Here is a 230,686-nt window from a genome sequence, read left to right as displayed (position 1 = left end):
GGAGAAGGTGGTAAGGCGGTTAATCCCAGATTATATCTGAGCGGACAGCGCAAACTGCACGGAAATGCGAAAACAACATTTACTGATGTAGTGCCGGTTCAGGTTGAAGGATATCCAGGAGAGATTAAACTGAATGAGAAATTTGATAAACGGAACTGGTATGAGAAAAGCGTTTATACAACCGGATTAAAATTTTCAGATTACGCCAAGATCGAATCGGGCTGGACCCTGTTTGATTCAGGAGGCAAGTTGCTATATACGTTTGAAGGAAAAGCCGCGGTAGTCGAATTTGAGATCAACGTGACTAAACTGAGCATGCCTACTCAAGGGCTTCTTAGTATTGGAATGGGGACTAATTTTAGTGAAGCGGCCGGGGATTCTTTCGCTGTGGTGATTGATGGTAAAACGTATGCTTATGTCAATAAGTTCACCGGGGCATATGACCTGACTAAACTAACGGAATTGAATAATATTGTGATCCCCGCAAAGGCCAAAAGCATCAAAATTAAGGTGACTTATGGGGGCAAACAAAACGCCACTGTTCCAGCCGGCACAGTTCCTGCTACGAAGGTGAAATACAAAAAATTCGCCATTGATTATATTCGTATACAAGAGTTGTTGCCTGCTCCGTTGAAGAATCAAAAGAGTGAAGAAGGACTTGATCCGTCCAAAGGCTATTATCAAACGAATAGCTATGAAGGTTTTGTCATGAACAATAGGCCAGAATCGGATTTTATTCAGGTTGGATCTTTTGTCTATATGGACACGCAAGTTCTTCCCAATATCATTAGTGCCGAAATTGATGATCAGTTTGACTCTGAAGCCAGGGAAGCACGGCTGACCATCTCCAATCCCAGAGGATTCTTTTCACCGGACTATAATCCTGCCCATTTTCCCGAGCTTGGGGGCGTCCCATCTCCATGGTCTTATTTTGCCAATGGATTCCATGTTGGAGTTCTCAGTGAAAACACACCGATACGCATTTACATGGGCTACGGTCAGCATATGATGCGGGTATTTACCGGATTGATCGACAAAGTCGACATTAATGGTGAGGGCTCTACCCTGGAGATCACGGCTCGAGATATGTACAAGCGCATTATCGAGAAAGTCATTTCGGAGAAAAAAGCTTATCCAGAGGTAGATGAGATTGATAATGTGCCGGATCCGGTGCCGCCTGCAGCGGTAGGGACGGACCGGACATCAACCATTATTCAGGCTGCCCAAGCTCAAGCTGCAAATTATGGTGTACCGGATCACAAATTTTTGCTTGCAATATGCAAGCATGAGACCGTACTTGGCACACAAGGCATGGGTAAGGAAGAGAACGGCAGTTTTATTCTTGGATACGGAATCCCTAAGAAGGAATACGAAGGTATTCAGGAGCAGATGAAACGTGGAGCAGAACGGATGTCCAAAGCACTGGCTTCCAGAGGGAAGAAAGTGACTTCCAAGGCGGATGTACTGTATTTCCATAATGGAGGAGACATCGCTCCAATGATCTGGAGTGAAGATCGTGATAATTGGGTGAACAAGGTATGGACCTTTTATCAGGAGATGCTCGCAGACCCGGCAAGCTGGACCATTACATCTACATCCACACCGGCGGTTACACCGACACCAGCTCAGCCTGTGGAACTTGAAAAGCCGGCCTGGGTTAAATCCACGGTTGTACTAGATCTGGTTAAACATGCAGGTATGGTGGGGTGGAGGGCAACCAGTGAGGATCGCTCTTATCCTGACTATGTGATCGACGAGACCTATCTGATTGAGGTGAATCAGAAGACGGGCAGAGTCATTGTTCCGGTACCGGGACAGGAGGGTGAGTTTGAAGTCAAGGATGCAAGTACGGTACTTACGCCCAATGGATGGCTTAATCCATTCATTGAGGAGTATGGCAAAACGTTTGAGCAATGGTCCGCCAAAGTTACGGAAGCCGTTCAGGATATTATTTCGGAGATTCCTTATCGAAGCTACTGTGACCGTTATGGTACATACCGATTGGAACGCTTGAATTATGACAAACCGGTCGTTGCCGAGTTTTCCGAGAATGACAATCTGATCTCCATTACCAAATCGACGGATTGGTCCAGAGGAAGAAGTCACATCGTGGTTATCGACTCGAATCAGCAACAGAGCAGTTTTGTGGACAAGGAGATCTTGCTCGAACTCAAAGGTGAGATCCGAACTATGGTGCTAGCGGTTCCTTGGGCGAAGACTGTTGAGGCCAAGAGGCAGGTGGCAGAGCGAGCTTTTTTTGATATGAAACGTATGTGCCGTACGCTACAGGTATCCATTCCTGCGAATCCTGCTCTTGATCTGCTTGACAACGTTATCGTGACGGATAAAACGACTACCACCCGCTCCGTTTACACGATTAAAAGTATCAAAACAAGCTATTCCGTGGATCGGGGCATGCTTCAGGTCATTGATATGATGTGGGCAAGAAAGGGAGTGATGGTGTAATGGCCGGCATCGTGAATGAAAATATTGTTTTTCCTGTGCTGGATCTGATCCACCGGGAATTACGCAAGTATAGCAGTACTTCAAATTCGAACAGTTCTCCTCTTGAGGGGGAACCTTCCGTTACATTATATCGGGAACACATGCAGGACCCGGACAGGGTGACTGGAGCAGACCTGTTCTACGAATCGGAATGGAAGGTTTCAATCTGGATGAAGTTCGGCTCTGAGGATGAAGAAGACTTTCCTTCCGGGGTGGGCTATTCCCACCCGGATTATGAATACTACAAATATTTCAGGTTAACACAGGTGACCGCCCGCACATTTGATCCAAGTGGAGATTCGATGTTCACCTACAATATTGGTCTAAATTATGATGACGACGGACGCTTAACTGGAACGAGCGTAAATCGTATATAGCATGTAGGGGGTGGTTCCATGGCATTTAATGTTTCTTACATCGCGGGTGGCGTCATCGACAAAGTGCGCGAGCTGCCGTACCCACACTTCAGTAAAAAAACGATCCCTTTCATACGGGGACAGATGTTGGACATTCCGGCGGCCAAGACCACCAAGTCCGATACGTTTACTCTGGCGTATGATACGGAGTTTCTGAGCATTGCGTTTGCTGCGAGTCACTACTGTGTCGGCGATTACTGGGAACTGACGATCGGAACTGAAAAGGTGTGCCACACCATCTATGCGAAGGAGCTTCCTGAGTCGGTATCCATGGGTAACAGTTTCGGAATTGTCTACCCGATTCCGGCGGGAACGATCATTAAGTTTGACTTCTTCAACGCGGTGGCTGAAGCCAAGTCGGTCTGGTACAACATCAAATTTTTGAGATAAGGAGGGTGACGATGGCACTGCAAAAACCGCAGACGAACTTTGCCGCCTATATTGACGGAGAGTCGGAAGCACAAAATCTGATCAACACGTTGGCCGATGAGATTGTGAGTGCTGACATTCCCAGAGCAGAAGGCGGGATTGACGCAAATCGTTGGGAAAAAGTCTATGAGGCTGAACAAGATTATTGGGTAACATACACCCCAAAGACTCGTCCTAACATTCAAGGGAAGTACCTTCATACGGATGGTAACTTGTATGACGTGGTTAAAATTCCTGACTACAGTAAACTTAAATTCAAGAATGGAACACCTGCTGTTGAAAAAGATGGATTTCTCTATGAAGTAAGGTCAATTTATTGGGATCCAGTCGTAGAGGGCAGCGAAGTTCCTAAAGTAAGAGATAAGGATTATGGTAACTACAAGACGGGAAGAAAGATTCAGGTCGTTCAGTTTTCTTATACTGATAAGATGGGAGATACTATTTTTGTAGATGTTCCTAATCAGCTTGCAATTTTGGTTACAGATCTTACTAAACCTGATGGTGTTTCTGCGTATATTGTAAAGCAGAGACAGACTCTTAGTACCGGTGAGGTAGTTTATTTGGATGACTGGAATGAATTCGAACTGGTTACGGAACTTCCAGATGACTGGAACTATGCTCTGAAGACGGCTTATCAGTGGGAGTATGTGAGATATTACGATTATTATAGTCCGTGGACAACGTTAAAGAACAGTCTCGTAGAGCCTAGTAAATCCAAATATACGTTTACTGAGCGTTATTATACTGCTGATCCGGTCCATGATGTGCCTTCAAGAGTAGTAGTTAAAGGTACACCAACGGTACCCACAGGAATTCCTGTTCGAGAGTACTCCGTTATGTTTGAGCAACCTACGAATGACTGGAACTACATTAACATTTATTATGGCGAAGACTTTGAGGGTATTAACGCAAGTGGAGATTCGTCGACCACATATACAGGGGCTTGTGATCCAGCTACGGTTAAACCGGGTTTAACGCCTATAGTAATAGATCAAGCCAAAGCACAAGCAATCTATGAGATGTGGAATACTGATACGATTGTCAAAACTTTCATCCCACCATCCACGAAGTGGAAGTTGGACTACGACGGGAAAACAGAAATTGTCAGCCCGGCGGCTCGCTTTTTCCATGGGCGAGATTCTACAACGTCTTGGCTGCCTAACAAAAAACGCAGACCAGATTACCTGGTAGCCTACACGCTATCGGTAAATAATGATCGGGTTATCGTTGTTCTTGAAGGTGATCCTTCACCGAATATCCACAGCTATTATCGAAGTTTTGGATACATAGGCAAAATTGTTCCGTTCAATGACTTTGACCATGGCGGGAACTTCGGGGTTACGGTTGGTATGGGTGATTTGCGGACGGATATGACAGGTTATACGAAAAAAGATATTTTAACCGACCTTAATCCGGATCTGTACGCCAAATATGGGGAGTACACTTCAAATGGCATGGATTCCATGTCCATGTTGAAGACACGGAGTAATGTCCTGTTCCAACGTTATTACCCGGCCTTTATTTCGCATCTCCCGAATTACCCTTCTGTCGGTACGCTTCCTCCGGGGCTGTCCAAACTTGTTGTCGATACGGACGGTTTCCAGAAGTCCCTCTGGACAGGAAAGTATCACGCCAGTCCAATCTACCTTGTTCATCAGGCTGAGGGGTATCGGGGATATATGGATGGTGTGGTCGCGATTTACGATCATAATCTGGTTAATCGTGATGAATTAATCGTAGATACAGAGATTTTGAAAGATAAGTCTAACCCTTCTCTGGGCACATGGACAGAAGTTTATAAATTTTTCAGTATCAAGAGCCCGTTGAACCTCTTCAAGCATTCACCATCACCAGACGTTATTACCATTGCATTTTTGAAAGAGATAAAATAAGGAGGACTACTATACAATGGCAAACTTTAAATATGTAGAGACAATCACCACTTCCCAGGACTTGTTGACAAAACTGAAAGAGGAAGTCACGGGCTTTAAGAGCTTCCCTTTTGAGTCAACTGCGAGTGAGACCCAGGAACAAAATTTGTGGGAAGTATTCTATGAGGAAAAGGACAGCAACGATCGCGTTCAGGAACTCATTCTTCGTGGAGTTATGACGATCGGTACTCAAGCAACTCCAATCACCAAAAAATTCTATGTTAGCTTCATCAATCACGCTTTGGTACCACGAGTCGTTGCACCTGTTCCGGCTTATGAAGAGCATAGTACTCTAACTGTACAGTTGCTTGAAGGACTCGAGGGCAGTGAGCCAACTACATTACCGGTTACAACCCGACCTACGTTCAAGCTGACAGGTCATCCGGTACTTTACCAATGGGCATTGGAAAACTATACACCAACGGATCGAAATAAAGAGAAACCTGTATATATGTATGTAAATGTCATGAACAACCGCTTGGCGATGGTTCTTGTTGCAGACCCTGCGGTGAACTTCCTTGATTACAAAAAATCTTTCCTGTATGCAGGTGCCTTGAAACCGTTCAAATACAACCTGAATGATGTAGACGGTAACGTGATGCTCACAGCCGGTGCCGTGATTGAGGAACCCGATATTTCTCAGATTGCCAAAACAGGAACATACTATTATGGTCAATATACTTCTGCAGGTAACAACACACTTCAGATGTTGAAAACTAAATCAGGTATTGAATTCCAGCAGCATTACCCTTCCTTTATTACACAAGCTCCACCGAAAGGTAAAGCGTATCTTGATCCGGAATTGGGGGATACAGGTCTGGAACTGGAACCACAAGGCTTCCAGGCATCGAAATGGACTTCCAAATATCACTTGTCTCCAATCTATGTGGTTCACCCTTATGAGGGCTACCGCGGTCAATTCGATAACTGCATCGCAGTTACGAAGCATAATATCCTTCACCTCGATGAGTTGATCATTGATGTGGAAGGTAAGTCTTGGAACCAAGAAGTGTATCGTTACTTCGATACAGATACAGCACAGAACTTTATGAATCTATCTGCCAACCAACGCATGGGCGTGGCCATTCTGAAGGAAGTACGCTACTTGTAAGTTGAACTGAATGAAAGCTGAATCGTATAGATTCAGTGAGAGGGAACTTTCTGAGACTCCACTCAGGGGTTCCCTTTTTTTCATTGGAAGGGGGCAGTGACGTGAGTCAAGTAGTTAACCAGTACGATTTTACCGTAATAGATTATACGACAACTCAGTACGGCTACCTGTTCACTGTTGGAACTACAGGAAGCAGGCCTGAGGATTATCGATTTATATATATGCCTTACAGCCGTTATCCAAGTGTCCTGATGCTTGATTTCTATATGGCAAGATCGATTTCTCACGGGTTCAATCATCAACTTGTGGAAGCGATTCGCAAGGATCTTGAAGGAGAAGAACGGTTTATTGTTCTGGGTGATGCCAAACAGGGTAAAGAAGGCATTCTACCTCGCTCTTCAGAAGGAACGGGCTCGACAACTAAGCAAGGCAATATTATGGATTTTTCATTTGAGATGGAGAGATCTGCGTTAATTGAAGCTTTGGAGATGGATCATCGGCAAGAAGGTCATAGGCTAAATGATGAGAAAGTATCAGCCGTCGATGAAGATATGACAGAAGGCTGGCGGGTGGATAACGACAAAGAGCTGAAAATTGTGCGGAATTTGGGTCTTACCCGTAACTTTGTAAAGAATTTGGACAAGCTGGAGCCCGGCAAAATCAGTTTCAGGGTCAGTGATTTTGGGATGATTGCCGACTATGCAGATAGCGCAGAGGAAGACAGTCAATCCGAATTGGTGATTAAGCAATTAGTGCACTCCGTCAGAAATGATAAACCGGATATGGATGTGGCAGAGGTTTTCGAGGAAGTGAAGAAGAATATCGGACGATCAACGGAGAACAATTTTCTGTTGGAAGCACTCCAAGATAATCTTAGGACTACAGTACTCGGGGAAAGTATTCAGTCTCAGAAGGTGAGCAGACAAAATGTAGAGCTTCTGTATCAGGACTTGCTTGGGCAAAGGGAGAGCGGTAAGGAGACATTTACCGAGGAAGCTACCATCATCGGGGCGAGGATCTACAATGACCAGCAGTTATCTATTTTTTCAGAAATGTCTACAGCTTTTATACGCCGATTTCAGGAAATAAAGTATATGCATATTGATCGGACGAGCCCTCAAGGTACAAGAGTATATAACACTTCCCAGCTGGCTCTCATGCGAACGCTGGGTGGTGCTATACGAGAGACTACATTTAGTGGTATGACCACGGGGAAAATTGCTCAAGCGTTCAGGGACATTGAAGAGAGTATATTCCTGTCACAATTGAATCAAGCTACTCGCGACATTGAGTATGAGATGATGACTCATGAGAATGTGCTTGCCAAATTGAAGGACCGTCAATACCCGACATTTCTCCATACGGATATAAGAGGTGTACGCCAAGTCGATAAGAGACTTCATCTCCAAGATGATCTCGGTCAAAGCACCCGTGATCGATATCGATATGAGCCAGTACTTCGTCCAAGTGATATTCTCTGGCATCCGATGCAAGCTCAAAGAATTATAAACAAACATCCTTCAACTATAGAATCGGACATTATTTTCGCCAAAAGGGATATAGAGTCAATTACCGATGTGGAAAGGCAATTTCCATGGGCTGTTCGAAGTCATGCTGAAGATATGAACATCATAAATGATCTGACTACTGCTCAGAGAGTTTATCTGGAGAGCATGTATATTGAATATGAACGCCCTGAGGCTCGACGGATTTATGTGGTGCAAAGTACTGTTGATCGTGATGCGGATCAGGCTTACCGCGAAAGTACAGAGTATGGTTTCGTTTTCAGAGATCTGCAAGAAAGCAGACGAATCAGCAAAATTCCAGGGTATGTAGAAAGGGAAAGTACAATAGGTAAACGAGTGTTCGTAGAGGCTCTTGAATTACTTAGTAATCTTTCTCTAGGTGAAAGACAGAGTAAGCTCGAAACCTATATCGAGGAAAGATTCCATACTGCAAAATTAGAACAAAGGAAACTTTTTATTCCCAACATTGAGGAAAGTGCAGACAGAAAAAAATCCTTTAATGGTTATACGACAGAATTAACAACGGCAGAGAGAGCGCTGGCCCATGATTTATGGTTACCTGAGTTTGAGGAACATCTGGCTGAGAAAAAAGTGATACGTCCTTCCCTGTTCGAAAATTTAAAAACGTTTGGAAAGAACGATAATCAGAAGCAATTGCATCTAACAGATAAACCACTTGAATCGCACCGAGATCGTAAGAAGATGGATATGGAAGCCATTCTTCAGTCTATTCGAGATATGGGTCGGCCGACGATGATTCGAGACGAACTCTTGGACAAATTGGTTGGTGGAGGCTGGTTGGGGAATAAAGCGTACCCTGGATATCTGGACGAGGAATTCATCGTTGGGGAGATCTTGCAGAACAGTCCTGCTGTCATTCTGGAAATGATGATGGAGGCTGTGAATGATGATCGTGCTTCTAGTTACTTTGACGAAAACTTCCTGATTGGGGTTAGGGAACGGGTAGATGCGTTAATCGACTGTGGGATCTTGACAGCTGACAAAGAAGGAGCAAGGTCAGGTATTATATCCTTTAATTTCGAAGGTTCGAAGAAATCTCAGATTGGTGTTATTGGGAAGGAACTTGCAGAAGCATCGAAAAATTTGAGTGAAACAATACTTGAAGATGAATCCCTATCGGCTGAAATGAACAGACGTAGGTCCACTTTAGAGGCAGACGATTTCGAGGGAGTAAAAGTGAAGGAGAATCTGCATGGCGAAATTACGGAAGTAATTTATGGGGCAGATTTTAATGCAAGGCCGGCTATTATTGAGGCTGAAGATCCATTAGGCTACCTGATCCCAGGCGGGGGATTATATCCAGACGATCCGGCGTATCAGGGAAGTAAGGTTGAACGTAGAGGACAAGCCTCTGCCGAGTATACGGCAGGAGCAAAATTTGAACGTGATGGAGCGACTCTCGATCATGGTGTCATGGGTTCCAGCGGAAATCGTGAAAGTGTACTTCATACCGAATTCAATATGGGTGGGGCTTCCCGCGACCGTTATGGAATCATCAATGAAGAATACACACTGGGTGGCACGAACTTGCGCCAGATGCTTTTAAACACTGAAAATCTCATTGGAACACCAGTGCTTCGTGAGGGATATTCGAAAGAACATGAGGCTATGGGAACAATTCCAACAAGAGAAGCTCTATTTACTGAAGAGTACTCCATAGGTACAGCCAAGATTAGACAGTTGTATTTTAATGAGAGCTATTCTATTGGATGGATTGAACTACGCCAAGCAGCTATTGATATAGATTATTCTCTGGCTACATTGATATGGAGACCGTCTTTTCTTAGCAAGGATTATTCCATAAGCAGCGCAAAATCTCGAGATGGTGAAGCAGAGATTAGAAATACATTCGGTTCCTTGTGGGCAAGGGAAAGTGCGATGGATATTGAGTTTAATGCAGGAATGCGCCAAACTTGGGAATCGACTTTGGAAAGCGTCGCTCCTGTAGGGAACCGGGGAGATCTTTATGGTATGCTGCAAAATGAGGTGTCTCTGGCATTTACAGAAGTGAAAACTGCTGACCTTGACGATATTCTGTTGGCTGATTCAATTAAACGCGAGGGCCAATTGAGCGTTGATATCATTTCGGATAACATAAACAGATTGTCCTTCATGCTTGAAGAAAACCATTCCACAAGAATCATGAAACATGCATCAGTCCATGAGGTTGAGAGTGAAGTGGTTAAATTACGCTTCAGCCAGTTGGATGATGAGGCTGTGTACGGTGGCAAAGGTATTAGGGATGCGGACTTCATTGAACTGATTTATGAAGCGATAAAGGGTAAAAAGGATTCGACACTGGAAGATACCTTGGTTATAGGATCGAAGGGTACACGTATAGCCTTAATGGAGGAGTCCCTTCTTTCCATTCATCTGTATAGAGATACTATAAATTTCGATAATGATGTTGTCTTTGCCTGCAAGAATACTCAGGATGCTTACCTTCATGAGACAACAGAGAGCGTTATAGAAAAGATTGCTAATCTTGAAGAACAACTCGTAGCGGACAAACCGAAATATGGTTACCTTGATCCTGTATTGCCACTGGGCGGTACAAATCTGAAGTATGGTGATGTCCCAGTGGAATCGGTGGGGGGCACAGGCCTCAGCTATGGAGATATGCCTATAGAAATAGTTGGCGGAACGAATTTGAAATACGGGGATGTTCCGGTTGAGATTGTAGGCGGCACAAACCTGAAGTATGGAGCGATTGAGAATGTGCTCTCAGCAGATAAGCCTCAGTATGGCAATATGGAAGAGGATCTGTTGGCCGACAAACCTCAATATGGACATTTGGAAGAAAATATTTTCGGATTGAAAAATGTTAAAGATTCATTTCTTCATTCACAGCTTCTCGGCTTGAAATACGGTAAAGAAGCTGACTTGATCCAAACTATTGATTTAAATAAAGATAGTAGATCAGCATTCCAGCATGACAACCTTTTCGGGAGGAAAGGTGAACGATGGGCACATACCCATGAGACGGTCGATGATGTAATGAAACTGCGAAATGGATCGCTGGATCAGGACATGTTATACGGAAACAAGGAGTTAAGAGAATCCATTTTGGAGATGGAACTTGTTGGATTCCAATATAAGCAGCTGGACCTAATCCAAAGCGAAGATGCTTATCTTAAAACGAGAGACGTTCATATTGAAGATGACTCGTTCATGAGCTCCAGAAGTTCTTATGACGCGTATAACCATCAATTGGATTCTGGAATGAACTTGTTAAGAAGCACGACTCTGGATTGGGAGCAACTTGCAGCGGGGAAAATAGATCGATATGGTCATTCACATGAAATGGAAAGTGGCGTTGCGGGTGAGCGAGACGGTGACCATTTCGATGGGATATATGGGACCACACTACAGAGGTTTGCTTTCTCAGGTGAGGAGTTAAGTTACGGAAATAGTCTTCCATACACAAGTTGCATTGTTAATGATGGCGAGACTTTTGGCAGCAAGTTAATAGACCCAGGTTATCTCAGTAAGAATGATTTTGAAGGGATAACTGAGGAACGTGAAACTAGCATAGAGAGAGAGTTACCGACAGGAATAGCCAATGCCAGACTATCTGAAATTGAGGATCCTGATCGGCTCATGGCTTCATTTGAAGAACGCTGTTCTCAAGTCATCACAGGTTTTATTTTCGCTGAAAGGCCTGAGAAAAGAGCAGAATATTTGGAACAGCTACACGCGTTTCTTCCTGAGAGAACAGCTCATCTCATGGAGATTTATCATGAAGCCAAGATGGAACCGCGAGATAGCTTCACACTGACTGATCATCCAGTGGGGCATCGTGAATCCACTGATGCTTACATACCGATGATGGATACGATGGCACAGGGACTTATATTCGATTACTCAGATGATTTACTGGATCGAGGGATGGATCCTGAAGATTGGGAGGGAGGCTTGGGCGTACCAGAGGACTACGATCCGAATGATCCGTTCAATGTATACTATCCTTACTCCAAGGATATGGATGCTTTGGAGCTATCCCAGTCTGATGACTGGAACAAATTCGGTAAGGGTGATTGGGATCGGGACCGATTGATTGGAAAGTTTTATTCCAAAGAAGATACGAAGGACATCAGTGGATGGTATCGTAATAATTTTCTGGCAGAGACCTACAAGTTCTCCGTTGACTTCAAGGTTGATACGGACACGGATGGTGACGGTGCAGGAATTATATTCAAATACTTTGATGAAAATAATTATTGGATGTTTATGGTTCACGGAGGAGACAGTGATAACAGCCTGGATATGAGGACACCGATGCAGTTATATAAAATCGTTGCTGGCAATCCAACTGCAGTAGGTTCTCCGATGCAACCGTTTAAGTGGGAGAAGAATAAATGGTATACATTGTCCGTATCAGTCATGGAAAACAAGCTCCAGATCTACACGGACTCGAAATTACAATATGATCTTACGGGCACCGATTAACTCGGTGCTCTTTTTGTCGTATAGAGAGATTGGGAGGTGATTGGTATGGGTCATACATTTGGTTTGTTCTCCAAGTCACAGAAAGGTGTATTGTTCGCGAATATGAGGGCGAAGATTGCGGACGAAAGTTACGACAACCCTAATAACCCTGCGTATTTACCGCAGAGTCCCAATGCACCAAGGAGCGAAACCGATCGGCATGGTGAAGAAAATAACCCTATTTTGGGTGATCCAGGTTACGGTCAAATCGGACGATGGCAGACGGTTCAATTGGATGCACTGGAGAACAGTATTGATCAAATCATTGAGCAATACCTGAGAGATAAGTCATGGTATGCGAGTGTGCGATGTCGTGAAGCGTTATGGAATATATACCGCAGGATTGAATGGTGGGTGGAACAACAGCAGCCCCCAGACAAAACACAATATCAGCGGGTACTGCAAATGATTAAAGATTGTATTCACAAGATTCTTGAAAATGCACAGAAGCCTGGAGGAAGCCATCATGGTGTGTCATTGCCAGTCTGTCCGGCACCCTATTACCATCATTTTAGTGGAAATTACTTCAATCATTTTGATGCTACCGTATATGAGATACCGCTCTTTTCGATGAAAAAGGATGTACCCTTCTCAAATAAATTTCCTGATTTCTTTAGATATGTCTCATCGACGGAGGATCAGGAATGGGTGACTGTTCACTCGGTAGGTAAAAATGAACAATTCGGTTCCGAAATGATATTGAAGCTCGATCTAGGGCTTCTGGAAATTGGAAACTCCTCCAAAATTACATTTAACTGGCGTGTGAAGCGTTATGGACAGATCAGGTTCAAGTACTTGGCTAGTTCCAAGCGCGGTAATGGCATGCTGTTCTATATCAACGGGCAGCAAGTCGGAGGCGAATGGAGCGAGAATAGCGGTTGGCAGGAAGCAGCGTTTACGCTGCAGCCAGGACAGATGTATAAGTTTGATTGGCTGATCCGTAAAATGCGCCCAGAAGTATGGCAGAACAATGGCATCTATATCAAGGATGTTGAAGTTGTTGAGATTGTGGATACACGCAAGCCGCCTGCGCCGAAGGATTACGATCTGGATGGGGAGCATGTATATGAGTATGGAAACTGGGTTGTAAGATCACCACAAAGTGTGGCACAGGCACATTTTAAAGGGCAGTTCATTATGGATGATTTGCGTAAGAAATCCATGACAATGGACCTGGACAATGAATGTGATGGTACGGTTTCATTTGCTTACAAAATGGGTGTAGATGAAGAGCCGTATCCGGATCATGATTATCAGTTGTTTTTTGACGACGAATTCGTTCAGCGGACCCAGCGTGGAGATGGAGATCATGGTAGCTATGCTCGCTCAGTGCATGGTGTGGAATGGATACTGAATGGGGACTATTCAGAAACGGAGGCCAATCAGGCCAAAATAGAGTATGAAATCGTTGCGGGGCCTGATACGACCGTGGACTTGAGAGGTACAGTTGAGGTCACGTGTCCTCCGAGAGAAATTGATCATTGGGAACCATTTCATCGTGGACAAGGGATAGGGAAATATGAATGGTACATGTCGGGAAGTCCCAGTTGGATTGATCAAGGAGAAGTATTGCGTCTGGAAGAGCCAAAGGAAGGGGATATGATTGCTCAGACCTCGGTACCTTTACAGGATGAGGGGTGGTTCATATTCAGTTATAAGCACCAGTTACGGCCTACTGAAGCGTTTGAGGTAGCTGTAAATGGTATGTCCGTTCATTATACAACGATGAATGGTAACGGCGAACAAGTACGTATTCCTCTGCAAGCTGGAAACAACGTAATCCAATTTCGAATCAGAGATAGTTTAACGGAAGAACCCTTTAAATATAAGTTGGACAAGTTGTTTACTTATGGTAATAACACGGGCAATACATACCGGACAACATCTCCTCTAGGTTCATATGTTGATGTGACACGTGGATGGGATGTAACTGATGCTGGAGCGTCTACACAAACAAGCGGTGATACCATTACATACAGTGCAGAGCTAAATCCTGGTGCCAAATTAAATATTAAAGAGCATATGCGTATTTATCCCGCGATGGATTACAATTATAATCCAAAAACGGGTGCAAATAGAGATGAAATGGTGTTTGATGAATTGTTCAATGATGAAGATAAGATTGATTCAAGATTAAGATTTATAGGAAGCTGGGATTGGAAAGAATTGATTCATGGTGATGGAGTGATGTGGGCGCAGGGACATGATCAGGAATTCATCTGCGAACTTGATGCGCAACTGGATAAGCCGGGTTACATATTCTGGCAATATGGTGGCGATTTTGATCCTGGAGAAAAATTGGAGCTTCAGGTAGATGGCATTTCCGTCTGGACAGGAAATCAATCGAATGGAGACGATGGAACAAACTGCATGTATCCTTTGCCCCCAGGCAGCCATCGTTTCCGTTGGATATATAGAGATGGGAAGTCGTATGTGCCTGGCGATGGTAACACAGGGGGATCAGGAAGCGGAACTGTCGGTGGCAACGGTAATGGTCAGTCCAATCAGCCAACCCAAAGCCCGTTTGGAGAAGTATGTTTTCCTAGTGGAATGAAAAATCATGAAATTCAGTATGGACAAAGTTCTTATTCAGGACGGTCTGACCAAACGAGTTGGTGGGGATGGAAAAATGAAGGAGCAACCTATGACGGTAGTCATAGACTTTTGGATGAAGGGAAGTTCATTACACGTGACTTTTATGCTCCTCACATTGGTAAAATTGATTATGTTGAGACGCTTAAAGTTTATCCAGTCCAAAATTTAAATACGTCGGGTTTGCGACCCATCAAAACTTCAAGTATGCAGATTCCGTATTATGCTGGGGACGGTGTGATCTATCAAAATAAAGAAAGTAATTATTATAGTTTAAATGTGAAAAATTTAAAACCAGGGACTCCTCAAACCGAATTTGATAGTCCTCATACCAAGATGATATACAAAAGGATATACTGCGATGGCGAGTTTCAAATAAATTTTAGATATATCTGTTATCTCAAAGATGGAATACAACCAAAAGCAAGATTCAGGGTATATTTTTATCCTGAAAAGGGCTCTAAACGTACAATGCTATTAGATGAATCTGACAACAGAGGTGCCAAAAACGGAAAAGTAAATTATAAATATATTACTCCCGTTGAATGGAATATAGCGGCTAATTTTACGGAAACCATTACAGATTTGAAAGCAGGTTATTACTATATTTGTTTTGGTATCACGGATACGAAGGAGGATTCTGATCAAGATTCAAGTGGTATTTTATATCATGCATCAATAAAAAATTTATCTATAAAAACCAAAGACTCTACTGGGATAAATGGGTGGGAACTGGTTTATCCTAACAGAAAAGATAGTGATACGTATGTTTTGGTTGATTTAATAGATAGAGCTACAGGAGCATCGATGTATTCATATCAGTATCCTGCAAGCAATGGCCAAGTTACAACATACCCTATGGATTTTTCTAATTATACGCAGCCTGGCAGGGCCTACACAGTTAAATATAGCTTGCACAGAGCTGCCGGCGGTTTTGGGGGAAGTGGTCTAGATGCTGGTGGATTCACTCTCAGCGGAGGGCGCTTCAAAGAAACCTGGAATGCTTACTGTAAAGATGCTCAGGGACTATTGTATCGAGAAGGAGAGTCCCCTCACCCGGGAGAAGACTCGTGGAATCCACCTGGGCCAGGTACAACTGCTCCGGATGGTGGGAGCCACGCTTGGCTTGACGTCATTCGGTTATACAAAAATACGAGCAGAGCCTGTCCAGGCACAAGAATTGTCATTGAAACTTTCGAGGACGGTCAACTACTACTTCCACCACAGTACGTGACGAAAGAAGAGGACCAAATCATATCTATTGAAGTCGAAAATACATCAGATAAGAAAAAGAAATATGAAGTTCGTGTTAAATTCGAGCAGGGATGCGCAGGAGACGGTGCAATGATTTGGGGTGGTTCGTTGCATTTAGATGATATTGATAAACTTGATCCATCATGGGCAGAAGTGACCCACTTTGAAGTATGGGACAACAAACCGATCTGGATGGGCGGCTGTGATAACAGTAATATGCAAGTGAAAATTACTAGAGAAGATGGAAAGGTACTTCTAGATGAAAAGTATTACGGCAATGGTTTCCGTGGCTTTAATCTGAATGACCTGGCTCCCAAACCCTATAGTAAGTATAAAGTGGAGATTACCACAGATCAGAAGGGGCAGATCAGCGACTGGACAGGAAAGCGATATATGACCACCTTCCGGGTGCATGACTTCAAAGCCTATGAAAGATGGGTATGGGTACCTGAGCCATTTGATTGTCAGCTGGATTTTTTCATAGACGGAGAGTTAATCAAAACATTTACCAAAGAGGGTGGTTACTATACCTTCTCACATCCGGTTCCTAAAGGTAAACATGAATTCAAATGGGTATTCACCTCACTACAGGAAGCTGGCACGCGGAGTTATGAATACGCGAATTTGGACTGGATGGAACTGACCAACTGGATCTGTGATGACGTCTATGTCATTCCTTACTGCGAAGGCGGAGGTGGAGACCAGTGTGTAGAAGCACTCATCAAGTGCTTGCTGGAAGTTTGGAAAGCAAGGCCCAAGATGTGTGTGATCGGTAAACGTATCTGGCTATTCACGTAATGAAAGGAGGATCTTTATGGGTGTTGCAAGATTGAAAGAGTCGGGCAGGATTTACGAGGAAGACTTTGCAAATTCCAACTCCAGCCTTGATTTCAAATGGGAAGTGCTGCCTAACGACCCTGCCCGCTATGACGCGGGTAGAGGTAGCTTAGTGCTGAAACATGGCTCCGATCCACTGTACATGTTCTACAAACCTTTAACGGATATCAAGCAATTTGTGATGGATGTGAGGAACAGCTACAATCCTGATACGGAGGGGTGTTACGGAGGCGTTATCGTTTTTGTGGACGAGCATAATTTCATGGAGATTGAAGAGTTTCTGGATATGACTTTACCAACACCTTTGTTGAAAACTTATCCATGGATTCGGTTAGTACGGGACTACAACTATTATACGGCATATTGGTCAGATGATGGCCTGCTGTGGAACATTATAGGTTCAGTTGAATTGGCGGGAGCGCCCAAGATTGGTCTCTATTTAAAAGGGGATGGAGATCATCCAATGCAAGTTCAGTATATTCGAATCAACAAAGGGACGTCTGTTGCCGTAGATAATTTGACCAAAGGAACTGTGGTTGATCTGATTGACAAGAATGGCATTGTGCTCGAATCAAGAGTATGTCGGTCCGAAGAAACGGTTGTACATTTTGATATGGGGCAATATTCGTATCCGTTTGAGGGGAATTTCGGGGTTAAGCTTCCCGATGGCAATCGTTTTCAGGCCATGGATTCCATAAAGCTCTTTAGAGGTGACCAAATGTATTTCGAGGTTACTCCAGATTTATATTATAAAGAGTCAAATCCTGAAACAGGAGAAGATTTCGATGTGCTCCTTTATCCCAATACGGATCGTTTCCTTGGTTATTTAACAGCAGGTGGTTCTGCAACTCAAGAAGTTCGAATGTTCGCCAAAAATCCCATGATGTCAGGAGAATTTAGAGATGTAACCTTTGCGCTCACAACAGGCACGGAAAAAGTACAAATTGCTCCTGACGTTGGAGGTATCCCAGGTGCTTTCAGTTACTCAATCACGGCCTTTAGTATTTCGCCGGGAGCCTCCTATCCATTTTGGCTGCGAATGGAGAGGGAAGAATCACAAGACAGATATGCCTCCCAAGTTAAATTTTCTCTGCAAATGTATTCGACATACATCTAGCTTAATTTTGTTGAAACCATTACGTATAGATTATGTAAGGCAAGAATGGAGGTGGTCAAATGTCAGTAAGAATTAACCAGTCTCATACATCGTCCGCCAGAAGTCATAAGGAACTAAGTGATATCGGGGTTAGAACGCATACTGAGATTGATTCCTGTCTTGCAGAATTGGATGACGCCAGAGGTTCTGAGGTTAGTCTGGGTGATCGAATTACCCTAGTAGAAGAATCTGCAAATGTTAGCCGGGATAAGGTAAATGATCATGAGCAGAGACTAGGCGATGTGGAGACTACAGTTACTTCGAACATCTCGCGACTTGATGATGTTCAGAAGGACATTCTGACGGTAAGAGCAGATGTCAACGTCCTTTCGAAGAATCAGGATGATCATGAGAAAAGATTAAGTTTGGCAGAGATAGAAATTAAGGAAGCGCGTGGAGCAGAGTCGTCCATAGATCACCGGTTTGATACGTTGGAGAAAGCCGTTGAGGTTGTATCAAAGCAGCCCATTCAGGATCTCGGTATTACGAATCCAACATATCTGAGTATGTATAACAGTGTTCAAGTTACGATTAATGCCGGTAGAGCAAGTATCAACAAGGTTATTGTGGATCAATTTTCCCAAACATTCAGCATTCCGGACATCACGGCAAATACATCTTATTATATTTTTCTGCATGAGGACGGCAGGTACTCCTATAGTTTGAAAAAAGAGGAGCCACAAGATGCCATAATTATTGGTGGACTTGATGTCGGGGTATCACCAACGACTTCACTCACGGCTATGGATTTTAGATATTTCCTAACCAAGGGCTCTATCGAAAATGACATGTCTGCACTAGGAGAACGTGTATCTGATCTGGAAACAACTGTTGGCAAGCATACCACAAAAATCGTTACACATGATGCAACGATCAAAGCCATGCAGACCGAATTGGAAACCACTTCAAATGAGGTTGTTGTTTCACGGGAAGATAAAAATGGAGTCGTCTATGATGCTCTCAAAGACAGACTCGACAACATGCAGAGCCGACTGGAGTTAGCTGAAAGCCGAGGTACCATGGAACATCAATCGGTATTTCACTTCACATCGTCTCCTAACAGCAGATTGTCGATTACCAGGGATTTTCAGGTACCACGATACGTGATTGGTTCGAATTCCGCAGAGGTATTTCTGGACGGAATACGTATGGATGTAGGAGACGATTACATTGAATATAGTGATACGCTTATTCGGTTTAGATTTGATGTGCCCAAGGAAGCCAGAGTAACTGTCATTGGCCGTGGGTCTGTTATTAACACAACTTCGGTAACGGACTATACCTACTATACCGATGGAAAAGTACATATAGAAAAGGTTAATGGAGGAATTAATCGTACTATTGAGTACTTCTATAGCATGGATGGAAACCTGGAACGACAAGAGATTACTGAAAGTAACGGACAGATCAAGTCTATTGAGTATCAGCGTGATCTTACAGGTAAGGTCCTGAGGGAAATTAACAATGGAGCTGAGTATTACGTGCTTCAAGGGGGAGATACCTTCGATGATACGGACATCCGCAGAAGAATTGATTTTCTCGAAGGATCTGCGCAGGAGCTAGACATCGTATATAACTATTATTCAAATGGTGACATCGAGTCCGAAGAAGTGTACTCTGTGAACGCAACTCCGCATCTTTTGAAAAGAACATCTTTTACCTACAATACGGACGGTACGGTTAAGACCGAAACCTTGATTTATGACGGCCGGGGAGTTCATAAAGCATTTGAATATGACGCTATCGGTAATATCAAACAAGTAAAAATCAGAAAGGTTGTGATTTGAAGTGACGAGGACTGTACAGGATGTCAAATTTGCACTCCATACCATTATGGATAAGTTAGTGGGCAATAATTCGGAGCCGTTCAATACAGAGGAAATTGAAGTACTGATTTTCGCTTTTGAAAGCCATATTCTGTTTGATAATGTGGCACATAAGTTTTTGTCCTCGCTTAAAGGATTGGTTGAAATTTCAGATTTGAATTCAAATAAGAATAATGAAGAGCACACACCAGAAAGTAGAGAATTTTTATTTATTCAAGAAAGAAGCACGATGGTTAAAACTCTTCTTCTAACTGTTATTAAAGAAAGCATCCTTCGAGAAATGAGTATTCGATTCGGTAGTTAAGGGGGGGAAATCATGGCTGAAAATATATTACTCGGACCATTACGAAGATATGAATTCTATTCTTACTGTAATAACTTTATTTCTGAACTACACAAGACCGTAACTCAAGATTTATATGGAGATATTCATTGGGAGTGGTCATATTATAACAATAATGAGTATGCCGTACCTAAAAGTTGGAATTCTACGGGGCGGACTTCTACTAATCAGGGGACAATTACCGCGAAGAATGTAAAAGACCCAAGTATGTTCTTTACAATTAGCATGAATTTCTCGCGTTTCTATACGAATTACGATTATGTAGATTACAGCAGAAGTTATGTTTGGCGAGTAGGTTTACGAAACAATGGGACTGAAATCAAGCCAGACTTATACACAGATGTTGGTCACATGACAGAGATACCTTTGAATACTTGTATTCTAGATGGAGGAACTCGTAGTCATAATGCAGTTAACACTTATTATAAGTGGAATTTGTTCATCACGGAGCAGTATATTTTCCTCTATGGAGAACCTCAATCAGGAAATCAGGCATATCCAGTAAGACTATACATGGGAAGATTGATGGCTCTTGAGAATGAAGATCCACTTATTGCAAATGACTTTGTTGGAGTTTTTAGTCACTATCCTCTCGGCCTGAATAATGATGATGATGAGCTCATGTATAGGGCAGGACGAGGTTATGTGCGTTCTTCACGAAATGGTAAGCCTAACTCTTTATACCATTTTGCTACAAGTTCTCAAGTTCCGTCACCTGGAGTAGGGGGAAGATTTTTTATTTCTCCATTTTATGTTTGGCATGATAGAGAAGGTGTAAGAGGCGAGTTTTATGGAGTGAAGACAGCAGTTCTTAGAGATTCAAGTATGTATCCAGATGGTTCGATTCTCGATCTCGGAGATGAAAGGTATTATGTCTTTCATACCTTATCTCAGCAGAATCCACCAACTTATCAAGGTTGGGCCTCTACAGCAGGTGGATTTTTCTCAGGCCAACCATACTTCTTCGATTCCCCTTTACTTCTCGGTGGCGGACAGCGAGTGCTGTTGTTCGAGATTGAAAAGGAGGTTTAGCGCATGACCATGATTCGTAGACACGAATTTACCAGCACCCTGAGTCTATTCGCTACTACACTTGTTAGCACGTTAAAAGATGCACTGGATCCCTATTGGGATACGATATATACGGCTGAAACGACCTATGCCAACTGGGGAAATGCGCTACTTACCAATAAAAAAAATTCATCCATGCGTTTTACGATGTGTGTATGGGCGCACGCCAGAGGAGTCAATATTCGTTGGGGACTGAAGAACCTTGGAAGCAATGTAGCATCGCCAGATCTATTCGTAAATCCGCCAGTAGATACAGATAAATTCATGTTGGAAACTCCCTTTTTGTGTCATAACGGACAGTATAATGTGAACTATAAATGGTCTGTGATTACGAACGAAGATATCTTGTTCATCCACGGTGAGAGTCTGAACTACCCGGAACGAGCTTACCCAGTACGGATATTTCTAGGCAAATGTCAGTCGCTGGAACAAGAGGATCCGGCGATCGCCAATAAGTTCTATGGTATATTCCCTCATATGCCTTTCAATACTTCGGATAACAACACAGTAGATCAATATGATACACCAAGGGGTGTCGTAATGACTTCCCGGAATGGAACAGAATATGCGCTATACAACTTTGGAACGGAATCCATTCCTTCTCCGGGTGTTGGCTCAAGGTACTATGTCACTCCGTTCATGGTCTACCATCCATTAGAAGGTGCGCGGGGTGAATTCAAAGGCATGCGGTCCATTGTTTTCAAAAATAGTACTCAGCACCCGGACGGATCGATACTCGACCTTGGCAATGATGGCAAGTATTACGTGTTTCATGTTGTGGATCAGGATTATCCCAATACGGATTATGGACGTTATTACCACAATACGAATCTGGTTACTGTGTATGGCAGGCCTAAGTTTTTCCACGGTGCCAGGCTGCTTGGTGGCGGGCAAAGGGCACTACTTTTCCAAATCTAGGAGGTGTTTATGAGGTATGGCCAATTTCTCAGGTAGAGTTAAAATGAATGAATTATTCGCAAATATGGTGCAGGGGTTTAAAACGATTGCGGGTTCGCCCTGGTCGATCTTTTATGAAACAGCCAGTGTGATCGTGCTCAAATCAGTTGGTACGACAGGTACAGACAAGTTGTTCTTCAGACTTGAGGTTGGAAATACGAAGGGGACTACGGGGAATAAACTGACAGTAAGCGTTGCTGAAGATGTAATGGCAACAGACGGCAGCAACCCGGTGGGCAGAACCGAAGTGAAAAAGGACTTTCTATGTCATACCAGTATCGTGGACACGAATCTATTAATCGATTATCAGGTTTCCGTCCAAGCGAACCGAATCATCATTTATTTGCAGGGTGATGTGAACTCGGTTACAGGGATCTCTAATCTAGGTTACTTCGGAATTTTGAACAGGTATGCCACAGAGGCGGATTCCTCTAGTTTGGGTGTCGGTCTCAGTTACAACGGGGACAACGGCATCCGAACGTTAAGGGATAAAGATAAACAGATGGTCAACAACATCTATGATGCTTATTCTGCAATGCTTCCGGTTAATCCAGGTTGGGGTTCTCTTTATCATCTTGCTCCGGTTATTATGTGCAATGGTGTGGAAGGACCCAGAGGTGAACTCATTGATATTTATGCGGTACCTTCTGCCGGTGTTTCCCATGGAGACGAGATCAAAGTAGGTACCAGAACATATAAGGTGTACTCGTTGTCCATCGGTGGACAAAGCTTCTTATCAGGCGCTACGGTTGCTGTTCTGATGAATTAAGGTGGTGAGTGGACATGACTGTACATCAAGGAAAAGTTGTAGGAACCGCCGCGAGCGGTTCTCTTTTTACCCAAAGTAAGGCGAGAGTTTCTTATCGTGTTGGATACGATCTAGAAGCTGTTCCGTTAACCTTTGAAGGTAAGGAAATGATCTTCTCTGTAGGTACTTTAAACACTACTGCAGAACTGGTTGACATCTATCGTTGGGGAACGTGGAGGCTGCTTGACACCCATGGTGATCATCTCATCGGATTCGTTTCGGACAAGTACATTTACGGAGCAAGAACCAGGACTGGAATTCCTTACGAAAAAAATATGATTCTGAAGCACAAGTTCTTGACTCAATCTAGTGGAGTAGGCTTAATCCGAGAAACGATCCGAGGACTGAAAGTAAATCAGAATTATGCAGGTCTCGATTGGTGTATCAAGGTCAAAATTCCAGTTAACCAGTCTGGATTGGTAGGGAAGACGTGGGGAGATTGGTCTTACGGCAGTGATGGAAATACGTCCGGTGCTCATCTTCGTCCACGGAAATATCCGGATACACATATTCCTAGAAGGAGGGAAGAGTCTTGAATCGAACATGGAAACTGATGGAGGAGATGAGAAAAGTGCTATTGCCAGTTTCGTTTGCCCGAAAAGTAGAGTATGTTGGCGGAGGGGCAAAGGCGTTGATCGATATTCCGATGGAACATCCTCGATTCATGATTAAAACGATCAGGGTCATTCCGTCCAGAGAAACAAATGTGGAAGTTCATGTACTGAATAGCGCTGGCCCTCATCCAGAAGTTCTGTATTTCAACAATGCCCAATACTCGACGGGAAATTTTATGGAAGGCATTTACGATATGATCGATTTGCCTTATGAGGACATTGACGGAACTTCTACACTTCACTTGTCGTTGAAAAATTTGGGAACAGATGTGGCCAACTTCGATGTTGAGGTCGTTGGTTTGACTACAAGGTAGGAGGGGGATACCATGGATATTGTTTCATTCAGCAAAGCTGCCAAGGTAGAACGTGAAGTCAAACAAGCCAGAGATTCCTTTGCCACGCTTGATGGAAGGCTGGACGCAGTGTCCACTGGCAATGTCGTTTCGGTGAGACTAAAGACAGAGCTGCCGACCATAGGTGAAGCAGGAAGATTATATCTGGTACGCCAGGACTCAAGCAATCAGAACACCTCAACTACGTATACATACAGTGGTGGGGAATATGTGAAGGTTGGCGGTGACCGAGTTTCTAATCATATCGATAACGGAGCAGTGAGTATCAATGGTACCAAAACGTTGATTTATTCCCACCCCGACACACATAGTGCGGACATGTTGGTAGATGGAAACACGAAAGTGGTTATGACTTCACAAGAGCGTGAGAAGCTGTTCAATGTAGAGATCGAAGCGAATCATTATATTCATCCGGATACACATAGCGCAGATATGATCATCGATGGCGCAACCCATGTGAGCATGACTGTATCCGAGCGCAAGCGCCTGAGTGTGTTGGACCCATGGGATGCAATCAGTGATTTGGTGGATTATACAGACGTAGTTACTTATTTTGCTAATGATATGCAAGGCCGGGTCATTCGACAAGTCGTCACAGACAATTACACGGAGCAGGTAGTCACAAAGCCATTGCTGACCATGCCGATTTCGACAGATGGGTATGTGCAAAATGATTCGTTCTTGGTGATTTCGATTGGTGAAGTCCATCGGTTTGATGGAAAAGCATTCGTGCAGCTGCCGACCTTGGTCGATGTTATATATCAATATGATGATGATGGAAGACTGGAATCAAAGTCCATCACCAGAATGGCAGTCACCCCAATTCAAGCCAACTACAAATACTTCTATGACTCTCTGGGCAATCGTATAGCGGTTAAGAAATATTAAGGGATAGCTTATGCTGTCCTTTTTTTTGTTCTAAAAAAAAGAATTCCGACTTAACAGGTTAACATCCTGACGATTAGGACGTATAGAGAGAATAGTGAAGATATGAAGGCTTCACTTGAATTTTATTTCTTTATTTCCTAGTACGTTAGAACACTATTTTTGCCCAGGAGGTATTACTAGATGAATATTGGACTCACCGCTCATTTCTATTTCAAGGGAAGTGGCAAAAAGAAAACAGTAACATGGATTGAGGATAATCCCAGGCTGCAACAGAAAGAGAAGGATTCCGATATAGTAGTTCGCGAGATTCCTTTAACTGCTGATGAGGTCAAGCAAGAGTATCGCAGGCTTTTTACCAAACATAAAAATGAGGGAAAGTCGATCACTTTGGAAGATACAGATCAGATTGTGCACATCATTGATCTCACCGATGTTCGTAATATAGAGCTTACTTCGAAGGAGGAGAACACCGATGCTGTACAGACTGACCTTTGCGCTGAATAATGAGGAGATTGTCACAATGGAGATGACCACGGAGAAGGACGATCTAGTTGGTGCAACGGAAGAGGCATTCGATGTGATTGAGAGGGAGTATGGTGCCACTGTGGTGTTGAATCTGGTGGCGTTCAGTCTGCTCAAAGTTGATGTACCCAATGAACAACAAAGTTAAAAATAGCTATTTGAATGAAACTGTTTAGTTCTAAGCGTAAAGTTCTGCTTTATTTGCATAATTGTAAACCATAGTAAAACCAGTGATATACCCCAAGCCTTCTTCTGGGGTCTATTCCTTTTTCTGAAAAGATACCGGGAACTTTAGTCCATAAACGCATTGAAACTTGTCTTGTATAAGGAGTTTTGATTAAATTAGGTTTGATTATTGTATTCAGGGCAATAGGAGGAAAAAGGATGATTGTAGGGAGGGATGTGAACATTGAGATAAAAGACTTGGAAAGAGAACTCGCGAAAATGGCATCAAGAATAAGAAAAGATTTTACTGAACGCGGGCCAGTAGATACCAGAGTCGTCATCATGAATCATTTTATCATCCTGAAGTTTACAGCAAAATTCACCAAACCTGAAGCGTTCATGCTTGAACATATGCAATCGCATTCCAGTCAGATCTTTGCCGAATACAAGCTGAAGCTTGCACAAATGATGAGAGAAGATTTCAGTCCTGTTTTCTCCTATATTCACCTGGGTTTAAAAATTGAAGATATTGAAACCATGTTCTTTGGAACTGATTTTGCTGAACAGGTGACCGTCTTTAAAATGAACAAGGATATTGAGGGGCTGCTGAAAAATGATGCTATAAACATGCCTTAAGACCTAATAAATTTCGTTTTGTTATTGGATAGGTTCTTCGGAACTAATTTTAATGTTGACAATATCCTACATATTTCCTTATACTACCCTTATGGCGATCAGATAGAATTAATAATCTTGACGAAGCCTGTAACTGTATTTGAGAGCTTCAAGACCATATCTTCGGTAATTGGAACGAAATAGATGTCAGACCAAGACCGACACATTCCACCATTTTGGTATTTTCCTAGTGGTGCGCTCTGTGTTGGTCTTTTTGTTTGCAAAAAACGGGCTTTACGTTTCCTAGTTGGCTTCGTATAAAGTGGGTAAAAGGTGTATAGACGAAGCTGATAAAAATATGTTGCGAACATTAGTTCGTATTTGTTATTCTGAATGTAATAGGTTGGAAAAGTGAAACTGAACAAATTGTCTCATTGCTGTGTTATGAAAGTTAGGATTCAATCTTGTTGTTGTGGATATCGGAATGGGGAGGTGAATCATTTACGAAATTTTTATGCAATGCAAAATACTTATCTAGCTTTAAGCTTCGCCTAAAGAAGATGTTTCATATTTACGAAGAAGTGATACGACTACATATTAGATATGGTTTTTTTGGATATCGGCAAGTCATTTATAAAGTTTGGTTATGGTGAGAGATGCTAGATTGTGAGTGAAAGAATTGATGATAATTATAGCTATAGAAATACAAGTTAAAGTTTAACTAACAACTAAATAATCATTGGGGGAAAATGATAATGTCTGCTACGACTGCTATGGGGTTTGATGATTTATTTGAAATTGGGGATATAGATACGTTCTTGAACAAAGCACAGGAAAAATGTCGCCATAAGCTTAGGGGCAAAACGTTTGCAGGGATGGAAAAAGAGGATGTAACGCAGGAGATCATGATTAAGTTATATAACGCGCTGGACAAGTATGATGCTGAAAAAGCAAAAATGTCGACGTTTGTTGATCACTTGATCGAGAATAAAATCAAGGATATGTATCGCAAATGCATGTCTGAGAAAAACCTCAGTGTCGTTAACGCTGTCCAGCTTGTGTGTACTGATCTTGGCTCCAGTGATGAAAGTGAGGGAACAGATACAGCGCTAACACTTGGGCACGCCGGGTTTGCTTTTGAGAATTTTGAATTCGTGACTGACATCATGGAGAATATGAAGCTTAATGAGCGGGAGAAAGAGATTTTTAAACTTCGAACCTCGGGGTACGAGTTTGTAGAAATTGCAGCAATGTTAGGTGTATCCAAGGCACGCATATCACAGTTGTGGAAAGCGATTCGTGAGAAATACGAAGCTCTGTAGTATCAAATTAAATGGCAATTAATAGCCGAAGCTTGTTGCAGATTGATCATCAAAACGATACATATCATTAAAAGCACCCTTAACGGGGTGCTTTTTTATGTCGTATAGAGTAATTGATCGATTGAATAATGGAGGGTGGCAGAAAAATATGCTCAGTGTTGTTGTGTTGGGATTTACGTTGGAAAGTATGTCGGCATTTCCTGATATTGCTTGGGCCCACCATGATTCGTCTACCGCTTCCGACCTAAGTAACCGGGAGTATGCGTTGATTATTGAGAAGGTTGTCTTACAAGCAGATGCGTTGCTAGTTAATCTCGATGTGGAAAAGCTTACTCCTACTGAGGTAGTGATCTTACATCATGCGTATATGCAAAACAAACCGATTATGGGTGTAGGACTTAGGGTATGGGAGCCTGTGATTGAGGAAATGTTGTCCAAGCGAATGAATGACCTAAATCGGGCAGTTGTTCATATTCGAACGTATTATACGCTCATTAGTGGTGCCCCAGATATTTCTCCTGTATTAAAACGTTAACTGTCAATGATACAACGCGTATAGAGCAATTGAAGAGCTGAAAAGCCAGACTCAAGATATTTTGAATATATGGAGGAATGACCGTATGACACAAATGATAAAAGCAAAAGACGATACATTAACCGAAGAGTTGGTTGCAGGTCTAGTTGGAAAATGCGTTCACGCACCAACAAATATGCATGAGATTCAAACGCCCACAGGCGCAACAACAAAAGCCAATGTTTGGTTTGCGGGTACTGTAGCTGGCTATGAAAAAGCAGTTATTGGATTCAACTATGAAGCGGACGAATTTCACGAGAAACCGCAAACCTACTACAACGTCCATTTAACAGATGGTATGGGATATATTCTCACAAGTGCGTTTGAACTGGAGATATATGAGCTGACTCAAGAGGAGTTTGCTCAGCTGATCGAGGAGAAAAAGAAAGAAGAGAACACCGAGAACGTCAACGAATCCCTTTCCGATGTGCTAAGTAATAAAGAAACAAACGAAGAATTAAATCCCGAGCTTCTTATCGGTAATGAATAAATGAACATGAAAAATTATGCCGTAGATATTGCTGTGAAGATGTTTATATCCCCATCACCACTGGATTTAGAGGAACAGCTCAACACCTGGATGTATGTCAAACCAAATGTATTGGTTATTGGGTTGGATGTTACTTCCGCCTACGACCCAGCAAACAGCAGGTTAGAATATACAGCAATCTTGGCATATCAAACCAGTGAGCGAGATGCGCCTTAATAGGAAAAAGGAGATCTATAAACTTGCAACAACAGACCTATAAATTATTGGGGTACAAGTTCGTGCAAGCAGGCATAAACTACGGTTTCCTTCTATTATATAAGGTCCAACCTAAGGAGGTGAGCAATCCCGTTGGTTATTTTTGAAAAAATCGGGATGATCATTACGGTGGTACTGGCATCTATAACGTTATATGGCGGGCTGATTGCACCAACGGCTCCTAATTCAATTGGAGAACAACATACAAAACATGCCCTCAAAGTGAAATCAGATCCGGATTCTACGTCCCATAAAGAAATGGTAGATATGTTGGAGCAATATATTGAATCGTATCAAGAGAAGATGGTAAGCCAGGCTAAATTGTTGAAGTATGTGAAGTGGGTAGATCAATATATTGAAGTTTCCAATATAGACTCCCTGTGGATATTCGCCATGATGTGGCAGGAGAGCCGCTTAATAGAGGATAGCACATCAAATCATGGAGCCATCGGGCTCCTTCAAATACTGCCGAGTACGGCCAAAACGTTTGGTGTTAAAGGCAGTGACTTATACAAGCCTGAAGTTAACATCAAAACCAGCATTAAATATATGGAATATCTTTTGGGAAAGTATGATGGAAACCTTCGCACAGCAACGATTGCGTACAATCAAGGAGAAGGAAATGTCGACAAGGGTAAGGCTCGCCCCTGGTATTACAACCAAGTGAAGAAACACCATAGCAAGATGATTCAGATGTTAAAGAAAAATTAAGTAAGAACGTTAGGATTGTTGGTGAATTTCCACAACATTTACATAGGGAGATCTAGATGGATAAATTTTCAGAACATATTAACATGAATTTGAAGTTGGACAAGAAATTTTACTCTATGGACCTTGTAGGAAATATTGAACGATGTCAAGTCGATGAACATTTTCTAGGAGATAGCATCTTGGTTAACGAGAACTTGATTTGGCATTCCGTACATAAATACATTGGAAAACCGGAAGTCATTATCAAAAATCATTGTGTGGAAAAAGACGATATTCTTCAATTGGGTCGCCTTGGTTTCATTAAAGCGGTCAAAGCATTTGACACGGGGCGTGGAGTGAAATTTAGTTCGTTTGCGGTTACTGCCATTGTAAGGGAAATCCGATGTTTTCTGAGAGATAGCGCAAGCATCATTCGACCCACTCGTACAGCTACTGAATTAATTAACCGAATCAATCGGCTGGAGCATGATATGGGGTATCTCCCGACAGCTCATGAAATCGCCTTGTTGCTCGACGAAGAAGAGGAGAAAATCAACAAGGCGCTTCAAGTGGGCAAGGGAGTCAAATACCTGGATGAGCCTGTCGGAGCAGATGATCAGCAAGCTCAAGCAGTTACGTTGATGGATACCATCTATAGTGGGGAAAACATTGAGGATGGAGTGGTAGACCGAATTTATGTTGACGCAGTTATTGACTCAGTGAAGCGAAAGTTAAGCGAGAAGGAAGTCACTGTCCTGAAACATCGGGTAGACGGCTTTAATCAAACACAAACAGCGGAGATGGAAGACATTAGCCAGATGAGAGTCTCCAGAATTATGCGAAAAGTGGCCAAGATGCTGGATAATAACTAATATTAATCACGCCTGGCAACTCCTCTTCAAGACTACAACATCCCTTCCGCAGCGCATATGCGAAAGGGATTTTTGCTGTTTTCTAACAGTGGGACATACTTCGGGTTGTCCAGACATAAGCTAGTACAAGATTCCAAGTGACCCGGAGGAATGAATCGATGCGAAAAATAATGAAATTTATGGCATGTATGCTGGTACCCTTGTTCCTGTTTCCTTCATTTGGGCTTGCTGAAGCCCAGGGAACAATACCTGGCCCTTCAACCCATGCCCAAAGCGCTGCTCTCATTGACGTGACATCGGGCCGAATATTGTACAGCAAAGATGGGGATAAGGAACTCCGAATTGCCAGCTTGACCAAAATCATGACGGCAATTGTAGCGATTGAACACGGTAAACTGGATGACAAAGTAAAAGTGACTTCCTCGGCGTTTGCCAAAGAAGGATCATCCATCTATCTCAAGCTGGGTGAAGAAATGACGCTGGAAAACATGCTGTATGGGCTAATGCTACGATCAGGCAACGATGCGGCCTCGGCGATTGCTGAACATATCGGTGGATCTGAAGAAGGATTTGTCCTGTTAATGAACAAAAAGGCAGAGCAAATTGGTTTGACCCATTCTCATTTTATGAATCCTCACGGACTTGACGCCGATGGACATTATTCCACCGCCAATGATCTGGCACGTTTAACCGCGTATGCGCTCAAGAATCCGGTATTCAAACGTATTGTAGCGACAGAGAACAAGTCTGCCCCCAATCCAAATGAGAGCTGGGATTACTCCTGGCAAAACAAAAATAAAATGCTGCGACTGTACGAGGGAGCCGATGGCGTAAAGACAGGATATACCAAGAAGGCATTTCGCTGTCTGGTCAGCTCTGCTACTCGTAATGGTCAACAACTTGCTGCGGTAACCCTGAACGACGGCGATGACTGGAATGATCATGCGCGTATGTTAGATTTCGGCTTTGAAAATTTCCCTTTGGTGGAAATTGCAAAAAAAGAACAGCCTGTACAGAACACGGATGTGGTCACAGGCCGCGGGTTCACTTATCCTCTGGCGAAGAGTGAGACATCCTCATTGACGAAAAAGCTGATTTTACTCGAAAACCGTGTCCAGGAGAGTACAGAGGGTGATGCAAAATCGACAGATCCTTCTTTTGGCTTGGCAGGCCGAATTGATATGCAACTTGATGGGAAGCTGGTGGGTTCAATTCCTGTGTATCGCAAAGGTAGTTATATTCCGCCGGAGCCGAAAACCGAGGATGCCACTCTGGGGGGAATCGGTGAAATTTCTACCTGGGCTTCCGCATGGCGTGCAGTATTAAGCCATCTGTTATCTCCATAATGAGGGGAGGGTTATCCTTTGATCAATTTAATCTGGCTTCTCATGATTGTAACCGGCTTTGCTTTTGCAGCAGCTCAGGGCAAAATTGAAGTCGTAACCCAGGCAGCTTTTGATGGAGCAGCAACGGGTGTAACAGTATGTTTTGGACTGATCAGTGTGCTCGTATTCTGGATGGGAATGATGAAAATGGCTGAGGATGCCGGGCTACTGGGCCGGATTGCGAAGCTCCTGGGTCCGGTTGTCGGCTTTTTGTTTCCTGATGTCCCACGGAACCATCCTGCTATGGGCTACATTTTATCCAACATGAGTGCCAATCTGCTTGGCCTCGGGAATGCGGCTACCCCAATGGGGATCAAAGCCATGCAGCAGCTGCAAGAGCTGAATCCGGATAAACAGACAGCGTCCCCTGCCATGTGTACCTTGCTGGCTCTGAATACGGCGAGCATCACCATTATTCCGACAACCCTGATAGCCATTCGTCTTAATTATCATTCTGCGAATGCCACGGAAATTGTAGGCACAACGCTAATGGCAACCATTGTTGCGACATTTGCAGCTATCGCAGCGGACCGCTGGTACCGAAACAGGGCGCTTCACAGGCCGCCGCGTGTACATAAAAGTGACAATCCCGGTATGAAAGGATGAGTAGCGTTGTTAACCTTCATCAACTGGATTTCCGCCTGGGCCATTCCGGTTATTATCGCGTTTGTTCCATTATATGCGTTTACCAAAAAGGTCCCGGTCTACGAATCCTTTGTTGATGGGGCCAAAGATGGATTCTCTACGGCAATCAGCATTATTCCCCATCTGGTAGGCATGATGGTAGCAATCAGTGTTTTCCGTGCTTCAGGTGCGCTGGATTATGTGATCAGTCTGATCGCCCCACTCGTGTCCTGGATGGGAGTTCCGGGAGAAGTATTGCCACTTGGCATTTTGCGTCCCTTGACCGGGACAGGCTCGCTCGCCTTTACGACAGATCTGATCAAAACCTATGGTCCCGATTCTATGATTGGCCGCATGGCTTCTACGATTCAAGGGAGTACGGATACAACTCTGTATGTTTTGACTGTTTATTTTGGAGCCGTAGGTATACGTAATGGCCGCTATGCTCTCAAAGTCGGGTTGTTTTCCGATGTGGTTGGTTTTATTGCTGCCTTGGTCATTTGTTTAATCGTTTTTGGATAAAAAATAAGTCCTCTCCTTCCGATATACTAGTTATGCTAGAATAATAGCGGAGGAGAGTGAGGATCATGCAGAAGAGTTGGAAACGAATGCTCCGCATTGGAATGTTAATTGTGGTTGCCATTGCACTGATTGCAGGACAAACAGGTTTTGCGGCGGCTCAAGCCGTCAATACGATTCAATTTACGGGTTACTTCGATAAACAGTTGCGTGCTCAGCTGGCCGTTTTAGCGGATTCTTTTCCAGTTGTGAACGTACGTTTGATCAAAAAGGCTGAACCCGATACGGTATATTATGATGTGGGTACCTCAATACTGATCTCCAAGGATGAAGTACTTACCAACTATCATGTCGTTCAGGATTTTGCTGAATTGTCTGATGGGGATAAAGGCACATTGACCGTAGCGAGCCCAGGTCAGCTGGACAAGTCAGTGAAAGCCAAAATCATCAAAACAGATCCGGTGACGGATATGGCATTGCTGAAGCTGGACAAAGAAATCGATGCACAACCAGTGACGTTTGCTAATGCGAGAGATAATCAAATTGTGTATACCATCGGATTTCCTAAAAATTCAGCTGGGGAACTTGTACTCTTGGACGACGATTTTCCTTCAACTTACAATACGATAGCCAAGAGCCGAGTATTTAATTCACAGGATACGGACGTTCCAGGCAAGATGGGTATTGGCAGTATCGTAAAATCAGTGGCACAAGGCAATTCGGGTGGCCCTGTTCTGGATCAGAATAATCGAGTTATTGGCATGATGACCTTTGTATATGGTGGACGCACTTATTTTATTACTTCAAAAACGCTGCAATCCTTCATTAAAGACAGTGCAACCCCTGCCAAAAAACCGGTTGCTGTTAACGGTAAAGTAGCGAGTTAACCTCATTCAATGTTCAGTGGTTACATACGGCTCAAAGTGAACGGCTCACCCTATGCTCCTGTTGCAAACAGGCAGTAAGAGGGTGAGCTTTTTTGGCATAAATTCATAGTTAAAAACAGCTCATAAGGCGTTTTCAACTCCCGCGTTTACAAATTCGATGGATTATCCTTGTGATTTCCGGCCCTGATGGGTATCATTAGTGTGAGGTGACATGACAAACATGGAAAGATTACAAAAAATTATCGCACAGGCAGGCATTGCATCCCGCCGCAAGAGCGAGGAACTGATCCTGTCCGGCAAAGTAGAAGTTAACGGGGAGGTCGTAACCGAACTGGGTACGAAAGCGAACCCCGAAGAGGATATGATTACGGTTAATGGTAAACCGATCCGCAGTGAAAAGAAAGTGTACATGATGTTGAACAAACCGAAAGGTGTTATCACAAGTGCTTCAGACCCGGAAGGTCGGAAAATTGTATCCGACTATCTTAAAGGTGTCAAAGAACGTGTGTATCCTGTTGGTCGTTTGGATTATGACACGGAAGGCCTGCTGATTCTGACCAATGATGGGGAATTTGCTCATTTGTTGACCCATCCAAAGCATCACGTACCGAAGACGTACCTGGCGACTGTTAAAGGGGTCCCACATGGTACTGCTCTGGAAAAATTAAAGACAGGCATTATGTTGGATGACGGCATGACAGCTCCTGCAGAGGTTGAGTACAAGGATGTTGACACCGCAGGAAATGAAGCTGTAATCTCCATCACCATTTACGAAGGGCGTAATCGTCAGGTTAGACGTATGTTCGAGGCGATTAACCATCCGGTAACACGTCTGAAGCGGATCTCGTTTGGTGGTATTTTGCTGCAAAACCTGAAACGGGGGCTGACACGCAATTTGACCAAAGAAGAAGTCAACAACCTGATTACGCTCGCAAAATCAGAACCCGCCAAAAAAATGAAAAAAAGGTAATGTGAGGACACATAATTTTCATAAAAGCGCCGCAGATTTGTGACGAAATTCGCTATAATTGTTCATAGGATGTTCACAGTTGTCCGAGACCGTAATATGCGAATGCTAGTCACTTAAAAGGGGAGCAGCACATGGGCAAATCAAGAAGAGCGGTGCAAATCGTCATTTTGTTATTGATCCTGGTGTTGGGCGGATACGCGATTACTACATCCGTATCCGGCTCGAATGGCAAGCCAAAAGAAGGGGACAAGGCTCCTTCTTTTGAACTGCTGGGCCTGGATGGACAAGTTCATACGTCTGAGGAATACAAAGGCAAAGCCATGGTAATCAACTTCTGGGGAACATGGTGTGAGCCTTGTGTCAAAGAGATGCCTGCACTTCAAGCGCAAGCGGACAAATGGAAGGACCAGGGTGTTCAATTTGTTGGTATCAATGTTGGGGAAGACCAGATGACCGTGGAAAATTTTGTACAGCAGGTGGGCGTTACGTTTCCGATTATGCTCGACCGTGACAAAAACTCGATCCGGGATTTTGGCATATCACCGATGCCAACGACATTTTTTGTCTCCGACACGGGTAAAATCTCCACCATTCATATCGGTCAACTAGACTTGGACACACTTGACGCTCAAATTTCACAACTGGCGAAACAGCCCTGACAGGAGGTCTAGTCGTGTTCCAGAATACGAAGTGTGAGTGCGGACACCAGAATCCGGTGGGCACTGTACTATGTGAAGCATGCGGCAAGCCGCTGCTGGAGTCCGAGGTCAAATCGGATGAAGTATTGGAAATGCGTTATGATGGCATGGCACGCCGTTCGCAACGTATGAATCCTAAAATCATTGACCGCATATGGAACTTTTTCTCCTCGGTCAAAATTGCGGTTTACATGATTGTGTTTACGCTTGTAGGTTCCATGCTGGGCACGATCTATCCACAAGAAAGTACGTTTCTGAATATTGATCCATCCGTATATTACAAGGACACATACGGTCAGTTGGGTCATATCTATTATCTGCTGGGTCTGTCCCATACATACGAATCCTGGTGGTTTATTTTGCTACTGGTGCTGATCGGTGCCTCACTGGTCATATGCAGTCTTGACCGGGTACTTCCACTATACAAAGCGCTGAACAAACAGAAAATACGTAAACACATGCAGTTTCTTACACGCCAGCGTCTGGTGTACCAAGGCTCCATAGATGAGGCATCAGAAGACTGGATAAAGAAAGCGGTTACTCCGCTTAAAAAGAAAGGTTATCGTGTGCACACCGAGGGTACGGCATTACTGGCTGAGAAACAGCGATTCAGCCGCTGGGGGCCTTATGTCCTTCATATCGGATTGATTATCTTTCTGTTGGCTGTTCTTGTTCGCGGAATTCCTGGTCTGAATCTGGATGAGCATGTTGCTTTTCCCGAAGGGGAGATCAAAAAAATCCCGAACACGTCCATGTATTTGAAGAATGAACAGTTTAATGTTGAATTTTACAGTGAAGATGAAGTCCCGGAACAATTTCGGAATCTGAATAAAACCGTTCCAAAACTGTTTGTAACCAAAGTGGTATTGTATGAATGTACAGCAGATTGTTCGGATCCTTCAAAGAAACCTCAGTTGTCCGAGGTGGCCCGACATGATGTTCGAGTGAACCATCCACTGAATTACAACGGATTGAAAGCGTATCAGTTTGATTATGATCTGACGCCAACGATTCGTTCGGTAACGCCTGATCTGGTCAATGCCCAGACGGGTGAGAAGTACGGAGCAATCCAAATTGCCATGATGGATACGCAGCGAACGTTTGAAGCAGGCCCCTATAGTCTGACAGTTAAAGAAAAATATATGGATTTTGGACTGGATGAAAATGGAGAGCCCAAATCAAAGTCTCCTTCGCCTAATGCGCCTGCCTTTCTATTTAACATCAAGGGGCCCGATTTACCCAAAGAGGGAATGCAGTACTTGTATTTTGCGAAGCAGGTGGATAAGCAGCGTTTTCAACAGGATGCAATTAACAAACAGCTAAATGGAGGAGAAATTCCTTTGCAGCTGGAGGTCGACAGTATGGACAAGGTTGATATCATTCAATCCGTAAGTTACCTCAATATACGTATTGATAAGGCTATGCCTTTCGTATGGGTTGGGGCAGGAATCGTCATGTTGGGTCTGGTTATGGGCTTTTACTGGCATCACCGTCGTATTTGGATTCGGATTGATGATAGACAGCTTACCCTAGGCGGCCATACCAACAAAAACTGGTTTGGCTTCAGGCGTGAAGTTGCAGCTGTGTTAAAACAGTTGAATGTGGAAGTGGATGAGAAGTCGTTGGATAACGGGGGGAACCAAACATGAGTTTATTGGATTTCAGCAGCGACGCATTTATCGTATCTTTTTTTCTATATTGTGCTGCATTTATGTTATATGGCGTTGCCGTCATGGGCAAGAAATGGAGTAATCGCGACCCGCAAGTTCATGTAGATCGATGGGGAAAGCGAGCCTTTATTGCATCAACTGTAGCACTAGCTGCACATCTTATCTTTTTTGGTACACGCTGGGCTGGGGCAGGACATATCCCGGTAAGTAATATGTATGAATTTATGAGTTTTCTATCCATGATGATTATGGTGGCATTTATCGTAGTCTATGCAATCTATCGCAAGTCATTGCTGGGACTGTTCGCATTGCCCCTAACCATCCTTATTATGGCCTATGCAGCCGTATTTCCTCAGGAAGTACAGCCGCTAATTCCTGCTTTGCAGTCGATATGGCTCAAGATTCATGTGACGTTGGCAGCGCTTGGAGAGGCATTCTTCGCCGTTGGCTTTGCGGCAGGATTCATGTACTTGTTACGTACGGTCGATTTCAGTGGCAAGGACAAGTCCTCCAGACGCCAGCGTGGGTGGGTTGAGTTTACATTAATTACGATCGTCGTTGTGGTTGGGTTTATCGGCTCTGTATTTGCTTTCCGTGCTTCTGGATATGAGGCCGTTTTTGTTAAGCAAACCACTAGCATTGACACAGAGGTACAGGAAAATAGTACAATAGAGAAAGTGATTTATCGCATGCCTCCTATATTTGCACCTTATAATAGTGAAGTGGAGAGCATAAAACCGTTTCTTGGCATGAAGGAACCTTTGCTTGAGACGCCTTCCTGGATGAACGGGGTAAACGCTGGACGTAAACTGAACACGGTAGTCTGGTCGTTAATCGTAGGGCTTATCCTGTATGGACTCATTCGTTTAATTGTAAGAAGACCGCTTGGACAAGCTCTGCAACCGATGCTGGACGGCATTGATTCCGATGATCTGGATGAGATTAGTTATCGTGCAATTGCTATCGGTTTCCCTATATTTACATTGGGAGCATTAATTTTCGCCATGATTTGGGCCCAGATTGCATGGAGCCGCTTCTGGGGATGGGACCCCAAAGAGGTGTGGGCACTGATAACATGGTTATATTATAGTGTGTACCTGCATTTGCGTTTGTCCAGAGGCTGGCAGGGCCGCAAGTCTGCCTGGCTTGCAGTACTTGGATTTTTGGTCGTTATGTTTACACTTGTTGGTGTGAATTTGATCATTGCCGGGTTGCATTCCTACGCAGGGGCAGACTAGGATTGGTCGTTTCGTTTTGTAAAGTTCCGGAGAGAAGTCCATGAAACATATATGTAAGCCCCTGCTTCAATAGGGGCTTTCAAATATTGTTCGCCAGATCGAACATAATAGAAGTGATGAGGAGTTATTGTAAAGGGGCTGGAGTGGAATGGCTGAACATGAGAACCGTATACTGGTCGTGGATGACGAGGAGAGAATCCGCCGACTTTTGAAAATGTATCTCGAAAAAGAAGGTTATGAAATTGATGAAGCAGAAGACGGGGAAACTGCGCTGCGTAAAGCAACTGCGGGTGACTATGGTCTGATTTTGCTTGATGTGATGTTGCCGGGTATGGACGGCGTTGAAGTATGTACTCGTCTGCGTCAGGTGAAATCAACCCCGGTGTTGATGCTTACTGCAAAAGGTGAAGAAATTAATCGTGTTCAGGGCTTCGAAGTGGGAGCTGATGACTATGTTGTTAAACCATTCAGTCCACGTGAAGTGATTTATCGGGTTAAGGCGATTCTGCGTCGTTCTTCTGCGACAGCTTATCTGTCCAAAGAGAGTAATTCAAGCAACAATATTGTGTTTCCTCATTTGGTCATCGAACATGATGCTCACCGCGTAACCGCAGGTGGTGAAGAGATCAGTTTAACACCGAAAGAATATGAACTGTTGCATTATCTCGCGACATCTCCAGATAAAGTTTTCTCCAGAGAAGAGCTGCTGAAGGATGTATGGAACTATGAATTCTTTGGTGATCTTCGTACGGTGGATACACATGTGAAGCGTCTTCGCGAGAAGTTAAACAAGGTGTCGCCAGAATCAGCGGCGATGATTACGACGGTGTGGGGTGTGGGTTATAAACTGGAAGTACCGAAGTAGTTTTAGTTTCTGGAGATCGCTGGTCGGGAAGTTATGGATTACGATTATTTGCCTTGTGGGCTGTGTACTCATAGCATTGGGTCTTTTTTTGCTGCCGTATATTGATACGAATTTTGCGGAGTCTGAGTCGAGAGATATCAAACGTTTGTTCACGTATGTTTGTATTATCGGCTTCAGCTTGACGACCTTTTTTGCGCTGTTTCTTTTTACGAAAATTACGCAGCCGATGCAGCAGTTAATTCAGGCAGCCAATGCGATTCGGAAAGGAAACTACGGTACACGTCTCTCTCTTGTAACGAGCGATGAGATTGGAGAATTAGGTAATACATTTAACCATATGGCTGCACAGCTGGAAGATAACATTCGCAACCTTAACCATGAGAAAGAACACTTGGCGAGCGTGCTCCGAAGCATGACCGATGCGGTAGTTACTTTCGACGGGGAGGGAAAGGTTATTTTGACGAACCCCCCTGGAGAGAAAATCATGCAGGCTTGGTGTGATTTGGACTGGGCACAGATGGGCGAGGGACAAGATTCGGAGAATTCTGTAAGCTCTTCTCGAGAGGTGCCGGAACCACTCGTTCCTTTGTTCAAAATGGTGATGGAGCAAGGTGGCGATCAGAACTCTAACGTGCATGTTCAACAGGGAGTCTGGTCTGTTCAGATGGCACCTTTATACGCAGATAGTGTCGTACGGGGCGCTGTAGCTGTGCTTCGTGATGTAACAGAAGAAGTACGACTAGAGAAGATGCGCCGTGATTTTGTCGCAAACGTATCTCACGAGATACGTACTCCGCTATCCATGATGCAAGGGTATAGTGAAGCTCTTTTGGATGGGATGGCGGCTTCTCCGGAAGAAAGTGAAGAGTTGATTCAAGTAATTCATGATGAGTCCTTGCGTATGGGCCGATTGGTTAAAGATCTGCTTGATCTTGCTCGAATGGAAGCGGGGCATACGGATATGGCCGTGAAGGAAGTGGATCTGGTTGAACTACTGGAACGAGTGTACAGAAAGTTCTCGGTACGTTCCAAAGAACAGGGGATCCATCTTCGGTTTGAGTGCAGACAGACTTTCATTGAACTTCATCAGGCCGATGAGGATCGTCTTGAACAGGTATTTACCAATTTACTGGATAATGCGTTTCGTCACACCCCATCAGGCAAAAATGTTCTTATCTCGGCAGAACTGTTAACGGATACTCGAACACCTGTAGCTAAAGTGATTGTAAAAGATGAGGGCGTAGGCATACCGTCTTCTGATTTACCATTCATCTTTGAACGTTTTTACAAAGCAGATAAGGCTCGGGTTCGGGGTGAAAGTGTCGGTACGGGACTTGGGCTCGCAATTGTAAAAAATATTGTGGATGCCCATCACGGCACCATTATCGTTAATAGTGTACTTGGCGAAGGTACAGAGTTTATTTTACAATTTCCTGTGGATTCTTCGAAATAGCCCGATTTCATACAAAAAGTGCGAAAGCATCCTCATGCTGAGGGTGCTTTTTTTGTTGAACACTACCGTTTAATCTTGTTCAACGTGGAACAGTATGTTCGCTTTTTTTGTCTCAAAAAATGTGTCCAAGATAATTTTGCCTCTTATTAAACATAAGCTTGAAAAGCGAAGTAGTTAAAGGAGGAGTGGATTAGGCATGCCTGATGAAAGAAAAAGGGTGAATATAAAAGCTTTTCTAGAAGGAAGATCATTTCGAGCAGGATCGCCGTTTATTCCCATAACATCGAGTGAAGTGGAGCAGTTGGAATCCATATTGAAAGCACTGTCCGTGACTATTCCTGCAGCTGTCAGTCAGCGTCTAATATTCTCGCATTGCAAAACAGTTTACGGAGCTTGCTGACCTTTGTTAATACCTCTGGTTTTCGAGCTGGGGTGAAAGCGGAGTTGCAATCCGTACTGGAGCTAACCATAGCAGGTTCTGAAGTTGTGCCTGTTGCCGTCATCAATCTGGCTGGCAACTTGCAAAATTTGCTCGATGATTTATTAAGTGTAACGTTGCTTCTGGAAGTTCCACCTGCAGAAAAAGATAAACTGGTTGGGGTGATTCGGTCCATATCCGTATCATTGAGTCGTGCCACCAGTTCGTTTGGAACCCCTGGAACCCCAGGCCCACCAGGTCCCCCCGGAGTTCCAGGGGTTCCGGGCGTACCGGGCGTGCCAGGTCCTGCCGGGCCAGGAGGAGCCGCAGGAGCTGTAGGTCCAGTAGGTCCTGTAGGACCCCAAGGCGTACCAGGTCCACAGGGGTTACCTGGAGTTGGACTGAATGATATTTTCGTTTTTGATCCAGCTCAGGCACCTGGCTTTGTGGAAGGTCAAGTGGTGTCATATAATGGCAGTCTTTATGTTGTTAATGCGAATGGGCCCACGGGTATACCCGGAAGTTCTCCGGACTACACGTTGTTTTTGTCAGGCGGAACCACTGGAGCAACAGGGGGAGGTTTAACGGGGGCGGTTCCGTTCGATCCGACGCTTGCACCAGCTTATCCGGCAGGACAAATTGTAACACTCGGTGGTAGTACCTACATTGCTAATGTGGCGTCACCAACGGGAACCCCGGGTAGTTCACCAGATTATACTTTACTAGCAGCGGCCGGAGCTACTGGAGCTACCGGGGCAACAGGTGTGGGACTCAGTGGCTCTGTGCCGTTTGACCCTGCTGTAGCACCAACGTATCCAGCGGGCCAGATCGTAACATTTGACGGCAGTACCTATATTACTAGTGTGGCTTCACCAACGGGAACACCTGGAACATCACCGGATTATACATTAATTGCAGGTGCAGGTCCCACAGGTGCTACTGGAGCCACTGGGGTAGGCTTAAGTGGTATTGTGGCCTTTGATCCGGCTGTAGCGCCAACTTATCCAGCAGGCCAAATTGTTACATTTGATGGAAGTACCTATATTACCAATGTAGCGTCACCAACGGGAACCCCAGGTACATCACCAGACTACACCTTGCTTGCAGGGGCAGGAGCTACCGGTACAACCGGAGCAACAGGCATAGGCTTGAATGGAGCAGTTCCGTTTGACCCAGCAGTGGCCCCAACGTACCCGGCCGGTCTAGTTGTAACTTTTGATGGCAGTACCTATATTACAAATGTGTCATCGCCGACGGGAACGCCGGGAACATCACCGGATTATACATTAATTGCAGGTGCAGGTCCTGCTGGACCTACGGGTGTAACGGGGGCGACTGGAGTAGGGCTGAGCGGGATTGTTCCATTCGATCCGGCAGTAGCGCCAACGTATCCAGCGGGTCAAGTGGTAACGTTTGATGGCAGTACGTATATTGCAAACGTGGCATCGCCAACAGGCACGCCGGGAACATCACCGGATTACACGTTGCTAGCTGGCGCAGGAGCCACCGGTGCGACTGGAGCAACGAGAGCAGGAGTAACCGGGGAAACAGGGGATGCAGGTCCAACGGGAGCTACCGGAGTAGGGCTGAACGGGATCGTTCCATTCGATCCGGTAGTAGCGCCAACGTATCCAGCGGGTCAAGTGGTAACGTTTGACGGCAGTACGTATATTGCGAATATGGCATCGCCAACAGGTACGCCGGGAACATCCCCGGATTACACGTTGCTGGCTGGCGCTGGAGCCACAGGTGCAACAGGTGCAACGGGAGTAGGATTAACGGGTGTAACAGGGGATGCAGGTCCAACGGGAGCTACCGGAGTAGGTTTGAGTGGGATCGTTCCATTCGATCCGGCAGTAGCGCCAACCTATCCAGCGGGTCAAGTGGTAACGTTTGATGGCAGTACGTATATTGCGAATGTGGCATCACCAACAGGTACGCCAGGCACCTCCCCGGATTACACGTTGCTGGCTGGCGCAGGAGCCACAGGTGCGACAGGTGCAACGGGAGTAGGATTAACGGGTAGTACTGGTGATACGGGGGTAACTGGGTTGACTGGAGTTACGGGAGACACAGGAGCAACAGGAGGCACGGGAGCTACTGGCGTTAGTGTAACGGGAAGCACAGGGGCAACAGGTGATCCCGGAGTCACCGGAGCGACTGGGGTTACTGGCGATACAGGAGCAACGGGAGTCACAGGCGTAACCGGAGATACGGGAGCAACGGGAGTCGCAGGCGTAACCGGAGGTACGGGAGCAACGGGAGTCACAGGCGTAACCGGAGGTACGGGAGCAACGGGAGTCACAGGTGCAACCGGAGATTCGGGAGCAACGGGAGTCACAGGCGTAACCGGAGATACGGGAGCAACGGGAGTCACAGGTGTAACCGGAGATACGGGAGCAACGGGAGTCACAGGCGTAACCGGAGATACGGGAGCAACGGGAGTCGCAGGCGTAACCGGAGATACAGGAGCAACGGGAGTCGCAGGCGTAACCGGAGATACGGGAGCAACGGGAGTCGCAGGCATAACCGGAGATACGGGAGCAACGGGACTCGCAGGCGTAACCGGAGATACGGGAGCAACGGGAGTCGCAGGCGTAACCGGAGATACGGACTCGCAGGCGCAACCGGAGATACAGGAGCAACGGGACTCGCAGGCGCAACCGGAGATACGGGAGCAACGGGAGTCGCAGGTGTAACCGGAGATACAGGAGCAACGGGAGTTACGGGAGCTACTGGCGTAAGTGTAACGGGAGCAACGGGAGTCGCAGGCGTAACCGGAGATACAGGAGCAACGGGACTCGCAGGCGCAACCGGAGATACAGGAGCAACGGGACTCGCAGGCGTAACCGGAGGTACGGGAGCAACGGGAGTCGCAGGCGTAACCGGAGGTACGGGAGCAACGGGACTCGCAGGTGCAACCGGAGGTACGGGAGCAACGGGACTCGCAGGTGCAACCGGAGATACGGGAGTAACGGGAGTCGCAGGCGTAACCGGAGGTACGGGAGCAACGGGAGTCGCAGGCGTAACCGGAGATACAGGAGCAACGGGAGTTACGGGAGCTACTGGCGTGAGTGTAACGGGAAGTACGGGAGTCACAGGGGATACCGGAGCGACTGGGGTTACTGGCGATACAGGAGCAACAGGAGTTACGGGAGCTACTGGCGTGAGTGTAACGGGAAGTACGGGAGTCACAGGGGATACCGGGGCGACTGGGGTTACTGGAAATACAGGAGCACTGGGAGTCACGGGAGCTACTGGTGTCAGTGTAACGGGAAGTACAGGAGTTACCGGAGGTACAGGAGCTACTGGAGGTACAGGTACAACAGGAGCAACAGGAGCAACCGGAACTTCTGTAACTTCGAATTCGGCATTTGCTGAGAACACAAGTGGTACCATTATTGTAATTTTGGGTGGAACATTGATTACATTGCCGAATAACCAAAATATAGGCACTGGCATAACCGTCAATGGAACGAATGATACCTTCACTCTTGCCAATGCAGGGCGCTACTATATCTCTTATAAAATAAATCTGACAGCGGCACTTGCTATTCAATCCCGGATTTTACTTAACGGGACAGCAATTCCTGCGAGTGTTGTATCCCCAGTACTCTCTCTCAGTCAGTTGCAATCAGACTTTATTGTGACGGTTACAGCCGGATCTACTATCCAGTTCCAATTATTTGGGCTTGTTGCTACAGCTATCCTTTCTCCACCAGGGGCTACCATAAACATTATTCAATTAGCTTAATGCATGAATTAAGCTCTTAAAAAGAATTTTTGAGTTATAAAGAAGAGACGAACCCGATAAGGTTCGCCTCTTCTTTTTGTCCTATAAGTGAATAATCCCAGTAATTAATTCAAAACGATTTCAACAGCAGTATTGATTTCTGGAAGGGCTGCAAGTTGCACAAGCACGTCTTTTGGAACTTCCTTGTCAACAGTCAAAATCATGATAGCAGCTCCACCAATGATTTTACGTCCAACCTGCATGGAGGCGATGTTAACTTCATTTTCTCCAAGCAATGTCCCAACGCGTCCGATGATACCCGGTTTATCATTATGCGAAATCAAAATTTGATGACTTTCCGGAGCAATATCCACTGGGAATTTGTCCAGACGTACGATTCGCTCTCCGTAACCGGCAAGAAGTGTGCCCGCAACACGACGCTCTTCAGCATCCTGAGTCGTTACAAGTGTGACGGTAATGAGATTGGTAAACCCTTTAGTGGTCGATGTTTGGCTAACCACTACGTTGAGATCCCGCACTTTAGCCAAATGCATGGAGTTGACAATATTGGCTTCCCCGCCTAAATGTCTTGCCAAAATGCCTTTTACAATATAACGAGTCAAAGGAGAAGTATCCACTTCAGACAGATCTCCAGCATAGTCGATCCGAATTTCCTGAACCGCATTTTGAGTGATCTGAGCTGCAAAACTACCCAGTGTTTCGCCCAGTTTAAAATAAGGCTGCAGTTTGTTCATTACGGTTGGGGCTACTGCAGGCATGTTAACCGCGTTTTTGAACGGTTCATTGCGAAGGATATGCAGGACTTGCTCGGATACGTCGATCGCTACATTTTCTTGTGCTTCTACTGTGGATGCACCAAGGTGAGGCGTGACAATAATGCTAGGATGATTCAGGAACGGGTGATCAGCAGCTGGTGGCTCGCTCTCGAATACGTCGAACGCTGCACCAGCAACGATACCTTCATTAATGGCTTCAACAAGTGCCATTTCGTCAACAACTCCACCGCGGGCACAGTTGATAATACGCATGCCTTTTTTCATCACTTCGAATTGTGGGCGGGAAATCATATGGCGTGTCTCAGGTGTTAATGGTGTGTGAACGGTCATGAAATCAGCATTGCGAATGATATCATCCACACTAGCTAACTTAACTTGAAGTTTCTCCGCACGGTCTTGAGTGAGGAACGGGTCATAAGCCAGAATATCCATTCCGAATGCTTTGGCACGTTTAGCTACTTCGCTACCGATTCGTCCCATACCGAGCACACCCAGGGTTTTATTTCTTAACTCCACACCCAGGAAGGTTTTACGATCCCAAGTACCTTGAATGGTTTTGGCATATGCCTGAGGAATATGTCGTGCCAGTGCCATCATCATGGCAAATGTATGTTCACATGTCGTAATCGTATTACCGTCAGGAGCGTTAATAACAATGATACCGCGTTGGGTAGCGGCTTCCAAATCAATGTTATCTACACCTACACCAGCACGTCCGATGACTTTGAGGTTTGTACCTGCCGTCATAATACGATCCGTTACACGAGTCTGACTTCGAACCAGAAGGGCATCATAATCGCCGATAATTGCAACAAGCTCATCTTCGCTAAGACCTGTTTTCTTCTCAACTACAACATCATTTGCATCCACCAGTTGCTGAATTCCCAGATCACTAATGGGGTCCGACACTAACACTTTGTACATGGTTTCTTCCTCCTTAGGTATGTGTATCTATATCGTCAAGGTTTCACCTCACGAAAGAGGCATTCCTTAAAACCGTTGGAACTCTTCCTCTCGACAACGCGGTGTCGCAGCAGAGGAGGAGGGTGTGGCAAATAGGGCAATTCCACGTCTGTACTTTAAAATAAATCAAAAAACTCTCAATCCACATACTGCTTGCGCAATAAGGGACGAGAGTTGTCGTGGTACCACCCTAATTCACCGCCGTTTCGCAACGACAGTCTTAGCGGTCAATGAAGACCGAAGAGGATAACGGGTCTAAACCGATTGCACCTACTCCACTTTCAATGCAATAACTCAGGAGCGCTCAAGATCATCTGCCTGCCACCGATTTGCACCATCCATCGGCTCTCTGTAAGACAAAGCAACGTCTTTTTTCCATCATCGTGTTTAACGTGACTAATTTTTTCATAATGTATCATGGCTGACATGAGCATGTCAATAGGCTTAAATGTTTTAATTCGATTTCCTATAGTCATTTCCTTCAGTGGCAAAGGAAGCATACAAATATTAATAATGGAGCTCCCTAATGGATATAAATAGCTCGATTACAAGCTGTTTTATGAATTGAATTTTAATGCATTAATGAAATAACGCATTCGATACAGCTTCGCTTAAAAAACGGGACTTGGGGCAGGCCTTGAACCAATTTGGTTTTTTGGCTATCATTTAGTATACTATCCGATTGGACAACGAACTTGTTATCCATCAAATATAAGTCAAGAGGACAGACACAGGCGATGAAAAAATTAAAGTTTCCCAAGTTCAAGATTCAGAAGGCTGAACCACAGCAACTTACCGAGCGTTTGCTTCTGATCAATCTATACTTTACACAAGGGTTAACTTTGATCATTGGGGTTGTATGGATTTTATTGCAGAAGAGAAATCTGTTTGATGTGCTTGCTTGGCCTGACAGTTACCATTTTATTTGGTGGGGCCTTGGTCTGGCTGGAATTATGCTTGTTATGGACCTGGTTCTTTCTTATGTTATTCCTCAAGAAAGTATGGACGATGGGGGAATTAACGAGATGCTGTTCCGTCAGCGTCCGATCTGGCATATTGTATGCATAGCAGCCATCGTTGCTGTTTGTGAAGAATTGTTATTTCGCGGAGCCATACAGTATGCGTTAGGTCCTTACTGGACAAGTATTTTATTTGCGGTCATCCATATTCGCTATCTGCGGCATTGGATTCCGACGGGTTGGGTATTTGTCTCAAGCTATGGATTGGGTTGGATTTATATGCAATCCGGCACATTATGGGCGCCTATTTTATGTCATTTCATTATTGATTTGGTGTCTGGATTAGCGATACGTTTTCGGAGGGGATCATGAATCAGCAATTAAGTAGAATGAAAACTTACGGCAGTCAGCGCCATCGTAACTCAGATAAGACAGAGACATCTGAGCGTCCTGAAGCTTCTCAAACAAATCTGGTCGTTGAATCAGCTGCCGCCGCAGAGGTAGGAGAACTTACACCGATTACCTCTGTTTCTATACCAAGATCACAACGCAAGTCTTATACATCATCGCTGGAAAGTCCGGTACTTCCCCGGCGGGCACCAGCACGTGCCAATAAAGAACAAAAGCCATCAGAAGAATCCGTTTCCGAAGCGGGCACACTTCCTACACGGACGGAGCTTCATCCTTCTCGCCGTTTACGGCTCAGTAAACGATTTGTGAATTCACTCATTTTAATATTTGTTTTGCTCACAATCAGTCTGGTTTGGTGGGGAATAAAAGGAGCGCCTCCTCTGAATACTTTTCTTCCATGGCCATGGTAATGCTGGCCTGGGTCGTTGCTGTTATATTGGCAGGGATTGCATTGCTCGTTCATATGTGGAGGGAGGCCCATCTTCACCACATTGTTACAGAAGAGGTTGAAGTGCCGAATTTGCCGTCTTCTTTTGATGGAAGCAAAATACTGTATATATCTGATATTCATAAACGCAAGCTGAAAAACAATGATCTGGAACACCTTCGAAATCAGGTGGACTGGGTTATCATTGGGGGAGATGTGGCGGAAAAGGGAATCTCATGGCCCATCGTCAGACATAATATGAGCTTGTTATCATATATTGCACCTGCGTATACTGTGTATGGAAACCATGATAAAAGAGCAGGAATTGCGCAGCTCGAACGTATATTCCGAGATACACGCGTTCAACTTTTACAAGATTCAACCGCCTATCTTCATAAAGGCAAAAGCAAACTGTGCCTGGTCGGAGTTGATTATCGTTCACGGCGAGGGGATTCGCTTCTTGCTGAATTGGATACAAAAGATTGCAAGATTGCCATCGTGCACGACCCCTTACAGGCTCTTCACTTGAATGAACCTGTGGATCTGATATTGAGTGGTCACACCCACGGTGGACAATTGGTAATTCCGGGCGTTGGCCCCGTGTTTCTTAACAAAGCGTACCGCTCCGTGTCTAGCGGGTGGTTCTCTTTGAAACGTGATGATAAGGATAATGAGCAAGAAGGCAAAATGCTGGTTAGCAAAGGATATGGAACAAATCATTTGCCACTCAGACTTTGTTGTCCAGCAGAAATGCATATCATTACATTGAGAATGCTCTCAAATAAACAGCCTTGATCCGCATAGGATCAAGGCTGTTTGAGTTAACTTTGTATGTTGCTTCGGGTCAATTCCAGATTGATCACTAAGACTACACCGATTGTAATTGAAACTCAGCGTGCTTCCAGTTCAATGGAGCGAGGGTCGACGAATGTGTAGCCTTTCTGTTCGAGTTTGGTTAACAACTCATCCAATGCTTCAACCGTCCATGGCAACTCATGCATCAAAATATTACTGCCGGGATTTAATTGATCCAGCACATTCTGAATGACTTTCTCCGGTTTGTTTTTGGTGCTCTTATCCCAGTCCAGTGAGCCATTGGACCATGTCATATATAACATGCCGTTATTTTTGACTGTAGCCTTCAGTGCATCATTTCCGGATCCGAAAGGCGGGCGGAAGAACTGAGGCTCCACGCCAATCGTTTCTTTTACAATTTTTTGCACATCGGTTACCTGTTTGGCGGCTGCCGTAGTGGACATCTTTTTCAGATCTTCATGATCCCAGGCATGATTTCCTACAATCTGACCACGTTTATGAATGATCTCCAGCAACTCGGGATGACTTTTCACGCGGTATCCGTTAACAAAAAATATTGCTTTCGCGCCATGTTTATCCAATGTGTCGATTAATCCGTCAATCATTTTTTCTTCTTTAGGTCCATCATCAAATGTCAACAATACAATCTTGCTTTCGCTAGCTTTGTCGTTGGGTTTGATGTAATAATTGGCGTTCATGTGATACGTTTTTTCAATATTATCTTCGGTTGTTTGTCCAGAAGTGGTGTCATTTCCTTCCTTTTCTATTGTGGACGTTTCGTCACGCCTAGGTGATTCTTGATCAGATGTTGTGTCCGTAGTGGACTTGGACTGGGAATCATTGGTTTGTGTTTCTTCTGTGTCAGTGGCAGTTGGCTCGTTAGATTGCTCCTGCGTCGAAGTAACCGATCCATTGCTGGACATCGTGGATTCAGGCGTTATTTCATCCTTGGCTCCACACGCTGACAACAGCATGCAAACGATCATAATTAAGGCGGTGGTGTGTCTAATCATGACTTCAACTCGCTTTCCTGTATTTATGCGGAATGAGATGACGCGCTCCCGCAAACACTAGTTGTGATTTTAACATTAAAAGGAGGTTGGTGTAATGAAGGCGTCATCCTTTTTCTGGGGTGTTGTAATTGGTGTAGCAGCCACTTCTTGGCTGTCCAAAGGTAAAATGTCTATGCTGTCTTCCGGTTCATCCCGCAACATGATGAATCAGGCCAAACACAAAATGATGGAGATGACGTTCCCTGGTATGGACGGGTTCAGCTCCAAGTCAAACGAACAAAGCGGAGATTCCCACAAAAGTACGCATAAAAAAACAGCAAAACCGATTACTCCGCAGGAAAAAGAAGAGAACATGAACATGCTCAAAGATTTTATTCGCACCAATCCGGATGTTAAACATGAAGTTGAGCAAATCTTAACTCAAACAAACACAACAGTACCGGGTTTATAAACACAAACTTCCCATTAGAATCATCCACAGTCTTGTTTTGATGTGGAATGATTCTTTTTTTGTCGATTTTACTTCGTGCATTTGGAGGTATAAAATGATAACATAACTACATAGATTTATTTTCAGCACATATTGTTTTGTGCTTCATAATCTGTTATAAGACTTGCTTATAAAGGGGAGATCCTGTATGAAAATAGAACGATTAAGTCACGATAAGATACGGATTTTCCTGACCTTTGACGATCTGAGCGAGCGCGGAATACAAAAGGAAGATATGTGGCAGGAAATACCTAGAGTTCATGAACTGTTCACTGAAATGATGGACCAGGCTTATTCCGAACTTGGATTTGATGCTACAGGTCCGCTTGCTGTCGAAGTATTCGCACTTCCCGCTCAAGGGATGGTTGTCATTGTTACCCGGGGGAAATATGATCCGCAACAATATGGTTCAGGTAACGAGGATGATCTGCCTGAAGAAGTATATGAGATGGAAGTTACACTGGAGCAAAGCGATTCCATCGTCTATGCATTCAAAGATTTTGAAGTGCTAATTGAGGCTGCACATATGTTGCGTCAGCACGTAACGGATGCTGGAAGACTCTATTCCTATAAAGACAAGTGGTTTTTGCATTTGGAACCGGATGACGTGGATTCCACCAAACACGCAGCGTTGATTGCACTGCTGGCTGAATTTGGTGAAGGGTCTTCAGTTACTCCAGCAGTCATGGAAGAGTATGGAAAGGTTGTTATGCCTGAGCAAGCGATTGAGGTTATTTGCACCCACTTCAAACGTCAGGATTAAGCTCTAGTTGTAATTGCGTTCTTAGTCAGAGGAGGGAATTTCGGTGCTTTTGTTTTCGGTTTTAGCGGCAGCAGTAGCTCCGGGTCTCGCCTTGTTAACATACTTTTATCTGAAAGACCGTTATGACTCTGAACCTCTTCACATGGTATTTCGAGTCTTTCTCATGGGAATTCTGATGGTATTACCTGTGATGATTATTCAGCGTGGCATGATGATCTGGCTTGGAGATAATCCTTATGTTGAAGCCATCCTCATTTCAGGTTGGGTTGAAGAGTTCGTCAAATGGTTTGTGATATACCATATTATCTATAACCATACCGAATTTGACGAGCCTTATGATGGGATTCTTTACTCCGTTGCTGTTTCACTCGGGTTTGCTACGGTTGAGAATGTGTTGTATGCCTTTGCGGGGAATGCTTCCGTCTCTGCCATGTTTATTCGTGCTTTGCTTCCTGTATCGGGTCACGCCATGTTTGCAGTAATTATGGGTTATTACATGGGGCGGGCCAAGTTCACGGATGGCAAGAAAAAACGTTGGTTTCTTATGCTCTCACTCGTTTTGCCGTTCTTCTGGCATGCACTTTACGATGTCATTATGAATACCATGGTGAATCATTGGTTGTGGTTCATTGCGCCATTGATGGCGGGATTATGGTACGGAGCAATCGGCAAGATTACAAGGGCCAACAATCGTTCTCCTTTTCGTTTTGTGAAGCGTGAGGAAGAGATTAAATTATAAAAATACGGACACACTGGTGGACATGGAGCGCAACCTGCGCCTGATGCCCTGGTGTGTTTTTTTTGCTGCAACAATAAAAATTCCCGGGGAAAGACAAATAGAAACGGGGATAAGCGTGATGAGAATCAAAATTAAAATCAGATGCAAACAATGTGGAGAACGTTTTACACTGCGAGGCAAGAAGGAACGCGGAAGAATCGAGACCGGTTTTAAACAGTGTTTGTGTGACAATCGGGATCAGTTCGAAATTGAGGAAGATGGCGGTACAACCTGGGTTCAATTGAATTAAACTAACGTCTTGGAACCATTCGTAATAAGCCCGTCATTGGACAGACTGGAAATCGCATGCATAAGAGGTCTTTCTTCGATCCACAATAGAGGTAGTGGCTTAGAAGAAAGGAGACTCTATCGATGTATAAACGTTTAAGTTCAGTTATGTTTCCGATATTTGCAGTTCTGCTAATCGGTGCTCTCGTATGGGGATACCAAGAGAACCAGGAGAAAAATGCAATTCTGATCAAGGCAGAGAATCAATACCAGCGTGCTTTTCACGATTTATCATTTCATATGGACAAATTGCACTCGGAGATTGGGAATACACTGGCGGTTCATGCCACGTCCCAAGGGATGCATCGTAAAGGTCTGATGAATGTATGGCGACTTACCAGTGAAGCGCAGAATGAAATTAACCAATTGCCGCTCACGATGCTGCCATTCAGTGAAACGGAGGAGTTTCTCTCCCGCATCTCCAACTTTGCTTATCAAGCGTCCATGCGTGATCTGACCAATGAACCTTTAAGTGAAAAGGAAATGGGTAACCTGAAAAAGCTTTATGCGAATTCATCCGAGATTACCAAAAATCTGCAGAATGTTCAGCAGAAAGTCCTTTCGGACCGTTTGCGCTGGATGGATGCGGAGTCGGCTATGGCGACGGAACAGCAAACAATGGATAATACCATCGTGGATGGATTCCGGACGGTCAACAAAAAGGTCCAGGAGTACCCTGAACTTGACTGGGGTCCTTCAGTCTCCAGCATTTATGCCAAACGTTCGGTGAAAAAGCTGGATGGCTTACCGATGACCAAAGAGCAGATCCAAACGAAAGCTGCCAAGTTTTCTGACGCCGAGCATAGTAAGATTCAAGTACAGGAAAATGGGAAAGGCACAGATTGGGAATCGTACACAGCCACGATTAATCAGTCCAAAGACAGTAAATTGATGATGGACTTTACACGTAATGGTGGTCTGCTCATCTCATACAGTGACACTCGTCCGATCGGGACAAAGAAAGTAACACGTAAAGATGCCATGTCAAAAGCGGATCAATTCCTTTCCAATAAGGGTTACAAAGATATGAAGGCGGTCAATTACGATGAGTTTGGCAATCTCGGTAACCTGACCTATGTGCGCAAACAAGGCGATACATTGATTTATCCGGAAAAAATGTCTGTTCGAGTAGGTCTCGATAACGGGGATGTTACCGGCTTCCAGGCAAGTGACTTCGTGTATGAGCATCAGAAGAAACGGGAGATTCCAAAAGCTACACTCACAGTTGAACAAGCCCGCAAAAAGCTGAATCCGGAATTCGAGGAGAGCTATGTTCGTAAGTCACTCATTAAGAATGATTACAGCAAAGAAGTTCTTTGTTACGAATTCGGCGGACGCATTAACGGCACGAAATATAGAATTTACATCAACGCCGATACAGGTATGGAAGAAGCTGTTGAGGAAATCAAACCGGTGAATGAGACCACATAACCTCCAGAAGTCAGCAGCTTGTTAAAAGGCAATTAGATTACGAAACAGACCACTAGTTGGTCTGTTTTTTGTTGTCCACTATGAGAAAGGTCATGGTATAATAGTCCTTGTACATATGATGTCAAGATAAAAAGCTAAGGTGGCGGTGAACAGCTTGTTTCCCAAAATAAATGAAGTTTTATACATCCAGATTGCCTCTGCAGATGAAAAAGAGGAAAGCAAAGAATATAAATCACGCATAGCGGATGTGGATGAGCATAGTTTCCTGATCGAAGTTCCAATGCAACAGGGAAGCAGTCGGTTGAAAAGGTTGTTTTTTGGTGAGGAATTGTCCATTTCTTATATTACGGAAGACGGGGTTCGTCATTATTTCAACACGTACGTTACCGGATTTGAAGAAGATGTGGTTCGTCTTGTACGAATTCGCAAACCTTTGCCGGATGACATTACCAAAATTCAACGTCGCAGTTTTCTGCGTGTTCATGCAAACCTTGAAATGGCTATACAGGGTGAAGATCTGACCCGAGCCGTGGGCTTGACTGAAGATATTGGCGGCGGTGGGTTGTCCATTTACGGTGAACCCAGTTTTCCAATTGCGGAAGGGCAAAAGCTGAAATGCTGGCTGCTTATTCCATATCGTAATGCAGTGATTGAACATGCGAATTTTGAAGCCGAAGTGGTGCGGATCAAAACACTGGAAACGGGCAGACAGTTGTGTATGTTAAAGTTTGTGCAGATTTCGGATTCGGAGCGGCAGAAGATCATCAAGTTTTGTTTTGAACGGCAATTGGATTATCGAACGAAATAAGAATCGTGATTGTCTGGATAAAAAGAGACAGTGGCGGGCACTGTAATGGAAAAACGGAGGTTCGGGTTGTGAACAATCGTCGCCATGCGTCCCGCAGATACGAGCGCCTATATTATGTATTGTCCAAGCGAATGGAGAGAAGGGCTCTGAAACTGATTACAGCTCTTCTCATTCTGCTTGTGATCTACCAGTTAATACTTCTTGTGCCTGATATAAAAAAAAATATGACCTCTATTGATCGTCTGGAAGGAACACCAATACAGATACAAACGGTGCACGAATAATAGCATCACTGATTTGTCTGTTTTTGCATCCATGTGTATAGTGTGGTATAATTTTGACGATGCAGGCAATGCCTGTTTTTTTATTGAGGCTTATCGTTTGAGGAGGAATGCCCCGTTGGCAAGCCAGAACACATCAGAGAACGGGAAGATGAACGTTGCAATTGACGGACCTGCCGGTGCCGGGAAAAGCACGGTGGCCCGATTGGTTGCAGAGGCGCTCGCGTATATATACGTTGATACTGGCGCAATGTACCGTGCGGTAACCCTGCATATGCTTCGGAAAGGTATTTCACCGGAAGATGTGTCAGAGGTGCTTCAGGAAACCCAAAAGCTGGTCATTGATTTACAACCGGATCCCGACGGACAGAAAGTGTTCTGTAATGGGGAAGATGTAACCTCGGAAATCCGCTCCCGTGAAGTGACGGGAATCGTGTCCCGATATGCGCAAATCGAGGGGCTGCGTACGCAATTGGTGGATACACAGCGGCAAATGGCTTTGCGCAAGGGCGTCGTCATGGATGGACGCGATATCGGAACGACAGTATTGCCCGACGCGGAAGTGAAAATCTTCATGACTGCCAGTGTGGAAGAGCGTGCACTTCGCCGCTTCAAAGAACTGGACCCCTCAGAAGGACTGACGTTGCAGCAACTTGAGCGAGACATTGCCACCCGTGATAAATTGGATGAAAGTCGGGAAGTATCCCCGCTTCGTTGTGCTGAGGACGCTATCGTGCTCGATACAACTGAGATGAGCATCCATGAAGTGGTTGACAAAATCGTGTCTTATTGCACAATGGTCAGAGGAGAGATCGGTCTATGATTTACACATTTTGCAGCACATTACTGCGGATCATTTACACCATTCTTTTCCGCCTGGAGGCAGTTGGACGGGAGAACATCCCGAAAGAAGGCGGCGTACTTTTATGTTCCAATCATATCAGTAACTTTGATCCTCCAACGGTAGGTATCAAGATTAGCCGTCAGGTGCGCTTCATGGCCAAAAGTGAATTGTTTGATGTTCCGGTCTTCGGCCGAATTATCAAAGCCGTAGGCGCTTTCCCCGTTAAACGTGGAGGCGTCAGCAAGGAATCCATCAAGACCTCACTCAACATTTTGCGTGATGGTGAAGTGCTTGGCATTTTTCCTTCGGGAAGTCGACACAATGATGGTGGCATCGGCAAAAAAGGGGCAGCGAGCTTCGCCCTCCGAAGTGGTGCTACAGTTATTCCTGCTGCTATTATCGGTAACTACAAGGTTTTTCGTAAGATGAAAGTGGTCTATGGAGCACCAGTGAATTTGGACGAGTTCAAGGAAGATCCATCCGGCGATGCGCTGGAGAGAGCGACGGAGAAGATTATGTCCAAGATTAATGAAATGGTGCAGACAGGCGTGCCAAGCAAATAATGGCGTCGTCGTCAGACAGCTGAGTGCATGTTTCCATATTTTTGAGGGAAGCTAAAGATGTTCATTCAGTGATGAAAGTGTTTTGAACTCTGCTACAGGCAGGTTTGAATATAATGGGGTTTTTGAATTGAGGAGGGTATTTGACATGTCGGAAGAAATGAAAAATCAAGAAGCAACCCAAGATGAGTTGGATCAATTCGTTTCCTTGAAAAAAGGAGATACCGTAAAAGGAACCATCGTCAAATTGGAAGATAACCAAGCCTATGTGAGCATTGGATATAAATATGACGGTGTAATTCCAATTCGTGAACTGTCTTCTCTGCACGTAGACAGCGCGTCTGATGCAGTTGAAGTTGGACAAGAAGTTGAAGCTAAAGTACTTAGCATCGACGACGAGAAAGAAAAACTCGTTCTGTCCAAACGTGCAATCGACAGCGAAAACGCTTGGGATCAATTGCAAAAGCATTTTGAAGACCAAGACGTATTCGAAGTTGTTGTAGCTGACGTTGTTAAAGGCGGTCTGGTAGCAGACGTGGGCGTACGCGGATTTATCCCGGCTTCCATGGTTGAACGCCATTTCGTTGAAGATTTCAGCGATTACAAAGGACGCACATTGCGTGTTAAAGTGAAAGAGATCGATCGTGAGAACAACAAAGTGATCCTTTCCCAAAAAGACGTACTTGAGCAAGAATTCGAAGCAAACAAAGTTAACGTTATGGCTGGTTTGCAAGAAGGCCAAGTGATCGAAGGTACGGTACAACGCTTGACTCAATTCGGTGCTTTCGTTGATGTAGGCGGAGTAGACGGATTGGTTCACGTATCCGAGCTGGCTTGGACACACGTTGACAAACCATCGGACGTTCTGTCTGAAGGCGATAAAGTAAACGTAAAAGTGCTGAAAGTTGATCCTGAAAAAGGTAAAATCAGCCTGAGCATGAAAGCTGTTCAACCAGGTCCTTGGGAAACAGCTGGCGACAAATTCAACTCTAGCGATATCGTAACAGGTGTTGTAAAACGTCTGGTTGACTTCGGTGCTTTTGTTGAAATCGCTCCTGGTGTTGAGGGACTTGTGCATATCTCGCAAATCTCCCACAAACATATTGGCACTCCGCACGAAGTGTTGAAAGAAGGACAAGAAGTTCAAGTTAAAATCTTGGACATGAACCCTTCTGAGCAACGTGTAAGCCTGAGCATCAAGGAAACTGAAGAAGCTCCTGCTCAAGCACAAAAATCAGAAAGACCAGCAAGAAACAATGCTCCACGTGAAGAAATCAACAACCCGAACGTTTCCATGAGCAATCAAGGTCTGAGCATCACGCTCGGCGAGCGCTTCGGTGACAAACTCAGCAAATTCAAATAAGTTATACATGAATGGTTCTTAGTTATATACTGCATATTTTGCTGAACAATAAAAGCAAGATCGGCGAGCCCCAGCGGGTTCGCCGATTGTTGTTATTGCGAGTATAACGGCATGAAACGTTAGCCAAGACAGGTGTTTTTTGCTATGATGAGTATCGTAAGTATGGACAGGAGGAGTGGAATGTATGGCAAGACCCGTTGTGGCAATTGTCGGGCGACCGAATGTGGGTAAATCCACCATTTTTAATCGGATCATCGGCGACAGATTGGCCATTGTGGAAGACAAGCCGGGCATTACCCGTGACCGTATCTACGGAATCGGCGAATGGAACGGTAAACCATTTAGCATTATCGATACAGGTGGTATCGAAATCGACGGCGAGGACGTCATTTTAAAATCAATCCGGATGCAGGCAGAGCTCGCCATTGAAGAAGCGGATGTTATTGTATTCATGTGTGATGCAAAAGCAGGGATTACGCAATCTGATGAAGAAGTCGCAGAGATGTTGTACCGCTCAGGTAAGCCTATCGTTGTAGCCGTTAACAAAGTGGATAATATCGGGCGCAGTGAGCTCATTTATGAGTTTTATGGATTTGGATTTGGTGATCCAATCGGAGTATCAGGAAGTCATGGTACAGGTGTAGGAGATTTGCTCGACGCCATCGTAGAGAAATTACCTGAACTTGAGGAAGAGACTTACGATGACGATGTCATTCGTGTAGCTCTGATCGGACGTCCTAACGTGGGTAAATCTTCATTGGTGAACGCCATTTTGGGCGAAGAACGTGTTATTGTCAGTGATGTTGCTGGAACAACGCGGGACGCTATTGATACACCGTTTGAAAAAGACGGCCAGCGTTATGTGCTGATCGACACAGCAGGTATGCGTAAACGTGGTAAAGTCTATGAAACCACGGAGAAATACAGCGTAATGCGTGCGATGCGTGCCATTGAGCGTGCAGATGTTGTTCTGATTGTTATTAATGGCGAAGAAGGCATTATTGAGCAGGACAAGCACATTGCGGGTTACGCATTCGAAGCAGGTAAAGCTTCTATGTTTGTTGTGAACAAATGGGACGTTGTCGAGAAGTCTGATAAAACAATGAATGAGTTTGAGAAAAAAATTCGGGATCATTTCCTGTTTATGACTTACGCTCCGGTTGTATTTTTGTCAGCTAAGACAAAACAACGCTTACAAAAATTGTTGCCTGTTGTGCAGCGTGTAGCACAGCAGCATTCTATGCGTGTTCAGACGCATCTGCTTAACGATGTCGTGTCTGATGCAGTGGCGATTAATCCGCCGCCAACAGATAAAGGGCGCAGAATGAGAATTAACTATGTGACGCAGGTTGCCGTTAAACCTCCGACCATGGTTATCTTTGTAAACGATCCGGAATTGATGCACTTTTCTTATGAACGTTACCTGGAGAATAAAATTCGTGCAGCGTTTGATTTTGAAGGGACACCAATTCGCATATTTACTCGGAGGAAGTCCGACGAAGGTTAGGGGAGAAGTTTGTGATTTTACAAATCGCAGCGATTGTCCTGAGTTATCTGCTCGGTTCAATCAGCTTTAGTGTCCTCCTTGCAAAAGCACTACGGGGGATCGATATCCGTCAGCACGGAAGCGGAAATGCAGGAGCCACCAATACTTTGCGGATATTGGGAAAAGGGCCGGCAATTCTGGTACTGCTGCTGGATGTACTCAAAGGTATTGCGGCCGTTTGGATTGGGGTTTGGTTCAGCAACGGTTCCGATTGGATTCCTGCACTTAGTGGTATAGCTGCTATTGCAGGACATAACTGGCCGCTGTACTTCCGTTTCCGTGGAGGAAAAGGAATCGCGACAGCAATCGGTGTGCTCGTGACTCTTGCACTTATTCCTGCGCTGTGCGCCGGGGTATTTGCCATCCTGTCCATCGTATTGACACGATATGTTTCACTGGGTTCCCTTATTTTTGTAGCTTTGACACCGCTCTTCATCCTTGTGTTACCCGGATATTCAATGAGTATCTTCTGGGGAAGTCTGATTATTTGTCTGTTTGCGTTCTGGAGACATCGTACCAATATTGCGAAGCTCGCCAAAGGACAGGAAAATAAATTGGGATCGAAAAACCCTGGAGGGGGAAAACGCGTTGTCTAAAAAAGTTGCTGTTCTGGTTGCGGGCAGTTGGGGTACTGCACTCGCCAGTGTATTGGCTGCCAATCAGCTGGATGTGATCATGTGGACACGTGGTGAAGACCAGGCCACAGAGATCAATACTAAACATACCAACCAACGCTTCCTTCCCGATGCAGAGCTGTCGCCCCGTATTCAGGCAACAACGGATATGGCAAAGGCAGTTGAAGGGGCTTCAGCTGTGTTAATTGTTGCTCCTTCATCGGCGATGCGTTCGGTTGCTCATCAGCTTAAGGCCCATTACAAACCGGAAATGTTAATCATTCATGCAACCAAGGGTTTCGAGACAGAAAGCTTGAAACGCATGTCCACGGTCATATCGGAAGAACTTGAATGTGAAGAAGGACGTGTCGTTGTACTTTCTGGTCCAAGCCATGCGGAAGAAGTGGTTAAGCGTTGCCCAACAACGGTTGTTGTGGCATCACTGGATAAAGCTTCTGCCGAGGCAGCCCAAGGTTTATTTATGAATGCTTATTTCCGTGTGTACACAAATCGAGATATGATCGGTGTAGAGCTGGCGGGAGCGTTCAAAAATATTATCGCGCTGGGAGCAGGTATGTCAGATGGCCTTAACTTTGGTGACAATGCCAAAGCTGCGCTGCTAACACGTGGGCTGGCCGAGATCACACGCATAGGTGTGGAGATGGGAGCGAATCCGCTCACGTTCTCTGGACTTGCAGGGATCGGCGATTTGGTCGTGACCGCGACGAGTCAGCACAGTCGTAACTGGAGAGCAGGTTCCTTGCTGGGCAAAGGCCAGAAGCTGGACGATGTTTTGAGTTCCATGGGCATGGTTGTGGAAGGCATTCGGACCACGCAGGCCGCCCACTTTATTTCTCAGAAATACGGTGTGCAAATGCCGATTGCAGATCAGCTTTATCACGTTCTTTTTCAAGAGAGACAGCCGCGGGATGCGGTTGAAGCATTGATGGGACGTGATCCGAAGACCGAAATGGAAGTCATGACGCTTGAAACCTGGGAGCAGTGGCATTCCTGATGGTCGCGTAGGCGGCTTTCCCGAAATGAGAAAGCTTATTCACCTTTTTTGCGGTGCACTCATACTATACACATGAGTATTGCCGGAGGAGGGGAGACGAATGGCTAACAACATTTCCAAGGAAGCGCTGAAAGCGATCAACAAAAAAACAGGGAAACCGATTACGGAAGGTGCCGTCAAAAAATTGGCGAGTACAGTAAAACCGTCCACCATGCAAAATGAAGCTCAGTTGCGCCAACTGATCAAGCAAGTATCCGCCATGGCAAAAGTGCCGGTATCTGAGGATACAGTTCAGGATATCGTGAGTGCCGTCAAAAAAAGCGGATTAAACCCAAACAGTATGGAATCATTAATGAAAATGATGATGAAAAAATAATAGATCGCGCCTGTTCTGCAATCGATCGAGCAAGACAAAAAGACGAGTCGGCATCTGCCGGCTTGCTTTTTGTCTTTTTTTTGGAAAGTGGAGCTAAGTTTCGTGTTATAATAGTTACAATTGTCACAGTGTCAGTGATGAATAACGGACTGAAGGGGAGAACTCTGGAATATGAACGCAATGGACAAGATGTGGCTTTCATTGGTCGCAATCCTCATTATGGGACTTTCTGTATTCCTGATTACGTTTGCTCGTGCCAAAACGAAAGGAATTGTACGGGGAATTCTTTCGTTAATTGCTTTTCTCATTATGCTGATTGGCTTTTTCGGCGGAATAGCTTCTCTAACCTGATCTTTCTCGCCTGAGAGATAACATCCGCATAAACACATCATAAGAGCTGACACAACGAAAACGGATGAAGGGAAGGTGAGCCAATGAGGCCGCATAAAACGGAGGATCGGACAGAGCGCTATCCGGAATTACACGCGGCTTTGCTGGAGACGGCGAAAGCCTGGGATACAGAGCCTCATACGTGGTTGCTTGGGGGCAGCTGTGGATTATTGCTCCAACAGGTGGAGTTACAGCAGGCTCCCAGAGATATTGACATTTACGCTGATATCACCGCTGCGAAGGTGCTGCATAAATCTGCGCCTGGATTGGTGCTGGACGAGCCTGTGGTAGATAAGACTGGACCTTATGCCTCGCTGCTTAGTCATTATCAGGTAGGGGCTTGTGCGTTGGAGCTGGTTGGTGGTTTTGAAGTGTGGGCACGTAAAAGTTGGTACCGTATTGAAATTGAACATGTATTGTTCGAGTATGCACCTGAGGCGAAAGTGGGCTCGTACACATTGCGACTAATGCCGCTTGCGCATGAGCTGTTGTTCAATCTGATGAGAGGTCGAGCCGATCGGTATGAACCCATCGCAAGAGAGATTCGGAAGATGCCCGAATTACATCAACCTCTAATGATTTTATTGGGGCAGCAAAATATTTGGACAAGTCGATTCAGAGCAGAAGTGGAAGAGCTTGTTGGCTTCGAATGGCCTCAGTAGGTTGAGGGAGGAAGAGTTATGGATTACAATATTACTTTTTTACCACAAAATAAGACGATTCGGCTAAAGCCAGGGGTAACGCTGCTAAATGCTGCACGCCGTGCAGGGGTAAAGATAGCAACTCGTTGTGATGGAAAGGCAGCCTGCCTGATGTGTAAGGTGAAAGTAGATGCGGAATATTTTGCTGCGCTGCATCCACCAACAGATGCGGAGAAGCATAAGCTGGGTTCGCTGCTGGATGCAGGCACCCGGCTATCTTGTCAGGCGAAAGTGCGGGGATCCGTAACGGTTCATGTTCCGGAGGACCCCTTGAAGGCGGCGATTCGTAAACAACTGGAGCGTCAGCAGCAGGAAGAGGATGATTGGTTCTAAGAATACGGAGTGGAACGATTCAAGGAGGATACGGATGAACGTGAATATGACGAAGAACGTGAAGCCACGTAGGCAGAGGCGTCAGCTGCAGAAGATGTCCTGTCTACTCGTATTTCTGTTGTTTGCTATGACAGCAACAGGGTGTATGTATCAATCTCAGAGTAATCCCGATCCCAAAGTAGCTTATAAGGAGAGTGTAAGCCGTATTCAAACTGCGGTAGAAGCGTTCCAACAGGATCAAGGGATTTTGCCCATGATCAATGCAGATATGGAAACACCTAAATATGAAAAATTCAGAGTCGATCTGTCCAAGCTGAAACAGCAGGGATATCTGGATGAAATACCCGGAACGGCGTTCGAAAGTGGTGGCAGCGCTTACTTTCTCATTCAGGATGAAGAAGTGAAGCCAACAATTAAAGTCATGGATCTTCAAACCGTGCAGAAAGTAAATGATGTTCAACGAATGGTTAATCAGTATAAGTCCGTACATAACAATCAACTGCCACGCGGGGAAGAACTGTATCCGGATCTATACGTTGTAGATATGGAACAAGCTGTACAGGCTGGTACCCGAGCGGTTACGTTGAGTAGTGTATATTCAGGTCAGGAGCTGCCTTTCATGATGGATGTCGAGGGCAATGTCTATGTGGATTATGCCTTTGACATTATGCAGGCTGTAGAGAAGTCAGAGAAGCCTCCAACGAACGCGGAAGATATGCGTGAATTTTTGCTGGAGCATTCTTACTTTGTCCCTGTCAAATCGGTGGCCTACACGTGGCAGAATAACACTCCGGTTGCAAAAAAGTAATCATGAGGCATTCATTCGATTCGAATGCATGCGATCCAATGATTAGCCCTAAAAAAAGAGATATTCCGCATCACGGGATATCTCTTTCTTGTATGTTAGTTTAAAGTCAAATTATATGGTCCGTAAGTTTTACTCAGATGATCTGTTCAGATCTCCACTTTATAACTCAAGTTAAGTTCATCGCCAGGCAATCCGCGGATACCCCAATGACTGCGTGGTGTTTCAAATATGGTAATTTCCACATCATTGGGCGACAGTTTTAACTGTTCATTTATTCGAGTGAATAATTGCTGAATAAGCTCTTTTTTGACTTGATCTGTTCGGCCTTCGAACATGCTGATTTCAATTATGGTATATCCATTTGATCGATCGGCGGGAAAAAGAAAATCCGCTGTGTCCATGGGGAAATAACGATGAAACTTCTTGTTCTCAGCAACGAACCGGCATAAAAGCTTTGGTACGCTCATAAAGTAGATTGAAATAAAGACGCGCAGTCCGAGAGCGGGGCGATTCTCTTAAGGTCACTACCTTGAGAAAAAAACAAAAAATACGCGTCATAATGCTGCATACGGATACATAAGATGATACTAGTCCAATTGCATGTACGAGTTAACGCCGCTTTCGCCGGTTTCATCAGAATGCAACGTTCGGCGGCGGACGACTTCCGGGCACTCACAAAGGCGGCTCTACCGTTGCAGGGATTTCAGTCTTCTGATTGAAAAAACGAAGCGGATGCTCTTTAGCATTTTTCCTTCGGAGTAATTTAGGGAGGGGATTTCATTGGAGAAAGTGGACATTTTTAAGGACATTGCCGAGCGGACCGGAGGGGATATTTATCTCGGGGTTGTCGGCGCAGTCCGGACAGGTAAATCAACATTTATCAAACGTTTCATGGAAACGATTGTGCTGCCAAACATCACAAACGAGGCAGACCGTGCCAGGGCAGTAGATGAACTGCCCCAGAGCGCAGCTGGCAAAACCATCATGACGACGGAGCCAAAATTCGTACCGAATAACGCGGTTCAAATCAAGGTCGCAGAGGGACTTGATGTCAATGTGCGTCTTGTGGATTGTGTAGGTTACGCAGTGGAAGGAGCCAAGGGATACGAGGACGAGAATGGACCACGCATGATCTCCACGCCTTGGTTTGAAGAACCGATTCCGTTCCAGGAAGCTGCCGAAATTGGCACACGCAAGGTCATTCAGGAGCATTCCACACTGGGTGTTGTGGTCACAACAGATGGCACGATTGCGGAGATTGCCCGGAGCTCCTATGTGGAATCTGAGGAACGTGTCATTGCTGAACTGAAGGAAGTGGGTAAACCATTCGTGTTGGTGATCAACTCGACTCGCCCTCGCAGTGAAGAAGCGCTGCAATTGCGCAGTGAGCTTGCTGCCAAGTATGACATTCCGGTCATGACCCTCAGTGCAGCTACAATGACAGAAGACGATGTGACAGGTGTGCTTCGCGAAGTGCTGTATGAGTTCCCTGTACATGAAGTGAATGTGAATCTGCCGAGCTGGGTAATGGTGCTGAACGAAAATCACTGGCTGCGCAGCAACTACGAAAATTCCGTGCGCGACACGGTTAAGGATATTCGCAGGCTGCGTGATGTGGATCGGGTTGTTGCTCAGTTCATGGAATATGAATTCATCGACCGTGCCGGTCTGAGCGGCATGAACATGGGGCAGGGTGTGGCAGAAATTGATCTGTATGCACCGGATGAATTATACGATCAGATCCTCGTGGAAGTCGTTGGTATTGAAATTCGAGGCAAGGACCATCTGCTGCAGTTGATGCAGGAATTCTCCCATGCGAAGAGGGAGTACGATCGCTTCGCTGAAGCGCTGGAGATGGTCAAAACGACCGGCTACGGTATCGCAGCTCCATCCCTCGCCGAGATGGCACTGGATGAACCAGAGCTCATCCGGCAGGGTACGAAGTTCGGCGTCCGCCTGAAAGCAACCGCACCATCCATTCACATGATCCGGGTTGATGTGGAATCGGAGTTTGCACCGATTATCGGAACGGAGAAACAGAGTGAGGAACTGGTGAGGTACTTGATGCAGGACTTCGAGAACGATCCAATCAAGGTTTGGGATTCAGATATGTTCGGTCGTTCGCTGCATTCCATCGTGAGAGAAGGCATTCAGGGTAAAATTGCGATGATGCCAGATAACGCACGATACAAGCTGCAAGAGACGCTGGGACGCATCATTAACGAAGGTTCAGGTGGATTGATCGCCATTATTCTGTAAGGCCAAAAGACCGTAAAGGCCCCCCTTTACGGTCTTTTTCTTGTGTTATTTTCATGATTTTGGATGAACTGGATAAGATGATTTAGTTCCTGAAAAAACTTAGCGAGTTTTAGCTTTAAATTACTAAAACCCATTTACATACTAGGGATTAGCCGTTATATTAATATTCAATGATTGTGATCGAGATCACAGAGAGTGTGAACAGGGGGAGAAAGAGATGAGAAGGAAAGATTCAAAATGGGTATGGTTGAGTGTGCTGCTTGTATTTACATTGGCGCTGTCCGCTTGCGGAATTAAAAAAGAGCCTGCTTCAACTACAGCTTCTGGCACGACAGAGGACAAGCCTCAAACCGAAGCAGTAACAGGTCCACTCAGTGGAAAACGCATTGCATTGATTATGGAATTTAACACAGGTACGTTCTCGCAGCAATATGTGCAAGGGGTTAAAGAAGAAATTGAAAAATTCGGTGGAGAACTGACTACGTTTGTCGCCGATAATGATAAAGCCAAAATGGTATCGTTGCTCGATAGTGCAATTAACCAGAAGTTCGATGCTATTCTGACGGATCACGGGGATTCCTTGCTGGAGCCTGGGGTGAAAAAAGCAGTAGAACAAAAAATTCCGGTTGTTGTGTTCGATGCAGACATTAGTGTTCCGGGAGCAACAGTGTTGTCCCAAGATGATCAGAAGATGGCTGAGCTTACGCTGGAGCAAATGAAAAAAGATATTAATGGACAAGGCAACATCGTAAAAGTATGGGTGGCTGGCTTTGCGCCAATGGAACGTCGTCAGGTTGCTTATGGCAAGTTCTTGAAAGAGAACCCGGACATCAAGGAGATTGCAACGTTTGGTTCAGCACAGAATCCGGCGCTGGATACACAAGCCAAAATGGAAGCGATTCTGAAACAATATCCAAAAGGTGAAATTACAGCGGTATGGACTGCATGGGATGAATTTGCCAAAGGTGCAGCGCGTGCTATTCAGCAAGCAGGACGTGACGAGATTAAGGTATACGGTATTGACATGAGTGATGAAGATTTGCAGATGATCCAGGATCCGAAAAACCCTTGGGTGGCTTCTGCTGCCGTTGATCCTACAGACATTGGGCGTGTTCAGGTTCGTTATGCGTACCAGAAGCTGAATGGGGATGAGACAGAGGATCAAGTGGTTCTTAATCCGGTGTATGTACAGCGTGATGCGTTGCCTGACAAACAAATCTCCACTTCAGAGCTGTCCGAGTACGTTGAGGGCTGGGGAGGAAGTACACAGGGAATCAAGGATTGGATGTCAGAATACGGAGTTACTGCTAAATAAAGCAGCGTAACGAGGCGCGTTTTTTCTAACCATGATGAAAATAAAACGACTTGAGAATAGTGATACTCCCAGAGGGGAGCGATTGGAGGTTTGTCTCATGAGTACTGCACCGATTCTGCTTCAAATGGAACATGTCCACAAGCAGTTCGCAGGCATTCCGGCACTGAAAGATGTTAAGTTCTCTGTAAAAGGTGGGGAAATTCATGCGCTGCTTGGTGCGAATGGTGCCGGTAAGAGCACTTTGATGAAAATTCTGTCAGGTGCCTATCAATTGGATCAGGGCACCATCTGGTTAAGTGGGCAAACTCTTCATCTGAATTCACCAGGAGATGCCAAAGCGAGTGGTATTCACTGTGTCTACCAGGAGGTGGATGCTGCACTTGTACCCCAATTGACAGCTGCCGAGAATATTATGCTGGATCAATTGGCATCGCCTGCCGGAGGTTGGTGGAAAAGTCCGCGGAAACTGCAACAGCGTGCGGCCGAAGCTCTGCAGCAGTTGGGAGCGAGCATATCCGTGCACAAAAAAGTAGCTGACCTGACCCTCGCGGAGAAGCAGATGATACTACTTGCACGTATTCTGATTCAGGATGCCAAGGTCATTATTTTTGACGAACCGACTGCGCCGCTGAGCCAGGAAGAGACGGATGCTTTTTTCCGAATCGTACATTTGTTGAAGGAACGCGGAGTGGCATGTATTTTCATTACTCACCGTCTTCCGGAAGTTACAAGTCACTGTGACCGCGTTACCGTTATGAGAGATGGACAACATGTGTTTACGGGTGAGGCACAGGAGCTTACGATCAATGATCTGGTGACGCAGATGCTCGGAAAACCGTTTGAGGAAGAGTTCCCCAAGACAGAAGCACCGGTAGGTGAAGTGCTGCTGGAAGCACGGGGACTTCGGCGTGGAGTCCGGGTCAAGGGTGTGGATCTGTCTGTTCGTCGTGGGGAAGTGCTTGCTGTGGTGGGGCTTGTAGGTGCGGGGAAAACGGAATGCTCCCGCTTGTTAATAGGTGCAGATCGGCTAGAGAGTGGAGAGATTCGACTTAACAATCTTGAACTTCACCTTTCTCAACCTGCTGACGCCGCGGCTCTGGGCATTGTCTCAGTGCCTGAGGAACGGCGGAAACAGGGGATTCTGATTGAGGAAAACGTGGAGCGGAATTTGAGCCTTCCCTTGCTTGGACGTCTCAGCAAATTAGGCTTTGTAAGCCGAAAACGCGAGCGGGAGAATGCGGAATCTTTGGTGCAGCAGCTGGGTATTAAGACATCGTCAGTGCGGCAGGAAGTGAAGTATTTAAGCGGAGGCAACCAGCAAAAGGTAGCCATCGGTAAATGGCTGAATGCGGACGCAGACGTCTTTATCTTTGATGAGCCGACAAAAGGTGTCGATATCGGCGCCAAAAGTGACATTTTTCGCATCATTAACGAACTGGCTTTGGCTGGCAAAGCCGTGATCTATTTTACATGTGAATTGGATGAAGGATTGGGTATCGGTGACCGGATCGCAGTTATGTGTGAAGGGACCATCGTAAAAGAATTTAAACGAGGCGAGACTAATCAAGAACAGCTGCTATACTACGCAAGCGGTGGACAAGAGGTGGAAGCATGAAGGATAAATCATTAGATTTTGCGTTCCGTTATGGTGCGATTATCGTTATTATTGGTGTTATTGCATTTTTCGGTATTAAATTGCCTTATTTCTTTACGTACAGTAACTTGACTGATATTTTGGGTTCTATCTCCATTGTGACATTTGTGGCTATCGGTGTTACCTTATCTCTCATTGTAGATGGATTTGACCTCTCGGTGGGGGCAACTGTCTCGTTAACCACTGTCGTTACTGCTTCGTTAATGATTTGGTACCAGCAGCCGCTGGCCGTTGTCATTATTGTGCCTCTAATCATTGGGGCTGTAATTGGTTGGCTCAATGCCTTGCTGATCGTGAAACTCCGTATCCCGGATCTACTGGCTACACTTGCCACAATGTACATCATTGGTGGAATTCACAAAACGTATGCTCAAGGCTATACGATCTATAACCATATGCAATTCCCTGACGGAAGCAAGGCAGCCGGAGAGATGGACCCCACATTTCTGCAGCTTGGGCAGGGAAAATGGCTGGGAATGCCGATTTCGGTTATTCTGCTGCTCATTGCGGTGATCGGTGTGCATATCTTTTTGACCTATACGAAGTATGGGCGCCAGATGTACGTTACTGGAGGTAATGAGGAAGCTGCACGTCTATCCGGCATCAAGGTAAAAAAGGTGCGTACACTCGCCTATGTAGCTGCTGGAGTGTTTGCTGCAATCGGTGGTATTATCTATGCCTCCAAAGTAGGCTCAGGACAAATTGATGCGGGTTCTCCGTTGTTAATGGAATCCGTAGCCGCTGTGTTTGTCGGCTTCTCCGTATTTGGTGCAGGCAAGCCGAACGTCATTGGAACATTCATTGGCTCTGTTCTAATTGGTGTACTGGTGAACGGTTTGACGATGATGAATGTTCAATATTTCACGCATGATATTGTAAAAGGTGGGGTGCTCGTGCTTGCCCTGGCGGTTACATTTTACGTGTTAAACCGCAACCGCACTTGAAATTGTGTGCTGTCTGTATTAGTATAAAATTTGTTCGGCGTCTGGAACACCCTTGGTTTCAGGCGACATTCTGCCGAAAATGACTGTTGACCGCAGGCCGAGATTTGTGTTCATCACGCTCAAGATGTACGTAGATTTTTTGTGTATGAACGTATATTTCGCTATAAAACGGAAACACAGTATAACATTCAGGACATTGATTCAGGAGGTGAAAAACAAATGAACAAATCAGACTTGATTACACACGTGTCCGAAGCGACTGAATTGTCCAAAAAGGATGTAACGAAAGCGGTTGATGCCGTATTCGAAGCAATCTCTGAGGCTCTTCAAAGCGGAGACAAAGTACAATTGGTTGGTTTTGGGAACTTCGAAGTTCGCGAGCGCTCTGCACGTAAAGGACGCAACCCGCAAACAGGTGAAGAAATCGAAATTCCTGCGAGCAAAATTCCTGCATTCAAACCAGGTAAAGCGCTCAAAGACGGAATTAAATAAGATTTCTACATATTCCATATGTCGACAAAAAGACCGTGACTTGTTCACGGCCTTTTCTTTTGTCCTTTAATCATCTTTCTTCCTGCTGTCCAAAGGCTCTGGCTCATCCGGCTGCTGTGCATAGGCAATCAGAATGAGTTCTTCTCCGGCAGCTGAAGACAGATGCTGTTCAATTTCCTTTAACTGGTGAATATGCTCGTCTGTCAGGTCTGCGGGGGTGTACTTCAACGTGACTCTCCTTTCTGTGGCTGGATAACTTGTAGTATGACCCGGCGGTAACAGATTATTGCGCTCTATTCATATAAGGGCTGGTTGACAAATGAAACAATCTTTATCATCATTAACGCTATTGAACAAGGAGAGGGGATGTGCGTGATGGATCATCCAACCGGCAGTGATTATATCGTAATTAAGGCGGAAGAAAATGGTGTCCAGGTCATTGGCTTAACCCGAGGTCAGGATACCCGTTTCCACCATACGGAGAAGCTGGATAAGGGAGAAGTCATGTTTGCCCAATTTACCAATCATACTTCCGCCATTAAAATCCGTGGAAAAGCCACGCTGATCACCAAGCATGGACAGATTCAATCGGAATAATGAAAATTGCAGGCATAGCCTGCTTTTTTTCATTGTACAATGAGGTATGAGCCTTTACCGGACAGACTACACTAACAGGTAAGGGCAGGGAGGCATTTATGAAACCGCGGATGATCGTGACTGCTTCACTGCTGGCAACGGTTGCGGCGGTCCTTCTGCTTGTTGCAATACAAACCTTACATATGCGTACCTTGGGCGGTGAAAACGTACAACCTGTTTCTGCCGCGAGGCATCCAGTCCAGCTAACGGAAGACAATCTGGTGGACGTGCTGAGTACCTTAAAACTTTCCACACCGATTGCCAGTGTGGAATGGAAACGATCCATTTTGACGCTTGACCTAAAGGTTACCGGAACCGACACAAGTTACACCGAAATCTATGGTAATATGGCTGCTGTGGCTGATCTTGGCTTTCGAAGCCTGGATAACGTGGACCAGGTGATGCTGCGTGTAATGGCTGAGGATGAATGGCTTCATAAAAGGCATTTGCTGCTCGCTGCCGATATTCGGCGTGGGGAGTGGCCGATGTATGCGATCGAAACGCTTCGAGACTGGAAAAGCCCGATCCTCTCCGATGAATTGAAGGACTGGTTTCACATGATGGAGACCGAACTTTGGAAGAAGCAATTCGAAATGTCAAGTCAGGGGTAATAGAATAGCAGGATTCAGTGCGTGCCCGATAAACATATGCTATAATATATAAGATTGTAGTGCAGAAAAGGTTTAACAATGCAAATGCTCGGAGGCTGAGAATGAATTCATATCGCGTACCCCAACTAGCAAAGAAATATACGGATTACGACATGATTCGACAACATACGGAAATCCCATCATTTCCGGATAGCCGGGCTCGTCTGCTGCAGGTATTTGTGGGCCGCACAGACGAAAAGGTGCATGATGAGCTATACGCTCTCGCAACCTCGCTCGTTCAGTTGGCCATGGATACGCATGATCGAATCGATACGATCTCTGGAGAGCGTAGAGAACTGGAGATGCGTTCACGCCAGCTGAACGTGCTTGCCGGAGATTATTTCAGTAGCCGTTTCTATCAGTTGCTTGCCCATGCAGGCAAAATTGAAATGATCGGCAAACTTAGTGGTGCTGTATCCGAAGTGAATGCACGCAAAATGACGCTGTATGAACGGATGAAAAAGCTTCTCGTTTCGGCTGAAGAATACTTGCGTGAAACAATACAGCTGAAGATGCAGCTGTTTCTTTCTTTTACAGGCATGATCCGCGATAACGAAGCGTCGTTATGGAACAATCTGCTGGCCGAATTCAGCTGCTGCGAAGCGATTATGGAAGAGCTGCGGCGGATGAATGACGAACAGAACTTTTATCACAGTTATGCCTTCTGGCATATATACGAGTACGGCAATGATGACGAGCGGAATTTGCTGCGCCAGCCCGAGCCGGATGCAAGAGCATGGAGCGGCATGGTGTTGAAGTATCGGATTGGCGATTTGTTGCTGGACAAGCTTCGTGAATGTACACGCCGTATACAACTGTTGCTGCAAGACGAGGAAGATCAACTGGGCCTGGATGAGTTCGATGCAATCCTGGAGCCTTACCTGACGTATTTGCAGCCTTCACATGCGGCAGTTAGGGAAGATTGAGGGGGAGACAGACGAATGGGGAGCGGAGAGACCAAACCGAAAGAAGAATTTGTCCATTCGGTTTTTCAGAGTATAGCCGGGAAATATGATGTCATGAATGACATTCTGAGTTTCCGCAGGCACAAAGCTTGGCGTAAATTCACCATGAAGAAGATGAATATGTCCAAAGGCGATACCGGGCTCGATTTGTGCTGCGGCACTTGTGACTGGACGCTCGCGATGGCAGAAGCAAGTGAAACGGGTCACATGCACGGACTCGATTTCAGCAGCAATATGCTGGAGGTTGGACAAACCAAGGTTAACGCTGTAAATCGACAAAATCAAATCACGCTGGTACAGGGCAATGCGATGTCACTTCCTTTTGAAGACAATTCATTTGATTATGTCACCATTGGATTTGGACTGCGTAATGTACCGGATCTAAGACAGGTTCTGTCGGAGATGAAGCGTGTAGTGAAACCGGGCGGCATGGTGGTGTGTCTGGAATTGTCCAAACCAACATGGCAACCGTTTAAAGGCATTTATTATTTTTATTTTGAACAAGTGTTACCGAACCTTGCCAAATTGTTTGCCAAACGTTACGAGCAGTATAAATGGCTGCCTGACTCACTGGCACTTTTTCCAGGAAGGAAGGAACTGGCCGACATTTTCGCAGAAACCGGATTGCAGCAAGTGCAGGCCTATCCTCTAACCGGAGGCATCGCGGCACTGCATATTGGAACCAAGGAGAATCAGCATGTTTAGGAAAATTCGCATCTTTTTAGAAATGATCAAGATTGAACATACGCTTTTTGCTTTACCTTTTGCATTTATGGGAGCCATCCTCGGTTCCATGGTAGTAAATGATACATTCCCGACCTGGATGCAGATTGTATGGGTACTACTGGCCATGATTGGTGCACGGAGCGCAGCTTTTGGCTTGAACCGTATGATTGACCAGGCGATAGACAAGAAAAATCCACGTACCGCGATGAGAGCAATTCCTGCTGGTTTGTTGAAAAACGGTGAGGTTGTTATCTTTATCGTATTGTCATTTGTACTCTTGTTCTGGGCCTCATCCAACCTTAATGTGTTATCCATGCAGCTGTTGCCAATAGCTGTATTTATGCTGGTATTATATTCATATACCAAACGTTTCACTTGGCTATGCCACATCGTTCTTGGGATGACTATCGGTCTGGCTCCGCTGGGCGGTTGGGTAGCTGTAACGGGTACGATGGATTGGACAGCAGTTGTGCTGTACGTTACGATTGTGTTCTGGACTGCAGGCTTTGATATCATCTATGCATGTCAGGATCTGGAGTTCGATCAGGGAGAGGGCCTTCATTCTATACCTTCCCGTTTCGGTCTTAACAAATCATTGCAGATTGCCAAGGTTTTTCACGTGATTACAGCGGTTGGTTTTCTAGCATTGTTACTGATGACAGATCTGAGCTGGTGGTATGGTGCAGGGATGCTGATTACTTATGGTATTCTTTTCTATGAGCACTATATCGTATCACCAAATGACATGAGCCGAGTACAAACTGCGTTCTTCACGATGAACAGTGTGCTGAGCCTGGTTGTATTTACGTTTACTTTAATTGATCTGGCGGTGAAATAAAGATGCAGCAACCGGACAATAAACGACTTGTTGTCGGAATTACCGGGGCCAGTGGAAGTATATATGGCATCAGATTAATAGAAACGCTGCTTGACCTGGAATACACTGTGCATTTGGTGATATCCAATGCTGGCTGGCGTGTATTGAAAGAAGAAATGGACTGGGATGTTACGAACCGGGACCGTGTACTGGAAGAAAAATTCAGCGGTCGGGCGGGTTCCCTGATCTATCATCCCGTTAGTGATATTGGTGCCTCCATCGCAAGTGGTTCTTTCCTGGCCGAAGGCATGATTATCATGCCATGCTCCATGGGTACTCTTTCATCCATCGCACAAGGGACATCGGACAATCTGATGTCCCGGGCTGCCGATGTCATGATGAAAGAGGGAAGAACACTGATTCTGGTGCCGCGCGAGACGCCGCTGCATGCGATCCATCTGGAGAATATGCTGAAGCTCTCCAGGCTCGGTGTCCGAATGATACCGGCCATGCCCGCTTTTTATTACAAACCCCAGACGATGGACGAGTTGATTCTATTCCTGGTGGGTAAAGTGCTCGATAGCCTGCGCATCCCACATCAACTGTTTACAAGGTGGGGAGAACCGGATGAACGGGGATAGGTGGAGTTCCTTACACATTGATCTGCTGATGAAGTGTAGGGATTTCTTGACCATCCCTGAATCCCGGGGTATTGGTGAGCGCTGATGGTGATGTTTGGATGTGACCACAGCCTTGACCCATGCTCCGGCAGCTTCTGTAATTATGTTTCAGAACAAGTCGCAGAGTTTAATTCCCGGATGTCGGCCTTGACATTCGAAGAAGAGCAGCACGTCTTAGAAGAATACAAGCAGGAAAGGCAAGCCCTGGTTTTTCGTTATGCCTGCAGGCCCGACTTGCTGGAGGGGAAGGTAAGCATGGATTTATGGACTGACAATACGCTGACACGGGTGAACGAATGAAACTATTGGATATTTTCGGGTTGTTAAAAAAAGACATGGACTACATTGAAAAAGAGCTCTATCGCAGTGTTCAGGGAGAACAGAAGCTGCTGAGCGAAACGTCACTTCACCTGCTCAAGGCAGGAGGTAAGCGGTTGCGGCCGGTATTTGTGTTACTCGGTGGGAAATTCGGTACATACGACATTGAACGTCTGAAGCTTGTAGCGGTTCCGTTGGAACTGATTCATTCGGCTTCTCTGGTTCACGATGATGTTATTGACAATGCCGCGACACGGCGAGGTAAACCAACCGTGAAGTCCAAATGGGATAATCGGATTGCCATGTACACCGGAGATTATATTTACGGCAAGGCACTTGAAATGACTGCGGGTCTGTCCGATCCGGCGATACACCGTATTCTGGCCAAAGCGATGGTGCAGATGTCCATCGGTGAGATGGAACAAATTCGTGACTTTTTCAATACAGGACAAAGTGTACGTAACTATCTCTTGCGAATTCGTCGCAAAACGGCACTTCTAATTGCAGTGAGTTGCCAGTTGGGGGCTTTGGCTACGCGTGCACCGGAACATGAATCTTCGTTGCTGTACACCTACGGTTACAATGTGGGTATGGCGTTCCAGATTCAGGACGATGTACTTGATCTGGTTGGTACCGAGAAACAACTGGGCAAGCCTCCAGGCAGTGATATGAAGCAAGGGAATATTACGCTGCCTGTCCTGTATGCATTGCAGGAGACCAATTTGCGTGAACCTTTGTTGGAGGAGATAACCCGCATCCAACACGAGGAGGGACGGGCGAGTGCATCGGATGCAATAGGAATGATTCGCCAAAGTCAAGGAATTGCTAAAGCAGAAGCCCTGGCTGACCGATATATGAAGAAAGCGCTCGATGCTCTGGATCAACTGCCTAACATCAAGACCACCAAAAACCTGCGGGATATCGCTCATTTTGTGGTCAAACGTACGCATTAATATGTTTGATCACACTCTAATATGGACGGGGCATCTTTTATGAATGAAGAAGGTCCTTGTGTATATGTTCTCACTAAAAAATTAACGTTCGTGTGATATTCCTCATTGGGAGGATTTGGACATGTATGTTACAATCAAAGAGATTACGTTTACATAATGAAATAACTTTGAACCGTGAGTGAGGAGTGAGCCGATGGATCGTACATTTTTGATGGTGAAGCCGGATGGTGTGCAGCGTGGTTTGATAGGACGTATCGTTAGCCGTCTGGAAGACAAAGGATTTAAGTTGGTGGCAGGCAAGCTGGTGCAGATGTCTGAAGATCAGGCCAAACGCCATTATGCTGAACATGAGGGGAAACCGTTCTTCGATGATTTGGTTCGTTTTATCACATCTGGACCTGTATTTGCTATGGTGTGGGAAGGCGACGATATCGTGGCGCTTGCGCGCATCGTCATCGGGAAAACCAATGTGAAGGAAGCGGCTCCGGGTACGATTCGCGGAGATTTCGCCAGCCACACACCGCATAATCTGATTCATGGGGCAGATTCACCGGAAAGTGCCTCTCGTGAAGCAGCAAACTTCTTTGCTCCGGATGAGCTGGTAACGTACGACAAGAGCATCGCAGCCTGGTTGTAATTTTTTAGCCAGAAGGGTGATACGATGCTGGAGCAGGAACAATTACTAGACCCGGATTATTCCGGATTTATTCGGAAAATTAAAGAGAGCACAGGCATTGATCTTGCTCAATACAAGGAAGGCCAGATGAAAAGAAGGCTGACCACACTTCGTAACAAAAACGGATTTCATACGTTTTCTAACTTTTTTGATGCCATGCAGAAGGACAAGTCCCTGTTCTTTGAGTTTCTGGATCGCATGACCATTAACGTCTCGGAATTTTGGCGTAACCCGAATCGCTGGGAGGTGCTGCGTGATGAAATCCTGCCCGAGTTGCTGGGTTCGAAACGGGGCGTTAAAGTGTGGAGTGCCGCTTGTTCCACAGGCGAAGAACCATACACTTTGGCGATGATCCTGGATACGATGGGCATTCTCAAGGGAAGCTCCATTACGGCAAGTGACCTGGATGAAGGTGCTCTCGCCAAAGCTAAGGAAGGGCGTTATATGGAACGCTCGCTCAAAGATGTACCGAAGGATACGGCTAACCGTTACTTCAAGCAGGATGGCTTGGTGTATCGTATTGATGAACAATTGAAAAGCTCGGTCAAATTCATGAAGCAAAATCTGTTGTTGGATCGTTTTGACGAGGGATATGATCTGATTGTGTGCCGAAATGTCATGATCTATTTTACCGAGGAAGCCAAAAACCTGTTGTATCAAAAGTTTGCAACCAGTTTGCGTCCAGGTGGTATTTTGTTTGTAGGCAGTACGGAACAGATTTTTTCCCCTGGACAATATGGCCTCGAGACTGCAGAAACATTCTTTTATCGCAAAAAATAAGTTCAATTGATTTCATAACCGTCTGGTGCGCACATGTATATGTGTCCAGACGGTTATTTTCATAATGGATGAATGGATATTTCTCTGACACGTCGGAATCTCAATCAATCCCCAATCGAGTCGAATCCATTTTAGGACAACAAACGACTGGCTTTCTTGTCAAAGCCGGTCAGCTATACTATAATAAGCAAAGAAATTATGGGATTTTAGCAATGTGAAGTTTAACAGTTTAAAGGGGGAACGTATTATGAGTTTACGCTATTTAACCGCAGGGGAGACGCACGGACCCCAATTAACCGCAATTATTGAAGGCTTGCCAAGCAATCTGAATATTGACTTTGAAGAGCTGAATTTTCAGCTTCACCGCCGCCAGAAGGGCTATGGTCGTGGACGTCGCATGCAAATTGAGAAGGATCAAGCCAATTTCGTTGGCGGTATCCGTCACGGATATACAACGGGTGCTCCCGTAGCACTGGTTGTACAAAATAATGACTGGAAACACTGGCAGAATATTATGAATATTGAGCCGATTGAAGGCAGTGACGAAGAGAAACGCCGCGTTCATCGTCCGCGTCCAGGCCATGCCGATCTGAATGGCGGACTCAAATATAACCTGAAAGATTTGCGTAATGTACTGGAACGTTCCAGTGCCCGTGAAACGACGGTGCGTGTAGCTTGTGGTGCTATTGCACGTCAATTCCTGGCTGAATTCGGAATCAAAGTCGCTGGACGTGTATTGCGTATCGGAGAAATTGAAGCTCCTTATCAAGATCTGCCGATCGATGAACTGATCGCAGTGACAGAAGCCTCCTCCGTACGTGTGACCGATGCAGAAACCGAGAAGAAGATGGAAGCCTACATCGACCAGATCAAGCAGGAAGGCGACTCCATCGGTGGAATCGTGGAATGTATCGTTGAGGGTGTGCCTGTAGGTCTCGGGAGCCACGTACAATATGACCGCAAACTGGATGCACGAATTGCACAGGGTGTCATGTCCATTAACGCATTCAAGGGTGTGGAAATTGGAATCGGGTTCGAAGCCGGAACCATTCGTGGTTCTCAGGTGCATGATGAGATCGTTCATAGTGAAGAGCGTGGTTACCACCGAGCTACCAACCGTCTGGGCGGATTCGAGGGTGGAATGACGAACGGCATGCCCGTCGTAGTGCGTGGGGTTATGAAACCTATTCCTACGTTGTACAAACCGCTTCAAAGTGTGGATATCGATACCAAAGAAGCATTTACAGCTCAGGTTGAGCGTTCTGATGCATGTGCTGTTCCGGCAGCTAGTGTCGTTATGGAGCATGTAGTAGCCTGGGAAATTGCAAGAGCTTTCCTTGAGAAATTTGGCGGAGACTCCATGGAGGAAATCCGCGCGAACTTTGCCAACTACAATAATCAACTGGAGAATTACTAAGATGCGCCAGCTGACAGTGCAGTTGGAGGAGCGCACTTATCCAATTCTGATTGGCAGCGGCCTGTTGGCTCAAGCGCCTCAATATTTTGAGCAATATGGCTTAACCAAAAAAAGCCCGCTACTCATTATTACTGATGAGCATGTAGCCCCCAAATACTTGTCCGATCTGGAGCAAACGCTGCGTACGGCTGGTTTTACAGTCGTCTCCGCAGTTGTTCCATCTGGTGAAACATCGAAATCCCTTTCGGTATATCAGGATATGATGACTATCGCCATTGAAGGCAAACTGGATCGCAGCTCGGCTATTGTTGCTCTAGGCGGCGGTGTAGTGGGGGATCTTGCTGGCTTTGTCGCAGCTACATATATGCGTGGAATCAAGTTTGTACAAGTGCCTACGACGATCCTCGCGCATGACAGCAGTGTTGGCGGCAAGGTGGCTGTCAATCATCCACTGGCTAAAAATATGATCGGTGCATTCCATCAGCCAGAGCTGGTGCTCTATGATGTGGATACGCTCCAATCTTTGCCGCCCCGCGATGTCTCGGCTGGTTTGTCAGAGATGCTGAAGCATGGACTGATTCGGGACGAAGCTTTTGCATATTGGTGTGAGGAGCATGCGGAGGATCTTCTTGCTCTTGATCCTGAAGCTCTGGAATATGGTTTGGAACGTGGCTGTAGCATCAAGGCAGAGATTGTATCTCGAGACGAACGTGAGAATGGTGAACGTGCATTGTTAAACCTGGGTCATACCATTGGTCATGCCATTGAAGCTATTGCCGGTTACGGCGAATTCCTGCATGGTGAAGCCATCTCGATTGGTATGGTGGGCTCCGCATTGCTCGGCGAAAAATTGGGAGCCCCAGCAGGGCTATATGACGATACGGTTCGTATGCTGCGTTCACTGCGGCTACCGGTGACGATGCCCGAACATCTGGATACGGATGCATTAATGGATGCCATGATGCACGACAAAAAGTTTCGTGAGGGTCATATGGTCTTCATTATTCCTGACCGGATCGGCGCTGCCAGAATTGTGAAGGATGTACCGGTAACGGCAGTGCGTGACGTCATTGAATTACTTAAGAAGGGAGATTAAAAGCATGGTTACTCGGGGAATTCGTGGGGCCACAACGGTCACGCATAACAACGAAGAGCATATTTTGAAAGAAACGGCCGTACTATTGCAGGAAATCGTGGATCGTAACGAGATCACACCCGAAGATATTTGCAGTGTGTGGATTACGATGACTGGAGATCTGGATGCAGCTTTCCCAGCAAAGGCCATTCGCCAGTTGGATGGCTGGGAGCTTGTTCCCTTGATGTGTGCGCTGGAAGTTCCAGTTGAAGGTGCCTTGCCACAGTGCATTCGTTTTATGGTACACGTTAATACAGCAAAAGGTCAGAATGAAATCAACCATGTGTATCTTAACGGTGCACAGTCTCTACGGCCTGATTTGGCGGCACCTTCCAATTCGTAAGATTAGAATGGTTGTCAAACCATTCGGAATGTTGTATAGTGAGAACCAGTTGAGTAGAGAAGAGATTGAGCTGAGAGCAGCTGAGCTGAGTGGAGTATATAGCAGAGTCCAGCGGGTGGTAACCGGAGCAACAGAATCCGGTCAACTGATTCGCGGTACGTCGTGCTACGGGATTATTTGATACAGGATGAAGGAAAGCAAGCGTGTCTAGCGACATCGTTTTGTTTTGGTATAACACGACCGATATCCTCATGGTTTTATGAAAGAATGAATGCCATGGATGAGATTCGTGTATGCCGATACATTTCCTTTGTATTTGATGGATGTATGATGCATCTATACAACAACCTGTGTGATAATTCGGTAAGGATGAATGTATAGGGACTTGTTATTTATGAAGCAACAACTTGTTGAAACAGCTTATAACCAAACCTCTACCTGATGGTAGAGGTTTTTTTGTTGTATATATTACTTTTTCTTCTACCTAATCTGAAAGGACGTGATCTAATGATAACGCCAAACGTTAATCAAGTACTGAAAATGTCGAATGAATATAATCTGATTCCGGTAGTCAAACGGATTTTAGCTGATATGGAGACCCCGATTCGGATTTTTCGCCGTTATGCTGACAACGACCGGGCATTTCTGCTGGAAAGTGTGGAGGGTGGTATTCAATGGGCGAGATATTCCTTCATCGGTACAGATCCGTTCCTGATGATCTCGGCCAAAAAAGGCCGGATTGTGGTAGAAGAAGCGGGACAGATTCGAGAGCTTCCAGGCAAACCGATTGAAGAACTCAAAGCGCTGCTGCGTAAGTATCGCAGTCCGAAGGATGATGAACTGCCGCCATTTACAGGTGGGGCGATTGGTTTCTTCGGATATGATCTGCTGCAATATTATGAAAAGCTCCCGGCCCACGCGCTGGATGATCTGAAAATGGATGATATTCGCTTCATGTTCTGTGACCAGATTATCGTGTTTGACCATGTGAAGCAGCAGATGCTGCTCGTGGGCAATGTGCACGTGAAAGACGGTGCAACGGATGATGATATCCGCCAAGCATATGCTTTAACTTCTGAGAAGCTGGAACAAGCCGCTGAACGCTTGCAGCAGCAAGGACCTGGGGAGAACCTGAACCCGCGTTCCATTCCAGGAGACGTGGATCTGGGGGATATTCGATCCAATCTGACGAAGGAACAGTTTATCGGGAATGTAGAGCAGGCCAAAGAGTACATTCGGGCAGGAGATATTTTTCAAGTGGTATTATCCCAGCGTTTCCATATTGATACCGAAGTTTCTCCACTGCACGTATATCGCGTGCTTCGGACGTTGAATCCATCACCCTACATGTATTATCTGAAAATGGACGATGAGATTATTGTTGGGACATCACCGGAAGCGTTGGTAAAAGTGGATGGAAACCGCGTAGAGACACGACCAATTGCGGGGACTCGCCCAAGAGGAGTTACGGAAGCAGAAGATCGTGCCTTTGCCGCAGATCTATTGCAGGATGAGAAGGAACGTGCAGAACATCTGATGCTTGTCGATCTGGGACGTAATGATCTGGGACGTGTATCTACCTTCGGAAGTGTGAAATGTGACATGTTCATGGAAATTGAACGATATTCTCACGTCATGCACATGGTGTCTAACGTTACAGGTGAGCTTAGAGATGACAAGGATTTCTTTGATGCATTTCTTTCATGCTTGCCAGCGGGGACGGTATCCGGTGCACCGAAGCTGCGTGCGATGGAGATTATCGCAGAGCTGGAAAAAGAAGCACGGGGTGCTTACGCAGGTGCTATCGGTTATCTTGGTTTCTCCGGAAACATGGACTCATGTATTACGATCCGAACGATTATTTTCAAAAAAGGAAAAGCGTATGTGCAGGCCGGAGCCGGAATCGTATGGGATTCGGTGCCTGAGAATGAATATGAAGAAACCGTAAATAAAGCCAAAGCGTTGCTGAAGGCGATTCGTACAGCAGAAGCGATGTTTCCTGCCAAAGAGAAGGATCACACGTTGAAACTTGCCAACGCCGATTATTTTGTTACCCCAGCCACGGCTGCACAAAACTGAGAGAGGAGAGACCGGAAATGAATATGAACCCAGTCATGAATGAAGAATCCGAGCGATTCGCAACTGAAGTTAGTCATGCGGAAGGCATGAAGAACGGCCTTGCCAAAATTTTGGAGGGCAGCCATCTGGAGCAAGCGGAAGCACGCGATTTGATGTACTCCATCATGAGAGGTGAAGCCACTCCGGCTCAAATCGGAGGTTTGCTTATGGGCTTGCGGATGAAGGGGGAAACGGTGGATGAAATCACGGGTTTTGCCGAAGCCATGCGTGGGCAGGGCGGAAGGATTCTGACTGACGGCAATGGACTGCTGGACACCTGTGGAACAGGGGGTTCGGGTATTCATAAGTTCAACATTTCAACGGCATCTGCTATTATTGCTTCAGCCGTTTCTGTCCGGGTCGCGAAGCATGGCAATCGCTCTGCATCTGGCAAAGCGGGCAGTGCAGATGTACTTGAAGCATTGGGCGTGAATATTCATCTGGACGGAGAGCAGGCGAGACAATGTCTCGATGAGATCGGAATCTGTTTCTGTTTTGCTCAGGTGTATCACCCTTCCATGAAACATGCAGCTGCACCAAGAAAAGAGCTGGGTGTACGTACAATCTTTAACATGCTTGGACCGTTAACCAATCCTGCGGGAGCGGATCGACAATTGCTTGGCCTGTATGACCGCAGCCGGACACCGATGATTGCAGAAGTGCTGAATCGTCTGGGACTGAAAAGAGCTTTGGTCGTAGCCAGCCATGATGGTTTGGATGAAATCAGCATCTCCGCACCGACCCAGGTATCCGAGCTGCGCAATGGTGAAGTGCATACGTATGACATTGATCCACGTGATATGGGATTATCGTTACATCCACTGGAATCGGTTCTTGGAGGAGATGCGGCTCAGAATGCCGAAATTATTAAAAGGATCTTCCAGGGAGAACGAAGCGCATACCGCGATGTCGTGCTGTTAAATGCCGGGGCATGCATCTATGTATCCGGTCTAGCAAATACCATTGCAGAAGGTGTGTTGATGGCGACAGAAGCTGTAGACTCTGGCAAGGCTGCCAAGAAGCTGGAACAGTTAATTCATACAACGGAGGCGTACAGTCATGTATCTTGATCGAATCGTAGCAACCAAACATAAGGAAGTTGAAGTTCTCGCACAAACATTTCAGATGGATGATGCGCTGAAAAAGATAGAGGCATTACCTCATACGCGTGGATTCGAGCGTGCCTTATCAGAGAGACGTAACCGTAAGCTGGGGTTGATTGCCGAAGTGAAGAAGGCATCTCCGTCCAAAGGACTGATTCGTCCTGATTTCCATCCGGTAGAGATTGCTTCCGCATACGAACGGGCTGGAGCGGATTGTATATCGGTATTGACTGACGTTTCTTATTTCCAGGGAAATAGCGAATACTTGCAGGCCATTCATCAGGCTGTGAACATCCCGCTGCTGCGTAAGGATTTTATTATAGATGAACGACAGATTGCCGAGGCAAGGCTGCTTGGCGCGGATGCCGTTTTGCTGATTGCGAGTATTCTGACACCGGAACAGATGCGTCAATATCTGACGTTTGCCAAAAGTTTGGGGCTTGATGCCTTAATTGAAGTTCATGACCGTGCAGAACTGGAGCAAGTACTCGATATTCCGCAGGCAACACTTGTAGGCATCAACAACCGCAATCTGAAAACGTTCGAAACCAGTCTGAACACTACGCTGGATTTGATGGACCTGATACCGGATGGTGTGACATTAATCAGCGAAAGTGGAATTGACGGCCCTCAGCCATTGGAATCTCTTATTGAGGCAGGTGTACACGGAATTCTTGTTGGGGAGCATCTGATGCGTAAGGACGATGTTGAGGCTGCGGTATACGAACTGATGGGACCAAAAGCATGAATGCATTCAATCATGACGGCGCAAGCAGCAGAGAGGTAGATCTGCGAAACCGGCCGGCAGCGGCAGTAAAAATATGTGGACTTCAGGACGTTGAAGTGCTAAAATCGATGGTAAACTTGCCTGTGGATTACATTGGTGTTGTCTTTGCCCCATCCCGTCGTCGTGTTACGCCTGAACAAGGTGCCGAGCTGAGAACGGTTCTCTTGGACTGGACGAAGTTCGATCGGCCGAAGCTGGCAGGTGTTTTCGTGAATCCCACGCTCGAAGAGCTGGAGAGCATCATGAAGATTTCACTCCTGGATGTCATTCAACTGCATGGACAGGAATCGCCGGAATTTTGTGAACAGGTGAAGAAACGCTTCGGGACCGAAGTGTTCAAGGCCTTCTCTTTTCCCAAGGATGAAACAGGTTCATTAGCTGACGATACTGCCTTGATGGCACTTGATCCATATAAAAATGTGGTGGACGCCATATTGCTCGATACGTTTGATCTTCTCTACGGTGGGGGCTCCGGTAAAACCTTTGCATGGGAACGAATTCCTTTCTACGCCGAATGGGCAAGAAAACATGGAATCGCGTTGTTCGTGGCAGGAGGGTTACAGCCGGATAATGTGCAACAACTGATACAGACATATGCACCGGACGGCGTCGATGTATCCAGCGGCGTAGAGTTCGAAGGTGTGAAAGACATTGCGAAAATAATAGCATTTGTAGAAAGGGTGAAGCAGGCATGACACATCAATTGCCGGATCAACACGGGCGTTTCGGTCCCTTCGGAGGCCGCTTTGTACCTGAGACACTAATGAACGCTCTGATCGAACTGGAGGAAGCGTACAGCCACTTCTCCGAAGACGAGGAATTCAATAAGGAACTGAATTATCTGCTAAGCGAGTATTCTGGACGGGAAACGCCTCTATACCATGCAGAGCAACTGTCCCGCCGCTTGGGTGGACCCAAAATTTATCTGAAACGTGAAGACCTGAACCATACAGGAGCGCACAAGATCAATAACGCTATTGGACAGGGATTGCTGGCTAAACGGATGGGGAAAAAGAAAGTCATTGCCGAAACCGGTGCAGGTCAGCATGGCGTTGCCACGGCAACAGTTGCTGCTTTGCTGGGTCTTGAATGCAAAGTGTTTATGGGCGAAGAAGATACACAGCGACAACAATTGAACGTATTTCGCATGAAGCTGCTAGGAGCAGAAGTCATTCCGGTGACATCTGGTACAAGGACATTGAAAGATGCAGGTAACGAGGCGCTGCGCTACTGGGTTAGTCATGTGGAGGATACCTTTTACGTGCTTGGATCGGTAGTAGGCCCTCATCCGTATCCAATGATGGTGCGTAACTTCCAGCGAGTGATTGGTGATGAGACGCGTCGTCAGATTCAGGAGATTGAAGGACGTCTGCCGGATGTGATTGTTGCAGCTGTAGGCGGCGGAAGTAATGCCATCGGCATGTTCTATCCGTTTATTGGCGACCAGGATGTGAAGCTTATTGGGGTTGAAGCAGCAGGTAAAGGGGTGGACACCGAGTTCCATGCGGCTACGATGAGTAAAGGGACACATGGTGTATTCCAGGGTTCAATGAGTTATCTGCTGCAAGATGAATATGGACAGGTTCAGCCAGCCCATTCCATTTCGGCGGGACTTGATTATCCGGGTGTTGGTCCTGAGCATTCTTATCTCAAAGATATTAAACGGGCAAAATACGTCCCAATCACGGATCAGGAGGCATTGGATGCCCTGCAGTTGCTGAGCCGAACAGAAGGCATTATCCCCGCTTTGGAGTCAGCCCATGCTGTTGCGCAGGTCGTCAAGCTTGCGCCTGAACTTAGCGCTGATGATATCGTTGTGATCTGTCTTTCCGGTCGTGGCGACAAAGACGTTGAATCGATTATGAAATATACAGGAGGGGACTTGGCATGAACCTGATGGACCAGACCTTCCAGCAACTGAAAGAACAGAACCGTACAGCACTTATTCCATTCCTCACGGTTGGAGATCCGGATGTGGACACGACGGTGGAAATCATTAAGGAATTGGAACAGGCCGGGGCGGACATTTTGGAACTCGGAGTCCCCTATTCTGATCCGCTCGCGGATGGACCGGTAATCCAGCGTGCTTCCGAGCGTGCATTGAAAAGTCAGATCACGATTCGGACTTGTATGGAAACCGCAGCAAGAGCTCGTGCCGCGGGTGTGAAACTACCTTTTGTGCTGTTTACCTACTATAATCCGGTGTTACAGACGGGACTGGATGTGTTTTTTGACGAGTTGGTCAAACATGAGATCAGCGGGATGATCATCCCCGATCTTCCGATTGAGGAAGCAGAGGATATGCGACGCCGTGCGGATGCTGCAGGTGTGCATCTGGTTCCGCTCGTAGCCCCTACGTCCAACGCAAGAATCGAGCGTATTGTCACGGGAGCACGTGGCTTCATCTATTGTGTCTCTTCTCTGGGTGTTACGGGAGAGAGAGCTTCCTTTTTCGATGGGGTAGAGAGCTTCATTGGAACTGTAAAGAGTCTGACAGATCTTCCGGTCGCTGTTGGCTTCGGCATTTCCAGTCACGAGCAGGTAGCGCGTTTCTCCCGGATCTGTGACGGCGTTGTTGTAGGCAGTGCTATCGTTCGTCAGGTGGAGGAAGCCATCCCTCTCCTTGGGAACCCGGATACTCGTCAGGCAGGACTGTTGCAAATTCGCAACTTTGTGGCACAATTAAAAGGATAGGGATTAAATGATGTTGCATCCCCGGGGCATGCTCAGTTCATACTGAGGCATGTCCATAACTATTTCAATAACAGGAGGCGGTCGGGTTGAAACCGAAGTCCCAGATTGTCAATCTGCCTGTATATAAACCGGGCAAACCGATTGAAGAAGTGAAACGTGAACTGGGTTTGGAGCAAGTGATCAAGCTGGCCTCCAACGAAAATCCACATGGAAGCTCTCCTGCTGCACTTGAAGCGATCACCAGAGAATTGGTCAATGTAAGCATATATCCGGATGGCAGTTCTACCGAACTGACTGAAGTGCTGGCAAATCATCTCGGTGTGGAGCCAAGTAATCTGATTTTTGGTTGTGGATCGGATGAGATCATTGCGCTGATCACTCGTGCATTTTTCCTCCCGGGAGATGAGAACATTATGGCTGACCAGACGTTCTCTGTATACAAAAGCAATGCTGATATCGAAGGTGCTGTGAGCATTGAAGTACCCCTTAAAGATGGAACTCATGACCTGACTTCCATGCTGGCACAAATCAATGACAAGACCAAAGCGGTTTGGGTTTGTAACCCCAATAATCCAACGGGTACAATCATCTCTGAGCAGGAATTGACTGCATTTATGGACCGTGTACCATCCCATGTTATGGTTGTGCTGGATGAAGCCTATTATGAGTTTGTAACGGATATGGCGTACCCACAAAGTGTCCCTATGATTGAGCGATATCCTAACCTGGTCATTTTGCGGACATTCTCCAAAATCTATGGCCTGGCTTCACTGCGTATTGGATACGGTATTGCACGCCCGGAAGTGATTGATCTGATCAACCGTGTGCGTGAACCGTTCAACACATCACGTTTCGGTCAGGCTGCGGCGAAGGCTGCGCTTGAGGATCAGGCTTTTGTCCAAGCGTGCGCGGAAAAAAATGCGATAGAGCGTGATTACCTGCAGAATGAATTCACGCGGTTAGAGCTGCCGTTTTTCCCTTCGCAGGGGAACTTCATCATGGTTGATCTGGACATGCCTTCTGCAACGGCGTTCCAGTCGCTGTTGAAACAAGGCATCATTGTTCGTCCTGGATTCCATGTATATCCAACATACATTCGTGTGTCCGTTGGAACAACAGAACAGAACCGTGCTTTTGTCACGGCACTGGAGAACACGCTGGCTGAGAAGGCGGTAGCACGCCCTTAAATCTGGCGATGAAAAGAGTGAGGACCCATGAAATTAAAAATTGCAATGATCGGTGTAGGGCTCATCGGCGGATCACTGGCGCTTTGCTTCAAAGACAAGCCTGGTGTTACGGTGATGGGCTACGCTCACCTGCCTGAACTGAAGGACAAGTACATAGCGAGTGGTGTAGTGGATGATGCTACGCTCTCTCTGGAGGAAGCGGTACAGGATGCCGACTTTATTTTTTTGTGCGTACCTGTTGGGCTGCTTGAATCCTATTTTGAACAATTGGTTAAGCTTCCTCTGAAACAAGGATGTATTATTACGGATGTGGGAAGCACCAAAGCGTCCATCGCAGCCTGTGCTGAGCATGTCCGCATGCGTGATGCATACTTTATCGGCGGTCATCCAATGGCCGGATCTGAGCGTGCAGGGGTGGATGCAGCCTCGGCTGTGTTATTCGAGAATGCATACTATGTCTTGACCCCTTCAGAACATGTACCTGAGGAAGCATACGACAGGTTATCTGACTTACTTGCGTATACTCGTGCCCAAATTGTCCGTGTAGAGCCGCTGCTTCATGATGACATTGTGGGAGCGATTAGTCATTTGCCACATGTTATTGCAGTTGCGCTGGTGAACCAGGTGCGTGAATATAATGAATTGAACCCTTTGTACAAAATGCTGGCTGCAGGCGGTTTCCGGGATATCACTCGGATTGCCTCCAGTGACGCCATTGTCTGGAGAGATATCCTGCTGAGCAACCGTGAGGTGCTGCTGGGATTGCTAAAGGACTGGAATAGCCAGATGACGGCTTTCACCGAAATGCTGGAGCAACAGAATGGTGAGGGCATTGAGGATGCATTCCGTCAGGCACGCGAGTTCCGTAGTGTGCTGCCAGAACGACGGAAAGGCATGATCTCGTCGTTGTTTGATCTTTATACGGATGTGCAGGATGCGCCGGGGATGATCGGCAAGATTGCCACCGAGCTTGGGGCGAATGATATTAACTTAAGCAACATGGAGATTATTGAGAACCGAGTCGATGTGCCGGGTATTATGCGTTTGTCGTTCAGGCAGGAAGAAGAAATGGAACGTGCCAAAACGTTGCTGGATTCCCTGGGGTATCAAGTGTGGGTTTAGGCTTTTGGAAGGGGGCGAAAGCCCTCTTTTTTTGTGTCTAAAACGAGTTGTTACCGTACATATCCTAAAAAAGGACAAAAAAAAGACCGCTTACATAAGCGGCCATTGCTCACGTGGAGCAATACAGTTATTGGATAGGAGTGGAGAGAAACCATACTGTACTTTTATTATATGTATACGTTTTCATTTTGTCAACACTTTGAGTAAAATTGTTTAAAGTAATTATAACATTCGTAAATTAAGGAAATATAATCCTTGCATAAAGGGGTATAAAACTTAGTGAATGCTTGGCGAAGTGAAGTTGATTGGTACATTTTTTAAAAAAATGTTATAACGAAATTCTTTTGAAATTTTAAATTTATTTCGTTTTCACCTAAACTTTTTTGGGTCTTCGTTCGTCCAATATAAGAGTGGCTTCACAAAAGGGATCAAATTGAAGTCATGGACGAGAAAATGGCTGCATAATAATGACTGGTCGGGCTTCAATGGATGCCATGGATTTGCCAGGATGATGCAGACCGTTGTACAATAAATAATGTTAATGTAGAAACGTTGGGGAAATTGCCATTACATAGGGGAATTTGGCGGGAAGGCCTGTTATGGCGCTGAACGCTGTTTTATGCGGTGAAAACCGCAACTTTTTTGTGCCTGTTCGGTAATACATGGATAGAGTCGAACGGGGAGAAGCACATGGATGGGCGAGGAGGGGTCGCACTCAAATGACGGATTCCCAGTTGATTCGAGAGATCAAGGAAGGTAACCTGGAGTTATATTCCGAGCTGATGAGTCGTTATCAGCGTAAAATACTGGCTTTCGTATATCATATGTTGAAAAGTTCTAATATGGAGCTGCTTGCGGAAGATCTCTGTTCTGAGACTTTCTATAAGGCGTTCCGCAGTCTGCACTCATTCCGAGAGGTGGATGCCTCGTTCTCAACCTGGTTATATACCATTGCGAGAAATACGGTACTGAGTGAGCTTCGCAAACAGCGTAGTGGGAGTGTTCCACTTGAAGAGAGCGGTATTGTACCTGTTGCTCCTTCTGAGAATGCGCCAGAGCATGCTGTATTGCGCAGTGAGCGGGTGATGCTGGTTAGGGATGCCATTAACAATTTACCGGAGAAGCAGCGTTCTGCCATTATACTCCGTGAGTATGATCAACTAGACTACCAGGAGATTGCAAATATTCTTGGGCAGAGCGTCAGTTCTGTGAAATCGTTATTGTTCAGAGCAAGGTCAAGCGTAAAAACTCAATTGGAACCTTATTTCTTCGAACCGGTCTACGAGCCATATGAAGGGATGAAGAACCGATGAATTGCAACGAAGCCCAGGAACTGTTTGCACTGGTCTGGGACTTGCCGGAAGCTCATCCTCAGCGGATTGCATTTCATGCTCATCTCGCTGGTTGTGAAGATTGCTCGCAGCAATTTGAGGTTTGGGAAGAAGCTCAAATTTTGCTGCACAGCATACCGGTCCCAGTGACAGAACAACAGGCAGAGAAAGTGAACCGTAATGTTATGGAACGGATCTATGCGGAGTCTCCATGGCTATTGCCGGAAGAGGCAAAGGTTAATCGTTTCTCTGCTGTGATCCGCAAGCATATGTCTTTGTGGATTGCTGCGTTCCTGGCAATTTTCTTATGCAGCTTTTTGTACATGGCGATGTTTAAGCCAGACGTAACAGAAGCTGAGCAGACCAGCGTGGTCTCTACGGGTATATTGGAGACAGGGGTAGCAGGCAGTGAGCCCTCTTCCTCCGGATTGTACAAGTACAACATGACGGGAGCAGACAGAGGGAGTATTATTGAGCCCTTCGTTGTGAGCATGGGCCCAGCGTATCCTCAATACTGGATGGGGTTGTCGTTGCTTGCAATAGGTATGGCTTTGTTCTCTCTTGGACGTATGCATCGTACAACGAACAAACGCAAACAAGGTGCACGTGCTTAGGTAAAGCTTTCGTTCACCGTATAGAGAAATGAGGGATGAGATGCGAATTGGGCTTATTCGTCACGGTCTAACAGACTGGAATGCAGCGGGACGTATTCAGGGACAAACAGACATACCTCTGAATACGGAAGGTCGTGAGCAAGCTGAGCGTCTGGGTAGACGTTTGCTTACCGAAGAGTACCGCTGGGACCACATCATTACAAGCGGGCTTTCCAGGGCTCAGGAGACGGGAGAGATTATCTCCGGGCTATTGAATGTTCCTCTGCTGGAGCCGGATGCACGCTTGAAGGAGCGGGCGTTTGGTCAAATTGAAGGTCTGACCTCCGAAGAGCGTGTTGCTCGCTGGGGCGCTTCCTGGGAAACTCTGGATTTAGGCCAGGAACAGATTGCTGATATTCAGACACGTGCTTTGGGCTTTCTGGAGGATTTGTGGGAGACGTATCAGGACAAAAATGTGCTGATTGTCTCTCATGGCGCCTTCCTTGCGAATCTGCTGTCAGCTTTGTTTAAAGACCGCTATACGGAACGAATTGGAAACCTGTCGCTTACGATTCTGGAAAAGGAACGTGAAGATTGGAGTCCATTGCTTTATAACTGTACACGACACCTTTCATTGGATCTGGCAAAACAACCTGAGTAATTAACTCAGGTTGTTTTTTTGCGTTATAGCAATGTGTAACTGTCATTCTATAGAGATTGAAATAAACATTACACGAGAACGGAGAGGACAGAAATAACCTGAGGAAGCGGAGCTAAAAGCTTTCTGAAAGAAAGCTGCTCGTAAGCATACGCTTCGCCTTTATCCCCGGAGTTTACCCTCTGAAAAAAGGGAATCCCAAAAATCTGGGAATAACAGCGATCAGAAGGTTGTTCTGTCATTGGAGTGGCAAGTGTACATATTCTTTAGTTCAATTTCTATATGATTTTGAACCTCTCATTCTTCTTCTGAGCAGGCAACTTCGGGCATAGTATGGTTAAAACATAAAAGATTTGCAAAAAAGAGGTTTAGATCATAGGAATTCCGTCAACGATGTTTACAAAACCAAACTACTCCAGGCCCCGAAGCATCAGCCGAAAAGTAGTCAAGGGCGAGGCGATGGACCCATGAATCTAGCGGATATGCTTACTTTTGCCGATATCGGCCAGCTTAATCGAATAGCAGACTATTACCAGTGCGAGTGTAAGCCCAATTCCAAACATGAACTCATCCAGAGTATTCTCACTACATTGGGCAGCAGACCTTTTTTTGAGCAGCAGGTTCGCGAATTAAATCAGGTAGATCTGCGATTTTTGAACAACTTGCTGTTTGACGCCCGCCAATACTTCGGTATGGAGGAACTTGTCGCCATTGCTCGTCAGTCGATGGATAAAAAAGATAGCGAGGCTGGAGCCAGCCCACGTGATCTTATCGTACGCTTCACGAAGAGTGGATGGTTGTTCAATGGTACAACCCAACAGACCAGATACCTGTATCAGGTGCCCAAGGATCTGCAAATGAGATTTAGGGATGTGTTAGCCACGCACCTGAAGGCAGGCATTGCACAAACGAGCGAGCCTCCCGTTTACAGGGATGAATACCATCTGCTTGCTGATGATCTCAAACTGTTCCTGCAATTCGTCCAGCAGCATGAAATAGCATTAAACGCAGAAGGTATGATGTACCGTCGTTCTCAGCAGCAGATTATGGAGCATTTGCATGTGAGTGAGGCGCTGGTGGGTAAAGCCGGATGGAGATTCGGTTATGGGCGTTCGTTCAAAGACTACCCCGACCGATTTGCGTTCATCTATGATTACGCCTTTCATCATCGTCTGGTCCGCGAGGAGCAGGGAATGCTGAAATTGTCAGCTTCCGGTGAAGACAAGCTGGGGGCGGAGAATACAGCCGAGATGATACAGCTATTTCGGTTTTGGTTAAGACTTTATAAAGGTGCTATTCCAAATCTGTCCTCCATTGTGTACTGGACAGGGGAATGTGCAGCCGGCTGGTCCACAGCAGAGTCTTTGTTCCGCCAGATTGGTCCTTACATTCAGCCGTTCTATTACGACACCGCAGAGACGATTTATGACAACAGGATCCTCAAAATGATGCTGCATCTAGGCATGCTTCGCATTGGGGAACATGCAGAGGGGCGAACAGTACAAATGACAGCTTGGGGTTCACGCCTCGCGTCATCCTGTCGTTCGCTGTCCGGGGATATTACACCCGTTATGTTTGACAAGTGAAGGACAAGTTGCTAAAATCACTCCCAAATTAAGGAGTGATACTTATGATAATTCCATACAAAGGTATGCAACCACGGTTACACCCTTCGGTATATATGGCTGAAGGAGCCAAACTTATTGGTGATCTGACACTGGGTGAAGAATCTACGATCTGGTTCAATACTGTACTGCGCGCTGATCTGGCACCTATCGTGATTGGACGACGATGTAATATACAGGATAATGCTGTTGGACATGTCAACATGAATCAGCCTTTGATTTTGGACGACGATGTGTCTGTAGGGCATTCTGCGATTATCCATGGATGTCGTATTGGAACAGGTTCGCTGATTGGTATGGGCGCTATCCTTCTCAATGGAGCCGAAATTGGTGAATATACGCTGATCGGGGCCGGTTCTGTTGTTACTGAAAATACCAAAATTCCGCCCTATACCCTTGCTTTGGGCACACCTGCCAAAGTGATACGTGAGTTGACTGATGCAGATCTTGAGCGGATGTCGAGAACTACACTAGGTTATGTTGCCAAAGGAAAGGAATATAGGAGCTCTTAAATCCGTTTTGGAGGTGCATCCTATTGGATAAAATGAAAGTTACGTATGAAGTCATGTTGGGGCTGGCTGCTGAGATGGTGTGGGACGACGCGCTTCGTAAACAGCGCAGCGAGAAGCTGTATATGGAAATCGATAAGGCATTAGCTACCGGAGACGAAGTAGCTTTCCGGAATCTGACGGATGAACTGAAGGCCATAAACTGATGAGCAAATCCAAATAAAATTAAACACAAAAAAGAAATGCGTGAAAAACGCATTTCTTTTTTGTGTTCACTATAATTTATACACGGGTAAAGGATGAATCTCTGGATTTATAATATAAGCTCATATATAATATGGGAATAAAATGGATAGAGAGGGGAATTAGGGAATTGAAATTCAGTGAGATGACTCAAGACAGCTGGGCGGAACTGCAACTCTATCTGGATACATGCCTTATTCCATACACAGCCCTGACGGGAAAGCAGTCTCCGGTTGAAGCAACCGAGGCGTTGGAGCGCCTTAGAGATTTTTTGGATCTGGTGGAGATTCCTTTTAAAGGACGTATTATGACTTACCCTGCATTCCATTATGCTTGTCCGGATATGTCAATGGCATTAAATACCTTATCCGAACAACTCAAATCTTCAGGTTTCAAATATGTGGTTATAATGTCATCTGATGGTGTGTTGGAACAGAGCCAAATAACTTCAGCAGATCTGGTATTAAGCCATTCCATTTTATCCCAAGAGGTAGGAGAAGAGGGGATTGCGCGTTTTGTTGGGGAGAAAATCCGTGAGTTATGGAAAAGATGACCTTCATGTGACAAATGTGACAATTTACCAACATTTTTTTAATAACGCTTACAAATGAACCTTAAAAATGTGTGACAAATTCTTGACGGTGTTCTAGGGCTACTATATGATTATGTATGTTCTAGTAAGTCGTGGAATTTCTGATAATGAAAACGATTGAGAGAGTTGGCTGAAAAAGGGGGTTGGAGACAGTATGAGCAGTGAGCATGACCAGCACGAAGCTTCGATGAAATTGCCAAGCCGCATGGAAATGTCACGCAGGCAGTTTTTGACGTACACGCTTGGTGGAGCTACAGCCTACATGGCCGCCGGTGCAATACTCCCCATGGTCCGTTTTGCGGTGGACCCGATTTTGCAGCACAAGGGAGAAGGCACCTCTGTCAAAGTAGCGGAAATCAGCAAAATTACGAATGAACCTCAAGAATTTACGTTTGAACTGAAACAGCAAGATGGTTGGTATTTGAGCAATGCTTCGTTAATCGCCTGGATCAGGAAAGATGAACAGGGCAAAATCTATGCGCTTTCACCCATTTGTAAACATTTGGGCTGCACCGTAGGTTGGAATAGTGATAAGCAATTTCCCGACGAATATCATTGTCCATGTCATGGTGCGCATTATACCAAAGAAGGCAAGAATCTTGCCGTAGCCCCGAAGCCGCTGGATGAGTATGTGGTTAAGGAGGATCAGGGTTGGGTTTATCTGGGCGACATTATTCCGAACACCCGAGTCAAATAGGAGGCGTGAACGCAGATGTTTAAAAATGTCTATGACTGGATTGACGAGCGTCTCGATATCACGCCAATCTGGAGGGACGTTGCGGATCATGAAGTTCCAGAGCACGTAAACCCGGCTCATCACTTTTCCGCATTCGTGTACTGCTTTGGTGGATTGACGTTCTTTATCACTGTTATTCAGATTTTGTCAGGGATGTTCCTGACCATGTATTATGTGCCTGATATTATTAATGCTTACGCCAGTGTCGAGTATTTGCAGACCAAAGTAGCCTTTGGCCAAATTGTACGCGGAATGCACCATTGGGGAGCCAGTCTGGTTATCGTTATGATGTTCTTACATACGATGCGTGTGTTCTTTACCGGCTCTTACAAAGCACCGCGCGAGATGAACTGGGTTGTCGGCATGCTGATCTTTTTTGTCATGCTGGGTCTCGGGCTTACAGGGTACCTGTTGCCATGGGATAACAAAGCCTACTTTGCAACCAAAGTTACCCTGGAGATTGCGAATACGGTTCCTTGGCTGGGGCCGATCATTAAGGAATTCTTGCAAGGCGGAACCATTGTAGGTGCACAGACGTTAACACGGTTCTTTGCCCTGCACGTCTTCTTCCTTCCGGCTGTGCTTCTGGTGCTTCTGGTCGGTCACTTTATTATGATCCGCAGACAGGGCATTTCGGGACCACTATAATCTGAGAAGGGAGGAATCGACATGGCTCACGGACAAAAGTCAGATGACCAGGAAAAGATTATCTTCGTCGGGGACTCACGCGTCCGTAAAGGAGCGGGGTTTATAACTCCACCGGATTACACGGCGTATCCCGGCAAATCAGAGGCTTTTATTCCTAACTTCTTGCTGAAAGAATGGATGGTTGGTGTCGTTGTACTGGTTGGTATTTTGGTACTAACGATTTCGGAGCCTGCACCACTGGGCTATCCGGCCAATCCAAGTGCATCGGTTATCCCGATGCCGGACTGGTATTTCCTGTTTCTGTATCAGTATTTGAAATACCCATATGCCTCAGGGGATTATGTCCTGTTGGGGGTACTTGGAGTCAGTGGAGTCGCTTTCGGCGCTCTGCTGCTCGCCCCGTTTCTGGATACAGGCAAGGAGAGACGGTTCTACAAACGTCCGATTGCATCATCGCTGATGATTTTGTCGGTGATGGCCGTATTCTACCTGACCAATGTTGCGTGGACACACTACGAGCATGAGTTGGAAGCAAGCGGTAAGAAGCCGGAACATATTCAGCGTGAGGAAGAAGCGCTGGAGAAACATCTGCAGGGTCTACCTACCTCCAATGCGCCAGGTCAGAAAGAAGAAGTGGCGATCGTCGAGAAGGATGACCCTGCGATGGATACCTTCAAAAAGGCCGGGTGTATCGGGTGTCATGCCGCTGATATGAAGGGGGCAGGTGGACCTTCTCTACGTGGTGTGGGGGACAAACACAGCCAGGAAGAAATCCTGACGATTATCAAAGAAGGATACAACAGCATGCCGGCTCAGTACGACAAAGCCATTGCCCAAGGGTTGACGGATGATGATATCAATCACCTGGCGGAATGGCTTGCGAAACAGAAGGCAGAACAGTAAAATCGAAATAAGCAGTGAAACCTGATCGTTTATGCGGTCAGGTTTTTTTGAGGAGTTTTTCGCAACACCTTTCTTTGGAACGCAGAACACATAGGATGGAAGGGGCAGAGAATGTGGCTTTATCGTACTTTTGGAGTCGGGAATTTCTAACAAATCGTTATTTCCTGTGGCTCTTGTTTTGGTGTAACGCATTAGGAACTGTATACGGATACATATGGTACGGGGATCAAATGGAGTATACGCTGGCACAGCAACCACTGTGGCAGATTGTGTTTGTGCCGGACAGTCCCACAGCGAGTTTGTTCTTCACGTTATCTTTATTGTGGGTATTGTACAAGCCAAAATCGATGGTCCTGAATCGAATTGGACATGTCATCCAGGCACTTGCTGTGGTCACTTCGGTAAAGTACGGTGTATGGGCGGTATCTATCATTTTTGCAGGCTGGATGCAAGGGGGGGCACAACATTGGCAGGATTGGATGTTGATTGCATCTCATAGTGTTATGGCTATTGAAGCGCTCTTGTATGTTAGATTCTTTGGGTTCCGTTGGGGGGCTTTGGTGATTGCTGCCTTGTGGACGCTGCTAAACGATACGATGGATTATACCTATGACATTTTCCCTTGGCTGCCTGCATCGCTCATGGACCATCTGGATGGTGTACGCAATTTCACCGTCGGATTGACACTAGTGAGCATTCTATGTGCGTGGCTTGCACTGAGACAGGCCAAACGGGCCTGAATTCATAACGCAAGCTTGTTCTAAGGAACTCTCCCCTGCCATACATTGATGGTGGGAGGGATGTCCGTGAAGAGAACGTTCAGGATCAAAACTGGATTGATGGTGGTGTCGTTCATGACTCTACTGTTCTGGACGAACTTGTCATACAGTGTATCGGCGGAGAGTAAAGGTGCGAACGGAAATACAGATCAGCAAGTATCAGCCAAAAATTCAATAAAACAATTAAATGAAGAAGCGGCCCTGCTGTATCGACATGCCTTGGATAATGATATTGAAGAGGTTAGAGGCAGTATTTTGCGAATCAGTAAAGGTCTGGAGCATATATCCTTTGAGGGCCAGACGACAGTAGAAGGCATTCATGCCCTATCCGAGACCATTGTTGAAGTGAAAGAAGCTGCCGTTAGGGTGAAAAGTGATGATAATTCTCTCCAGCAGGCCTCTGCCAAACTTCGACTTGCGGCGGACAGTCTTGCCAACCCAGCTAAACCCTTATGGCTCCAGTATTATAAAATCGTAAAAAATGATATTGATGCGCTATCAACTGCAGCAGATCAGCAGTTAAGCACCGCGATCATAGCAAGCCGCTACGCCTTGCTGGAGGAGCACTACGAGACGATCCGGCCTGCGGCAATGATTCGCCGAGAACCTTACGAGATCGCCCAGTTGGACGCCTGGTTGTCTCATACAAAGGGGCTGACTGCGGCCAAGCAGACTGACATCGCACAATTGAAGAGTATGGTAGCCCATGGTGAAGAGTTGGTAAACCAGCTGTTTGGTCGTGAAAAGGATGAGAGCGCCTTTGTGCCGTTTGTTCAGGGGCCAGACCGGAGGGTAGCCGGATTGCTCATTAGTTCCGTAATTATTGCCGTGCTAAGTTATGCGGGGTATCGTAAGTATCGAGCGCAGCAGCAAGGGATTTTTCCTTTCCGGCGGTAGCTCCTTTTCTACCATCACGATATGAAAAAAGACCTCTATCTACAAGAAGGGCCATCTCATGGCTTTTGTCTTGGGGAGAGAGGTTTTCTTATTGTAGAGATACAAGGTCAGCTTTCCTTAAACCCTTCTCCATGCACATCATGGACATCGCTAATAATAACAAAAGCTCTGGGGTCGACGGAACGCACAATCGTTTGCAAACGTCTGAATTCCTGCCTGGAAATGACACAGTATGCAACATGCTTAGCCTGTTTTGAATATGCGCCAATGGCGGGAATTAGCGTGACGCCGCGATCCATATCACGGGTAATCAAATCCGCAATCTCGGGTGCGTGATCACTGATGATCATAAATGCGCGGGCCGAATACGCTCCTTCCTGAATAAAGTCGATTACTTTAGAGGCAATAAATACAGCTACAAGGGTATACAGTATTTTTTCTTTGGGAATGTAGACGAGGGAGATGCCAATAATGATGAAATCGATACCTAGCAGTACACGCCCCATACTCCAGCCATACTTTCGATTAAGAATGCGGGCAATGATGTCAGAGCCACCTGTCGTTCCGCCCCAGCGGAATACGATGCCAAGGCCTGCACCGAGTGTAACACCGGCGTAAAGCGCCGCAAGTAAAAGGTCGTTCTCTGTATGTAGCGGTTCGATCCAGCCGAAATGAATCATTTTTTCAAATAACCAGAGGAACAACGTAAGCGCTCCAATACCCACGCCTGTATAAATCATCTGTCTGCCGCCCAAAATCTTAAGTCCCACCAGAAAGAGCGGAATGTTGACAACCAAGGTTGTAAGTGAAGGAGAGATGTTGAACGCGTACTTCAGCAGGACCGTAATCCCGGTTACGCCGCCTTCCATGAGCTGGTTGGGGATGATGAAGTACAGAAGTCCAAAGGCATATAATGCCGTACCCAATAGGATGGGGAGAATCAATTTGAATTGAACCCAGGTTTTGGAAGTGCTCATAAGTTCCCTCTCCATTTTACAAATTAGAATGAGAAAGCAATCATTCCCATCTTAGTATACCTGTTTATCGATTCTTTAAAAATGATTTGTCGTTTCTGATGGTGGAAGTGAATCTAAATAACTGATATATTAGGAACAAATACGACACAATTTCAAAAGGAGAATCCGTTCTCATGGAGAAAAGCATTGCAGAAATGCAGCGTGAGGTTGATCTGTATATTTCCCAGTTCAAAGAAGGATACTTCAGCCCGCTGGCCATGCTTGCCCGTATGTCTGAAGAGGTGGGAGAGCTTGCAAGGGAAGTGAACCACGAGTTCGGTGAAAAACCGAAAAAACCTTCCGAAGCAGACAATTCCATTGAGCTTGAGCTCGGTGACATTTTATTTATCACGATTTGTTTTGCGAATTCTCTCGGGATCGACCTGGCAGAGGCGCACGACAAAGTCATGCATAAATTTAACACACGCGATGCAAATCGGTGGACGCCAAAAAACACCGATAAGGCGTAGATTACATATGCTGTACCATCACCTCAATGGGGAGGGACAGCTTGGATGATGAAACCGGAAGAGTACATGCAGCATGCATACCGCTGTATTTTGCAAAATGATTTTGAGCAGGCGATTCGTTGGTTTGAATCTGCCATTGATGCTCACCCTGAACATGCAGAGCTCTATTATCGTTGTTCCATTACACATGCCCGCAGTCAGCACCTGGGTCCAGCGCTCGAATATGCGCGCAAGGCTGTTGAACTGTCTCAGGGGCTTGAGGAGTACGTTTTACATCTGCAGACCCTGGAAGCCAAACAGTTAAGCACTCAGGCCAAGGCATTGCTTGAACAAGCCGGGAACGAAACGCATGAACGATATGTGAAGGCGGCGGATCTGCTGAAACAGGCGGTTAAACTTGACCCGTTATATGTGGAAGCGCATATCATGCTTGCTCTTGCTTACTGTGATCTAAATGAGTTCGACCTTGCAACCCGGTCCGTTCGTAACGCATTGTTGCTAGACCCGCAGAATGAGCAACTGCATCTATTATTACAGGAAATTAAGCAGCGAATGAAATCCATTCAATAAGAACCCATTTCAGATGGAGATCGTTTGAAATGGATTCAACCAAACGAACTAACATAGTGAGGAGATGCAGCCAAGATGAGTGAAGTAATAAGAGTGGCCGTAATCGGAGCGGCTGGCCGGATGGGCCGTGAAGTAGTGAAACTGGTGCTTCAAGATCCTGATCTGGAGCTCGCAGCAGCGGTCAACCGCTCCGGAGCAGGCACGGATGCCGGAACGCTTGTTGGTCTGCCTGAATGTGGGGTACTTTTGACCGATGATATCGAGATGGCTTTTGCAGAGACTAAACCACAGGTTATGGTAGATTTCACAGTCCCTCAATACGCCTTCGCCCATACAGAGATTGCCATTCGTCATGGAGTCAGACCTGTTATGGGGGTTACCGGTTTTACGCCGGAGCAGATTGAACAGCTGGACAAGCAGTGTCAGGACAAAGGCATCGGAGGGTTAATTGCCCCGAACTTCTCGATCGGTGCTATTCTGATGATGAGGTTTGCTGCGCAGGCTGCCAAACATATGCCGAATGTGGAAATTATTGAATATCACGGCGATCAGAAGCTGGATGCTCCTTCAGGTACAGCAATTAAAACAGCCGAGTTAATTGCAGCAAACCGCGAGGAACTTCGTCAGGGCAATTCGAACGAAGAAGAGACGATCGAAGGAGCACGAGGCGGATATTATAATGGATTCCGAATTCATAGTGTACGGTTGCCGGGGGTATTTGCACAGCAGGAAGTCGTATTTGGAGACTTTGGCCAATCCCTCAAAATTCGCCATGATTCCTATGAACGTGCAGGTTATATGCCTGGTGTTAAAATTGGTGTACAGAAGGTTATGGAATATACAGGACTTATCTACGGATTTGATCACTTTATCGACTAAAAGAGGTAGTTCAAAAAGTCAACTTTTGATCACGAGGTCACTCGAGAAGCGGATACAACATCGAATCTTGAATTCAGCCGGGCCTTCCGTTGCTCACGTAGGTTCGCCTACGCTCCGCTACTCAGTCCCTAGCTTCATCCAACCTTCTTGGTGCTGAAAACCTGACTTTTTGAACACACACTAAAAGGAGATTGTCATGTTGAAAATTGCATTTATTGCCCATGATCGCAAAAAAGAAGAAATGGTTAACTTCGTGACAGCCTACGAAAATGTTTTTACAGACCATCAACTATACTCGACTGGTACAACAGGTCTTCGTATTATGGAAGGAACCTCATTAAAGATCCATCGGTTTGAATCCGGTCCACTGGGCGGGGATCAACAGATCGGAGCCTTGGTTGCGCAAAATGAGATGGATCTGATTATTTTTCTGCGTGATCCATTGATGGCACAGCCGCATGAACCAGATATTAACGCTTTGCTGCGTCTGTGCGATGTACAGGGGATTCCGCTTGCCACGAATATTGCAACTGCAGAGATTCTTGTTAAAGCACTGGATCGCGGTGATTTTGGCTGGAGAGAGCTTGTACATAAATACAAGCCTGAGGGTGGATTGAATTCGGGTGATGCTCAATGAGTTTGGACATTCTCATATTCGGTGCACACGCGGATGATGCAGAGATTGGGATGGCAGGAACGATTGCCAAACATACTGCAGCGGGACTGAAAGTAGGCGTGTGTGATCTGACCCGGGCAGAGATGTCTTCCAACGGGACAGTAGAGCGCAGAGCCGAGGAAGCGGAGCAAGCCTCCCGCGTCCTCGGTCTTTCGTGTCGAAGCAATCTCGGTTTGCCTGATCGCGGGCTGTATATTACTCCTGAACACATAGAGGCTGTGACGGCCGAGATACGCCGTCATGCGCCTCGTATCGTGTTTGCGCCATATTGGGAGGATCGCCATCCGGATCATGTAATGTGCAGCAAATTGGTGCAGGAGGCTGTATTCAATGCCAAGCTTAGAAACTATAAGCCAGACATGCCCGCAGTGCAGGTGAAAGAATTGTATTTTTACTTCATCAACGATATCGGACCAACGGATTTGATTGTGGATATTACGGAACACTATGAGCAAAAGGAAAATTCATTGCGTAGTTATCGTTCCCAGTTCGAATTGGGAGAAGGCGCAGTTGCCACTCCATTGACTCAAGGGTATATTGAACGTGTGAGAGCTAGGGATTCTTTGCTTGGACAGCGGAGCCTTATTCCTTATGCAGAAGGATTCGCTAGCATTACACCTTATGTAGTTCATCAATTTGGCCAAGCAGCCAAGTCATAAAATGATCGAACTTGCTCGTATAAATTAGTTATCAATTGCATTTCCGTTGCATTACATCAACCTGCACAAGCGGGAGATTAAAGGAGCGTCCACCGGATGGATCAAAAGCTAAAAATCGGTATTACCTGTTATCCGTCCCTCGGAGGGTCTGGCGTTGTCGCAACGGAGCTGGGCAAATTGCTTGCCGAACAGGGTCACCAGGTTCATTTTATTGCTAATAGTATCCCGTTCAGACTGGGTACATTCCAGAAAAATATTTTTTATCATGAAGTTGAGGTCAATGATTATTACGTCTTCCGTTATCCGCCATATGATCTCTCATTGGCCACGAAGATGGCGCAAGTAGCCAAAGCACAGAAGTTGGATCTGCTACATGTCCATTATGCGGTGCCACATGCGGTATGTGCCTTTTTGGCAAAGCAAATGGTTGGTGAGGATTTAAAGGTGGTAACAACGTTACACGGAACAGACATTACCGTACTGGCACAGGATGAGTCGTTGAAGGATTTGATTCGACTTGCCATTAACGAGAGCGATGCTGTTACGGCAGTATCACAGGATTTGATTCGTGAAACAATCGATTTGCTGGATATTAGACGTCCCATCGACCTGACCTATAACTTTATTGATAAAAGAATCTATTATCCACGTGATGCAGCGAGTCTGCGTAGAGACTTCGCAGCTCCTCACGAAAAAATACTGATGCATATCTCCAACTTCCGCCCTGTGAAGAGAACACAGGATGTGGTGGAGGTGTTCCGTCAGGTACAGGAACAGGTACCTTCCAAACTGTTATTTGTTGGAGAAGGGCCAGATTTGCCGAAGATTCAATGGAAGATTAATGAGCTTGGACTGAATGACAAGGTTCATTTTCTGGGTAAGCAGGATGATATTGCGCAAGTCATTTCAATGGCTGATGTGTTGATGCTGCCGTCGGAGAAAGAGAGCTTCGGACTTGTGGCACTTGAAGCCATGGCTTGTGGTGTCCCTACCATTGGGTCACAGGCAGGGGGTATCCCTGAACTGGTATTGCACGGCAAGACCGGATTTTTGTCTCCAATCGGCGACACACAATCAATGGCAGAGAACACAATTCGTTTGTTGACGGACGACCGTTTAATAGCGGATTTCAGAGAAGCGTGCTTGAAACGGGCACACCATGATTTCTGCAATGATGCCATTCGGCATGAATATGAACAAATATACTACCGCGTGCTGGGACGTGAAGTTCCGAATCTGAAGCCGATTTGTGGCTGATTATTAGATCGGATGGTTCCATCGCGGAAATATATCTGTGTAAGCCACACCAAGCAACACGTAGTTATGAGGTGATAATAAGTGGTTCAATGGACACAGGTAGATCCTGAAATGGCAAGACAAAGTGAACAGGTGCTGCGGACATTAAATGATAAAGGGTACGACGCCTACTGGGTAGGTGGTTGTGTTCGTGATGAATTGCTGGGACGTCGCGTGGATGATATGGATATCACCACGTCAGCTTCCCCCGAGCAAGTCATGGAATTATTCGCAAATTGTATTCCTACGGGCCTCCAGCATGGAACGGTTACTGTTCGTTCAGGAGGCTTTTACTTTGAGGTTACAACATTTCGCACCGAATCCGAATATAAGGATAATCGAAGACCTGCTGCCGTTCATTTTGTGCAGGATGTCAAAGAGGATTTGCAGCGGCGTGACTTCACGATGAATGCTCTCGCTGTGGATCGGGACGGAAATATCGTTGATCCTTTTGGTGGACAGTTGGATATTCAGGATGGACGGGTCAGATGTGTGGGATTGGCGACTGAGCGCTTCGGTGAAGATGCGTTGCGGATGCTTCGGTGTGTTCGTTTTGCTTCGGTATTTGATTTTAAAATTGCCCACAACACCTGGAAGGGGCTAATTCGACAAAAGGATCTGCTACAACATATCGCCATGGAAAGAGTACGTACCGAAATGGCGAAAATGATGGCAGGCCCACATCCGCTGCACGGTCTGGAATTGCTGTTTCGAAGCCAGGCGCTGGAGCATGTGAAGGCACCAATCTACATGGAACGATTCAATAAAGACCTCCTGTCCAATATGGAGCAATTGATAGAAGAGAACGTATTATTACGCTGGTCTATGCTGCTGATTGCCGGCCGTTATACCAGGGATGAAGCAGATGCATTACTTCGAAAATGGACATTTTCTAATGATGATCGTTCCCGCATCAGTGGAGTTCTCCAGGTCGAACAGTTAATCAAGGCTGTCGTACAAGAGCAGAAGGACGAAGAGGCACTGCGTTCAGAATGGATTGTAACTGTGCTGTCTAGCGGACGTCAGGCGACAGAGGACTGGCTCATGATTCAACGACTGCTTCCAACAGGCTGGCGAGAACATGAGGTTCTGCACGAAGAACAGATTGCTGTAATACAGTCCAGGGGTGCTGCATGGAGTCAATCCATGAAGGTGTATGAACTGAAAGATCTGCATATTACGGGTGAGAACGTTTTGCAGCAACTTGGACGCAAAGGCGGACCATGGCTGGGACAACTGATGAAACATCTCCTAAGAGAGACTGCGATCGGAAATATAGCGAATCAGCATGACATGCTGACCAACGAAGTAAAGCGGGTGGCTGCAGATGACAAAGCATGAGGATCTGTTACATATGTTGCTGAATGCAGAGGGGGAGTTTGTGTCTGGTGAAGAGATCAGTCGCAACCTGTCCATTAGCCGAACAGCCGTGTGGAAGCACGTAAACAAACTGCGTGACATGGGTTATGAGTTTGAAGCCGTATCTCGCAGAGGGTACCGCTTGGTCACGAAACCGGACAGCATTGATGCCACTGCGCTTCAGCTGGCACTGGAAACAACAGTGTTTGGCCGGAAAGCCATAATCCTGAATTCCACGTTGTCCACCCAAGGTGATGTTCAGCAGATGGCTGAGCAAGGGCAGAGCGAAGGAGTAGTTGTTCTGGCGGAAGAACAGACGGGAGGGCGAGGCCGCTTTGGGCGTAAATGGTTCTCCCCACCCGGGAGAGGTATCTGGATGAGCGTTCTTATGCGCCCGGAACTTGCTCTGCAAAATACACCACAGCTGACCTTATTAACGGGTGTGGCCGTGTGTCGTGCTATTCGGTCATATACAGGTGCAGATGCCGGGATCAAATGGCCTAATGATCTTTTGATAGCTGGTCGGAAGGTATGTGGGATACTGCTTGAATCAACTGTTGAAGATCACGAAGTGCGTTATTGTGTAGCGGGCATAGGCGTTGATGTTAACTTCGATTCGAAGGATTATCCTGAAGATTTGAGATCCATTGCAACTTCACTCAAAATGGAGACGGGACAAACCATAGACCGGACTAGACTTGCAGCGGCCATTCTCTCGGAATTGGAGCGTTTGTATATTTTTTATCAAAAGGAAGGCTTCGGTGTGATCTCTTCACTCTGGGAAGCTTTGTCCGTATCCATGAATCGTGAAATTAAGGTGGCTAATCCACAGGGCATCATCGAAGGTACAGCAATGGGCCTTGATCCTTCTGGAGCATTGATTGTGGAGAAGCCAAACGGTGAGCGTGTCTCGGTTTACTCTGGTGAAGTTTCATTGGTAAATTAAACAATTTGTCGAATTTACACCGTCAAAATGAACATAAGACGTGAACTTTGGGCAGAACTTTGGTATACTGTGTTCGTGAGGCGATATCGGCTATTACAGACCGAATTGCACTCCGGCAATAGTATGCTTTGTTCTGCTTTACATTTGTTGCAGTGACAAGGCAGGAATGGTAATAAATGAATAAAGTGAGTTGTTGGATTCTGCTCTGAGCCGAAGAGGACCGAGACAGAAGGGACGATCGCAAGTGACTCTTTTTTGACTTTTCGGGACTTTTTAGTGGAAACTAAAAGGTTTTTTTGTTGCGTTTAAATTGAAAAGATGAGAGGAGCCATGGCGAAAAATGGCAAACAAACAAGCATTGAATATTGTGAAAATGAAAAAATATAAGCAGGACGGCGTGCCGCTTAGTATGATTACAGCTTACGATTATCCGACAGCTCAATTGGCTGAGGAAGCAGGTATCGATCTGATTCTGGTGGGTGATTCACTGGGGAACGTGGTGCTGGGTTATAACTCTACCTTACCTGTTACGATTGACGATATGGTGTACCATACACGCTCTGTAGTGCGTGGTGCGGGAAATACGTTTATCGTTGCTGATATGCCCTTTATGACGTACCATGGCAGCGTGGACGAGACACTCAAAGGTGTCCGTCGCCTGATGCAGGAAGGACATGCACATGCGGTCAAGATGGAGGGCGGTCTCGAAATCGCAGATACGGTAAAAGCGGTTGTTCAAGCTGGTGTGCCTGTTCTTGGACATATTGGACTGACTCCTCAATCCGTGAATCAAATTGGTGGTTATCGCATTCAGGGCAAGGATGCTGCAGATGCCAGACGTCTCTTGGACGAGGCCAAGGCGCTTGAAGCGGCCGGAGCTTTCGGCATTGTACTGGAATTGGTCACTGAAGAAGTGGCAAGAGCGATCTCGGAAGAACTGACTATTCCTACGATTGGTATAGGCGCAGGCAGAGGATGTGATGGTCAGGTACTGGTATTCCATGATGTGGTTCAGTATGCTTCCCCATACACGCCAAAACGCTTTGTCAAAACGTATGGAGACGTAGGTACATTGATTCGCAATAGCATTGAATCCTATGTGAAAGAAGTTAAGGACCGTTCGTTCCCGGCCGAAGAGCATGTATTTACCGCTGCTGACGGCGTTCTAGATCAACTGTACGGACAACGTAAAGAAAAGGTGGAGACCAGCGTATGAAAGTGATACGGACAATCGCAGAATTAAGACAAGAACTTAGCTTGCAGCGTCAGTCGATTCAGTCCAGAGAGTCGGTTGTAGGACTTGTGCCTACGATGGGATTTCTTCATGAAGGCCATGCAAGTTTGATGCATGCGGCCAAACAACAAAGTGATATCGTGGTTTTGAGCATATTTGTAAATCCGATTCAATTCGGTCCCAATGAAGACTTTGACAGTTACCCCAGGGATGAAGCCAGAGATGTGGAAACAGCACGTGCAAAAGGAGTGGATATCGTATTTATTCCCTCTGTTGAAGAGATGTATCCACAGCCTACACAAACGACCGTATCGGTTTCCCGTTTAACGGATCGCTTATGCGGTGCTTCCCGTCCGGGTCATTTTGACGGAGTAACTACGGTCGTCTCGAAGCTGTTTAATATTGTACAACCGCAGCGTGCATTTTTTGGCATGAAGGACGCACAGCAGGTTGCTGTGATCCAACAGATGGTTAACGATTTGAACATGGCAGTAGAGATTGTACCTTGTCCTATTGTCCGTGAAAGTGATGGTTTGGCGCTTAGTTCTCGGAACGTGTACCTCAGCACCGAACAACGTCAGGAAGCTCTTGTTCTGTCCAAGGCACTGCGTGTGGCACAGGAAGCTGTAGATGCAGGGTCGGCTGTGACAGCAGCGGATATCCGGGGCATATTGCGCCAGAACATTGAACGTTCACCAATGGCCGTGATTGATTATGCTGAAATTCAGGCTTTTCCAAGTTTGGAGCCACTTGCGGATCAGGAAAAAGTTCTTGGCCGGGACGATCTGCTGATCGCACTTGCAGTAAAATTCGGCAAAACCAGATTGATTGACAATATACGACTGCAAAAATCGGAGGTGCTGTCCCATGTTTAGAACACTAATGAAATCCAAAATTCACCGGGCAACCGTTACAGAAGCAAACCTGAACTATGTGGGTAGCATTACCATTGATGAAGATCTGATGGAAACTTCTGATCTAATGGAAAATGAGAAAGTACAAATTGTGAATAACAACAATGGTGCCCGTCTGGAAACCTATGTCATTCCAGGGCCACGTGGAAGTGGTGTCATCTGTTTGAATGGAGCAGCAGCCCGTCTGGTACAGCCTGGCGATACCGTCATTATCATTTCATATGCAATGATGTCTCAAGAAGAGGCAAATAATCACAAACCTACGGTTGTATTTGTGGATGGACAGAATAAACCTGTGCAAACGATGAAGCACGAAGTTCATGCGACGATTATGTAATCGACTGGTAAGGGGAATGAAATCGACCCATTCTACAAAAAATGAGTAAAGGTCACTGCACTAATCCATTTTTTCAAGGGTGGGGATGCATCGATGTTCCAGCATGTTTTCGCAGAAATGAACGACATGTTAGATGAAATTATCAAGCGCTACCCTTCTGCTGAAGGCCTAAGCAAACAGGAATTGCTGCAAAAGTGGAATTTGCTCAAGCGGATGAGTGACGGGATGATTGATGAGTGGCTGATGTTTGAAGAAAAAATGAGCCAGGTAAGGGAACGGGAATTGGATAAAGATAAGCCCGCCTCCCTTGAGCCTGAACAGGAAGCTGTTACCGCAATGCCAGAACTGCATCTGGAGTGTTTCAGTCGCGGTCAGGGTTATTTCAAACTGCAAATGTACCCGCAGGCTATTATGCAATTTTCCAGGGTTGTGACCGACTATCCGGAAAGTGCATTGACTCGGTTTTACCTGGCTCTTGCTCATCTTAACCTGGAACAAACCGAGGAAGCTGGAATACACTTGCAGCGGATTATGCATCTGAACGGTTCGCCGAGATTGAAGGGACTGGTATGTAACGTCCTGGGCTGTATTGAGGCTAAACTCGCGAATCCTGAAGGTGCATGTTCACTATTTGCGCAGGCGCTTCAGTATGACCCGACGTTGACCGAACCGCTGTATAACATGGAAGCCTGTCGATTAAACAGCGGAAAATTGCAATATGCAAATCAGCTGACAGCCTTAAATTAAGGGCCATTCGGCGGCATAAAGACGGTGTTCCCTCCTCTGGCATAGCGGAGGGGACACCGCCTTTTTTGTCAGTTAATTTTCAAATGCCCTTTTTTTTGCTATGCTGTAACATAGACTGGAATGGAAGGGACCGTACATTGCAATGAAATTTGCCGTATTGGATTTCGAAACAACCGGCACGCAGTCCGACGGTGAGATTATACAAGCCGGACTTGCCATCATAGATCATGACTACAGCATAACTCAAATATATAGTTCTTATGTGAACCCAGGTGTACCGATTCCTCCGTTTATTACGGGGTTAACCGGTATTACTGATGAAGATGTAGCGGATGCTCCCTCATTGGAAGAGATGATGATGGAGATGGTTCCGCTGCTCGACGATGTGGTTCTTGTTGGGCACAACGTTGCTTTTGATTTTCACTTTCTTCAAAATGCACTCGATCGCTGCGGTTACCTGCCGTTCACCGGACGTATTCTGGATACGATTGATTTCCTGAAGATCACGTTCCCGTCACTGGGCTCTTATCAACTCGGATATGTGTCTTCAGAATTCGGATTTCAGCATGACCGCCCTCATCAGGCAGATAGTGATGCTCTTGCGACAGCTTTTGTATTACTGAAGTGTCTCGATGAGCTGCGTGCATTGCCTCTGATCACGATTCAGCGCCTCAGTGATCTGTTTGCGCCAGAAGATAGTGACTTGGGTTGGTTCTTCGACGGAATGCGTACTGAGAAGGAATCAGAGCCGATTCAGGACCTGGATGGTCATACGTATTATCGCCAGCTCGCCCTGAACGTGAGTGACTGGACTGATATAGGTTCACCACGTGATGAGCGGGAGGGTAACCCGCTGGAAAACGTAAGTTTCGAGCAGTTTATGGATCAGGTTAGAGATAACCTGAAGGAGACGCTGGACCATTATGAGGAGCGTGAGGCACAAACTCAGATGTTCAGCAGTGTACGACAAGCGTTGGATGAAGAGAAGCATCTATTGATTGAAGCTGGAACGGGTACAGGCAAATCGCTTGGTTATTTGTTGCCTGCCATCTATGAAAGTGTGAAACAGGAACAGAAAGTAATGGTCAGTACACATACCATCAACCTGCAGGAGCAATTGAGAGAGCGGGATATTCCTATGCTGACCCAAGTGGTTCCGTTCCCGTTCAAGGCAGCGGTGTTCAAAGGACGTGGGCACTATCTGTGTCTGCGTAAGTTTGAGCATAAAATCAATAAACGTGAATTCGCTACACCGAAAGAGGATTATTTTACAGCAGCTCAGATGATTGTCTGGCTTACCCAGACGGAGACTGGAGACGACGAGGAGCTTAATCTAAGCGGGCGCGGTGGAGACTTCTGGGAGACGGTACAGAGTGAGTCTGAATCCTGTCTTGGACGCTCCTGTCCTTGGTTCCGCAAATGTTTCTATCATCGGGCCAAACATGAAGCCGGGCTGTCCGATATCGTCATTACGAATCATTCGAAATTGTTTACGGATGTCAAAGCAGCACATCAGCTGCTGCCAGCCTACGAAAGTCTTGTCATTGATGAAGCACATCATCTGGAGGATGTAGCAGGTAAGCATCTTGGTCTTCACATGAAGTATTTTACGTTGGTTCATACATTGACCCGACTGTTTAAAGATAGCCGTAATGGCCAACTGCCGATGCTTCGTTCTCAACTGTCGGGTCATGAAAAATCGGTACAGTGGAGCTCCATGATCGATCAGATGTTCCCGCTTGCCGTTGAAGTTAAGGAGATATGGGATCGACTAAGCGATACACTGTTCGGCCTGCTGCCTGAACGTAGCGATGCTTCTCCAGGCGAGACTGGACAATTTTCACTTAGACTGAAGCCTTCGCAAAAACCGGCTAAATGGCAGGAGTTGCAGGATGTAGAAAACCAAATCTATGTAACCCTAGGCGATTTGATTCGTAAAGGCGACAAGCTGCTGCTTGAAGTGAAAGAAGATCAGGATGATTATCAGTCCGATAGTCTGATTACGGATATCTCAGGACTGCTCAAGGACTTGGCAACGATCAAGGATAATCTGCGTTTCTTCATGCGCATGGATGATGCCAATACCGTGTACTGGATGGAGGCTAGCGGCCAATTCCGCAGTAAATCACTGCAGCTCTATGCCGTTCCTGTCGATGTCAGTGCGCAATTGAAGGATATGTTCTTTGATAAAAAGAAAAGCGTTGTGCTTACATCGGCTACGCTCTCCGTTGACAAGTCATTTCAATTCATGATCGAACAGCTGGGCTTGCAGGAAGCTGCCGAGAATAACCGCTTGTTGACATCCATGCTGCCGTCACCATTCAACTATCGCGAACAGGCCCTGCTCGTCATTCCGCGTGATTTCCCAAGTGTGAAGGGCAGTGTAGGTGATGCCCACTTTGTGGATATGCTCGTGCATTCGCTCGCGGAAACGGCTATCGCCACTCGTGGACGCATGATGGTGCTGTTCACCTCCTACCGCATGCTGCGCCAGGTCTATGACCCGCTTAAGGAGGCCTTGTCAGGTAATGATATCTCTTTGCTCGGGCAAGGGGTGGACAGCGGCAGCCGTTCCAAGCTTACACGTCGCTTCCAAGATGCGAAAGCGACTGTACTTCTTGGCACAAGCAGCTTCTGGGAAGGAGTGGACATTCCCGGAGAGGCTCTGACCTGTCTTGCAATTGTCAGACTGCCGTTCCAGCCACCCAATCATCCATTAGTTGAAGCAAAGAGTGAGCTTTTGCAACAACAGAAGAAAAATCCGTTTATGAAGCTGTCCGTGCCGCAAGCCGTTATCCGCTTCAAACAGGGATTCGGCAGACTGGTTCGTACGGGTAAGGACAGAGGTATTGTGATTGTATACGATACACGTGTCATTGAAGCATATTATGGCAAGTACTTTTTATATTCATTACCAGGTCCCAAAATGGAACACATGCTCACAGAGCAGATGGTTCCTCGCATTTCGGAATGGCTTGAGAGACCAACCGATGAACAGCAATAACAGCTATGCTCTGTAGCTTATATGATTGCATGAAGCCACTATTTGGCGGTAAAATTGAGCAATATCATTCATTCGTTTCATGAATAGTGAGTAAAGCGATTAAAGAAGTAATTTAAGCAATTATCCATTATATAACAAAGAGCATCCTGTTTAATTCAGTCATCTTTTTGCATCGTTTTAGACAGGGTGCTCATTCTTTTCATCTATCTATCTATCGTGGCCTTGGTAAGGGGGAGCAATTGAATGAAATCAGATAAAATTTCGGAAGCCGTGGTGCGAAGATTGCCTGTTTACTTGCGTTATTTGAATGAACTGCATCAGCGCGAAGTCAATACGGTTTCTTCACAAGAACTTGGATTGAGACTGGATTTGAATCCGGCTCAGATTCGTAAAGACCTGGCTTACTTCGGTGACTTTGGTCGTAAAGGGATCGGATATGACGTTTCATATCTCATCGAGAAGATCCGCCATATTCTGAAAATAGACCAGCAGATCAATGTAGCTCTTGTCGGAGCAGGTAATTTGGGACACGCTTTGTCCAATTACAATGCCTACCTCAAAGACAACATGAAGATTGTCGCTGTATTTGATGCCTACGGTCCGAAGATTGGAAGTCAAATTAACAGTCTGACGGTGCAACCGATGAATGAATTAACGGATTCGGTCAAAAAAGATAACATTCGTATAGGGATTATCACGGTTCCGGATACGGAAGCCCAAAATGTTGCCGATCAGTTGATTGAGTCAGGAATTGAAGCGATTCTGAATTTTGCGCCAACGATCCTGAAGACCCCGCCGCATATTCGTATTCATCATGCCGATTTTACGACGGATCTGCTTAGCCTTGCTTATTATTTGGAGAATGGAAAGGACGACGAGGAAGATGACGACAAATAGATGGGTAATTCACAACGGCAAATTTGCCGTCAGTGAGGGCACGAATTGGAAAGTGGTTCAAGGTTATATGGTTGTCGAGAATGACAAGATTGTGCATATTGGTGAGACTTTGCCGGAAGGAGACGAAAGTCTGACAAAGGTGGACGGAAAAGGACTGCTCTTCTTGCCGGGTCTGATCAATACGCATGGTCACGCGGCCATGTCGCTTCTGAGAGGTCATGGAGATGATTTGGCATTACAAGTATGGTTGCAGGAGAAAATGTGGCCAATGGAAGCCAAAATGACGTCTGAAGACGTATATTGGGGCACATCACTTTCCGTACTTGAAATGTTGAAAGGTGGAACAACAGCATTCCTGGATATGTATGATCATATGGATCAGGTTGCAAAAGTGGTGGAACAATCCGGCGTTCGGGCTGCTCTGGCACGTGGGGTAATCGGACTTTGCTCAGCGGAAGAACAACAGCGCAAGCTGGAAGAATCCGCAGCATTTGCCCGTCAATGGAATGGACAAGCAGACGGAAGAATTACAACCGTAATTTCTCCACACGCACCTTACACTTGTCCTCCAGATTACATAGAGAAGCTGGTACAGGTTGCTCATGACCTGAATCTGCCTTTGCATACGCATATGTCTGAAACGCTTCGTGAAGTGGAACAGAACGTGGCTGATTACGGTCAACGTCCGGTTGCACATCTGGAGAAGCTAGGATTTTTCTCCCGTCCATCTCTGGTTGCACATGCGGTACATCTGAATGATGAAGAGATCGAAATTCTTGCATCACATGATGTAGCAGTTTCCCACAATCCAGGCAGTAACCTGAAATTGGCTTCGGGTGTTGCACGAGTACCTGATCTGCTGAAAGCAGGGGTGACCGTGTCCCTCGGAACAGATGGACCAGCAAGTAACAATAACCTCGATATGTTTGAAGAGATGAGACTTGCTGCTTTGATTCACAAAGGTGTGTCCGGTGACCCTACCGCAGTGCCAGCAGGGGAAGCACTTCTGCTTGGAACTTCGTATGGTGCCAAATCCATATTCCTGAACAATACAGGAGCACTGCAAACAGGCATGAAGGCTGACTTCATCGCCTTGAATATTGAACAGGCCCATTTCTATCCGCATACGGATCTGATTTCCCATACCATATACTCCGCATCAGCCAAAGATGTAGAGCATGTGTGGGTGGATGGTAAACAAGTGGTTAAACATGGCGAATGTCTTACGATGGATGAAGAGCGTATTTTGCGTGAGTCTCAACTGGCATTTGACGGTCTGCTTGCCCGTTAATTCCAAGGACAGCATCGTCATAGGGAAAGGAAGTTCGGCTTTTGAAGAAAAAAAAGAAGTGGATATGGATTTCGCTGCTGCTCCTGGTTCTGATTCTGTTTGGACTTCAGCGTTATTATGTCTATGTTACTCAGGATCAGCGCAAGGAAGAGGCGTTGGCCATACAGGCGGCCCAGGAACAGGTCGGTATTACGTCACACGAAGACCTGCGTAAGTATGTCTGGGGGCAAAAAGACGGCGGAGACAACATATACTGGACCCTGATCGGTAAAAATAAGGATAACCAGGATGTATTGGTGTGGATCAAGTTTGATGAAAATAACAAGCCTGTGACAGGGACCAATGCGGTGCACAGTGAACTGCTGAAGAACGGCATGTCTGAAGCACAGATTCGAAATCGGTTCAGCTCTGAAGTTCCAGGCGGGGAGATCAAACGAATCATGCCAGGTGTTGTGAATGGAATCTATGTATGGCAAGTGTATTATAACGATGCTACTCACAATTATTATAGGTTTTACCGCTTTAGTAACGGGGAACAGGTTGACCTGGTCTATACGATTCCGAATAGCTAGAATCAGCAGACGTACTATTTTCTAAAAAGAATACAGTAAAGAACCGGCAGACGGAAACCCGACTGGACCGGTTCTTTGACGTGTTTTCTTGATCATTTTGGATTTGAATAGTTAAAATTAATAATTTATTCATATTTTCGCCTTAGATATTGTATATACGATGTGATATACTCAAATATGTATTCAAGGATACATCATACACAAATAAATCCTGTTAGACACATCACAGGACTTTACGTACACATATTCATATTCTTGCCTACAAGCTATAGAATGGGCCAAATTATAGGAGGGGTGACTCACTTGAAGATAAAAGTATTGCCTATTGCTCTGACTGCCGTCATTTCAGCCGTTGTGTTGTTTGGAGGTTGGTTTGTGTATCGTCATGTGGCTGTGCAAAGCCCAATTGAAAAGATGGTTACCCAGTACGATGGAGTCAATGATGTACAATTAACTATTAACCACAATGATGTACAGTTGAAACTCGATCTGCAGCCGGATGTTGATTTGGGCAGGTTGGTACAATATATTCACAAAGAAGGACAAACCCTGATTGGCACTCGTTCGTTGAAGCTGGATGTCGTGGATCATTCCAACGAAGCGCTGGAAAGCTGGTGGGGTAGCGCCATGTTTACCGTAGCTCAGGCTATGGAGAGCAAACAATACACCGAGATTACACCGACCTTGTCTAAAATGGCTACGAATGGGATCAAGGTAAACACAGCCATGGATGACAATAATGTATATGTCAGCCTCAGAGATGGAGATGCCAGCAAGTTTATTATTCTACCGCGTGTGCCCGGTCAGATAGGAGTGTGGCCAAATGCCTAAATGGACGAAAGAAATTGCCATTGGATTTGTACCCGTATTAATTATCTTTCTCGCTTTTATCGGTGTAAACATGATTCCCATTCTGATCGCTGCAATGATTGTGGGAGCTTTGCTGCTCATGATGCAAATGCGTGGTGGAATTACGGTGGGTGCGGGTCAGGAACGCAAACGCAAGAAAAAAGGACCGTCCAAGCTGACTTTTGAAGAAATTGGCGGTCAGGAGAGTGCGAAGCAGGAGCTGAGGGAAGCGCTTGATTTTCTCATTCGACATGAGGAAATTCAGAAGTTTGGTATTCGTCCTTTGAAAGGGATTTTGCTCACAGGTCCTCCTGGAACAGGCAAAACCTTGATGGCCAAAGCTGCTGCTCATTATACCGACTCTGTTTTTGTAGCTGCTTCAGGCAGTGAGTTTGTTGAAATGTATGTCGGTGTGGGTGCCGGCAGAATACGGGATTTGTTTCGGGATGCGAGAACTCGTGCTGCAAAAGAAAATAAAGAAAATGCCATTATATTTATCGATGAAATTGATGTGATCGGTGGAAAACGGGAAGGTGGACAACAGCGTGAATATGATCAGACGCTGAATCAGCTGTTGACGGAAATGGATGGCATCTACTCTTCCGAAACACCGCGAACACTCGTGATCGCCGCTACAAACCGAAAAGAAATGCTGGATAGCGCACTGACGCGTCCAGGACGTTTTGACCGTCATATTCAGGTGGACTTGCCGGATAAAAAAGGCAGAAAACACATATTGGAGCTGCATGCAGTCAATAAGCCTCTTTTGGAAGGGGTAAATCTTGAGAAGACAGCCGAAGAATCCTATGGCTTCTCTGGAGCACAGCTGGAAAGTGTGATGAACGAAGCTGCAATTTATGCGATGAGAGACGGGCTGCTCAACATTGAACAGCGTCATCTGTCCCTTGCGATTGATAAAGTAATGATGGGTGAGAAGACGGACCGCGAATCCAGCGTGGAAGAGAAAAAAAGAGTGGCTATTCATGAATTGGGACATGCCATTATGGCTGAACTGGTTCGTCCTGGCAGTGTGAGTCAGGTTGCACTCAGTCCGCGTGGACAGGCCCTGGGATATGTACGTCATAACCCGCAGCAAGAACAATTTCTGTACACAAAGCGTTTCCTGGAAGAGCAGATCATGATTGCCCTCGGTGGTGCGGCAGCAGAGGAAATGTATTACGGTGGACGCAGTACAGGATCACGTAATGACTTTGAACAAGCAACGAATGTGGTACAGACGATGATGGCTTCCGGACTTACTTCGTTGGGTATTGTTAATATGGATATGGTAACGACGGAAGAGTTGATGCGGGAGAACAAATTGATCCTGCAAGACCTGATGGAACAGACCAAACGATTGCTTGAAGAACAGCGGACAATATTCGACAATTCCCTCGACACGCTGCTCAGGGAAGAAGTATTGTCTGGCGATCAATTTCGTTGTCAATTTCGTGACAGCGCCCTTCTACCGGCATAATTTATTTATGTCGGTTATTTTTTTTTACATTTCACTCGTGCTAAGATATTATTATATGTTGGGTCGAAATTTGTAATTTTCGGCGAACAGGGTACAATAGAGAAATAGAGAACCGAAAGGATGGAGCAGAACCATGTTTTTCAAAAAGATAGGAGTTGTCGGCGGCGGCACGATGGGACAAGGTATTTCCCAGATGCTTGCAGCCAAAGGACTTGATGTGCTTCTGGTGGAGCATACGACGGAGAAGCTGGATCATGCATATAACATGATTGAGACCAATCTTGACAAACAACTGGAGAAATGGGCTATTACGAAAGCGGAGAAGAAATTGATTCTCTCCCGTATTACCAAAGTTGCTCATTTGGCTGAACTCGGATCTTGCGATATGGTTATTGAGACCATTTCCGAAGATCTGGACGCGAAAAAAGCGGTATTTAGTCAACTCGACCAAGTTTGCCCAAGCAACGTTATTCTTGCAAGTAATACATCCACGCTGAGTTTGACTGAGCTTGCAAGCTCGACCAAATTCCCAGAGCGTGTTATTGGTATGCACTTTATTCACCCGGTTTCCCGGGTTGATCTTGTAGAGATTATTCGTGGTCTGAAAACCTCAGATTCCACATTTGAAGAAACTAGACGTTTTGTGGAAGAAGTAGCAGACAAAAAAGGCGTTATGATCTATGAATCGCCTGGATTTGTTACGTCCAGACTGATCTGTCTTTTGATTAACGAAGCACTGCATGTATTGCAGGAAGGTGTCGCTTCCGCTGAAGATATTGATGACGCTATGCGTATCGGATATAACTTCCAGCACGGACCACTTGAGATGGCAGACCGTTTCGGACTGGATTCGGTAGAAGCTGCACTCGAAAGAATGTTCCGTGAATTCGGTGAGTTGAAATATCGTCCTTCCACGGTCCTGAAAAAAATGGTGCGTGCAGGACACCTGGGTGTCAAAACAGGCGAAGGATTCTTCAAGTACGACAAGGATGGTGACCGGCTGTGAAAGTACTCGTAATTAATGCGGGAAGTTCCTCGCTCAAATATCAATTGTATAACATGACGGATGAATCCGTATTGGCAAAAGGTCTGGTAGAACGGATCGGGATGGATTCTTCCATTCTGACACACAAACCAACGGGCCGTGAGGATGTTACCGAAGTTAGCGAAATTTTGGAACATACAACAGCGATTCGTAAAGTTATTGACATCCTGACAGACAAAGAAAACGGTGTGCTCGGTTCTGTGGATGAAATCCAGGCTGTTGGACATCGTGTGGTTCATGGTGGTGAAGCATTTAAGGAATCGGCCTTGGTCGATACTGCTTCCAAAGCAGAAATCCGCCGCCTTTTCGATCTGGCTCCACTGCATAACCCTGCAGCAATGATGGGTATTCGTGCGGCTGAAGCGAATATGCCGGGCGTACCACAGGTCATGGTCTTTGATACGGCTTTCCATCAAACGATGCCGGAAAAAGCATATCTGTATGCCATTCCACGTGTGCTTTACAAAAAGTATAAGGTTCGTCGCTATGGCGCACATGGTACTTCCCATGATTACGTAAGCAAGGCAGCAGCTGAATACCTGGATCGTCCATTGGAAGATCTGAAGATCATCACATGCCACGTCGGTAATGGTGGTAGCGTAACTGCTGTGCAGGGCGGCGTATCCGTAGATACTTCCATGGGGATGACTCCACTCGAAGGATTGATGATGGGAACACGTAGTGGTGACCTTGATCCGGCAATTGTACCTTATGTTATGAACAAGGAAGAACTAAGCGTGAGCGAAGTAAACTCCATGTTGAACAAACATAGCGGACTTCTTGCAATCTCCGGCATCAGCAGCGACATGCGTGAAATCACGGAGGGTATGGAGGCTGGCGATGCCAACTCCACGCTTGCATTCGAGATGTATGAATACCGTCTGCGTAAATACATCGGTTCTTATGCAGCAGCAATGAACGGTGTAGACGTGATTGTATTTACGGCTGGTGTAGGTGAAAATTCCGTTGTTCTTCGCCAAAAAGTATGTGAGCAGCTCACGTACCTGGGCGTTGAACTGGATGAAGCGCTGAATGCGATTCGCTCGGGAGAACCACGTCGTATCACAACCGCGAATTCCAAAGTGGACGTTCTCGTCGTTCCTACGAACGAAGAATTGGTAATTGCAAGAGATACACATCGAATCGTATTGAATTCTCTGTAATCTAATTGTAAAGTGAATATAGCATGACAAGGAAGTGCAGGGGACAGGCATATGCCTGCCCGCTGCATTTTCAAATTCAGGATTCCAAGGAGAGATATGTGCATGAGTACGGATTGTGTAATTCGTAATGTGAGTGAGCATGTGGGCGAGACGGTTAAGATCGGCGCCTGGATTAACAACAAACGTTCCAGCGGCAAAATTCAATTTTTGCAACTGCGTGATGGAACCGGATATATTCAAGGGGTAGTGGTTAAGAGTGAAGTCAGCGAAGATATCTGGAATGCTGCCAAGAGCCTGACTCAAGAAAGTTCATTGTATGTTACAGGTATTATCCGCGAAGAGCCACGCAGTGCATCTGGTTATGAGATGACGGTTACTGGCGTGGAAATTATCCATCTGACTGAAAATTATCCAATTACTCCGAAAGAGCATGGGGTAGACTTCCTGATGGATCATCGCCATCTATGGCTGCGTTCGACGAAACAACGTGCGATTATGGTTATTCGTGCGGAGATTATCCGCGCTGTTCAGCAGTTCTTTGATGGTAACGGATTCACACAGGTTGATCCTCCGATTCTTACCCCTTCATCTGCTGAAGGAACAACGAACTTGTTCCACATCAAATACTTTGATGAAGATGCTTACCTGACACAAAGTGGACAGCTCTATATGGAAGCTGCGGCGATGGCACTGGGTAAAGTGTATTCCTTCGGCCCTACATTCCGTGCTGAGAAATCCAAAACACGTCGTCACCTGATCGAGTTCTGGATGATTGAGCCGGAGATGGCTTTTGTGGATCACGAGGAGAGCCTGCGGGTGCAAGAGAAGTTTATTGCTCACGTCGTTCAAACGGTTCTGAAAAACTGCCGTGCTGAACTGGAGTCCATCGGACGTGATGTATCCAAGCTTGAGAACATTGTTGCTCCGTTCCCGCGCATTACGTATGATGAAGCGATTGAGTTCCTGAATGGACAAGGCTTCGATATTCCTTGGGGAGAAGACTTCGGTGCTCCGCATGAAACGGCAATTGCCGAGAAATATGATACACCGGTCTTTATCACACATTATCCGGCTGGAATCAAGGCGTTTTACATGAAACCTGATCCAAATCGTCCTGAAGTGGTCCTCTGTGCAGACATGATCGCACCAGAAGGATACGGAGAGATCATTGGTGGTTCCCAGCGTATCGATGATCCGGAACTGATGCAGCAGCGCTTTGATGAGCATCAATTGTCGGAAGAGGCATATCAGTGGTATCTGGACTTGCGTAAATATGGATCGGTTCCTCACTCCGGCTTCGGTCTGGGATTGGAGCGGACGGTAGCATGGATCTGTGGATTGGATCACGTACGTGAGACAATTGCATTCCCACGTATGCTCTATCGTCTGTACCCTTAATGCTTAACCGTGAGTCCATGGAAGAAACCGGCTCCAAAGCCTGGTTGAATGGAGTAGCTTACGGTATGGCATCAGGGACAGCGCAGCTCCCATATGCTTTATTGCGCTATTATCATCAGCTGGGGTTAAGTGACGCAGAGGTGCTTCTGCTGATTCAATTGTTTGGATTCCGGCAAGTCGAATTCAATGAGTTTCCAACGCTTGAAGAGCTTGCTACCCGTATGGGTCTTGCGCCTGAAGGCATCGCCAGAATGCTGCAACGTCTCATGAGAGACGGGTACATTCACATTGACGAGCATCGGGATGAAGAGCGTGACATTCAATATGAACGTTATGATCTGCATGGATTATATGCCAAGCTGGCAGGATGTACAGCAGAGGATATGGCCGTTGCGCGTAAGCAGCAGCTGGACAGTAATGCATTGCGCCCGGATTCGAACAGTGTTCAAAAAGAAGAGGAAGAACGAAACATGTTCTCTATTTTTGAAAAAGAATTTGGCCGCCCGCTTTCCCCGATGGAATGCGAGACTATATCCAGCTGGTTGGATCAGGATCGCTATCAGGAGGAACTGATTCTCATGGCATTGAAGGAAGCGGTGTTTGCTGGTAAAGTCCATTTCCGGTATATCGACCGAATTCTGCTTGAATGGAGCCGTAACCGCGTGAAGAATGTGCAGGACGCCAAGGCATATACGCTGCGGTTTCGTAACGGAGGACGTTAACACCAATGTTAGATTAGACAACAACTTCATTCAGAATAAATCAAAAACAGGCCAGAAGATATTCTGAGCCTGTTTTTTTAGATTATAGAGATGTTAATTTAGACATGTTAAATTCCCGAAGAAACTGACCTTTTCAGGCAATGCACAACCTTTTTATAAAAAATTGAATGAATACGCAGGGGTCAACAAACAAGTTGTCGTCTATTGTAGTGGAGAGGAGGGGAGAGTCATTGATGAAGCGCGCTTAATCGAACAAATCCGTCAAGGCGATACATCCCAGATGCGCTTGTTGATCGAAAAGTACAGCCAGCATGTGTACCATGTGGCCTATTCCGTATTGCGGAACGATCAGGAAGCACAGGATGCAGCGCAGGAGGCGTTCATTCAAATGGTTAAATCTCTCCCCGATTACCGATCCGAAGGTTTCAAAACGTGGTTAACCCGAATTGCTTTTCACAAAGCCATTGATGCCAAACGCAAGCTGGGCAGACGAAGCGCTGAGGATCTGGGCGGAGAAGAAAAAATAATGAACATGCCCGGTCTCGAAGAAGATGTTCTTGCCCGCCTCGTGCGTGAAGAGCGTCAGGAGAAGTTGCGCGAGCGAATCAACCAGCTGCCTGCCCAGCACAGGGACATTATTACTGCGTATTACTTAAGCGAAAAAAATTATGAGCAGATTGCCCGTGATGCACAGGTGGCAGTGAAAACCGTGGAGTCCCGTCTGTATCGTGCCCGGCAGTGGATTCGAAATCATTGGAAGGAGGATGAGTGGCGTGAGGAATAAAAGGATGTATACCGTCCAGGAATGGACTGATTATATTGAAGGCCGAATGACAGCAAACGAGGCAACTATGATGGAACAAGTGCTTATGGACGTTCCAGAAGCTATGTACAACTATCTCGAAGCACTCGGCATTCATCGGGAGTTGCCACAACTGAAGGACCCGGCAGGCTTCGCCGATTCGGTCATGAATCAAATTAAGGATATGCAACCCTCCAAGCCAAAGCGCAAATCGCGTTCAGGACGAAGCCGGCTCTGGATGGATCACAAGGTATTTCATTATGCGGTAGCGGCTTGTCTGACGTTAATCTTCCTCTCCTCGGGACTGTTTGACAAGGTAGCGCCTTATCATAAGTTCCAGGACGGTGATCACAGGGGGTCATTTACGGAAAAATGGACGGAAGCAGCCACTTCCTGGCTGGATCACTTCAAGCCTAGACCATAAATTGTTTCGCATTGCCTGAAAAGAAAGGATGACGACTGTGCAATCAGATCGTAACAAATTACTTGCATTCCTATTAAACCTGATACCGGGTCTTGGTTTTCTGTACTGGGGTCGGCCTGCCAGAGCTGTAATCTATCCATTACTCTTTTTTGGGACAGCTGTTGGTTCGTTTATGCTGGCCATGCTGGTGAGAGAAAGGGAATTAATGATTCTCGGGGCCTTGGGTGCCATATTCTTCTGGTGTGTCAGCATGCTGGATATGATTATCGTTCTGCTCCGTGCGCCATCTCCAAGTGATGCCCGCTACCATGGATATGGCGCACATTACAGTGGACCACATCAGGGGGCGGCATACCAAGGAGAATACGCTGATCAGGAAGGCCACTTGGGACAGATGGAAATGGACCAAGAAGGAATACATCAGCATCAAGGCAGTGAGTATGGCATCCCCCAAGGGCAGTATGGTCAACCGCTCTATCGAAAAGGTAGTGATAGCGAACGATTCTTCACGATTTTGCTTTCGTTTGTTCCAGGTCTGGGACATCTCCATCTCGGATTGTTACATCGCGGATTATCGTTCCTGATTGCGTTCTTCGGTTCATTTGCCATGATGGTTTTTGTAGCTTCCATTACGAATGAATCCGTATTTCTGATGTTCTTGCTCATTCTGCCTGTCATTTGGGTGTACTGCATGTTTGATGCAGTACAGCACGTCCATCGCAAGCAGGCAGGTGAGGTGTTGCAGGATCGGACCTTGTTCGAGGAACTGGAGATGGGCAGGGCATCGGGACGACGCAGTAAAGTGCTTGCAACGCTGTTATCAGCTTTTCCGGGTGCGGGTCATCTGTATCTGGGACTGCAAAAAAGAGGCATGCAATTGATGTTCCTGTTTCTTGGCAGCATTTATATTCTGGACCTGCTTCGCTTATCGGTATTTTTGTTTATGATCCCGTTGATCTGGTTCTATAGTTTCTTTGACGGGCTCCAGTGCTCGAGTCGTTACGGCCGTGAACCGCTGACCGATCAGCCCATTTTTAAGGACTGGGCCCGTCACCAACGACTGATTGGATTCGGTATTGCAGCGTTGGGTCTGTATTATCTGGTCATCCGATTGGTCATTCCACAGCTGAATGAGATGTTCCCCAATGTATTTATGACGTACGAGATTCGTTCGTATGTGAACACCGTCATTGTGTCCTTACTGCTCATTTTTGGTGGTCTGAAGCTGTTGTTCGGCAAGCAGCGTGGGGCGAGTACGAATAGTGCGGTTCATCGGAATGAGGAGGGAGCAGACAGCCTCTTTTTATTTAAAGATCGGGATGATCGACTGTAGGATTCATTCGCAGCTGTACACAAACGGTATTGGAAAACGGGAATTTTCTATAAACTAAAAACACGCCAGGGGCTATGTAAACCAGCCTCGGCGTGTTTTTGGTTGTGCAGCCTTAATTTTGAATGGAATAATTTCTATTTCGTAGCGCCCTTTAGTAGAAGTTGACGGTACATCACTTCGAACAGGAACTCGAACGCTTCCAGATGACGTTTCGCTTCAAAAGCATCTTTACCCCACGCATAAATACCGTGATTACGCAGCAAAATCCCTGGCACATTAGTATCAAGTACATCTGGTACCAATTCAGCGATGGATGAAATATCCGCGAAGTTAGGCAGAATCGGTACACGAATCTCCGCATTTTCTTCCCAGATGTTAAAAGCTTTGATCAATTCGATTCCTTGAATCGGTACGTGTCCATCTGCTCCAAAGAACTCACTGATCAGGTTGTTAAATACGGTATGCACATGGAACACGGCGCCACAGCCGGTTAAACGATAGATTTCGCAGTGAATCAACGTTTCAGCGCTCGGCTTCAGGGTTGTGGTCTCAATGGCTTTGCCATGCTTGTCCACAAACAGAAAATCTTCCGGTGTGCGGAGAGATTTGTCTTTGCCCGAAGCTGTAACCGCAAAGTAAAATTGCTCCGGGTCGAAGTCGCCCACACGCATCGACAGGTTGCCACTTGTACCTGGGAACCAGTTACGGCTGGCAAACAGCGCTTTGATATCAGCCAGCTCTTCAAGCACCTGGCGTTTGTGTTCCAATGTAATCTTTTCAAAACCCATCTTTACAGCACTCCTTGTGTTTGCTTCTGTTTCATATCTTCCATAATATCGTAAAAGGTCATGAATGGGACATGATCTACACCGAGTTCGATACACTTATCCGTCAGGATGGAACGGGAATAGACGAGATCGGCGATTTTGGCACCTTCAAAATCAGTCAAACTGTCGCCAATAAGGATACGATTATATTGTTCTTCAGGGAATGTACGAATTACCGTCGTTTTACACATGCCGCAACCGTTCTCACAAGGAGGCTGACATGGATTAGGCCATTCAATACGGATGAATTCATCTGTGAAATCCGCCCCGTTGCAATAAATGTGATCCTTTGGAATATCAAATGGAGCAAGCAAAGGCGCGATAAAAAAGTCCATTCCGCCGCTGGTGACATTGAATTCAATGCCCTCGTCTCGAACGTATGCAAGAAATTCGCTGAACCCTTCTCGGATCCCAGCCTGTCCAAGTACAAATTCCTCAATCTCGTCTTTCTGTGAAGAAGGCAACAGTGCGAACATCGCTCCAACACCTTCACGGAGGGAAATTCGCTGTTCAATCGTATCTTTCATAATCGCTTCAATACCTTCAGGCTTAAAATGCTTCATAATCGCTACAATATTGTCCGAAAGGGTGATGGTGCCATCAAAATCACAGAAAATGACCGTTTTTTTATCACTTCTCATCGTTCGCCACCCCACAAATCCAGTGCACTTTTCAGTTCTGGATGTTCGGCAGCATACTGTGCCAGTGGAATGGAGCTCTGGGCTGCTTCAATAGCCTGTAAGAATGCCCGTCCGCCTGCCTCCGTACCCACAGGATGCCCATGAATGCCTCCGCCTGCATTAACGATGACATCGGTGCCGAAGTCTCGCAGAATAAGCGGTACAAGCCCGGGGTGTATACCTGCTGAAGGCACAGGCATGCTGGCTCTGACCGGAAGTTCAGGTGACAGCAATTGTTCTGTAATGGCCATATTCTCTTCTTTCGGCATCGTTACCGATCCGTAAGGGGAAGGGAAGAGCACCAGATCCGCTCCGGCAAGTCGCATCAGTTGTCCCAACAGGACGGATGCCGAGATACCGTAATGTGGTGAAGGATACAGTGCACCTGCAAGAGCAGGATGAGCCATAATTGGTACGTTGATGTCCGGATCACTGCTAAGTTCATGCAGCACGTCATATCCGTAAGACAATACATTGAACAACAGTGCATTGGCTCCCGCACCTATCGCGCGTTCAGCCTGTTGTTTCAGGCGTGATGTAGGTCCGGTCAAATTCGCCGCATAGAGCAGTTTTTTGCCCGTCTCCTTGCGTGCCTGTTCGGCAGCTTTCATGCAAACCTCGACTCTTTTTTCGATCGGAGTCAGCTTGTTCTCAAACAGAATTTCATCGTCCTTAATCAAATCTACTCCACCAAGGGCCTGGCGTATAAACTGTTCCCGCAGCTCCTCTGCATCCAACCCAATGACTGATTTAAAAATGCTCATCAACAGTGGACGATCGTGTACGCCCAACAGATCACGAACACCATTCAGTCCAAACTTGGGACCGGGGAATGCGCTGAGGAAGCCGTCCGAGAATCCAAGTCGGGTCAATTTGATGCGTCCATCCATTGAAATTTTGCCAAAGACCGTCACGAGCAGGGCAGGAATATCACGGCTGAAATTCACATCAGGATAACCAATGGTAATATCGGCGTAACGTTCGCCGGGGGCAATGCCCTCAGCCTCATGTATCTCTACACTGATGACTTCGCCCAAATGTTTCTGCATCGCCTCACGCTTAGCCTGAGGCAATTCGGTCCAACTGCCAACGGTCATGCCGACAGCAATGGACTCAGCCTTCTTGCGGAAGTCTGCACGATCATCATGCAGACGATATGTGGCTGTGCACATGTTATTCATTTTAAATCCCCTTCCAAAGCAGCTCCCATCTCCCGTGAGCGCTCTGCACAGCGGTTGACGGCTGCGATTACATTTTCAAAGAAATCTCCCTCGTCCAGCGTTTTTAGTGCTGCCTGGGTTGCGCCTCCGGGGGAGGTTACATCACTACGAAGTTTCATCGGCTCCATGCCGGTTTGCTGCACCATACGTGATGCACCCAGCACAGTCTGAACTGTCAGGTCACGGGATTGCTGGCTGGACAAGCCGCCACGAATACCTGCGGCAATCATGGCCTCCATCAAATAGTATACATAAGCCGGACCACTTCCGGAAATACCTGTGAGCACTTCGAGTTTATCTTCAGGCACGATAGTCACAATTCCAACAGCTTCAAACATCGTCATGACTGTACTGCGTTGTTCATCCGTAATCTCTTCAGAGAAGGCAAGTCCGGTAGCGCCAAGCCCAATTGTACTGGATGTATTCGGCATGGTGCGTGCGATCGGTTGCTTGCGCCCGAGGAGCGTCTGCATCGTACGGATCGATAATCCAGCAATAACGGAGACGATTAATTGATCCGGTGACAGGAGCGGCCCAAGTTCACGCAGCGCTGCGGCAGCATCCTTCGGTTTCATACAGAGTACAATAACTGGAGAAGCGGCGAGATGATCCAGCGATTGTGCAGCCGTTCCGGTATGTACGGCATAACGGGTACTGAGCTCCTCCTGACGTTTCTGGTTGCTGCGGTTCAGCATCGTAATATCCTGAGAACGTACGACAAAGCGGGAGATCAATCCCCGCACGATAGCTTCAGCCATCGCACCTGCTCCGTGAAAAGTAATCTTCTGTTGTAATAACGTCTGTTGTTCTTGACTCATATTTATCGTTCCTCCTATATAACTGTAGCTGCGAAATTATTGCCGGATTTGTCCATTGCCAGTAATACGATATTTGGTTGACGTCAGTGCAGGCAGACCCATAGGTCCACGAGCATGCAGCTTCTGGGTACTGATCCCAATTTCAGCTCCATAGCCGAATTCAAATCCGTCTGTGAAACGTGTGGAAGCATTATGGTATACAGCGGCTGCATCTACATCATGTAAGAAACGTTCTGCATGAGTGGTATCCCGGGTGACAATACACTCTGAATGCTTCGTGCCATAACGTGCGATATGCTGCATCGCTTCATCCAGATTCTGAACCACACGGATATTTAAAATATAATCATTATACTCTGTCGCATAATCTTCTTCCGTCACAGGAAGGGCAGAGGGAACCAGACGACGTACCGTGTCACAACCCTTCAACAAGACATTTGCCTCACGAAGTTGTTCGGCCAGAGTCGGCAGATGCTCCTCCGCGTAAGCAGCGTGCAGCAACAAGGTTTCCATGGAGTTGCACACGGATGGACGCTGTGCCTTGGCATTAATAGCAATCTCCGCTGCCATGACCGGATCGGCAGATTCATCCACATAGGTATGACAGATACCTGCGCCGGTTTCGATCACAGGCACTGTTGCATTGGCGACCACATTGCGGATCAGTGAAGCCCCGCCGCGCGGGATGATGACGTCCAGCAGTCCGTTCAACTTGAGCATTTCGTCCACGGAGGAGCGGTCTGCATCCTCAACAAGCTGCAAGGCGTCAGCGGGCATGTCTGTTTTTGCCAGTGCCTGATGAAGCACCTCCACAATTTTGCGATTAGAGGAGAGGGCAGAGGAGCCGCCTCGCAGAAGTACAGCATTGCCTGTTTTGAGGCAGAGTCCGGCTGCATCTACTGTAACATTTGGACGGGCCTCATAGATGATGCCAATCAGACCGATAGGCACTCTTAATTTTTCAACATGCAATTCGTTTGGACGAGTGAATGTCTCAAGCACTTCGCCGACAGGGTCCTGCAGGTTTACAATCTGACGCAGCCCTTCAGCGATGCCGGCGATACGATCTTTGTTCAGAGCGAGGCGATCTAGCATCGATTCTGGGGTACCTTGCTGTCTGCCACGTTCCAGATCATCCGCGTTTGCTGCAATAATGGAATCCGCTTGGTCAATCAATGCGTCTGCCATGACCAGCAGCGCGCTATTTTTTTGTTCTGTGCTTAGTCGATTCAACTGCGGAACCACGGCTTGGGCCTTGCTCGCTTTTTCTCTGACTTCACTCATCATAAATTCCTCCCATATATAAAAGTGTCTATTTTAACGTAATCCACTCGTCCCGGTGAATAACCTCAAGTCGATGGATGCTGTTCAACTGCTTCATCACTTCGCCACTTGGCAGTCCTGCAATGAGCCGCAACTGGTCATCATCATAATTGACAATGCCACGACCGAGCAGGGTATCATCCATACCGAGTACCTCTACAACGTCTCCGGCGTGGAAGGTGCCCAGTACGCGCTTGACGCCTACAGGAAGGAGACTATGACCACCATGGACCAGTGCTTCTTCGGCACCATTATCCACAACCACGGTACCGAGCGGTGTAGACATGAAACCAAGCCATTGCTTTTTACGAGAGAGAGCGGCAAGACGAGTCTCGAAATACGTTCCTTTTCCGGTCCCATCAACTGCTTTTTGCATATCTCCAGGTTCCTTCACACTGCCCACAAAGACAGGCACACCTCCACGTGTTGCCACTTTGGCTGCATCGACCTTGGATCGCATCCCACCCGTGCCTACAGATGATCCTGAACCGCCGGCATAGGCATAGATTTCTGCTGTAATTTCCGGGATACGGTCATAACGTACGGCAGCTGGATCTTTGCGTGGATCAGCCGTGTAGAGGCCGTTGGTATCTGTAAGAATGACCAAATGTTGTGCCTTGACCAGATTTGCCACCAAAGCAGACAGAAGATCGTTATCTCCAAACTTCAATTCATCAACAGATACGGTATCATTCTCGTTAAAGATTGGAATGACGCGCTGCTTGAGCAGCTCTTCCACGGTCATCCCCGCGTTACCCATACGTTTTCGGCTGTGAAAGTCAGTACGGGTGAGCAGAATTTGTGCTGTAGTAACGCGGTGCGCTGCAAAAGCCTGTTGATATGCCTGCATCAGCAAAGCTTGCCCAACAGCCGCTGCGGCTTGTTTTTCATGCAGCTGCTTGGGACGCTGGGGGTAACCGATCTCCCGGAATCCGGCAGCTACCGCTCCCGAAGTGACCAGAAGAACCTCATGGCCTTGTTCAGCCAAGGCAGCAATTTCTCCAGCAAAAAATGTAATGGCACTGCGATCGAGCCCGCCTTCTTCCGTAGTAAGCGAACTGCTTCCGATCTTAACTACAATACGTGAGGTCATGTTTTCACTTCCTTAAACAATATTAATGATTGACCCTGGAGCAGACCGTTGGGTACAAAAAAAACTCCCGCCCTTTTAATTAAAAAGGACGAAAGTTCGTTACTTCCGCGGTACCACCTTTATTGATGATTGGATCATCCGGCTTCATGCCCTGTAACAGAAGGCACTGTCCTGTGCATCACAGGCCGCTCAGGGGTAGGGTTCGGAGAGAAGCCGCGGTAAATTCTTGCAGCCCGATGGAATTTACTCTCTGGGCGCGGCTGATCCTCTCGTACTGGTCCCGTCATCACGTTTCGTTCAATATTTCCTTATAACATACCATGGAAACTTGGCAGATGCAAAGGGGTTATACACCTGTAAATTACTTGAATAAATTCAGCTTGCCAATCCGCTGCGCAGCTTCCCTTAATCGATCTTCATCACTTAGCAGTCCTGCACGCACATAGCCCTCACCATGTGAACCGAAACCAATACCCGGTGCGACCGCGACCTTTGCTTCACGCAGTAACACATCTGCAAAGGACGCCGAAGTAAAGCCAGCGGGAACAGGCAGCCAACTGAAGAAGGAACCACCTGATTTGGTAGCCTGCCAGCCGATGGATGAGAGTGCGTCATAGAAAGCGTCTCGACGTGATTCATAGCGTGCAACCAGCGAAGTGACACATTCCTGAGAAGAGGTCAGTGCTACCGCAGCAGCGGCCTGGATGCCTCCGAAGAGACTCACGTAGATATGATCCTGCAGCAGATTAATTTTGGAGATAATTTCCGCGTTGCCCAGGGCGAAACCGACACGCCAACCCGCCATGTTGTACGTTTTGGATAACGTATAGAACTCAATGCCCACTTCTTTGGCACCTGGTGCCTGCAAAAAGCTCACTGGCCGATGTCCATCAAATCCGATCGCACCATAGGCGAAGTCACTGGCTACGACGATTTTATTTTGAATGGCGAACTCTACCGTATCTTCATAGAAGGAAAGCGAGGCGGTGGCCGATGTTGGATTGTTGGGATAGTTCAGGAACATCAGCTTGGCCTTTTCCCGATCTTCGATAGAGATTGCTTCATAATCAGGCAGGAATGCATTGGACTCCAGTAGGGGCATAAAAGACATGTGCGCTTTCGCCAGTGCGACACCGGACCAATAATCCGGGTAACCTGGATCGGGCACGAGACATACATCACCTGGATTGAGCAAGACTTGAGGCAACTGGACTAAACCTGTTTTTCCTCCAAACAATATCGCAACTTCCGTTTCCGGGTCCAGGTCCACGTTGTAATCTTCCTTGTAACGTTTTGCAACAGCTTCCTTGAGGAAAGCATGCCCGCTAAAAGGTGAATATTTATGATAGAGCGGGTTCTCTGCTGACTCTTGCAGTGCTTTAACAATGTGGGGCGGTGTAGGTGTATCCGGGTTCCCCTGACCCAAATTGATTACGTCGTGACCACTTGCAATTTCGCGGTTTACATTTTGAACAAGGGTAGCAAAAAATTGTGTTGGAAGCTGTGTCATTACATCGGATGTAGGTATGGTAAAGGCTGAACGACTCGATAGGTTAGGCAGATTAGTCATGCTATACATCACTCCGGTTATTAAAGATGGCAATATAGTTCTCATTAATTTATCACGTCAATCCCGAGCTGTATAGGGGGAAAACACTTCATGAATACTTGGATGGAGCCAATAGTTAAGTTATTGTACAAAAGTGAAATGAGGTATTTCAGTTTGTCCATTGAGGTTAGGGTAACTCGAGAAATAGAAATGAAAAAGGGTATACGAAATACGGCAGTATTATTGCCATCGGGGTGCACGATTGTTTGTCATGGGTATTATCGGACTGGCTTCGCTGTTATACCATCTGATGGGTTCAGACCGGTTACGAAAGTGAAGGAAGCGCTCGCAGCGGGCAGAGCCTATAAGCAGATATCATCTGAAGCGGTTCGCCAGTATGCGGGCGACCATATATTTGTATTGCTTCCTGAAGAGAGCGTTGCAAGGCAGGCCACAGAGAAGTTGATGCAAAGTTCAAGCTGGAGAGCTCTTTCGGCTGTAAAGAAGGGGCAGGTGTACGGAGTGGAAGAACTCACATGGAACTTGGGCGATGCTATGACCAACAACCGATTGTTGACTTTGTTGCCCGAGTTGTTACGTAGGAGTTCATCTTGAAAACAGGTTGCAGACGTTTGGATGATCAAGCTATGATTACAGGTATTACGGTTCAGAGGAGTGCTTATCATGACAGAGCAACAACATGGGGAAATGCGTGTGGCCCTGATTCAGGGCGATATTCAGCTCGGAGATCCTGAGGCCAACCATAAGCATATGCAGTTTTTACTTGAACGAGCGGTAGAACAGTATCCCGATCTGGGTCTGGCTGTACTGCCCGAAATGTGGAATACGGGCTATGCATTAGAACAAATTCATGAGCTTGCTGACCCGGAAGGACAGAAATCAAGGGAATGGCTTGCGGCTTTTGCCCAAAAACATCGAATTTCTATCGTCGGCGGTTCTATTGCGGAGAAACGTGACGGCCAAATTTACAATACAATGTATGCCTATAATAGCGAAGGAAATCAGGTAACACGTTATGATAAATTACATTTGTTCCGCCTGATGGATGAAGAGAAGTATTTGCAGCCTGGTGCAGAACCGGAAATATTCGAGCTCGAGAATGGTCTTACCGCAGGAGCTTCAATCTGTTACGATATTCGTTTTCCCGAGCTGGCTCGCACGCTTGCCTTGAACGGGGCCAAAGCATTAATCGTACCCGCTGAATGGCCGAATCCTCGTTTGAACCACTGGCGGACATTATTAACAGCAAGGGCGATCGAGAATCAGATGTACGTCATTGCGTGCAACCGTGTAGGAAAAAGCGGAGAAACCGAATTTTTCGGACATTCCCTCATTATTGATCCGTGGGGTGAAATAGTGGCTGAAGGTGGAGAAGGAGAAGAGATCGTGACTGGATTTATCCGCCCTTCGCTGGTGGATGAGGTTCGCGGCCGCATTCCGGTGTTTGAAGACCGCAGACCTGGCATTTATTTTGGCAGCAAATAAAATTTGTAATTTTCCAGTAAAGTGTTTCGTGATCCGGGAGGCGGGTAATGATAACTATCCCGTCACCAAGGAGGATGATCAATCAAATGGACAACCATGTGAAAGATACGCTCAGGAGACTGGAACAGGAAAACACTAGGGTAGATCACTTAAGGCCATTCTTAGAGAATGGGGCAGGAGGGCTATCACCCCCTGAACAATCTGTTCAGGATGAAGGCCGCCTTGTGAATCAACAGAACAGGCTAACGAGTGAACGGAATTTGCGAAAATAAACCGCCAAACTTGAAATTCTCATATGTACGTTTTTACGTTAACATTTCAATAATGATATCAGCAACATGGTACTGTAACGATGTATTGCTAATCCCATGTAAGAACTTTATCCTGCGGATGCGGGAGACGAGTATAGAACAAAGGCTTGGCCCTTATGGGTCAAGCCTTTGTTTATTTTAGTGCATGGGTGGCAGCCAATACGGTGATCGTTCCAATTATTCTCCTTGAGAGAGTTCGGCAACCGTTTGTTGAAACGTATGAATGAATGCCTCCGCGGCTTTGGAGAGAACCCGTCCTTGGCGGTATGCAACTACAAGGGTACGACTGGGGGTTGGTTCGGCCAGCGGGACATATACGGGCACGAATTCACTGCGGGGAGCACGGGCAATAAAGCGCGGAACCAGCGTAATACCCATACCTGTAGCGACTAGTGACTGTAGCGTCTCGATGTTCGTGCTCTCAAACACCACATTGGGATCAAACCCGGCTTCCTCACACAGATCAAATGTAAGTTTGCGGAAGCCCTGTCCTTTCTTCAGTACAACAAAGGGTTCATCGCGAAGCTCTTCCATCCTTACTGGGAGCGGATGTTTCGGATCTCCTCTGCGTGCCAAAGGGTGATTTGGGGGAACAGCCAGATCAATTCGCTCTTCACCAATCGTTACATAAGATAGGCTTGGCTCCTGCAATGGGAGAGAGAGCAGGCTTAAGTCAGCCTTGCCACTAGCCGTCAACTTTTCAAGTGTAAGCCCGGAGTCTTCCAACAAGGTTACTTCAATCTCGGGATAGGCTTGCTGGAATGCGGGAAGCACATGCGGAAGTAGGTGGGAGCCAGTGATCGGCATGCTGCCTACAACGACTTTACCTTTACGCAGCTGGGAAATGTCCGACATTTCCTGTCTAAGCAGCTCGACGGCATCAATGATTTTTTGTGCCTGCTCTACAAAAGTCACCCCTGCATGGGTCAGCTCCACGCTGCTGGTATTACGTTGGAATAGCAGTACGCCCAGTTCCTTTTCAAGTTTGGATAGCTGCTGACTTAAAGAAGGCTGGGCGATGTGCAGCTTCTCGGCTGCCCGGGAGAAGTTTCGCTCTGACGCGATTTGCAGCGTATATTGAAGTTGTCTGAATTCCATATCCACACGTCATTCCTTTCGTTATGCCATCATTATATCACTAGAGATGAAGAAATCATTATTTTTGCTGAAACGCTTGCACTGCATAAAAAGAGCTGATATACTGTGTCTGAAAACGCTTAATGGTTTAAACTTACCCGGGTATAACTAGAAAATCGTTTTCAGATGTATTCTTTTTCAGTACGATGAAGTTCAACTATTCATATTCTTTTCGTATATATAATTGAATAATGTTCATCCAACGATGGCGTGTTACTGTTCGGCAGGCAAGACCTAGATTGGGTGGGAAGAGTCCTTTTCCTACCCTATTTAGGTCTTTTTTTGTTCCCAGCAGAAAAAAAGGCGGAGGTGCACCATGAATCACAAGAAATTAGCCCAATCGATTATGGAGCTGGTTGGTGGCAATGATAATATCAACACGGCAATTCATTGCTCCACCAGGCTCAGACTTACTTTGAAGAATCCCGATGTAGCGAAAACGGCCGAAATCAAAAACCTGGATGGCGTCATCGGCGCAGTGAACAGTGGCGGGCAATACCAGGTAATCATCGGCAATGATGTCGGATATGTCTATAACGAACTTGCCAAGATGATGGATACCCAACAATCCAGTGAGGTTCAGGAAAAGAAAAAAGCGGATTACAGTCCCAAAGGTCTGTTCAACACCTTTGCCAGTGTAATTGCAGGCATCTTCCAGCCGATTATTCCGGCCATTGCTGCTTCAGGCATGTTGAAGGCGCTGCTGCTTTTGGCAACCGTGACCGGACTAATGTCGAAAGAAAGCCAGACGTATACCGTTTTGAGTGTTATGTCGGATGCGGCCTTTTATTTTCTTCCGGTCCTGCTGGCCTATTCCAGTGCAAATAAATTTAAGACCAACCCTTTTGTAGCTGTCCTGTTCGCGGGAATCATGCTGCATCCCAATATGATTGGATTGCTTGGCGGTGAAGATCCGGTATCCTTTATCGGATTGCCTGTGGCTTCTGTTCAATATGCATCATCGGTTGTACCTATTATTTTAACAGTCTGGTTTATGTCCTATATCGAACGTTTTGCCGACAAGGTCTCACCAGGACCCGTTAAGATATTCCTTAAACCGTTGATTGTCATTCTGATTGTTGCTCCAATCGCACTGATTGTGCTTGGTCCACTGGGTATGTATCTCGGAACAGGCATGTCCAACCTGATCTATTGGATTCAGGACAAAATTGGCTGGTTGACTGTTGTCATTATGGCGATTCTTATGCCTTTAATTGTGATGTTCGGCATGCACAAAGTGTTTTATCCGATTATTTTTGCAGCACTTGCTTCACCTGGTTACGAGACACTGGTCCTGGTCGCCATGCTGGCATCTAATATGGCGCAGGGAGCTGGAGCGCTGGCGGTATCGTTCAAAACCAAGGATGTGAAGCTTAAACAAGTCGCACTGTCTGCGGGCATCTCCGGGGTATTTGGAATCACGGAACCAGCTTTGTACGGAGTACATTTAAGACTCAAAAAAACGCTGTTTGCATGCATGATCGGTGCTGGCATCGGGGGATTGTTCGCAGGGATTGTGAATCTCAAGGCGTATGCAGCCGTAGGACCAGGGATTGCATCCATGCCTATGTTTATCAGTGAAGACAACATGAACATTATCTATGCCCTTATTACCATGCTGATCTCCGCTGTTATTGCGTTTATTGCAGTGTATGTCATTGGATTTCAGGATGTTGTTCCCGCAGCAGTTCCAGCAACTGACTCTTCGGTAGCAAAAGTGGAAGAAAAACCTGAGATCAAGCCTTCGGCTGGAATCAAATCCAAAAAAATGGTTTTTGCGCCACTGGAGGGTACAGTACTTCCCTTAAGAGAAGTAAAGGATGAGGCTTTCTCCCAAGAAGCGATGGGACAAGGAATGGCCATCCAGCCGAGTGTTGGCAAAGTGTTTGCTCCGTTTGATGGAACCGTTGAGACGGTATTTCGTACCAAACATTCCATTGGGTTGAGATCGGTGGATGGAGTGGAACTACTGATTCATGTAGGACTGGATACTGTGAAATTGAAAGGGCAGCATTTTGACGTAAAGGTAAGCGAAGGAGAACAGATCTCCCATGGCCAACTTCTGATGGAGTTTGATCTTACGGCAATACAAGCCGCAGGTTATGACACCACGACCCCTGTAATCGTGACCAATTCCTCCGATTATCTGGAGGTATTGGGTAATGAATCATCACCAATGACGGGACCGGAGAAACCATTAATTACAGTGTTATAACCGTCGAAATATGAATGAGAGGCAGGCAGCCGGATATGGAAGTCGTGAAAATACTGAATTCGAGCGTTGTTCTCGCCAGACGTGGTGAGGATGATAAGGAAATTATTGTGATGGGGAAGGGCATCGGCTTCAAGAGCAAACCTGGAGATATCGTGAGTGACGACGAGATTGAAAAGGTATATGTGCTTGAAAATGAAACAATCTCTTCGGATCTCACCGCTCTAATGAAGGAAACGCCAAAAGAATATCTGATTCTGGCTGACGAGATCATTTCTTATGCCAAGCACACCTTGTCCCGACATCTGAGTGATCATCTCTACGTCTCATTGACGGATCACCTGTATATGGCGACTAAACGGTTCAGGGACAATATGACCATCCAGAATCGCATGCTGTGGGAAGTGAAGAAGTTCTATCCACAGGAATTCAGCATTGGCATGCATGGTCTGTCTCTCATTCACAATCAGATTGGTCTATCTCTGCCTGAAGAGGAAGCGGCCAATATCGCCTTTCATCTCGTCAATGCTCAGCAGAATGATGACAATATGAATCAGGTCATGCTGATGACCAACACGGTCAAGGATGTTCTCAATATTATTAAAATTCATTATCAGGTGGAGCTGGATACACACAGCATTAACTATTCCCGCTTTTTAACCCATTTGCAGTTCTTCATTCAGCGACTGTTTGAGCATAAAACGTTAAATACGCAGGATCATGAGCTGTTTGACCAGATCGCGAGCAAATATCCGCAGGAAGAAGAATGCGTGCTGCTGATCAAAGAGTATATTGAAGCCCGCTTCGAACATACGATTTCTAGCGAAGAAATGATGTACCTGATTATTCATATCAATCGTGTAATGAGTCGCAATTAAGATTGGACCAATCAAGGAGGAATACACAATGACCAATATAACAAGAACGTTCCCGGAAGGTTTTTTATGGGGAGGAGCCATTGCAGCCAATCAGGCGGAAGGCGCCTGGAATGTCGATGGCAAGGGTCTGTCTACAGCGGATATCGCCATGTATCGAAAAGGTGTGGCCAAGAGTGAGTACAAAAAGCATAATGCGATTACGGAAGAACAGATCCAGGAAGCGATGGAATCAACGTCGGATAGAGAATATCCGAAACGCAGGGGCATTGATTTCTACCATCGTTACGAGGAAGACCTGGCCTTGTTTGGGGAAATGGGTCTGAAAACATTGCGTTTGTCCATTGCATGGACACGGATCTTCCCAAATGGGAATGAAACGGAGCCAAATGAAGCCGGTTTACAATTTTATGATCGTGTTATTGATGGCATGTTGAAGCAGGGCATTGAACCACTGATCACGTTATCTCATTATGAGATGCCGATGTATCTGGTTAATCATTATGGGGGCTGGACGGATCGCAAAGTGGTCGATTATTTTGTGCACTTTTGCCAAACGGTGTTTAATCGATATAAGGAGAAAGTAAAATACTGGATTACCTTTAATGAGATTGACAGCATCGTTCGTCACCCGTTTACGAGTGGTGGTATTGTTCCAAATCGTATTGACAACGTGGAACAAGCTGTATATCAGGCGCTGCATCATCAATTTGTGGCCAGTAGCCTGGCGGTGAAATATTGTCATGAGATCATTCCCGGTTCTCAGATCGGATGCATGCTTACCAAGTTGACGACATATGCCCATACGTGTAATCCCGAAGATGTATTGGTGGCTTCCAGGGACAATCAGTTCAATCTCATGTTTACGGATGTTCAAGTCCGTGGGGCGTATCCATACTTTACGAAGAGATTGTTTGCCGAAAAAGGGATCGTACTGGATATGCTGGAAGGTGACGAGGAGATTCTGAAAGTGCACACGGTGGACTTTATTTCATTCAGTTATTATATGTCGCTTGTATCGAGTGTCGACGGGGACAGACTGGAGCAGGTGAGCGGTAACACCACGGGGGGTGTAAAGAACCCTTATCTGAACACCAATGACTGGGGCTGGCAGATTGATCCGGTAGGCCTGCGTATTTCCCTGAACGAGCTGTATAGTCGCTATGGAGTGCCATTATTTATTGTTGAAAATGGGATCGGAGCCGTCGATACGATTGAAGAAGACGGCAGCATTCAGGATGATTACCGGATCGATTATTTCCGTTCCCATATGGAGCAGATGCATGAAGCTATTCTCGACGGGGTCGAATTGATGGGTTACACCAGTTGGGGCATTATTGATCTGATTAGTTATTCCTCCTCCGAGATGGAAAAAAGATATGGCTTTATCTACGTCGATCAGGACAATGACGGTAACGGAACGTTGGAGAGAAAACGCAAGAAGAGCTTCTACTGGTACAAAGAGGTAATTACAAATAACGGTCTGTAGAATATGTGTAGTCAAAAATGATTGTAAGACTGAGCAGGATAGAAGACGTGATTGTTTAACCCATAATGAAGATATGGCAGCTCTGGTTTCAGGGCTGCTTTTTTTCTATTTTGCGCGCCTAGCCAAGCTAGACACAACTAACCGGTGAAAGTCCGGTCGAGGTAAGAGCCAAGTCGCCTCGTAGCTGACGGGCAACTGGTGGAGAAATTCTAAGGTTGAAGCCCCGTGACAAAGTAACTTCCACGGAAGTGCGAGCAAATCTACAGGCCGTAACATGAAGTGAATCCTGCCGCATCGTCAAAAAGAACCTTTTTTTTAGGACAAGAGAGAGCCGAGTCTCGGAAATATGGGCGAAGGCCATGGAACGCGTGAAGCCTTTGGAAGTGCAGCGCGGAAGAACTCTCCGGTGTATGGGGAACGGCATGTGGAGAAAATTGGGTCTGGAACTAGGGAGACCCTCAACTTCAAAACGTACTATACCTGGCGGCCAAGGAAGATCCGAGACGTCGGTTTCATGCGCTATATGACAAGGTTTACCGAGAAGATATTCTTTGGGAAGCATGGAAACAGGTCAAGGCGAGTGGTGGCAGTGGTGGCGTCGATGGAGTGACGCTGGACACCATCGTTCAGGAATACGGATCCGAGCGTTCTTAAACACTTTATTCAGAAAACGCTTAAGGAACACAATGAAATGCAAAGTAATGCAGGCTCAAATTATCAAATTAAAACCTTGGATACTCGACATATGAGGAAATGGACTGAATTCAAAGAAGAAGAACAAATAAATGCAAGAAGTCTTTATGAAAAAAGGGTTCAACTACCCAACTTATTTGAATCGGATCTACATTATTTATATGACATGCCGAAACCAAGGCACTGGCCAGCTTGTTCTTAGTTGGGCTCAAGATTTCATTTATAATCATCCGGAGTTTGAGCAATTGACTTTACATGTGTCAGACAAGAATAAAGGTGCAATTCATTTGTATCAAAAGGCTGGTTTTTGTATTGAAAAATCAAAAAAATTTTCTTAGCAGTAAATCTTAACTTATGAAGAGGTTAACGGATGTAAATTCATCTGGCTAACGTCATTTTTATTAAACGGTCAGGAATAAATACTTGAACTGACTTAAGATTTACTTATAATCACTTGCAAACACTCAAAATTACACTTATAATTACTTAAAAGGAGGTGCGAGTATTGTGTATCAAGAGGAAAGATTGTTAAAAATACTCGAATACTTGAAACAACACCAATCGATGAGTGTTACAGATATATGTACGCTGTTTGAAGTATCAAGGGATACTGCACGAAGGGATATTGTTAGATTAGTACAAGAAGGCGTTGTGATTCGAACTCATGGGGGGCTATCGTTACCTGAGTTACAGAAAGAAATGCTGTCTTATCAGGATCGTTTGATTGATGAATCCGAGAGTAAGAAAAAAATAGGGAAGTTTGGGGCAAAACTTATCCAAGACCATGAGACTGTGATTTTAGACGTATCAACCACGGTGCAATTTGTAGCGGAACAAATTAGCGCAAAAAATTGCACGGTGGTCACGCACTCGATTGATAACGTAGGGATCTTGTCCAATCGAGAGGATCTTCAAATCTATATTCTCGGTGGTTACTTGAATGTAAAGCACCGCTTTTTATATGGCTCTTCCATTATCGATAAACTAAGTGAAATTCGTGCTGATAAAGCCTTCATTGGAGCATCGGCGATCCGGTCTGATGGACTCTATTATCCATATGAAGAAGATGCCCGGGTAAAGAAAGAAATGGCCAGAAGATCTGATCAGGTTATCGTAGTAGCCGATCACACAAAATTTATTGGCAAATCTATTCATCGGCTGGACTTTGATTTCGTTGACATTTTAGTCACAAATCTGGAACTCCCGAGTGAGATCAGAGAAGTTCTGGATCAGAAGAACATCACTGTTATTGAGTGTCAGGAAGAAAATGAAGAGGTTCGAAAGCAAGACTGATAACCATAGGGAAGAGGAGGGTTTTTATGTATTATATTTTGCATAATGTACAAATGGCACTTCGCAACCGTATCGTTCCATCAGCCAATGTGTGGATTTCTGAAGGGAAAATCATGAGGATAGACACAGGTGATCTTCCTACGCTAGAAGGAGAGTATGAACGGATTGATGGGAGAGGACATTTGCTAGTACCTGGAATGATAGATGTTCATATCCACGGTGCCAATGGCTTTGATATGATGGACGGTACTGAAGAGAGTATTCAAGAAGTTTCACGTCAATGTGCTTCAACGGGGTGTACCTCATTTCTGGCTACATCTGTTAGTTCTACGATGGAGGATCTTCTGGAAATGATTCGTAGTGTCAAGCGTGTAATAGGACAAGAAGTGGGAGCAAAGATCGCAGGGATTCACTTAGAGGGACCGTATCTGAACCCGAAGCGAAAAGGAATGCAGAATGAAAAGTATTTGCGGCATCCCAACATAGAAGAAATGAAGATCATTTTCCAGGAAGCAGGGTCACTCATTAAGATGGTTACTATTGCTCCCGAGCTGCCGGGAGGAATGGACTTGATTTCCTTTTTGAAAGAACAGGGAGTAGTTATAGCGATCGCTCATTCGGATGCCACATATGAGGAAGCCAAACAAGCCTTTACATCAGGTGCGAGTCATGTCACGCATTGTTTTAATGGCATGCGGCCGATCCATCATCGAGATCCGGGTCTGATCGTGGCTGCTTTTGAAGAGAAACATGTAAGTCTTCAAGCTATTGTGGATAATGTCCATCTGCATCCTGCTATTATTCGACTGATGCATAACCTGAAAGGACCGGAAGGAATGGTCTTGATCACAGATGCTTTACAAGCAATGGGTATGGGCGATGGGAATTATCTATTTGGAGGCCATCATGTCACGGTATCGGGTGGCATTGCAAGAATGGAGGATGGAACACTGGCCTCCAGTACAGTTACCATGAATGAAGCCTTACGTTATACCGTCGAAACCGGAATTCCCTTGATAGATGCCGTACAGATGGCTTCAACTACGCCGGCCAATATTCTTGGATTTCAACAAAAGGGGGAAATTTCCTCTGGTTTCGATGCCGACCTGGTCCTATTGGATGATGAATTTCAGGTTCTCTGGACGATGGTGGGTGGTCAAATTCTATAAATCACTATTATTTGCGATTCCACAGCGAAAGCCGTGTATAACTGCCTTGAATCAAAAGAGTGAAGCACGTAATAAGGAGAAGAATGGATACCAATAATGAACCGTCATATACCGAACGGTACGTACGGTGGTGTGAGAGGTAGGGGGGGCTTGACGCCCCCTCCTACTCGATTAAGGGTATTTTTCAAAAGGTATCCATAATGGCGAATGAGTATATGAGGGAATCTCACTAACCGGAATGTTAATATTCTATCGTTATACTATGTCGGCAGGGTACGATACTATAGACGGGGGAGAGATTGGGCACATTATTTTCTCTAATGATAGGTATCCCAATGGTTTTGATATTAAGATTTAAATTGTTTGCGGAAGCAAAGCGGCGAGATGCCCATCATTAATTTGAAGGTTCGTCCGAAATGGGAGGTGTTATCAAACCCCACCATTCCTGCAATTTCAGTAACATTAAACGAAGAGCCCACCAGCAAATCACGCGCTTCTTTAATACGGATGTTATTAATATATTCAATGAAGCTGAACCCGGTGGATTCTTTAAAGGTTCGGCAAAGGTAAGAAGTGCTTATATCGAATTGCCGTGAAATCTCACAGAGCTTAAGCGGTTCCATATAATGTTGATTTACATAATTAACGATGTCCAGAACTTTCTTGTGTGCACGATTGGATTCCACCAATGGAGCTGCAAGGCTGTCAAACAGTTTACGATTAAGATTGATGAGCAACTCCACCAATAAAATTTGTTGGTACTGTTCATAGCCGCGGGCTTGCTTCTGCTCCTCCTGGATCATCTTCTGAAAAAGCTGTTCAATGAAATACTGATCCTTCCCGGTCATCTTCAAAGCGCGGTAATCACTTTTGAACAATTCGAGCAGTTCCTCACATTGACCGCCGGTACACAAATGCTGCAGGAATTCTTTCTTGAACAGCAGTGTAACCCGTTCATACATATTGCAGCCGGAATTAACCAGCTTGTGCCTTTCGTGAATATCCATAAATAGCAGTGTTCCGCCCGCAACCTGGTATGTTCTGTCCCCTATAAAATAATAAAAATCTCCTGATATTAAATACAGAATCTCATATGCATCATGATAGTGGCTGGAAGGCATGCTGGTATATATCTGTTTCTTGCGGCTGATGTCAAAAAGAGTAGATTCATAAAATATCGGCTTCATTTAACACCTCCTAAGAGGATTGTAGACTTGAATTACAGCATGTAGCAATATATGTATAAAAATTTAATAATCACAAGAGAATACGTGCTGTTCAGACAAACTTTTTGAGATAAGCTTGAAATGAATTTACCAAGTGTTGGAAAAAGGAGGGGTGTCATACTCAGATGTTTGAGGATAAGGTTCATAAGGTTCCCTGCTGCCAAAAGTTAAAGCGCTTATACTATTAAAATAAGGGAGAGATTGCGGTGCTTAATTCAACGAATAGTAAGGTTTTTAAGAAGATGAAATTTTCATTGTTGATCCTGCTCAGCTTTTCAATTATTTTTTCTTATGGCTCTCTGTCCAATGCGTCTCAACAGAAAAGTTATGCGGCTGGGAACCCTGATTCTAAATTCTCACCGGCAACACTTCAATTCTTGCGTGTCAACACAGGACTGGATGGTGAGCAGTGGAACAATATTATGATGCTTGTCAATAAACCGGAGCAGGACGATCTGAACTGGACCAAGTTTTACGGATATTGTGAAGATATTGATGATGACCGCGGTTATACGATTGGAATATTTGGTGCGACTACAGGCGGCCCAAATGACACCGGTCCTGACGGTCCAGATCTGTTCAAGGAATATGACGCTGCCAAAGGCGCGAGTAATCCTTCGGTTAAAGGCGCATTGGCCCGGATCGGTGTCAAGGGTTCGATGAAAGGAAAAGTACTCGAAATCAATGAAAGCGAAAAGAGTTTCTGCAAAAAGATCGGCAATTTGCAAAATGATCCCGAGTGGAGAGAGGCTATGTGGAAAACGTTCTACAATGTCTATATTAAGTACAGTGTGGATCAGGCCCGCAAACGCGGCTTTAACTCGGCATTAACGATTGGTTCCTTTGTGGACGCAGCGCTGAACCATGGAGCGACAGGCGGCTCCGAGACCCTACAAGGGCTTTTGGGTAAATCAGGAGGCAGCACGGATGAGAAGACTTTCATGACCAAATTCTATAAGGAACGGACCAAGATTGTGGATACGAATGACTACAACTCTCCGCCTAACGGGAAAAATCGTGTAAAGCAGTGGAGCAATTTGCTGAATATGGGTGAGACAGACTTGAAGAACGCAGATTCGGCAGTACGTCAAGTTACCGACTGGGAACTCAAGTAACAGAAATGCAAGGGTAGCAGAACCGCCGTTCTTCTCGGTAGCGGCAGTTCGATGAAAGTGAGTTTAATGAAGAGGGAGGTGGGCCGAATGGATAAAAACCAATCTTATCTCAAGCACAGATTTTCCAAGGTAATCAGTTTAATAGTTATAGGTATGCTGCTTGCGATGGAGTTGACCGGTTTTGTCTCAGCAGGAAGGGAAGGAAATGAGGAAGATCTTGCAAGTGAAGCAGCTGCAGTTCAGGAAACGATTGCCCAGTGGATTTTTAAAGACAAAGGTGAGAACGGAATATTTCCGGCTACCGGCGGGGTATATCAGACAGCTTCATCCATTCGTGATGTAGGAACAAATACAGCTGCATACACCTTTGAGTCAGGTGAGAACAGTGTACGCAACCAGGGCTGGCATGAAGGAACGGGCGTTAAATACTGGCTTGCCACGCTCTCAACCAAAGGCTTCGAAGGTATCTTCCTCTCTTCACAGCAAACTTCTTCAAGTACGGGACCCAGGGATTTTAAGGTACAATACAGCACGAATCAGCAGGAATGGACAGATGTTGTGGGCGGTAAACTGGTTCTTGCCCAGAACAATTTTAATTGTGCCAATAATTCCTGCAAATTAACGAACCTCGCTTTGCCTGCGGGAACAAACAATCAAGATGTACTCTATATCCGCTGGGTGGTAGACTCTTTGAAAAGCGTAAGCGGAGGAACGGTATCCAGCTCAGGCTCAAGCAGAATCAAGGATGTAGTCATTAAAGGAACACGCAGCAGTGGCGAACCTGGGGACACTCCCACACTTGAGGTAAGCAAAACTCCCGCTTCAGGAGCTGCGGATGTTTCTCTTAACGCAGAGATCACAATAAAGTTTAATAAAGCGATCAGTCTCAACAGTGGTTATCAAGTTGTAATCACGGAAAACAGTGCGCCTCTAAACAACATCTCAGCCTCGCTCCTCGACCAAGATACGATTAAAGTCAGCCACCCTAATTTTACTGCCGGCAAAACTTACAAGGTGACCATCCCTAAAGAGCTTCTTAAGGGGACAATGGACGGCCGGACACCCGACAACGATATTACCTGGAGCTTTAAGACCAAGTCTCAGGACACCGGCAACAAAACACCAACGCTGCTGAACATGACTTTTAATGGGGATCCAAAGACAAGTATCGCCTTTGACTGGTATACAGCCGAAACCGTTAGAGGTACAGTAGTGCAAGTGGTAGAGGCTTCCAATGCGGGAGGAAGCGAGTTCCCGGAACAACTGGCAACTTCCTATGAGGGAAGCTCAACAGTTATTGAAACCTTAATGACGACAGGAGACAGAAGTTCCAAGAAGTATAAAAAGTTCGCCAGTCATAAGGTTATCGCAAGCGGTCTCAAGCCTGGAACCAAGTATATGTACCGGGCTGGTAACGGTGATGCGGACGGCTGGAGCGAGACAGGTTCTTTTACCACGGACAAAGCGAATAATCAGGATTTCCATTTCCTCTATGTAACCGACACCCAAGGCTCCAGCAAGTCGAATTTCGATCTGTGGCAGGATACTTTTAAGAGAGCTATTGAGAAAACAGTAGATCCCAAGTTTGTTCTTCTTACAGGGGATCTAACGGATGATGGTGATCTGGAGCAGCTGTGGCAGTGGTTCTTGGGTGTGCCGAAAAAAGAATTTGCCAATGTGCCATTTGCGCCGATCATCGGCAATCATGAGATAGAGGATTATCCGAACAATAACTTCTATAACCATTTTAATCTTCCAAAAGATGTCGGAACGGGTGCTCATGACGGGTCAGTGTATGCTTTCGAATACGGCGATGCCCTGTTCATGCAAATCAATTCCCAGTACGAAGGGGAGGTCAAGCCTTACAAAGCGGATATTCAATTCACGAAGCAGTTGGAATGGATGCGGAATCAGGTGGCAAAGACCGACAAGAAGTGGAAATTCGTCTCTATGCATAAGGGAGCTTATTCTTCAGGGGATAATGCTTCAGCAGAAAGTGAACGGGTAGAATTTTACCGAAAATATCTGATTCCTGTATTTGATGAGCTGGGTGTGGATATGGTGTTTGAGGGACATGACCATATGTATATGAGGTCTTTTCAAATGCTGAACAACGTTCCAATTAAGAATGTCATTACCGATGAGCAGGGAAATGTGCTGAATCCTAAAGGGACTGTATATCTAATGGGTAACTCGGCCGCTTCGAAATTCTATGCTCTTAATCCAGACGCAGACACGTTTTTTGCAGCAAAAAACGATCAGCCCAACAAGAAAATGTTCGTGGATGTTTCCATTACAAGCGATGTGCTGAAATTTACATCCTACACAGCAGTTAAAGATAAACCTCTTGCCGTCTATGATGCTTACAGTATTAAACGGACTGACGTCAGACCCGGCACAGTTCAAAATGCAAGCGCAGTAAAACAGTCAGCGAACCGTGCAGTTCTTTCGTGGAAAGCGCCGGCAAATAGTTCTGAGCCGGTACGAGGTTACCGGATTTACGAGAAGAATGATAAAGTCAGCACGAATTGGAGCGTGTATGTACCGGCTGTAAGCGGTCAGACGAGTTACAGCTATACATTAAACGGCATCGATTCTTCCAAAGCCTACAATTTCGTTATCAAAGCAGTGGGGACAAGAAGTAATTCGCTTCCAGCAGAGGCAGGAATGCAATGAATGGATAGATATGGGGAATACGCACGTATGGAACAGGCGAGATGTAGTTATAGCAGCCCTGGTAACAGGGCTGCTTTTTTCTATTTTGCATAAAAAGCATTGACAGCGAAGAAGCTGGACCGTAGTATAAGACTTATGATAATGATAATTGTTATCAATTGAAACCTCCGCGTATAGCTGTGGTTTATTTGCTTTTGCCTCATTATAGGTTAAACCTATTACATCTATAGATATTATATCTTGGAACAATGAAGGACAGGGTGATATATTTATGTCATTCAAGAGCTTCACTTTTAGAGGAACAACGTAGGCTCTTCCAAGGACCGAACTTATGATGAGGTGAAAATGATGAGTAAAAAAACGATGTTTGAGAAAATTTGGGAAAATCACGTGATTCATCAGGAAGAAGGCAAACCAAGCATTTTGTACATCGATCTGCATCTGGTGCATGAAGTAACATCGCCACAGGCGTTTGAAGGTCTGCGTCTGAGCGGTCGTAAAGTCCGTCGCCCTGAACTTACGTTTGCAACAATGGATCACAACGTTCCAACGAAGGATCGCTTCAACATTACGGATCCAATCTCCAAACAACAAATCGACACACTTTCACAAAACTGCCGTGACTTCGGCGTAAAACTGTATGATCTGGATACCATCGATCAAGGTGTTGTACACGTTATGGGACCTGAACTGGGCCTGACTCATCCAGGTAAAACAATTGTATGTGGCGACAGCCACACATCCACACATGGTGCATTTGGTGCACTCGCATTCGGTATCGGTACGAGTGAAGTAGAGCATGTTATGGCAACCCAATGTTTACAGCAAGCCAAAGCCAAAACAATGGAAGTTCGTTTTGTCGGCAAACGTAACCCGGGTGTAACCGCTAAGGATATGATTCTCGCAGTCATCGCCAAATACGGTACAGACTTTGCTACTGGATATGTTATTGAATATACGGGTGAATCGATCCGTGAACTGAGCATGGAAGAGCGTATGACCGTCTGCAACATGTCCATTGAAGGTGGAGCAAGAGCGGGTATGATTGCTCCGGATGAAACCACATTTGAATATCTGCGTGGACGTGAATACGTACCTACCGATGGCAAATTCGATGAAGCGGTTGCTGCCTGGAAAGAGCTTGTAACTGACGAAGGTGCTGAATTCGACCGTATCGTTGAAATCGATGTGGAATCATTAATTCCGCAAGTAACTTGGGGTACTAGCCCAGGAATGGGAACCGACATTTCTTCGAAAGTTCCTGTCCCGGCTGAACTGCCAACAGAAAACGAACGTAAAGCAGCTGAAAAAGCGCTTGAATATATGGGCTTGGAACCTGGAACACCGATCTCCGAAATTCCGGTTGATTATGTATTTATCGGTTCATGCACCAATGGACGGATTGAAGATCTGCGTGCTGCTGCACAGGTAGCCAAAGGCCACACCGTATCCAGTAATGTTACAGCGATCGTTGTTCCAGGCTCGGGACGTGTTAAAATTCAGGCCGAAAAAGAAGGTCTGGATAAAATCTTCACAGACGCTGGATTTGAATGGCGTGATGCAGGGTGCAGTATGTGTCTGGCAATGAACCCGGATGTATTGAAACCAGGACAACGTTGTGCTTCGACTTCCAACCGTAACTTCGAAGGACGTCAGGGACGCGGAGGACGGACTCACCTCGTATCTCCTGCAATGGCGGCAGCAGCAGCGGTTAAGGGACACTTCGTAGACGTACGTGACTGGAATTTCAAAACGGAAGCAGCTATCTAACAAAGGAACGGATTGAAGGGAGAACGAATGATATGGATGAATTCAAAACACTGCAAGGCATCGTTGCACCGGTAGACCGGGTCAATGTAGATACAGATGCAATCATTCCGAAACAATTTTTGAAACGGATCGAACGGACCGGATTTGGACAATTTTTGTTCTACGAATGGCGTTTTGACGAAGAGGGCAACAACAACCCTTCCTTCGAAATGAATAAACCTCGCTACGAAGGTGCATCTATTCTGATCTCACGCGCTAACTTTGGCTGTGGATCTTCCCGTGAGCATGCTCCATGGGCGATTATGGATTACGGATTCCGTTGCGTAATTGCACCTTCTTATGCCGATATCTTCTACAATAACTGCTTTAAGAACGGGATCTTGCCGATCAAGCTGTCCGAAGAGCAGGTAGAAGATCTGTTCCAGCGTACAGCGACACATGAAGGCTATGAGATGAATGTGAATCTGGAAAACAAAACGATTACAGATGCTTACGGGCTGCATATTGATTTTGATCTGGATGAGCATCGTCGTCAATTCCTGTTGCAAGGACTGGACGATATTGGTCTCACACTTCAACATGATGACGAAATAGCAGCTTACGAACAACGCCATGCAGCTAAATTGTTTGGACAAACGGCCTCAGTCTAATCTTTCATCTGTACTTCGTATATCAAACCTCCAATCGTGCAGGGAACTTCACCGTTCCTTGGCTCGAATTGGAGTTTTTTTTGCATTTGCAACGATGCAATTCTGTCTTCGAATTGCAGGGTATTCCGACTAAATATGACAACGTTGTAACCGGATGGAGTGACAATATCTGATAAACTGATTAGTAGATTATGGAAGGGTAGATAGAGTCGAGTGCTTCATCACAGCGAATCAGATCGAAGGTTCAAAAGACAAACAGAATGGTGGTTGATGTATGAAGAAATGGTCGGCAGCAGTCTTTGTTTTTCTGTTCCTGTGTTTATTTCCTGTCATGGCAAATGCCGATTCGTCTCCCTCGATTGTGCTGGACGGTGTGACCATTAATCAACAGTCAGGAGCTCCGGCCGAGAATATTGGCAAAACCGTGATGGTGCCCATCCGAATCGTCTCTGAAAACCTCGGTTATCAGGTGAAATGGGAGAAAGCCACCCAGACCGTTCGTATTCTCAAAGGCAACAGCAGTATCCAGATGACTGCAGGTGAAGATGCTGCCACAGTAAATGGAAATCGGGTAACTCTCGATTCACCGCCTCTTATTAAACAGGGAACTACACTGGTTCCGTTACGATTTGTCGGTGAAGGCATGGGTCTGCGTGTGGGATGGGACAATGGAACCAAGACCGTAAGCCTAGCCAGCATCCCTCCTGTAGCAGGTACGGAAAGTGAAATTGACCCCGTGGAAGCTCCTGAGCCGGATGGTCTGTCTGAGCTTCAAAGCATCAGCTTCGGCGGAGATCGTTTGATCCTGGCGACGAATGGGAAAATCACACCGAAGATTTCCAGTCTAAGCGGACCCGATCGGATCATCGTAGATCTGCCTGACACCACATTTGCCAAGGAGTTCATCCAGGGACAGGCTACCAATCCGGATGGCAGCGGAACTCTTTTGGTTACGGATTCATCACTGGTTTCCAAGGTGCGATATGCAGTGTTTAGTCAAACACCTTCAACGGTACGTGTGGTCCTCGATCTGAGTCAGGTGGCGACCGCCAAATGGTCACTGGGCGAGAACAACGTGTTGCTTGTTGATCTTGCAGTGAGTAATGGAGAATCAACCAGTCAGCCTGCTTTGCCAACCAATGATGGCAAAAAGGTCGTGATTATTGATCCGGGACATGGTGGAAGACAGTCGGGGGCCGTCAGTGTGACAGGCGCCTATGAGAAGGACTTTAATTTGGCTGTGGGACTCAAAGTTCAGGCACTTCTACAACAGCATACGGAGATTCAGACGGTAATTACAAGGCAGGATGACACGGAATTATCCCTGCAGCAACGTGTGGATATCGCTCAACTGAATCAGGCGGATATTTTTGTGTCGATCCATGGAAACAAGTTTACAACCCCTGTTCCTAATGGAATTGAAACGTTGTACAGTCGTAAAGAGAGTAAGGATTTGGCCGACATTTTGCACAAGCATGTGTTGCCGATTACGGGATTTAAGGATCGGGGAGTCAAAACGGCAAGTCTGCATGTAACCCGTGAAACAACGATGCCGGCGGTTCTGCTTGAACTCGGATTTCTGAGTAATCCTGCGGATGAAGCAATGATGTTGACCGAAGAGTATCAGAACAAATGTGCACAGGCCATCGTAGACGGAATTGTTGAATATTTGGGTCTTTAATTAAGGTTGTGCGCAAATATGAAGGTCAGGGTAGTCCGTTGTTTCGAGATGCATAATTGATAAATAAGGAAAAATACAGACAATAAAATGTAGAAAAAGCTTGATTTGACAACGTTTTTTTTCTGTTATGTTGGAATATATTCGCAACTTTTGAGAGTACAGGGCGTCTAATAGGTGTCTGGTAATGCCTCAGTGGTCAGTCGGAGCTGAAGGTGCACAACATGCGGCAAAAAAATATGAGAATGGTAGGGGTGAAGGATGAAGAAGTTCGGTTTTTTGGTACTGTTATTTGTCTTTGGGCTCGTTTTCCCGGGCTATAGTCATGCAGCAGCAGATACGCACATTATCCTAGATGGGAAAGAAATTGTGCAGCCTTCGGATGCCAAGGCGGAAATCATCAATAGCAAAGTGATGGTTCCGATTCGGGTTATTTCGGAGAGCCTGGGATATGGTGTGGACTGGAAACAGGCAACAAGCACCGTGACTATTAGCAAAGACAACACTGCCATGCAGATGATTGTTGGACAGAAGACGGCAACGGTGAACGGCAGTAACGTGAACCTGGATGCCCCGCCACTCGTGAAAAATGGAACCACACTTGTGCCTTTAAGGTTCATTGGTGAGCAAATGGGTCTTAAGGTGGGTTGGAACAATACAACGAAGACGGTAACATTAGTTACCCAGAATTCAGGTTCCGGAAACGGGACAACTACTCCTCCGAACTCTGGTAATGATGGTGGAGGATCGGATCAGGATGGTCTTGTACTGGTGAACGGCATCAGCTTCAGTGACAACCGCTTTTTGATTGCAACAAGCGGAAATACGAAGCCGAACGTCTTCACGATGACAGGACCCGATCGAATCGTTATAGACTTGCCAAATACCGCATTCGCTGATTCTTTTAGTGAAGGACAAGCTTTGGACAGCAACCAGAATGGACAGCTTGTAGTGAGTGGATATCCGGATGTGTCGAAGATTCGTTATTCCTTGTACAGCAATAGTCCTTCGACCCTTCGTTTTGTCATTGATCTGAGTAATGCCAAAGGTTATGACGTGCAAAGTGACTCTGGTCTGGTTATGATTGATCTGAACAAAGAAGGCACTACAACGCCGCAGCCTCCTGTTGGAAACAACGGCAAAAAAGTTGTTGTTGTAGACGCTGGACACGGTGATCAGGATCCAGGAGCCATCGGTGTAACCGGCAAGAAGGAAAAAGACTTCAATCTGGCAATGGCTCTGAAAGTGGAAGCATTGCTGAAAAAAGAATCCAACATTGACGTTGTGCTGACGCGCAGCGATGATACATTTTTGGCTTTGAGCGAACGAGTAAAGATCGCAGAAAAATTGAAGGCGGATATCTTTATTTCCATTCATGCCAACAGCGGATCTGCAGCGGCAAACGGTGTGGAGACGTATTACACCCGTTCGAATAGCAAGGCATTGGCTACGGTGATGCACAAGTATCTACTGCAATCATCTGGCCTGAAGGACCGCGGAGTAAAAACGGCAAGTCTCCACGTAACCCGTGAAACAACGATGCCGGCTGTTTTGCTGGAAGCGGGTTTCCTGAGCAACAAAAGTGATGAAGCGGCATTGTTCACTGAAAGTTTCCAGAACAGTGTAGCCAAAGGGATTGTTGCAGGGATCAAGGAGTATCTGGGAATTAAATAAGGGTTCAACCCTTATGATCAGGAGGCGGAGTTAGAATGAACAAAAAATTATGGATTGCAGCGCTGCTGGTAACGGTTATGACAGTTGCTGCTGGATGTGGAAGCAAGCCAACAGCTGCTCCAGCTCCAAATCAGACTCAAGGTGCGGGAGCAGAGGATAATGCGTCTGAGGATCAGAATGAAACGGATGTTACTGATCCCGTGACTGTGGCACCGGAGGATACAACGACAACGACACCGGGTACAACAGAAGGCAGTACGGAGGGCACAACGACTCCATCGGGTGGAACTACTTCAGAGAAACCTGGAACTTCCGAAAGCAATGAGAAGAAGACCATTGATGTGTATTACACAGATCTGGAAGAGTTGGAATTGCACAAAGCATCGGCAGAAATTTCTTACGCTTCGGATGAAGCCAAGTACAAGGCTGCATTTGCAGCGCTGCAACAAAGCAAGGACGACAAACTCGTTCCCCTTTGGGCGAAAGAAATTGAATTGAAATCGGTTCAGTTCAAAGACGGTGCGCTTACCTTGGATATCCACATGCCGGATACAGCGCGTCTTGGTGCAGGTGGCGAAGTGTTTGCCATTGATGCATTGAAGCAAACGTTCTTCCAGTTTGATGAAGTCAAATCACTGGATCTGCTGGTAGACGGCAAGCAATCCGAGAGTTTGATGGGCCATGTGGATCTTGAGCATCCAATGACACGATCCGAATAGCTTGTACAGCATGTTGTTTTACCGTGAATCTGCGGAATATCGGCCGTTTTACATGAGAGAGGGGAATCACAGGTGACTTTTAAATATAACAATTCATCACACTCTAAAAAAGTAGTTTCAGCCGTGCTTGCAGGCATGATGGCCCTTAGCGCCGGCGGAGCTGCCATGGCAGCAGAATCAACAGATACGGGGCAGGGTCAGACTGCAACTGCAAGCAATACAGCTGCACCAACCGGTTTGTTCAGTGATATCAAGGTCGGATACTGGGCTGAGAAACATGTGTACAAGCTGGCCTATCAAGGCATTCTTCTCGGTAACAACGGCCTGTTCCGTCCGGGAGACGCGGTAACGCAGCAGGAAGCTGTGACGATGGCGATCCGTTTTATGAATAAGGAGAACCAGTTGAACGACAGCACGGCTACGGCATTACCGACAAATATGGAAGTGGGAAACTATTTCAAGCCATATGTCGCTTTGGCGCTTCAACTGGGACTTATTGATAAAACCGAAGAATCTACAGTGGATGTGTCCAAAACATCCTGGGGACAAAAACCGGCATCACGTGAATGGATTACGAAATTGCTGATCCGTTCGCTGAACAAAGATGCTGAAGCGAAGGCGCAAAACAATCAATCTACCGGATTTGCGGATAATGATAGCATTTCCGAAAGTGGCAAAGGGTACATCAATCTGGCTGTAAGCCTGGACCTTGCCAAAGGTGTAGATGGCAACAAATTTAATCCAACTGGCTCTGTAACCCGTGCTCAACTCGCAACATTCTTCAGCCGCGGCGAAACGTTAACGGATACGAAGTATCCGAACACATCCACAGGTTATGTTACTGGGTTAAAGGATGGGCAGATCACGTTGGTGGTAGACGGAAAAGCGGTCAACTTTGCAGTGAACAGCAGTACGCCTTACTTTACAAAAGACAGTGAATCCCGTGCGTCGTCTGCGGATGTGAAGCTGTATACAAAAGTTCAGGTTGTAGGCACTACCGGTACGGCTTCTTATGTGGAAGTGGTTGATGCTACACCGCAGGTAGAAAGCGTTGAAGGTACGTTTGCTCGTTCATTGTCAGGTAATAAAATTGGTTTGTTTGTAGGCGAGAATTACGAAACATACGGCTACGATGAGGCAACGGCATTTATCGATCAAAACGGAAATACAATCAAACTGTCTGATATTACAACAGACAGCACCATTGAAGTGCAGCGTGAGACGTTCTCGGCTGACAAAAAGACAGTCGTTATTCGTGTGAAGTCCGGTATTGTCAACAAAAGTGATAGTGGTGTTGTTGCTGAAATAACAACTTCTGCCAAAACCATTAAGCTTACCAATGCAGCCGGAACCACTGAGCAATACACCTATAACGATAATCTGATCATTCGTTATCAGGACCGAATCCTTTCCCTAGCTGAGCTCAAAGCGGGAAGTGCCGTGAAATATACGGTGAAAGACAGCATCCTGCAAACGATCGAATTGTCGCAAGGTGTAGAGCAGTCTTTACGCGGTACACTGGTGGAGATCGGTGGTAACCAATCCACACTGACGTTTAAACGTGAAGGTGGATCGCTGGAAGCGAAGCTGCTGGCAGAAAAGCCGGAAGTGGTCATTAACGGAATTCAGGATGCAACGCTGAATGATCTGATTACAGACGCAACCAATGGAGATCAGGTTGAGCTTACGTTAAATTCAGAAGATCGTGTGACACGTATTCAAGTGATCGGACGTCAGATGGAGCCTATGAACGGGGTTTCCGTAGTATCCTACAACAGCAAAACAAAAGTATTGACGGTTCTCGACAGCAATAAAAAACCGTTTGTGTTCACGCTGGATGACAAAACAAAGCTGGACTACAACACATCGAAGCCAACACTTGCTGGATTGGAGTCTTTGTTGAATGATGGTCGCAAATTGGATCTGACGTATGTGGGAACTCGTGCGCTATCTGTTAAAGTGATCTACAAATACGAAGGTACAATCAGCAGTATTGATACTTCGGGCAAAAAAATTAGTTTGTTGTCTGGAAACCAAACGATCACTGTGCCGTACTCTACGGTTCCAACGATTGAGATCTACAACAAATCTGGAGCAAGTCTGAGTGATTTGAAGATCGGTGATAGTGTCACAGTTACGCTGGGTTCGAATCAGGACTATGTGCAAAAAGTGGCTCTGAACACCGTTGCTCAATTTGAAGTAGTCTCTGTAGAGACGAATGGTCGCGTTCGTGTGAAATCGGATTCGCTGACAAGTCAGTTTTATGTTGATCAAGCGGTGCTGACAGGAGAGAGCGGTCAGACTATTACGGCATCACAGTTGACAGTGGGCAACTTGATTAACGTAACATTTGAGGGAACTACACCTAAAGTAGTTCAGGTGGTTAAACGCACGCTTGCAGAGGTGACATCTGTCGATGCTTCGTCAGTCACACTGAAGCTGTTTAACGGTCAGAGTGAGACGGTTCCTGTTAGCGGGGCTGTAAAAGTGGTCAAATCGGGATCTACGTTAACCACGCTGAGCAGCCTTACCGTAGGGGACCGTGTTGAAATGACGAAAGATACGGACAATTCGACTCGTTTCAGAGTGTTAACGGTTATGAGCAAGCAGTTCTGGTCTTATGATGGAGTTGGTAATCAGATTTTGGTTAAACGCGAGTCAACTTCGGACACGAATTATCGTTTTGCACTGGGTACAAGCGCATTTGTTCACCAGGGTGACAACACTTTAAGCGTGCAATCTCTCAAAGATAATGATAATATTGTATTGTATCTCCTGAACAACGTTGTTTTGGAGATCCAAAAACAGTAATCGTTTCTTTTCGAGGATCAAAAGAATGACCGTCTTGATGCGGGATCTTTCCCGTATCAGGACGTTTTTTTTGCAAGATTTTTGGGGTCCCTGCAAAGTACTCGAAAGAAGCTTCGAAGTAAGGCTCCACCGCGTGGGGTCATTTTGTGGGAGGTAGCTCTTCATGAATGCAGCCACTGTTAGGCATATACTCGATACAATGGAAGCGATGTTTCCTGATGCACATTGCGAATTAAATCACAGCAATGCGTTTGAACTGACTGTAGCCGTCCTGTTGTCTGCCCAGTGCACCGACGAAACGGTAAACAAGGTAACCGCAGACTTGTTCCAAAAGTACACCAGCCCTGCCGATTATCTGGCTGTCCCTCTCGAAGAGCTGGAACAGGATATCCGGCGTATCGGCTTGTACCGAAACAAGGCCAAGCATATTCAGAACATGTGCCGAATTTTAATAGAGCAGTATGGCGGTGATGTACCGCAGGAACATGATCAGCTTGTGACGCTCCCTGGTGTTGGGCGGAAAACTGCAAATGTTGTTGTATCCAATGCATTTGGAGTTCCGGCAATTGCGGTGGATACGCATGTTGAACGTGTATCCAAAAGGCTGGCACTGGCAGGTTGGGATGACTCCGTACTTGAAGTCGAGAAAAAACTGATGAAGCGCGTACCCCGGGATGAGTGGACTTTAACTCATCATCGGATCATATTTTTTGGACGCTACCATTGCAAGGCACAAAACCCTCAATGTCATATCTGTCCGTTGCTGGACATATGCAGGGAAGGGAAAAAGCGTATGAAAACGTCCCAAATCAGGAAAGATAAGGAACGTGCCACAACCCCAAAACGAAAAATAAATTAATGAGTAGAAGAGGATGAGTAATCATGAAATGCATTTCCGTGTACACTGACAATTTTGAGGCCTTCTCCGATATTTTTGAACAAATCGTTGAACAGGAAATGGCTGAAAACGAAGAAAAAGAAGTAGAAGGTATCACTGTAAGTCATTCTGGCGATGTGCCTGAACATTATCTGGAGCGTATGTCTACGAAACCAGAAGTAGTTGTCATGAGAGACAAAGGTCGTGACATTACGATTTTGCAGCATGGACAAGTATTTGAAATTTTGCTGCCTTCGATGGAGAACGCTGTTTCTTAAGAGATTTGAAATATGGAGCTGTGCTGCTTCGATGTCCATAGGTGATCCTATTGAATGTGATCCCCATGGGCATGGACGCAGCAGGCTTATGGAATACAATCGTTTTGCAGATAAAACCGACAGGATCGGTTTTATTTTTTTATGTGGAGAATGGCCGAGAAACTGTTCTTTTGTCAGCGATCTTGCGATTGACACCGTTCAATTTCAAACTTGATAATGGTAAAATAAATGGATTATAAGATAAAGACATCGGACCAGATGTCAAATTAGAGGAGCCAGGGGGAAGGCCAGTCATGTCCAGAACAGATTACCCAGTAGAGATGGCCAAACCTCTGCTTCCACTGCGAGAAGCAATGGAGCAGACAGGGGACCATACAGCTGTACAGGCTTTAACGGATTTGATCAGTAAGGCGGAAATGAAACAGTTAACAATTGCGTTTTGTGGACACTTCTCGGCAGGCAAATCGAGTCTAATTAATAGTTTATGCGGCAAACGGGTTTTGCCTTCGAGCCCTGTACCTACAAGTGCGAATGTTGTATCCATCCGTAACGGTGAGCCGAGAGCACTTATTTATACGTCATCAAACGTAAGCGCTGACAATACAGGGGGAGTTCTTGAGGTTTCTCCAGAACAATTGGAAGAGTATTGCAAGAATGGTGGGGCATACACCTCCATTGAAGTATGGGATGATATTCCCCTACTGAAAGATGATGCGGTATTACTGGATACGCCAGGCGTGGATTCGACCGATCAGGGACACAGCCTAGCAACACATTCAGCACTTCATCTTGCCGATGTGGTGTTCTATGTGATGGATTATAACCATGTACAATCGGAAAGCAACCTTTCTTTTGCCAAAAGTCTATCGGATTGGGGAAAGCCGTTGTTTCTTATCGTAAATCAGATTGACAAACATCGGGAACGGGAGCTTTCGTTTGATCAATATGTTGAAGGTGTAGAAGCTATTTTTGCAGCCTGGGAAGTCCGGTATGATGGTCTGTTGTTTACTTCACTTCGGGACAGAGAGCATCGTTACAACCAGTGGGAGCAGCTTCCTCAACTGATTGGACATATGATGAAGGAGAAGGAAGGGTTAATCAGACACAGTCTTGCAAGCTCGGCGAGCCATGTGACGGAGCAGCATCTGACAAGACAGGCGGAAGAACGCGAAGAGGAAGAGACTGCGCTCTTGGAGGCAGTTGGGGGTAAGGAAGGCATTGCACACTTAGAACGGGAGCTGGCTCTTCTGGATCAAAAGGAAGCAGAGCTTCGTTCCAAACGATCGCGTGAACGGGAGAAGTTTCGGGCGGAGTTGGAACCTCTTCTGGCGAATGCGAACCTGACCCCGGCCGATATTCGCACCTCTGCCGCGGCTTATTTGGAGAGCCGTAAACCCGGCTTCCGGGTAGGCTTATTGTTCTCTGGTGGCAAGACCGAGCAGGAGAAACAGCGTCGTGCCGCTGAGCTTGTGAGACTTTTGCAGGATCAGACCTCGGGACAAGTGGAGGTACATATCCGTACCATGCTCAGACAGCTGGGTGAAGCCCATCAGCTGTGGGGCGCTGAGTGGGAGCAGGCGCTGAACGCGGAGCTGCCTGCGGTAGATGAAGCACTTCTGGAGATGAAACGAAGCGCCAGTGCAGAGGTATCTCCCGAGTATGTGCTTCAATTCAGCAAAGATATACGGGGCGAGATTGAGACCCGTTACCGCAGGGCGGCCATGATGCTGGCCGACCGCTTGCTTGAAGCGCTGGGCGCGCAGGGCGAAGCCGCGCTCCAGGCGCTGGACGCCAGCCGCGCAGCGCTGCTGGCGCAATCGGCGTTGGCGGCGCGCTATACGGCGCTGCAGCGCGCCGCCGACGCCGAGGCAGCAGGGCTGCGCAGCCTGCTGCCAGCTGCGGGCCCCCTCACCTCCGGGCTATTGCCGGAGGTGCAGGGCCCGCCCGTGCCCGCGCACGAGCCGGGCGAAGCTCCCGGCCCGCACACGGGCACGGCAGAGTCTGTGGCTGCGCAGCCACAGACTCCAGGAGCACCGCCGCCGCGCAAAGCGGCGGTGCATGGGCAGCCGGCGGCTGGCGCACAGCGCCGCCGGCGCCTGGACGCAGCGGCGGCACGGCTGGAAGCCGCCGCTGCGCTGGTAGAGCCGTACCCCGCCATGGGGTCGGCGGTACGGGATCTGCGTGCACGCGCGGCTTCGCTTGCGGGCGGCACGTTTACGCTGGCGCTGTTCGGAGCGTTCAGCGCCGGCAAGTCCTCCTTCGCCAACGCGTTGCTGGGCGAAGCCGTATTACCGGTCTCGCCGCATCCAACGACAGCGGCAATTAACCGGATCATGGCTCCGTCGGGTGGCGCGGAGCATGGAACAGCCCGGGTCCGGATGAAGACCCCGGACGTCTTCCAGGAAGATCTCGCGTATTCCTTCCGTTTGCTCGGACTGGGCGAGCCTGGGGCAGACTGGCAAAAACGGGTCAAAGCCCTTTCACCACAGGATGTGCATCCGGCGGGGCGCCCGCATTACAGCTTTTTGCAGGCAGCCGCAGCAGGCTGGGAGGATACTGCAGATCAACTTGGCCAGGATGTGCTGGTAGATCTGAAAGGATATCGAAACTTTGTCGCCAATGAGAAGAAGTCCTGCTTTGTCGACAGCATTGACCTGTACTACAGTTGTGATGTAACAGAACAAGGCATTGTACTTGTGGATACGCCGGGGGCTGACTCCGTGAATGCCCGTCATACGGGCGTGACATTCAATTATATGAAGAATGCGGATGCACTCATTTTCGTAACGTACTACAACCATGCCTTCTCTCAGGGAGACCGCCAGTTCCTGAATCAATTGGGACGAGTGAAAGACAGTTCGGCGATGGATCAGATGTTCTTTGTAGTTAATGCGAGTGATTTGTCTTCCTCTGAAGAGGAGTTGGAGCAGGTACTTGACCATGTGAGCACACAACTGCGCAGTAATGGCATTCGGGCACCACGTCTCTTTCCGGTATCCAGCATGCTGGCGATGGAAGGCAAGACGGCCAACGATGCGACATTACTGGAGCAATCCGGCTTTATTCAGTTCGAGGAAGAATTTAACCGCTTCGCAGGAAGAGAGCTTGCGGATCTTGCGGTCGGTGGGGCTTCTGAAGAGATCGCACGGGTGATCAAACGTCTGAAGACACGTGCCGAGGATGCAGCTCAGGGGGAAGAGGTTCTACAGCGACGTCGTGATGAACTGGGCTCAATCCAAGAACAGTCACTTCAGAGGGTACACTTGCTCGCAGAACGGTCCATGAAGGCGGAATTGGCTCAGGAAACGGCTGAACTGCTCTTCCATGTGCGGCAGCGCCTGGGCTATCGTTTTGGTCTGTTCATGGCAGAGGCATTCCATCCGTCAGTTCTTCGAGAGGATCGCGGGAATCTAAAAGCAGCATTCGCTGCCTGCGGACGCGAACTGCTGCGCATGATTACCATCGAACTGGAACAGGAACTGCTCGCGACCACGCTTAGACTCGAACAGGCTGGTCAGACTTGGCTGCACAAACAAGTGAACGAATGCATAGATGATTTGAAACGATTATCCGGGGGAATGGATCTGTCATTGCCTCTGAACGAACGCTGGAGCACACCTGTGCTGGAAGAGGTGCGTTTGGAAGAACCTTCGGGTTGGAAAGCGTATCTGAGTTATTTCCGTAATCCGAAACAGTTCTTCGAAGGGGAGGGACGCCAGCGGCTGCAAGAGGCGCTTGATCCTGTTATTAAACAGATGGTGATCGATGTTCTGCCTGCTGCAGAGAATAAGCTGGTTCAATTCTATGACACCCAGCTTGAGCAGTCTTTGCAGCATCAGTCCCGTCAATTGGAAGAGAGACTTGAGGAAGCCGTAGGTGCCCTTCATGAGACACTGACCAGTGGAATTCCTGCCGGAGAATGGGAGAGCCTGTCTATACAACTGGGGCAGATTGAACGTGAATAAAAGGGAGTCAGATCCATGTCTGTATGGAAACGGTTGTAAAACAAAATGAGTTATACAGCGATATTTTGAAATGTTGTCGCTGTACCAAAAAAGGCCCCTGCCTCTAAAGGCATACAGGGAGCCTTTTTTGGTACGAACAACCTGAAAGGAAGAGAATATTCAAACATTTGATTGATAGGAGGGTATCTACCTCCCTTAATGACGCATTAAGGTGAAAGTAGCCTGAATATGGTCGCTTATTCGCTTTGCCGCGAATGGGGGACGGTGATAAACTTCATAAATGTTCATACTGTTTTTGAACGACATAAGAGGAGGAGAGACATGGATGTTCTCAGGCAATTGCAGATCTTTTTCTGGGAGAAGCGCACGTATTTATTTTTATCGATCTTATGCCTCGCCATAGCGACCGCGCTTGGTCTGGTGTATCCGAACCTGCTAAGGATACTGATTGATGACGTCATCACTCCGCGCAATTTTGAAGACGTTCCCAAACTTGCTTTAACGGTATTAGGTGTCGTTATTTTGAAAGCGGGAATGCAATTTTTACACGGTCTTTTTGGAGGTCGCCTCGGGAATTTCCTGGCGTACCGACTTCGTAACGCGTGTTACGAAAAGCTTCAATTTTTATCCTTCCGGTATTATGATACGGCCAAAACGGGAGACTTGATGTCCCGCCTCACGGGAGATCTCGAAGCGATCCGGAACTTTATCGGATTTGGCTTCGCTCAAATTCTCAACATGGTTCTGATGGTCGTATTCGGCGCAATCATGATGATGACCATGAGTTGGAAGCTTACCTTGCTAACGCTCATATGTATTCCTCTGCTTGCCTTCGTTGCGCTGAGATTCGAATCCCGAATTCACCCTGCGTTCCAAGAAATGCGGCTGGCACTCAGTTCACTGACGACAGCGGTACAGGAGAATATTACAGGTGTGCGTACTGTAAAGTCATTTGCACGTGAGCCTCACGAAGTGGAGAAGTTTTCCGTCCGCAACGAGCGTTACAAAACGAACCAGATTCATGCAGCAACATTATGGAGTCAATATTTTCCGATCATGGAGATTCTCGCTTCTGTCAGCGTAGTTCTTCTGCTCCTCATTGGTGGGAACATGGTTATTCAGAAAACGTTAACACTCGGTGAACTCGTTGCCTTTTTCAGTTTGATCTGGTACATAATCGGTCCAATGTGGAACCTTGGTTTCCACATCAACAACTATACGCAATCCAAAGCATCGGGTGAACGGGTGTTGGAACTGTTGAATACGCCGGTAGATGTACAAGAGACAGAAGATCCAGTCATTGTAGAGGCTGATCAAGTCAATGGGCATGTAACCTTTGAATCCGTTACCTTTGCTTACGGCAATAAAATGCCGGCAGTAACCGATATTAACTTTGATGCGCCACCAGGCTCGGTCATCGGCTTCCTCGGAGGAACAGGCTCGGGTAAATCAACTATTATTCAACTCCTGATGCGTGCATACAACGTGAACTCGGGCACGATCAAGCTGGACGGCAAAAATATTAAGGACATTGGAATTCGAAGCCTGCGGAGTCAGATTGCTTCTGTGTTCCAGGAAACGTTCCTGTTCTCTTCCAGCATTCGCAACAACATTTCATACGGTCTCAAAAATGTATCCATGGACGAAATTATCCGTGCTGCTAAACTGGCCAAAGCCCATGAGTTTATCATGGAATTCCCTGAAGGATACGATACGGTTGTAGGGGAGCGTGGAATGGGCTTGTCGGGAGGACAGAAACAGCGGATTGCTATTGCAAGGGCCTTGCTCAAGAATCCGAAAATTCTCGTCCTGGACGATGCAACCAGTGCAGTCGACATGGAGACCGAGCATGAGATTCAATCCGGATTCCAGGAAGTCATGCGTGGAAGAACGACGTTTATCATTGCGCATCGGATCTCTTCCCTGCGTCACGCAGATGAGATTCTGGTACTGGATGAAGGACGGGTCGTTCAACGTGGCACACACAAACGTCTCATTGAAGAGCCGGGACCTTACCGGGACGTCTATGAGATTCAATACGCAGATTATATTGCCCGCGGTAAGCGGGAGGCTGGGGAGCAGGTGAATTCATGAGTGCCGAAACGGTAGCCGATAGGCGTGAGGTCCAAGAGACCTCTGACAAGAAAATGAATGAACGTTTTGTATATCAGGACGACGAAATAATTGAAAAACCGTTTAACTGGCGTGAGTTCGGACGTTTGTTCTCGTACATGAAACCTTATGCAAGACAACTCTTGCCACTTATTATTCTAATGATGATATTGGGTACCATTACGAAATTATCCGTTCCATTTTTGATCAGTTTGGCGATAGACAGAGCAATTGCACCTGCAACGGGGCTGCCAAGCTTGACAATGCTCTATATTATTGCTGGTTCAGTGCTTGTGTTATACCTGATCCAGTGGGCAGCCAATACGTACCGAATCAAATTTACGAACATTATCGGGCAACGGGTCATTTATGATCTTCGTTCCGATTTGTTCAAACATATCCAGAAGCTCTCCTTTAACTTCTTTGACAAAAGACCTGCGGGTTCGGTGCTGGTGCGTGTCACCAATGATATCAACTCCCTGCAGGATCTGTTCACCAACGGTGCGGTCAACGTCATGATTGACTGTGTGCAGCTGTTGGGGATTATCGTCATTTTACTGCTGATCAACTGGAAACTGGGTCTGGCGGTCATCATTACCGTTCCGCTCATGTTTATCATTTCGACAAAACTGCGTGTGCTGATCCGCCGTGCCTGGCAGGATGTACGTATGAAGAACTCACGCATCAATTCCCATTTGAATGAATCCATTCAGGGGATTCGTGTGACCCAGGCCTATACGCAGGAAAAAGAAAACATGAAGTATTTTGACAACATGAATCTGTCGAGCAAAAAATCATGGGATAGAGCATCGGCCATGAACCAGGGCTTTGGTCCTCTGATTGAAATTACAGGCGGCTTCGGCACGTTAATCCTGTTCTGGTTTGGTGCTTATCTGATTCAAGAGGGGCAGCTGACGATCGGATTGCTCGTAGCTTTTGCCAACTATGTCGGCAACTTCTGGGACCCGATTAACCGTCTGGGACAGATGTACAATCAGTTGCTCGTTGCCATGGCTTCCTCCGAACGGATCTTCGAATTTATGGATGAGGAGCCGAGTATTGCAGATAAACCTGGAGCCAAACCGCTTGCTTCTATTAAAGGGGATATTGTATTCGACAATGTCGTGTTTGAATATGAGAAGGGCAGACAGGCGCTGAAGGGAATCAGTTTCGCTGCAGGTGCCGGACAATCGATTGCACTTGTAGGTCATACGGGTTCCGGTAAAAGTACCATTATCAATCTCATCAGCCGATTCTATGACATCTCTGGCGGACGCCTTACCATTGATGGTCAGGATGTAAGGGATGTAACGGTTGAAAGTCTGCGCAGTCAGATCAGTATTGTGTTGCAGGATACGTTTATCTTCTCTGGCACCATTCGCGATAATATTCGTTTTGGACGGCTGGATGCGACCAATGAAGAAGTGGAAGAAGCTGCGAAGGCTGTTAATGCCCATGAATTTATTATGAAGCTGCCGGCTGGATACGATACGGAAGTCGAAGAGCGGGGGAATGTATTATCTATGGGACAACGGCAATTGTTATCCTTTGCCCGTGCCTTGCTGGCTGACCCTCGAATCTTGATTTTGGATGAAGCGACTGCCAGTATCGATACCGAGACGGAGCTCAAAATTCAGGAGGCTTTGAAGGTGCTGCTGAAAGGAAGAACTTCCTTTATGGTAGCCCACCGTCTGTCCACGATTCGAAATGCGGATAACATTATCGTGCTGGATCATGGTGAAATCAAGGAAGAAGGAAACCATGAGCAACTTATCCAGAAACAAGGAGTTTATAATGGATTAATAGAAGCTCAATACAGATTTTTGTAAAATTTGATCGAAAAAACACAAAAAATCTTGTAAAATTCACAAGAAAAATAGGGAGCACTCTTGCATTCTTTAACCAAAACCCCGAAAATAGAGAGATAGATATAGAAGATTTCTCTTTGGGAGGATTGGAAAGAACATGTGGGGTGCTCCATTTTCGGCTCAAGCCAAAAAAATGCTGCTACTGGGCAGCGGAGAATTGGGAAAAGAGGTCGTTATTGAGGCCCAACGACTGGGAGTAGAGACGATCGCTGTTGATCGTTACGAAAACGCACCTGCCATGCAGGTTGCACATCGGTCTTACTGCATCGACATGTTAAATGCCGAAGCTCTGAAACAATTGATCCGAAAGGAACAACCTCATTACATCGTACCTGAGATTGAAGCCATTGCAACAGAAGCTTTACTCGAGCTTGAGGAAGAAGGATTTTGTGTCGTTCCTACGGCCCGTGCTGCCCGTTTAACGATGGATCGCGAAGGCATCCGCCGTCTGGCAGCCGAACAATTGAACCTTCCGACAGCGGCCTATCTTTTTGCGGACAACCTGGAACAACTTCAGGAAGCTGTTCGTGAATTGGGTACACCATGCGTCATCAAACCACTAATGAGTTCTTCCGGTAAAGGGCAGAGTGTATGCCGCACATCGGATGACGTAGAGGAATGCTGGAACATTGCTCTTTCGGGAGCAAGAGGCAAATCCGTACGTGTCATTGTGGAAAGCTTTGTGAAGTTTGACAGCGAAATTACGCTGCTCACTGTTAGATCTGTCTCAGGGACTGTATTTTGTCCTCCGATCGGTCACATTCAGAAAGATGGGGATTATGTCGAATCGTGGCAGCCTCATGCGATGACACCGGAGCAATGGGAGCAAGCTTGTCATATTGCCAAGTCTGTTACAGATGAACTCGGTGGTTATGGACTGTTTGGGGTTGAATTATTCCTGACATCAGATGGAGTCGTGTTCAGCGAGGTATCGCCTCGTCCACATGATACAGGCATGGTTACTATGGTAACGCAAGATAGTTCCGAGTTTGCGCTGCATGTGCGTGCAATTCTTGGTTTTCCGGTTACAGGTGTACATTTACTGACACCGGGAGCTTCAGCAACGCTGAAGGCTAATGATGAAACATCTGACTTTACTGTAGGCGGGATTGAAGAAGCACTGGCGCTTCCTCGTACTCAGGTTCGTGTATTTGGCAAACCTGAAACCAAAGTGGGACGCCGAATGGCCGTAGCATTAAGTGCCGGCCAAGATGTGGAAGAAGCTCGTAAAACAGCGGTACAAGCCGCTAATATGCTGAAAGTGGAGGTAAATCATGTCCAATAATGTTGAGGCCCCTGTACTGATGATCCGAGAGTGTGAGCTGCGAGATGCTGAAGCGGTAACGGGACTGATGCGAGAGGTCAGCTATCCCACAACAGCCAATGTCATGAAAGAGCGCATTGAATGTTTGGAAAGCAATCCAAACGCGTGTATGCTTGTTGCCGAAGTGGATGAACAAATTATTGGCGTGATTGGCTTGCAATGTGTGCAAAGTCATGCCTATCCGGAACCTGCCGCCCAAATTACGTCCTTGATTGTAGGGCAGGAATATCGTGGGGGCGGAATTGGCCGTCGTCTGATGGCTCGTGCCGAGGATTGGGGCAGACAGCAAGGTGGGAAACAATTGTTTGTCACCGGAGCGAATCGTGAAGTGACTTCAACAACCTATTCTTTCTACGAGCATATTGGTTTCCAGAAGAGAGGCTATCGTTTCAGTAAAGTCCTTCTATAGAAAAAGAGTTTTATTATATCCCGATCTTCACGTTTTTGGTGTGGTGAATGATAAATTGTGATGAATGATAAATAGAAGATAAGTGGCATTCGGCGAGCTTTTTTTGTCCGGATGCCATTTTTTTATGCCGTATTTTAAGACTCATGGTTGGAATTTTTGCTGATGTGCCAGCGTTTTAAGAGCAGATTGCAGAATATGGCGCAATGTACTTTAAACCGTCCACCCTCACTTGAAACAGATTGCAGAAATTACAAAAAAGTTACTTTTCCATAATTTATGGGTTCACAATCTACTTATGAATTGATATACTCCAAGAGTATTAATTACAAAGTTGTCATAACTAATTCCTAAGGAGATGAATGAATTTGAAGAAGAAATGGATGAAAACCGTCGTAACCAGCAGTCTGACAGCCGTACTTGCCGTAGGGGTTATGCTCCCTGCTTCCGCTTCTGCTGCAGATGCATCATATAAAACTACTACTAAAACGACAACGTATAAAATTACGAGTGCGGAAAGCTTAAAAGCGTACATTGAACAATGGCTCAAAGATAATGGTTACACTGTATCCAATGGCGAAGGGCAAACAACAGTAGAGAAGCCTGCAACACAGCCTGATCAAACAACCAAACCTGCTCAACCGACAACACCTGCCAAACCGGTAACGCCAGCAAAACCAACGCAAGAAGAGAAACCGGCAACTACACCAACCAAAGATCCTTCAAATAGTGGAACTGGTACTGGGACAACTACAGGTAATACAGGCAACAGTGGCAGTGAGAGCACACAATCGGATTTTGCAGCTCAGGTCGTAAAACTTGTGAACGCTGAACGTTCCAAAGCAGGCTTAAGCGCATTGGCTTCCGATGCTCTTTTGGACAAAGTGGCTTTAGCCAAAGCTAAAGATATGAGCAACAACAATTATTTTGATCACCAATCACCGACCTATGGTTCTCCGTTTGACATGATGAAACAATTCGGAGTAACGTACAGCTATGCTGGTGAGAATATTGCAAAAGGGCAAAAAACACCTCAAGAGGTTGTAACAGCCTGGATGAATAGTGAAGGTCACCGTGCGAATATCCTGAGCAAAAACTTTACGAAAATCGGTGTTGGATACTATAACGGATATTGGGCTCAAGAATTTACCGGCAACTAATGGATTATATTGAAGAATAATCTGCTTTAATTCAAAAGGTTATGTCACCGCAGCTTGAAGCTGTGCGTGACATAGCTTTTTTTTGTAAAAGCTTATTTGATAACGAAATCTGCTTATATAGCGGCAAAATTTGCAAATTTACGACAGAACATTTATGTTATTTAGAAAACGCGTCATCTTAATGTAAAATCATTATAAATTTTAAGTACCCGGCCAGGTGTACATGAGCGGAGATGTGATGAATGAAAAAAAGAAATCTTGATTCGGCGCCATGGATCTGGAGAACAATCAGTTCAGTGTCCATACTGACTACATTGCTGCTGTTGTTCGGATTTGGCTACGCGATTAAAGATGTCATTTTTCCTAAGGGAGATGCGCAGTTAGGTACAGGACAGCAGACGACAATTCCTGCCAAGGAAAGCGGGGAATCAACGCCTGCGGTGAATGACAGTAAAATTCGAATGGCTGTGATCGGCGATTCCCTGGCACGAGGTACGGGGGATGATGAGGGGCTTGGTTTTGTAAGAAGGGCAGGAAATTTGCTCAAGGATCAAGGATACGATGTACAGGTGTTGAACAATTTGGGTGTGAATGGTTTGAGAACAGACGCATTGTTGAACAAGCTGGATGAACAGGGCGTACGTTATGTCTTACAACAATCCAACTTTATTCTGTTGTCGATTGGAGCCAATGATCTATTCCAGGGAGGACAAGTTCTACAGGGAGAAGACGTGCCAACGGCAGAAACACTTGTAGCGGCATTACCGGAGACGTCAAAGCGTTTGCAGGAGATTCTGAAGAAAGTGAAAGAAATTAACCCTGATGCACAGATTGCCTACATAGGGCTATACAATCCGTTTAGTGATGTGAAAGAACTCAAAGAGCCGGGAAATGCAGTTGTAGCTGCATGGAACGATGCTGCAATGCAGGTTCTGAACAACGAGGACAAGATGACACTCGTACCTACATTTGATCTGTTTGAAAATCATCTGGGACAGTATCTGTCATCAGATCATTTTCATCCCAATGGAGAAGGTTACGAGCAAATTGCGGTTCGGATTGCACAGGAATATCAGGCAGAGACTCCAGCAGAAGGGAGCGGAAAATAAATGTCACAAGAACAGACTGATCCCGTATTGTCCGTGCAGCATCTGAAGAAAAAAATTGGACGCAAGTGGATCATTAAGGATGTTACGTTTGACGTTAAACCAGGCGAGATTTTCGGTTTTCTGGGTCCCAATGGGGCCGGGAAAACAACAACCATTCGAATGTTAGTCGATCTGATTAAACCAACGGAAGGCAAAATTCAAGTCTGTGGTTATGATGTCAATCGTGATCCTGAACGAGCCTTGAAATACGTCGGTTCCATTGTTGAAAACCCGGAAGTGTACACCTATTTGACTGGATGGGAGAATCTTGAGCATTTTGCCCGTATGCAGCCCGGGGTGGATAATGACCGTATTCAGGAAGTAGTGGATATTGTACGCCTCGATCAGCGGATTCATGATAAAGTAAGGACCTACTCTCTGGGGATGCGTCAACGGCTTGGCATTGCACAGGCATTGCTTGGGCGCCCGCGGCTGCTGATTCTGGATGAACCGACGAACGGACTTGATCCGAAAGGAATTAAGGAACTTCGTATCTTTATCAAACAGCTTGCAAGTGAAGGCATGGCTGTATTCGTCAGTAGTCATTTGCTCAGCGAAATTCAGCTTCTCTGTGACAGAGTGGCGATTATTAGTGCAGGGCGGGTACTCACGGTTGGTGGCGTTAATGAACTGATTGAAGATCACTCCAAATTGGCAATATGGCATGTTACTCCGTTGGAGTTAGGCAAAAAAATGTTGCTGGAGTCAGGCATTTCGCTGGTGGATCGTCCTGCAGACGTCATGGATGATACCATTGTTGCAGGACTTGGTTCGAACGCTGTCGTTGCGGAAATGCATGAGGATCGAATTCCGGCCTTGGTACAGCAGATGGTACAAGCCGGAATTCAGGTTGAAGGCGTACAGCGGATTCAGCCAACACTGGAACAGCTATTTTTAAAAATGACAGAAGGTGAATCCATTGAGTAATATCATGCCGCTGATCCGAAACGAAACGATCAAGATGGTGAAGAAAAAACGTCTTTATATTATTTTTATCGTTCTCGCGGTGTTGGTCCCGATGTTTACGTATGCCCAGATGAAATCTGCGGAAAATAATCGTGACAAGTTTGGCGGCGACTGGCGGCTTGAGCTGCAGCAGGCCATTACGGATAATCAGAACTCGCTTGGAAGTGACCGGGTACCTGAAGAATACAAAAAGTACAGGACGGTGTACATCCAGCAAATGCAATACTATCTGGAGAATGACATCAATCCGAAGGAGCCTGGTGGTGTAACGTTTACACGGGAATTCATGAATAACGCTGTCGGACTGTTTATCCCGCTGCTCATAATGGCGATTGCTTCGGATCTGGTTTCCGGTGAGCGAACCACAGGTACAATCAAAATGCTTCTGACCCGTCCGGTCAAACGTTGGAAAGTGTTGCTGAGCAAACTCATAACGCTGATCATGTTCGTGTCGATTATTGTGGTGTCGGCATATATTATCTGTTATGTCATCTCGGGAGCAGTGTTCGGATACAAAGGCTTCGGCATGCCGATCTTTACCGGATTCAAGGTTGTGGGTACAGATGTCGATATGTCAGCAGTCCATGCTGTGGACCAGTGGCTATATATGCTGATGCAGGCCGGACTGATCTGGTTCGTCAGTATAATTGTGGCGATGCTTGCCTTCATGGTCTCTGTATTAGTGCGAAGTACAGCTGCAAGTATTGTCATTATGATGGCAGCACTCATCGCAGGAACGATTCTCACCAGTATGGCCGCTTCCTGGCAGTCAGCCAAATATTTATTCATGGTTAACCTCGAACTTCCGAATTATTTGTCGGGCGGTTTGCCACCAATTGAAGGGATGAATTTGGGTTTTTCCCTTATTGTGCTTAGTGTTTGGGGCATTGCTTCACTCTTTGTGTCATTCATTGTCTTTACGAAACGGGATATCTTGAATTAAAATGGACAAGGATAAGAAAACATCTGTTTGCATTTTAGGCATTTTTTTAGTTGCAAGTTAAGAAGGGGGAGCATGAATGGTCGAGCAAATCGATATGTCGGCAGGTTCGACAGGCGGAGGACAAGGGTCTTCAGGCTACGACGCGGACGACATTCAAGTACTTGAAGGACTGGTAGCGGTACGGAAACGGCCGGGAATGTACATCGGCAGCACCAGTGCTTCGGGTCTACATCATTTGGTATGGGAAATCGTGGACAACGCTGTCGACGAACATCTCGCCAAATTCTGCTCCAAAATCGATATCACGCTGCATAAGGACGGTTCTATTACGGTTCAGGATAACGGAAGGGGAATTCCGACAGGTATACATAAAACAGGGATTCCTACTCCCCAGGTCGTGTTTACGATTTTGCACGCAGGCGGAAAGTTCGGTGGATCAGGATACAAAAAATCAGGCGGTTTGCACGGTGTAGGTGCGTCAGTTACGAACGCATTGTCCGAATGGCTTGAAGTCGAGATTTTCCGTGATGGCAAGATTCATCGTCAACGATTCGAGTATTGGCAGGACAAAAAAGGCGTTGAGCATGTCGGAGAACCGGTGTCTGGTCTCGAAGTATTGGGCAATACCAATCGGACGGGAACCAAAGTTACGTTTAAACCGGATATTCGGGTGTTTCAGAACGGCATTCAATTGAATTATGATACACTGGCAGAACGTCTTCAGGAGATTGCTTTTCTGAATTCAGGTCTGAGAATTGTGCTCAAGGACGAACGTTCAGGCAATCAGGATGAGTACATGTACGAAGGCGGAGCAAGCCAGTTTGTTGCTTTTCTTAACGAAAATAAAGATGTGCTGCATGATGTCATTCACTTCTATGCGGAGAAGGATGACATTGAGGTCGAAGTGGCGATCCAGTATAACGCGGGATATACGGAAACGCTGGCGTCATTCGTGAACTCGATTCCCACCAGGGGCGGCGGTACACATGAGACCGGATTCAGAGCAGCTTATACACGTGTGATGAATGACTATGCACGGCGTACCAGCATGATTAAGGAAAAAGATAAAAACCTCGAAGGTAATGATTTGCGTGAAGGCATGATGGCGGTCATTAGTGTCAAAATGTCGGAGGTTGAATTCGTAGGACAAACGAAGGATCAACTCGGTAGCGCTTCCGCGCGAAGCGCAGTGGATTCCGTCGTGTCTGAAAATATCCAGCGGTTTTTGGAAGAAAATCCGCAGGTTGCGCAAACGTTGATTCGCAAAGCAGTTCAGGCCTCCAGAGCCAGAGAAGCTGCACGAAAAGCCCGGGATGAGATGCGAACCGGCAAAAAACGCAGCGAAAGTTCCAACCTGAACGGTAAACTGACTCCGGCACAATCCAAGGATTTTACCCGGAATGAACTGTTTATCGTCGAAGGGGATTCCGCAGGTGGTTCAGCGAAACAAGGACGTGACTCCAAGATTCAGGCGATACTCCCGCTTAAGGGTAAACCGCTCAATCCGGAAAAAGCGAAATTGGCCGATATCCTCAAAAATGAAGAATACCGTGCCATTACATCAGCGATCGGTGCAGGTATTGGAACGGAATTCGCAGTTGAAGACAGCAATTATTCCAAAATCATAATTATGACGGATGCCGACACGGATGGCGCACATATTCAGGTACTGTTGCTGACTTTCTTCTATCGTTATATGAAACCGCTAATTGATGCAGGGAAAATATATATCGCTCAGCCGCCACTGTACAAGCTGACACGCAAATCCGGCAAAATGGCCAGTGTGCGTTACGCCTGGACCGATGAAGAGCTGGCGAATTACATGAAAGAATTCGGAAACAATGTGGAGCTTCAACGTTACAAAGGACTTGGTGAGATGAACCCGGATCAACTGTGGGAGACTACGATGAACCCGGAAACACGTGCATTGCTCAAGGTAGAGATTGTCGATGCAGCCAAAGCAGAACGTCGTGTATCTACACTCATGGGTGATAAGGTTGATCCACGCAAACGCTGGATTGTAGAGAACGTCGACTTTACAGAGTACGAAGAATAGAAGGTGCTTGGAATGAGTCTATCAGAACAATTTATGCCTGCCTTTCTCGAAGAGGTCGTGGGTGACCGTTTCGGTCGCTACTCCAAATACATTATTCAGGACCGGGCCATTCCCGATGTAAGGGATGGATTAAAGCCGGTGCAGCGGCGTATTCTTTACGCTATGTACGATTCAGGTAATACACCGGAGAAACCATATCGGAAATCCGCAAAAACGGTTGGGGATGTTATGGGTAACTACCATCCTCACGGGGATTCCTCCATCTATGATGGTATGGTACGGATGGCACAGCCGTGGAAAATGGGGCATATGCTCGTAGACGGTCATGGAAACTGGGGGTCACAGGATGATGATCCGGCAGCGGCTATGCGGTATACGGAGGCCCGTTTGTCTCCCATCGCGATGGAGATGCTTCGCGATATCGAGAAACGGACTGTTCTGTTTAAGGATAATTTTGATAATACGGCCAAAGAACCGGTTGTATTACCGTCCCGTTATCCGAACCTGCTGGTCAATGGTGTAAGTGGGATATCGTCTGGTTTTGCAACGGAGATCCCTCCACATAATTTACGTGAAACTATTGATGCTTGTATTGCCGTGATGGAGAAGCCATCGATTGAACTGGACGAGATCATGATGTTTATGAAAGGTCCAGATTTTCCGACTGGCGGATTAATCATGGGCGGCGATGGAATTCTGGATGCTTATCGCACAGGTAAAGGACGGATCTATCTCCGGTCCAAAACTGATATCGAGAATATGCGTGGTGGCAAACAGCAAATCGTGATTACCGAGATTCCTTATCAGGTCGTAAAATCCCGTCTGGTTACAGCGATGGAAAACATCCGACTGGAGAAAAAGGTTGAAGGGATTGCGGAAGTGCGGGATGAGAGTGGGCGTGAAGGCCTGCGAATCGTAGTTGAGCTGAAAAAAGAAGCAGATGCACAAGGGATTTTGGCTTATTTGCTGAAGAAAACCGATCTTCAAGTCACGTACAACTTCAACATGGTTGCGATTGTGAATAAAGCGCCTCAGCAATTGGGGCTGAAATCCATTCTCGAGGCTTATATTGCTCACCAGCGTGAAGTAGTGACGTTCCGTACCCGCTTTGAGCTGGAGAAGGCGGAAGACCGTGCACATGTGCTGGAAGGTCTGGTAAAAGCTCTTAACATCCTGGACGAGGTCATTGCGGCTATCAAAGCGTCGAAGAACCGTCAGGATGCTCAAAATAACCTCATGTGGATGTTTGGTTTCTCGGAACGTCAGGCGGATTCCATTCTGACTTTGCAATTATACCGATTGACCAATCTCGAGATAACTTCTCTGGAAAAGGAACTCGGCGAACTGATGAAAAAGATCGCGCAGTTACGCTCCATTCTGGATAGTGACCGCAAACTGATCGGAGTCATCCGCAAAGAGCTGATGGAGATTCGTGAGAAGTACGGAATTGACCGTCGCTCATCCATTCAGGGCGAAGTGGAAGAACTCAAGGTTAATCTGGAAGTGCTGGTGAACGCGGAAGATGTATTTGTCACATTGTCCAAAGAAGGATACATCAAGCGTACAGGCATGCAGTCATTCACACGATCTGGCGGGGAGCGTAACGCAAGTGGTGTGAAAGAAGGCGATTATATCGCCCAGGTCCTTGAAGTCAACACTCTTGAGAATCTGCTGGTGTTTACCAAGAAAGGCCAGTATTTCCTGTTACCTGTGCATCAGGTGCCGGAATTCAAGTGGAAAGACCCGGGGACGGCAATCGTCAACGTCATTCCTCTGGCGAAGGATGATCGGATCTCAAGTGTGCTTGCTGTTAAATCCTTCGAAGAACCGGATCACAGTCTGGTCTTTGTCACTCGCAAAGGACAGGTGAAGCGTACCGAGCTGAAGGAATACGTCACCAAGCGTTCCGGCGCTGTTGCCGCATGCAAAGTCGGCAAGGATGATGAGGTACTATCCGTTCATCTAAGCACAGGTGGCAAGGACATCATGCTGATCACCAAAGAAGCCATGGCCATCCGTTTCCGTGAGGATGAAGTGAATCCGATGGGGCGTGTGTCTGGGGGCGTACGTGGTATTCAGTTAAAAGAAACGGATGAAGTCGTATCTGTTCTGTGGGTGGAAGGTGATGAAGGCGAGGTTGCTATACTGTCTGACTTGGGTTACGGCAAACGCTCATTGCTGCTGGATTATGCTCTGCAAAGCCGTGGCGGCAAGGGACTGGCAACCTTTGAGTTCAAGGAAGGCAAACGGGTGAAACCGAACGGTAGCCGAATTGCCGGAGCGTTCTATTGCAGGGAGCAACGGAATGTAACGGTGATGACCAAAGAAGGTCAATCTCATCACATTTCTTCGGAATCTGTACTTATTACTGAACGGAAGCATATCGGTAAATTGCTTGTGCATGTGGACAAACAGGATGAAATTGTGGAGCTTATCCTGGATCTAGCAGAGAATCAGGCAGCTTCTTCCTCCTAATAAGGATTCAAATAAGACTCTTTGCAGAGCAGGGAAACCTGTCATGCGAAGAGTCTTATTTTGTTGTTCGGACGCAGATTAAAAGAGGACCTCCATGCGAAGTTTAACAACCTTCGTCGATTACAGTCGATCGCTGGGAAATTGAAAAAAGGCAGCAGGAATGCGGCTTTGAAGGGCGAAAACTTAAGCAGGTGAAGTGATAACCGGTTGCAGAGAGGAGCGATGCAAGATGTATAATTCCGATTTTGCCAAGTGCTGGTCGAGGCTGACCAAGGACTACAAGCTGCATATGGATCATGAGCTGGCACCGTCTTTAACAGAGGCGCAGCTGGCCGTACTGGAGGTTCTTGAGGATCACGAGAAGATGAAACCATCCGATCTCATTCCTTTTCTGGCTACAACACCCGCAGCAGTAACAATGTTGTTGGATCGTATGGAGAAAAACGGTCTGATTCGCAGGGAACGCGATAATCAGGATCGAAGAATCGTATGGGTATCCCTATCCGATAAGGGACGCATGGAGACCGAACGGGGGATCACGATCCGTAATGAATTTATGAATTCGGTTCTCAGCAATATTTCAATGCATAACCAGCAGTTGCTGGTTTATCTATTAGGCAAAATGACAACACCAAAAACAAAAGAGCATGCCTTGTCCACATCATAATGACGATGGACCAATAATAGTAACCATGGAGCTCTTGCTGAAAATGCAGGAGCGCTATGGTTATTTTTTATTGATGTGTATATTAAGAGTTTTGCCTACTTTGAATGACTAAGAATAATTTATAGAATTTTATATGTAAAGAGTTGACTATGTAATTTTTTTTGTTATAATAAGTAATTGTTCCCCTGATATTTCGTGTACGAAATATTATATTCCATAAGTAAAAAGGGTGAATTAATGTCTGACACATACGAAGTATTCTACATTATTAATTCATTTCGGCAGGTCAATCAAATGCTCTTCCGGGCATTCTGGAATGAAAACAAGGAAATCGAGCTCACTTCGATTCAATTTATGGTGTTATCCATATTGAAGGAGCGTCCTTCGATCGGTATCAATGAAGTGGCTGATCTCTGTCATATGGGCAGCAGCTCCATGAGCGCTGTGGTGGAACGTCTGGTTAAGGGTGAGTACATAGTTCGAACACGTTCGGACTCGGACCGCCGATCCGTAAAGCTACAGATTACGGACAAAGGGGAGCAGGCCCAGCAGGAGACACACCGTTTGTGGATGGAGCGAGTGTCGCCCATTCTGGATATCCCGAAGGAAGACCTTGAGCACCTGCTAAGAATTCATAATCAAATGATTGAAAAGTTAGAAGGAAGAGAGTTGAACAACCAATGAGTACTACTGCAGCAGCAGCGCCATCCTCCGCGATGGACAACATTAAGAAAGGCCCGATTGTGGCCGCATTGTTAATCGGTGCATTCGTCGCCTTCCTGAATCAAACGTTGATGAACGTAGCTCTTCCTAAGATCATGGAAGACCTCGGCATCGGTGCGAACAAAGCCCAATGGCTGACAACAGGCTATATGCTCGTCAATGGTGTGTTGATTCCGGTTACGGCGTATCTGATCGCCAAATTCTCGACACGTCAAATTTTTATTACAGCCATGACGCTATTTACATTAGGAACCTTGGTCTGTGGTTTAAGTCCGACCTTTGGTATCCTGATGGTAGGTCGTGTTATTCAAGCGGCGGGTGCAGGTATCCTGATGCCTCTGATGACCGTTGTATTCTTGACGATCTTCCCAATTGAGAAGCGTGGTCAGGCCATGGGTACGATGGGGATCGCGATGATTCTGGCTCCAGCCATTGGACCGACACTGTCGGGTTATGTGGTTGAGCATTATTCTTGGAGACTGTTGTTCTATATCATTTTGCCATTCTCTATCATTGCGACGGGAATCGGTATTGCTTTTGTCAAAAACGTAACACGTCAGTCCAAACCTAAACTGGATTATCCAGGCGTTATCCTTTCTACACTCGGTTTCGGTAGCTTATTGTACGGCTTCAGTGATGCAGGTACAGACGGATGGGGCAGTGCCATCGTTATTGCTTGTCTGATTGTCGGGGCTGTATCTCTGATCCTGTTTGTTATTAGACAGATGACGACCGATCATCCGCTTTTGGAGTTCCGTATTTTCAAATACAACATGTACACATTAACAACGATCATTAATATGCTCGTAACGATGGCGATGTTTGCAGGTATGATTCTGCTTCCGATTTTCCTGCAAAATATTCGTGGATTCTCACCGATTGAATCTGGTTTGCTGATGATGCCGGGCGCGATCCTGATGGGGATTATGTCTCCAATCACAGGCCGCATCTTCGATAAAGTCGGAGCACGGTGGTTGTCCGTTGCCGGTCTTGCGATTACGGCCATCACCACTTGGGGACTTAGCCGTTTGTCGATCGATACAACGTATGGTTACATGATGTTTATCTACACAGCTCGTATGTTCGGTATGTCGATGTTGATGATGCCAATTCAAACGGCGGGCCTGAATCAGCTGCCGCAGCGCCTGAACGCGCATGGTACAGCGATGTCCAACACACTGCGTACAGTTGCGGGTGCCATTGGTACAGCAATTCTCGTTACAATTATGAGCAGCAAGCTGAAATCTCATCTGGCAGATACCTTGGCTACAGGCCAAATTGCTGCAGATGATAAGGCTGCAATGATGCGTGCTACCGCAGATGCAACAATCTACGGTGTAAACTATGCGTTTGTCGTAGCGACTGCGATGACTGTCGTAGCTCTGCTGCTGGCGTTCTTTATCCGTAAAACCAAACCGGCTACTGAACCAGTCACAACGGAGCAGCAAAAAGTGAATGCTACAGCTTAAATCTACTTAGAAGACTGTTATTATTCATTCCATAAAGGCTTTATATATACCAAAAGAGAGTTCAGGCAGATCATACTGCCTGAACTCTCTTTTGGTTATGCCTTGTTTTGACTTTATTTTTCATCAGTCGGTGGATCAAGCAGGAAGGCAGGACCAGGATCATGCCCGAAGAGTCTGAGATCAATGCTCCCATCCAACTGAAATTCAACGCCCTCACTAACGAGCTCCGTCTCCTGCATCAGCCTCGAATGCTCGTCTGGAATGGAGATAAGACCTTTGGCGTTGACGACGCGGTGCCAGGGAAGACGCTCTTTCCGGCTCATGGAGTGCAGAATGCGTACAACCTGTCTGGCAGCTCTTGGGCTGCCTGCATGAGCGGCAATCTGCCCATAGGTCATGACTTTTCCTTCAGGAATTGCTGCGATGATGGCGACGACCTGTTTCGTAAACGGTGTCATTATAATGGGTCTTCCTTTCATTTGAGTAAAAAAACCGTGTCACTCAGATACGATCTGGATGACACGGTTTACGGTTAGAAGTTGACCTGATCCTGTGGACGATTATTATTAATTTTAACAATTAATGTTCTGCTTTAAATGCTTTATCATACACAGCAGCCGGCCACTCTGCCCATGGGAATTCACGGGGAGGCAGGGACTGTAGGACAATTTCTTCCTTCGTTACGGGGTGAGGAAAAGCTGCAATGGCAGACCAGAGAGCGATTTGTTGTCCGGGCTTATTCACACTTGCACCGTACTTCTGATCTCCGAATAGCGGGCAGCCGATTTCTTTCATTTGAACCCGAATCTGATGGGATCTGCCAGTGTGCAATTCGATATGAACCAGACTATAACGATCGGTTTCGCCAATGACCCGGTAATCCAAAACGGCGTCTTTACCGCCGGCTGTACCCTGACGTACAACGGTGACGGTATTCGTACGCGCATCTTTTAGCAGGGTGTGTTTTAACGTCCCTTGCTGTGCGGGCAGTTTGCCATGTACAACAGCCGCATATATTTTGCGGAAATGGCGTCCGCGAACCATCTCGGATAATCTGGAAGCTGCCTTCGATGTTTTGGCAAAAATCATCGCACCACCAACGGGGCGGTCAAGACGATGCACCAGACCGAGATAAACGTTGCCAGGTTTGTTATACCGTTCTTTCAAATCCTGTTTCAGCAGTGTAAGCAAATCCGGATCACCTGATGCATCTTCCTGTGTAGGTACATTGACCGGCTTCGTAATGCCTAACAGGTGATTGTCCTCAAACAGAATCGGTATATTACCGGTTCCTTGCAAATGTTCGGACATGATCAGGACTCCCAGCGGCCCAAGATGCCACAAGGCAGATCCAGACCACTACGGGTAATTGGAAGACCAATCTCGCCTGCGGTAATTTGACCGCCGTACTGGGCAGACATCGTCATTGTCAGCATGTTGCGCAGAACGGTGGAGGAGATACCGGTTGTATAGGAGTTGACCAGCATGAATAATGGGTTATCCGACAAAATTTCCATACACGATTTCAGGAAAGGATAGAGGTTTTCTTCCAGCTTCCAAGTTTCCCCGTTAGGGCCCCGGCCATAGGAAGGCGGGTCCATAATAATCGCGTCGTACCGATTGCCACGGCGTTGTTCGCGCTGTACGAATTTGAATACATCATCTGTGATGAAACGAACTGGGCGATCCGCAAGTCCGGATAATTGAACATTTTCTTTCGCCCACTGCACCATGCCTTTGGCTGCATCTACGTGTACTACTGAAGCTCCAGCATAAGCAGCTGCAACTGTAGCACCGCCTGTATATGCAAACAGGTTGAGTACAGAGATGGGACGGCCTGCTCCGGCGATTTTATCCATCATCCAGCTCCAGTTGGCCGCTTGCTCAGGGAACAGACCGGTATGCTTGAAGCTGGTTGGTTTAATGTGGAATTTCAGGTTCTCGTATCCGATGGTCCAGCGTTCCGGGATCGGTTTTTTCATATCCCAGCTGCCGCCTCCTGAAGAACTGCGGTGATAATGGCCGTGCACCTGGCGCCATTCATTGGTTTCTTTTTCAAGGGGCCAAATGATCTGTGGATCAGGTCTACGCAAAATCACATCACCCCAACGCTCCAGCTTTTCGCCGCCTCCTGTATCGATTACTTCATAGTCCTTCCAGTTCTTTGCTACGTACATAAGTATTTATCCATCCTTCAAAAGTCATTTGGATACTATTGTACAACAAAAAAGGGCCTGTACGCCAGTTACGGTGGGCGGAAACCCATTGTGGAAAGATGATCACCTCATGCTGCACTTTCATAACTGGAATATAATAAATCTGTTCATAAAATGATTTTTTATAATAGTTGATCAAAAACGCTTGGCCTAACGAAGTCAAGGTGCTTTTCATGGTGTTGAATAGGGTTCATCACCATATACTGAAATGGAATGATAGTGAAAATTTAATTTGACAATGATAATCATTATCACATATGATTTTGATACATTCAAATATTACTTCTTCAGGGACAGTATAACATGATCAATAAAAAGTGAGGGAAAAATAGATGGCTAAATTGTTAGTGGCTTATGCAAGTATGACTGGAAATACGGAAGAGATTGCGGAACTGATCGTAGAAGGAATTAAACAAGGTGGGCATGAAGTGGATCTCAAGTCCGTCACGGATTGCAATGCATCTGATGTGCTTGATTATGATGGGTTTCTCATTGGAGTATACACGTGGGGAGACGGTGAACTGCCGGATGAATTCCTCGATTTTTACGAAGAGCTGGATGAGCTTGATCTGAGTGGCAAACGAGCTGCGGTGTTCGGAAGCGGAGATACTTCTTATGAGCAGTACTGTGGTGCCGTTGATCTCGCGGCTGCGAAGCTGGTGGAACGTGGGGCGGAGGTATCTCCAGAGATGCTGAAGATTGAATACAGTCCGATGGAGCAGGAGAAGGATACGTGCCGTGATTTCGGTAAACGGTTCGCTGCTGCCGGATTACAGGTGTCCTAATAACTCATGTTAAGACATAATGTTCAGGCAGCTTTGCAGCCGGGAATGTCAGACACCTCGGTACGGCTGCTCGAAGATTACAGATTGGAAGAGATGCTGCGCAGCCCGCATCGGTTCATCCGCCCGGAACCGGAGGCTGAGCAGCGCTCACCGCTGCAATGGAGACATCGTGTACAATATGCTGTCAGCCATGCAGTTAATGCTTTTTACAGTTTGGACCCGGAAGTGCGCAAAGAGGTGCCTGTACAGTATTTGCTCGAAAAGTGGTGGCCCAGAAAGGCAACCGGTTTCGAATCGGTACTTCATTATTGGGATGTAAAAAACAAAATTACGGATGAATTATCCCTCGCCATTGCCATGAACGATGATCTGAAGCATCCAACCATTTTGTTTGAACAATGGCGAACAGAGCTTCCTTCCTTGTCGATGCATCTGTCCATGATCTTTCAGGCAGCTTGGCAGCCAGAGGGCTGGGATTCACTGCTCATTCAAAAATTTATGGTTGTCCATGATCCAAACGTCGTTGAGGCATTCCAGCACATGGTGAGCGCGTTCTGTTGGGAAGCCTTTGGCAAGCTGCCAGGCATGATCGAAATCTATTGTTTACTCGAAGGCCGCAAGATTCGATACATCCCTGGACGTCAATCGCTTGTCCGTTCAATGGATTATATTCGATTGATTCGGGATAGCATTCCGATCGCAGAGAAGTTGGAATCTGACCAATTTACGGTTCGGGACAAAGTCAGAGTGCATGAAGAGGTTGATCGCTGGAGAAGTGAGACTGAACCGAAAAAAAACTGGTTGATGTGAAGAATGACAAGGGATGTTGTGATATAGGGTGCAGTTCAAGGAGGGATGAGCCATGTCTACCGGTTTGAGACAAGATGCAGCAAGCGGCAAGAAACGTACAGGAACTTGTGAATTCAGCCCGTTGCCCGTACCACAGTCGGTTATAAGACAGTTGCTGGATGAAGCAGATCCATCTTTATATGTGATGAGTTCAGAGCCTTGGCGGTTTATGTTGTTCGCCAGTGAAGGACGTCAACTGTATCTGGAGGCGGTCAGACAGAGTTATCCACCACATTTGGCAGATCGTTACGGGGACTGGGCTACATATCAATATACCGAAGCTATCCCGGCACATCTGGTTGTCGTCGCCCCTTCAAGTGCGAGGGAGGACCATTTAATGCCTGCAAAAGCCTGGAGCAAACGTTTTTGCATCCTGGCAGCGGAGCAAGGCTTGAATGCTGTCTGGAAGATCAATGACTATCAACAGCATCCCGTGTTTATGAATTTGATGGGTTTAACGAGTGAGGAAAAGGTATTGGGAGTATTCCACATCGGTTACGGAGACCAGTCTGCACTTCGGGATACTGATGCAGGCAGACCAGCCTCTGAACTGATGACGGTCTACGACCATCTGGTTTGAATGAGGGAATCCTCCCTCATTCTTATTTGCCGGTCTTGGAAATAAAATTACGAACGAGCTGACGATACGATTGATCTGCAGAGTATGCTGAATACATCCGGTTCGACACGGTGATTGTGTTGCCAAAAAAGAATCGTTCGAACTGGGTCTGTCTGCCTCCAAATGATCCTGCTCCAAGCTCCCAGATCAGGCGGAACAATGCGGTGCGTTCCTGGGATACCATATCGGTTCCTCTTAGGTAGATATCCAGGTGCGGCGCGATATCAGAGCGGAATTCTTCTTCCTGAGGCACCATAATTACGCCGCTGGAACCTAAGAGCTGCAGGATTTCAATCATCTCAGGATACAGCTTGGGGAACAAAAGGTTTGCTGCCATTAATGGTTTGGGGGCAGGTACAATAAATCCCCGTCCATCTGTTATAGCACCGGCTTCTGCTGCCAGAGCCAGTGCTTTTAACGTTTCAAGACCGGTAAGTACTCTGGCTGTTTTCTCTATCACATGAGTTTCGGCTACCTGGTCAAGCGTATCCGTGAGTAACTGAATGGTACCCAGAACAAATTCCGTTTTGGCAATATATCGGCATATGACCTGATGTCCCGCGTGAATGTGAAAATTGCTACCGCTAAAAAGCCGACCGGACACTTCTTCATTACCAGCGAAAAATATTCGCTCATGAGGAACAAGCACATGATCAAAAATGACGATGTTGTCCATCTCTTCATATCTGGAGCTGAGTGGATAGTTGAAATTGGATTCGGCTGCGTAGGTATCCCGACAGATGAGACTGATACCGGGCAGGTGATTCGGTACAGCAAAGGCAAATGAAAACGGATTTTCATCGTCGAACGGTGCTGGTGAAGGGGAAGGATACACCAGTATTTCGTCTGACGTGGCGGCCTGAGTCGCCATCATGAATGCACCATTGATGATCAGACCTTCTTCAGTGCGATCCACCACTTTTGCAGCAATGGAATCTTCGGTCGCATCCAACTGTCCTGAAATTTTACTGGCATGAGGCTGAATGAAAGCATGGGAGAGGGTAATGTCATTATCCCGGCAGTAGGCATAGTAGTTTTTCAAATTTTCGGCGTATTGTGGTGATGCTTCTTCAAGAATAGCTGCTCCGGTATAAAAGGCCATGATCGCTGTGTTCATATAGTCGGGTGATCGTCCCAGAAACCCATGATGTGTTCCTGACCAGATGCTCATTGCTTCTCGACGTCTGCGCAGATCATCCACGCTGGTTGGTGGCAAAAAGGATATGCCTACGGGTTTTCCATCAGCTGGGGACGCATAAGTCATTGTGTCAATAAAATTTGGATCGGACTGAAGATCATACAGTTTGGCTTGTGTATCCATCAAACCTGCAAACGCAAAATGTTCAGAACGTTTTCCGGTAACAAGCTCCCCTTTGTACCAGCAGGGGACAGTCTGGGCATCGATACGTTCAATATACTGTTTGCCACTTTTTACGGGCATCGTTACTCACCTCAATGATCTATTCGTTCATGGGCAGTTTGACTGCTCTCGTAGTGTACGTCAATAGTCAGTCCAATGTGCATGAAGAGAGGGGAGTTCAGATTTTGCAGAAAAGAGCTTGATAATAATTATCATTCTTGTTACAATAGCAAAAGAAAAAGGAACCGCGAAGGCTCCTTTAACTTGTACAATATGAATTTCTTCTTATTTTACTTCAAATGTTTTGCAATCCGTTTCAGCGGATTCGCTTACTTTTTTGGAACTGTGACTCACGATGTAGATTGAAGAAGCATTGCATTTGTTTTCTTGAGCCCAGTGACGACAGGAATTAACCTCACATAATACGTCTTTTGCCATGATTGTTAACCTCAATTCGATTGGATTACATTCGTTGGTATAAAGAACATCCGGAAATGACAAGTTGCCGCTTGTAAATCTGGAAAAATTTTGTGCTCTCTCACGTAAATGGAGGGCTTTTTTGCGTTATACACAACGATGCATATTTAGAATAGCAAATTTTTCTGCTGTAAGCAACAAATTGGACGACCTTGCCAAAACAATGATGGACGAGCCATGATAACTTTGCAATTCGGCCGCCATGTGTTATGATTTAATAGTAAAAATTACGATTAAAATAAGTGTTAAAATATGTATTAAGCAGGAATGAGAATGAATTGATAGGGTTTAATTTGGGATGACCCCCTGAAACATAGAAGAAGGAGAACGATCAACGATGAGCAAAACGAACCATATAAACCGGATTCCACGTGCAAAGGGCATCGATATGGCCGCTTTTTATTCACCGAAAGAGTGCGGACGAAAGGCAAAGCATATTGTATTCTCCGCAGATAATGAACGAGTGGTTGAAGAGTTTATTACCATTCTCGGTATGAAAGAGCAGTTTGCAGAGCACGATGTACCAATGCCGAACAAAATGGTAATGTTTGGTCCTCCGGGTACAGGCAAAACATTAACTGCCTTCCATCTTGCACACCGACTTCAGCTTCCGCTGGTTCTTGTAAGGCTCGATGCTATTATTCACAGCCATCTTGGGGAAACGGGAAGCAATGTTCGTAAATTGTTTGAATATGCACGGGTTAACCCCTGTGTGCTGTTCCTTGATGAATTTGATGCCGTTGGGCGTACACGTGAAAGCAATGATGAGGTTAAAGAAATGGCTCGTGTTGTTAATACACTGCTGCAATGCCTGGACGAATTCGAAGGAGATAGCATTCTTGTTGCCGCGACCAATCTGGAGACACAGCTAGATCAGGCGATATGGCGGCGATTTGATACCAAAATGACCTACGGGATGCCGGATGAATCGAGCCGAAGATTATATATCAGTAAGCTGATGGGGCAGTTTGAACAGGAGAGCCAAATGGAAGATTACACGTGTGAACGCCTCACAGGATGCAGTTATGCGGATGTAGAGCAGATTGTCTTAAAAGCAAAACGGAAAGCGATCATTGCGAGTAGCCCGTTGCATGAGCAACTCATTGATGACGCATATGCAGAATATATGCCGCGTGTACTGACCACATAGTTGTTTATATGAATATCAGTTACTGTCATCACATATCGAATAGCCCGGTTCCCATGAAGGAATGCCGGGCTATTTGATATTTCAGTGTGTTACATTAGTTATCTGCCTTTGGTTCTTTGGCATCTGAAGAAAGCTCGCTTATGACATGTGTATCGTGGTGCTACGCATTTGCCGTTGCCCGGTAAAGTGGTTCTATCTCTGGTTTTTCCGGACCCGACCAACGTGGCAAGGCTAAGGTGAACAAACTGCCCTCGGGACTGCTGGAAATCAGGTTTAAATCCCCTCCTTGGGCTCGAGCAAGCAGGCGGCTATAGGTCAGTCCCAAACCTAGCCCGCGGGTACGGCGTTTTTTAATCTCGCCACGATAGAAACGTTCGAAGATCTTGGGTTGATCTTCTTTGGAGATACCCGTACCGTTATCCTGTACATCAACAAACAGCTTGTCCGCCTCCGCACGCAAACGGATATGAAAGACGGCAGCTTGGTCGGAAGCTGCGGCTTGGAGCCCGTTATTGAGCAGGTTGACCATGATCTGCTGAATCCGAAGTGCATCACCGATGGTATAAAGCGTACCCGGAGGTATATGCAATTCGATCTCGGGAGACTTGTCCTCATAAGCGATTTTCCACTGATAGACAATCTCACCCACCAGCAAATTCAGATCTATACGTTCCCGGCGAACAGCAACACTTCCTGCGCTCATCGCATTATAATCAAGCAGGTCAGCGACCATGCGTTCCATCCGTTCGGATTCTTTGAGTGCAATGTCCAGAAATTCCTTTGCTTCTTCGGGACTGACGATATCATCCCGAACAGCCATTACAAGTCCTTTAATGGAAGTTACCGGTGTCTTCATTTCATGGGTTACCCCAGCAAGCGACAGGGCGCGCCATTCCTCCAACTGCTGCAAACGAATGGACATTTCGCGAAAGGATTCAACGAGTTCATTCATCTCCCGTTCCCGTGTGTTCAGATCCAAATTGACTTCATAATTACCGTTTCGGATCTGCTCTGCGGCATGAGCGACTTGGCGAATAGGCCTGGAGAGCTTGCGGGACAGGAGGTAGATCGTAAACCAACCACACAGGATTAATGCAACGAACAGGATGCACACCACCAGCATCGTTTCCGGATTGTATGCAATGGACTTTTTGGATTGCATGACCCACACTTTACCGAGCGTTTGATCGTCATCCGTGACGTTAACCGTCACCCCGGCAAATTTTTTGTTTCGGGGTTCACCCATATCGTCTGATAATCGGTTATACACATCCTGCTGCGTCATTTTCGGTTTGGAATAAATTAATTGGTTATTATTGTCCAGCACCATAATACAAAAGTAATTGTCCGTATTGAAAAGTTTGGTACGCTTGTCCACCAGCCTGTCGAGATCCGGAGGGACATGAATTTTATTCTCGGCTCCAGCTACCTTCTCGGCGATTTCCAGTCCCAGCAGTTGGGCCGTTTTGAGACCTTTCTCAATGGAGGTGGTTCTGATCCAGTAGAGTGCCCCTACAACAATAATGGTGAAACCGATGAATAGGATTAGAAAATATCGAAGCGTCCAGTAGGACAGAATGGATGTTTTACGTTTTGGCGTATTTCCTTTTAGTTGGCGATCCAAAATTGATACCCCATTCCCCGTAAAGTCCGAATTTCTCCTGTTTCCGGCAACCAGTGGGATAGTGCCTGACGCAGCCGTTTGATCGACAGGTCCACAGCCCGGTCACTTCCGTCATAGTCCATGCCCCAGACCTGTTCAATGAGATGATCCCGTGTAAATGTTCGGTTAGGATATTCTGACAGGAACAGGAGCAGGGACAAATCTCGTGGTGTCAGGGCAACCTCTGCTCCGTTCAAAAGTACCTGTTTGGCAGCCAGATCAATAACCAGATTGCCAAAATAACGTTTGCCTTCACCACCAGCTGTCCAGTGTGGATTGCGGCGAAGTACAGCATTGACGCGGGCTACGACCTCCTCAGGCACAAAGGGTTTGCTCATATAATCGTCAGCACCGGCATTCAGACCGTTCAGACGGTCCTGAATATCATCCAGTGCGGTTAGCATGATGACGGGACAAGCACTTTTTTCACGAATCATTCGCAGCAGATCCCAACCGTCCATTCCAGGCAGCATCACATCCAGCAAGACCAGGGAAGGAACATCCGAATCAAATAGAGTTAGAGCAGTCGGCCCATCCGCTGCATGACGAACGTCGAATCCCGCTTTTCGAAGATAGGCAGCCAGCACTCGGGCAATCGCCTGCTCGTCTTCGACGATGAGTATGGATTTCGAGAAGGTGTCTCCTTTCACTTCAGAAGCTTGTGTACTGATTTTACATGAGCGGAAGCACAATGCCAATGAGGCAATTATTTTCAGAAAAAATGCGTTGTACGTCATTTCTTGACGTCATCCTGACACATTGGGCTGTTAAGATGCTGATACATAACCAACTTATACAGTTACCCATTGGAGGAGAATAGAGATGAACAAAAAGGCAAAAACATGGATGATCTCAGGTGCGGCAGCAATCGTCATTCTTGGGGGCGGAGGTTATTATGTCGCGAACAGTTACCTGGGCAACAACGTCGAGATTGAGCAGGTGCTTCCTGTCAGCACCGCCGCGTCCACAACGGGAGCAGGATCGGACAGTGGCACAAGCGTATCCAACGAAACAGCCGCAGCAGGGCAATTGAATGGAGACTGGAGCATCAGCGAAGGTTCGAAAGTATATTTCTCGGTAACGACATCCCGGGAGACGGTTAATTTTGCGGACGAGCAGGTCAGCGGTAACCTGACCCTTAATGTAGACGATGCTTCCCAGATGAAAGCGGATGGACAGATTGAGATGAGTGCCATTGATTCAGGTAATAGCGAGCGGGATGCACATGTGAAAGAAGCTGATTTCTTCGATGTTTCCACCTATCCACAAGCTACATTTACCGCTACCTCATTTGAAGGTGTGCCAATGGAATGGCCTGCAGGCCAGACAGTGGATTTTAAGATGAACGGAACCCTTACGGTAAAAGGGATTGAGAAAGAGGCTACATTTGACGTAAAAGCCGCTTATGAAAATGACCAGGTGCTGTTGTCCGCCACAACGATGGTTACCTTTGAAGATTTTGGTATGGAAAATCCACATTCGGTAGTTCTTTCTACTGAAAATGACATTCAGGTACAACTGGAACTGAAGCTCAGCAAATAAGCATTTGAACTACAAGACCCGAATCTGTTCCAATCCGCCGGTGTGGTGGAGGGGACAGATTTTTTATGTTAAGAATGGGAATCGATCCGCGTTGAGCAAGGAATTACCAATCAATCTGTTAAAATAACTGCTGTTTCCTTGGGATAATACCGTGTCCTCGTTTATTGTAAAGCGCTTACAATGATAATGATTTACAACATTCATTGTTTAACTTGAACCAAACACGATAAGGGGGAGATTAAGCATGCACAAAAGATACATAAGCGGCTGTCTCGTATTACTGATGTTGTTCTGTGATCTGGGTCTGATGGCTCGACCAGCGGCAGCAGCGAAGGTAAACGTTGCACTGGGCAAGACGGTAACAGTTAACTCGGAGGATCTGCAGTGGGGGGGCAATAAAGAGAACGCAGTGGATGGCAAAGACAATACGAAATGGAGTGCGAACACTCCTACTTCAGTGGATCAACCGCACTGGTTGACGGTCGATCTGGGAGCTTCATACCATCTTTCCGGCGCGGAAATAACGTGGAAGGATGCAAACGAGGTGGTGAAGTTTTTGGTTGAAGTTTCGGAGGATGGAAATACCTGGACTTCGGTAGCGGATCAAACGACTAACGAAACGCCCCAGAGTGTAGCCAATCTGGATTTTCAGGCGGACGCAGTTCAGTACGTAAAGGTCACGATTCCTTATTATGCGGGTACTGACTGGTGGCCTGGCATTTCCGAGCTGCAAATCTGGGGCGAGAAAGAGGTACGTGACCCGGCAGATATCAAAAGTTACGATGCAGTCAACGTATCTACCGTAAGCCGGAGCGCGCCTGTTTTGCCTACTGAAGTCACGGCATATTACCAGAACGGTAAATCGGGCCTTGTCCCTGTCAAATGGGAGGTAATTGAACCATCACAGTATGCTTCAGCACGTAGCTTTACCGTTACAGGTGATGTCTATGGAGCTCCCCTTCAACCGGTAGCTACCGTTACGGTGGAAGGCTATCGCAGTGATTTTGTCAGAGGGGTGGATATTTCCACGTTAACAGCCATTGAGGATAATGGAGGCTACTATCTGGATAGTAATGGGGCAGAACGCGATCTGCTCGATATTCTCAAAGACCGTGGTGTGAACTATGTTCGGCTTCGTCTGTGGAATGATCCACAGAAATCGAATGGATACAACGACAAGGACGATGTGATTCGTCTTGCTCAGCGGGTAAAAGAGAAAGGCATGAAGATCCTGCTGGATTTCCATTATTCCGATGAGTGGGCACATCCGGGTCAACAGCTTCGTCCCAAGGCTTGGGAAAACCTCTCGTTCGAAGAACTGAAGACGGCGGTGTATGAATACACGCGTGAAGTGGTAGGTGAAATGAAGGATGCGGGCGCCATGCCCGACATGGTACAGATCGGTAACGAAATCAACAGCGGTGTGTTAAACGGATTGAATAGTAAAGTCAATTTTGATGAAAACGTGGCATTGCTTAAGAGTGGAGTGGATGGCGTTCGCGCAGTCCAAGACGGAGAACAGGTTCAAATTATGATCCATCTGGCAGAAGGTGGGAAAGCAGATACATTTGACTGGTATTTCGGCGAATTGGAGGATAAGGGACTGCAGTACGATATTATCGGTCTTTCCTATTATCCCTTCTGGCACGGAACATTCGCAGATGTGCGCAAAACGATGAATGAGGTATCCGCGAAATATGGAAAAGAAGTCATTATTGCCGAGACGTCATATCCATTCTCGTATAAAAACGGGGACGCGCACGGCAACATTATTGGCAACCCGGAAACGCTGAATGTGGGAGGTGCTACCTTCCCGGCAACCGTACAGGGACAATATGATGCGATTGCAGGCATCATGGACATGATTTCTCAAGTTCCGAATCAGAAGGGAGCGGGTTTCTTCTATTGGGAGCCTGCATGGATTGCGGCCGATGTAGGCTGGATCGCTTCCGAGGGAGACGCATGGGAGAATCACGCCATGTTCGATTATGACGAATACCCGGCGAATGGCGGTTACTCGTATGAAGGTCGTGCCCTGCCATCGCTGGATGTGTACAAACGTGGACTCGACATTCTGCCCGCAGATCGGAAAGAGCTGTCGGCAGCCATTACACGTGCACAGTCACTTGAATCCAGCGATTTCACACCTGAAAGCTGGCCCGCATTAGCTCCTGCCATTGCAGCAGCAGAGAATGTTTACAAGCTGGCTTATACATCAGGTGGTGTGACACAACAGGATACGGATGCTGCGGCGACCAATCTTCATGCGGTTATGCAGCAGCTCGACGTTATACCTGCGAACCGGAACGCTCTTGAGGCGATCATTGGAGAAGCCAAAACATACAAGGAAACAGACTGGTCTGCTGCAACATGGGCTGTATTGACCAAGGCTCTTGTTCGGGCAGAGCAGGTAATGGCAGATCCAAGATCAACCCAGACCGAGGTGAATACATCAGCAAAACAAGTGGAAGCAGCAATCCAGGGTTTATCCGATGTGGACAAAACCGAGTTGACACAATTCATTGGTGAAACACAACAACTGACCGAATCGTCCTATACACAGCGAAGCTGGGCAAACCTGAAAGCAGCATTGCTATCGGCAATCAAGGTGAGAGACAAGCAGGATGCCAATCAGACCGAGGTGCAAGAGGCTTTGGCTACGCTTCAAAAAGCAAATAACAACCTTATTTTACTGGAAGCATTAACAACAGGCAAAACAGCTACTGCATCAAGTAGTGCAGGTACAGGTGGTGGAGAAGCCAACTCGCCTGGGGGTGCAATCGACAGCAATCCGAATACTTCATGGGGAACGGATAGAAGTGTAGGAAGTTGGTGGCAAGTGGATCTGGGAGCGACAGCCGTGATCCGCAAGCTGGAAATGTCCATGTGGAGCGGGGGGATTAAATACAAGATCGAAGTATCCAATGACAATGAGAACTTTGTCAAAGTCGTAGATACGACAAGTGATGTAGTAGTATCGACCAATCCAAGACATATCCTGCCTGCAGGCACGGAGGCGCGTTATATTCGTCTTACTATAACAGCAGGTTCTGAGTGGGTAGGCTTTATGGATTTTGAAGCGTACGGGGTGTTCCCGGCGGACAAATCTGCCCTGGAGACAACAGTGAATTCCGCTGCGAAGCTGCGTCAAAGTGAATATACAGCTGTAAGCTGGAATGTGTTTGCACAGGCATTGTCGTTGGCCCGCTTGCTCATTAATGATGCAGAAGCCAGTGCACAGGAAATTAGTGGCGCGGATACCGCATTGAAGGAAGCAGTTAGCCAGCTTGTATTGCAAGAGTCGTCCCCGGGTCAGCCGTCCCAGCCCGGTCAACCTGCGCAGCCTTCCACGCCTGGATCATCGCAGAATCAGAATCCAGGCAATTCTTCTGTAACGCCATCTGTTGAAACGGGCAATTCAGGAGAAAGTGGTTCCATTACTTTCAAAGGTACAAGTACGGGATCGGGCACATATGTGATCCAACCTGATATGAAACAGTTGTCTCAATTGATTCAAGGAATGGCAGCAGGGAGCAAAAAGCTAACGTTGATTGCAGATGTTCCCAAGGATTCCAAAGCTGTAACCTTCCAGCTAAATGCCAACCTACTTCAAGAATGGGCACGTACTGAGGCATTACAGTCGCTGGAGCTGACGATGAAACAGACTTCTGTTCGCATCCCACTAAGTTCACTGAAGGATATCCGTAGCGAAGATGTGGCTACAATGGATGTCATTCTGGCAGAAGACTCCACCGCTAATCTGTCTGAAGCGCAAAAGAAAGCTATCGGTAACCGCAACGTGGTCAGTGTGGATCTACTGTTGAAAGGGCAGCCGTTGCAGTGGACAGATCGAGCCATTGAAATGACGATGTCGAATGTGCAATATTCAAATGCAGAAGACGTTGTGCTGGTTATCCAATCCCTTTTGCCAAATGGTGAAATGAAACCAGTAACCTTTACCCAATATGATGAAACGACCAACAGTCTGGCTTTCAAGCCGCTTCAATCAGGCCGTTTTGTGATTACTGAAGTACAGGTGCCTTTAAATGATCTGCAATCTTACTCCTGGGCCATAAAAGAGGTGCAGAATCTGTATGGCAAAGGAATCATTTCAGGCATGACAGATACCAAATTCAGTCCGCAAGCAGAACTGACACGAGCACAATTTTTGCAAATGATTATTAAGGGCATTGGCGAATCACGCTTGCCGGATACATCCACTTCAGCTCCAATGGATGTGACGAGTAATCAGTGGTACTCGGATTCCGTACGCCTTGGTCTGGAGATGGGAATAGTACAAGGCAGAGCGGACGGATCATTTGGAGCGAATGAACGTATTTCGCGTGAGGACATGGCAGTGATGTTAAACCGTGCTATACAGGTCATGAAGCAGGACGCCAGTGCAGTCGTTGATTCGTCGTCCAGCAGTGCAGGATTTCATGACGACGCAGCTATCGCTGCATATGCAAAACAAGCTGTTGCAGCGATGCAGGAGCAAGGCGTGCTTAAAGGTATGGCAGATGGTACATTTGCGCCTAAACAGCATGCGAACCGTGCACAGGGTGCAGTCGCTGTAGCCAGAATGATGGAACAGATCTATTCATTCTAGTGCGCACATGATATAGGGATCGGGTCTTTCTGGCTCGGTCTCTATGTTTATGTATACCATTAAAATGGTGGACAGTTCTTAGCCTATTCTGCTATGATTCAAATGATAATGATTACCATTATCATAATAAGCGTTGAATTATAGGAGGCCGTCATGTTTATTTTTAAATCCAAATCGATTCTGTACATTTGCACGTTATTCATTGTATTTACGCTTGTTCTTGCGGGCTGCGGAAATACCGGTACAACCAGTAATGAAACGGGGAGCGAATCAGGGCAGACGACTGAGAAGCAAGAATCCGCTGGAGCCGATACAGCTCAGAACGAATCAACGGAAAGTGAAACACGTGATTATGAGACGGATAAAGGGACGGTTACCATTCCTGCACATCCGAAGCGCATCGTGACCGACTACTACGGGGGCGAAATTCTGTCTGTAGGCGGTAACCTGATTGGTGTGGAGCCAAGTGCCTTTGATAATCCGTTCATTAAGGACAAGCTCAAAGACACCACAGATGTGGGTTATCCGGTGAACGTGGAAAAGACGCTGGAATTACAGCCTGACTTGATCGTCGTGATGTACGATGAAAACTACGAGGAACTGTCAAAGATTGCACCAACCGTGCATATCCCTTACGGCACAGCAACAGATATCTACCAGACAGTCGAGCTGTTTGGTGATTTGATTGGTCAACCGGAGCAGGCGGAGGCGTTTATTGCCGATTATGAGAAAAAGGCAGCAGAAGGACGCGAGAAGCTAAAAGGCATTGTGGACGAGAATACAACCGTTGGGTTATACGAGTTGACGGACAAAGGGGATCTATGGATCTTTGGGGACAACGCAGGCCGGGGTGGACAAGTCGTATATAATGCTTTGAAGCTGAAAATGCCGAGCAAGGTGAGCAAAGACAATCAGACCGTGCAGCTTTCGCTGGAAGTTCTGCCCGAATACGCTACCGATTACATGTTCATGACGGTGTATGATCCAGAGAAAAAAGGTGAAGCGCTGAAGGAATTCAAACAGTCCAAAGTATGGAACGGTCTGGATGCCGTGAAGAATCACCGATTCTTCGAGAATGATTTTGACACATTCTATCGATATGATCCGATCGCTATTACAGCCCAGATTGATTTGTTTGTTGATCTGATCACGAAGAGCGCTGAACAAAATAAATAAATAAATAACAAGTTGCTTAGCTGCTTACTTCTATTATTAAGCTAACCCCATATCCCATTATGAGATTATCATTACAGACTATATTCAGAGAAAATCGACCTTCCTTAAGGCTTCTGCCCGGGGGAGGTCTTTTTTTTGATGTCAAAAGCAAAAAAGTTGTTAATGTCATATTGACAATATCGGATCTGTTTGTTATCATTTCGATAATATCATAATGACAATATTAAGAAATGGGGAATGAGCGATGTTTGGATTCCGATTCGTGAAGTTTCAACCCAGTGAATATGTAATGAAAGTGAAAAATGGTCAGGTGCAGCGTCAAGGTGTGGGTTTGTCCTTTTACTACTATGAGCCGACAACGTCGGTTGTGGTGTTGCCTGTATCTTCTGTGGATGTACCCTTTATGTTCGAAGAGATTACGGCGGATTATCAGACGGTTACGGTTCAGGGTCAACTGAGCTATCGTATTGTTGATTATATGAAAATCACCCAAAGCTTGAATTACACGTACAATTTGCGCAAGAACAGGTATATCTCCGACGATCCTGGCAAGTTGGATCAACGTGTGATTACGACCGCCAAGGTGCTGACCAAAAAACAGCTGGAGCAAATGCCTCTGAAGGAAGCCATTCAATCGAGTGAACGACTGGCCAGCAGCATGAAACGGGAAGTGGTACAGAGTGAGGAACTGGAGAAATTGGGCGTAGAGCTGATGAGTCTATCCATTCTCGCCATTTTGCCTAATAAAGAGACCATGCGTGCACTGGAAGCACAAGCACGGGAAGAGATTTTGCGTCAGGCCGACGAAGCATTGTATGTACGTCGCAATGCATCCATTGAACAGGAGCGTAAAGTGAAGGAAAACGAACTGAACACGGAAATTGCCGTTGAGACGAAGAAACAGCAGATTCGTGAAACGCAATTGCATGCCGAACGTTCGGTGAAACAGAAACAAAATGAGATGGAACAGGAACAGCTGCAATTCAATACGGCGATGGAGGAACGGAAGCAGCAGCTCATTGAATTGACGATCGCCAATCAGAATGCCGAAGCGGATGCCAAAGCCTATGAAATTGCTGCCGTGATGAATTCGTTACAGCATGTGGAACCTAGCGTGTTACAGGCGATGGCCAACATGGGTATGAACTCGGATAAACTGATTGCTCTTGCATTCCAGGAGCTGGCTGAGAATGCGGGGAAAATTGGACAGCTTAACATCTCGCCGGATCTGCTGCAAGGATTGATGAATCCACCGACAAGAGAGCAGGGAGGTCGGGCACGATGAGACTTGGGAAGGCAAACCAGACTGAAGCTGCACACACTGCGGGAAGTGAACCTATGACCGAATACAAGCTGATTTTAGTCAAACGCAGAACAAGGCTGGAAGAATTAGTGGTTCGTTATAATACGGTTCAACAAGCCCAGTTCTATATTGAACGTCTGGGGGCGGACTTCAGTGATTACCTGGAGGAAGATAGACGTTATCATCATTCCGTGCATCAGGCCCAGCAGCAGCTCAGCCAACTGGGTCGGGTTCAGACCATTGATCGGGAACATGTGCCCAACTTTATTTTTGGAGCACAGGACATTGTGGTCGTCGTCGGACAGGACGGTCTGGTTGCCAATACGCTCAAGTATGTGACCGAGCAGCCGCTTATTGGTGTAAATCCTGATCCAATGCGTTGGGATGGGGTATTGCTGCCATTTACGGTGGAGGATCTGAGCTTCATTATTCCCGATGTTATTCGTAAACGTCGGACTCTGAAAGAGGTGACTCTGGCCAAAGTGGAGCTGAATGATGGGCAGTATCTGTATGGTGTCAATGATCTGTTCATTGGCCGAAAGACGCATGTATCTGCTCGTTATGAAGTTCGTATCGGTTCATCGGTAGAACAACAATCTTCCAGCGGGGTGATTGTATCTACCGGAATGGGATCGACGGGCTGGTTCAAAAGTGTACTCGCAGGTGCTGCCGGGGTTGTGGGCTCGGAAGCGTGGCAGCACATCCAATCGGATGAAGCTTTCACCACCGATAAAGACAGCAGGAGCTTTCATCCAGGTCCGGAGCCTAAAGGGAAAGATTATTCAGAAGAACGTAGCCCTGGGACCGTATCTGAACAGGGAAGCATGAGCGGCTTGAATCACTTCGGTTGGGACGCGCCTTATCTGTATTTTACAGTACGTGAGCCCTTCCCCAGCCGGACGACTGCGGCCAATCTGGTGTTTGGACAGATTCATCCGAAACAGCCTTTGCACATGGTCTCCCAAATGCCAGAGGATGGCGTTATTTTTAGTGACGGGGTAGAACAGGACTTTCTCGAATTTAATTCCGGGGTGGAAGCCACCATTGGTTTGGCGGAGAAGCGTGGACGGCTGGTCGTCTGACCTTTATTTCCAAACCGTTTCCGACTAGAATGGTAATCTAGATGTAGAAGATATGTCAGGGAACGGAAAGAGGATTGACGATGCAATCGATATTGTTGGTTGAAGATGATGCTAAGCTCGCAGGATTGTTGGCGGCATATTTGATTCGGAATGGTTTTCAAGTGCAGATCGTAACTGATTTCCGTCATGTACTGGATGAATTTGTACAGATCGGTCCGGATTTGGTGTTGATGGATGTAAATCTGCCTCAGTTTGACGGCTATTACTGGTGCAGACAGATCCGCTCGCATTCCATATGTCCCATTCTATTTATTTCGGCTCGTGATAGTGGCATGGATCAGGTTATGGCGCTGGAGCATGGGGCGGATGATTATATTACTAAACCTTTTCAATATGAAGTAGTTCTTGCTAAAGTTCGTAGTCACCTGCGTAGGGCGTACGGGATGTATGCAGCTGTACAACCAGAGATGAAAGTGAAAAACGGCTCTATGATACTGTACCCCGAAAGATATGTGTTGGAGTACGGGGGGCGTTCCATGGAGCTGGCACAGAAGGAATCCGTGTTGGTCGAAGCACTGATGGCCAAAGCAGGGCGGGTAGTTAGCCGGGAACGTTTGCTCGAACTGATGTGGGAAGATCAGCATTTTATTGATGATAATACGTTGAATGTGTACATTACACGTGTTCGCCGCAAGCTGAAAGATCTGGGGGCTGAAGAGATTCTGGAAACGGTTCGCGGAGCGGGTTATCGGTTGCTTGATCTGGAGTCAGCTTCCCAGGAGGATCGACAATGAAACTGTTCTTAAGGGATCAGCTGCCCCTCATCGGATTTTATTTGCTGCAATTGCTGCTGGTCCCATGTGTATATTGGCTCTCAGGTGAAGAGCGGCCCATGAGGATCGTTCTTTATGGCATATTGCTCAGTACAGTGGTATTAATCGTATATCTGACCGTGCGTTATTTCCAGCTCCACCCATATTACCGTGTGCTCCAGTATCCACAACGGCTGGTACAGGAGCCTTTCCAATCGCTTGGAAGCGCTCCTGTGGCAGAAGCATTACAGGAATTGATGCATGAACTGGAGCGTAACCGTCAGAATGAAATCGGTCAATTGCGCAGTCACAATGAGCAGCAGGTTGTGTTTATGAACCGTTGGGTCCATCAAATGAAGACCCCATTATCGATCATACAGTTGACCCTGGAAGATGTGGAGGATACAACTGCTGGCAGCATTCAGGATGAACTGGATAAAATGCGCAAAGGGTTGGAAATGGTACTTCATTCTTCACGCCTGGAACAGTTCGAGGGGGATTTCCGTGTGGAACTTCTGTCTCTACCGGAGGTGGTTCGAAGCAGCATCGCTGAGAATCGTCGTCTGTTTATTCGCAGGGGAATTACGCCGGATTTCCGAATGGACAACAACCTTCAAGTCTATAGTGACTCCAAGTGGCTGCGGTTCATGTTTACCCAGATTTTGACCAATGCCGTCAACTACTCAGCCAGCAAAGCGGGTAAAAAAGTCATAATTACCGCCTATATGGAGGAAGAGCGAATCGTATTGGATATTCAGGATCAGGGGATCGGCATCTCAGCTGAAGATATTCATCGCGTGTTCAATCCTTACTTCACAGGAGAGCGGGGAAGACAGTATCATGAATCTACGGGTATGGGACTGTATCTGGTCCGTGAGATCAGTTCACGTCTAGGTAATCAGATTGAATTGTTCTCCAAACCGGATGAAGGAACATTGGTCAGATTCAGCTGGATGAATCGGAAATAGAGGCGCTTTGCCCATGGGCGAGGTGCTTTTTTTATGGATATAGGATTTCTTCATAGAATGGGAACATAACCTTAAACGCTGTGTAAGGAAAGTTTAAGGTAAATCGATAGCAGGGTTGTGGGAGGTCGTTTAGGATAAGGATATGAAAAACACAGATCGTTCAGTTGGAGGGGAAACACCTATGGAAATGTTGCAAGTTTCGGCACTTAACAAAGTGTATCAGGGCAAAGTGCAGACTCAAGCCCTTAGTGATATTCATCTGACCATCAAGCAGGGTGAATTTGTAGGAATTATGGGACCATCGGGCAGTGGGAAAACGACTTTGCTCAATATGGTTTCGACCATTGATGAGCCAAGCTCAGGCAAAGTGCTAATTAATGGCATGAATCCGTTTGATATGAAAAAGAAAGAACTCGCCATGTTCCGACGTCGGGAACTCGGGTTTGTATTTCAGGATTTCAATCTGCTCGATACCTTGACCGTTGCTGAAAATATAGTACTGCCATTAACGCTGGACAAGGTCAAGCTGAAGGAGATGGAGAGCAGACTCCATCGGATTACGGCTCAGCTTGGAATCGATCATATTCTGGATAAACGTGTCTATGAGATCTCGGGTGGACAACGGCAGCGTACAGCCATTGCCAGAGCTATGATTAATATGCCATCGATTGTACTTGCCGATGAACCGACAGGTGCGCTGGACTCGACTTCATCCCAAGCGGTAATGGAATCGCTTGAACAGATTAACCAAGAAGAGAAAACAACCATTATGCTGGTCACACATGATCCGCTTGCCGCAAGTTATTGCCATCGGATTGTATTTATCAAGGATGGCAAGCTCGCAGCGGAAGTGCATCGCGGAGATAATCGTCAGACGTTCTTCCAACGAATTATTGATACATTATCGTTCTGGGGAGGGAATTCGCATGAGCTTTCCTCAGTTCGCCTTTAACAACATTCGCCGAAACGGGCGAGCATACATTGCCTTTTTTCTAAGTAGTGTATTCATGGTCATGATCTTCTTCGCGTATGCCATGTTCATCTATCATCCGTATGTTGAGAAATTACCGATTGGCAAAACTACGGCAGCGGGAATGCAGGTCGCTTCGGTCATCGTCTATGTGTTCGCGATCTTCTTCGTTATGTATTCCATTAGTGCATTTCTGAAATCACGGAATAAGGAATTCGGTATACTGACCATTTTGGGCGCGGAGCCGGGACAGATTCGAAGACTGGTCATTTTGGAGAATATGTTTATCGGATTTCTATCCATTATAGCCGGGATCGGTGGAGGCATGTTATTGTCCAAGCTGTTTCTGATGTTAACCACCCGATTTATCGGTATGGATGATTTGCCTTTTTATTTTCCTGTAAAAGCGATGTTGATAACGGTAATTGCCTTTTTATTATTGTTCTTTTGCATTTCACTGTTCACACTTTTCTTTATCGGGAATAAGCGGGCGCTTGAGCTGTTAACCGGAACGAGCAAGCCCAAAAAAGAACCCAAAGCTTCTTGGGTGTTCTCTATTCTTGGGCTGGCTTTCCTGGCTACGGGATTCATTGCTCTATACAGCAGTTTGTCGAGTAAAAGCATTCTGATCGCTGCTGTGACAGGCATTGCGGGAACATATTTCTTCTACTCGCAGCTCTCTGTGCTCACCATACGGCTGTTGAAGCGTAATAGGAAACGGGTATGGCATGGGACACGCTTGCTGTGGATATCGGAGATGAGTTACAAAATAAAAGATAATGCACGTATGCTGTTTATGGTAACGGTGGTCATTGCGATTGCTTCCATGAGTGCAGTTGTCATTTTGTCGCTGGATCAGCAGAATCGACAAGTATTTAGAGACAATCATTTTCCAATTCGTTATAACGTGTACAACGCATCGGAAGAGCCGAACATGGCTCCTGTCAACGAGGTACTTGATGCTGCCGGTCTTCCATACCAGGATGCTTATCTGGAATACTTTTGGACAAGTGCGGATGGCAATGGAATCAGTGTGATGCCTTTGAGTGATTTCAACCAGTTCAACGCAATCCAGAACAAACCGTCTTATACTCTTGCATCCCATACCGGCATATTCATCGATTCCCGTAATATGGAGAAGCCTCGTCAACAGGAACGGTTCCATGCCTATGCCAAGGGCGATCAGTTAACGCTGGATACGAAATCAGAGCCTGCTAAAATCGATATTAAGTACACTGAAATTGAACCGGAATTCAACGGGCTTTTATATGCATCAGCCCTAGTTATTGTAAATGATGAAGAGTTTAATGCTCTTGCCGGACAAATGGACAAAGATGCAATTTCCGGTAAATACCTTTATCATATCCCTTCTTGGGGGGAAACCGTGCCCGATCGGCAATCATCTGAAGCAATGGTAAGCGATCGGCTGGAGGGCATGGATGAGATCATTAGAAATAGCTCTAATAATAAAGACTTTTCCGGCTTTTTCACGACGCGATATGCTGACTTTGAAGAATTCAGACAGACGACGGCGCTCTTTACCTTTCTGGGCATTTTCATCGGATTGATCTTCTCGATCTCCTCAGCCAGCTTTCTGTATTTCAGACTGCATACGGATCTTGAAGCAGATGGGAAAATGGTTCATTCTCTCTCGAAAATGGGTCTTAGCTTTCAAGAGATGAAACGATCATCCACGATCCAGATTGCGATTCTCTTTTTCTTCCCGATTCTGATCTCGATCATCGAAACCCTCGTTGTGGTTAAACCGTTCTTGAAGGAATTCGGTATTACCGAATATACGGTGCCTGTGTTAACCGTGTTTGGTGCGTTTCTGCTCGCGCAGACCTTCTATTTCTTCATTATTCGTTCAAGATATATATCTTCACTACGTAAAATGATGGTTTAGTGTTAGCGGTTTTTCGTTGTATTCCATTCACCTGGTGATGTACCCTGTTTTTGTTCTGTATGCTCCGGTTAATGGAGTGATAGATCATATATGAACATGAGAGGGGTCATCCCGGATGTGGACTGCATTCATGTGGGGCGGCATCTCCGCCTCGGCTGTTGTCATTGGAGCACTTGCTGCGCTATTTCTGAAGATTCCCAAACGAGTGATAGGCTGGATTATGGCTTTTGGTACTGGCACCCTGATTGGTGCGGCCGCATTTGAACTGATTGGAGACGCTCTGAATGATGGGGGGATTGTGCCGACCGCGATTGGATTTACTGCAGGGGCGGTCGTGTACACCATGTTCGATTTGCTCATTTCCAGTAAAGGGGGAGCAGGGCGCAAGCGTTCGGCAAGCGCCGGGAAGGGAGATTCCAACCAGAGTGGACTTGGCATTTTTGCAGGGACGGTCATGGATGCCATTCCCGAATCGATTATGCTGGGAGCCAGTTTGCTCGCCGGAAATGGTGTTAGTGTGGTGCTGGTTGTATCTATTTTTGTCAGTAATATTCCTGAGGGTCTGTCCAGTACGGTTGGACTGCAACGCAATAAATACTCCCGCTCCAGGATTATTCTCTTGTGGTTGGGCGTACTGATCATTTCTGCACTTGCAGCCTTGGGAGGGTATCTGTTTCTGGAGCAGCTGCCCGATGAGATGGCCGCGGCTATTGGGGCATTTGCCGGAGGAGGCATCATTGCGATGATCTGCTCTACGATGATGCCTGAAGCGTTCGAAGAAGGGGGACCCGTCGTAGGTTTTATTGCTTCAATGGGACTGCTTGTCTCCCTTTTGCTTGACATTTGATCGCGTGGGTTGGAATAGTGAATAGGAGTGCCTTCCAGATGATGATCTGGAGTAAGGTGCTCCTTTTTACGTTGCATTTCCTTGTGCTAAGCACTGGAGTTACATATAATTTTAGGTAGAACAACTGGGAAATGTTGAGTGGTTGCTTTTAGCGATGGCCAGCATACAGGGGATAGGCAGGGATTAAAATGAAACGTTTCGAAGATGAAGGGGCTTATAAATACAGCTTCTACGCTGTTCTTCGCCAAATATACCTTTGAAGAAGGCTTCCCATACCATCCCTGCGTATATCAAGAACGCCAAGAACAGAGAGCTGGTTGTCCGCACGTTGACCAAACTTCAGCACACGACAGGATGAACCGGTAGAACAGGGGTCGCTAAGGAGGATGATCATGAAATTTCGTATAAAGGTTACTATATTTGCAGTAATTATAGGCATGTTACTTATTCCGGCTTATTTCATTTTACAGACGTATGGTGTGTTTCAAAAAGAGAAGGTACTCTCTGACTATGCTCTTGCTGTCGATGTGAATGGGAGATCCTATGAAGCCTGGCCGCTCATCAACAGTTTCGCTGCCATGGATAAGGAGGAAGACAACAGGCAGTTATATTATCGTGTAGATATGAATCATATCCAATACCTTTATCACATCGCTTATCAGGAGTTTGATATTAAACCCAGTGAAGACAATCCCTATCTGGCTGGGACGATCCGCTATCAATCCACGGAAAACGAATATGTAAAAACCGAAAAGCAATATACCAATGCCAAAGATTATAAAACGGTGTTGAATTTTTATAATCGGGACAAAGAGGTGATTTATACTTATCCAAATACCGGAAAAGGGGATGGACAGCTGGTACAATCGATTATTCATCAGGGAATGAGCCGTTCCAGCAATGGGGGCAGTGAAGCTGCTCGTGATCCTTATATCAACGTTACGGCTTTGTTCCATGATAAGTTAGACATGGATGTGAAGCTGGATGTGGATGAAGAACATAAAGTCGTAACCATTCGAATGAATAAAGCGGAGGCGAGATGATGAATTTGTTTGGTGTACATAAAGGACCTACATATTTGGAAGGGTTGGTTCGGGAAATACCGGATGTTCAGACGCATGAAGTGGAATGGAAAGGCAAGTTGCAAGCACGGGATGGACATGACAAGTTCCATATTTTTTATTATGGTGACTTAACCGATGATGATCTGATAACCTGGCAGGATTCGACACCACTCATCGTATATGCGGAGCACACCGTAACTGGAGAACGCTACTTACTTATCGATTCAGCCAAACACGGTTATGATGCGATGTTGTGTGAGACATATCCGGAGGAAGACCTTAATAACAGGCCGCTACGCCCCTATTTGGACGTCGAAGGAGAAGATATTTTTGAAGTACAGCTCACTGCCTTTTATAACGTGCCATGGGATGAGGAGTTCGGGGAAGATGTGGACGAAGACGGAACCTACGAATTGATTACGGGAGAGAGTATGGATTTTGAGCAGGTGAAACGTGACGGTTATGATGCATTTGCCATTAGCATTATAAACCGCAAGGGTGTAGTGACCGAAATTGTACAGGAAGAACTGGCTTAGCCTGATTGAATTGCTGATCGATTGAATGAACTGTCGTGAATTGAACGAAACGATCGTAGGGAGATGTCGTGAATGTATATTGTATCTCATGCGTTAAAGCCCGTACCCGCTAAGGAACTGGATCATTTTGAAGAGCAGCATTTGATCGCGTTGCCTGTGTCTTATCGCCAATGGCTGGAACAATACGGGGAAGGGACATACACAGGCTGGATGAATGTGCAGCGGCCGGATCAGGAGGTACTAAAACCTTTTGCTGAATATGATTTTTGGATGCACACGGAGGATACGCCAGTCACACAGGAGCAGCTTAAGGAGTGTATCAGTATCGGCAGTTCGGTGGATGGTGATTTCCTGGCGATTCATCCAGATGTGAAGGGACTGCTATGGCTCCCGCGTCATGATGAGTCTATAATCTTGTGGTCGTGCTCAGAAGCTGACTTTGGAGAGACCCTGGACCGGATCTATTGCCGATATTACCATCAGGATAAACCGCTGGCCCCAGCGTATTTTGAACCCTGGAATGAGCTGCGAAACCATACGTTCTACCACTTGGTTAACGTCGAGCGCGAAGACTCTATGAAAGCACTGGCTGAGTTGTGTAAGAGCAAATTCAAGTGGGATGCAGTGCTTGAAAATGAGTACACATGTAAGCTGTTTATGGTCTCTAAGGGTGGGTATTTACGCTTTAATTATGCGAATGGCAGGGAAATTGCGCTTTTCTATGAAGAGATGCACGGGACGGACGGTGCAAAGGATCACGATCTGGATCAATTTTTGCTGGCACATCACTGTACAGTCGTCAATAGAGGTGGAGTGGAGGAATAAATATTGAGTTGGTTGAAAGAAGACATTGCAGAAACGTGGCGGAGTGAAGGCAAACGATACGCAAAGGATGTTAATGCATTTGTGCGCAGAGGCATGGCAGGAGAGCAAGTGGACGAATCGGAGCTGGAGGCGGACGCGCGAGCTCTGATTAGCACTGAAGTGTGGAATATGGTGAAGCAGGCCAATCTTCAAGGAGATTTGGAAAGGCTCCGGCTTGAACTGCCTGCTGCAACGTGGCCATTGAACGAAAATTTTCAATCTTCCATGCAGGCCGTGAGGGTAGTAGGATATCTGAACGCGGAAACGATTGTATTCACAATCGGTACCTTCACGGAGAATGGATGTGTATATACCGCTGATCAGCATGGTTGTTTGCCTTTCTCTCAGTATACCTTCGCAGGTTGTTCACCGGACAGTGCAGACTATGCGTTGGCCGGATCGGAAGATATTCGTATCATCAGACAGCCTGATCGCCATCTGGTAGGGCAAGAGCTTGCGGTATATCGCTGGGAAGATATCCAATCCAGTATTCAGCAGGCATTGCCGCGCATCGAATCCCTAGCTGACTGTGAGCATCCAGAGCGCACACTTGAAGGACTCATTCCATTTAATGATGGGAAATCCGTTCTTATCTTCTCCACTTATGGAATCTATCTGCTAGAGCAAGGCCAGGTATCCCTGCTGCACCCGGATCTTGCAGAGATTGAAGAATATGAGTTGGAAGACACACAGATTGATATGGGGCATGCGGCGGTCTCACGCGACGGTCGCTGGATTGCCTACGGCAGCCAGGTGAGTAATCATATGATTCTGGATCGCGAACAGAATAAGACGTATTCCCTTTATCCCGAATCCAGTTATCCTCATCATGCGGTGTTCACCACCGATAGCTTGAAGGTATGGTTTAATGCATGTCACTTTTATAACGGGGCTACAATACAAGTTCAGTTGGAAACGATCGATGGTAATGAGAGTAAGGAAGACTGGCCTGTAATGGATGAGAATGCCCGTGTTTACGCTGCTGTGGAAACAGATGCAGGCATGGTGCTTGGGGATGCATATGGATATTTATATTGTGTGAATAGTGACGGGCAGGAAGTGTGGAGACATTTTGTAGGCAGCACCATCTATTCCTTGGCGAGCTCTCCTGACCAGTCTAAGCTTGCTGTGGGTACGTTCGGGGGCATGCTGCATATCCTTGACCTGCACTCCCAAGAAATGGACGAATATGGGATCGGTACAGGAACTATCCGTGAGCTTGAGCGTTATGTGTTGTGGCGCGAAGAAGAACCTATACGCTGGTAAACCCCGCAATAACTTGATCTTAGATGAATGGGAGGGATGCTTCATGACACCTGAGGCTAGTGCAAAATGGAATGAAATGTTCGATGCGCTGAATGGGCTCCTGAATGAAAAAATCCAGGATGACGAAATTCGGCAGTTATACGAGGAATACCAGCATCGGGCGGGTGCTTCTGAACAGAGTCTAACCGCATTGGAAACGGAATATGGCGTCCGACTGCCGGAGGATTTCCGCGCCTTCTATCAGCGTAAGGACGGGAGTGGTTATGCATTTCATATTTTGTATCCGGGTGATGCGGAGATAGAGGAGTGTAATCCATTTTATCTGATGTCATTGAAGGAGATTCGGGAAACCAAACAATATTTCTGTGAAGTGGATGAGAAGTTGGACGAGTACTATTCCCCAGATGAGATCAGCAAACTGGACCCGGAGATTAAGCCCTACTTATTCCACAAAGAGTGGATTCCGTTTGCAACGATGGCAGGAGGCTCCCTTTATTTGATGCTTGATTTTGATCCAACAGAGAAAGGAACCTACGGGCAAGTCATTATGTATGTGCATGATCCGGACTTTGTTTATTATGTGTCTGAGACGTTTACAGACTTGCTGGAAGTGTCCAACCGTAATCTGAAGATCATGGATGAAATTGAGTATTGATGACGGGGTAGAGGTTAAGCCTTCATCATGCGTGGGTTAAAAGGTTGAACAAGGACAGGAGCTAATGTTAGCAGCTCCTGTCCTGCTCTTTTTAGCATTAAAAAATACGATGGCCGTGGAAACCACCGCCCGGTCCACCAGGTCCACCAGGACCCCCGGGTCCTCCACCATGTGGACCGCCCGGATAGCCTCCTCCAGGGAACGGGCCGTGGGGACCGCCAGGGTAACCGCCATGCCATCCTGGGCCTCCGATGGGAAGGGGCAGCGGAAACGGAACGATGGGTGAATAGGGGTATGGATAAGGATATGGATAAGGGTAGGGATAGGGTGGCGGTGGATAATAAGGGTAAGGATAACCCGCAGTTGGCGGGATAGGTACTGAACCAGGTCCGTAAGCCATGATGCATGCCTCCAGTGTTTAATTGATGATATCAGCCTATGCTGCGATACAATTGAGTGACACAGAAGGGTTAATAGTATGTGGTACGGGTGAAGGGGCTTCGGCATAAATGGGCTCACGCATAGAAGCCCAGAGCATAAGCTGGCGTATAGGTTATCACCTAAACCGAGAGCGAAGGGCAGGCGTTTTATTTTGGCAACCTCCTATATGGACTACACCTTACCTACCACCCAATTTACATTTGATGTGAACCAGAATCTTTTATTCAAAAAAGACGGAAATAACTATATTAACTTTCTCTCCATTCATCAATTAAACACATTGGGTAATGTATCCTTGTTGGATATTTTTCTTAGCACAGGTAATGTGGTTGAACCCCATATTCATCAAAATGCATCCGAGCTGGTGTATTGCATCAGTGGTTCAGCTGTCGTTTCCCTCATCAATCCATTTACCAATGAGTTGTTAAACTTAACGATTACCCCAGGCCAAGTAGCAAATGTTCCGCAAGGCTGGTGGCACTATGAAATTGCAACGGTAGATCAGACGCATCTGCTGGCTATTTTTGATGCCCCTGTTCCTGAAGCCATTTTTGGTTCGGACATTTTGCGTCTTACACCTGCAAGCGTCCTGGCCCATACGTACTGTCTCGATGAAAACAAGGTGAAGGAAACGCTTGCTCCCATTCAAAAAACAGTAATCATTGGGCCGCCTGTTGACTGTGCAACTCAAGTATCGCCGGCCACAAACAACATGCCACATCCGAATAGTCAGCCTAACGAACTGCCTTATGTGAATCGCCTTCCGTATTGGGGAACATGGGTAGATCCCCGTATTATTCACGAACCAGGCTGTCCGTATTATACAGAACCTCCGATGAATACGAATAATCAAAGGTAAGTGACAGATATAGCATATTATAAGTGAGGTCAATCCCAGTACATCGTCACGAACGAAAGTGTAGCAATTAGACAAAAAAGATGCATTCGCATGAACGCATCTTTTTTGTCTGTTTGTGTTCAAGTTATGATGTGTAGTTTCTTCCCAAGCCCAGCTCTGTCAGTAACTGACGATATGCAATCGAGGTACGGTCTGCGGGAATATGTGCTTCTGCATGCAGATCCAGCGGCAAATCCTCCGGTTTCTGTGATTCCACCATTTCACGGTCCTCCTCAAATACCTGCAAGTTAAACTTGATTGTCTCTTCAATTGGAGCATCCTTGTCAAAGTTACGCGTAATCGGACAGAACAACCGTGTAAAGCGTGCAGATATAGGTGAGGCGCAGTTCAGAATGTTCAGTTTGTCGTTATCCGGGAAGTGAACTGTAAGAGAGGCGGCGAATGGCGGAAATACGCGGAATTCACGCAGCCATTGAAAGCCTTCGGGGGCTACATTATCCTGACCTTTACCATAGTTGCTGACAGAACTCCAGTATTCGGCAAGCAGCTGATTGCCTTCACGTTTTACTTGGTATTGGGGCACTTCGGTGTTGTTCCGATCGCCAAACGTCTCTGTATGCACGTAGGCAAAATGGGATACATCCAGAAATCCCTCCATCTGACGTCCTGCTGAACCTGCGATATCAAAGTTCGGAGGCAGAATGTTGATATATTCCGGATCATCCCATCCTGGGAATGAAGGAATCTGCTCATCGTTTCCGGCGAGTGAAGTCCAGATCAGGCCATAACGTTCGACCGCAGGATATACGATAAGTTTCAGTTTGGGAGAAATTTTGGAGCTGGGATGTGCAGGCACGGCGGTGCATTTACCTTCACAGTTATAACGGAAACCATGATAGGGACAGACGATTTCGCCATTTTCTACCCAGCCCTTACTTAGCGGAGCACCACGGTGAAAACAAAGATCCTTGGCAACTACAACGTTGTTGTTGCTGCGATACAGAACCAATCTGACATCAAGCAATTGAGCGGCCAGTGGTTTATCTGTCACTTCACTTGCCTGAGCGATCGGATACCAATATTGAGATAAGACATGCCAGTCTTCAGCGGAGAACGTGCAGCCGCGGGGCAGTTCGGATGTAAGTTGGGGATTGGAATTGGAAGTTATCATGGAAGTCACTCCTTGCTGGGATAATGAATCGTTCGTTATTCATGTTAGGAAAGTTCACTTTGTAGTCGTATGTTACTACTCTTTTGTTCGGAGTATCAATATGTGCAATCGGTTTTTGTTTAAAATGACAAACAATACAGCGGACACCTAACATAAATACGGAATTATCTGCTTATACATAACGTTTTGCGTAAACTATATCCATGATGGGCAAGCTTCATTGAGGTTACTCATCTTACATAGTTGAGTTTTATGCTGTTTCAAATATGCTGAAGATTTTTTATAGAAAATGTCACAGATATGAGTCTTGATTTGTCTTAAGGTTGTAGACCAAAATGCGGAGGCGAATGAGATGAATTTAAGAGTGAATTATAGAGTGGCTAATTCGGGTGCTTTCAAAGCAATGATGGCATTGGAGCAGCATGTTTCGGGTCAGTTTGAAGATAATAAAGTGTTATATGAGCTGTTGAAAATCCGTGTGTCGCAAATCAATGGCTGTGCGTTTTGTCTCGATATGCATGCCAAAGATCTGATGAAGCTGGGAGATTATGCCGATCACATTTTGCTGCTGAGCGTGTGGCGCGAGGTACCTTTGTTTACGGAAAAAGAACGTGTTATGCTGGAGCTGGCTGAAGCTGTAACGCTTGTTTCGGAACAAGGCGTACCACTTGAATTGTTTGAAAAAGTGAAGGAACATTTCAGTGATGCTGAACTGGTGGATCTGATCATGGCGATCAACACCATTAATAGCTGGAACCGGATCGCAATTACAACAGGGATGTATCCTGGTTGCTTTAATTAAGTAAAGTTACGACCATCTGCCAGAGGAGGCCATTCTCATGAAATTGGATTCCCTCATCAATGAGCCAGAAGTGTCTTCTCTGGAAGTTGGTGAATTGTATATTCGTTATAAAGCCTACGCCTTTTCCATTGCTTACCGCATGCTCGGTAGTGTGGTGGAGGCTGAAGATTTGGTGCAGGACTGCTTTGCAGAGCTTCAGAGCAAGTCTCTTGATAATATCCGTAATCCTAAGTCCTATATTGCTAAACTAGTCGTAAACCGCAGTTTGAATCTGCTGAACTCTGCCCGCAATCAAAGGGAAAGTTATGTTGGAGAATGGCTCCCTGAGCCGATGAGTGACGGTGGAATAGGGAACGTTCCGGAAGCAACGATGGAGCAGAAGGAGATGATTTCCTACGCTTATCTGGTTATGCTGGAGCAACTCACCCCAATAGAGCGTGCTGTTTTTGTACTTCGTGAGGCGTTCCAGTATGAGTATGCGGAAATAGCAGATTGGCTGAGAAAATCCGAAAGCAATTGCCGTCAAATTTTTAGCCGGGCCAGACGTAAGCTTCCCGATCGTCTTCCCCCGCTGGAACATCGTTCTGCTGATTATGCTGCCAAAGAAAAATTGCTGGCTCGTTTCACAACCGCTTTTCTAAATTATGATGTCTCCGAGATGCTGGAGCTGCTGGCCGAGCAGCCTGTATTTACTGCAGATGGCGGTGGACGTGTGCATACGGTCATGAGAACGATGAAAGTTCGTAAAGGTGTACTCGCTTTGTTGACCTCTCGCCGGGTGCTTACCCGATTGCGAGAACGAGATTGGGTGCACACATTCATCAATGGAGAGCCTCACCTTGCATTACTGGATAACGGTCAGTTGTCCGAAGTTCTGTGTCTCAAGCTGGACTCTCCAGGAGAGCGGATTGAGGGATTCTATCTCGTTGTGAATCCGGACAAACTTACATCGGTATCGACATAAAATACATTCTTGGAATGGAGCAAGAAGCGCTGAATGCATGCTAAAGCGGCACATCCATTAGAGAGGAGTGCTGCTTTTTTCACTTCTGGATCAAAGCCGTAGCAGCACAAAGAACAGCATCTTACAACCTTGGGGGTTGAAGATGCTGTTCTTTGTTGTTCTGGCTTATTTTAAATTAATGAAGAGGTGGTTTATTGTTCGTTGGCATTTGAGGTGCACCGGTTGCTGGGACATATGCTTGAAGCATCTGTGTCGTATCATTTGCATTCAGTTGAGGCACTTGATAATAAGCATGTTGATTTTGATACATGAAAATCTCGTAAGCCATCTCGATAAATTGTTGTACCTGCGAAGCAATAACTCGGCGTACGGTCCCATTCGTAATTTCAGGAGCAGACATGGCCAGCAGAGAGGCATGTGACTTGATCAATCCCAGCATATGACCACTGATGCCTGCATCTTTGACATCGGCTAGTGATTGATTCGGCTTTTTCGGTGCAGATGGCTTGAGGCCATATACGGGCGGAACGATGTTTGGAATCATGTAGGTTGCCGTCTCCTCATGCGGTTTCTGTCCAGTTGAGAAACATTCTGCCGTCAGATTGTACTGGGACAGCATGAAATTGTACTGACGATCAAGAAGTTGAAGCAGTTCAGTGTCCTGTACAAACGTTCTGAAAATCATGTATTGATCCAGCACGTTGATGGCCCCTGACAGAATTTCATGCATATCGAACATTTCATGTCCGCCATGGTTCATTTGAGGTGTGAAGCCTGGATTTGCGTTGTTTGCAGGTTGCATTCGGTTTGAAGGCTGCATTGAATTTGAATTCATGGTAAATTTGATTCTCCTTTGGGAAGTGGTATGATCCTAGTATGGTCTTCAACAGTAAATTTATGTAATGTGTTTTGGTTTTAAGCAAAAATAGAGACAGGTACGGTGGTGGTTGGATGGAAACGGACTGGAATGTTCCAAAAGCGTTATTCGTTAAGCATTATGGGAGCGCTGTACAGATGCATCGGAGTGGTGTTTATGCACAATATAAACAATGGGATGTGCCTCAAGAGCTGGAGCAGACATGGATGGAAGAAAGAATAGGTCAGTTAACCTCTGAATTATCTATCATGAACTGGGACGCGGTTGATGAGCTTACGTCGATTGCCAGATATCATGCTAATCCGCTGATTATCACTGCAATCACAGCATTTGCTTCAAGACAACTGACGAGTGCGGACAGTATGGTTCGTCTGGTGTATGCGGAACGTTTGATTGAGTTGATCAAGCGATATGAATCGATTATTCCGGTAGATGAGCTGCGGGAAGCCTATCAATTGACAATGAACTTGTTGGAGGATGTGGTAACCAAACCGTTGGTGCTTGATCCAGGACATGAACTACAGCAATATGGGTTAAAGGATAAGCGTGGGCTGAATTTGCGTGTGGAAAAGAACAGGGAAGAGATTATCCGATATTTTCGGAACTAAATGTATTTCATTGAATCAAGTGAGGTAAATATCATTGAGAAAACTGAATTATATCAAAATATTGATTTTCCTTAGTGTGGTCACGGTGGTGACCCTCGGTTTGTATTATGCAGCTGCAGATTGGTTGGATCAGCGCTATTTTCGCTTCCTGATCTGGAACCTGTTTTTGGGCTGGATTCCTTTTGTATTCTCCTATGTGGCTTATGGCTTCAGCCATGCCAAATGGAAAGGGGCGACATGGTTTGCCGTTGCAAGCGGACTGCTCTGGCTATTGTTCTTCCCGAACTCGTCCTACATTGTAACGGATCTCGTTCACCTGACGGCACGCAGTTCCCGCTATTATGGCGGAGGGGATGGATTGGACTACAAGTACTGGTATGACTTAATTGTGCTCTTGATGTTCGTTTGGACGGGCTTGTTGCTCGGATTCCTGTCGATGTATCAGCTTCAGGAAGTGATTCATCACAAAATGGGACGATGGTTTTCGTGGATTTTTGTGCTGGTAGGATGTGCTCTGGGTAGTTATGGTGTACTGCTGGGACGTGTGTATCGACTGAACAGCTGGGATGCGTTAACCAATCGTGAAACGCTGGTCAAAATTATGCATGAGAGTGTAAGTCGTCCGTCACTCGCTTTCTGTATGTTCTTTGGCACGTTTATTCTAACGATCTATGCAACGCTATACTATTTAATCAATACGAAATCTCCACATGCAAGGAAGACAGAGGTGTGATGTATATTTTGAAGGGGCTGTCCCAAAGTCATGAACATGACGGGACGCCCCTTTTTGGTTTAATGAACACAGTTCACACTATTGGACAAGATTCTCCATTTATTTCTTATATGCTACTAAATCCAGAATGGTCTGCACAACCAGCTCGGGTTCATCATGAATAATCATATGACTGCTTTTCGTGGCAATGAGAAGCTGGCTATTCTCTGATATGTTCAACATATTACGCTGTCCCGATTTCCAGATGGATTCCAGTTCCTCTCCAACTTCAACTGAAAGTCCTGCCTGAGCGTAGTCTTGAGGGAGCCCGCGTGCAATGATTCGTACAGGGATTGATCTGAGCTTTTGCCCCCTAATGGCATCTTCTGTTGTATAGGCAAGAGTGGCTTCTCTCTCCTTGGCATAAAAAAAGGAGGGGGTTGCGATTACATTGATAAACGCATCCCGATCTTGCTCTGCAACAAGCCCCTCAAGCATAAAGTTTGGAAACAGCCTGAAGCTCCCGAACAACTTCAGTAAGGATAAGAAGGAAGCAGGCGGGTTACCATGAAACTGAGCTTGTTCCAACAGGACTTTCGTATTCTTTTCGTCATCCTCAGGTCTCGCATCAATCAGGACAAGCCCCTGGATCTCTCTTATGTAGGTCTGTGTAAACAGCCTCGCATACATTCCACCCAGAGAATGACCAACTATAATATATGGTCCGCGGATGCCTTCTTTCTCCAAAGCATCGTGCAGCTCCTTAACGATGTTTGCGCCTGTGCGTTCTGATGGTGCAGACTCACTCCATGCATATCCCGCGCGATCATAAGTAACCACGGTTGCATGTTTTGCCAGTTCAAGTGGAATTTCTCTCCAAGACAAACTAGTCTCGCCACTGCCGGCCTCCATAATGATGGTTGGAGTACCGTTACCCTGTTGATGAATATGAAGCTTGTATCCTCCTGTTTCTACTAATCTTCCAGGAGGCGGATAATCTTCTCTGGCGTGATTAGAGGCATACCATTCATAGATGAAGCCTGCGCTCATAACGAATAGGACTGTAATGAATATTATAAGCATAAATTTTAGTGCTCTCCATTTTTTGGTGCGTGGCTTGTCTGAAACGCTGGTGTGGATCATATGCTAAGTCCTCTCTATAAATCTGTTCTTTTTAATACAAAGTATTAATAAAGGTTATTATAGCACTTTGTATTATAAAAAGAGAAGCTTGGTGTATAATGAAACTATGCCAAAAATCGTAGATCATGAAAAACAAAGAATAATCGTTGCTGACGCGGCCATTCGTGTCATCCGGGATAACGGACTGGATCATGCTACCGTACGAAATATAGCGAAGGAAGCGGGTTTATCTGTAGGTTCCATGAGGCATTATTTTGCCACACAGGCTGAACTCTTTGCCTTTTGTATGAACCTTTTTGCCGAAAGGGTGCAACAGAGAGTAGAAGCTTTACAGATGACTGATTCTGTATTGCAAAATATGAAACATTTGCTATTTTCCTTTCTTCCTTTGGATGAAGAAAGGAAAATAGAAATGGAGGTCTGGTTCTCTTTTTCAGCTAAAGTGCTGGTTTATCCCGAATTGCAGAAATTAAGTGATCAGATGCATCAAGGAATGTATCGGTCTGCTCAATTAGTAATTCAAGAATTGCAGAAACAGGGGATGACATGTACGGGAATGGATACAGAGATTGAAACAGAAAAGTTGTATGCCTTGATTGATGGACTTGCCATTCATATGTTGATGCAGCCAGAAAGGCTAACTGTTAAAAAGGTAGAGAACGTGATTGAACAACATTTGAGCATGCTTTGTCACGCATAACCGGAACTGAAATAGTGAATGAAATAACCCCATAGTTACCGGTTCGTGCCGGGTAAGCTATGGGGTTATTTCGAATGAATCAAGATCAAAGAAACTGTCTATAAGAGTTTCGCCAATTGAGGTGCAATCAATCTTGGGAACACATCGAGTGGAGGTTTTTCCTTCTTTCGTTTGTCGTTAGTGAGCACTGCAACGAGTTCCAGAGCCGGGACGATATATACAAATTGACCTCCAAATCCACGGGCATAGTAATAATGGAGTATGGGAGTGGGCTTTTCTGTAATCCCAGCCTCAGCCTCAGAAGTTTCGCTGGTATAGGCATCCACCCACCAGTGCCAAGCGTAACTACCATGATTGGGTGGGGTAACCGTAATGGCAGGCCTTGTAGAGCGGCTAACAAGATCGTTCGATATCAGCGACTGTCCGTTCCACATGCCTTGCTGCAAAAACAGCTGACCGAATTTTAACAAATCCCTCGGCAGCATCTTTAATCCGAACCCACCAGTATGTACACCCTGTGGGTCACTTTCCCATTCATACTCTTGAATCCCCAACGGGCCAAATAGATAACGTTCCGCGAACTCGGCTACGGACATCCCTGTACTTTGCATGAGGATGGCAGACAAGATCTGTGATACCCCGGAATTGTATTCCATATATGTGCCTGGCACATGACTTAAGCGTTGCTCCAGCGCAAAATTCACCCAGTGATCCGTACGTGTCATGCGCGGAAATGAATTCTGTCCACCAAACTCGTCCCAGTTGAACCCAGCTGCCATAGTTAATAACTGCTCTAACGTAATTTCCGGTTTACGTGGGTCAGGATCTGACCCCAGCTGTGGGAAAAAGGTGGAGATTGGAGTAGACGCTTCGGGCAGCCAGCCGTGATCCATTGCAATACAAATGAGCGCCGACAGCACACTTTTGGTACATGAATTCACTTTGGCAATATGAGTTGCTGCTTCGAGATTACGGTAGTGCTCGTATATGATTTCGCCACGTACGCTGACAAGACAACTGCGCAGATCCAGCGGCGGGATGGTTTGCTGTAACATGGATGGTATGGATGAAGGGTTCATAGTGTCCTTTCTTAATTGGGACATATCCCATAAATTGAGTGTCGTTAGAAAAAGGTTTGAGCCATTATTTTATCACACGATTTAATAAGTTCTCAATGTATAACCTCAGACTCCGGCATTAGTTAAAACTGGACCACAGACTGATTCAGATGTTCGTGTTTATTGATACACTCGGTGCAGCAAATAAATGGGGGTATTTTACAGCAAAAAGGGATATTAACTTTGGTTCAGAAGGTTCGGCATACCGATAAAAGAAATTACATATAGTGTACCTGATTAATCCAAAGTAATGTTCCATGCAAAGGAGCAAATGGTTGTTCATGAGACGCTCATAGGTCCAATGATCCTATCCTTCTCTGAATCAAGAACGCTTGGAACATTTCAATCGGTGAGCGCAATTGGCATGTTGATCAGCAGTCTGTGCATTGGCATGTTCACCCTAAGTAAAAAATATTCAAAAATACTTGTTTGGGGTCTGATTATATCCGGATTGTCCTTCTCCCTTTTGGAATTTACAACAAATATATATTTCATTATCCTTGCAGGCTTCCTGTTTCTGTCCTCCCTGCCCTTTGTCAACATGAGTGCAGATGTATTGGTGCGTAATAACATATCCAACGAGAAGCAAGGCAGGGTGTGGGGCATCATCGGCGTTTTATCGCAATTAGGCTTTATCGTTTCCTACAGTATCGCAGGATTTTTGGCAGACCATGTCTTTAACCCATTGTTGGAGGAAGGTGGAGCGCTGGCCTCGACCGTAGGATCATACATCGGCGTTGGTCCGGGAAGGGGCATTGCGTTCTTGTTTATTATTGCAGGCGTGTTTGTTATCGTTATTGCAGCCATCACTTCCCAACTTAAATCCATTAAGGGGTTGGAGAAGGGCATTGATATAAAGTAGATGATAGCCCCGGAACTTTATGTTTCGGGGTTGGTTTGAGCTTTAGGACAAGAACCTGATTTTGGTAGAGGCTTTGTACAGATGAAAAGGTTAGCAGGTATACTATGAATAATGAGCATTACAGGACTTATAGTCGTGTAAATATTTAACCAGAGGGAGGTTATTACCTTTGTTCAAAATCGGAAATCAAGGAACGTTTGAAACGTTGCCTGATCACGCCATGGCGATTTATAAGGGAGACGTTACTGGTGTAGAAGAACTCATAAACCAGGGTATGGAGCTTGAAAAAGTGATTACGCTCAGCAAATACATAGCTTTGACACCACTGGATATTGCCCTAATCACCAATCAGCAGGCAGTGGTCAAGCTTTTGGTGGAGCGCGGAGTGAACCTGAATGTGAAGGATAATCCAGCAATCCTCAAGGCGGCCAGATACTGCGGGGAAGATACGGTTCGATATTTGCAGAAGCATGGAGCCAAATTGAATGGACTTAATCATGTGAAGTCGAGTGCGTACGACGAGGCATATTACGGTAACAAAAAGAACATCCCAGTGCTGAAGGACCTCGGACTGGATATTCGAAAATATGGTGGAAAAACGTTACGAAAAGCCGTTTCGAATCACGATATGAAGATGGTCCAGTATTTGCTGGACGAGGGCGTGGATATCAATTACAACGAGTCCGCTATGGTGTATCCATACAAGGCGACACCCCTTACAGTAGCCGCTCGTAACAACAATATGAAGATGGTTCGTTATTTGGTAGAGCATGGAGCGGATGTAACCATTCAAGAGAAGGATGGGGAGCGGGCGTATACGATCGCCATCAGTCAGAAAAATGAAGAAATGGCAGAGTATTTGAAATCTCATGAGCCGCAAGACTTTCACAATCTAAACAACAAATTGCATGCACTCAAATCGTACAAGCTACCTGATGAATTAATCCGTTTTCTAACGGAAGGTCAGCGTAGAATCGACTTGCCGGGCAATCCGTGCGGCGTGGGATACATCGAATTCTTCCATCTGATCGATACCGTGGAAATGAAGTTGGGCAGACAGAAACTGCTGCGCATATCCTCTGACGTGGATCAATACTCCCATATTCTGATCGTCTGGAATCCAAGCAAAAAAATGATTGGCTACGTAGACATTGAACATCAGGAGCATGGAACGATTTCCACGTTCGAAGCGTTCATGGGCGATGCCGCATCATATATGGAGAATCTCCTAAATTAACTGGAGGGCCTCCGCCATCACAAGAACCTCTTGCATATTGTCGATATACAGGAGGTTCTTTAATGTCTCTACCATTCATGTATAGGAAAAATATCTCATGAAATATGAACTATACTAGTGCGAAAGGAGGTTATAAATGGTAAAATAGCAATGCCCAAACATGAAAAAACATTTTTGTTGAAAGATTAGCAGGTAAGTAAGCTATGAAATGATTTAATTTTAGATTGTTAGCAAGCGATTGTTATACGATTGTTTCAATGAAATTATAGTATTCTACTACTGGAGTGAGGAAGAGAAATGGCCATTATTGACGTAATCAAGTATGACGGTTCACCTGATGTATTTGCTTGGAAGCACCCTGAGAGTGAATTGGGAACATGGACCCAGTTGATCGTGAATCAATCCCAACAGGCGATCCTCTTTAAGGATGGAAGGGCGCTTGATATGTTTGGGCCAGGAAGACATACGCTAAGTACGGCGAATATCCCGATCTTAAACCGCCTCGTTAACCTTCCGTTCGGAGGTAAATCACCTTTTGCAGCAGAAGTGTGGTACGTCAATCAAGTAAGCGCATTAGACGTGAAATGGGGAACAGCAAATCCAATTCAGATACAGGACCCAAAATATAATATTATCGTTCCAGTGAGAGCATTTGGGCAGATGGGTATAAAAATAGCGGACTCTCGCAAATTTCTTGTCAAACTTGTGGGAACGCTGCCTGAATTTAACCAGGTTAATATGGTCAATTATTTTCGTGGGCTAATTATTATGAACATTAACTCCATGCTGTCCTCCTATCTAATACATAGAAAAGTAAGTGTACTGGAAATCAATGCTTATATCGCCGAAATTTCACGGCATTTTGCTGATACGATCACATCTGCTTTTGAAGAGTTTGGTATTGAGTTAATTAACCTTTATATCCATAATGTCAATCTGCCTGAAGAGGACTCTTCGGTCATTCGATTGAGAGAAGCGTTGGCACGCAAAGCCGAAATGGATATTATCGGGTACACCTATCAACAGGAGCGTTCATTCGATACGCTTGAAGGTGCAGCCAAAAATGAAGGAAGCATGCAATCGGATATTATGGGTGCTGGGCTTGGAATGGGGATGGGGGTTGGACTGGGAGGATCGTTCAGCAGCGAGATGTCCCAGATGTCCAAAGTGATGGCTACTACGGAAACGCCTGCTATACGTATATGCAAGCATTGCAGTCATCCGAACCAGGAGCATAGTTCGTTTTGCAGCAAATGTGGCAATTCACTTGCCGAAAAATCAGCAACCACCGGTTGTAACAACTGTGGACATGCCTTGCAGAAAGGGACCAAATTTTGTCCCAATTGTGGTGACAAATATCATGCATGCCCATCCTGTGGGGCGGATAATGCGGAGAATGCTTTGGCATGTATTCATTGTCACGAACCGATGCCTAGTCCATGCCCCAAGTGCAATCATATGAATTCGGGTCAAACTAAATTTTGCGGCAATTGCGGCTCCAGTCTGTCCTTGAAATGCAGCCAATGTCAACATGAAGTGAAGCCCGGTCAGAAGTTCTGTCTGGATTGCGGAAACAATCTGCAAGATGGAGGGCAGGCATAGTTATGGTTAAACGGAGCAATCTTCTCATTTTAAATGCTATCTATCTGATCTGTATGCTGTTATCCTCAGTCGTTTCTTTTACGGTCTTTAGTCATGCCATTGTATCGCTTTCTTTCTGGATGAATCTTGTGGCTTCTTATGTCGCGATTACGGCGATTTGGATTTATGTAAGGCATGTCATGCTACATATGGATCGCTTTAAACGATTTGTCCCTGGTTACACAGCTATAGGTATCGTGTTGGTGATTTATCTGATTTGTGTGATGATGTACTCCCTGTTTACAGGATCAGCAGATCATGGTCTCCGCTGGTTCGTTTTGTTACATACGGTAACCCTAGCGCTGGCAGTAATTCTATGTGGAATTATATTGATCTATATCCGGAGTGCAAGTCATCATCAAGCAGATGAACAAATGAAAACGGCTAACTTGAGATCCATCGAAAATGCTTTGCAACAGTTGCTCCATACGATGGAGGATCATTCCATCCTGACTATGGAGGAGGACAGAAAGGCGGTTCAATCATTAGTTGAACTGGTAAAGTACAGCGACCCAATCACTCCTGTTTCACTTGAGTATAGTGACCGTCAGATACTAAACGATATTGAATTGTTGAACGGTGAAATTGCTACACAGTATGCGGCAGGAGGATTGGTAAATAGTGAACGTCTCACTTCGCAACTGTCCAGGTTAAAGTCCCGTTTGAAAGAGCGGAATCAACAGATCATGACAAGCAAATCATAAATTCATAGGAGGAAAAGCTGTGAAGAGATTTTTTGGAGTTATATTCATTATACTTTCATCTCTGACAATCTTGTTATCTTTAATAATAATTCCCCAGGGAACCGATATGGCTATTATCGGTACGATTATTCTTTTTATACCCGGAGTAATCGTACTTGTTACAGGAATTAAAATGTGTAGACGACCTAAATTCCATCCTAAGGCTGATCATTATCAATATCATTACGACAGTGACGAGGAGTATGATGAAGAAGGGTATTATGAGGATGAATACCACGATCATGAATACCACGATCATGAATACGAGCAACCGCAAGAACCTGTATCTGTGAATTGTTCGGGGTGTGGAGCCAAGGTAAAGGTATATCCGAATTTGTCTGCGGACTGTGAGTATTGTGGAACAACGATGAGACTCTCCTAGCCTTACATAATAGACACCATGACTAATTTTGCTGATACGAGTTGTAACATCAGTTTTGCTCTATTTGTTATTTGGGGGAATGAAGATGAGAGTGTTTTTTTGGACTCTTTTTTATGTTCTTTGCAATTGCTATGCCGATCAGACTTCTTATGGAAGAGAATCTCATCGAAATTGGATATGGTCGTTGTTGTTGTCCGGGATGTGGGGCCAAGACGAAGGTATATCGGAAGCAATACACGGATTGTGAGTATTGTGGAACAACTGTTGAAGCATCGTAAAATGATTCAGAATGGATACGAAAAAGATAAAAGTCTGATTCCTACATGGAGTCAGGCTTTTATCTTTTAGCCCGTTTTGCGGATAAAAGTAAGAGAAAAAATCTCTTGTCTCATTCACCCTGAATCTAAAAATCTCTCGTGACGTTCAAACACCTCCCCCAGCTCCTTGCGATTAACCTTTATAGCAGTTGTCTGGTCCATTCCTGGTTGTGATTCCAGTTGATCCAACAATCCAACAAGGGCGTTATAAATTTCTTCACGTTCCATTGTTTCAATAAAGTTAGCTTTGGCGTCCAACTGATAAACCGTCTCGGTGTACTTCTCTACTAATGACATCAGTTGTTTCTGTATAACGCCCAATCGCTCATATTTTGACTTAATCTTCGATTTTTTTGAGGTGTTGTTTGTAAGTTTGAGCTACTTTTTTGGCATGCGCTGCTTTGATGTGATCCCGTCCGTCCCAGTCTCGAAAAAGGGTTCGTTAGATTCTCTGCTAGCCCTCCGGTTTGCACGGTTTACTGATCTCGAGTTCAAGCCCGGATGCGGCCTCTTCTGCTGGCAAACTGGTTAACCAAAGTTTCGACAGTTTCGGGATTTCTTCCGGGTCAGGGAATTGTTCTCTGCTGAATCCAAACAAGTCATATGTACTGAAGTCCTGTAACGCCTTCAAATGTTGAATGGATTCAAGATGAATCAGATTGCCTGGTTTGCCCCACAAACGCAATTCCGTAAGTTCCGGATAACGTTTCACAAGGGGTGCCAAATCCAGCTCAGTGATTTCTCTAATATGTAATCCGTCAAGGCGTGGAATCCCGTTGATAAGTGGCAGACCCGCTGCAACATTCAAGCTTAACCACTTTCCATATGCATCAATACGAAAGGCCAGGAGACGGCTTTCCTGTGAAATTTAGACTTTTTATCTTGGTATTCAAAGTGAAAGTTCCAATCCGCTGACATCGATGACGATTTTGGTCAAATGACTCTTACTGAGGTCCGGCGACTTTTGACCGTGGTTCGTGATATGGAATTCAATATCGGCTCCTTGTTAAGGAATGGTATCAGTGATTCCGAATATCCGTCCATTTGAATATCTGTCAAACACGACAGTTTGGCTAGTTCTGTCACATCTTCTTCAGACTGTGGCCTGAAATTGCTGATTTCCTGTCCAGTCCAATTGCAGGATTGCGGCAAGCTGGCGTGGCCCCTTACTCCCGGTTTCTTTCAGGCCAGTAACCTGGCAATCGGCATATTGTTGTAAATTTTCGACGTATACACAGTAAATGTCTCCGATCGTTGGGACCATGATGTGCTCCTTTCGTTCTGCATGAATCAATGCTAAGCTTCTTGTAAACTAAGGATTTTGCAGAATGATAATAAAAGAATGATATCAAAGGCGTCTAATCACATCGATTTTGGATAGAGCCGTAATTGAATCCATAGAAATCTAAATATCTAAGGGAGGTTATTTATGACTACAGGTATTAGCCGAAGCAAAACACTGGGTGAATTTTTGAAATCTCGGAGGAGCCGGATTCAGCCAGATCAAGCTGGAATCAGCGGATCGTATGGACAGCGCAGAACGCCGGGATTAAGACGTGAAGAAGTTGCTGTACTAGCAGGTGTCAGTGCAACTTACTACACCTGGCTTGAGCAGGGGAGAGAGGTTAACGCGTCTCGAGAGGTGATGGAAAGTATAGCGGGTGCGCTCCAATTAAGCGAGGAGGAGAAGGACCACCTATTTCGCTTATGGGACCCTAATGCAGAGCATGAATTTCCTGCCTCCTATTCACATCTCGAAGAGGGATGGCAGAGCATCATTAGTCAACTTGCATACCCTTCTTTTATTACGAATGAAAGGTCTGAAGTACTTGCATGGAATGAGGCAGCGAATGAAAAACTGTTCGCCTTTTCCTCGATGAACGTGAACGACCGTGTCATGATGCGAATGTTATTTCTGGATGCAACGCTCCGAGAACGTATGCATAATTGGGATGAATTTGCACGGCATTCGGTAGCGGTGTTTCGTACGTATTATGACAAGTATCCGGGTGAACCTGAGTTTTCCAAAATAGTTCAACAGTTGAACGAGGACAGCACGGATTTTCATAGCATTTGGAGCCTACACCAAATAAAACAGAAAAAAGTCAACCGGATCTATCTCGAAACAACAGATCGGGCGGATGGCATTGCCTATGCCTATGATATCTTTTCCATGAGCAATCTCAACGAACAGTCAGGTATTCATTGTTGTGTGTACATACCCGTTATGGAGTGACAGTAACGATCAGGGTGGTAATTCTAGTACTAGCATAAACAGACTGTGGTTGGGCCTCCGTTCTTGAAATAGAATGAGTACAAGTTCAATATCTTTCTATTTAATAACGAAAAGAGGGAACCGCATGATTAAGACAAGAACGTTGGGAAGCGATCATTTGCAAGTATCCGGGCTTGGGCTGGGTGTAATGATGATGCCAGACAACCAAGATTCGGTGCATACAATTCATGGTGCGTTAGATGCAGGCGTAACGATGTTCGATACAGCCGATTTGTACGGTGAATATGAAAAGCAGCAGTTTGGAGGCAACGAGAAATTGCTTGGGCGTGCGCTTAAAGGGCGAAGAGCCGATGCTATTGTAGCGACCAAGTTTGGTATAACACATACCCAGGGTCCCAAGGGAGATCCGGCGTATATTAAAAAATCAGTGGATGCCAGTCTGTACAACCTGGGGATGGATTATATCGATCTCTATTATCAGCATCGTCCTGATCCCAATACTCCAATTGAGGAAACGGTGGGAACACTTGCCGATCTGGTTCAACAGGGGAAGATCCGATATATAGGTCTGTCTGAAGCGCCTACGGAGACGATTCGTCGTGCGAATGCCGTTCATCCAATCACAGCGCTCCAAACAGAGTATTCATTGTGGAGTCGTGAGCTCGAAGATGAGATTTTGCCACTGCTAGGCGAGTTGAACATTGGGCTTGTCCCTTACAGTCCGTTAGGGCGTGGTTTCCTGACAGGCCAGATCCAAACGATAGACGACCTGCCGGAGGACGATTATCGTCGTCATTATCCACGTTTCCAGGGTGAGAATTTCCAGAAAAATCTGGAGGTCGTGCGCCTGATCCAGGAGCTGGCTATGCAAAAAGGGTGCACTGCCTCTCAACTTGCACTCGCCTGGTTACTTGAAAAAGGAGAACATATCGTTCCGATTCCTGGTACTCGCAGTTTGGAGAGAGTTCACGAGAATCTTGGTGCTCTGCAGGTTTCTCTCACCATTGATGAATTGGCAGAGATTGAACGGATATCTCCGAAAGGATTTGCCGCCGGAGGAAGATACCCGGGAAGTGCTTAAGATATAGCAAGCTATAGATAAAGCACTTAACGCCCCAGACCTGTTTTCAACAGGAAAAGGGCGTTTTTGTGTTTTACTTGAGAGTGAAGTTCTTCACTTGAACCTGATCGACAGATGAAGCTATACATTCGGATAAAAATTGAAATACAATCGTGTCCACGGTATTATCTCCGCGTATTAACGCATACAGTACAACAATGAGATGTGCGCCTATAAGGAGGAAACAGCGGTATGATTAATCCGATTCTGCAATCCCCGAATGTTCAACTGGCAGCCGATTCGACAACGGTTTTAAATTATCAGCGTGACTCGCGTAATTATATTACCCAGTTGTTTGGGGAGCAGTTGCCTACGATCAAAAATGGATTTTTCAACGTACACATGAGTAAAGGTATCATCGTTCAGCCACACTGGCATACCAATGTGACAGAGATGGTCGTTCTGATCAACGGTGAAGTTACCACCTCTGTCTACGACCCCTTTAAGCGGGAGCGGATAAGTTATCACTTGAAGCCTGGTCAAGTTTCGATATTCCCTCAAGGGTGGTTTCACTGGTTTGTGGCGGAGACCGACGATGTGCATCTGTTGACGATTTTTGATCAACCTACACCGGACATTGTGCTTGGGGCTGATTTTCTGGCTGCAACACCGCCTGAAGTTGCACATCGTGCATACTGCATTGATGAGGAGGCGTATGCAAAGGCAGTGGCTTCCATCAAGAATGACGCTATTTTGGGTCCGCCAATTGGATGCGTGGATTCTGTTTCCGATCAGGCGATCAAAGCTTCCAAATCATCCAAGAACTCAAAGGGATAACGATATAATTCCTTCTCCAATGAACGCATTCAGGCCCACGACCGGGAAATTCGGTTGTGGGCTTACGTTTTGTTCCAAATTAACACGGTCAGAATTCTCTACCTGCTGTGGAGTTTGAGGAATATGTGCTTGACCCCAATGTGTTTATGACCTGGGACCAACTGTTTGCTTTGATTCCTGGAAGAATTGAGGAAAGACTAAGAGAACTCGAAGTATGACATTGAATCCGTTTTTGATGTGAATGAAGAGGTGGAGTTATTTCAATGGATAATTTGATTTTCTTTATGATAATTTCTCGTTCGTCATTTTACATATGTATATAATAAAAAGTGCTTCATCATCCGTATGGGTGATGAGGCACTTTTTGTTGACCCGAGAGTCTAATCGCATTTAAAAATGAGATCCATAAATCGGTTCGCTGCCAGGGAAATCGGCATATTCCGCTTTGTCATGATGCCTACATGGGATGGAGGCAGGGGAACATCCAGCTGAATTTCGAAGAGAGAGCCTTCCTCCAGCTCTTTGGAAATAAACTCACGGGTTACATACGATATGCCCAATCCTCGACGTGCAAATTCAATTAACAAATCCACACTGCCGACTTCAATCTCGGGTTTGAGTGTATAGCCATAGCTGTTGAACAATTCCGTAATCGCCATCCGCACCCGGCTGTTCCGGGAGAAGAGAATCAATTGATGCTCCAGGAGCATCTCCAGTGTCATGACTTTATCCTTCAGCTGAGCATAACGTTCACCCGCAACAAAGCAGTCCTTGAGCTGAATACTTTCCCGAACTTCCAGCTGCGGATCAACGATGGGCATTCGAACAACACCCAGATCAATTTTTCCTTCTTTCAGAAACGTGATGACTTCCGGCGTTGTTCCATGACTCAGATGCAGCTTGATGTTAGGATATAGGACATGAAATTCTTCCAGATATGCCAGCATGTAATGCTTAAACAATGAATCACTGCCGCCAATCCTCAGTTCTCCGTTGTCTAAACTCTTCAGGGCGGCCATTTTCTCCTCCGCCAGCGAGATCAGAATCTGGGATTGTTCGATATAGGAATACAGACTGACACCTTCCTGTGTCAGTGCAACTCCCTTGGAATTCCGGTAAAACAACGTGAGGCCAAAGCTTTCCTCCAGCTGTTTGATAGCATGGCTAACGCTTGGTTGAGTGATATATAGCGCTTTGGCAGCTTGAGTCAAACTTCCTGTTTTGGCAGCCCAGTAAAATACCTTATATAATTCATAATTTGTTGTCATAGATATGGTCTATAGCTCCTGTGAAATATATTAATTACTTGTATGGCTATGAAACGTATTATAGTGTAACTACAGCAAAGATACCAGAGTTACTTGGAAGGAGAACAGTGAGATGGAACCAACGACCATTATTTTATTTGGTGCGACTGGCGATTTAGCCAAAAGAAAAATATATCCAGCCTTATATAATTTATACATTGAGCAGAAACTCCCGGAATCCTTCTCGCTGATTGGCTTGGGACGCAGAGAGTGGTCTGATGAATTCTTTCAGGCACAAGTGGAAAAATCATTGAATGAATTTTCCAGACGCCCGGCCGATCCTAAAGTTGTGAAGTCATTCGTGCAGGCTTTCCGCTATAGTGTATTGAATATAAGCCATAAGGAAGATTATATAGAGCTGTTAAAATTGGTTGAACAGAGAGAGGCTGAACTTGGCATTCCATCCAATCGTTTATTTTATCTTTCGGTTGGTCCAGAATTCTTTGAACCGATTGCAGCGAACATTCAGGAAAGTGGACTTGGATCTACAGCGGGCTGGAAACGTCTTGTGATCGAGAAGCCATTTGGTCATGATCTGCAATCGGCTCGTGATCTGAATCGCAAATTAAGCGAGGCGTTTACCGAAGAAGAGATTTATCGAATTGACCATTATTTGGGCAAACCGATGGTACAGCGTCTTGAAACCCTGCATCAAAGCAATCCGATCATGAAGGCACTGTGGAACAACCGCTACATCTCCAATGTGCAAATCACCGCTAATGAGACTGTTGGTGTGGAAGAACGGGCATCCTATTATGACCATGTAGGCGCCGTGCGGGACATGTTCCAGAATCATATGCTGCAATTGCTCATGATGATGGCGATCCAGCTTCCGTATAACAGCACCACGGAAAAAGTCGGTTTGAAGAAAAAGCACATCATGGAATCGATACAGCCTTTGCAAAAGCAAACTGTGGGTGCAAGTGTTATTCGCGGACAGTATGCTGAAGGAAACATTCAAGGCAAATCCGTTAGCGGATATGCAGCTGAACCGGGTGTTGCCGAGAATACGATGAATGATACTTTTATTGCTGCAAAATTACAGATTGATGACTTCTTCTGGCGCGGAGTACCTTTCTATATCCGTACAGGCAAACGAATGAAGGAGAAATCAACTCGTATCGTCATTGAATTCAAGGAACCATCCGGACAGGCCAACGTGGTTAACGGTTCCAAACCGAACCTGCTTGTGATTGAGATGAGCCCTGACCAGAGCATGACACTGCAGCTGAATGCGAGCGACCCGCAAAACAAAGGAGAGTTCAAGCCGGTTCATATCGATCTGTCACCAGATCGTGAGGATCTGGCCGAAGCTTATGAGAACTTGATTCATGATGCATTGCATGGAGATCCAACGTTCTTTGCCCACTGGGATGAAGTAGAACTGTCCTGGGCATGGGTGCAACCTATCTTGGATGCTTTCCAGGAGAATTTGCTCCCACTTCATTTGTACCCTGCAGGAAGCTATGGACCTGTAGAGTCGGATGCTATGCTGGCTGCCGAAGGGCACCACTGGTGGTTTGATCAACCTGCCGATCAGCAGGCCGAAGTTGCAACTGAAATTCCTATGGCTGTTAATGCAAACCTGTAACATCAAAAAAACAAACATATCCCTTGGAGGTAATTGAATATGAAATTTTTCATCGATACAGCAAACTTGGTAGACATCAAAAAAGCGTATAAAATCGGCGTACTGTCCGGTGTAACAACAAATCCGTCATTGGTAGCCAAAGAAGGCGTGAAATTTGAAGACCGCATTGAAGAAATT

216 protein-coding genes, 3 pseudogenes and 1 other annotated feature (2 of these 220 running past the window's edge) are annotated in these 230,686 nt (G+C 46.1%); of the genes and pseudogenes, 189 read left to right on the top strand and 30 right to left on the bottom strand.

Going from position 1 to position 230,686, the window contains the following annotated elements; genetic code table 11:
- From Q0V21_RS03560 to Q0V21_RS03380, 37 genes and pseudogenes are all read left to right on the top strand, one after another.
- Positions 1-2,466: the 3' portion of a M23 family metallopeptidase gene (locus tag Q0V21_RS03560; RefSeq protein WP_301877645.1), read on the top strand. The gene continues 660 nt to the left of window position 1, outside the view; only the last 2,466 of its 3,126 coding nucleotides appear in the window; the start codon falls outside the window, past its left edge; it ends in the stop codon at positions 2,464-2,466.
- Positions 2,466-2,882, top strand: coding sequence for a hypothetical protein (locus tag Q0V21_RS03555; protein WP_094936927.1), 417 nt, complete (start codon positions 2,466-2,468; stop codon positions 2,880-2,882). Before Q0V21_RS03560 ends, Q0V21_RS03555 begins: the two co-directional genes overlap by 1 nt.
- A gap of 18 nt (positions 2,883-2,900) precedes the next feature.
- Complete coding sequence (locus Q0V21_RS03550) at positions 2,901-3,311, top strand: hypothetical protein (RefSeq protein WP_094936926.1); 411 nt, start codon at positions 2,901-2,903, stop codon at positions 3,309-3,311.
- Between the two features lie 11 nt (positions 3,312-3,322).
- Positions 3,323-5,242, top strand: a complete 1,920-nt coding sequence (locus Q0V21_RS03545) for a hypothetical protein (protein WP_094936925.1) — start codon at positions 3,323-3,325, stop codon at positions 5,240-5,242.
- A 16-nt stretch (positions 5,243-5,258) separates the two neighbouring features.
- On the top strand, positions 5,259-6,392 hold the full coding sequence (locus tag Q0V21_RS03540; protein ID WP_094936924.1) for a hypothetical protein: 1,134 nt from the start codon (positions 5,259-5,261) through the stop codon (positions 6,390-6,392).
- Positions 6,393-6,493: 101 nt separating this feature from the next.
- Positions 6,494-12,388 carry a hypothetical protein gene (locus tag Q0V21_RS03535; protein ID WP_301877643.1) on the top strand — a complete coding sequence of 1,965 codons (5,895 nt, stop codon included), beginning with the start codon at positions 6,494-6,496 and terminating at the stop codon, positions 12,386-12,388.
- Between the two features lie 45 nt (positions 12,389-12,433).
- Positions 12,434-17,071: a hypothetical protein gene (locus Q0V21_RS03530; RefSeq protein WP_094936922.1), complete on the top strand. Its 4,638-nt coding sequence runs from the start codon at positions 12,434-12,436 to the stop codon at positions 17,069-17,071.
- Between the two features lie 16 nt (positions 17,072-17,087).
- Positions 17,088-18,227: a hypothetical protein gene (locus tag Q0V21_RS03525; protein ID WP_301877642.1), complete on the top strand. Its 1,140-nt coding sequence runs from the start codon at positions 17,088-17,090 to the stop codon at positions 18,225-18,227.
- A gap of 59 nt (positions 18,228-18,286) precedes the next feature.
- Positions 18,287-20,053: a toxin-antitoxin system YwqK family antitoxin gene (locus Q0V21_RS03520; protein WP_094936920.1), complete on the top strand. Its 1,767-nt coding sequence runs from the start codon at positions 18,287-18,289 to the stop codon at positions 20,051-20,053.
- A gap of 1 nt (position 20,054) precedes the next feature.
- Positions 20,055-20,396 carry a hypothetical protein gene (locus Q0V21_RS03515; RefSeq protein ID WP_094936919.1) on the top strand — a complete coding sequence of 114 codons (342 nt, stop codon included), beginning with the start codon at positions 20,055-20,057 and terminating at the stop codon, positions 20,394-20,396.
- A gap of 12 nt (positions 20,397-20,408) precedes the next feature.
- Positions 20,409-21,467 carry a hypothetical protein gene (locus tag Q0V21_RS03510; RefSeq protein ID WP_094936918.1) on the top strand — a complete coding sequence of 353 codons (1,059 nt, stop codon included), beginning with the start codon at positions 20,409-20,411 and terminating at the stop codon, positions 21,465-21,467.
- A 3-nt stretch (positions 21,468-21,470) separates the two neighbouring features.
- Complete coding sequence (locus Q0V21_RS03505) at positions 21,471-22,424, top strand: hypothetical protein (protein WP_094936917.1); 954 nt, start codon at positions 21,471-21,473, stop codon at positions 22,422-22,424.
- 16 nt (positions 22,425-22,440) lie between these two features.
- Positions 22,441-23,232: a hypothetical protein gene (locus Q0V21_RS03500; protein WP_094936916.1), complete on the top strand. Its 792-nt coding sequence runs from the start codon at positions 22,441-22,443 to the stop codon at positions 23,230-23,232.
- A gap of 14 nt (positions 23,233-23,246) precedes the next feature.
- Positions 23,247-23,807 (top strand): hypothetical protein, encoded by a 561-nt coding sequence (locus tag Q0V21_RS03495; RefSeq protein ID WP_094936915.1) that lies wholly within the window; start codon positions 23,247-23,249, stop codon positions 23,805-23,807.
- Complete coding sequence (locus Q0V21_RS03490; RefSeq protein WP_094936914.1) at positions 23,804-24,199, top strand: hypothetical protein; 396 nt, start codon at positions 23,804-23,806, stop codon at positions 24,197-24,199. Before Q0V21_RS03495 ends, Q0V21_RS03490 begins: the two co-directional genes overlap by 4 nt.
- Before the next feature lie 12 nt (positions 24,200-24,211).
- Positions 24,212-25,126 (top strand): hypothetical protein, encoded by a 915-nt coding sequence (locus tag Q0V21_RS03485; protein ID WP_094936913.1) that lies wholly within the window; start codon positions 24,212-24,214, stop codon positions 25,124-25,126.
- Between the two features lie 180 nt (positions 25,127-25,306).
- Entirely contained in the window at positions 25,307-25,630 is a 324-nt protein-coding gene (locus tag Q0V21_RS03480) for a hypothetical protein (protein ID WP_094936912.1), read from the top strand.
- The gene (locus tag Q0V21_RS03475) at positions 25,599-25,796 is read left to right on the top strand and encodes a hypothetical protein (protein WP_024634039.1); all 198 of its coding nucleotides are present in this window, start codon (positions 25,599-25,601) and stop codon (positions 25,794-25,796) included. Before Q0V21_RS03480 ends, Q0V21_RS03475 begins: the two co-directional genes overlap by 32 nt.
- 185 nt (positions 25,797-25,981) lie before the next feature.
- Positions 25,982-26,449 carry a Na-translocating system protein MpsC family protein gene (locus tag Q0V21_RS03470; protein ID WP_152532778.1) on the top strand — a complete coding sequence of 156 codons (468 nt, stop codon included), beginning with the start codon at positions 25,982-25,984 and terminating at the stop codon, positions 26,447-26,449.
- A 734-nt stretch (positions 26,450-27,183) separates the two neighbouring features.
- The gene (locus Q0V21_RS03465) at positions 27,184-27,750 is read left to right on the top strand and encodes a sigma-70 family RNA polymerase sigma factor (RefSeq protein ID WP_179282955.1); all 567 of its coding nucleotides are present in this window, start codon (positions 27,184-27,186) and stop codon (positions 27,748-27,750) included.
- A 97-nt stretch (positions 27,751-27,847) separates the two neighbouring features.
- Entirely contained in the window at positions 27,848-28,285 is a 438-nt protein-coding gene (locus tag Q0V21_RS03460) for a hypothetical protein (protein WP_143812604.1), read from the top strand.
- A gap of 85 nt (positions 28,286-28,370) precedes the next feature.
- Complete coding sequence (locus tag Q0V21_RS03455) at positions 28,371-28,814, top strand: hypothetical protein (RefSeq protein ID WP_094936909.1); 444 nt, start codon at positions 28,371-28,373, stop codon at positions 28,812-28,814.
- A 6-nt stretch (positions 28,815-28,820) separates the two neighbouring features.
- Positions 28,821-29,030 carry a hypothetical protein gene (locus Q0V21_RS03450; protein ID WP_179282954.1) on the top strand — a complete coding sequence of 70 codons (210 nt, stop codon included), beginning with the start codon at positions 28,821-28,823 and terminating at the stop codon, positions 29,028-29,030.
- A 132-nt stretch (positions 29,031-29,162) separates the two neighbouring features.
- Positions 29,163-29,780 carry a lytic transglycosylase domain-containing protein gene (locus Q0V21_RS03445; RefSeq protein ID WP_094936907.1) on the top strand — a complete coding sequence of 206 codons (618 nt, stop codon included), beginning with the start codon at positions 29,163-29,165 and terminating at the stop codon, positions 29,778-29,780.
- Positions 29,781-29,959: 179 nt separating this feature from the next.
- On the top strand, positions 29,960-30,631 hold the full coding sequence (locus tag Q0V21_RS03440) for a sigma-70 family RNA polymerase sigma factor (RefSeq protein WP_256984461.1): 672 nt from the start codon (positions 29,960-29,962) through the stop codon (positions 30,629-30,631).
- 158 nt (positions 30,632-30,789) lie between these two features.
- Positions 30,790-31,977: a D-alanyl-D-alanine carboxypeptidase family protein gene (locus Q0V21_RS03435; protein ID WP_094936905.1), complete on the top strand. Its 1,188-nt coding sequence runs from the start codon at positions 30,790-30,792 to the stop codon at positions 31,975-31,977.
- A gap of 18 nt (positions 31,978-31,995) precedes the next feature.
- The gene (locus Q0V21_RS03430; protein WP_024634048.1) at positions 31,996-32,622 is read left to right on the top strand and encodes a nucleoside recognition domain-containing protein; all 627 of its coding nucleotides are present in this window, start codon (positions 31,996-31,998) and stop codon (positions 32,620-32,622) included.
- Between the two features lie 6 nt (positions 32,623-32,628).
- Positions 32,629-33,162 carry a spore maturation protein gene (locus Q0V21_RS03425; protein WP_079349442.1) on the top strand — a complete coding sequence of 178 codons (534 nt, stop codon included), beginning with the start codon at positions 32,629-32,631 and terminating at the stop codon, positions 33,160-33,162.
- 65 nt (positions 33,163-33,227) lie between these two features.
- Positions 33,228-34,046: a S1 family peptidase gene (locus Q0V21_RS03420; RefSeq protein WP_301877635.1), complete on the top strand. Its 819-nt coding sequence runs from the start codon at positions 33,228-33,230 to the stop codon at positions 34,044-34,046.
- A 220-nt stretch (positions 34,047-34,266) separates the two neighbouring features.
- Positions 34,267-35,016, top strand: a complete 750-nt coding sequence (locus Q0V21_RS03415) for a pseudouridine synthase (protein WP_024634051.1) — start codon at positions 34,267-34,269, stop codon at positions 35,014-35,016.
- Positions 35,017-35,147: 131 nt separating this feature from the next.
- Positions 35,148-35,675 (top strand): redoxin domain-containing protein, encoded by a 528-nt coding sequence (locus tag Q0V21_RS03410; protein WP_053784499.1) that lies wholly within the window; start codon positions 35,148-35,150, stop codon positions 35,673-35,675.
- A gap of 14 nt (positions 35,676-35,689) precedes the next feature.
- Positions 35,690-37,363: a cytochrome c biogenesis protein ResB gene (resB, locus tag Q0V21_RS03405; protein ID WP_301877632.1), complete on the top strand. Its 1,674-nt coding sequence runs from the start codon at positions 35,690-35,692 to the stop codon at positions 37,361-37,363.
- Positions 37,360-38,622 carry a cytochrome c biogenesis protein CcsA gene (gene ccsA / locus Q0V21_RS03400; protein ID WP_079349439.1) on the top strand — a complete coding sequence of 421 codons (1,263 nt, stop codon included), beginning with the start codon at positions 37,360-37,362 and terminating at the stop codon, positions 38,620-38,622. Before resB ends, ccsA begins: the two co-directional genes overlap by 4 nt.
- A 148-nt stretch (positions 38,623-38,770) precedes the next feature.
- Positions 38,771-39,487, top strand: coding sequence for a response regulator transcription factor (locus tag Q0V21_RS03395; protein ID WP_017687664.1), 717 nt, complete (start codon positions 38,771-38,773; stop codon positions 39,485-39,487).
- Positions 39,456-40,940 (top strand): ATP-binding protein, encoded by a 1,485-nt coding sequence (locus tag Q0V21_RS03390; protein ID WP_301246454.1) that lies wholly within the window; start codon positions 39,456-39,458, stop codon positions 40,938-40,940. Before Q0V21_RS03395 ends, Q0V21_RS03390 begins: the two co-directional genes overlap by 32 nt.
- A 306-nt stretch (positions 40,941-41,246) precedes the next feature.
- Positions 41,247-41,561, top strand: a pseudogene (locus tag Q0V21_RS03385) (collagen-like repeat preface domain-containing protein); the annotation flags it as partial.
- Between the two features lie 975 nt (positions 41,562-42,536).
- Positions 42,537-45,112, top strand: a pseudogene (locus Q0V21_RS03380) (BclA C-terminal domain-containing protein).
- A 104-nt stretch (positions 45,113-45,216) separates the two neighbouring features.
- Here the strand turns inward: Q0V21_RS03380 and serA are convergent.
- Entirely contained in the window at positions 45,217-46,812 is a 1,596-nt protein-coding gene (gene serA / locus Q0V21_RS03375) for a phosphoglycerate dehydrogenase (RefSeq protein ID WP_079349437.1), read from the bottom strand.
- A 199-nt stretch (positions 46,813-47,011) separates the two neighbouring features.
- Positions 47,012-47,242, bottom strand: a binding site (T-box leader).
- Positions 47,243-47,588: 346 nt separating this feature from the next.
- Between serA and Q0V21_RS03370 the strand changes: the two genes are divergently transcribed.
- Genes Q0V21_RS03370 through Q0V21_RS03360 form a run of 3 tightly spaced genes read left to right on the top strand, consistent with a single transcriptional unit; the run spans position 47,589 to position 49,443 of the window.
- Positions 47,589-48,182 (top strand): type II CAAX endopeptidase family protein, encoded by a 594-nt coding sequence (locus Q0V21_RS03370; RefSeq protein WP_024630696.1) that lies wholly within the window; start codon positions 47,589-47,591, stop codon positions 48,180-48,182.
- A complete protein-coding gene (locus tag Q0V21_RS03365; protein ID WP_079349435.1) occupies positions 48,179-48,631 on the top strand; it encodes a hypothetical protein in 453 nt (150 codons plus the stop codon). Before Q0V21_RS03370 ends, Q0V21_RS03365 begins: the two co-directional genes overlap by 4 nt.
- Positions 48,619-49,443: a metallophosphoesterase gene (locus Q0V21_RS03360; RefSeq protein ID WP_301877625.1), complete on the top strand. Its 825-nt coding sequence runs from the start codon at positions 48,619-48,621 to the stop codon at positions 49,441-49,443. The genes Q0V21_RS03365 and Q0V21_RS03360 overlap by 13 nt, the downstream gene beginning before the upstream one ends.
- Positions 49,444-49,538: 95 nt before the next feature.
- On the opposite strand, the gene Q0V21_RS03355 is transcribed toward Q0V21_RS03360, so the two are convergent.
- A complete protein-coding gene (locus Q0V21_RS03355; protein WP_301877624.1) occupies positions 49,539-50,477 on the bottom strand; it encodes a polysaccharide deacetylase family protein in 939 nt (312 codons plus the stop codon).
- 94 nt (positions 50,478-50,571) lie between these two features.
- On the opposite strand from Q0V21_RS03355, the gene Q0V21_RS03350 reads away from it, so the two are divergent.
- From Q0V21_RS03350 to Q0V21_RS03265, 18 genes are all read left to right on the top strand, one after another.
- Positions 50,572-50,928 (top strand): hypothetical protein, encoded by a 357-nt coding sequence (locus tag Q0V21_RS03350; protein WP_024630692.1) that lies wholly within the window; start codon positions 50,572-50,574, stop codon positions 50,926-50,928.
- A 187-nt stretch (positions 50,929-51,115) separates the two neighbouring features.
- Positions 51,116-51,730 (top strand): genetic competence negative regulator, encoded by a 615-nt coding sequence (locus Q0V21_RS03345; RefSeq protein ID WP_024630691.1) that lies wholly within the window; start codon positions 51,116-51,118, stop codon positions 51,728-51,730.
- 43 nt (positions 51,731-51,773) lie between these two features.
- The gene (gene prsW / locus Q0V21_RS03340) at positions 51,774-52,469 is read left to right on the top strand and encodes a glutamic-type intramembrane protease PrsW (RefSeq protein ID WP_024630690.1); all 696 of its coding nucleotides are present in this window, start codon (positions 51,774-51,776) and stop codon (positions 52,467-52,469) included.
- Positions 52,470-52,587: 118 nt separating this feature from the next.
- Positions 52,588-52,758, top strand: a complete 171-nt coding sequence (locus Q0V21_RS03335) for a hypothetical protein (RefSeq protein ID WP_167666101.1) — start codon at positions 52,588-52,590, stop codon at positions 52,756-52,758.
- A gap of 122 nt (positions 52,759-52,880) precedes the next feature.
- Positions 52,881-54,227, top strand: coding sequence for a germination protein YpeB (gene ypeB / locus Q0V21_RS03330; protein ID WP_079349432.1), 1,347 nt, complete (start codon positions 52,881-52,883; stop codon positions 54,225-54,227).
- A gap of 154 nt (positions 54,228-54,381) precedes the next feature.
- Complete coding sequence (locus Q0V21_RS03325; protein WP_079349431.1) at positions 54,382-55,035, top strand: flagellar brake protein; 654 nt, start codon at positions 54,382-54,384, stop codon at positions 55,033-55,035.
- Positions 55,036-55,103: 68 nt separating this feature from the next.
- Complete coding sequence (locus tag Q0V21_RS03320; RefSeq protein WP_079349430.1) at positions 55,104-55,319, top strand: hypothetical protein; 216 nt, start codon at positions 55,104-55,106, stop codon at positions 55,317-55,319.
- Between the two features lie 115 nt (positions 55,320-55,434).
- Complete coding sequence (cmk, locus tag Q0V21_RS03315) at positions 55,435-56,139, top strand: (d)CMP kinase (RefSeq protein ID WP_079349429.1); 705 nt, start codon at positions 55,435-55,437, stop codon at positions 56,137-56,139.
- Positions 56,136-56,723 carry a lysophospholipid acyltransferase family protein gene (locus Q0V21_RS03310; RefSeq protein WP_024630685.1) on the top strand — a complete coding sequence of 196 codons (588 nt, stop codon included), beginning with the start codon at positions 56,136-56,138 and terminating at the stop codon, positions 56,721-56,723. Before cmk ends, Q0V21_RS03310 begins: the two co-directional genes overlap by 4 nt.
- A 145-nt stretch (positions 56,724-56,868) precedes the next feature.
- Positions 56,869-58,083, top strand: a complete 1,215-nt coding sequence (gene rpsA, locus Q0V21_RS03305) for a 30S ribosomal protein S1 (protein ID WP_024630684.1) — start codon at positions 56,869-56,871, stop codon at positions 58,081-58,083.
- Between the two features lie 184 nt (positions 58,084-58,267).
- Positions 58,268-59,590 (top strand): ribosome biogenesis GTPase Der, encoded by a 1,323-nt coding sequence (der, locus tag Q0V21_RS03300; RefSeq protein ID WP_024630683.1) that lies wholly within the window; start codon positions 58,268-58,270, stop codon positions 59,588-59,590.
- Positions 59,591-59,601: 11 nt separating this feature from the next.
- On the top strand, positions 59,602-60,225 hold the full coding sequence (plsY, locus tag Q0V21_RS03295) for a glycerol-3-phosphate 1-O-acyltransferase PlsY (protein ID WP_076288925.1): 624 nt from the start codon (positions 59,602-59,604) through the stop codon (positions 60,223-60,225).
- The gene (locus Q0V21_RS03290; protein ID WP_024630681.1) at positions 60,218-61,258 is read left to right on the top strand and encodes an NAD(P)H-dependent glycerol-3-phosphate dehydrogenase; all 1,041 of its coding nucleotides are present in this window, start codon (positions 60,218-60,220) and stop codon (positions 61,256-61,258) included. Before plsY ends, Q0V21_RS03290 begins: the two co-directional genes overlap by 8 nt.
- 100 nt (positions 61,259-61,358) lie before the next feature.
- Complete coding sequence (locus Q0V21_RS03285; protein ID WP_285080394.1) at positions 61,359-61,634, top strand: stage VI sporulation protein F; 276 nt, start codon at positions 61,359-61,361, stop codon at positions 61,632-61,634.
- A 171-nt stretch (positions 61,635-61,805) separates the two neighbouring features.
- Complete coding sequence (locus Q0V21_RS03280; protein ID WP_024630679.1) at positions 61,806-61,985, top strand: DUF2768 family protein; 180 nt, start codon at positions 61,806-61,808, stop codon at positions 61,983-61,985.
- 83 nt (positions 61,986-62,068) lie between these two features.
- The gene (locus Q0V21_RS03275; RefSeq protein WP_301877609.1) at positions 62,069-62,686 is read left to right on the top strand and encodes a hypothetical protein; all 618 of its coding nucleotides are present in this window, start codon (positions 62,069-62,071) and stop codon (positions 62,684-62,686) included.
- Positions 62,687-62,704: 18 nt separating this feature from the next.
- Positions 62,705-63,058, top strand: coding sequence for a 2Fe-2S iron-sulfur cluster-binding protein (locus Q0V21_RS03270; protein ID WP_301877608.1), 354 nt, complete (start codon positions 62,705-62,707; stop codon positions 63,056-63,058).
- A 34-nt stretch (positions 63,059-63,092) separates the two neighbouring features.
- The gene (locus tag Q0V21_RS03265) at positions 63,093-63,866 is read left to right on the top strand and encodes a hypothetical protein (RefSeq protein ID WP_301877606.1); all 774 of its coding nucleotides are present in this window, start codon (positions 63,093-63,095) and stop codon (positions 63,864-63,866) included.
- Between the two features lie 146 nt (positions 63,867-64,012).
- On the opposite strand, the pseudogene Q0V21_RS03260 reads toward Q0V21_RS03265, so the two are convergent.
- Positions 64,013-64,291: pseudogene (locus Q0V21_RS03260) on the bottom strand (tautomerase family protein); the annotation flags it as partial.
- Positions 64,292-64,646: 355 nt separating this feature from the next.
- Here Q0V21_RS03260 and spoIVA point away from each other — a divergent pair.
- The 5 genes from spoIVA (at position 64,647) to Q0V21_RS03235 (ending at position 70,530) form a co-directional block, all read left to right on the top strand.
- Complete coding sequence (gene spoIVA, locus Q0V21_RS03255; protein ID WP_024630674.1) at positions 64,647-66,125, top strand: stage IV sporulation protein A; 1,479 nt, start codon at positions 64,647-64,649, stop codon at positions 66,123-66,125.
- 217 nt (positions 66,126-66,342) lie between these two features.
- The gene (locus Q0V21_RS03250) at positions 66,343-67,440 is read left to right on the top strand and encodes a sugar ABC transporter substrate-binding protein (protein WP_301877604.1); all 1,098 of its coding nucleotides are present in this window, start codon (positions 66,343-66,345) and stop codon (positions 67,438-67,440) included.
- Between the two features lie 97 nt (positions 67,441-67,537).
- Positions 67,538-69,055, top strand: coding sequence for a sugar ABC transporter ATP-binding protein (locus tag Q0V21_RS03245; protein ID WP_301877603.1), 1,518 nt, complete (start codon positions 67,538-67,540; stop codon positions 69,053-69,055).
- Positions 69,052-70,038: an ABC transporter permease gene (locus Q0V21_RS03240; protein WP_024630671.1), complete on the top strand. Its 987-nt coding sequence runs from the start codon at positions 69,052-69,054 to the stop codon at positions 70,036-70,038. Before Q0V21_RS03245 ends, Q0V21_RS03240 begins: the two co-directional genes overlap by 4 nt.
- Before the next feature lie 219 nt (positions 70,039-70,257).
- Positions 70,258-70,530: an HU family DNA-binding protein gene (locus Q0V21_RS03235; RefSeq protein ID WP_024630670.1), complete on the top strand. Its 273-nt coding sequence runs from the start codon at positions 70,258-70,260 to the stop codon at positions 70,528-70,530.
- A gap of 66 nt (positions 70,531-70,596) precedes the next feature.
- Here Q0V21_RS03235 and Q0V21_RS03230 read toward each other — a convergent pair whose 3' ends face one another.
- Complete coding sequence (locus tag Q0V21_RS03230) at positions 70,597-70,758, bottom strand: hypothetical protein (protein ID WP_161634208.1); 162 nt, start codon at positions 70,756-70,758, stop codon at positions 70,597-70,599.
- Positions 70,759-70,905: 147 nt separating this feature from the next.
- Here Q0V21_RS03230 and mtrB point away from each other — a divergent pair, with 147 nt between their 5' ends.
- The 33 genes from mtrB to Q0V21_RS03065 all read left to right on the top strand — a co-directional run bounded on the left by mtrB (position 70,906) and on the right by Q0V21_RS03065 (position 99,151).
- Entirely contained in the window at positions 70,906-71,127 is a 222-nt protein-coding gene (gene mtrB, locus Q0V21_RS03225; protein ID WP_024630669.1) for a trp RNA-binding attenuation protein MtrB, read from the top strand.
- Between the two features lie 98 nt (positions 71,128-71,225).
- Positions 71,226-71,777, top strand: coding sequence for a hypothetical protein (locus Q0V21_RS03220; RefSeq protein WP_301877591.1), 552 nt, complete (start codon positions 71,226-71,228; stop codon positions 71,775-71,777).
- Positions 71,778-71,878: 101 nt separating this feature from the next.
- Entirely contained in the window at positions 71,879-72,742 is an 864-nt protein-coding gene (locus Q0V21_RS03215) for a heptaprenyl diphosphate synthase component 1 (protein ID WP_079349419.1), read from the top strand.
- A 15-nt stretch (positions 72,743-72,757) separates the two neighbouring features.
- Complete coding sequence (locus Q0V21_RS03210; RefSeq protein ID WP_301877590.1) at positions 72,758-73,486, top strand: demethylmenaquinone methyltransferase; 729 nt, start codon at positions 72,758-72,760, stop codon at positions 73,484-73,486.
- The gene (locus Q0V21_RS03205) at positions 73,479-74,345 is read left to right on the top strand and encodes a UbiA-like polyprenyltransferase (RefSeq protein WP_024630665.1); all 867 of its coding nucleotides are present in this window, start codon (positions 73,479-73,481) and stop codon (positions 74,343-74,345) included. The genes Q0V21_RS03210 and Q0V21_RS03205 overlap by 8 nt, the downstream gene beginning before the upstream one ends.
- Positions 74,346-74,347: 2 nt before the next feature.
- The gene (locus Q0V21_RS03200; RefSeq protein ID WP_094938626.1) at positions 74,348-74,965 is read left to right on the top strand and encodes a UbiX family flavin prenyltransferase; all 618 of its coding nucleotides are present in this window, start codon (positions 74,348-74,350) and stop codon (positions 74,963-74,965) included.
- 335 nt (positions 74,966-75,300) lie between these two features.
- Entirely contained in the window at positions 75,301-76,275 is a 975-nt protein-coding gene (locus tag Q0V21_RS03195) for a polyprenyl synthetase family protein (RefSeq protein ID WP_024630662.1), read from the top strand.
- Between the two features lie 193 nt (positions 76,276-76,468).
- Positions 76,469-76,912 (top strand): nucleoside-diphosphate kinase, encoded by a 444-nt coding sequence (gene ndk / locus Q0V21_RS03190; RefSeq protein WP_024630661.1) that lies wholly within the window; start codon positions 76,469-76,471, stop codon positions 76,910-76,912.
- A 24-nt stretch (positions 76,913-76,936) separates the two neighbouring features.
- Positions 76,937-77,731 carry a CheR family methyltransferase gene (locus Q0V21_RS03185; protein ID WP_079349416.1) on the top strand — a complete coding sequence of 265 codons (795 nt, stop codon included), beginning with the start codon at positions 76,937-76,939 and terminating at the stop codon, positions 77,729-77,731.
- Between the two features lie 247 nt (positions 77,732-77,978).
- On the top strand, positions 77,979-79,148 hold the full coding sequence (gene aroC / locus Q0V21_RS03180; RefSeq protein WP_301877585.1) for a chorismate synthase: 1,170 nt from the start codon (positions 77,979-77,981) through the stop codon (positions 79,146-79,148).
- Between the two features lies 1 nt (position 79,149).
- A complete protein-coding gene (gene aroB / locus Q0V21_RS03175; RefSeq protein WP_301877583.1) occupies positions 79,150-80,244 on the top strand; it encodes a 3-dehydroquinate synthase in 1,095 nt (364 codons plus the stop codon).
- Between the two features lie 4 nt (positions 80,245-80,248).
- A complete protein-coding gene (aroH, locus tag Q0V21_RS03170) occupies positions 80,249-80,626 on the top strand; it encodes a chorismate mutase (RefSeq protein WP_024630657.1) in 378 nt (125 codons plus the stop codon).
- Between the two features lie 49 nt (positions 80,627-80,675).
- Positions 80,676-80,807 carry a hypothetical protein gene (locus Q0V21_RS03165; protein WP_301877581.1) on the top strand — a complete coding sequence of 44 codons (132 nt, stop codon included), beginning with the start codon at positions 80,676-80,678 and terminating at the stop codon, positions 80,805-80,807.
- Between the two features lie 326 nt (positions 80,808-81,133).
- Positions 81,134-82,705 carry an anthranilate synthase component I gene (gene trpE, locus Q0V21_RS03160; RefSeq protein WP_301877579.1) on the top strand — a complete coding sequence of 524 codons (1,572 nt, stop codon included), beginning with the start codon at positions 81,134-81,136 and terminating at the stop codon, positions 82,703-82,705.
- An 86-nt stretch (positions 82,706-82,791) separates the two neighbouring features.
- A complete protein-coding gene (gene trpD / locus Q0V21_RS03155; protein ID WP_029880978.1) occupies positions 82,792-83,814 on the top strand; it encodes an anthranilate phosphoribosyltransferase in 1,023 nt (340 codons plus the stop codon).
- Complete coding sequence (trpC, locus tag Q0V21_RS03150) at positions 83,804-84,595, top strand: indole-3-glycerol phosphate synthase TrpC (protein WP_301877577.1); 792 nt, start codon at positions 83,804-83,806, stop codon at positions 84,593-84,595. Before trpD ends, trpC begins: the two co-directional genes overlap by 11 nt.
- Positions 84,592-85,329 (top strand): phosphoribosylanthranilate isomerase, encoded by a 738-nt coding sequence (locus Q0V21_RS03145; protein ID WP_301877573.1) that lies wholly within the window; start codon positions 84,592-84,594, stop codon positions 85,327-85,329. The genes trpC and Q0V21_RS03145 overlap by 4 nt, the downstream gene beginning before the upstream one ends.
- Positions 85,326-86,525, top strand: coding sequence for a tryptophan synthase subunit beta (gene trpB / locus Q0V21_RS03140; RefSeq protein ID WP_301877571.1), 1,200 nt, complete (start codon positions 85,326-85,328; stop codon positions 86,523-86,525). Before Q0V21_RS03145 ends, trpB begins: the two co-directional genes overlap by 4 nt.
- Complete coding sequence (gene trpA / locus Q0V21_RS03135) at positions 86,522-87,328, top strand: tryptophan synthase subunit alpha (RefSeq protein ID WP_301877569.1); 807 nt, start codon at positions 86,522-86,524, stop codon at positions 87,326-87,328. Before trpB ends, trpA begins: the two co-directional genes overlap by 4 nt.
- A gap of 86 nt (positions 87,329-87,414) precedes the next feature.
- Positions 87,415-88,515, top strand: a complete 1,101-nt coding sequence (hisC, locus tag Q0V21_RS03130) for a histidinol-phosphate transaminase (RefSeq protein ID WP_301877568.1) — start codon at positions 87,415-87,417, stop codon at positions 88,513-88,515.
- A 27-nt stretch (positions 88,516-88,542) separates the two neighbouring features.
- Positions 88,543-89,637, top strand: a complete 1,095-nt coding sequence (locus Q0V21_RS03125) for a prephenate dehydrogenase (protein WP_301877567.1) — start codon at positions 88,543-88,545, stop codon at positions 89,635-89,637.
- A gap of 719 nt (positions 89,638-90,356) precedes the next feature.
- The gene (locus Q0V21_RS03120) at positions 90,357-90,950 is read left to right on the top strand and encodes an RNA polymerase sigma factor (RefSeq protein ID WP_053780698.1); all 594 of its coding nucleotides are present in this window, start codon (positions 90,357-90,359) and stop codon (positions 90,948-90,950) included.
- Positions 90,947-91,582 (top strand): anti-sigma factor family protein, encoded by a 636-nt coding sequence (locus Q0V21_RS03115; RefSeq protein ID WP_079349405.1) that lies wholly within the window; start codon positions 90,947-90,949, stop codon positions 91,580-91,582. Before Q0V21_RS03120 ends, Q0V21_RS03115 begins: the two co-directional genes overlap by 4 nt.
- Before the next feature lie 40 nt (positions 91,583-91,622).
- Complete coding sequence (locus tag Q0V21_RS03110; RefSeq protein ID WP_301877564.1) at positions 91,623-92,222, top strand: histidine phosphatase family protein; 600 nt, start codon at positions 91,623-91,625, stop codon at positions 92,220-92,222.
- Positions 92,223-92,686: 464 nt separating this feature from the next.
- Positions 92,687-93,805 (top strand): hypothetical protein, encoded by a 1,119-nt coding sequence (locus tag Q0V21_RS03105; RefSeq protein ID WP_301877561.1) that lies wholly within the window; start codon positions 92,687-92,689, stop codon positions 93,803-93,805.
- A 44-nt stretch (positions 93,806-93,849) separates the two neighbouring features.
- On the top strand, positions 93,850-94,356 hold the full coding sequence (locus Q0V21_RS03100; RefSeq protein WP_301877559.1) for a gamma carbonic anhydrase family protein: 507 nt from the start codon (positions 93,850-93,852) through the stop codon (positions 94,354-94,356).
- A gap of 23 nt (positions 94,357-94,379) precedes the next feature.
- Entirely contained in the window at positions 94,380-94,559 is a 180-nt protein-coding gene (locus Q0V21_RS03095; protein WP_024630643.1) for an IDEAL domain-containing protein, read from the top strand.
- Between the two features lie 167 nt (positions 94,560-94,726).
- Positions 94,727-95,149 (top strand): DUF2487 family protein, encoded by a 423-nt coding sequence (locus Q0V21_RS03090; RefSeq protein WP_301877556.1) that lies wholly within the window; start codon positions 94,727-94,729, stop codon positions 95,147-95,149.
- Between the two features lie 193 nt (positions 95,150-95,342).
- Complete coding sequence (locus Q0V21_RS03085; protein WP_079349401.1) at positions 95,343-95,885, top strand: QcrA and Rieske domain-containing protein; 543 nt, start codon at positions 95,343-95,345, stop codon at positions 95,883-95,885.
- Positions 95,886-95,900: 15 nt separating this feature from the next.
- Positions 95,901-96,572: a menaquinol-cytochrome c reductase cytochrome b subunit gene (qcrB, locus tag Q0V21_RS03080; RefSeq protein WP_017687726.1), complete on the top strand. Its 672-nt coding sequence runs from the start codon at positions 95,901-95,903 to the stop codon at positions 96,570-96,572.
- Positions 96,573-96,593: 21 nt separating this feature from the next.
- On the top strand, positions 96,594-97,475 hold the full coding sequence (locus tag Q0V21_RS03075) for a menaquinol-cytochrome c reductase cytochrome b/c subunit (RefSeq protein ID WP_301877540.1): 882 nt from the start codon (positions 96,594-96,596) through the stop codon (positions 97,473-97,475).
- Between the two features lie 113 nt (positions 97,476-97,588).
- Positions 97,589-98,215, top strand: a complete 627-nt coding sequence (locus Q0V21_RS03070) for a DUF1405 domain-containing protein (RefSeq protein ID WP_301877539.1) — start codon at positions 97,589-97,591, stop codon at positions 98,213-98,215.
- 66 nt (positions 98,216-98,281) lie between these two features.
- Positions 98,282-99,151: a sporulation protein YpjB gene (locus tag Q0V21_RS03065; protein WP_301877538.1), complete on the top strand. Its 870-nt coding sequence runs from the start codon at positions 98,282-98,284 to the stop codon at positions 99,149-99,151.
- 107 nt (positions 99,152-99,258) lie between these two features.
- On the opposite strand, the gene Q0V21_RS03060 is transcribed toward Q0V21_RS03065, so the two are convergent.
- A complete protein-coding gene (locus Q0V21_RS03060; RefSeq protein WP_301877537.1) occupies positions 99,259-100,128 on the bottom strand; it encodes a YitT family protein in 870 nt (289 codons plus the stop codon).
- Between the two features lie 173 nt (positions 100,129-100,301).
- On the opposite strand from Q0V21_RS03060, the gene Q0V21_RS03055 reads away from it, so the two are divergent.
- From Q0V21_RS03055 to Q0V21_RS02935, 25 genes are all read left to right on the top strand, one after another.
- Positions 100,302-100,637 carry a nucleotide pyrophosphohydrolase gene (locus tag Q0V21_RS03055; RefSeq protein ID WP_079349396.1) on the top strand — a complete coding sequence of 112 codons (336 nt, stop codon included), beginning with the start codon at positions 100,302-100,304 and terminating at the stop codon, positions 100,635-100,637.
- A 45-nt stretch (positions 100,638-100,682) separates the two neighbouring features.
- Positions 100,683-101,207, top strand: coding sequence for a tetratricopeptide repeat protein (locus Q0V21_RS03050; RefSeq protein ID WP_301877535.1), 525 nt, complete (start codon positions 100,683-100,685; stop codon positions 101,205-101,207).
- A gap of 75 nt (positions 101,208-101,282) precedes the next feature.
- Positions 101,283-102,086, top strand: coding sequence for a 4-hydroxy-tetrahydrodipicolinate reductase (gene dapB, locus Q0V21_RS03045; RefSeq protein ID WP_301877533.1), 804 nt, complete (start codon positions 101,283-101,285; stop codon positions 102,084-102,086).
- 196 nt (positions 102,087-102,282) lie between these two features.
- Positions 102,283-102,723, top strand: coding sequence for a methylglyoxal synthase (mgsA, locus tag Q0V21_RS03040; RefSeq protein ID WP_109998459.1), 441 nt, complete (start codon positions 102,283-102,285; stop codon positions 102,721-102,723).
- Complete coding sequence (bshB1, locus tag Q0V21_RS03035; RefSeq protein WP_285080465.1) at positions 102,720-103,421, top strand: bacillithiol biosynthesis deacetylase BshB1; 702 nt, start codon at positions 102,720-102,722, stop codon at positions 103,419-103,421. Before mgsA ends, bshB1 begins: the two co-directional genes overlap by 4 nt.
- 96 nt (positions 103,422-103,517) lie before the next feature.
- Positions 103,518-104,678 (top strand): N-acetyl-alpha-D-glucosaminyl L-malate synthase BshA, encoded by a 1,161-nt coding sequence (gene bshA, locus Q0V21_RS03030; protein WP_024630631.1) that lies wholly within the window; start codon positions 103,518-103,520, stop codon positions 104,676-104,678.
- An 81-nt stretch (positions 104,679-104,759) separates the two neighbouring features.
- Positions 104,760-106,058 carry a CCA tRNA nucleotidyltransferase gene (locus Q0V21_RS03025; RefSeq protein ID WP_301877528.1) on the top strand — a complete coding sequence of 433 codons (1,299 nt, stop codon included), beginning with the start codon at positions 104,760-104,762 and terminating at the stop codon, positions 106,056-106,058.
- Complete coding sequence (locus tag Q0V21_RS03020; RefSeq protein ID WP_301877526.1) at positions 106,045-107,022, top strand: biotin--[acetyl-CoA-carboxylase] ligase; 978 nt, start codon at positions 106,045-106,047, stop codon at positions 107,020-107,022. The genes Q0V21_RS03025 and Q0V21_RS03020 overlap by 14 nt, the downstream gene beginning before the upstream one ends.
- A 340-nt stretch (positions 107,023-107,362) precedes the next feature.
- On the top strand, positions 107,363-108,238 hold the full coding sequence (gene panB / locus Q0V21_RS03015) for a 3-methyl-2-oxobutanoate hydroxymethyltransferase (protein ID WP_079349393.1): 876 nt from the start codon (positions 107,363-107,365) through the stop codon (positions 108,236-108,238).
- Entirely contained in the window at positions 108,235-109,131 is an 897-nt protein-coding gene (panC, locus tag Q0V21_RS03010) for a pantoate--beta-alanine ligase (protein WP_301877525.1), read from the top strand. Before panB ends, panC begins: the two co-directional genes overlap by 4 nt.
- Positions 109,124-109,507: an aspartate 1-decarboxylase gene (gene panD, locus Q0V21_RS03005; protein WP_024630626.1), complete on the top strand. Its 384-nt coding sequence runs from the start codon at positions 109,124-109,126 to the stop codon at positions 109,505-109,507. The genes panC and panD overlap by 8 nt, the downstream gene beginning before the upstream one ends.
- A 93-nt stretch (positions 109,508-109,600) precedes the next feature.
- On the top strand, positions 109,601-110,254 hold the full coding sequence (locus Q0V21_RS03000; protein WP_301877520.1) for a tetratricopeptide repeat protein: 654 nt from the start codon (positions 109,601-109,603) through the stop codon (positions 110,252-110,254).
- A 142-nt stretch (positions 110,255-110,396) separates the two neighbouring features.
- Positions 110,397-113,258: an ATP-dependent DNA helicase DinG gene (dinG, locus tag Q0V21_RS02995; protein WP_301877518.1), complete on the top strand. Its 2,862-nt coding sequence runs from the start codon at positions 110,397-110,399 to the stop codon at positions 113,256-113,258.
- 243 nt (positions 113,259-113,501) lie between these two features.
- Positions 113,502-114,155 (top strand): redox-sensing transcriptional repressor Rex, encoded by a 654-nt coding sequence (locus Q0V21_RS02990; RefSeq protein WP_053780717.1) that lies wholly within the window; start codon positions 113,502-113,504, stop codon positions 114,153-114,155.
- Positions 114,142-115,446: an amidohydrolase gene (locus Q0V21_RS02985; RefSeq protein WP_285080483.1), complete on the top strand. Its 1,305-nt coding sequence runs from the start codon at positions 114,142-114,144 to the stop codon at positions 115,444-115,446. Before Q0V21_RS02990 ends, Q0V21_RS02985 begins: the two co-directional genes overlap by 14 nt.
- A gap of 41 nt (positions 115,447-115,487) precedes the next feature.
- On the top strand, positions 115,488-116,018 hold the full coding sequence (locus tag Q0V21_RS02980) for a cell wall elongation regulator TseB-like domain-containing protein (protein ID WP_079349390.1): 531 nt from the start codon (positions 115,488-115,490) through the stop codon (positions 116,016-116,018).
- A 303-nt stretch (positions 116,019-116,321) separates the two neighbouring features.
- On the top strand, positions 116,322-116,849 hold the full coding sequence (locus Q0V21_RS02975) for a hypothetical protein (RefSeq protein WP_079349389.1): 528 nt from the start codon (positions 116,322-116,324) through the stop codon (positions 116,847-116,849).
- Complete coding sequence (locus Q0V21_RS02970; protein WP_301877515.1) at positions 116,842-118,344, top strand: AAA family ATPase; 1,503 nt, start codon at positions 116,842-116,844, stop codon at positions 118,342-118,344. The genes Q0V21_RS02975 and Q0V21_RS02970 overlap by 8 nt, the downstream gene beginning before the upstream one ends.
- 133 nt (positions 118,345-118,477) lie before the next feature.
- A complete protein-coding gene (locus Q0V21_RS02965) occupies positions 118,478-119,350 on the top strand; it encodes a 3-hydroxyacyl-CoA dehydrogenase family protein (protein ID WP_024630618.1) in 873 nt (290 codons plus the stop codon).
- The gene (locus tag Q0V21_RS02960; protein ID WP_079349388.1) at positions 119,347-120,552 is read left to right on the top strand and encodes an acetate/propionate family kinase; all 1,206 of its coding nucleotides are present in this window, start codon (positions 119,347-119,349) and stop codon (positions 120,550-120,552) included. Before Q0V21_RS02965 ends, Q0V21_RS02960 begins: the two co-directional genes overlap by 4 nt.
- A 102-nt stretch (positions 120,553-120,654) precedes the next feature.
- Positions 120,655-121,950 (top strand): asparagine--tRNA ligase, encoded by a 1,296-nt coding sequence (gene asnS, locus Q0V21_RS02955; protein WP_053780723.1) that lies wholly within the window; start codon positions 120,655-120,657, stop codon positions 121,948-121,950.
- A gap of 17 nt (positions 121,951-121,967) precedes the next feature.
- On the top strand, positions 121,968-122,672 hold the full coding sequence (locus Q0V21_RS02950) for a DnaD domain-containing protein (protein ID WP_079349386.1): 705 nt from the start codon (positions 121,968-121,970) through the stop codon (positions 122,670-122,672).
- Between the two features lie 280 nt (positions 122,673-122,952).
- The gene (locus Q0V21_RS02945) at positions 122,953-123,456 is read left to right on the top strand and encodes an RNA polymerase sigma factor (RefSeq protein ID WP_301877512.1); all 504 of its coding nucleotides are present in this window, start codon (positions 122,953-122,955) and stop codon (positions 123,454-123,456) included.
- The gene (locus Q0V21_RS02940; protein WP_301877511.1) at positions 123,446-123,898 is read left to right on the top strand and encodes a hypothetical protein; all 453 of its coding nucleotides are present in this window, start codon (positions 123,446-123,448) and stop codon (positions 123,896-123,898) included. The genes Q0V21_RS02945 and Q0V21_RS02940 overlap by 11 nt, the downstream gene beginning before the upstream one ends.
- Positions 123,899-123,935: 37 nt before the next feature.
- Positions 123,936-125,231, top strand: a complete 1,296-nt coding sequence (locus Q0V21_RS02935; RefSeq protein WP_301877510.1) for a multi-tm2 domain protein — start codon at positions 123,936-123,938, stop codon at positions 125,229-125,231.
- Positions 125,232-125,365: 134 nt separating this feature from the next.
- Here the strand turns inward: Q0V21_RS02935 and Q0V21_RS02930 are convergent, their stop codons facing one another.
- The 7 genes from Q0V21_RS02930 to Q0V21_RS02900 form a co-directional block, all read right to left on the bottom strand.
- On the bottom strand, positions 125,366-126,019 hold the full coding sequence (locus Q0V21_RS02930; protein WP_301877509.1) for a methylthioribulose 1-phosphate dehydratase: 654 nt from the start codon (positions 126,017-126,019) through the stop codon (positions 125,366-125,368).
- Between the two features lie 2 nt (positions 126,020-126,021).
- A complete protein-coding gene (locus Q0V21_RS02925) occupies positions 126,022-126,699 on the bottom strand; it encodes a 2-hydroxy-3-keto-5-methylthiopentenyl-1-phosphate phosphatase (RefSeq protein ID WP_301877506.1) in 678 nt (225 codons plus the stop codon).
- Positions 126,696-127,919, bottom strand: a complete 1,224-nt coding sequence (locus Q0V21_RS02920) for a 2,3-diketo-5-methylthiopentyl-1-phosphate enolase (RefSeq protein ID WP_301877505.1) — start codon at positions 127,917-127,919, stop codon at positions 126,696-126,698. Before Q0V21_RS02920 ends, Q0V21_RS02925 begins: the two co-directional genes overlap by 4 nt.
- Complete coding sequence (gene proC / locus Q0V21_RS02915) at positions 127,916-128,776, bottom strand: pyrroline-5-carboxylate reductase (protein WP_301877502.1); 861 nt, start codon at positions 128,774-128,776, stop codon at positions 127,916-127,918. Before proC ends, Q0V21_RS02920 begins: the two co-directional genes overlap by 4 nt.
- Before the next feature lie 36 nt (positions 128,777-128,812).
- Positions 128,813-130,060 carry a glutamate-5-semialdehyde dehydrogenase gene (locus Q0V21_RS02910; protein ID WP_301878396.1) on the bottom strand — a complete coding sequence of 416 codons (1,248 nt, stop codon included), beginning with the start codon at positions 130,058-130,060 and terminating at the stop codon, positions 128,813-128,815.
- A 28-nt stretch (positions 130,061-130,088) separates the two neighbouring features.
- Positions 130,089-131,192 carry a glutamate 5-kinase gene (gene proB, locus Q0V21_RS02905; protein ID WP_024630606.1) on the bottom strand — a complete coding sequence of 368 codons (1,104 nt, stop codon included), beginning with the start codon at positions 131,190-131,192 and terminating at the stop codon, positions 130,089-130,091.
- Positions 131,193-131,553: 361 nt separating this feature from the next.
- Positions 131,554-132,762: a pyridoxal phosphate-dependent aminotransferase gene (locus Q0V21_RS02900; RefSeq protein ID WP_301877501.1), complete on the bottom strand. Its 1,209-nt coding sequence runs from the start codon at positions 132,760-132,762 to the stop codon at positions 131,554-131,556.
- A gap of 90 nt (positions 132,763-132,852) precedes the next feature.
- On the opposite strand from Q0V21_RS02900, the gene Q0V21_RS02895 reads away from it, so the two are divergent.
- The gene (locus Q0V21_RS02895; RefSeq protein WP_301877500.1) at positions 132,853-133,356 is read left to right on the top strand and encodes an ABC transporter substrate-binding protein; all 504 of its coding nucleotides are present in this window, start codon (positions 132,853-132,855) and stop codon (positions 133,354-133,356) included.
- Positions 133,357-133,425: 69 nt separating this feature from the next.
- Positions 133,426-134,247 (top strand): carbon-nitrogen family hydrolase, encoded by an 822-nt coding sequence (locus tag Q0V21_RS02890; RefSeq protein WP_301877497.1) that lies wholly within the window; start codon positions 133,426-133,428, stop codon positions 134,245-134,247.
- Positions 134,248-134,735: 488 nt separating this feature from the next.
- Here the strand turns inward: Q0V21_RS02890 and Q0V21_RS02885 are convergent, their stop codons facing one another.
- On the bottom strand, positions 134,736-135,656 hold the full coding sequence (locus tag Q0V21_RS02885) for a LysR family transcriptional regulator (protein WP_079349372.1): 921 nt from the start codon (positions 135,654-135,656) through the stop codon (positions 134,736-134,738).
- Between the two features lie 355 nt (positions 135,657-136,011).
- Between Q0V21_RS02885 and Q0V21_RS02880 the strand changes: the two genes are divergently transcribed.
- The 6 genes from Q0V21_RS02880 (at position 136,012) to nagA (ending at position 143,426) form a co-directional block, all read left to right on the top strand.
- Positions 136,012-137,910 (top strand): beta-glucoside-specific PTS transporter subunit IIABC, encoded by a 1,899-nt coding sequence (locus Q0V21_RS02880; protein WP_301877495.1) that lies wholly within the window; start codon positions 136,012-136,014, stop codon positions 137,908-137,910.
- A 35-nt stretch (positions 137,911-137,945) separates the two neighbouring features.
- Complete coding sequence (gene licT / locus Q0V21_RS02875) at positions 137,946-138,785, top strand: BglG family transcription antiterminator LicT (RefSeq protein WP_079349370.1); 840 nt, start codon at positions 137,946-137,948, stop codon at positions 138,783-138,785.
- A 28-nt stretch (positions 138,786-138,813) separates the two neighbouring features.
- A complete protein-coding gene (locus Q0V21_RS02870; RefSeq protein WP_079349369.1) occupies positions 138,814-140,271 on the top strand; it encodes a glycoside hydrolase family 1 protein in 1,458 nt (485 codons plus the stop codon).
- A 785-nt stretch (positions 140,272-141,056) separates the two neighbouring features.
- On the top strand, positions 141,057-141,302 hold the full coding sequence (locus Q0V21_RS02865; RefSeq protein ID WP_301877494.1) for a GNAT family N-acetyltransferase: 246 nt from the start codon (positions 141,057-141,059) through the stop codon (positions 141,300-141,302).
- Between the two features lie 169 nt (positions 141,303-141,471).
- Complete coding sequence (locus tag Q0V21_RS02860; protein ID WP_179282962.1) at positions 141,472-142,257, top strand: DeoR/GlpR family DNA-binding transcription regulator; 786 nt, start codon at positions 141,472-141,474, stop codon at positions 142,255-142,257.
- Between the two features lie 26 nt (positions 142,258-142,283).
- Positions 142,284-143,426: an N-acetylglucosamine-6-phosphate deacetylase gene (gene nagA / locus Q0V21_RS02855; protein ID WP_301877492.1), complete on the top strand. Its 1,143-nt coding sequence runs from the start codon at positions 142,284-142,286 to the stop codon at positions 143,424-143,426.
- A 347-nt stretch (positions 143,427-143,773) separates the two neighbouring features.
- On the opposite strand, the gene Q0V21_RS02850 is transcribed toward nagA, so the two are convergent.
- On the bottom strand, positions 143,774-144,613 hold the full coding sequence (locus tag Q0V21_RS02850; protein ID WP_301877491.1) for an AraC family transcriptional regulator: 840 nt from the start codon (positions 144,611-144,613) through the stop codon (positions 143,774-143,776).
- 281 nt (positions 144,614-144,894) lie between these two features.
- On the opposite strand from Q0V21_RS02850, the gene Q0V21_RS02845 reads away from it, so the two are divergent.
- The 24 genes from Q0V21_RS02845 (at position 144,895) to Q0V21_RS02730 (ending at position 180,182) form a co-directional block, all read left to right on the top strand.
- Positions 144,895-145,767: a chitosanase gene (locus Q0V21_RS02845; RefSeq protein WP_301877489.1), complete on the top strand. Its 873-nt coding sequence runs from the start codon at positions 144,895-144,897 to the stop codon at positions 145,765-145,767.
- Between the two features lie 87 nt (positions 145,768-145,854).
- Positions 145,855-148,443, top strand: a complete 2,589-nt coding sequence (locus Q0V21_RS02840; RefSeq protein WP_301877487.1) for a metallophosphoesterase — start codon at positions 145,855-145,857, stop codon at positions 148,441-148,443.
- Positions 148,444-148,791: 348 nt separating this feature from the next.
- Complete coding sequence (gene leuC, locus Q0V21_RS02835; RefSeq protein ID WP_079349361.1) at positions 148,792-150,213, top strand: 3-isopropylmalate dehydratase large subunit; 1,422 nt, start codon at positions 148,792-148,794, stop codon at positions 150,211-150,213.
- Positions 150,214-150,245: 32 nt separating this feature from the next.
- The gene (gene leuD / locus Q0V21_RS02830) at positions 150,246-150,863 is read left to right on the top strand and encodes a 3-isopropylmalate dehydratase small subunit (RefSeq protein WP_024630591.1); all 618 of its coding nucleotides are present in this window, start codon (positions 150,246-150,248) and stop codon (positions 150,861-150,863) included.
- A 274-nt stretch (positions 150,864-151,137) separates the two neighbouring features.
- Positions 151,138-152,544, top strand: coding sequence for an N-acetylmuramoyl-L-alanine amidase family protein (locus Q0V21_RS02825; RefSeq protein WP_301877485.1), 1,407 nt, complete (start codon positions 151,138-151,140; stop codon positions 152,542-152,544).
- Between the two features lie 258 nt (positions 152,545-152,802).
- Positions 152,803-154,215 (top strand): N-acetylmuramoyl-L-alanine amidase family protein, encoded by a 1,413-nt coding sequence (locus Q0V21_RS02820; protein WP_094937008.1) that lies wholly within the window; start codon positions 152,803-152,805, stop codon positions 154,213-154,215.
- Between the two features lie 35 nt (positions 154,216-154,250).
- Positions 154,251-154,934: a GerMN domain-containing protein gene (locus Q0V21_RS02815; protein WP_301877483.1), complete on the top strand. Its 684-nt coding sequence runs from the start codon at positions 154,251-154,253 to the stop codon at positions 154,932-154,934.
- Between the two features lie 72 nt (positions 154,935-155,006).
- The gene (locus Q0V21_RS02810; RefSeq protein WP_301877481.1) at positions 155,007-157,745 is read left to right on the top strand and encodes an S-layer homology domain-containing protein; all 2,739 of its coding nucleotides are present in this window, start codon (positions 155,007-155,009) and stop codon (positions 157,743-157,745) included.
- Between the two features lie 163 nt (positions 157,746-157,908).
- On the top strand, positions 157,909-158,604 hold the full coding sequence (nth, locus tag Q0V21_RS02805) for an endonuclease III (RefSeq protein ID WP_024630586.1): 696 nt from the start codon (positions 157,909-157,911) through the stop codon (positions 158,602-158,604).
- 23 nt (positions 158,605-158,627) lie between these two features.
- A complete protein-coding gene (locus tag Q0V21_RS02800) occupies positions 158,628-158,900 on the top strand; it encodes a hypothetical protein (protein WP_024630585.1) in 273 nt (90 codons plus the stop codon).
- Positions 158,901-159,193: 293 nt separating this feature from the next.
- Positions 159,194-162,865: a dynamin family protein gene (locus tag Q0V21_RS02795; RefSeq protein ID WP_301877480.1), complete on the top strand. Its 3,672-nt coding sequence runs from the start codon at positions 159,194-159,196 to the stop codon at positions 162,863-162,865.
- A 321-nt stretch (positions 162,866-163,186) separates the two neighbouring features.
- Positions 163,187-164,959, top strand: coding sequence for an ABC transporter ATP-binding protein (locus tag Q0V21_RS02790; RefSeq protein WP_079349356.1), 1,773 nt, complete (start codon positions 163,187-163,189; stop codon positions 164,957-164,959).
- Positions 164,956-166,806: an ABC transporter ATP-binding protein gene (locus Q0V21_RS02785; protein ID WP_301877478.1), complete on the top strand. Its 1,851-nt coding sequence runs from the start codon at positions 164,956-164,958 to the stop codon at positions 166,804-166,806. Before Q0V21_RS02790 ends, Q0V21_RS02785 begins: the two co-directional genes overlap by 4 nt.
- Positions 166,807-166,942: 136 nt before the next feature.
- Positions 166,943-168,130 carry a formate-dependent phosphoribosylglycinamide formyltransferase gene (gene purT, locus Q0V21_RS02780; protein ID WP_094937014.1) on the top strand — a complete coding sequence of 396 codons (1,188 nt, stop codon included), beginning with the start codon at positions 166,943-166,945 and terminating at the stop codon, positions 168,128-168,130.
- Entirely contained in the window at positions 168,120-168,578 is a 459-nt protein-coding gene (locus Q0V21_RS02775; RefSeq protein ID WP_024630579.1) for a GNAT family N-acetyltransferase, read from the top strand. The genes purT and Q0V21_RS02775 overlap by 11 nt, the downstream gene beginning before the upstream one ends.
- Positions 168,579-168,943: 365 nt before the next feature.
- Positions 168,944-169,735: a CAP domain-containing protein gene (locus Q0V21_RS02770; RefSeq protein WP_301877477.1), complete on the top strand. Its 792-nt coding sequence runs from the start codon at positions 168,944-168,946 to the stop codon at positions 169,733-169,735.
- A 242-nt stretch (positions 169,736-169,977) separates the two neighbouring features.
- Positions 169,978-170,844: a GDSL-type esterase/lipase family protein gene (locus Q0V21_RS02765; protein WP_301877476.1), complete on the top strand. Its 867-nt coding sequence runs from the start codon at positions 169,978-169,980 to the stop codon at positions 170,842-170,844.
- Entirely contained in the window at positions 170,845-171,810 is a 966-nt protein-coding gene (locus Q0V21_RS02760) for an ABC transporter ATP-binding protein (protein WP_301877475.1), read from the top strand.
- On the top strand, positions 171,803-172,792 hold the full coding sequence (locus tag Q0V21_RS02755; RefSeq protein WP_024630575.1) for an ABC transporter permease: 990 nt from the start codon (positions 171,803-171,805) through the stop codon (positions 172,790-172,792). Before Q0V21_RS02760 ends, Q0V21_RS02755 begins: the two co-directional genes overlap by 8 nt.
- Before the next feature lie 76 nt (positions 172,793-172,868).
- Positions 172,869-174,848, top strand: a complete 1,980-nt coding sequence (gene parE, locus Q0V21_RS02750; protein ID WP_024630574.1) for a DNA topoisomerase IV subunit B — start codon at positions 172,869-172,871, stop codon at positions 174,846-174,848.
- A 12-nt stretch (positions 174,849-174,860) separates the two neighbouring features.
- Positions 174,861-177,323 (top strand): DNA gyrase subunit A, encoded by a 2,463-nt coding sequence (gyrA, locus tag Q0V21_RS02745; RefSeq protein ID WP_301877474.1) that lies wholly within the window; start codon positions 174,861-174,863, stop codon positions 177,321-177,323.
- Positions 177,324-177,552: 229 nt separating this feature from the next.
- Positions 177,553-177,990 (top strand): MarR family winged helix-turn-helix transcriptional regulator, encoded by a 438-nt coding sequence (locus tag Q0V21_RS02740; protein WP_024630572.1) that lies wholly within the window; start codon positions 177,553-177,555, stop codon positions 177,988-177,990.
- 237 nt (positions 177,991-178,227) lie between these two features.
- Positions 178,228-178,674: a MarR family winged helix-turn-helix transcriptional regulator gene (locus Q0V21_RS02735; protein ID WP_301877473.1), complete on the top strand. Its 447-nt coding sequence runs from the start codon at positions 178,228-178,230 to the stop codon at positions 178,672-178,674.
- Complete coding sequence (locus Q0V21_RS02730; protein WP_024630570.1) at positions 178,671-180,182, top strand: DHA2 family efflux MFS transporter permease subunit; 1,512 nt, start codon at positions 178,671-178,673, stop codon at positions 180,180-180,182. The genes Q0V21_RS02735 and Q0V21_RS02730 overlap by 4 nt, the downstream gene beginning before the upstream one ends.
- Positions 180,183-180,295: 113 nt before the next feature.
- On the opposite strand, the gene Q0V21_RS02725 is transcribed toward Q0V21_RS02730, so the two are convergent.
- From Q0V21_RS02725 to Q0V21_RS02715, 3 genes are all read right to left on the bottom strand, one after another.
- Positions 180,296-180,640, bottom strand: a complete 345-nt coding sequence (locus Q0V21_RS02725) for an MGMT family protein (protein WP_301877470.1) — start codon at positions 180,638-180,640, stop codon at positions 180,296-180,298.
- Between the two features lie 121 nt (positions 180,641-180,761).
- Entirely contained in the window at positions 180,762-181,493 is a 732-nt protein-coding gene (locus Q0V21_RS02720; protein ID WP_301877469.1) for an RluA family pseudouridine synthase, read from the bottom strand.
- Positions 181,494-181,495: 2 nt separating this feature from the next.
- The gene (locus Q0V21_RS02715; RefSeq protein ID WP_024630567.1) at positions 181,496-182,359 is read right to left on the bottom strand and encodes a class I SAM-dependent methyltransferase; all 864 of its coding nucleotides are present in this window, start codon (positions 182,357-182,359) and stop codon (positions 181,496-181,498) included.
- A 371-nt stretch (positions 182,360-182,730) separates the two neighbouring features.
- Here Q0V21_RS02715 and Q0V21_RS02710 point away from each other — a divergent pair, with 371 nt between their 5' ends.
- From Q0V21_RS02710 to Q0V21_RS02700, 3 genes are read left to right on the top strand one after another with little or no spacing between them, the layout of a single operon-like run.
- Entirely contained in the window at positions 182,731-183,183 is a 453-nt protein-coding gene (locus Q0V21_RS02710) for a flavodoxin (RefSeq protein ID WP_079349348.1), read from the top strand.
- A gap of 6 nt (positions 183,184-183,189) precedes the next feature.
- Positions 183,190-183,993 carry a hypothetical protein gene (locus Q0V21_RS02705; protein WP_301877467.1) on the top strand — a complete coding sequence of 268 codons (804 nt, stop codon included), beginning with the start codon at positions 183,190-183,192 and terminating at the stop codon, positions 183,991-183,993.
- A 52-nt stretch (positions 183,994-184,045) separates the two neighbouring features.
- Complete coding sequence (locus tag Q0V21_RS02700; RefSeq protein WP_285080203.1) at positions 184,046-184,612, top strand: nitroreductase family protein; 567 nt, start codon at positions 184,046-184,048, stop codon at positions 184,610-184,612.
- Between the two features lie 22 nt (positions 184,613-184,634).
- Here Q0V21_RS02700 and Q0V21_RS02695 read toward each other — a convergent pair whose 3' ends face one another.
- Together Q0V21_RS02695 and Q0V21_RS02690 are read right to left on the bottom strand one after the other, a co-directional pair.
- Complete coding sequence (locus Q0V21_RS02695; protein WP_301877466.1) at positions 184,635-186,092, bottom strand: 4-hydroxyphenylacetate 3-hydroxylase family protein; 1,458 nt, start codon at positions 186,090-186,092, stop codon at positions 184,635-184,637.
- Between the two features lie 204 nt (positions 186,093-186,296).
- A complete protein-coding gene (locus Q0V21_RS02690; RefSeq protein WP_072733378.1) occupies positions 186,297-186,449 on the bottom strand; it encodes a DUF1540 domain-containing protein in 153 nt (50 codons plus the stop codon).
- Positions 186,450-186,825: 376 nt separating this feature from the next.
- Between Q0V21_RS02690 and Q0V21_RS02685 the strand changes: the two genes are divergently transcribed.
- A complete protein-coding gene (locus Q0V21_RS02685; protein WP_301877463.1) occupies positions 186,826-187,638 on the top strand; it encodes an AAA family ATPase in 813 nt (270 codons plus the stop codon).
- Between the two features lie 160 nt (positions 187,639-187,798).
- Here the strand turns inward: Q0V21_RS02685 and Q0V21_RS02680 are convergent, their stop codons facing one another.
- Positions 187,799-189,262, bottom strand: coding sequence for a sensor histidine kinase (locus Q0V21_RS02680; protein WP_301877462.1), 1,464 nt, complete (start codon positions 189,260-189,262; stop codon positions 187,799-187,801).
- Complete coding sequence (locus Q0V21_RS02675; RefSeq protein ID WP_301877461.1) at positions 189,247-190,038, bottom strand: response regulator transcription factor; 792 nt, start codon at positions 190,036-190,038, stop codon at positions 189,247-189,249. Before Q0V21_RS02675 ends, Q0V21_RS02680 begins: the two co-directional genes overlap by 16 nt.
- Positions 190,039-190,123: 85 nt before the next feature.
- Here Q0V21_RS02675 and Q0V21_RS02670 point away from each other — a divergent pair, with 85 nt between their 5' ends.
- The 15 genes from Q0V21_RS02670 to Q0V21_RS02600 all read left to right on the top strand — a co-directional run bounded on the left by Q0V21_RS02670 (position 190,124) and on the right by Q0V21_RS02600 (position 208,901).
- Positions 190,124-190,843 (top strand): YceI family protein, encoded by a 720-nt coding sequence (locus tag Q0V21_RS02670; RefSeq protein WP_301877460.1) that lies wholly within the window; start codon positions 190,124-190,126, stop codon positions 190,841-190,843.
- A gap of 244 nt (positions 190,844-191,087) precedes the next feature.
- Positions 191,088-195,452, top strand: coding sequence for a glycosyl hydrolase 53 family protein (locus tag Q0V21_RS02665; RefSeq protein WP_301877459.1), 4,365 nt, complete (start codon positions 191,088-191,090; stop codon positions 195,450-195,452).
- A 159-nt stretch (positions 195,453-195,611) separates the two neighbouring features.
- Entirely contained in the window at positions 195,612-196,628 is a 1,017-nt protein-coding gene (locus tag Q0V21_RS02660) for an iron-hydroxamate ABC transporter substrate-binding protein (RefSeq protein WP_483312363.1), read from the top strand.
- A gap of 244 nt (positions 196,629-196,872) precedes the next feature.
- Positions 196,873-197,913, top strand: a complete 1,041-nt coding sequence (locus Q0V21_RS02655) for an SPFH domain-containing protein (RefSeq protein WP_301877457.1) — start codon at positions 196,873-196,875, stop codon at positions 197,911-197,913.
- Positions 197,910-199,013: a diacylglycerol kinase catalytic domain-containing protein gene (locus Q0V21_RS02650; RefSeq protein WP_301877456.1), complete on the top strand. Its 1,104-nt coding sequence runs from the start codon at positions 197,910-197,912 to the stop codon at positions 199,011-199,013. The genes Q0V21_RS02655 and Q0V21_RS02650 overlap by 4 nt, the downstream gene beginning before the upstream one ends.
- An 80-nt stretch (positions 199,014-199,093) precedes the next feature.
- On the top strand, positions 199,094-199,807 hold the full coding sequence (locus Q0V21_RS02645; RefSeq protein WP_301877454.1) for a response regulator transcription factor: 714 nt from the start codon (positions 199,094-199,096) through the stop codon (positions 199,805-199,807).
- Entirely contained in the window at positions 199,804-200,793 is a 990-nt protein-coding gene (locus Q0V21_RS02640; RefSeq protein WP_301877453.1) for a sensor histidine kinase, read from the top strand. The genes Q0V21_RS02645 and Q0V21_RS02640 overlap by 4 nt, the downstream gene beginning before the upstream one ends.
- A 181-nt stretch (positions 200,794-200,974) precedes the next feature.
- The gene (locus Q0V21_RS02635; protein WP_079349336.1) at positions 200,975-201,745 is read left to right on the top strand and encodes an ABC transporter ATP-binding protein; all 771 of its coding nucleotides are present in this window, start codon (positions 200,975-200,977) and stop codon (positions 201,743-201,745) included.
- Positions 201,720-203,669 (top strand): ABC transporter permease, encoded by a 1,950-nt coding sequence (locus Q0V21_RS02630; protein WP_301877450.1) that lies wholly within the window; start codon positions 201,720-201,722, stop codon positions 203,667-203,669. Before Q0V21_RS02635 ends, Q0V21_RS02630 begins: the two co-directional genes overlap by 26 nt.
- 115 nt (positions 203,670-203,784) lie before the next feature.
- On the top strand, positions 203,785-204,516 hold the full coding sequence (locus tag Q0V21_RS02625; protein WP_079349334.1) for a ZIP family metal transporter: 732 nt from the start codon (positions 203,785-203,787) through the stop codon (positions 204,514-204,516).
- Between the two features lie 392 nt (positions 204,517-204,908).
- Positions 204,909-205,559, top strand: coding sequence for a hypothetical protein (locus Q0V21_RS02620; RefSeq protein WP_301877448.1), 651 nt, complete (start codon positions 204,909-204,911; stop codon positions 205,557-205,559).
- Complete coding sequence (locus Q0V21_RS02615) at positions 205,559-206,116, top strand: hypothetical protein (protein ID WP_443146381.1); 558 nt, start codon at positions 205,559-205,561, stop codon at positions 206,114-206,116. The genes Q0V21_RS02620 and Q0V21_RS02615 overlap by 1 nt, the downstream gene beginning before the upstream one ends.
- Positions 206,117-206,188: 72 nt before the next feature.
- The gene (locus tag Q0V21_RS02610) at positions 206,189-206,941 is read left to right on the top strand and encodes an SMI1/KNR4 family protein (protein WP_301877445.1); all 753 of its coding nucleotides are present in this window, start codon (positions 206,189-206,191) and stop codon (positions 206,939-206,941) included.
- Between the two features lie 3 nt (positions 206,942-206,944).
- Positions 206,945-208,246, top strand: a complete 1,302-nt coding sequence (locus tag Q0V21_RS02605) for a hypothetical protein (RefSeq protein WP_079349330.1) — start codon at positions 206,945-206,947, stop codon at positions 208,244-208,246.
- 43 nt (positions 208,247-208,289) lie between these two features.
- On the top strand, positions 208,290-208,901 hold the full coding sequence (locus tag Q0V21_RS02600) for an SMI1/KNR4 family protein (protein WP_079349329.1): 612 nt from the start codon (positions 208,290-208,292) through the stop codon (positions 208,899-208,901).
- Between the two features lie 97 nt (positions 208,902-208,998).
- On the opposite strand, the gene Q0V21_RS02595 is transcribed toward Q0V21_RS02600, so the two are convergent.
- Positions 208,999-209,301, bottom strand: a complete 303-nt coding sequence (locus Q0V21_RS02595; protein WP_301877443.1) for a hypothetical protein — start codon at positions 209,299-209,301, stop codon at positions 208,999-209,001.
- A 192-nt stretch (positions 209,302-209,493) separates the two neighbouring features.
- Here Q0V21_RS02595 and Q0V21_RS02590 point away from each other — a divergent pair, with 192 nt between their 5' ends.
- Positions 209,494-210,201, top strand: a complete 708-nt coding sequence (locus tag Q0V21_RS02590; protein WP_301877442.1) for a cupin domain-containing protein — start codon at positions 209,494-209,496, stop codon at positions 210,199-210,201.
- Positions 210,202-210,325: 124 nt separating this feature from the next.
- On the opposite strand, the gene Q0V21_RS02585 is transcribed toward Q0V21_RS02590, so the two are convergent.
- Positions 210,326-211,372, bottom strand: a complete 1,047-nt coding sequence (locus Q0V21_RS02585) for an aromatic ring-hydroxylating oxygenase subunit alpha (protein WP_079349326.1) — start codon at positions 211,370-211,372, stop codon at positions 210,326-210,328.
- A 352-nt stretch (positions 211,373-211,724) separates the two neighbouring features.
- Here Q0V21_RS02585 and Q0V21_RS02580 point away from each other — a divergent pair, with 352 nt between their 5' ends.
- A complete protein-coding gene (locus Q0V21_RS02580; RefSeq protein ID WP_301877441.1) occupies positions 211,725-212,174 on the top strand; it encodes a carboxymuconolactone decarboxylase family protein in 450 nt (149 codons plus the stop codon).
- Between the two features lie 37 nt (positions 212,175-212,211).
- Positions 212,212-213,138 (top strand): sigma-70 family RNA polymerase sigma factor, encoded by a 927-nt coding sequence (locus tag Q0V21_RS02575; protein ID WP_301877438.1) that lies wholly within the window; start codon positions 212,212-212,214, stop codon positions 213,136-213,138.
- 175 nt (positions 213,139-213,313) lie between these two features.
- Here Q0V21_RS02575 and Q0V21_RS02570 read toward each other — a convergent pair whose 3' ends face one another.
- Positions 213,314-213,958 (bottom strand): spore coat protein, encoded by a 645-nt coding sequence (locus tag Q0V21_RS02570; protein ID WP_435874143.1) that lies wholly within the window; start codon positions 213,956-213,958, stop codon positions 213,314-213,316.
- Between the two features lie 131 nt (positions 213,959-214,089).
- Between Q0V21_RS02570 and Q0V21_RS02565 the strand changes: the two genes are divergently transcribed.
- Both Q0V21_RS02565 and Q0V21_RS02560 read left to right on the top strand, forming a co-directional pair.
- Positions 214,090-214,623 carry a hypothetical protein gene (locus Q0V21_RS02565; RefSeq protein WP_301877436.1) on the top strand — a complete coding sequence of 178 codons (534 nt, stop codon included), beginning with the start codon at positions 214,090-214,092 and terminating at the stop codon, positions 214,621-214,623.
- Positions 214,624-214,657: 34 nt separating this feature from the next.
- Complete coding sequence (locus Q0V21_RS02560) at positions 214,658-215,356, top strand: DUF1361 domain-containing protein (protein WP_301877435.1); 699 nt, start codon at positions 214,658-214,660, stop codon at positions 215,354-215,356.
- 99 nt (positions 215,357-215,455) lie between these two features.
- On the opposite strand, the gene Q0V21_RS02555 is transcribed toward Q0V21_RS02560, so the two are convergent.
- Positions 215,456-216,418 carry an alpha/beta fold hydrolase gene (locus Q0V21_RS02555; RefSeq protein WP_301877434.1) on the bottom strand — a complete coding sequence of 321 codons (963 nt, stop codon included), beginning with the start codon at positions 216,416-216,418 and terminating at the stop codon, positions 215,456-215,458.
- Positions 216,419-216,584: 166 nt separating this feature from the next.
- Here Q0V21_RS02555 and Q0V21_RS02550 point away from each other — a divergent pair, with 166 nt between their 5' ends.
- The gene (locus Q0V21_RS02550) at positions 216,585-217,178 is read left to right on the top strand and encodes a TetR/AcrR family transcriptional regulator (protein WP_079349321.1); all 594 of its coding nucleotides are present in this window, start codon (positions 216,585-216,587) and stop codon (positions 217,176-217,178) included.
- 98 nt (positions 217,179-217,276) lie between these two features.
- Here Q0V21_RS02550 and Q0V21_RS02545 read toward each other — a convergent pair whose 3' ends face one another.
- Positions 217,277-218,257, bottom strand: a complete 981-nt coding sequence (locus Q0V21_RS02545; RefSeq protein WP_301877432.1) for a serine hydrolase domain-containing protein — start codon at positions 218,255-218,257, stop codon at positions 217,277-217,279.
- Positions 218,258-218,567: 310 nt separating this feature from the next.
- Between Q0V21_RS02545 and Q0V21_RS02540 the strand changes: the two genes are divergently transcribed.
- The 6 genes from Q0V21_RS02540 to Q0V21_RS02515 all read left to right on the top strand — a co-directional run bounded on the left by Q0V21_RS02540 (position 218,568) and on the right by Q0V21_RS02515 (position 223,509).
- Positions 218,568-219,158: an MFS transporter gene (locus Q0V21_RS02540; protein ID WP_301877431.1), complete on the top strand. Its 591-nt coding sequence runs from the start codon at positions 218,568-218,570 to the stop codon at positions 219,156-219,158.
- Positions 219,159-219,327: 169 nt separating this feature from the next.
- Positions 219,328-220,395 carry an ankyrin repeat domain-containing protein gene (locus Q0V21_RS02535; RefSeq protein WP_301877429.1) on the top strand — a complete coding sequence of 356 codons (1,068 nt, stop codon included), beginning with the start codon at positions 219,328-219,330 and terminating at the stop codon, positions 220,393-220,395.
- 297 nt (positions 220,396-220,692) lie between these two features.
- A complete protein-coding gene (locus tag Q0V21_RS02530; RefSeq protein WP_079349318.1) occupies positions 220,693-221,997 on the top strand; it encodes an SPFH domain-containing protein in 1,305 nt (434 codons plus the stop codon).
- 2 nt (positions 221,998-221,999) lie between these two features.
- Positions 222,000-222,740 carry a hypothetical protein gene (locus Q0V21_RS02525; RefSeq protein ID WP_079349317.1) on the top strand — a complete coding sequence of 247 codons (741 nt, stop codon included), beginning with the start codon at positions 222,000-222,002 and terminating at the stop codon, positions 222,738-222,740.
- Positions 222,741-222,759: 19 nt separating this feature from the next.
- Entirely contained in the window at positions 222,760-223,161 is a 402-nt protein-coding gene (locus Q0V21_RS02520) for a hypothetical protein (protein WP_301877427.1), read from the top strand.
- Positions 223,162-223,332: 171 nt separating this feature from the next.
- Positions 223,333-223,509: a hypothetical protein gene (locus Q0V21_RS02515; protein ID WP_301877426.1), complete on the top strand. Its 177-nt coding sequence runs from the start codon at positions 223,333-223,335 to the stop codon at positions 223,507-223,509.
- A gap of 44 nt (positions 223,510-223,553) precedes the next feature.
- On the opposite strand, the gene Q0V21_RS02510 is transcribed toward Q0V21_RS02515, so the two are convergent.
- The 3 genes from Q0V21_RS02510 to Q0V21_RS02500 all read right to left on the bottom strand — a co-directional run bounded on the left by Q0V21_RS02510 (position 223,554) and on the right by Q0V21_RS02500 (position 224,742).
- Entirely contained in the window at positions 223,554-223,736 is a 183-nt protein-coding gene (locus Q0V21_RS02510) for a hypothetical protein (protein WP_301877425.1), read from the bottom strand.
- A gap of 196 nt (positions 223,737-223,932) precedes the next feature.
- Entirely contained in the window at positions 223,933-224,286 is a 354-nt protein-coding gene (locus Q0V21_RS02505) for a hypothetical protein (protein ID WP_301877424.1), read from the bottom strand.
- A 285-nt stretch (positions 224,287-224,571) separates the two neighbouring features.
- Positions 224,572-224,742, bottom strand: a complete 171-nt coding sequence (locus Q0V21_RS02500; protein ID WP_301877423.1) for a hypothetical protein — start codon at positions 224,740-224,742, stop codon at positions 224,572-224,574.
- A gap of 165 nt (positions 224,743-224,907) precedes the next feature.
- Here Q0V21_RS02500 and Q0V21_RS02495 point away from each other — a divergent pair, with 165 nt between their 5' ends.
- The 3 genes from Q0V21_RS02495 to Q0V21_RS02485 all read left to right on the top strand — a co-directional run bounded on the left by Q0V21_RS02495 (position 224,908) and on the right by Q0V21_RS02485 (position 227,611).
- Positions 224,908-225,714, top strand: a complete 807-nt coding sequence (locus tag Q0V21_RS02495) for a helix-turn-helix transcriptional regulator (RefSeq protein ID WP_301877421.1) — start codon at positions 224,908-224,910, stop codon at positions 225,712-225,714.
- Between the two features lie 127 nt (positions 225,715-225,841).
- Positions 225,842-226,795, top strand: a complete 954-nt coding sequence (locus tag Q0V21_RS02490) for an aldo/keto reductase (protein WP_301878395.1) — start codon at positions 225,842-225,844, stop codon at positions 226,793-226,795.
- 231 nt (positions 226,796-227,026) lie between these two features.
- Complete coding sequence (locus Q0V21_RS02485; protein WP_024630529.1) at positions 227,027-227,611, top strand: cupin domain-containing protein; 585 nt, start codon at positions 227,027-227,029, stop codon at positions 227,609-227,611.
- 380 nt (positions 227,612-227,991) lie between these two features.
- On the opposite strand, the gene Q0V21_RS02480 is transcribed toward Q0V21_RS02485, so the two are convergent.
- Positions 227,992-228,879 carry a LysR family transcriptional regulator gene (locus Q0V21_RS02480; protein WP_024630527.1) on the bottom strand — a complete coding sequence of 296 codons (888 nt, stop codon included), beginning with the start codon at positions 228,877-228,879 and terminating at the stop codon, positions 227,992-227,994.
- A 112-nt stretch (positions 228,880-228,991) separates the two neighbouring features.
- Here Q0V21_RS02480 and zwf point away from each other — a divergent pair, with 112 nt between their 5' ends.
- Both zwf and fsa read left to right on the top strand, forming a co-directional pair.
- The gene (gene zwf / locus Q0V21_RS02475) at positions 228,992-230,509 is read left to right on the top strand and encodes a glucose-6-phosphate dehydrogenase (RefSeq protein WP_301877420.1); all 1,518 of its coding nucleotides are present in this window, start codon (positions 228,992-228,994) and stop codon (positions 230,507-230,509) included.
- A gap of 39 nt (positions 230,510-230,548) precedes the next feature.
- On the top strand, positions 230,549-230,686 hold the 5' end (the start) of the coding sequence (gene fsa / locus Q0V21_RS02470; RefSeq protein WP_024630525.1) for a fructose-6-phosphate aldolase. 528 nt of this gene lie beyond the right edge of the window; 138 of the gene's 666 nt are visible here — the first part of the coding sequence; its start codon is at positions 230,549-230,551; its stop codon lies beyond the right edge, outside the window.

The organism is Paenibacillus sp. 11B (assembly GCF_030487755.1).
In the GTDB taxonomy this organism is placed as follows: domain Bacteria; phylum Bacillota; class Bacilli; order Paenibacillales; family Paenibacillaceae; genus Paenibacillus; species Paenibacillus vandeheii.
The sequence above is the reverse complement of the archived record's forward strand: the minus strand, read 5'-3'. Positions and strand labels throughout refer to the sequence as shown.

Coding starts and splice junctions, on each gene's coding strand:
- Q0V21_RS03555 (WP_094936927.1), top strand. CDS start 2,466: ATGGCCGGCATCGTGAATGAAAATATTGTTTTTCCTGTGCTGGATCTG.
- Q0V21_RS03550 (WP_094936926.1), top strand. CDS start 2,901: ATGGCATTTAATGTTTCTTACATCGCGGGTGGCGTCATCGACAAAGTG.
- Q0V21_RS03545 (WP_094936925.1), top strand. CDS start 3,323: ATGGCACTGCAAAAACCGCAGACGAACTTTGCCGCCTATATTGACGGA.
- Q0V21_RS03540 (WP_094936924.1), top strand. CDS start 5,259: ATGGCAAACTTTAAATATGTAGAGACAATCACCACTTCCCAGGACTTG.
- Q0V21_RS03530 (WP_094936922.1), top strand. CDS start 12,434: ATGGGTCATACATTTGGTTTGTTCTCCAAGTCACAGAAAGGTGTATTG.
- Q0V21_RS03525 (WP_301877642.1), top strand. CDS start 17,088: ATGGGTGTTGCAAGATTGAAAGAGTCGGGCAGGATTTACGAGGAAGAC.
- Q0V21_RS03520 (WP_094936920.1), top strand. CDS start 18,287: ATGTCAGTAAGAATTAACCAGTCTCATACATCGTCCGCCAGAAGTCAT.
- Q0V21_RS03510 (WP_094936918.1), top strand. CDS start 20,409: ATGGCTGAAAATATATTACTCGGACCATTACGAAGATATGAATTCTAT.
- Q0V21_RS03505 (WP_094936917.1), top strand. CDS start 21,471: ATGACCATGATTCGTAGACACGAATTTACCAGCACCCTGAGTCTATTC.
- Q0V21_RS03500 (WP_094936916.1), top strand. CDS start 22,441: ATGGCCAATTTCTCAGGTAGAGTTAAAATGAATGAATTATTCGCAAAT.
- Q0V21_RS03495 (WP_094936915.1), top strand. CDS start 23,247: ATGACTGTACATCAAGGAAAAGTTGTAGGAACCGCCGCGAGCGGTTCT.
- Q0V21_RS03485 (WP_094936913.1), top strand. CDS start 24,212: ATGGATATTGTTTCATTCAGCAAAGCTGCCAAGGTAGAACGTGAAGTC.
- Q0V21_RS03480 (WP_094936912.1), top strand. CDS start 25,307: ATGAATATTGGACTCACCGCTCATTTCTATTTCAAGGGAAGTGGCAAA.
- Q0V21_RS03475 (WP_024634039.1), top strand. CDS start 25,599: ATGCTGTACAGACTGACCTTTGCGCTGAATAATGAGGAGATTGTCACA.
- Q0V21_RS03465 (WP_179282955.1), top strand. CDS start 27,184: ATGTCTGCTACGACTGCTATGGGGTTTGATGATTTATTTGAAATTGGG.
- Q0V21_RS03460 (WP_143812604.1), top strand. CDS start 27,848: ATGTCGTATAGAGTAATTGATCGATTGAATAATGGAGGGTGGCAGAAA.
- Q0V21_RS03455 (WP_094936909.1), top strand. CDS start 28,371: ATGACACAAATGATAAAAGCAAAAGACGATACATTAACCGAAGAGTTG.
- Q0V21_RS03450 (WP_179282954.1), top strand. CDS start 28,821: ATGAAAAATTATGCCGTAGATATTGCTGTGAAGATGTTTATATCCCCA.
- Q0V21_RS03435 (WP_094936905.1), top strand. CDS start 30,790: ATGCGAAAAATAATGAAATTTATGGCATGTATGCTGGTACCCTTGTTC.
- Q0V21_RS03420 (WP_301877635.1), top strand. CDS start 33,228: ATGCAGAAGAGTTGGAAACGAATGCTCCGCATTGGAATGTTAATTGTG.
- Q0V21_RS03415 (WP_024634051.1), top strand. CDS start 34,267: ATGGAAAGATTACAAAAAATTATCGCACAGGCAGGCATTGCATCCCGC.
- Q0V21_RS03410 (WP_053784499.1), top strand. CDS start 35,148: ATGGGCAAATCAAGAAGAGCGGTGCAAATCGTCATTTTGTTATTGATC.
- ccsA (WP_079349439.1), top strand. CDS start 37,360: ATGAGTTTATTGGATTTCAGCAGCGACGCATTTATCGTATCTTTTTTT.
- Q0V21_RS03395 (WP_017687664.1), top strand. CDS start 38,771: ATGGCTGAACATGAGAACCGTATACTGGTCGTGGATGACGAGGAGAGA.
- serA (WP_079349437.1), bottom strand. CDS start 46,812: ATGTACAAAGTGTTAGTGTCGGACCCCATTAGTGATCTGGGAATTCAG.
- Q0V21_RS03370 (WP_024630696.1), top strand. CDS start 47,589: ATGAAAAAATTAAAGTTTCCCAAGTTCAAGATTCAGAAGGCTGAACCA.
- Q0V21_RS03365 (WP_079349435.1), top strand. CDS start 48,179: ATGAATCAGCAATTAAGTAGAATGAAAACTTACGGCAGTCAGCGCCAT.
- Q0V21_RS03360 (WP_301877625.1), top strand. CDS start 48,619: ATGGCCATGGTAATGCTGGCCTGGGTCGTTGCTGTTATATTGGCAGGG.
- Q0V21_RS03355 (WP_301877624.1), bottom strand. CDS start 50,477: ATGATTAGACACACCACCGCCTTAATTATGATCGTTTGCATGCTGTTG.
- Q0V21_RS03350 (WP_024630692.1), top strand. CDS start 50,572: ATGAAGGCGTCATCCTTTTTCTGGGGTGTTGTAATTGGTGTAGCAGCC.
- Q0V21_RS03345 (WP_024630691.1), top strand. CDS start 51,116: ATGAAAATAGAACGATTAAGTCACGATAAGATACGGATTTTCCTGACC.
- Q0V21_RS03335 (WP_167666101.1), top strand. CDS start 52,588: ATGAGAATCAAAATTAAAATCAGATGCAAACAATGTGGAGAACGTTTT.
- ypeB (WP_079349432.1), top strand. CDS start 52,881: ATGTATAAACGTTTAAGTTCAGTTATGTTTCCGATATTTGCAGTTCTG.
- Q0V21_RS03310 (WP_024630685.1), top strand. CDS start 56,136: ATGATTTACACATTTTGCAGCACATTACTGCGGATCATTTACACCATT.
- rpsA (WP_024630684.1), top strand. CDS start 56,869: ATGTCGGAAGAAATGAAAAATCAAGAAGCAACCCAAGATGAGTTGGAT.
- der (WP_024630683.1), top strand. CDS start 58,268: ATGGCAAGACCCGTTGTGGCAATTGTCGGGCGACCGAATGTGGGTAAA.
- Q0V21_RS03285 (WP_285080394.1), top strand. CDS start 61,359: ATGGCTAACAACATTTCCAAGGAAGCGCTGAAAGCGATCAACAAAAAA.
- Q0V21_RS03280 (WP_024630679.1), top strand. CDS start 61,806: ATGAACGCAATGGACAAGATGTGGCTTTCATTGGTCGCAATCCTCATT.
- Q0V21_RS03275 (WP_301877609.1), top strand. CDS start 62,069: ATGAGGCCGCATAAAACGGAGGATCGGACAGAGCGCTATCCGGAATTA.
- Q0V21_RS03270 (WP_301877608.1), top strand. CDS start 62,705: ATGGATTACAATATTACTTTTTTACCACAAAATAAGACGATTCGGCTA.
- Q0V21_RS03265 (WP_301877606.1), top strand. CDS start 63,093: ATGAACGTGAATATGACGAAGAACGTGAAGCCACGTAGGCAGAGGCGT.
- Q0V21_RS03250 (WP_301877604.1), top strand. CDS start 66,343: ATGAGAAGGAAAGATTCAAAATGGGTATGGTTGAGTGTGCTGCTTGTA.
- Q0V21_RS03245 (WP_301877603.1), top strand. CDS start 67,538: ATGAGTACTGCACCGATTCTGCTTCAAATGGAACATGTCCACAAGCAG.
- Q0V21_RS03240 (WP_024630671.1), top strand. CDS start 69,052: ATGAAGGATAAATCATTAGATTTTGCGTTCCGTTATGGTGCGATTATC.
- Q0V21_RS03235 (WP_024630670.1), top strand. CDS start 70,258: ATGAACAAATCAGACTTGATTACACACGTGTCCGAAGCGACTGAATTG.
- mtrB (WP_024630669.1), top strand. CDS start 70,906: ATGGATCATCCAACCGGCAGTGATTATATCGTAATTAAGGCGGAAGAA.
- Q0V21_RS03220 (WP_301877591.1), top strand. CDS start 71,226: ATGAAACCGCGGATGATCGTGACTGCTTCACTGCTGGCAACGGTTGCG.
- Q0V21_RS03215 (WP_079349419.1), top strand. CDS start 71,879: ATGAATTCATATCGCGTACCCCAACTAGCAAAGAAATATACGGATTAC.
- Q0V21_RS03210 (WP_301877590.1), top strand. CDS start 72,758: ATGGGGAGCGGAGAGACCAAACCGAAAGAAGAATTTGTCCATTCGGTT.
- Q0V21_RS03205 (WP_024630665.1), top strand. CDS start 73,479: ATGTTTAGGAAAATTCGCATCTTTTTAGAAATGATCAAGATTGAACAT.
- Q0V21_RS03200 (WP_094938626.1), top strand. CDS start 74,348: ATGCAGCAACCGGACAATAAACGACTTGTTGTCGGAATTACCGGGGCC.
- Q0V21_RS03195 (WP_024630662.1), top strand. CDS start 75,301: ATGAAACTATTGGATATTTTCGGGTTGTTAAAAAAAGACATGGACTAC.
- ndk (WP_024630661.1), top strand. CDS start 76,469: ATGGATCGTACATTTTTGATGGTGAAGCCGGATGGTGTGCAGCGTGGT.
- Q0V21_RS03185 (WP_079349416.1), top strand. CDS start 76,937: ATGCTGGAGCAGGAACAATTACTAGACCCGGATTATTCCGGATTTATT.
- aroC (WP_301877585.1), top strand. CDS start 77,979: ATGAGTTTACGCTATTTAACCGCAGGGGAGACGCACGGACCCCAATTA.
- aroB (WP_301877583.1), top strand. CDS start 79,150: ATGCGCCAGCTGACAGTGCAGTTGGAGGAGCGCACTTATCCAATTCTG.
- aroH (WP_024630657.1), top strand. CDS start 80,249: ATGGTTACTCGGGGAATTCGTGGGGCCACAACGGTCACGCATAACAAC.
- trpE (WP_301877579.1), top strand. CDS start 81,134: ATGATAACGCCAAACGTTAATCAAGTACTGAAAATGTCGAATGAATAT.
- trpD (WP_029880978.1), top strand. CDS start 82,792: ATGAAGAACGGCCTTGCCAAAATTTTGGAGGGCAGCCATCTGGAGCAA.
- trpC (WP_301877577.1), top strand. CDS start 83,804: ATGTATCTTGATCGAATCGTAGCAACCAAACATAAGGAAGTTGAAGTT.
- Q0V21_RS03145 (WP_301877573.1), top strand. CDS start 84,592: ATGAATGCATTCAATCATGACGGCGCAAGCAGCAGAGAGGTAGATCTG.
- trpB (WP_301877571.1), top strand. CDS start 85,326: ATGACACATCAATTGCCGGATCAACACGGGCGTTTCGGTCCCTTCGGA.
- trpA (WP_301877569.1), top strand. CDS start 86,522: ATGAACCTGATGGACCAGACCTTCCAGCAACTGAAAGAACAGAACCGT.
- Q0V21_RS03125 (WP_301877567.1), top strand. CDS start 88,543: ATGAAATTAAAAATTGCAATGATCGGTGTAGGGCTCATCGGCGGATCA.
- Q0V21_RS03120 (WP_053780698.1), top strand. CDS start 90,357: ATGACGGATTCCCAGTTGATTCGAGAGATCAAGGAAGGTAACCTGGAG.
- Q0V21_RS03115 (WP_079349405.1), top strand. CDS start 90,947: ATGAATTGCAACGAAGCCCAGGAACTGTTTGCACTGGTCTGGGACTTG.
- Q0V21_RS03110 (WP_301877564.1), top strand. CDS start 91,623: ATGCGAATTGGGCTTATTCGTCACGGTCTAACAGACTGGAATGCAGCG.
- Q0V21_RS03105 (WP_301877561.1), top strand. CDS start 92,687: ATGAATCTAGCGGATATGCTTACTTTTGCCGATATCGGCCAGCTTAAT.
- Q0V21_RS03100 (WP_301877559.1), top strand. CDS start 93,850: ATGATAATTCCATACAAAGGTATGCAACCACGGTTACACCCTTCGGTA.
- Q0V21_RS03085 (WP_079349401.1), top strand. CDS start 95,343: ATGAGCAGTGAGCATGACCAGCACGAAGCTTCGATGAAATTGCCAAGC.
- qcrB (WP_017687726.1), top strand. CDS start 95,901: ATGTTTAAAAATGTCTATGACTGGATTGACGAGCGTCTCGATATCACG.
- Q0V21_RS03075 (WP_301877540.1), top strand. CDS start 96,594: ATGGCTCACGGACAAAAGTCAGATGACCAGGAAAAGATTATCTTCGTC.
- Q0V21_RS03060 (WP_301877537.1), bottom strand. CDS start 100,128: ATGAGCACTTCCAAAACCTGGGTTCAATTCAAATTGATTCTCCCCATC.
- Q0V21_RS03055 (WP_079349396.1), top strand. CDS start 100,302: ATGGAGAAAAGCATTGCAGAAATGCAGCGTGAGGTTGATCTGTATATT.
- Q0V21_RS03050 (WP_301877535.1), top strand. CDS start 100,683: ATGATGAAACCGGAAGAGTACATGCAGCATGCATACCGCTGTATTTTG.
- dapB (WP_301877533.1), top strand. CDS start 101,283: ATGAGTGAAGTAATAAGAGTGGCCGTAATCGGAGCGGCTGGCCGGATG.
- mgsA (WP_109998459.1), top strand. CDS start 102,283: ATGTTGAAAATTGCATTTATTGCCCATGATCGCAAAAAAGAAGAAATG.
- bshB1 (WP_285080465.1), top strand. CDS start 102,720: ATGAGTTTGGACATTCTCATATTCGGTGCACACGCGGATGATGCAGAG.
- bshA (WP_024630631.1), top strand. CDS start 103,518: ATGGATCAAAAGCTAAAAATCGGTATTACCTGTTATCCGTCCCTCGGA.
- Q0V21_RS03020 (WP_301877526.1), top strand. CDS start 106,045: ATGACAAAGCATGAGGATCTGTTACATATGTTGCTGAATGCAGAGGGG.
- panB (WP_079349393.1), top strand. CDS start 107,363: ATGGCAAACAAACAAGCATTGAATATTGTGAAAATGAAAAAATATAAG.
- panC (WP_301877525.1), top strand. CDS start 108,235: ATGAAAGTGATACGGACAATCGCAGAATTAAGACAAGAACTTAGCTTG.
- panD (WP_024630626.1), top strand. CDS start 109,124: ATGTTTAGAACACTAATGAAATCCAAAATTCACCGGGCAACCGTTACA.
- Q0V21_RS03000 (WP_301877520.1), top strand. CDS start 109,601: ATGTTCCAGCATGTTTTCGCAGAAATGAACGACATGTTAGATGAAATT.
- dinG (WP_301877518.1), top strand. CDS start 110,397: ATGAAATTTGCCGTATTGGATTTCGAAACAACCGGCACGCAGTCCGAC.
- Q0V21_RS02990 (WP_053780717.1), top strand. CDS start 113,502: ATGAAATCAGATAAAATTTCGGAAGCCGTGGTGCGAAGATTGCCTGTT.
- Q0V21_RS02985 (WP_285080483.1), top strand. CDS start 114,142: ATGACGACAAATAGATGGGTAATTCACAACGGCAAATTTGCCGTCAGT.
- Q0V21_RS02970 (WP_301877515.1), top strand. CDS start 116,842: ATGCCTAAATGGACGAAAGAAATTGCCATTGGATTTGTACCCGTATTA.
- Q0V21_RS02965 (WP_024630618.1), top strand. CDS start 118,478: ATGTTTTTCAAAAAGATAGGAGTTGTCGGCGGCGGCACGATGGGACAA.
- asnS (WP_053780723.1), top strand. CDS start 120,655: ATGAGTACGGATTGTGTAATTCGTAATGTGAGTGAGCATGTGGGCGAG.
- Q0V21_RS02950 (WP_079349386.1), top strand. CDS start 121,968: ATGGAAGAAACCGGCTCCAAAGCCTGGTTGAATGGAGTAGCTTACGGT.
- Q0V21_RS02945 (WP_301877512.1), top strand. CDS start 122,953: ATGCGCTTGTTGATCGAAAAGTACAGCCAGCATGTGTACCATGTGGCC.
- Q0V21_RS02930 (WP_301877509.1), bottom strand. CDS start 126,019: ATGGGTTTTGAAAAGATTACATTGGAACACAAACGCCAGGTGCTTGAA.
- Q0V21_RS02925 (WP_301877506.1), bottom strand. CDS start 126,699: ATGAGAAGTGATAAAAAAACGGTCATTTTCTGTGATTTTGATGGCACC.
- Q0V21_RS02920 (WP_301877505.1), bottom strand. CDS start 127,919: ATGAATAACATGTGCACAGCCACATATCGTCTGCATGATGATCGTGCA.
- proC (WP_301877502.1), bottom strand. CDS start 128,776: ATGAGTCAAGAACAACAGACGTTATTACAACAGAAGATTACTTTTCAC.
- Q0V21_RS02910 (WP_301878396.1), bottom strand. CDS start 130,060: ATGAGTGAAGTCAGAGAAAAAGCGAGCAAGGCCCAAGCCGTGGTTCCG.
- proB (WP_024630606.1), bottom strand. CDS start 131,192: ATGACCTCACGTATTGTAGTTAAGATCGGAAGCAGTTCGCTTACTACG.
- Q0V21_RS02900 (WP_301877501.1), bottom strand. CDS start 132,762: ATGACTAATCTGCCTAACCTATCGAGTCGTTCAGCCTTTACCATACCT.
- Q0V21_RS02895 (WP_301877500.1), top strand. CDS start 132,853: ATGAATACTTGGATGGAGCCAATAGTTAAGTTATTGTACAAAAGTGAA.
- Q0V21_RS02890 (WP_301877497.1), top strand. CDS start 133,426: ATGACAGAGCAACAACATGGGGAAATGCGTGTGGCCCTGATTCAGGGC.
- Q0V21_RS02885 (WP_079349372.1), bottom strand. CDS start 135,656: ATGGAATTCAGACAACTTCAATATACGCTGCAAATCGCGTCAGAGCGA.
- Q0V21_RS02880 (WP_301877495.1), top strand. CDS start 136,012: ATGAATCACAAGAAATTAGCCCAATCGATTATGGAGCTGGTTGGTGGC.
- licT (WP_079349370.1), top strand. CDS start 137,946: ATGGAAGTCGTGAAAATACTGAATTCGAGCGTTGTTCTCGCCAGACGT.
- Q0V21_RS02870 (WP_079349369.1), top strand. CDS start 138,814: ATGACCAATATAACAAGAACGTTCCCGGAAGGTTTTTTATGGGGAGGA.
- Q0V21_RS02865 (WP_301877494.1), top strand. CDS start 141,057: ATGCAAGAAGTCTTTATGAAAAAAGGGTTCAACTACCCAACTTATTTG.
- nagA (WP_301877492.1), top strand. CDS start 142,284: ATGTATTATATTTTGCATAATGTACAAATGGCACTTCGCAACCGTATC.
- Q0V21_RS02850 (WP_301877491.1), bottom strand. CDS start 144,613: ATGAAGCCGATATTTTATGAATCTACTCTTTTTGACATCAGCCGCAAG.
- Q0V21_RS02845 (WP_301877489.1), top strand. CDS start 144,895: ATGAAATTTTCATTGTTGATCCTGCTCAGCTTTTCAATTATTTTTTCT.
- Q0V21_RS02840 (WP_301877487.1), top strand. CDS start 145,855: ATGGATAAAAACCAATCTTATCTCAAGCACAGATTTTCCAAGGTAATC.
- leuC (WP_079349361.1), top strand. CDS start 148,792: ATGAGTAAAAAAACGATGTTTGAGAAAATTTGGGAAAATCACGTGATT.
- leuD (WP_024630591.1), top strand. CDS start 150,246: ATGGATGAATTCAAAACACTGCAAGGCATCGTTGCACCGGTAGACCGG.
- Q0V21_RS02825 (WP_301877485.1), top strand. CDS start 151,138: ATGAAGAAATGGTCGGCAGCAGTCTTTGTTTTTCTGTTCCTGTGTTTA.
- Q0V21_RS02820 (WP_094937008.1), top strand. CDS start 152,803: ATGAAGAAGTTCGGTTTTTTGGTACTGTTATTTGTCTTTGGGCTCGTT.
- Q0V21_RS02815 (WP_301877483.1), top strand. CDS start 154,251: ATGAACAAAAAATTATGGATTGCAGCGCTGCTGGTAACGGTTATGACA.
- nth (WP_024630586.1), top strand. CDS start 157,909: ATGAATGCAGCCACTGTTAGGCATATACTCGATACAATGGAAGCGATG.
- Q0V21_RS02800 (WP_024630585.1), top strand. CDS start 158,628: ATGAAATGCATTTCCGTGTACACTGACAATTTTGAGGCCTTCTCCGAT.
- Q0V21_RS02795 (WP_301877480.1), top strand. CDS start 159,194: ATGTCCAGAACAGATTACCCAGTAGAGATGGCCAAACCTCTGCTTCCA.
- Q0V21_RS02790 (WP_079349356.1), top strand. CDS start 163,187: ATGGATGTTCTCAGGCAATTGCAGATCTTTTTCTGGGAGAAGCGCACG.
- Q0V21_RS02785 (WP_301877478.1), top strand. CDS start 164,956: ATGAGTGCCGAAACGGTAGCCGATAGGCGTGAGGTCCAAGAGACCTCT.
- purT (WP_094937014.1), top strand. CDS start 166,943: ATGTGGGGTGCTCCATTTTCGGCTCAAGCCAAAAAAATGCTGCTACTG.
- Q0V21_RS02775 (WP_024630579.1), top strand. CDS start 168,120: ATGTCCAATAATGTTGAGGCCCCTGTACTGATGATCCGAGAGTGTGAG.
- Q0V21_RS02765 (WP_301877476.1), top strand. CDS start 169,978: ATGAAAAAAAGAAATCTTGATTCGGCGCCATGGATCTGGAGAACAATC.
- Q0V21_RS02760 (WP_301877475.1), top strand. CDS start 170,845: ATGTCACAAGAACAGACTGATCCCGTATTGTCCGTGCAGCATCTGAAG.
- parE (WP_024630574.1), top strand. CDS start 172,869: ATGGTCGAGCAAATCGATATGTCGGCAGGTTCGACAGGCGGAGGACAA.
- gyrA (WP_301877474.1), top strand. CDS start 174,861: ATGAGTCTATCAGAACAATTTATGCCTGCCTTTCTCGAAGAGGTCGTG.
- Q0V21_RS02740 (WP_024630572.1), top strand. CDS start 177,553: ATGTATAATTCCGATTTTGCCAAGTGCTGGTCGAGGCTGACCAAGGAC.
- Q0V21_RS02735 (WP_301877473.1), top strand. CDS start 178,228: ATGTCTGACACATACGAAGTATTCTACATTATTAATTCATTTCGGCAG.
- Q0V21_RS02730 (WP_024630570.1), top strand. CDS start 178,671: ATGAGTACTACTGCAGCAGCAGCGCCATCCTCCGCGATGGACAACATT.
- Q0V21_RS02725 (WP_301877470.1), bottom strand. CDS start 180,640: ATGACACCGTTTACGAAACAGGTCGTCGCCATCATCGCAGCAATTCCT.
- Q0V21_RS02720 (WP_301877469.1), bottom strand. CDS start 181,493: ATGTCCGAACATTTGCAAGGAACCGGTAATATACCGATTCTGTTTGAG.
- Q0V21_RS02715 (WP_024630567.1), bottom strand. CDS start 182,359: ATGTACGTAGCAAAGAACTGGAAGGACTATGAAGTAATCGATACAGGA.
- Q0V21_RS02710 (WP_079349348.1), top strand. CDS start 182,731: ATGGCTAAATTGTTAGTGGCTTATGCAAGTATGACTGGAAATACGGAA.
- Q0V21_RS02705 (WP_301877467.1), top strand. CDS start 183,190: ATGTTAAGACATAATGTTCAGGCAGCTTTGCAGCCGGGAATGTCAGAC.
- Q0V21_RS02700 (WP_285080203.1), top strand. CDS start 184,046: ATGTCTACCGGTTTGAGACAAGATGCAGCAAGCGGCAAGAAACGTACA.
- Q0V21_RS02695 (WP_301877466.1), bottom strand. CDS start 186,092: ATGCCCGTAAAAAGTGGCAAACAGTATATTGAACGTATCGATGCCCAG.
- Q0V21_RS02690 (WP_072733378.1), bottom strand. CDS start 186,449: ATGGCAAAAGACGTATTATGTGAGGTTAATTCCTGTCGTCACTGGGCT.
- Q0V21_RS02685 (WP_301877463.1), top strand. CDS start 186,826: ATGAGCAAAACGAACCATATAAACCGGATTCCACGTGCAAAGGGCATC.
- Q0V21_RS02675 (WP_301877461.1), bottom strand. CDS start 190,038: ATGACGTACAACGCATTTTTTCTGAAAATAATTGCCTCATTGGCATTG.
- Q0V21_RS02670 (WP_301877460.1), top strand. CDS start 190,124: ATGAACAAAAAGGCAAAAACATGGATGATCTCAGGTGCGGCAGCAATC.
- Q0V21_RS02665 (WP_301877459.1), top strand. CDS start 191,088: ATGCACAAAAGATACATAAGCGGCTGTCTCGTATTACTGATGTTGTTC.
- Q0V21_RS02655 (WP_301877457.1), top strand. CDS start 196,873: ATGTTTGGATTCCGATTCGTGAAGTTTCAACCCAGTGAATATGTAATG.
- Q0V21_RS02650 (WP_301877456.1), top strand. CDS start 197,910: ATGAGACTTGGGAAGGCAAACCAGACTGAAGCTGCACACACTGCGGGA.
- Q0V21_RS02645 (WP_301877454.1), top strand. CDS start 199,094: ATGCAATCGATATTGTTGGTTGAAGATGATGCTAAGCTCGCAGGATTG.
- Q0V21_RS02640 (WP_301877453.1), top strand. CDS start 199,804: ATGAAACTGTTCTTAAGGGATCAGCTGCCCCTCATCGGATTTTATTTG.
- Q0V21_RS02635 (WP_079349336.1), top strand. CDS start 200,975: ATGGAAATGTTGCAAGTTTCGGCACTTAACAAAGTGTATCAGGGCAAA.
- Q0V21_RS02630 (WP_301877450.1), top strand. CDS start 201,720: ATGAGCTTTCCTCAGTTCGCCTTTAACAACATTCGCCGAAACGGGCGA.
- Q0V21_RS02625 (WP_079349334.1), top strand. CDS start 203,785: ATGTGGACTGCATTCATGTGGGGCGGCATCTCCGCCTCGGCTGTTGTC.
- Q0V21_RS02620 (WP_301877448.1), top strand. CDS start 204,909: ATGAAATTTCGTATAAAGGTTACTATATTTGCAGTAATTATAGGCATG.
- Q0V21_RS02615 (WP_443146381.1), top strand. CDS start 205,559: ATGAATTTGTTTGGTGTACATAAAGGACCTACATATTTGGAAGGGTTG.
- Q0V21_RS02610 (WP_301877445.1), top strand. CDS start 206,189: ATGTATATTGTATCTCATGCGTTAAAGCCCGTACCCGCTAAGGAACTG.
- Q0V21_RS02600 (WP_079349329.1), top strand. CDS start 208,290: ATGACACCTGAGGCTAGTGCAAAATGGAATGAAATGTTCGATGCGCTG.
- Q0V21_RS02595 (WP_301877443.1), bottom strand. CDS start 209,301: ATGGCTTACGGACCTGGTTCAGTACCTATCCCGCCAACTGCGGGTTAT.
- Q0V21_RS02585 (WP_079349326.1), bottom strand. CDS start 211,372: ATGATAACTTCCAATTCCAATCCCCAACTTACATCCGAACTGCCCCGC.
- Q0V21_RS02580 (WP_301877441.1), top strand. CDS start 211,725: ATGAATTTAAGAGTGAATTATAGAGTGGCTAATTCGGGTGCTTTCAAA.
- Q0V21_RS02575 (WP_301877438.1), top strand. CDS start 212,212: ATGAAATTGGATTCCCTCATCAATGAGCCAGAAGTGTCTTCTCTGGAA.
- Q0V21_RS02570 (WP_435874143.1), bottom strand. CDS start 213,958: ATGCAGCCTTCAAACCGAATGCAACCTGCAAACAACGCAAATCCAGGC.
- Q0V21_RS02565 (WP_301877436.1), top strand. CDS start 214,090: ATGGAAACGGACTGGAATGTTCCAAAAGCGTTATTCGTTAAGCATTAT.
- Q0V21_RS02555 (WP_301877434.1), bottom strand. CDS start 216,418: ATGCTTATAATATTCATTACAGTCCTATTCGTTATGAGCGCAGGCTTC.
- Q0V21_RS02550 (WP_079349321.1), top strand. CDS start 216,585: ATGCCAAAAATCGTAGATCATGAAAAACAAAGAATAATCGTTGCTGAC.
- Q0V21_RS02545 (WP_301877432.1), bottom strand. CDS start 218,257: ATGAACCCTTCATCCATACCATCCATGTTACAGCAAACCATCCCGCCG.
- Q0V21_RS02540 (WP_301877431.1), top strand. CDS start 218,568: ATGGTTGTTCATGAGACGCTCATAGGTCCAATGATCCTATCCTTCTCT.
- Q0V21_RS02530 (WP_079349318.1), top strand. CDS start 220,693: ATGGCCATTATTGACGTAATCAAGTATGACGGTTCACCTGATGTATTT.
- Q0V21_RS02525 (WP_079349317.1), top strand. CDS start 222,000: ATGGTTAAACGGAGCAATCTTCTCATTTTAAATGCTATCTATCTGATC.
- Q0V21_RS02500 (WP_301877423.1), bottom strand. CDS start 224,742: ATGGTCCCAACGATCGGAGACATTTACTGTGTATACGTCGAAAATTTA.
- Q0V21_RS02495 (WP_301877421.1), top strand. CDS start 224,908: ATGACTACAGGTATTAGCCGAAGCAAAACACTGGGTGAATTTTTGAAA.
- Q0V21_RS02485 (WP_024630529.1), top strand. CDS start 227,027: ATGATTAATCCGATTCTGCAATCCCCGAATGTTCAACTGGCAGCCGAT.
- Q0V21_RS02480 (WP_024630527.1), bottom strand. CDS start 228,879: ATGACAACAAATTATGAATTATATAAGGTATTTTACTGGGCTGCCAAA.
- zwf (WP_301877420.1), top strand. CDS start 228,992: ATGGAACCAACGACCATTATTTTATTTGGTGCGACTGGCGATTTAGCC.